This window comes from Achromobacter agilis (assembly GCF_900496965.1).
Classification (GTDB): Bacteria; Pseudomonadota; Gammaproteobacteria; order Burkholderiales; family Burkholderiaceae_B; genus Achromobacter; species Achromobacter agilis.
Genome location: NZ_UFQB01000003.1, coordinates 1 through 225201 on the forward strand (window position 1 = coordinate 1; position 225201 = coordinate 225201).

General features: G+C 66.9%; 204 protein-coding genes, 2 tRNA genes and 3 pseudogenes (1 of these 209 only partly in view). 123 read left to right on the forward strand and 86 right to left on the reverse strand.

The window, feature by feature from the left end; translation table 11 throughout:
* Positions 1–606 precede the first annotated feature (606 nt).
* The 4 genes from AGI3411_RS04065 (at position 607) to pssA (ending at position 4911) form a co-directional block, all read left to right on the forward strand.
* Positions 607–2376 carry an acetolactate synthase 3 catalytic subunit gene (locus AGI3411_RS04065; RefSeq protein WP_279638342.1) on the forward strand — a complete coding sequence of 590 codons (1770 nt, stop codon included), beginning with the start codon at positions 607–609 and terminating at the stop codon, positions 2374–2376.
* 11 nt (positions 2377–2387) lie between these two features.
* A complete protein-coding gene (ilvN, locus tag AGI3411_RS04070; RefSeq protein WP_006223608.1) occupies positions 2388–2879 on the forward strand; it encodes an acetolactate synthase small subunit in 492 nt (163 codons plus the stop codon).
* Between the two features lie 62 nt (positions 2880–2941).
* Positions 2942–3958, forward strand: a complete 1017-nt coding sequence (gene ilvC, locus AGI3411_RS04075; RefSeq protein WP_013391929.1) for a ketol-acid reductoisomerase — start codon at positions 2942–2944, stop codon at positions 3956–3958.
* A gap of 179 nt (positions 3959–4137) precedes the next feature.
* A complete protein-coding gene (gene pssA / locus AGI3411_RS04080) occupies positions 4138–4911 on the forward strand; it encodes a CDP-diacylglycerol--serine O-phosphatidyltransferase (RefSeq protein ID WP_129526138.1) in 774 nt (257 codons plus the stop codon).
* 71 nt (positions 4912–4982) lie between these two features.
* Here the strand turns inward: pssA and AGI3411_RS04085 are convergent, their stop codons facing one another.
* The gene (locus tag AGI3411_RS04085) at positions 4983–5501 is read right to left on the reverse strand and encodes a hypothetical protein (protein WP_129526139.1); all 519 of its coding nucleotides are present in this window, start codon (positions 5499–5501) and stop codon (positions 4983–4985) included.
* A 324-nt stretch (positions 5502–5825) separates the two neighbouring features.
* On the opposite strand from AGI3411_RS04085, the gene rpsO reads away from it, so the two are divergent.
* From rpsO to AGI3411_RS04105, 4 genes are all read left to right on the forward strand, one after another.
* Positions 5826–6095: a 30S ribosomal protein S15 gene (rpsO, locus tag AGI3411_RS04090; protein ID WP_006223612.1), complete on the forward strand. Its 270-nt coding sequence runs from the start codon at positions 5826–5828 to the stop codon at positions 6093–6095.
* A 90-nt stretch (positions 6096–6185) separates the two neighbouring features.
* Positions 6186–8348, forward strand: coding sequence for a polyribonucleotide nucleotidyltransferase (pnp, locus tag AGI3411_RS04095; RefSeq protein WP_129526140.1), 2163 nt, complete (start codon positions 6186–6188; stop codon positions 8346–8348).
* 171 nt (positions 8349–8519) lie between these two features.
* Positions 8520–9245: a hypothetical protein gene (locus AGI3411_RS04100; protein WP_129526141.1), complete on the forward strand. Its 726-nt coding sequence runs from the start codon at positions 8520–8522 to the stop codon at positions 9243–9245.
* A gap of 14 nt (positions 9246–9259) precedes the next feature.
* On the forward strand, positions 9260–10477 hold the full coding sequence (locus AGI3411_RS04105) for a threonine ammonia-lyase (RefSeq protein ID WP_129526142.1): 1218 nt from the start codon (positions 9260–9262) through the stop codon (positions 10475–10477).
* 19 nt (positions 10478–10496) lie between these two features.
* Here AGI3411_RS04105 and AGI3411_RS04110 read toward each other — a convergent pair whose 3' ends face one another.
* The 3 genes from AGI3411_RS04110 to AGI3411_RS04120 form a co-directional block, all read right to left on the reverse strand.
* The gene (locus AGI3411_RS04110) at positions 10497–11060 is read right to left on the reverse strand and encodes a PIN domain-containing protein (RefSeq protein ID WP_244240261.1); all 564 of its coding nucleotides are present in this window, start codon (positions 11058–11060) and stop codon (positions 10497–10499) included.
* Positions 11061–11250: 190 nt separating this feature from the next.
* Complete coding sequence (locus AGI3411_RS04115) at positions 11251–11940, reverse strand: glutathione S-transferase family protein (RefSeq protein ID WP_129526144.1); 690 nt, start codon at positions 11938–11940, stop codon at positions 11251–11253.
* A gap of 514 nt (positions 11941–12454) precedes the next feature.
* Positions 12455–13378 (reverse strand): carbon-nitrogen hydrolase family protein, encoded by a 924-nt coding sequence (locus AGI3411_RS04120; RefSeq protein ID WP_129526145.1) that lies wholly within the window; start codon positions 13376–13378, stop codon positions 12455–12457.
* 91 nt (positions 13379–13469) lie between these two features.
* On the opposite strand from AGI3411_RS04120, the gene AGI3411_RS04125 reads away from it, so the two are divergent.
* Positions 13470–14420 carry a LysR substrate-binding domain-containing protein gene (locus AGI3411_RS04125; RefSeq protein ID WP_129526146.1) on the forward strand — a complete coding sequence of 317 codons (951 nt, stop codon included), beginning with the start codon at positions 13470–13472 and terminating at the stop codon, positions 14418–14420.
* Here AGI3411_RS04125 and AGI3411_RS04130 read toward each other — a convergent pair.
* Both AGI3411_RS04130 and AGI3411_RS04135 read right to left on the reverse strand, forming a co-directional pair.
* On the reverse strand, positions 14417–14854 hold the full coding sequence (locus AGI3411_RS04130; RefSeq protein ID WP_129526147.1) for a universal stress protein: 438 nt from the start codon (positions 14852–14854) through the stop codon (positions 14417–14419). The two genes, AGI3411_RS04125 and AGI3411_RS04130, sit on opposite strands and share 4 nt — an antisense overlap.
* 163 nt (positions 14855–15017) lie before the next feature.
* Positions 15018–15105, reverse strand: a tRNA-Ser gene (locus AGI3411_RS04135).
* A gap of 123 nt (positions 15106–15228) precedes the next feature.
* Here AGI3411_RS04135 and AGI3411_RS04140 point away from each other — a divergent pair.
* From AGI3411_RS04140 to AGI3411_RS04155, 4 genes are all read left to right on the forward strand, one after another.
* Positions 15229–16206: an NAD(P)H-quinone oxidoreductase gene (locus AGI3411_RS04140; RefSeq protein ID WP_129526148.1), complete on the forward strand. Its 978-nt coding sequence runs from the start codon at positions 15229–15231 to the stop codon at positions 16204–16206.
* Positions 16207–16331: 125 nt separating this feature from the next.
* Positions 16332–17078 carry a triose-phosphate isomerase gene (gene tpiA / locus AGI3411_RS04145; protein ID WP_129526149.1) on the forward strand — a complete coding sequence of 249 codons (747 nt, stop codon included), beginning with the start codon at positions 16332–16334 and terminating at the stop codon, positions 17076–17078.
* Between the two features lie 21 nt (positions 17079–17099).
* Positions 17100–17576 (forward strand): preprotein translocase subunit SecG, encoded by a 477-nt coding sequence (gene secG / locus AGI3411_RS04150; RefSeq protein WP_129526150.1) that lies wholly within the window; start codon positions 17100–17102, stop codon positions 17574–17576.
* Between the two features lie 172 nt (positions 17577–17748).
* Positions 17749–18654: a MurR/RpiR family transcriptional regulator gene (locus AGI3411_RS04155; protein ID WP_244240252.1), complete on the forward strand. Its 906-nt coding sequence runs from the start codon at positions 17749–17751 to the stop codon at positions 18652–18654.
* Here the strand turns inward: AGI3411_RS04155 and AGI3411_RS04160 are convergent.
* The gene (locus AGI3411_RS04160; RefSeq protein WP_129526151.1) at positions 18648–19499 is read right to left on the reverse strand and encodes an HAD-IIA family hydrolase; all 852 of its coding nucleotides are present in this window, start codon (positions 19497–19499) and stop codon (positions 18648–18650) included. The genes AGI3411_RS04155 and AGI3411_RS04160 overlap by 7 nt on opposite strands.
* Before the next feature lie 230 nt (positions 19500–19729).
* Here AGI3411_RS04160 and AGI3411_RS04165 point away from each other — a divergent pair, with 230 nt between their 5' ends.
* From AGI3411_RS04165 to AGI3411_RS04210, 11 genes are all read left to right on the forward strand, one after another.
* Positions 19730–20668 (forward strand): phosphate/phosphite/phosphonate ABC transporter substrate-binding protein, encoded by a 939-nt coding sequence (locus AGI3411_RS04165; protein WP_129526152.1) that lies wholly within the window; start codon positions 19730–19732, stop codon positions 20666–20668.
* A gap of 23 nt (positions 20669–20691) precedes the next feature.
* The gene (locus AGI3411_RS04170) at positions 20692–21531 is read left to right on the forward strand and encodes a phosphonate ABC transporter ATP-binding protein (RefSeq protein WP_129526153.1); all 840 of its coding nucleotides are present in this window, start codon (positions 20692–20694) and stop codon (positions 21529–21531) included.
* Positions 21528–22532 (forward strand): phosphonate ABC transporter, permease protein PhnE, encoded by a 1005-nt coding sequence (gene phnE / locus AGI3411_RS04175; protein ID WP_129526154.1) that lies wholly within the window; start codon positions 21528–21530, stop codon positions 22530–22532. Before AGI3411_RS04170 ends, phnE begins: the two co-directional genes overlap by 4 nt.
* Positions 22533–22621: 89 nt before the next feature.
* Positions 22622–22792, forward strand: coding sequence for a hypothetical protein (locus tag AGI3411_RS30055; RefSeq protein ID WP_165359060.1), 171 nt, complete (start codon positions 22622–22624; stop codon positions 22790–22792).
* Positions 22793–22829: 37 nt separating this feature from the next.
* Positions 22830–25085 carry a phosphocholine-specific phospholipase C gene (locus tag AGI3411_RS04180; protein WP_129526155.1) on the forward strand — a complete coding sequence of 752 codons (2256 nt, stop codon included), beginning with the start codon at positions 22830–22832 and terminating at the stop codon, positions 25083–25085.
* A 79-nt stretch (positions 25086–25164) separates the two neighbouring features.
* The gene (locus tag AGI3411_RS04185) at positions 25165–26586 is read left to right on the forward strand and encodes a YadA family autotransporter adhesin (RefSeq protein WP_129526156.1); all 1422 of its coding nucleotides are present in this window, start codon (positions 25165–25167) and stop codon (positions 26584–26586) included.
* 87 nt (positions 26587–26673) lie between these two features.
* The gene (locus AGI3411_RS04190; RefSeq protein WP_129526157.1) at positions 26674–27615 is read left to right on the forward strand and encodes a LysR substrate-binding domain-containing protein; all 942 of its coding nucleotides are present in this window, start codon (positions 26674–26676) and stop codon (positions 27613–27615) included.
* Positions 27616–27695: 80 nt separating this feature from the next.
* Positions 27696–29093, forward strand: coding sequence for a 2-oxoadipate dioxygenase/decarboxylase HglS (hglS, locus tag AGI3411_RS04195; protein ID WP_129526158.1), 1398 nt, complete (start codon positions 27696–27698; stop codon positions 29091–29093).
* The gene (locus AGI3411_RS04200) at positions 29090–30265 is read left to right on the forward strand and encodes an alpha-hydroxy acid oxidase (protein WP_129526159.1); all 1176 of its coding nucleotides are present in this window, start codon (positions 29090–29092) and stop codon (positions 30263–30265) included. The genes hglS and AGI3411_RS04200 overlap by 4 nt, the downstream gene beginning before the upstream one ends.
* A gap of 107 nt (positions 30266–30372) precedes the next feature.
* Positions 30373–31362, forward strand: coding sequence for a Bug family tripartite tricarboxylate transporter substrate binding protein (locus tag AGI3411_RS04205; RefSeq protein WP_129526160.1), 990 nt, complete (start codon positions 30373–30375; stop codon positions 31360–31362).
* A 162-nt stretch (positions 31363–31524) separates the two neighbouring features.
* Positions 31525–31609 (forward strand) — tRNA-Leu (locus tag AGI3411_RS04210).
* 360 nt (positions 31610–31969) lie between these two features.
* On the opposite strand, the gene AGI3411_RS04215 is transcribed toward AGI3411_RS04210, so the two are convergent.
* The 7 genes from AGI3411_RS04215 to AGI3411_RS04245 all read right to left on the reverse strand — a co-directional run bounded on the left by AGI3411_RS04215 (position 31970) and on the right by AGI3411_RS04245 (position 41330).
* Positions 31970–33082 carry an NAD(P)/FAD-dependent oxidoreductase gene (locus tag AGI3411_RS04215; RefSeq protein ID WP_129526161.1) on the reverse strand — a complete coding sequence of 371 codons (1113 nt, stop codon included), beginning with the start codon at positions 33080–33082 and terminating at the stop codon, positions 31970–31972.
* A complete protein-coding gene (locus tag AGI3411_RS04220; RefSeq protein WP_129526162.1) occupies positions 33079–34467 on the reverse strand; it encodes an NAD(P)/FAD-dependent oxidoreductase in 1389 nt (462 codons plus the stop codon). The genes AGI3411_RS04215 and AGI3411_RS04220 overlap by 4 nt, the downstream gene beginning before the upstream one ends.
* Positions 34458–34760, reverse strand: coding sequence for a (2Fe-2S)-binding protein (locus AGI3411_RS04225; protein ID WP_129526163.1), 303 nt, complete (start codon positions 34758–34760; stop codon positions 34458–34460). The genes AGI3411_RS04220 and AGI3411_RS04225 overlap by 10 nt, the downstream gene beginning before the upstream one ends.
* Entirely contained in the window at positions 34757–36442 is a 1686-nt protein-coding gene (locus AGI3411_RS04230; protein ID WP_129526164.1) for a thiamine pyrophosphate-dependent enzyme, read from the reverse strand. The genes AGI3411_RS04225 and AGI3411_RS04230 overlap by 4 nt, the downstream gene beginning before the upstream one ends.
* Complete coding sequence (locus AGI3411_RS04235; protein ID WP_129526165.1) at positions 36439–38175, reverse strand: hydantoinase B/oxoprolinase family protein; 1737 nt, start codon at positions 38173–38175, stop codon at positions 36439–36441. The genes AGI3411_RS04230 and AGI3411_RS04235 overlap by 4 nt, the downstream gene beginning before the upstream one ends.
* A gap of 10 nt (positions 38176–38185) precedes the next feature.
* On the reverse strand, positions 38186–40261 hold the full coding sequence (locus AGI3411_RS04240) for a hydantoinase/oxoprolinase family protein (protein WP_165359061.1): 2076 nt from the start codon (positions 40259–40261) through the stop codon (positions 38186–38188).
* 124 nt (positions 40262–40385) lie between these two features.
* Positions 40386–41330, reverse strand: coding sequence for a LysR family transcriptional regulator (locus AGI3411_RS04245; protein ID WP_043543613.1), 945 nt, complete (start codon positions 41328–41330; stop codon positions 40386–40388).
* A gap of 130 nt (positions 41331–41460) precedes the next feature.
* Here AGI3411_RS04245 and AGI3411_RS04250 point away from each other — a divergent pair, with 130 nt between their 5' ends.
* Positions 41461–42432 (forward strand): Bug family tripartite tricarboxylate transporter substrate binding protein, encoded by a 972-nt coding sequence (locus AGI3411_RS04250; RefSeq protein ID WP_043543612.1) that lies wholly within the window; start codon positions 41461–41463, stop codon positions 42430–42432.
* A 100-nt stretch (positions 42433–42532) separates the two neighbouring features.
* Here the strand turns inward: AGI3411_RS04250 and AGI3411_RS04255 are convergent, their stop codons facing one another.
* Positions 42533–43405, reverse strand: coding sequence for a LysR substrate-binding domain-containing protein (locus tag AGI3411_RS04255; RefSeq protein ID WP_129526167.1), 873 nt, complete (start codon positions 43403–43405; stop codon positions 42533–42535).
* Positions 43406–43546: 141 nt separating this feature from the next.
* On the opposite strand from AGI3411_RS04255, the gene AGI3411_RS04260 reads away from it, so the two are divergent.
* The 9 genes from AGI3411_RS04260 (at position 43547) to AGI3411_RS04300 (ending at position 50796) form a co-directional block, all read left to right on the forward strand.
* A complete protein-coding gene (locus AGI3411_RS04260; RefSeq protein WP_165359062.1) occupies positions 43547–44545 on the forward strand; it encodes a Bug family tripartite tricarboxylate transporter substrate binding protein in 999 nt (332 codons plus the stop codon).
* Between the two features lie 33 nt (positions 44546–44578).
* Positions 44579–45958: an MmgE/PrpD family protein gene (locus tag AGI3411_RS04265; protein ID WP_165359063.1), complete on the forward strand. Its 1380-nt coding sequence runs from the start codon at positions 44579–44581 to the stop codon at positions 45956–45958.
* A gap of 59 nt (positions 45959–46017) precedes the next feature.
* Positions 46018–47001: a Bug family tripartite tricarboxylate transporter substrate binding protein gene (locus AGI3411_RS04270; protein WP_129526170.1), complete on the forward strand. Its 984-nt coding sequence runs from the start codon at positions 46018–46020 to the stop codon at positions 46999–47001.
* Between the two features lie 36 nt (positions 47002–47037).
* A complete protein-coding gene (locus AGI3411_RS04275) occupies positions 47038–47937 on the forward strand; it encodes an NAD(P)-dependent oxidoreductase (protein WP_129526171.1) in 900 nt (299 codons plus the stop codon).
* Positions 47938–47961: 24 nt separating this feature from the next.
* Positions 47962–48705, forward strand: coding sequence for an SDR family NAD(P)-dependent oxidoreductase (locus tag AGI3411_RS04280; RefSeq protein ID WP_129526172.1), 744 nt, complete (start codon positions 47962–47964; stop codon positions 48703–48705).
* Positions 48706–48738: 33 nt separating this feature from the next.
* A complete protein-coding gene (locus tag AGI3411_RS04285; RefSeq protein WP_129526173.1) occupies positions 48739–49632 on the forward strand; it encodes an NAD(P)-dependent oxidoreductase in 894 nt (297 codons plus the stop codon).
* Between the two features lie 14 nt (positions 49633–49646).
* Complete coding sequence (locus AGI3411_RS04290) at positions 49647–50054, forward strand: cupin domain-containing protein (RefSeq protein ID WP_129526174.1); 408 nt, start codon at positions 49647–49649, stop codon at positions 50052–50054.
* Complete coding sequence (locus AGI3411_RS04295) at positions 50051–50377, forward strand: NIPSNAP family protein (RefSeq protein ID WP_129526175.1); 327 nt, start codon at positions 50051–50053, stop codon at positions 50375–50377. Before AGI3411_RS04290 ends, AGI3411_RS04295 begins: the two co-directional genes overlap by 4 nt.
* 77 nt (positions 50378–50454) lie before the next feature.
* Positions 50455–50796: a YciI family protein gene (locus AGI3411_RS04300; RefSeq protein ID WP_129526176.1), complete on the forward strand. Its 342-nt coding sequence runs from the start codon at positions 50455–50457 to the stop codon at positions 50794–50796.
* A 13-nt stretch (positions 50797–50809) separates the two neighbouring features.
* Here AGI3411_RS04300 and AGI3411_RS04305 read toward each other — a convergent pair whose 3' ends face one another.
* Positions 50810–51712 (reverse strand): LysR family transcriptional regulator, encoded by a 903-nt coding sequence (locus tag AGI3411_RS04305; protein ID WP_129526177.1) that lies wholly within the window; start codon positions 51710–51712, stop codon positions 50810–50812.
* Positions 51713–51804: 92 nt separating this feature from the next.
* On the opposite strand from AGI3411_RS04305, the gene AGI3411_RS04310 reads away from it, so the two are divergent.
* From AGI3411_RS04310 to AGI3411_RS04330, 5 genes are all read left to right on the forward strand, one after another.
* Positions 51805–52599: an SDR family NAD(P)-dependent oxidoreductase gene (locus tag AGI3411_RS04310; RefSeq protein ID WP_129526178.1), complete on the forward strand. Its 795-nt coding sequence runs from the start codon at positions 51805–51807 to the stop codon at positions 52597–52599.
* A 14-nt stretch (positions 52600–52613) separates the two neighbouring features.
* Positions 52614–53435: an SDR family NAD(P)-dependent oxidoreductase gene (locus tag AGI3411_RS04315; RefSeq protein ID WP_129526179.1), complete on the forward strand. Its 822-nt coding sequence runs from the start codon at positions 52614–52616 to the stop codon at positions 53433–53435.
* Positions 53436–53458: 23 nt separating this feature from the next.
* Positions 53459–53971: a carboxymuconolactone decarboxylase family protein gene (locus AGI3411_RS04320; RefSeq protein WP_129526180.1), complete on the forward strand. Its 513-nt coding sequence runs from the start codon at positions 53459–53461 to the stop codon at positions 53969–53971.
* Between the two features lie 45 nt (positions 53972–54016).
* Positions 54017–54982 (forward strand): tripartite tricarboxylate transporter substrate binding protein, encoded by a 966-nt coding sequence (locus AGI3411_RS04325; protein ID WP_129526181.1) that lies wholly within the window; start codon positions 54017–54019, stop codon positions 54980–54982.
* Positions 54983–55167: 185 nt separating this feature from the next.
* Positions 55168–55755, forward strand: a complete 588-nt coding sequence (locus tag AGI3411_RS04330) for a GrpB family protein (RefSeq protein ID WP_129526182.1) — start codon at positions 55168–55170, stop codon at positions 55753–55755.
* Between the two features lie 7 nt (positions 55756–55762).
* Here AGI3411_RS04330 and AGI3411_RS04335 read toward each other — a convergent pair whose 3' ends face one another.
* A complete protein-coding gene (locus tag AGI3411_RS04335; protein ID WP_043543579.1) occupies positions 55763–55942 on the reverse strand; it encodes a hypothetical protein in 180 nt (59 codons plus the stop codon).
* A gap of 247 nt (positions 55943–56189) precedes the next feature.
* Here AGI3411_RS04335 and AGI3411_RS04340 point away from each other — a divergent pair, with 247 nt between their 5' ends.
* From AGI3411_RS04340 to AGI3411_RS04365, 6 genes are all read left to right on the forward strand, one after another.
* Positions 56190–57320, forward strand: a complete 1131-nt coding sequence (locus AGI3411_RS04340; RefSeq protein WP_129526183.1) for a CaiB/BaiF CoA transferase family protein — start codon at positions 56190–56192, stop codon at positions 57318–57320.
* A gap of 42 nt (positions 57321–57362) precedes the next feature.
* Positions 57363–58004: a TetR-type transcription factor C-terminal domain-containing protein gene (locus tag AGI3411_RS04345; protein ID WP_129526184.1), complete on the forward strand. Its 642-nt coding sequence runs from the start codon at positions 57363–57365 to the stop codon at positions 58002–58004.
* A 96-nt stretch (positions 58005–58100) separates the two neighbouring features.
* A complete protein-coding gene (locus AGI3411_RS04350) occupies positions 58101–58892 on the forward strand; it encodes a crotonase/enoyl-CoA hydratase family protein (RefSeq protein WP_129526185.1) in 792 nt (263 codons plus the stop codon).
* Positions 58880–59890 carry an NADPH:quinone oxidoreductase family protein gene (locus AGI3411_RS04355; RefSeq protein ID WP_129526186.1) on the forward strand — a complete coding sequence of 337 codons (1011 nt, stop codon included), beginning with the start codon at positions 58880–58882 and terminating at the stop codon, positions 59888–59890. Before AGI3411_RS04350 ends, AGI3411_RS04355 begins: the two co-directional genes overlap by 13 nt.
* A 66-nt stretch (positions 59891–59956) precedes the next feature.
* Positions 59957–60913, forward strand: coding sequence for a Bug family tripartite tricarboxylate transporter substrate binding protein (locus tag AGI3411_RS04360; RefSeq protein WP_129526187.1), 957 nt, complete (start codon positions 59957–59959; stop codon positions 60911–60913).
* A gap of 68 nt (positions 60914–60981) precedes the next feature.
* A complete protein-coding gene (locus tag AGI3411_RS04365; protein WP_129526188.1) occupies positions 60982–62121 on the forward strand; it encodes a CaiB/BaiF CoA transferase family protein in 1140 nt (379 codons plus the stop codon).
* Positions 62122–62128: 7 nt separating this feature from the next.
* On the opposite strand, the gene AGI3411_RS04370 is transcribed toward AGI3411_RS04365, so the two are convergent.
* From AGI3411_RS04370 to AGI3411_RS04430, 13 genes and pseudogenes are all read right to left on the reverse strand, one after another.
* Positions 62129–62770: a hypothetical protein gene (locus AGI3411_RS04370; RefSeq protein WP_129526189.1), complete on the reverse strand. Its 642-nt coding sequence runs from the start codon at positions 62768–62770 to the stop codon at positions 62129–62131.
* Positions 62771–62808: 38 nt separating this feature from the next.
* Positions 62809–63456 carry a helix-turn-helix domain-containing protein gene (locus tag AGI3411_RS04375; RefSeq protein ID WP_165359064.1) on the reverse strand — a complete coding sequence of 216 codons (648 nt, stop codon included), beginning with the start codon at positions 63454–63456 and terminating at the stop codon, positions 62809–62811.
* Between the two features lie 72 nt (positions 63457–63528).
* Positions 63529–64455 carry an N-carbamoyl-D-amino-acid hydrolase gene (locus AGI3411_RS04380; RefSeq protein ID WP_129526190.1) on the reverse strand — a complete coding sequence of 309 codons (927 nt, stop codon included), beginning with the start codon at positions 64453–64455 and terminating at the stop codon, positions 63529–63531.
* Positions 64452–65906: an N-acyl-D-amino-acid deacylase family protein gene (locus AGI3411_RS04385; protein WP_129526191.1), complete on the reverse strand. Its 1455-nt coding sequence runs from the start codon at positions 65904–65906 to the stop codon at positions 64452–64454. Before AGI3411_RS04385 ends, AGI3411_RS04380 begins: the two co-directional genes overlap by 4 nt.
* Before the next feature lie 27 nt (positions 65907–65933).
* Positions 65934–66939 (reverse strand): annotated as a pseudogene (locus tag AGI3411_RS04390) (ABC transporter ATP-binding protein).
* 8 nt (positions 66940–66947) lie between these two features.
* Positions 66948–67967 carry an ABC transporter ATP-binding protein gene (locus AGI3411_RS04395; RefSeq protein WP_129526192.1) on the reverse strand — a complete coding sequence of 340 codons (1020 nt, stop codon included), beginning with the start codon at positions 67965–67967 and terminating at the stop codon, positions 66948–66950.
* An 8-nt stretch (positions 67968–67975) separates the two neighbouring features.
* A complete protein-coding gene (locus tag AGI3411_RS04400; protein WP_129526193.1) occupies positions 67976–68851 on the reverse strand; it encodes an ABC transporter permease in 876 nt (291 codons plus the stop codon).
* 12 nt (positions 68852–68863) lie between these two features.
* Positions 68864–69799, reverse strand: coding sequence for an ABC transporter permease (locus tag AGI3411_RS04405; RefSeq protein WP_129526194.1), 936 nt, complete (start codon positions 69797–69799; stop codon positions 68864–68866).
* 52 nt (positions 69800–69851) lie between these two features.
* Complete coding sequence (locus AGI3411_RS04410) at positions 69852–71423, reverse strand: ABC transporter substrate-binding protein (RefSeq protein ID WP_129526195.1); 1572 nt, start codon at positions 71421–71423, stop codon at positions 69852–69854.
* A 53-nt stretch (positions 71424–71476) separates the two neighbouring features.
* Positions 71477–72922 carry a M81 family metallopeptidase gene (locus AGI3411_RS04415; protein ID WP_129526196.1) on the reverse strand — a complete coding sequence of 482 codons (1446 nt, stop codon included), beginning with the start codon at positions 72920–72922 and terminating at the stop codon, positions 71477–71479.
* 121 nt (positions 72923–73043) lie between these two features.
* Positions 73044–73460, reverse strand: a complete 417-nt coding sequence (locus AGI3411_RS04420) for a RidA family protein (RefSeq protein WP_129526197.1) — start codon at positions 73458–73460, stop codon at positions 73044–73046.
* Between the two features lie 24 nt (positions 73461–73484).
* The gene (locus tag AGI3411_RS04425) at positions 73485–74621 is read right to left on the reverse strand and encodes an NAD(P)/FAD-dependent oxidoreductase (RefSeq protein ID WP_129526198.1); all 1137 of its coding nucleotides are present in this window, start codon (positions 74619–74621) and stop codon (positions 73485–73487) included.
* A 178-nt stretch (positions 74622–74799) separates the two neighbouring features.
* The gene (locus tag AGI3411_RS04430; protein WP_129526199.1) at positions 74800–75189 is read right to left on the reverse strand and encodes a tRNA-binding protein; all 390 of its coding nucleotides are present in this window, start codon (positions 75187–75189) and stop codon (positions 74800–74802) included.
* Between the two features lie 140 nt (positions 75190–75329).
* Here AGI3411_RS04430 and AGI3411_RS04435 point away from each other — a divergent pair, with 140 nt between their 5' ends.
* Positions 75330–75929, forward strand: a complete 600-nt coding sequence (locus tag AGI3411_RS04435; protein ID WP_129526200.1) for a nitroreductase family protein — start codon at positions 75330–75332, stop codon at positions 75927–75929.
* Between the two features lie 133 nt (positions 75930–76062).
* Here the strand turns inward: AGI3411_RS04435 and AGI3411_RS04440 are convergent, their stop codons facing one another.
* From AGI3411_RS04440 to AGI3411_RS04500, 13 genes are all read right to left on the reverse strand, one after another.
* Entirely contained in the window at positions 76063–77415 is a 1353-nt protein-coding gene (locus AGI3411_RS04440) for a CsgG/HfaB family protein (protein ID WP_165359065.1), read from the reverse strand.
* Between the two features lie 61 nt (positions 77416–77476).
* On the reverse strand, positions 77477–78091 hold the full coding sequence (gene lpoB / locus AGI3411_RS04445) for a penicillin-binding protein activator LpoB (RefSeq protein ID WP_129526202.1): 615 nt from the start codon (positions 78089–78091) through the stop codon (positions 77477–77479).
* An 18-nt stretch (positions 78092–78109) separates the two neighbouring features.
* Positions 78110–79453 carry a COG3014 family protein gene (locus AGI3411_RS04450; protein ID WP_129526203.1) on the reverse strand — a complete coding sequence of 448 codons (1344 nt, stop codon included), beginning with the start codon at positions 79451–79453 and terminating at the stop codon, positions 78110–78112.
* 387 nt (positions 79454–79840) lie between these two features.
* Positions 79841–81202: an MmgE/PrpD family protein gene (locus tag AGI3411_RS04455; protein WP_129526204.1), complete on the reverse strand. Its 1362-nt coding sequence runs from the start codon at positions 81200–81202 to the stop codon at positions 79841–79843.
* Positions 81199–82077: an alpha/beta fold hydrolase gene (locus AGI3411_RS04460; RefSeq protein ID WP_129526205.1), complete on the reverse strand. Its 879-nt coding sequence runs from the start codon at positions 82075–82077 to the stop codon at positions 81199–81201. Before AGI3411_RS04460 ends, AGI3411_RS04455 begins: the two co-directional genes overlap by 4 nt.
* Positions 82074–82967: a polysaccharide deacetylase family protein gene (locus tag AGI3411_RS04465; protein ID WP_043543550.1), complete on the reverse strand. Its 894-nt coding sequence runs from the start codon at positions 82965–82967 to the stop codon at positions 82074–82076. Before AGI3411_RS04465 ends, AGI3411_RS04460 begins: the two co-directional genes overlap by 4 nt.
* 15 nt (positions 82968–82982) lie before the next feature.
* Positions 82983–83732, reverse strand: a complete 750-nt coding sequence (locus AGI3411_RS04470; RefSeq protein ID WP_043543549.1) for an ABC transporter ATP-binding protein — start codon at positions 83730–83732, stop codon at positions 82983–82985.
* 7 nt (positions 83733–83739) lie between these two features.
* A complete protein-coding gene (locus AGI3411_RS04475; protein ID WP_081955015.1) occupies positions 83740–84582 on the reverse strand; it encodes an ABC transporter permease in 843 nt (280 codons plus the stop codon).
* Between the two features lie 47 nt (positions 84583–84629).
* Entirely contained in the window at positions 84630–85607 is a 978-nt protein-coding gene (locus AGI3411_RS04480; protein WP_129526206.1) for an ABC transporter substrate-binding protein, read from the reverse strand.
* Between the two features lie 80 nt (positions 85608–85687).
* Positions 85688–86494: an enoyl-CoA hydratase gene (locus AGI3411_RS04485; protein WP_129526207.1), complete on the reverse strand. Its 807-nt coding sequence runs from the start codon at positions 86492–86494 to the stop codon at positions 85688–85690.
* Positions 86495–86512: 18 nt separating this feature from the next.
* Entirely contained in the window at positions 86513–87709 is a 1197-nt protein-coding gene (locus tag AGI3411_RS04490; RefSeq protein ID WP_129526208.1) for a CaiB/BaiF CoA transferase family protein, read from the reverse strand.
* A 10-nt stretch (positions 87710–87719) separates the two neighbouring features.
* On the reverse strand, positions 87720–89096 hold the full coding sequence (locus tag AGI3411_RS04495; RefSeq protein WP_129526209.1) for an amidase: 1377 nt from the start codon (positions 89094–89096) through the stop codon (positions 87720–87722).
* Entirely contained in the window at positions 89093–89278 is a 186-nt protein-coding gene (locus AGI3411_RS04500; protein WP_129526210.1) for a hypothetical protein, read from the reverse strand. The genes AGI3411_RS04495 and AGI3411_RS04500 overlap by 4 nt, the downstream gene beginning before the upstream one ends.
* 94 nt (positions 89279–89372) lie before the next feature.
* Here AGI3411_RS04500 and AGI3411_RS04505 point away from each other — a divergent pair, with 94 nt between their 5' ends.
* From AGI3411_RS04505 to AGI3411_RS04530, 6 genes are all read left to right on the forward strand, one after another.
* Complete coding sequence (locus AGI3411_RS04505; RefSeq protein WP_043543546.1) at positions 89373–90035, forward strand: GntR family transcriptional regulator; 663 nt, start codon at positions 89373–89375, stop codon at positions 90033–90035.
* 110 nt (positions 90036–90145) lie between these two features.
* Positions 90146–90415, forward strand: coding sequence for a XapX domain-containing protein (locus tag AGI3411_RS04510; protein WP_129526211.1), 270 nt, complete (start codon positions 90146–90148; stop codon positions 90413–90415).
* A gap of 79 nt (positions 90416–90494) precedes the next feature.
* Complete coding sequence (locus AGI3411_RS04515; RefSeq protein WP_129526212.1) at positions 90495–91187, forward strand: hydrolase; 693 nt, start codon at positions 90495–90497, stop codon at positions 91185–91187.
* 76 nt (positions 91188–91263) lie between these two features.
* Positions 91264–92880 (forward strand): MFS transporter, encoded by a 1617-nt coding sequence (locus AGI3411_RS04520; protein WP_129526213.1) that lies wholly within the window; start codon positions 91264–91266, stop codon positions 92878–92880.
* 96 nt (positions 92881–92976) lie between these two features.
* Positions 92977–94848, forward strand: coding sequence for an amidohydrolase (locus tag AGI3411_RS04525; protein WP_129526443.1), 1872 nt, complete (start codon positions 92977–92979; stop codon positions 94846–94848).
* A 10-nt stretch (positions 94849–94858) separates the two neighbouring features.
* Positions 94859–95272 (forward strand): DoxX family protein, encoded by a 414-nt coding sequence (locus tag AGI3411_RS04530; protein ID WP_129526214.1) that lies wholly within the window; start codon positions 94859–94861, stop codon positions 95270–95272.
* On the opposite strand, the gene AGI3411_RS04535 is transcribed toward AGI3411_RS04530, so the two are convergent.
* Positions 95269–96168: a LysR family transcriptional regulator gene (locus tag AGI3411_RS04535; RefSeq protein ID WP_129526215.1), complete on the reverse strand. Its 900-nt coding sequence runs from the start codon at positions 96166–96168 to the stop codon at positions 95269–95271. The two genes, AGI3411_RS04530 and AGI3411_RS04535, sit on opposite strands and share 4 nt — an antisense overlap.
* A 166-nt stretch (positions 96169–96334) precedes the next feature.
* Between AGI3411_RS04535 and AGI3411_RS04540 the strand changes: the two genes are divergently transcribed.
* Together AGI3411_RS04540 and AGI3411_RS04545 are read left to right on the forward strand one after the other, a co-directional pair.
* Entirely contained in the window at positions 96335–97240 is a 906-nt protein-coding gene (locus tag AGI3411_RS04540) for an AraC family transcriptional regulator (RefSeq protein WP_129526216.1), read from the forward strand.
* Between the two features lie 433 nt (positions 97241–97673).
* Positions 97674–98399, forward strand: a complete 726-nt coding sequence (locus AGI3411_RS04545) for an META and DUF4377 domain-containing protein (RefSeq protein WP_244240253.1) — start codon at positions 97674–97676, stop codon at positions 98397–98399.
* 19 nt (positions 98400–98418) lie between these two features.
* Here AGI3411_RS04545 and AGI3411_RS04550 read toward each other — a convergent pair whose 3' ends face one another.
* Both AGI3411_RS04550 and AGI3411_RS04555 read right to left on the reverse strand, forming a co-directional pair.
* Positions 98419–99138 (reverse strand): TehB-like domain-containing protein, encoded by a 720-nt coding sequence (locus tag AGI3411_RS04550; protein ID WP_129526218.1) that lies wholly within the window; start codon positions 99136–99138, stop codon positions 98419–98421.
* 110 nt (positions 99139–99248) lie between these two features.
* Positions 99249–99968 carry a Crp/Fnr family transcriptional regulator gene (locus tag AGI3411_RS04555; protein WP_129526219.1) on the reverse strand — a complete coding sequence of 240 codons (720 nt, stop codon included), beginning with the start codon at positions 99966–99968 and terminating at the stop codon, positions 99249–99251.
* Positions 99969–100029: 61 nt separating this feature from the next.
* Between AGI3411_RS04555 and AGI3411_RS04560 the strand changes: the two genes are divergently transcribed.
* From AGI3411_RS04560 to AGI3411_RS04585, 6 genes are all read left to right on the forward strand, one after another.
* Positions 100030–101031, forward strand: coding sequence for an ABC transporter substrate-binding protein (locus AGI3411_RS04560; protein ID WP_244240254.1), 1002 nt, complete (start codon positions 100030–100032; stop codon positions 101029–101031).
* Positions 101028–101828, forward strand: a complete 801-nt coding sequence (locus tag AGI3411_RS04565) for an ABC transporter permease (protein WP_129526220.1) — start codon at positions 101028–101030, stop codon at positions 101826–101828. The genes AGI3411_RS04560 and AGI3411_RS04565 overlap by 4 nt, the downstream gene beginning before the upstream one ends.
* On the forward strand, positions 101821–102510 hold the full coding sequence (locus tag AGI3411_RS04570; RefSeq protein WP_129526221.1) for an ABC transporter ATP-binding protein: 690 nt from the start codon (positions 101821–101823) through the stop codon (positions 102508–102510). The genes AGI3411_RS04565 and AGI3411_RS04570 overlap by 8 nt, the downstream gene beginning before the upstream one ends.
* A 42-nt stretch (positions 102511–102552) precedes the next feature.
* A complete protein-coding gene (locus AGI3411_RS04575; protein WP_129526222.1) occupies positions 102553–102996 on the forward strand; it encodes a CopD family copper resistance protein in 444 nt (147 codons plus the stop codon).
* A 71-nt stretch (positions 102997–103067) separates the two neighbouring features.
* Complete coding sequence (locus tag AGI3411_RS04580; RefSeq protein WP_129526223.1) at positions 103068–105197, forward strand: TonB-dependent receptor family protein; 2130 nt, start codon at positions 103068–103070, stop codon at positions 105195–105197.
* 93 nt (positions 105198–105290) lie between these two features.
* A complete protein-coding gene (locus tag AGI3411_RS04585; protein WP_129526224.1) occupies positions 105291–105734 on the forward strand; it encodes a CopD family copper resistance protein in 444 nt (147 codons plus the stop codon).
* 19 nt (positions 105735–105753) lie between these two features.
* Here AGI3411_RS04585 and AGI3411_RS04590 read toward each other — a convergent pair whose 3' ends face one another.
* Positions 105754–106659 (reverse strand): LysR family transcriptional regulator, encoded by a 906-nt coding sequence (locus AGI3411_RS04590; RefSeq protein ID WP_129526225.1) that lies wholly within the window; start codon positions 106657–106659, stop codon positions 105754–105756.
* A gap of 139 nt (positions 106660–106798) precedes the next feature.
* Here AGI3411_RS04590 and AGI3411_RS04595 point away from each other — a divergent pair, with 139 nt between their 5' ends.
* Both AGI3411_RS04595 and AGI3411_RS04600 read left to right on the forward strand, forming a co-directional pair.
* Complete coding sequence (locus AGI3411_RS04595; RefSeq protein ID WP_129526226.1) at positions 106799–108385, forward strand: sulfatase family protein; 1587 nt, start codon at positions 106799–106801, stop codon at positions 108383–108385.
* Between the two features lie 20 nt (positions 108386–108405).
* Complete coding sequence (locus AGI3411_RS04600; protein WP_129526227.1) at positions 108406–109374, forward strand: Bug family tripartite tricarboxylate transporter substrate binding protein; 969 nt, start codon at positions 108406–108408, stop codon at positions 109372–109374.
* An 18-nt stretch (positions 109375–109392) separates the two neighbouring features.
* On the opposite strand, the gene AGI3411_RS04605 is transcribed toward AGI3411_RS04600, so the two are convergent.
* Positions 109393–110889: a methyl-accepting chemotaxis protein gene (locus tag AGI3411_RS04605; protein WP_129526228.1), complete on the reverse strand. Its 1497-nt coding sequence runs from the start codon at positions 110887–110889 to the stop codon at positions 109393–109395.
* A 385-nt stretch (positions 110890–111274) separates the two neighbouring features.
* Between AGI3411_RS04605 and AGI3411_RS04615 the strand changes: the two genes are divergently transcribed.
* Positions 111275–111703 carry a VOC family protein gene (locus tag AGI3411_RS04615; RefSeq protein WP_129526230.1) on the forward strand — a complete coding sequence of 143 codons (429 nt, stop codon included), beginning with the start codon at positions 111275–111277 and terminating at the stop codon, positions 111701–111703.
* A 29-nt stretch (positions 111704–111732) separates the two neighbouring features.
* Here the strand turns inward: AGI3411_RS04615 and AGI3411_RS04620 are convergent, their stop codons facing one another.
* The 5 genes from AGI3411_RS04620 to AGI3411_RS04640 all read right to left on the reverse strand — a co-directional run bounded on the left by AGI3411_RS04620 (position 111733) and on the right by AGI3411_RS04640 (position 116821).
* Positions 111733–112029 carry a DUF4148 domain-containing protein gene (locus AGI3411_RS04620; protein WP_129526231.1) on the reverse strand — a complete coding sequence of 99 codons (297 nt, stop codon included), beginning with the start codon at positions 112027–112029 and terminating at the stop codon, positions 111733–111735.
* A gap of 206 nt (positions 112030–112235) precedes the next feature.
* Entirely contained in the window at positions 112236–113321 is a 1086-nt protein-coding gene (locus AGI3411_RS04625) for a helix-turn-helix transcriptional regulator (RefSeq protein ID WP_129526232.1), read from the reverse strand.
* Positions 113322–113593: 272 nt separating this feature from the next.
* On the reverse strand, positions 113594–114724 hold the full coding sequence (locus AGI3411_RS04630) for an ABC transporter substrate-binding protein (protein WP_129526233.1): 1131 nt from the start codon (positions 114722–114724) through the stop codon (positions 113594–113596).
* Positions 114714–116123, reverse strand: a complete 1410-nt coding sequence (locus tag AGI3411_RS04635; protein ID WP_129526234.1) for a sensor histidine kinase — start codon at positions 116121–116123, stop codon at positions 114714–114716. The genes AGI3411_RS04630 and AGI3411_RS04635 overlap by 11 nt, the downstream gene beginning before the upstream one ends.
* 2 nt (positions 116124–116125) lie before the next feature.
* Complete coding sequence (locus tag AGI3411_RS04640; protein WP_129526235.1) at positions 116126–116821, reverse strand: response regulator transcription factor; 696 nt, start codon at positions 116819–116821, stop codon at positions 116126–116128.
* 153 nt (positions 116822–116974) lie between these two features.
* Between AGI3411_RS04640 and AGI3411_RS04645 the strand changes: the two genes are divergently transcribed.
* Both AGI3411_RS04645 and AGI3411_RS04650 read left to right on the forward strand, forming a co-directional pair.
* Positions 116975–118315, forward strand: coding sequence for a CitMHS family transporter (locus tag AGI3411_RS04645; RefSeq protein ID WP_129526236.1), 1341 nt, complete (start codon positions 116975–116977; stop codon positions 118313–118315).
* A gap of 9 nt (positions 118316–118324) precedes the next feature.
* On the forward strand, positions 118325–119065 hold the full coding sequence (locus AGI3411_RS04650) for an SDR family oxidoreductase (protein WP_129526237.1): 741 nt from the start codon (positions 118325–118327) through the stop codon (positions 119063–119065).
* 3 nt (positions 119066–119068) lie between these two features.
* Here the strand turns inward: AGI3411_RS04650 and AGI3411_RS04655 are convergent, their stop codons facing one another.
* Together AGI3411_RS04655 and AGI3411_RS04660 are read right to left on the reverse strand one after the other, a co-directional pair.
* Positions 119069–120034, reverse strand: coding sequence for a tripartite tricarboxylate transporter substrate-binding protein (locus tag AGI3411_RS04655; RefSeq protein WP_129526238.1), 966 nt, complete (start codon positions 120032–120034; stop codon positions 119069–119071).
* Between the two features lie 44 nt (positions 120035–120078).
* Complete coding sequence (locus AGI3411_RS04660) at positions 120079–121410, reverse strand: arylsulfatase (protein ID WP_129526239.1); 1332 nt, start codon at positions 121408–121410, stop codon at positions 120079–120081.
* A 101-nt stretch (positions 121411–121511) separates the two neighbouring features.
* On the opposite strand from AGI3411_RS04660, the gene AGI3411_RS04665 reads away from it, so the two are divergent.
* Positions 121512–122420 (forward strand): LysR family transcriptional regulator, encoded by a 909-nt coding sequence (locus AGI3411_RS04665; protein WP_129526240.1) that lies wholly within the window; start codon positions 121512–121514, stop codon positions 122418–122420.
* Positions 122421–122431: 11 nt separating this feature from the next.
* Here the strand turns inward: AGI3411_RS04665 and AGI3411_RS04670 are convergent, their stop codons facing one another.
* The 4 genes from AGI3411_RS04670 to AGI3411_RS04685 are packed head-to-tail and all read right to left on the reverse strand — an operon-like array spanning position 122432 to position 126011.
* Positions 122432–123226 (reverse strand): ABC transporter permease, encoded by a 795-nt coding sequence (locus AGI3411_RS04670; protein WP_043543509.1) that lies wholly within the window; start codon positions 123224–123226, stop codon positions 122432–122434.
* Positions 123214–124023, reverse strand: coding sequence for an ABC transporter permease (locus tag AGI3411_RS04675; RefSeq protein ID WP_043543508.1), 810 nt, complete (start codon positions 124021–124023; stop codon positions 123214–123216). Before AGI3411_RS04675 ends, AGI3411_RS04670 begins: the two co-directional genes overlap by 13 nt.
* Positions 124016–124939 (reverse strand): NAD(P)-dependent oxidoreductase, encoded by a 924-nt coding sequence (locus AGI3411_RS04680; RefSeq protein WP_129526241.1) that lies wholly within the window; start codon positions 124937–124939, stop codon positions 124016–124018. Before AGI3411_RS04680 ends, AGI3411_RS04675 begins: the two co-directional genes overlap by 8 nt.
* Positions 124940–124958: 19 nt before the next feature.
* Complete coding sequence (locus tag AGI3411_RS04685; RefSeq protein ID WP_043543505.1) at positions 124959–126011, reverse strand: LacI family DNA-binding transcriptional regulator; 1053 nt, start codon at positions 126009–126011, stop codon at positions 124959–124961.
* 221 nt (positions 126012–126232) lie between these two features.
* On the opposite strand from AGI3411_RS04685, the gene AGI3411_RS04690 reads away from it, so the two are divergent.
* The 11 genes from AGI3411_RS04690 (at position 126233) to AGI3411_RS04740 (ending at position 138187) form a co-directional block, all read left to right on the forward strand.
* Positions 126233–127285 carry an ABC transporter substrate-binding protein gene (locus tag AGI3411_RS04690; RefSeq protein ID WP_129526242.1) on the forward strand — a complete coding sequence of 351 codons (1053 nt, stop codon included), beginning with the start codon at positions 126233–126235 and terminating at the stop codon, positions 127283–127285.
* A gap of 30 nt (positions 127286–127315) precedes the next feature.
* The gene (hpsN, locus tag AGI3411_RS04695) at positions 127316–128629 is read left to right on the forward strand and encodes a sulfopropanediol 3-dehydrogenase (RefSeq protein WP_129526243.1); all 1314 of its coding nucleotides are present in this window, start codon (positions 127316–127318) and stop codon (positions 128627–128629) included.
* 7 nt (positions 128630–128636) lie between these two features.
* Positions 128637–129410: an SDR family NAD(P)-dependent oxidoreductase gene (locus AGI3411_RS04700; RefSeq protein WP_129526244.1), complete on the forward strand. Its 774-nt coding sequence runs from the start codon at positions 128637–128639 to the stop codon at positions 129408–129410.
* 24 nt (positions 129411–129434) lie between these two features.
* Positions 129435–130424 (forward strand): alcohol dehydrogenase catalytic domain-containing protein, encoded by a 990-nt coding sequence (locus AGI3411_RS04705; RefSeq protein WP_129526245.1) that lies wholly within the window; start codon positions 129435–129437, stop codon positions 130422–130424.
* A gap of 1 nt (position 130425) precedes the next feature.
* Positions 130426–131316, forward strand: a complete 891-nt coding sequence (locus tag AGI3411_RS04710; RefSeq protein ID WP_244240255.1) for an ABC transporter permease — start codon at positions 130426–130428, stop codon at positions 131314–131316.
* On the forward strand, positions 131304–132122 hold the full coding sequence (locus AGI3411_RS04715; protein ID WP_129526246.1) for an ABC transporter permease: 819 nt from the start codon (positions 131304–131306) through the stop codon (positions 132120–132122). Before AGI3411_RS04710 ends, AGI3411_RS04715 begins: the two co-directional genes overlap by 13 nt.
* Positions 132123–132189: 67 nt before the next feature.
* Positions 132190–133272: an ABC transporter substrate-binding protein gene (locus tag AGI3411_RS04720; protein WP_129526247.1), complete on the forward strand. Its 1083-nt coding sequence runs from the start codon at positions 132190–132192 to the stop codon at positions 133270–133272.
* A gap of 36 nt (positions 133273–133308) precedes the next feature.
* Positions 133309–134127: an ABC transporter ATP-binding protein gene (locus tag AGI3411_RS04725; protein WP_129526248.1), complete on the forward strand. Its 819-nt coding sequence runs from the start codon at positions 133309–133311 to the stop codon at positions 134125–134127.
* An 11-nt stretch (positions 134128–134138) separates the two neighbouring features.
* Positions 134139–136397 (forward strand): alpha-ketoacid dehydrogenase subunit alpha/beta, encoded by a 2259-nt coding sequence (locus tag AGI3411_RS04730; RefSeq protein ID WP_244240256.1) that lies wholly within the window; start codon positions 134139–134141, stop codon positions 136395–136397.
* Between the two features lie 30 nt (positions 136398–136427).
* Positions 136428–136880 (forward strand): VOC family protein, encoded by a 453-nt coding sequence (locus AGI3411_RS04735; protein ID WP_129526249.1) that lies wholly within the window; start codon positions 136428–136430, stop codon positions 136878–136880.
* Positions 136877–138187, forward strand: a complete 1311-nt coding sequence (locus AGI3411_RS04740; RefSeq protein ID WP_129526250.1) for an alpha/beta fold hydrolase — start codon at positions 136877–136879, stop codon at positions 138185–138187. Before AGI3411_RS04735 ends, AGI3411_RS04740 begins: the two co-directional genes overlap by 4 nt.
* 13 nt (positions 138188–138200) lie before the next feature.
* Here the strand turns inward: AGI3411_RS04740 and gcvA are convergent, their stop codons facing one another.
* Positions 138201–139112, reverse strand: a complete 912-nt coding sequence (gene gcvA, locus AGI3411_RS04745; protein WP_129526251.1) for a transcriptional regulator GcvA — start codon at positions 139110–139112, stop codon at positions 138201–138203.
* Between the two features lie 123 nt (positions 139113–139235).
* Here gcvA and AGI3411_RS04750 point away from each other — a divergent pair, with 123 nt between their 5' ends.
* The 4 genes and pseudogenes from AGI3411_RS04750 (at position 139236) to AGI3411_RS04760 (ending at position 143715) form a co-directional block, all read left to right on the forward strand.
* Positions 139236–140477: a CaiB/BaiF CoA transferase family protein gene (locus AGI3411_RS04750; RefSeq protein ID WP_244240257.1), complete on the forward strand. Its 1242-nt coding sequence runs from the start codon at positions 139236–139238 to the stop codon at positions 140475–140477.
* Positions 140474–141616 (forward strand): annotated as a pseudogene (locus tag AGI3411_RS30320) (acyl-CoA dehydrogenase family protein); the annotation flags it as partial. The gene AGI3411_RS04750 and the pseudogene AGI3411_RS30320, both read left to right, overlap by 4 nt.
* 78 nt (positions 141617–141694) lie before the next feature.
* A complete protein-coding gene (acuI, locus tag AGI3411_RS30325) occupies positions 141695–142684 on the forward strand; it encodes an acrylyl-CoA reductase (NADPH) (protein ID WP_244240262.1) in 990 nt (329 codons plus the stop codon).
* Positions 142685–142746: 62 nt separating this feature from the next.
* Positions 142747–143715: a tripartite tricarboxylate transporter substrate binding protein gene (locus tag AGI3411_RS04760; RefSeq protein ID WP_129526253.1), complete on the forward strand. Its 969-nt coding sequence runs from the start codon at positions 142747–142749 to the stop codon at positions 143713–143715.
* 30 nt (positions 143716–143745) lie between these two features.
* Here the strand turns inward: AGI3411_RS04760 and norR are convergent, their stop codons facing one another.
* Positions 143746–145275 carry a nitric oxide reductase transcriptional regulator NorR gene (norR, locus tag AGI3411_RS04765; protein ID WP_129526254.1) on the reverse strand — a complete coding sequence of 510 codons (1530 nt, stop codon included), beginning with the start codon at positions 145273–145275 and terminating at the stop codon, positions 143746–143748.
* Positions 145276–145427: 152 nt separating this feature from the next.
* On the opposite strand from norR, the gene ytfE reads away from it, so the two are divergent.
* Both ytfE and AGI3411_RS04775 read left to right on the forward strand, forming a co-directional pair.
* Positions 145428–146123, forward strand: coding sequence for an iron-sulfur cluster repair protein YtfE (gene ytfE / locus AGI3411_RS04770; protein WP_129526255.1), 696 nt, complete (start codon positions 145428–145430; stop codon positions 146121–146123).
* Positions 146124–146181: 58 nt separating this feature from the next.
* Entirely contained in the window at positions 146182–146592 is a 411-nt protein-coding gene (locus tag AGI3411_RS04775; RefSeq protein ID WP_129526256.1) for a hemerythrin domain-containing protein, read from the forward strand.
* Between the two features lie 3 nt (positions 146593–146595).
* Here the strand turns inward: AGI3411_RS04775 and AGI3411_RS04780 are convergent, their stop codons facing one another.
* Positions 146596–146904, reverse strand: a complete 309-nt coding sequence (locus AGI3411_RS04780; protein WP_129526257.1) for a DUF1272 domain-containing protein — start codon at positions 146902–146904, stop codon at positions 146596–146598.
* A gap of 163 nt (positions 146905–147067) precedes the next feature.
* Here AGI3411_RS04780 and AGI3411_RS04785 point away from each other — a divergent pair, with 163 nt between their 5' ends.
* From AGI3411_RS04785 to AGI3411_RS04815, 7 genes are all read left to right on the forward strand, one after another.
* On the forward strand, positions 147068–147985 hold the full coding sequence (locus AGI3411_RS04785) for a DUF808 domain-containing protein (RefSeq protein ID WP_129526258.1): 918 nt from the start codon (positions 147068–147070) through the stop codon (positions 147983–147985).
* 161 nt (positions 147986–148146) lie between these two features.
* Positions 148147–149010 carry an alpha/beta hydrolase family protein gene (locus AGI3411_RS04790; RefSeq protein ID WP_129526259.1) on the forward strand — a complete coding sequence of 288 codons (864 nt, stop codon included), beginning with the start codon at positions 148147–148149 and terminating at the stop codon, positions 149008–149010.
* A gap of 61 nt (positions 149011–149071) precedes the next feature.
* On the forward strand, positions 149072–150016 hold the full coding sequence (locus AGI3411_RS04795) for an ABC transporter permease (protein WP_129526260.1): 945 nt from the start codon (positions 149072–149074) through the stop codon (positions 150014–150016).
* Positions 150013–150831, forward strand: coding sequence for an ABC transporter permease (locus AGI3411_RS04800; RefSeq protein WP_129526261.1), 819 nt, complete (start codon positions 150013–150015; stop codon positions 150829–150831). The genes AGI3411_RS04795 and AGI3411_RS04800 overlap by 4 nt, the downstream gene beginning before the upstream one ends.
* Positions 150831–152486, forward strand: coding sequence for an ABC transporter ATP-binding protein (locus tag AGI3411_RS04805; protein WP_129526262.1), 1656 nt, complete (start codon positions 150831–150833; stop codon positions 152484–152486). The genes AGI3411_RS04800 and AGI3411_RS04805 overlap by 1 nt, the downstream gene beginning before the upstream one ends.
* 90 nt (positions 152487–152576) lie before the next feature.
* Positions 152577–153197: a GntR family transcriptional regulator gene (locus AGI3411_RS04810; RefSeq protein WP_129526263.1), complete on the forward strand. Its 621-nt coding sequence runs from the start codon at positions 152577–152579 to the stop codon at positions 153195–153197.
* A 180-nt stretch (positions 153198–153377) separates the two neighbouring features.
* Positions 153378–154940, forward strand: coding sequence for an ABC transporter substrate-binding protein (locus AGI3411_RS04815; protein ID WP_129526264.1), 1563 nt, complete (start codon positions 153378–153380; stop codon positions 154938–154940).
* Positions 154941–154987: 47 nt separating this feature from the next.
* On the opposite strand, the gene AGI3411_RS04820 is transcribed toward AGI3411_RS04815, so the two are convergent.
* From AGI3411_RS04820 to AGI3411_RS04860, 9 genes are all read right to left on the reverse strand, one after another.
* Positions 154988–155842 (reverse strand): carbohydrate ABC transporter permease, encoded by an 855-nt coding sequence (locus tag AGI3411_RS04820; RefSeq protein WP_129526265.1) that lies wholly within the window; start codon positions 155840–155842, stop codon positions 154988–154990.
* A gap of 1 nt (position 155843) precedes the next feature.
* On the reverse strand, positions 155844–156782 hold the full coding sequence (locus tag AGI3411_RS04825; RefSeq protein WP_129526266.1) for a carbohydrate ABC transporter permease: 939 nt from the start codon (positions 156780–156782) through the stop codon (positions 155844–155846).
* A complete protein-coding gene (locus AGI3411_RS04830; RefSeq protein WP_129526267.1) occupies positions 156779–157813 on the reverse strand; it encodes an ABC transporter ATP-binding protein in 1035 nt (344 codons plus the stop codon). Before AGI3411_RS04830 ends, AGI3411_RS04825 begins: the two co-directional genes overlap by 4 nt.
* Before the next feature lie 44 nt (positions 157814–157857).
* Positions 157858–159258: an ABC transporter substrate-binding protein gene (locus tag AGI3411_RS04835; protein WP_129526268.1), complete on the reverse strand. Its 1401-nt coding sequence runs from the start codon at positions 159256–159258 to the stop codon at positions 157858–157860.
* 389 nt (positions 159259–159647) lie between these two features.
* Complete coding sequence (locus AGI3411_RS04840; protein ID WP_129526269.1) at positions 159648–161213, reverse strand: ABC transporter substrate-binding protein; 1566 nt, start codon at positions 161211–161213, stop codon at positions 159648–159650.
* Positions 161214–161251: 38 nt separating this feature from the next.
* The gene (locus tag AGI3411_RS04845) at positions 161252–162388 is read right to left on the reverse strand and encodes a C45 family autoproteolytic acyltransferase/hydrolase (protein ID WP_129526270.1); all 1137 of its coding nucleotides are present in this window, start codon (positions 162386–162388) and stop codon (positions 161252–161254) included.
* A 147-nt stretch (positions 162389–162535) separates the two neighbouring features.
* On the reverse strand, positions 162536–163306 hold the full coding sequence (locus tag AGI3411_RS04850) for a polysaccharide deacetylase family protein (RefSeq protein WP_129526271.1): 771 nt from the start codon (positions 163304–163306) through the stop codon (positions 162536–162538).
* A complete protein-coding gene (locus AGI3411_RS04855) occupies positions 163303–164205 on the reverse strand; it encodes a polysaccharide deacetylase family protein (protein ID WP_129526272.1) in 903 nt (300 codons plus the stop codon). Before AGI3411_RS04855 ends, AGI3411_RS04850 begins: the two co-directional genes overlap by 4 nt.
* Complete coding sequence (locus AGI3411_RS04860) at positions 164205–165218, reverse strand: Bug family tripartite tricarboxylate transporter substrate binding protein (RefSeq protein WP_129526273.1); 1014 nt, start codon at positions 165216–165218, stop codon at positions 164205–164207. The genes AGI3411_RS04855 and AGI3411_RS04860 overlap by 1 nt, the downstream gene beginning before the upstream one ends.
* 262 nt (positions 165219–165480) lie before the next feature.
* Here AGI3411_RS04860 and AGI3411_RS04865 point away from each other — a divergent pair, with 262 nt between their 5' ends.
* The gene (locus AGI3411_RS04865; protein WP_129526274.1) at positions 165481–166251 is read left to right on the forward strand and encodes an IclR family transcriptional regulator; all 771 of its coding nucleotides are present in this window, start codon (positions 165481–165483) and stop codon (positions 166249–166251) included.
* A gap of 29 nt (positions 166252–166280) precedes the next feature.
* Here the strand turns inward: AGI3411_RS04865 and AGI3411_RS04870 are convergent, their stop codons facing one another.
* The 3 genes from AGI3411_RS04870 to AGI3411_RS04880 are packed head-to-tail and all read right to left on the reverse strand — an operon-like array spanning position 166281 to position 172005.
* Positions 166281–167747, reverse strand: coding sequence for an efflux transporter outer membrane subunit (locus AGI3411_RS04870; RefSeq protein ID WP_129526448.1), 1467 nt, complete (start codon positions 167745–167747; stop codon positions 166281–166283).
* Between the two features lie 2 nt (positions 167748–167749).
* The gene (locus AGI3411_RS04875; protein ID WP_129526275.1) at positions 167750–170917 is read right to left on the reverse strand and encodes an efflux RND transporter permease subunit; all 3168 of its coding nucleotides are present in this window, start codon (positions 170915–170917) and stop codon (positions 167750–167752) included.
* Positions 170914–172005, reverse strand: coding sequence for an efflux RND transporter periplasmic adaptor subunit (locus AGI3411_RS04880; protein WP_129526276.1), 1092 nt, complete (start codon positions 172003–172005; stop codon positions 170914–170916). Before AGI3411_RS04880 ends, AGI3411_RS04875 begins: the two co-directional genes overlap by 4 nt.
* A gap of 235 nt (positions 172006–172240) precedes the next feature.
* Here AGI3411_RS04880 and AGI3411_RS04885 point away from each other — a divergent pair, with 235 nt between their 5' ends.
* On the forward strand, positions 172241–172864 hold the full coding sequence (locus AGI3411_RS04885) for a TetR/AcrR family transcriptional regulator (RefSeq protein ID WP_129526277.1): 624 nt from the start codon (positions 172241–172243) through the stop codon (positions 172862–172864).
* A 3-nt stretch (positions 172865–172867) separates the two neighbouring features.
* Here AGI3411_RS04885 and AGI3411_RS04890 read toward each other — a convergent pair whose 3' ends face one another.
* Positions 172868–173248 carry a VOC family protein gene (locus AGI3411_RS04890; protein ID WP_129526278.1) on the reverse strand — a complete coding sequence of 127 codons (381 nt, stop codon included), beginning with the start codon at positions 173246–173248 and terminating at the stop codon, positions 172868–172870.
* Positions 173249–173367: 119 nt separating this feature from the next.
* On the opposite strand from AGI3411_RS04890, the pseudogene AGI3411_RS04895 reads away from it, so the two are divergent.
* The 5 genes and pseudogenes from AGI3411_RS04895 (at position 173368) to AGI3411_RS04915 (ending at position 181954) form a co-directional block, all read left to right on the forward strand.
* Positions 173368–175334, forward strand: a pseudogene (locus AGI3411_RS04895) (BCCT family transporter).
* A 169-nt stretch (positions 175335–175503) separates the two neighbouring features.
* The gene (locus AGI3411_RS04900; protein WP_129526279.1) at positions 175504–176637 is read left to right on the forward strand and encodes an efflux RND transporter periplasmic adaptor subunit; all 1134 of its coding nucleotides are present in this window, start codon (positions 175504–175506) and stop codon (positions 176635–176637) included.
* Between the two features lie 16 nt (positions 176638–176653).
* Positions 176654–179758 (forward strand): MexW/MexI family multidrug efflux RND transporter permease subunit, encoded by a 3105-nt coding sequence (locus tag AGI3411_RS04905; RefSeq protein WP_129526280.1) that lies wholly within the window; start codon positions 176654–176656, stop codon positions 179756–179758.
* Positions 179759–179773: 15 nt separating this feature from the next.
* A complete protein-coding gene (locus AGI3411_RS04910; RefSeq protein ID WP_129526281.1) occupies positions 179774–181228 on the forward strand; it encodes an efflux transporter outer membrane subunit in 1455 nt (484 codons plus the stop codon).
* 54 nt (positions 181229–181282) lie between these two features.
* The gene (locus tag AGI3411_RS04915) at positions 181283–181954 is read left to right on the forward strand and encodes a helix-turn-helix transcriptional regulator (RefSeq protein ID WP_129526282.1); all 672 of its coding nucleotides are present in this window, start codon (positions 181283–181285) and stop codon (positions 181952–181954) included.
* Here AGI3411_RS04915 and oprZ read toward each other — a convergent pair.
* Genes oprZ through AGI3411_RS04930 form a run of 3 tightly spaced genes read right to left on the reverse strand, consistent with a single transcriptional unit; the run spans position 181949 to position 187653 of the window.
* Positions 181949–183337, reverse strand: coding sequence for a multidrug efflux RND transporter outer membrane subunit OprZ (gene oprZ / locus AGI3411_RS04920; RefSeq protein ID WP_129526283.1), 1389 nt, complete (start codon positions 183335–183337; stop codon positions 181949–181951). The genes AGI3411_RS04915 and oprZ overlap by 6 nt on opposite strands.
* Complete coding sequence (locus AGI3411_RS04925) at positions 183334–186471, reverse strand: multidrug efflux RND transporter permease subunit (RefSeq protein WP_129526284.1); 3138 nt, start codon at positions 186469–186471, stop codon at positions 183334–183336. The genes oprZ and AGI3411_RS04925 overlap by 4 nt, the downstream gene beginning before the upstream one ends.
* Before the next feature lie 6 nt (positions 186472–186477).
* Positions 186478–187653 carry a MexX/AxyX family multidrug efflux RND transporter periplasmic adaptor subunit gene (locus tag AGI3411_RS04930; RefSeq protein ID WP_129526285.1) on the reverse strand — a complete coding sequence of 392 codons (1176 nt, stop codon included), beginning with the start codon at positions 187651–187653 and terminating at the stop codon, positions 186478–186480.
* Positions 187654–187861: 208 nt separating this feature from the next.
* On the opposite strand from AGI3411_RS04930, the gene axyZ reads away from it, so the two are divergent.
* The 7 genes from axyZ to AGI3411_RS04965 all read left to right on the forward strand — a co-directional run bounded on the left by axyZ (position 187862) and on the right by AGI3411_RS04965 (position 195733).
* Positions 187862–188500: a multidrug efflux transcriptional repressor AxyZ gene (gene axyZ / locus AGI3411_RS04935; protein WP_129526286.1), complete on the forward strand. Its 639-nt coding sequence runs from the start codon at positions 187862–187864 to the stop codon at positions 188498–188500.
* A 53-nt stretch (positions 188501–188553) separates the two neighbouring features.
* The gene (locus AGI3411_RS04940) at positions 188554–189450 is read left to right on the forward strand and encodes a LysR family transcriptional regulator (protein ID WP_129526287.1); all 897 of its coding nucleotides are present in this window, start codon (positions 188554–188556) and stop codon (positions 189448–189450) included.
* Between the two features lie 216 nt (positions 189451–189666).
* Positions 189667–191157: an ABC transporter substrate-binding protein gene (locus AGI3411_RS04945; RefSeq protein ID WP_129526288.1), complete on the forward strand. Its 1491-nt coding sequence runs from the start codon at positions 189667–189669 to the stop codon at positions 191155–191157.
* Between the two features lie 151 nt (positions 191158–191308).
* Positions 191309–193108, forward strand: a complete 1800-nt coding sequence (locus AGI3411_RS04950; RefSeq protein ID WP_129526289.1) for a gamma-glutamyltransferase family protein — start codon at positions 191309–191311, stop codon at positions 193106–193108.
* 64 nt (positions 193109–193172) lie between these two features.
* Positions 193173–194147 carry a diacylglycerol/lipid kinase family protein gene (locus AGI3411_RS04955; RefSeq protein ID WP_129526290.1) on the forward strand — a complete coding sequence of 325 codons (975 nt, stop codon included), beginning with the start codon at positions 193173–193175 and terminating at the stop codon, positions 194145–194147.
* A complete protein-coding gene (locus tag AGI3411_RS04960) occupies positions 194144–194926 on the forward strand; it encodes a metallophosphoesterase family protein (RefSeq protein WP_129526291.1) in 783 nt (260 codons plus the stop codon). Before AGI3411_RS04955 ends, AGI3411_RS04960 begins: the two co-directional genes overlap by 4 nt.
* A gap of 39 nt (positions 194927–194965) precedes the next feature.
* A complete protein-coding gene (locus AGI3411_RS04965; RefSeq protein ID WP_129526292.1) occupies positions 194966–195733 on the forward strand; it encodes a phosphatase PAP2 family protein in 768 nt (255 codons plus the stop codon).
* Here the strand turns inward: AGI3411_RS04965 and AGI3411_RS04970 are convergent.
* Genes AGI3411_RS04970 through AGI3411_RS04980 form a run of 3 tightly spaced genes read right to left on the reverse strand, consistent with a single transcriptional unit; the run spans position 195704 to position 197192 of the window.
* Positions 195704–196141, reverse strand: a complete 438-nt coding sequence (locus AGI3411_RS04970) for an NAD(P)-binding domain-containing protein (RefSeq protein ID WP_129526293.1) — start codon at positions 196139–196141, stop codon at positions 195704–195706. The two genes, AGI3411_RS04965 and AGI3411_RS04970, sit on opposite strands and share 30 nt — an antisense overlap.
* The gene (locus tag AGI3411_RS04975) at positions 196138–196581 is read right to left on the reverse strand and encodes a PaaI family thioesterase (protein ID WP_129526294.1); all 444 of its coding nucleotides are present in this window, start codon (positions 196579–196581) and stop codon (positions 196138–196140) included. The genes AGI3411_RS04970 and AGI3411_RS04975 overlap by 4 nt, the downstream gene beginning before the upstream one ends.
* A complete protein-coding gene (locus tag AGI3411_RS04980) occupies positions 196578–197192 on the reverse strand; it encodes a TetR/AcrR family transcriptional regulator (protein ID WP_129526295.1) in 615 nt (204 codons plus the stop codon). The genes AGI3411_RS04975 and AGI3411_RS04980 overlap by 4 nt, the downstream gene beginning before the upstream one ends.
* 472 nt (positions 197193–197664) lie before the next feature.
* On the opposite strand from AGI3411_RS04980, the gene AGI3411_RS04985 reads away from it, so the two are divergent.
* From AGI3411_RS04985 to AGI3411_RS05065, 17 genes are all read left to right on the forward strand, one after another.
* Positions 197665–198786: a porin gene (locus AGI3411_RS04985; protein WP_129526296.1), complete on the forward strand. Its 1122-nt coding sequence runs from the start codon at positions 197665–197667 to the stop codon at positions 198784–198786.
* A 289-nt stretch (positions 198787–199075) separates the two neighbouring features.
* Complete coding sequence (locus AGI3411_RS04990; protein ID WP_006217959.1) at positions 199076–199435, forward strand: NADH-quinone oxidoreductase subunit A; 360 nt, start codon at positions 199076–199078, stop codon at positions 199433–199435.
* A gap of 39 nt (positions 199436–199474) precedes the next feature.
* Positions 199475–199951 carry a NuoB/complex I 20 kDa subunit family protein gene (locus AGI3411_RS04995; protein WP_006217960.1) on the forward strand — a complete coding sequence of 159 codons (477 nt, stop codon included), beginning with the start codon at positions 199475–199477 and terminating at the stop codon, positions 199949–199951.
* A gap of 75 nt (positions 199952–200026) precedes the next feature.
* Positions 200027–200653: an NADH-quinone oxidoreductase subunit C gene (locus AGI3411_RS05000; RefSeq protein ID WP_129526297.1), complete on the forward strand. Its 627-nt coding sequence runs from the start codon at positions 200027–200029 to the stop codon at positions 200651–200653.
* A 3-nt stretch (positions 200654–200656) separates the two neighbouring features.
* Positions 200657–201913, forward strand: a complete 1257-nt coding sequence (locus tag AGI3411_RS05005; protein WP_129526298.1) for an NADH-quinone oxidoreductase subunit D — start codon at positions 200657–200659, stop codon at positions 201911–201913.
* 47 nt (positions 201914–201960) lie between these two features.
* Positions 201961–202455 carry an NADH-quinone oxidoreductase subunit NuoE gene (gene nuoE, locus AGI3411_RS05010; RefSeq protein WP_043543414.1) on the forward strand — a complete coding sequence of 165 codons (495 nt, stop codon included), beginning with the start codon at positions 201961–201963 and terminating at the stop codon, positions 202453–202455.
* The gene (gene nuoF / locus AGI3411_RS05015) at positions 202452–203819 is read left to right on the forward strand and encodes an NADH-quinone oxidoreductase subunit NuoF (RefSeq protein ID WP_129526299.1); all 1368 of its coding nucleotides are present in this window, start codon (positions 202452–202454) and stop codon (positions 203817–203819) included. The genes nuoE and nuoF overlap by 4 nt, the downstream gene beginning before the upstream one ends.
* Before the next feature lie 15 nt (positions 203820–203834).
* Complete coding sequence (gene nuoG / locus AGI3411_RS05020; protein ID WP_129526300.1) at positions 203835–206162, forward strand: NADH-quinone oxidoreductase subunit NuoG; 2328 nt, start codon at positions 203835–203837, stop codon at positions 206160–206162.
* The gene (nuoH, locus tag AGI3411_RS05025) at positions 206162–207235 is read left to right on the forward strand and encodes an NADH-quinone oxidoreductase subunit NuoH (protein WP_129526301.1); all 1074 of its coding nucleotides are present in this window, start codon (positions 206162–206164) and stop codon (positions 207233–207235) included. Before nuoG ends, nuoH begins: the two co-directional genes overlap by 1 nt.
* A 21-nt stretch (positions 207236–207256) precedes the next feature.
* Positions 207257–207745 (forward strand): NADH-quinone oxidoreductase subunit NuoI, encoded by a 489-nt coding sequence (gene nuoI, locus AGI3411_RS05030; RefSeq protein ID WP_063642043.1) that lies wholly within the window; start codon positions 207257–207259, stop codon positions 207743–207745.
* A 17-nt stretch (positions 207746–207762) separates the two neighbouring features.
* Positions 207763–208413: an NADH-quinone oxidoreductase subunit J gene (locus AGI3411_RS05035; protein WP_129526302.1), complete on the forward strand. Its 651-nt coding sequence runs from the start codon at positions 207763–207765 to the stop codon at positions 208411–208413.
* Positions 208410–208718: an NADH-quinone oxidoreductase subunit NuoK gene (nuoK, locus tag AGI3411_RS05040; RefSeq protein ID WP_006217969.1), complete on the forward strand. Its 309-nt coding sequence runs from the start codon at positions 208410–208412 to the stop codon at positions 208716–208718. Before AGI3411_RS05035 ends, nuoK begins: the two co-directional genes overlap by 4 nt.
* Before the next feature lie 17 nt (positions 208719–208735).
* Positions 208736–210772 carry an NADH-quinone oxidoreductase subunit L gene (gene nuoL, locus AGI3411_RS05045; protein ID WP_129526303.1) on the forward strand — a complete coding sequence of 679 codons (2037 nt, stop codon included), beginning with the start codon at positions 208736–208738 and terminating at the stop codon, positions 210770–210772.
* Positions 210769–212271, forward strand: coding sequence for an NADH-quinone oxidoreductase subunit M (locus AGI3411_RS05050; RefSeq protein WP_129526304.1), 1503 nt, complete (start codon positions 210769–210771; stop codon positions 212269–212271). Before nuoL ends, AGI3411_RS05050 begins: the two co-directional genes overlap by 4 nt.
* A 9-nt stretch (positions 212272–212280) precedes the next feature.
* Entirely contained in the window at positions 212281–213765 is a 1485-nt protein-coding gene (gene nuoN, locus AGI3411_RS05055; protein ID WP_129526305.1) for an NADH-quinone oxidoreductase subunit NuoN, read from the forward strand.
* 15 nt (positions 213766–213780) lie between these two features.
* Positions 213781–214110: a DUF2818 family protein gene (locus AGI3411_RS05060; protein ID WP_129526306.1), complete on the forward strand. Its 330-nt coding sequence runs from the start codon at positions 213781–213783 to the stop codon at positions 214108–214110.
* Between the two features lie 430 nt (positions 214111–214540).
* The gene (locus AGI3411_RS05065; protein WP_129526307.1) at positions 214541–216781 is read left to right on the forward strand and encodes a TonB-dependent receptor; all 2241 of its coding nucleotides are present in this window, start codon (positions 214541–214543) and stop codon (positions 216779–216781) included.
* Between the two features lie 161 nt (positions 216782–216942).
* Here the strand turns inward: AGI3411_RS05065 and serB are convergent, their stop codons facing one another.
* Both serB and mfd read right to left on the reverse strand, forming a co-directional pair.
* Positions 216943–217800 carry a phosphoserine phosphatase SerB gene (gene serB / locus AGI3411_RS05070; protein ID WP_129526308.1) on the reverse strand — a complete coding sequence of 286 codons (858 nt, stop codon included), beginning with the start codon at positions 217798–217800 and terminating at the stop codon, positions 216943–216945.
* 23 nt (positions 217801–217823) lie between these two features.
* Positions 217824–221306 carry a transcription-repair coupling factor gene (gene mfd, locus AGI3411_RS05075; RefSeq protein WP_165359066.1) on the reverse strand — a complete coding sequence of 1161 codons (3483 nt, stop codon included), beginning with the start codon at positions 221304–221306 and terminating at the stop codon, positions 217824–217826.
* A 29-nt stretch (positions 221307–221335) separates the two neighbouring features.
* On the opposite strand from mfd, the gene ispD reads away from it, so the two are divergent.
* Complete coding sequence (gene ispD / locus AGI3411_RS05080) at positions 221336–222019, forward strand: 2-C-methyl-D-erythritol 4-phosphate cytidylyltransferase (RefSeq protein ID WP_129526310.1); 684 nt, start codon at positions 221336–221338, stop codon at positions 222017–222019.
* Positions 222016–222504 (forward strand): 2-C-methyl-D-erythritol 2,4-cyclodiphosphate synthase, encoded by a 489-nt coding sequence (gene ispF / locus AGI3411_RS05085; RefSeq protein WP_129526311.1) that lies wholly within the window; start codon positions 222016–222018, stop codon positions 222502–222504. The genes ispD and ispF overlap by 4 nt, the downstream gene beginning before the upstream one ends.
* 103 nt (positions 222505–222607) lie before the next feature.
* Here ispF and AGI3411_RS05090 read toward each other — a convergent pair whose 3' ends face one another.
* The 3 genes from AGI3411_RS05090 to risS form a co-directional block, all read right to left on the reverse strand.
* Complete coding sequence (locus AGI3411_RS05090) at positions 222608–223129, reverse strand: carboxymuconolactone decarboxylase family protein (protein WP_129526312.1); 522 nt, start codon at positions 223127–223129, stop codon at positions 222608–222610.
* A gap of 75 nt (positions 223130–223204) precedes the next feature.
* Positions 223205–223753, reverse strand: coding sequence for a peroxiredoxin (locus AGI3411_RS05095; RefSeq protein ID WP_006389231.1), 549 nt, complete (start codon positions 223751–223753; stop codon positions 223205–223207).
* A gap of 56 nt (positions 223754–223809) precedes the next feature.
* Positions 223810–225201: the 3' portion of a sensor histidine kinase RisS gene (risS, locus tag AGI3411_RS05100; protein ID WP_165359067.1), read on the reverse strand. It continues 3 nt past the right edge of the window; the window shows 1392 of its 1395 coding nt (coding positions 4–1395); its start codon lies beyond the right edge, outside the window; the stop codon is at positions 223810–223812.

A 225201-nucleotide genomic window follows, 5' to 3' on the forward strand; every position in this document is an offset into this window, starting at 1 on the left:
ATCCTCTTCTGCCATCACTGCCTCGGACAAGTGGATCTGAAGGCCATGAAGTAAGCTGATCAACCTGTTACCCATGTTCCCGTACACCTGTTACCTATGTCCCCGGTCCGTACAAAAACGCCCCTTTGGGGGGCAGCAAGCGCGTAGCGCGCGGCGTGGGGGCATTTTTTGCCGCCGGGCCGCCCCAAGGCAAAAACGCCCCCTTGGGGGGCAGCAAGCGCGTAGCGCGCGGCGTGGGGGCATTTTGGGGCCGGATGGTTAACGAATCTTCCGCGCAACGCTTGCCGAAAAGCCGATTTGCCACCTTTGACGCAACGCGGTAAATTGCTCCACTTGCGCCGGCCTGTCTATCCGAAGCCGGTGCGTTGAGGCGGATGGCCAGGGCCACCTCCCACCCATCCCGCAGCAGTTACACCTGCCGTTGGCCGCGCCATAAGCGTGTGTTGCCAAGGCTTCCATTTCGACCTCCAGCGTCCCCCAGGGGCGTTTGCACTGCGTTCTGTCGAGCGTGTGCCGGGTCGGCAAGGTGTCCGGGTGGCGTGGCTCCGTGAGCCGCTAAGCGCCGGATCATGTTGTCGTAGCCGGTATGGGTTCAGTTGCCGCCGTATCCGGGCGAGCAGCAGTCAGGGTTGCAGGGCCGGTACTGAAAGGAATGACAACATGGAACTGAATGGCGCCGATATCGTCGTGCGCTGCCTGGCCGATGAAGGCGTGGAACACGTTTTCGGCTACCCCGGCGGCGCGGTGCTTTACATCTACGACGCGATTTTCAAGCAAGACAAATTCCAGCATATCCTGGTTCGTCACGAGCAGGCCGCCGTGCACGCCGCCGATGGCTATTCGCGCTCGTCGCAAAAGGTCGGCGTCTGCCTCGTGACCAGCGGACCGGGCGTGACCAATGCCGTCACCGGCATCGCCACCGCCTACATGGATTCCATCCCCATGGTCATCATCAGCGGGCAGGTGCCTACTGCGGCCATTGGCGAGGACGCCTTCCAGGAATGCGACACCGTCGGTATCACGCGTCCCTGCGTCAAGCACAACTTCCTCGTGCGCGACGTCAAGGACCTGGCCGAAACCATGCGCCGCGCGTTCTACATCGCGCGCACCGGCCGTCCCGGCCCGGTGCTGGTGGATATCCCCAAGGACATCACCATCGCGCAGTGCAAGTACACGCCGCCCAAGGGCGAAATCTCGATGCGTTCCTACGCGCCCGTCAACAAGGGCCACCAGGGGCAGATCAAGAAAGCCGTGCAGATGCTGCTGGCCGCCGAGCGGCCCATGATCTACACGGGCGGCGGGGTCATCCTGTCGAACGCCGCGCCCGAGCTTAACAAGCTCGTGTCGCAACTGGGCGCGCCCTGCACCAGCACCCTGATGGGCCTGGGCGGCTACCCGGCCAGCAGCGGCCAGTTCGTCGGCATGCCCGGCATGCACGGCACCTACGAAGCCAATATGGCGATGCAGCATTGTGATGTGCTGCTGGCCATTGGCGCCCGTTTCGATGACCGCGTGATCGGCAACCCCAAGCACTTCGCCCAGAACGCCCGCAAGATCATCCATATCGATATCGATCCCTCGTCGATCTCCAAGCGCGTGCGCGTGGACGTCCCGATCGTGGGCAACGTGAAGGATGTCCTGGCCGACCTCAGCGCGCAGTACGACATCGCTGCGGCCGAGCACAAGCCCGCCCCGATCGCCAAGTGGTGGGAGCAGGTCGAGAGCTGGCGCGGCAAGGAATGCCTGAAGTTCGCCAATTCGGACGAAGTCATCAAGCCGCAATACGTGGTGGAAAAGCTCTGGGAAGTGACCGGCGGCGACGCCTTCGTCACCTCCGACGTGGGCCAGCACCAGATGTGGGCCGCGCAGTACTACAAGTTCGACAAGCCGCGCCGCTGGATCAACTCCGGCGGCCTGGGCACCATGGGCGTGGGCCTGCCGTACGCCATGGGCGTGCAGATGGCCAATCCTGGACACGACGTCGCCGTCATCACCGGCGAAGGCTCGATCCAGATGAACATCCAGGAACTGTCGACCTGCCACCAGTACCGCCTGACGCCGAAGATCATCTGCCTGAACAACCGCTTCCTGGGCATGGTCCGGCAGTGGCAGCAGATCGACTACGGTTCGCGCTATTCCGAGTCCTACATGGATTCGCTGCCCGATTTCGTCAAGGTGGCCGAGGCCTATGGCCACGTGGGTCTGCGCATCGAACGCCCGGCGGACGTCGAGCCGGCGCTGCGCGAAGCGTTCAAGAAGCACAAGGACCGCCTGGTCTTCCTGGACTTCATCACCGACCGCACCGAGAACGTGTGGCCGATGGTCAAGGCCGGCCGCGGGCTGACCGAAATGCTGCTTGGCTCTGAAGACCTGTAAGGAGGCCACCCATGAAGCACGTGATTTCCGTCCTCCTCGAAAACGAACCCGGCGCGCTGTCGCGCGTGGTGGGCCTGTTTTCCGCGCGGGGCTACAACATCGAGACCCTGACGGTGGCGCCCACCGAGGATTCCACGCTGTCGCGCATGACCATCGTGACCACCGGTTCCGACGAGGTGATCGAGCAGATCACCAAGCACCTGAACCGTCTGGTGGACGTGGTCAAGGTCGTCGACCTGACCGAAGGCGCGCACATCGAGCGCGAGCTGATGCTCGTGAAGGTGCGCGCGGTCGGCAAGGAGCGCGAGGAAATGAAGCGCATGGCGGATATTTTCCGCGGCCGCATCATCGACGTGACCGACAAGTCCTACACCATCGAATTGACCGGGGTGCAGGAAAAAGTACAGGCCTTCCTCGAGGCCCTGGACCGCAGTGCCATCCTTGAAACCGTACGCACCGGCGTGTCCGGCATCGGACGCGGTGAACGGATTTTGAAGATTTGACCGACCGCACCCTACATCTGAATTAAACAAATATCCAAAATACTGGAATCTGGAGCACAACCATGAAAGTTTTCTACGACAAAGACTGCGATCTCTCCCTCGTCAAGGGCAAGACTGTTGCCATCATCGGCTACGGTTCGCAAGGCCACGCGCACGCGCAGAACCTGCATGAATCCGGCGTGAAGGTCGTGGTCGGCCTGCGCAAGGGCGGCGCCTCGTGGAACAAGGCCGCCAACGCCGGCCTGGAAGTCAAGGAAGTCGCCGACGCCGTCAAGTCGGCCGACATCGTCATGATGCTGCTGCCCGACGAAAACATCGCTTCCGTCTACAACAAGGAAGTGCACGCCAACATCAAGCCGGGCGCCGCGCTGGCGTTCGCCCACGGCTTCAACGTGCACTACGGCCAGGTCGTGCCGCGTGAAGACATCGACGTCATCATGATCGCGCCGAAGGCCCCGGGCCACACGGTTCGCAACACCTACAAGCAAGGCGGCGGCGTGCCCCACCTCGTGGCCGTGTACCAGGACAAGTCGGGCGCCGCGCGCGACGTGGCCCTGTCGTACGCCAGCGCCAACGGCGGCGGCCGTGCCGGCATCATCGAAACCAACTTCCGCGAAGAAACCGAAACCGACCTGTTCGGCGAACAGGCCGTGCTGTGCGGCGGTACCGTCGAACTGATCAAGGCCGGTTTCGACACGCTGGTGGAAGCCGGTTACGCGCCCGAAATGGCTTACTTCGAGTGCCTGCACGAGCTGAAGCTGATCGTCGACCTGATCTACGAAGGCGGCATCGCCAACATGAACTACTCGATTTCGAACAACGCCGAGTTCGGCGAGTACGAAACGGGCCCGAAGATCGTCACGGACGAAACCCGCAAGGCCATGCGCCAGTGCCTGACGGACATCCAGACCGGCGAATACGCCAAGAAGTTCATCCTGGAAAACACCGCCGGCGCCCCGACGCTGACCTCGCGCCGCCGCATCAACGCGGAATCGCAGATCGAGCAAGTGGGCGGCAAGCTGCGCGCCATGATGCCCTGGATCGCCGCCAACAAGCTGGTGGACAAGTCCAAGAACTGATCCCGGCCACCGCGCGGGGCCCGTCCCCGCGCAATCAGGGTCAGAGCGGCATGCCTGCGAGGGCATGCCGTTTTTTTTTTACCGCGAAGCCTTTTGGGTAGCGGCACGGCCCTGGCTGCGGCCCGCAAGCGGGGCCAGATGGGTTAACCTTTCAATGTCCGTTGTAAGTTATTGAGACCATGCCCAATTTTTCCATGCGCGATTCCGAGAACCGCCACCGAAGCATCTACCTGCTGCCCAACGCCTTCACCACGGCGGCGTTGTTCGCGGGGTTTTATGCCGTCGTGCAGGCCATGAACGATCGCTTCGAAGTCGCCGCCATCGCCATTTTCGTCGCCATGGTGCTGGACGGCATGGACGGCCGGGTGGCGCGCCTGACCAACACGCAGTCCGCCTTCGGCGAACAATACGACTCGCTGTCCGACATGACTTCCTTCGGCGTGGCGCCCGCGCTGGTCATGTACGAATGGATCCTGAACGACTTGGGTCGCTGGGGCTGGCTGGCCGCTTTCGTCTACGTGGCGGGCGCCGCGCTACGCCTGGCGCGCTTCAACACCAATATCGCCGTGGTGGACAAGCGCTACTTCCAGGGGCTGCCCAGCCCGGCCGCCGCCGCGCTGGTGGCGGGCTTCGTCTGGCTGGCCGTGGACAACAAACTGCCCATCCACGACAGCCTGATGGCGTGGGTGGCGTTCACGCTGACTATGTACGCCGGCATCACCATGGTGTCGAACGCGCCGTTCTTCAGCGGCAAGAGTTTCGCGCTGGGCCGCAGCGTGCCGTTCTGGGGCATCCTGCTGGTGGTGGCCGTGTTCGTGTTCGTCTCCAGCGATCCCCCGGTCGTGCTGTTCGGCCTGTTCGTGCTGTACGGCCTGTCGGGCTGGGTGATGTGGGCCTGGCGCTGGAACCGCGCGCGCCGCCTGACGCAGGAACGCCGCGGCCATTCGTCCTGAGCCGGCCCGCGGCCATAAAAGCAAAAACCCGCCGCCGGCGGGTTTTTGCTTTTCGGGGGCGGGCGGGGGGCTTACCACCACATGAACTTGTCGTCGTCGTACATCGGGTCGGGGCCGGGGTGGAAATGCGTCACCTTGTTGCCGTCGCGGCCCATGTACACGTACATGAGCGAGTTCCAGACGCTGTTTTCCTTGTAGCGGTAGGACCACACCACTTCCCGCTTTTCGCCCAGGCCGGCTTCCTCGATGCGGGCGGGCGGGCCGAATTCGCAGCGCACGCGGTCGGGGCCCCAGTCGCCCTCGGCCAGCACCTTGAAGTGCGCGTCCGTCAGCAGGGGCACTACGCGGTCCACGCGGCCGTCGGTGCCGACGTTGGTGCCCCAGGCGTACTGGCCCATGGGCTGCTGCGTCCAGATGACGCGGCGCCCGCCGTTGGCTTGCGGGCATTCGAAGTTGGGGCGACCGAACTGGGTCAGGACGTCGGCGTAAGGCGTGCCCGGCTGGATTTCCGCCATGTTCGCGCAGGCTGCCAGGCCGGCCAGCGCCGCAGCGGCGAGCGCCGTTCGGGCGATTCTGTAATATTTGGACATATCGTTCTCCCGCGAAGGTCGGAGCGCGGCGGCCCGGTCCCGGAAAACGGGCCGGACGGCGCATTGGGGTAATTCTAGCGAATCAGCTATAATCATCGAGCTTTATCAAGTGTATTGATTCTGCAAGATATTTTGCGCTGGCCACGACGGCCTGGAAACCCAAGCGCATGCCCGGTGCCAGGCACCGCGCCTGCGCCCTTGTCCAGGTCCCGTTTGAGTCATCATTGGCAGCAGTGAGAAAGCGAATTCAGCCAGGTTCGCGCAAATTTTTTCCAAACCACGTCAGGGCGCCTCGGCCCTGTCGCATGTCCGAAGAGGTCATCAATGTCTGTAGCTGACATCAAGAAATCCGATATCGTTGCGCAATTCCAACGCGCTCAAGGCGATACCGGCTCCCCCGAAGTTCAGGTGGCTCTGCTCACCGCCCGTATCAACGAACTGACCGGTCACTTCAAAGAACACATGAAGGACCATCACTCGCGCCGCGGTCTGCTGCGCATGGTCAGCCGTCGCCGCAAGCTGCTCGACTATCTCAAGGGCCGCAATCCCGATTCGTACCGCGCACTGATCGAAAAACTCGGTCTGCGCAAGTGATCGACGGGGCTGGCTCCCCATGACGCAACCGTGGTCGGTGCGACGCATGTCGCGACGGCCACGGTTTTTCATTTGTAAGGAATAATCGTCATGTTCAATAAAGTGACAAAATCGTTCCAGTACGGCCAGCACACGGTCGTCCTGGAAACCGGCGAGATCGCCCGCCAGGCCTCCGGCGCCGTGATGGTGTCGATCGAGGACACCGTCGTCCTGGCCACTGTCGTGGCTTCCAAGAAGGCCAAGCCGGGCCAGACGTTTTTCCCGCTGACCGTCGACTACATCGAGAAGACCTACGCCGCCGGCCGCATCCCGGGCGGGTTCTTCAAGCGTGAAGGCAAGCCTTCCGAGAAGGAAACGCTGACCTCGCGCCTGATCGACCGTCCCCTGCGTCCGCTGTTCCCCGAAGACTTCTACAACGAAGTCCAGGTGGTCATCCACACGCTGTCGGTCAATCCCGAGATCGATCCCGACATCGCCGCCATGATCGGCGCCTCGGCCGCGCTGGCCATTTCGGGCATCCCGTTCAACGGCCCGATCGGCGCCGCGCGCGTGGGTTACATTGATGGCCAGTACGCCATCAACCCGACCGCCTCGCAACTGAAGTCGTCCAAGTTGGACCTGGTCGTCGCCGGCACCGAGAACGCCGTGCTGATGGTCGAATCGGAAGCCCGTGAGCTGTCCGAGGAAATCATGCTGGGCGGCGTGGTCTACGGCCACGAGCAAATGCAGGCCGTCATCAACGCCATTCACGAACTGGTGAAGGATGCTGGCAAGCCCGATTGGGATTGGCAAGCTCCGGCCAAGGACGAAGCCCTGATCGCCGCCGTGACCTCGGCTGCCCAGGAAGGCCTGAACGCCGCCTACCAGATCCGCGAAAAGCAAGCCCGTACCGCCAAGTTGCGCGAAGTGTCGGCTGACGTGTCGGCCAAGCTGGCCGCCGCCGCCGCTGAAAAGGGCGAGGCTCTGCCGGACGCCGTGACCGTCGACAACATCATGTTCTCGCTGGAATCGGCCATTGTCCGCGGCCAGATCCTGAACGGCGAGCCGCGTATCGACGGCCGCGACACCCGCACCGTGCGCCCCATCAGCGTGCGTCTGGGCGTGCTGCCCCGCGCGCACGGCAGCGCGCTGTTCACCCGTGGTGAAACGCAAGCGCTGGTCGTGGCCACGCTGGGCACCAAGCAAGACGAACAGATCATTGACGCGCTCATGGGCGAGTACCGTGACCGTTTCATGATGCACTACAACATGCCTCCGTTCGCCACCGGCGAAACGGGCCGCATTGGCGTGCCGAAGCGCCGCGAAATCGGCCACGGCCGCCTGGCCAAGCGTTCGTTGATCCCGCTGCTGCCGGCTCCTGAAGACTTCCAGTACACCATCCGCATCGTCTCGGAAATCACCGAGTCCAACGGCTCGTCGTCGATGGCTTCGGTCTGCGGCGGCTCGCTGGCCATGATGGACGCCGGCGTGCCGGTCAAGGATCACGTGGCCGGCGTGGCCATGGGCCTGATCCTGGACGGCGGCAAGTTTGCCGTGCTGACGGACATCCTGGGCGACGAAGATCACCTGGGCGACATGGACTTCAAGGTCGCGGGCACCGAGAACGGCGTCACCGCACTGCAGATGGACATCAAGATCCAGGGCATCACCAAGGAAATCATGCAGGTGGCGCTGGCCCAGGCCCGCGAAGGCCGTCTGCACATCCTGGGCAAGATGAAGGAAGCGCTGGACGGCTCGCGCGGCGAGCTGTCGGCTTTCGCCCCGCGCATGCTGACCATCAAGATCAACCCCGAGAAGATCCGCGACGTGATCGGCAAGGGCGGCGCGACCATCCGTGCGCTGACCGAAGAAACCGGCACGCAGATCGACATCTCCGACGACGGCACGATCGTGATCGCCAGCGTCGACGAAGCGCAGGCCAAGGAAGCCCAGCGCCGCATCGTCGAACTGACGGCCGACGTCGAAGTGGGCCAGATCTACGAAGGCTCGGTGCTGCGCCTGCTGGACTTCGGCGCCATCGTGCAAGTGCTGCCGGGCCGCGACGGCCTGCTGCACATCTCGGAAATCGCCAACTACCGCATCGCCAACATCAATGATGTGCTGAAGGTCGGCCAGCAGGTCCGCGTCAAGGTCATCGAGGCCGACGACAAGGGCCGTCTGCGCCTGTCCATCAAGGCCATCGGCGGCATCGAGCAACAGCAAGCCGCTGCGGCGCCCGAAGCCGCTCCGCAATCGGAACCGCAAGCTGAATAAGCCTGCGTAACCGGTCGTACAGAACGGCGCCTTCGGGCGCCGTTTTTCATTAGGGCGGACGCTACGTCCCAAATTCCCCCGCTTCCTGTAAAGTCTTGCGCGAAGAGTAAGGCCCGCCTGTCCTGCGCGGCCTTCACTGCGTTCCGGCTGGGGGAAATGGATGAGCAAGGCATGATCGGATGGCTGAGATTCGCTGGCGTGGCGGCGCTGCTTGCGGCGTCGCTGGCCGGTTGCATGAGCAGCCCCGCGCCGGGCCAGGGCGGGCCCAAGAGCGAGGACATGTCGGCCGACCAGTTCGGCCAGACCGACTTCAACCGCACCGTCACGCTGGAAGTGCGCGACAACCTGGCCAGCCTCTATGTTCTGCTGGACAAGCTCTATCGCCGCAACCCGCGCGAATGGCGCAAGACCGGCGTGGCGGATCAGGCCAAGGCGGTCGCGCTGGTCAAGCATTCCATCGAAGTCCGGATCCCCCCCAGCGACCTGGCCGGCCTGCGCGACGTTCAGATCCTGGCGGTATCGCTGGACCCCAATTATTCCGGCGATCGCGTGGCCGCATTCATCTACGGCCTGGCCGACACCCTCATTGCCGCGCACAACGGGAAAACCCGCCTGTACGTCACGGACGCACTGGACGGGCAGCGGATTTACAATGCCGCACGGAACGTCGAGGCGGCCGCCTGGCTGCTGGCGTCGCGCCGCAACAGCCAGGGCGAACCCCTGCTGCTGGCCAATGAAATGTCCCTGAACGCCACGAACCTCAGCTTTGAGCGCGAATTCGGCGCCATCATCGGCCGGTTGGACCTGATCGCCAACCTGCTCGGCGAGAACACGCGGCGTATCGGGATCAACTACGCGCAAGGCCTGCTGCTTTTCAATTTCCTGCCGGTGCGTTAACAGGATTCTCCATCGTGATCGATATCGCCTCCATTCAGACCGCCCGTGAAAACCTGCGCGGCCAGGTGCTGAAGACCCCGTTTACCCTTTCCCGCACGCTGTCCGACATTCTCGGCGCCGAAATCTGGCTGAAGTTCGAGAACCTGCAGTTCACGGCGTCGTTCAAGGAGCGGGGCGCGCTGAACCGCATGCTGACGCTGTCGGATGCCGAGCGCGCGGCGGGCGTGATCGCCGTGTCGGCCGGCAACCACGCGCAGGGCGTGGCCTACCACGCGCAACGCATGGGGGTGCCCGCGGTGATCGTGATGCCGCGCTTCACGCCGACCGTGAAGATCGCCAATACGCGCCGTTTCGGCGCCGAAGTGGTGCTGGCGGGCGACACCTTCGATGATGCCAAGGCGCGCGGCTACGAGCTGGCGCAGGAGCGCGGGCTGACCATGATCCATCCGTATGACGACGAGGCCGTCATTTCGGGGCAGGGCACGGTGGCGCTGGAAATGCTGGAAGACCAGCCGCAGCTGGATACGCTGGTTATCGCCATCGGCGGGGGCGGCCTGATTTCGGGGATCGCCACCGCGGCCAAGGCGCTCAAACCCGGCATCGAGATTGTCGGCGTGCAGACCGAACGTTTTCCGTCCATGTACGCCGCGGTCAATGGTGTGTCCATGCCGCAGGGGCAGTACACCATCGCCGAAGGCATCGCCGTGAAATCGCCCGGCGCGCTGACGCAGCCGATCGTGAGCCAGTTGGTCGACCGTATCGAACTGGTCTCCGAAAGCGATATCGAGCACGCGATCGTGGTGCTGCTGGAAATCGAGAAGACGGTCGTCGAAGGCGCCGGCGCAGCGGGCCTGGCCGCGCTGCTGCATGCACAGAACGACGGCGGCGGGCGCTACAAGGGCAAGCGCATCGGCTTGGTACTGACCGGCGGCAACATCGACCCGCTGATGCTGGGCGAACTGATCGAGCGCGGCATGGTGCGCGCCGGACGCCTGGCCCGCATTCGCGTGGACCTGCGCGACCTGCCGGGCGCGCTGGCCCACGCCACCAAGCTCATCGCCGACGCGCAGGCCAACATTACCGAAGTGCACCACCAGCGCGCGTTCACTTCATTGCCGGTGCGCAATGTCGAGGTGGACTTCGTGCTGCAGACGCGCGGGCACGAGCATATCCAGGAAGTGATCGAGGTCTTGAACGCGGCGGGCTTCGCCGCCAGCAACCACGACCACTGAAGACGCGGAGCGGCGCGGCTCAGGCCGCGTTGGCCGCGGCGGCGTCGCGCGCCAGCAGGTTCTTCAGCCCGTACAGCCGTTCGCGGTGCAAGGTCGCGGACAGCGGCTCGGGTTCGCGCCCCAGCGCAATGTAGTCCGCGGGCACCTGCGCCACCGCCCTGCGGATAGGGTCGGCGCCGGCCTGCCACCATTGCACCAGCATGCGGTCGGGGTTGTACACATCCAGCCCCTGGCGCCGCAGTTCCGAGCGGTTGAAGTCTTTCAGATTCCAGGTCAGCACCTGCACCACCGGCGGCAGCTGCAGGCCGCAGCGCGCGCGCCGCGCCAGGCCGGCCGCGATCACGTGGAAATCCTTGGGGTCGCTGTACCGCAGGGACGCTTCATAGACCTGCGTGTCGATTTCCCGGGCGGCGGGAAAGCGCGTGTTCATGTCGTCCCACAGTTCCGTCATGACCGCGGGCGGTATTTCCCAGATGCGCGATGCATTGCGGCGCCATTCTTCGCCGATGCGGTCGGTCCAGACCGGCACGAATACGCCGGCCTCGGCCAGCCGCAGCAGCAGGCGGCGCAGGATGCCGGACATGAGGACACAGGCGTCGAGGACGATGAAGGGCGGGGAGGCGATAGCGGCGGTCAAGGTGGGGTCTGGGGCCGGGGGCATGGCAGCGCGCCGGGGCGCGGAGCCGGGCGGCCCGGTCGGTAAGGGAAACTAAGACGAGGCGCAAGAATAAAGGTTTTTCCGGCGGCCCGGGAAACGGACGGGCCCGGGACTCCTAGGCCAGCTCGGCGCGCAGGGCGTTGCAGTGGCGCACGAGGTTGCGCCGCGACGACAGGCACTGCTTGAGCGGCGTGTCGATCGCGTAGAAGTAGATGTTGGCCAGGAAACCATAGAGACCCGCGTCCACGCTGCCCGGGTTGGGGCCGAACACGAAATCCTTGTCGCCCAGCAGGTCGGCGATGACCTCCAGGTCGGCCACCCCGCGCGCATACACATCGTCGGGCGCATAGCGGCCGATACCCTGGTAGTGGTAGCGCTGGAAGTTGTATTGCCGGGCGGCCTCCAGCTGTTCCGGCGACACGTCCGGGTGGGTGTCCAGCAGCGCTTTCCTGAAGGCCGGCCAATAGCGGTCGTCGCGCCAGCGCGAATAGGACATGACCCAGTACAGATCGTCCAGCGTGCGGCGGATCAGCAGGTCCTGCGCGCGCTGCTGGGGCGAGAGCCCGCTGTCCATGGTCAGTTCGTACCGCCGCTTCAGGTAGGCGATGATGGCGTCGCTGTCGCCGATCGCCAGCTCGCCGTCCACTACGTACGGCAACTGGCCCCGCGGAGCCGATTGCACGTCGATGGTGTGCCGGTGGTCGAACGGCAGCCGGCACAGCTTCAGGAACGCGTAGATCTTCAGGCCGTAGGGATTATTGTCTTCCAGCCCGTAGAGTCCGGGGTACGAGAATAGGGTAATCATGGACCGCTCCCTGGTTACCCGGACTAGATTAAAGCGAGAGCCGGGATTGCGGGGCATCCGATTGATGGGGACGGAGCATGGGGCGGCCTGGCCAGGAAGGCCGGCAGGCGGAGACGGGTGGTGCCCGAGACCGGAATCGAACCGGTACGGCCGCGAGGCCGAGGGATTTTCTTACCACTTCGGCTTTCGCCGCCAGCGCGGGGCGCTGTTCGTGGTCTGGAGCACGCCTTCACCATAGCCTTGCGGCCTTAGGTGCCCGCCGTCTGCTCTCTACACCTTCCCCGCTTTTCGGGCGGGGCTTGGCTCGGCGTTGGCTCGGAACGGGTCCAGGGCATTCGCCGAGTTTGACGGGCTACACCTTTGGAGTTTCCCCCAAAGGGCTCAAATTAGTTCAAGTCCCTTGTGTCTACCAATTTCACCACTCGGGCATCGCGCGGCCCCTGAGGGCCGGCAGCGGGCGAGACTATACCATCCCGGAGCCGGGGCCATGTGCGGCTCCCGGCAGGCCCTGCGGTCACGAGATGAATTGCACGGGCGGGCGGGGCCGTTCGTCCACGGTCAGCGAGAAGATATCCGGGCGCGAATAGTGTCCCACTACGTCGAAATCGTAGCGCGCGCGCACCAGTTCGTCCGTGTCCACCTGGGCGGTCAGCAGGCCGGGCTTGCCGCGCAGCGGGCCGGCCAGTACGTCGCCCAGCGGGCCGACGATGACGGATCCGCCATTGATCAGCGGGCGGGCGGCATCCCAGCCGGGCACGTCCCGGCCCAGCTCGGCGGGCGACGGTTGCACCTGGCAGGCGCTGACGACAAAGCAGCGGCCTTCGTGGGCGATGTGGCGCATCGAACATTGCCAGATATCGCGTTCGTCGACCGTGGGCGCGCACCAAATTTCGACGCCCTTGGCATACATGGCGGTGCGCAGCAGCGGCATGTGGTTTTCCCAGCAGATGGCACCGCCGATGCGGCCGGCGGCCGCGTCGATGACGGGCAGCGTCGAGCCGTCGCCCTGGCCCCAGATCAGGCGTTCCGTGCCGGTCGGCATGAGCTTGCGGTGCTTGGCGGCCAGCCCGGTGCCAGGCTCGAAGAAGAGGGCCGTGCAGTACAGCGTGCTGCCGCCGCGTTCGATCACGCCCACGACCAGGCTGGCGCCGGTGCGCTGCGACAGGCCGGCCAGCGCTTCTGTTTCCGGGCCGGGCACGTCGATCGCGTTTTCGTAATAACGGGCGTAGGCCTCGCGGCCCTCGGGCTGGCGGTAGCCCAGGCGGGTGCCGAAGATTTCGCCCTTGGGATAACCGCCCAGGAGCGCCTCGGGCATGACGACGAGCGAGGCGCCGGAAGCGGCGATCTCGCTTTCGTAGGCCAGGATGTGTTCCAGGGTCTGGGCCTTGCCTTCCGGAGCAGAGCCGATCTGCAGCGCGGCGACGGTTTTCGTGGTCATGTCGGGATCTCGGTGGGGGGAGGGGAGTGTCGGTACGCCCTAGTGTCCGGTCCGCCCTAAAATCAATCAATCCTGCCCAGAGATAAATGATATGAACCAGATTGATATCGAATCGACGGACCTGAACCTGCTGAAGGTCTTCGAGGCCATCTATGACGAAGGCGGGGCCGGTCGCGCGGCGCTGCGCCTGAGCGTGACGCAGTCGGCCGTCAGCGCGGCGCTGGGCCGCTTGCGCACCCTGTATGGAGACGTTCTGTTCACGCGCACGGGCCGGGGGCTGGCACCCAGCCTGCGGGCGCGCGAGCTGCGGCCCGTCATCGGCGAGGCGCTCGACAAATGCCGGCAGAGCCTGTCGCTGGCGCGGCCGGGCGCGACGGACTTCGCGGGCCGTTCGGTGACGCTAGGCCTGTCGGACGATTTCGAGATCGCGCTGGGGCGGGACGCAATCGGCGCCCTGGCGGAAAGCGCGCCGGGCCTGCGCCTCATCTTCCGGCAGACCCACAGCCGGCTGGCCGCCGACATGCTGATGGCGCGGGAGGCCGACCTGGTGATCGCGTCGGGCGGCCTGGCCGCCCATGCCCTGCAGCGCGTGACGGCCGGGCAGGGCGGTTATGCCTGCCTGCTGGATCCCGCGAGCCTGGCGCCGGGCCAGCAGGCCTTGTCTGTGGATGAATTCATCCGCCGCCAGCACGTGCTTGTCTCGTCGGGCGGCTTTATCGGCGTGGTGGACGAAGTGCTGCACGGCCTGGGGCTGGCGCGCCGGGTGCAGGCATCGACCACGCATTTTTCCGCGCTGGCCTTTCTGCTGCGCGGCGGCGATTCCCTCTCGACCCTGCCCGCGCACGCGGCGCGCGGCCTTGCCGCGGCGACCGGCCTGCGCATGCTGCCCTGCCCGGTCGCCATGCCGGGTTATGCCATCGAAATGGGGTGGCGGGCGGACGCGCTGCGCGACGAAGCCGTGGCGGCGGTCAGGCGTTGCGTGCTGGGCTTGCTGGAAGGCTTCGACTGGACGGACGGGCCGGCCGAAGCCTGGCCGCCTTAGCGGTACACCATCACCGGCAGGGTGGAGTGCGCCAGCACCTTTTGCGTCTGGCTGCCCAGCAGCATGGCCGCCATGGCGCCGTGGCCCCGCGAGGACATGGCGATCAGGTCGCAGCCCTGGGTCACCGCCAGGTCGATGATGGCCTGGTAGGGGTTACTGCTTTCGCGCATTTCCGTGGCGCAGGCCACGCCGGCGGCCTTCGCCCGGGCTGCCGCCTCAGACAGGTACGACTGGGCCAGGTCCCGGGCGTGGCGCTCATACTCCGTGCGCACCCCTTCCAATTGCACGGTTTCCATGGAAATCGTCTGGAAAGGGCTGTAGACCGTCAGCACCGTGACGCTGGCGCCCAGCGCGCGCGCCAGGCCCAGGCCTTGTTCCAGGCCGGAATTGGCCAAAGCGGATCCATCGATGGGGATAAGGATGTGCTTGTACATGACAACCTCCTGATGGTGAGGAGGGCGCGCCAGTCCGGGCACCCTCCGAGGAGCGTGAACAGCAGCAGCACTACCCATACTACGCCCTTGCGCAGGCATTCGGGGGGGCGATCGGATGGCGAATGAAAAAGCCCTTGGTATTCAAGGGCTTGATTCCATCGTTTGGCGGAAGCGGTGAGATTCGAACTCACGAACGGTTGCCCGTTGCCGGTTTTCAAGACCGGTGCAATCGACCACTCTGCCACGCTTCCGGGTATTGCTTCGACCGCGTATTGTCCGGCAATCCGGCCATCTGGCAAACAATCTGCCCGAAGCGGACGCGATCCGCAGCAAAGGGCGCAATAATAATCTATTTGCTGCAAAGGAGGCACGCGATGCACGCTGTAGAAATCTCTCGCCCTGGTGGCCCCGAGGTCCTGGTTCCCGTGGAGCGTCCCACGCCGGAGGCCGGTGCGGGTGAAGTCTTGATCAAAGTGAGCGCCGCGGGCGTCAACCGCCCGGACGTGTTCCAGCGCAAGGGCAACTATGCCCCGCCGCGCGGCGCCTCGGACCTGCCGGGCCTGGAAGTGGCCGGCGAGATCGTCGGCGGCGACGTTGCCGGCAGCGGCTTTGCCGTGGGCGACAAGGTTTGCGCCCTGGTAGCCGGCGGCGGCTACGCCGAATACTGCGTCGCGCCCGTGGCGCAATGCCTGCCCATTCCCAAAGGCCTGTCCGACATCGAGGCCGCCGGCCTGCCGGAAACCTATTTCACCGTCTGGAGCAACGTGTTCGACCGAGGCAGCCTGTCCGAGGGCGAGGCCTTGCTGGTGCACGGCGGCGCCAGCGGCATCGGCACCACGGCGATCCAGCTGGCCCGCGCCATGGGCCACAAGGTCTATGCCACGGTCGGCAGCGACGACCGGGCCCGTGCCGTGGAAGCGCTGGGCGCCGAGCGCGGCATCAACTACAAGACCCAGGACTTCGTGAAGGAAGTCCTGGACGCCACCGGCGGACGCGGCGTGGACGTGATCCTGGACATGGTGGCCGGCGATTACATCGCCCGCGACATGCAATGTCTGGCCGACGACGGCCGCATCGTTATCATCGCCCAGCTGGGCGGTTCGCACGCCAACGTGGACACGTCCCAGGTCATGCGTCGCCGCCTGACCATCACCGGTTCCACCTTGCGTCCCCGCCCGGTCGCCTTCAAGGGCGCCATCGCCCGCGCCCTGCGCGAGCAGGCCTGGCCGCTGCTGGAAAATGGGGCCATCAAGCCTATCGTGCACGCGACCTTCCCGCTGGCCGAGGCTTCCCGCGCCCATGCCATGATGGAAAGCGGTGAAAACATCGGCAAAATCATCCTGACAATGTAAGAATCGCAGGGCGCTCGGCGTAGCGCCCCGCAACAGGATACAATCACGGGTTTCGCCTGGAATTTTTTTCCAGGCCGGCCCGTGGGCGCTTGCCGTTGCCCGCAATCCTCTCTAGACAATTCGCCATGACTTCAGTCGAAAACCGCGCCCGCCTCGTGCTGGGCAACTGGAAGATGCACGGTAACCTGGCCGAGAACGCCGCGTTGCTGACCGAGCTGCGTGCCGCGGATGCTGCGAGCCACTGCGAAATCGGCGTCTGCGTTCCGTTCCCGTACCTGGCGCAAGCCGCCTCGGCCCTGACCGGAAGCAGCGTCTCCTGGGGAGCGCAAGACGTCAGCGCGCACGACAAGGGCGCCTACACCGGAGAAGTTTCCGGCTCCATGCTGAAGGAATTCGGCTGCCGCTGGGCCCTGGCCGGCCATTCCGAGCGGCGCGTGCTGCACGGCGAAACGGATGAAGCCGTCGCCGCCAAGGCCCAGGCGGCCCTGGCAGCCGGCATGACTCCCGTGGTCTGCGTCGGAGAATCCCTGGCTGACCGCGACGCCGGCAATACCCTCGCCGTGATCGAGCGCCAGCTCAAGCCTGTGCTGGCCCTGGGCGCCGCTGCGGTGTCCCGCATGGTTCTCGCCTATGAGCCCGTCTGGGCCATCGGCACGGGCCGCAGCGCCAGCCCCGAGCAGGCGCAGGAAGTCCACGGCGCCATCCGCGCCGCCTTGCGCGCGCTGGGCGCCGGGCAGGTGCAAGTGTTGTACGGCGGCAGCGTCAAAGCTGCCAACGCCGCCAGTTTGTTCGCCATGGCTGATATCGACGGAGCCCTGGTCGGCGGCGCGTCGCTCGTGGCTGAAGAATTTTTGCGAATCGCCGCCATCTAAGTTTCCGTTCCGGAGTCTGCAATGCCCTTGATGCTCAAACTTCTGCTGGCCGTCCAAGTGATTTCGGCGCTGGCTATCATCGTCCTGGTCCTGCTGCAGCAGGGCAAAGGCGCCGACATGGGGTCCGCCTTTGGCAGCGGCTCGGCCGGCAGCCTGTTCGGCGCCACTGGTGCCGCGAACTTCCTGTCGCGCGCGACCAAGTGGGCGGCCGTTGTCTTCTTCGCGTCCACCGCCGGCCTGGCCTATGTCAGCCACAAGGGTTCGAGCGGCCCCGCCGTCGAATCGGGCGTGATGCAGAGCTACCCGGCCGACCGTTCGGTTCCGCAGGTGCCGGGTTCGACGCCGGCTGCTCCGTCGGGCGCCTCGTCCGTGCCGGGCGCAGGTTCGGTTCCCGCCGAGCCGGCCAAGCCCGACGCATCGGTGCCTTCGGCGCCGGCAGCTCCCGCTACCCCGGCTCCGGCCGCGGGCGACAAGCCGGCCGAAACGCCGGCGAAGTAAGCCACAGCAAACGAAAAGGCCGGCGCATGCCGGCCTTTTTCATGGGCGCGCCTGAGCCCGGACGCGATGCCGGACATTCTGTCATCGGCCGCCGGTAGCATGCGCCACCGCCGCGGCGGCAGCGGATAGGATATCGTTGCCTTCGCATCCGCTTTCCGTACACCGACCCGCCATGGCCACATCCAAACGCTCCTCCCGAACGCCGTCCGCCGCCGCCGATACGCAACGGGGCTCGCCGCAGGCCATGCTGTCGCGCATCCAGAGCCTGCTGCCTTCGATGGGGGCGGCGTCGCAGCGTATCGGCGAATTCGTCATACGCCATCCGGCCGACGTGGTTCATATGTCGGTCAGCGAGGTGGCGGAACGCACCCAGTGCAGCGAAGGCAGCGTGGTGGGTTTCTGCAAGCTGCTGGGCGCCACCGGCTTCCAGCAATTGAAGATCGCGCTGGCGCAGCAGATCGTGCAGCCGGTGCAGTACATCCACGAAGACCTGGCCGCCCAGGACTCGCCGGGGCAGGTCGTCAGCAAGATTTTCCACAGCAATATCCAGACCTTGCAGGAAACCGAATCGGTGCTGGATGTGGCGGCGCTGTCGGCGGCGGTGGACCTGATCCGCGGCGCCCGCCGGGTGGAAATCTACGGGATCGGCAGTTCAGCGGTCATCGCCCATGACGCGCACTACCGCATGCTGCGCATCGGGCTGCACGCAACGGCGGTCACGGATTCCCACGTGCAGGCCATCAGCGCGTCGCTGACGGGGCCGGACGTCGCGGTGCTGACCATCTCGCACTCGGGCAGCACGCATGAAACGGTGCTGGCGACACGGCTCGCCAAGGAGGCCGGCGCGCGCACGGTCTGCATTACCAATTTCGGCAAATCGCCGATCCAGGAATACGCGGACGTGGTGCTGCATACCATGTCGCGCGAGACCCGCTTCCGTACCGAGGCGATGACCAGCCGCCTTGCCCAACTGGCCATTATCGACACCTTGATCGCCTGCCTGGCACTGTCCGATTACGATAAAGCCGTCTCGACCCTGCGCAGCACCTTCGACGTGCTGTCGAACAAGCGCTATTGATCCGCGGCGCCACCCGCGACGTCCGCGGGCAGCGCACGCCGGCGCGGTAGCGCGGCCTGGAGCAGGCGCGCCATGTCCGGCGCATCCGCGTAGGGCGATTCCCCGACCAGCAGATAAGCCATTCCCAGGCGCACCGCGCCCAGCGCGTCGGTGCGTGCGTTATCGCCGATGACGGTGACGTCTTCCGCCGGCAGCTCCAGGCGGCGCAATCCCTCTTCGAACAGCATGGCCGCCGGTTTGCCGAGGATGCGCGGAGGACGGATCCCGGGCGCGCACGCCAGCACGGCCTGCAGCAGCGCGCCGGTTTCCGGCACCAGCGACCCCTGCGGGCCGGGATGGGTGAGGTCGCCATTGCTGACCATCAGGGCGGCGCCGCGCGCGAGCTGGTGGGCGATGGCCTGCAGGGTGGCATAGCTGAAGGCGACGTCGCGCGCCAGGAGCACGATGTCTGCGTTGCGGGACACCAGCTCCAGACCCAGACTGGCCGCGCAGGTTCGCAGCGTATCGGATCCGCACAGCAGCAGCCTGGCGCGGGGATGGTTGCGGGCGATATGACGCAAGGCCTGTTCGCCCGCCAGCACCAGCGCATCGGCCCGGACGGGCAGGCCCAGGGCCTGCAGCCGCGGCGCCAGGCCGGCCGCCGTGTCCGTGGAGTTGTTGGAGACGACGACATAGCGCCCCGACCAGCGGGCCAGCAATTCCCGGGCGCCGGGAATCACTTCGTGGCCCCGCACCAGCGTGCCGTCCAGGTCCAGGATCAAGCCGCGCGAGCGCAGCGCCCAGGGCGGTTCGGCAGTCGGGATGTCCGGAGGGGAGAGGAGCGAGGCGCTGGCAATGCGGGTCATGGATGGGCGGCGGGGCGTCTAGGCGCGAGCAAGGGTTGAGATAGCGCAGGGCGGCCGGATCCGGCTGGCCCGGCGGCTGTGATTCTATCTGAATAAAATTCAAAAAATGATTTTTTTGAATTGAGTGTTTTTCATTTTCCTGTCATGTGCGGTGCCTAATCTGCGTTCCGGAATCAGGGCGGCTCTTGCGATGCCCCGATGGCAACTTCACCAAGACAAGGAACAACGACATGAAAACGCTCCGCTTGCGCGCTTCCGCTCTGGCGCTCATCACCCTGCTGGCCGCCGTGCCCCTCGCGCAGGCCCAGTCCCTGGCCGACGGGTCGGCGCAGCGCCCGCTGCGCGTGCTGCTGATTCCCGCCGATGGCGGCACGGAGTCGGGCACCAAGGCCGATTACGCGCCGATCTTCAACGCGATCACGCGCAGCACGGGCCTGCATTTCCAGCTGACGGTTGGCCAGTCCTACGGCGCCGTGGTCGAAGGCATGTGCAACCAGCTGGCCGAAGTGGCCTTCCTGGGGCCGGTCTCGTATGTGCAGGCGCATGACCGCCAGTGCGCGCAACTGCTGGCCGTGGGCGTGCAGAAAGGCGAGTCGGCCTATTACGCCGCCATGTTCGCCAAGGCCGATTCCCCGATCAATTCGCTGGCCGACCTGAAGGGCCGGCGCGCCGCGTTCGGCGATGTCAACTCGGCCTCGAGCTTCACGTTCCAGGTGGCCTCGATGATCAAGGACGGCATGGATCCGGCCAAGGACCTGGCCGCGCTGCAGTTGACCGGCAGCCACGCCAGCAGCCTCGCGGCGCTGGTGCAGGGGCAGGTCGATGCGGCCGCGCTGTCGTTCGACTCGTTCGACAAGGCGGTGCGCCAGGGCGCCGTGGACCCGAAGACGGTCAAGGTGATCTTCAAGAGCGAGCCGATCCCGTACCCGCCGCTGGCGATGAACACCAAGCTGCCCGAGCCGCTGAAGGCGACGCTGAAGCAGGCCTTCGCCACGGTGCACCAGGCGCCTGGCGTGACGCCCGACATGGTGCGCGGCTACGGCGGCGCCAAGCTCGACCGCTTCGATACCGAATTCTCCGAGGCGCAATTCGCCGGGCCCGCTTCCAAGATGGCGCTGCTGACCGACGAGATCAAGGGCGAAATCCTCGACAAGGCGGCGCAGCGGTGAGCGCGGGCGCAAGGGAAACGGACATGCTGTGCTATGAATCCGTGGGCATGCGCTACGCCGACGGCACCACCGCCTTGAACTCGGTGTCGCTGCAGGTGCCTCGCGGCCAGTTCTGCGTGATCCTGGGCGCGTCGGGCGCGGGCAAATCGACCCTGCTACGGATGGCCAATGGGCTGACGGCGCCGACGCAGGGCGAGGTCTGGGTGGAAGGCACCCGGGTCCAGCCGTCGACGCTGGCGGTGCTGCGGCCGCGCGTGGGCATGGTGCATCAGCACTTCAACCTGGTGTCGCGGGCCACGGTGGCCACCAATGTGCTGTCGGGCGCGCTGCCCGGCCTGCCGGCCTGGCGTGCCTATTTGATGCGCTTTCCCGCCGAACTGCGCGAACGCGCATGCCGCCTGGTGCGTGAAGTCGGCCTGCAGCCCGAGCACTTGCGCCGCCGCGTGAGCGAACTGTCGGGCGGACAGCAGCAGCGCGTGGGCATCGCCCGCGCGTTCATGCTGGCGCCCGCGCTGCTGTTGGCCGACGAACCGGTGGCCAGCCTGGATCCGCGCATCAGCCGCGACATCCTGGGGCTGCTGCGCGACCAGGCGCGCGAACGTGGCGCCACGGTGCTTTGCAGCCTGCACCAGGTCGACCTGGCGCGGGAGTTCGCCGACCGCATCGTCGCGCTGCGCCAGGGCGCGATGGTGTTCGACGGGCCGGCCAGCGCGTTCGACGAGGCCACGGCCCGCGCGCTGTACGAGGCGGGCGCGGCGGCCGCGCAACGGGAGAGCGGCGCGCTTGCGTCCGATGCGCCGGGCAGCCGCTGGGCGGCCGCGCCGGTCCGGACGGCGCTGCTTTCCGCGGGAGGTGCGCGATGAGCACGCAGGCCGGCAATGCCGCCTGGCGGCTGGATCCCCCCTATGGCGCCCGCGCGCTGCTGATTGTGATCGCCGCGCTGATGCTGTTCCTGTACACCGGCCAACGGGTCGAAATGGGCCGCATGGCGGCCCTGACGCTGGATGGCGCGCTGGCCGCGGTGGGCCTCAAGGAGCGGTCCCAGGTTACGTCCGGCCTTGGCGCGCTGGCCGACAGCCTGTTTCCGCTCCAGGTGTCCTACCGCAGCGAAACGTCCCGGATCGAAGGCTTCGACCCGGACCGGCTGCCCTGGCTGGCGCGGATCGAAACGCTGCAGGTCTCGGAAAGCCGGCTGAACCCGCACACGCTGAAGATGGAAAACGAGGTGTCCACGCAGACCTACCTGGTCGAGCCCCTGGGCTACTTGTGGCGGGTGGCGGTGAAGATGGTCGAAACCTTCGAGATCGCGATCTGGGCCACGCTCCTGGCGGTGCTGGGCAGCATGCCGCTGGCTTACTGCAGCGCGCGCAACTACGCGCCCAACCGCCTGTTGTACGTGGCGGCGCGGGCGGCGGTCAGCCTGTTCCGGGCGATGCCGGAGCTGATCTGCGCGCTGTTCCTGGTGCTGGCCTACGGGTTCGGGCCCATCGCGGGCGTGCTGGCGCTGGCCATCCATTCGATGGGATTCCTGGGCAAGTTCTACGCCGAGGACATCGAGACGGCCGACAACAAGCCGCAGGAGGCGCTGGCCGCGATCGGCGCCAGCAAGCCTCGCGTGCTCGCCTACGCCGTGCTGCCCCAGGTGATGCCCAAGTTCACGGGCTACACGCTCTACATCCTGGACCGCAACGTGCGCATGGCCACCGTGGTGGGGCTGGTGGGCGCAGGCGGCATCGGGCAGGAACTGAAGGGCCGTTACGACATGTACCAGTACGCCCACGTCGGGACGATTCTCGTCGTGATCTTCCTCACCGTGTTTTTGCTGGACCAGGTCGCCGCCCGGCTGCGGCGCCGCCTGAGCTGAACCGGCGCGGCGTTCCCGGCCAGGAACGCCGCGCCCCGATTGCCTTTCTGCCGGCCAGACCCGGCAACGTTCCCTGACCAGGAGTAGTCATGACCCCGTACTTTGCACCGGGCCGCGCCCTTCTTGCGGCCATCGCCCTGAGCCTCACGCTTGCCGCCTGCGGCGGCGACGACGATTCGGACGAAGGCACGACCCCGCCGCCCGAAATCGAAAACCCCGAAACGCCGCCGCCCGCGCCGCAGCTGCGCTGCGCGCCTTGAACGCCCGTTCCGTCCAACCCAACGCATGAGTAGCCCCATGACCAAGACCTTCATTTCGCGTTCCGCCGGCGAATCCCCCGCCTTGCCGGGTCGCCGGCAGTTTTTCCGCGCGTCGGCTCAGACGGCCGGCGTGCTGTCGGCGATGGCTTTGCTGCCTGCCTCCATCCAGCGCGCCCTGGCGATTCCCGCCGCGGTCGACAGCGGCACGATCAAAGATATCAAGCACGTCGTGATCCTGATGCAGGAGAATCGTTCGTTCGACCACTACTTCGGCACCTTGCGCGGCGTGCGCGGCTTCGGCGACCGTTTCCCGATTCCGCAAGCCAGCGGCAAGCCGGTGTTTTTCCAGGCCGACCCCAACGGCGGCCAGGATATCCAGCCCTTCCGCCGCGACTCCAGGGTCAGCAATGCGCTGATCGGATCGGGCACGCCCCATAATTTCCCCGACCAGCAAGCGGCGTGGAACCAGGGCAAGATGGACCGCTGGATTCAGTTCAAGAACCAGGCGACGATGGGCTTCTTCATGCGCGAAGACATCCCCTACCAGTTCGCGCTGGCCGATGCCTTCACGCTCTGCGACGGCTACCACTGTTCCATTCTCACCGGCACCGATCCGAACCGCATCGTGTTCTGGTCGGGCGCCAACGCCAATCCGGAGCTGCGCAAGCTGGGCATCAACTGCACGGATACCGACTCGGAACCGGTCAACTCGCGCTGCTGGCCCAGCCCGTCCAACTGGGAAGCGGGCCGGGTGCAGCAGGTGGATGGGTCGGGACAGATCGACCCCGCGACCGGCGCCTACAACTACAAGTACAAGAACAACGCCTTCAAGTGGGACACGCTGCCGGATCTGCTGGAACGCGCGGGCGTCAGCTGGCACATCTACCAGAACATGAACAACAACTGGACGGGCGCCATGCACGGCTGCCTGGCCTTCAAGAGTTTCCGCGAAGCCCAGCCCGGTTCGCCGATCTATGAACACGGCCTGACGGGAGGCCCCGCGAAAGGCGACGGCGCGGTCAATTTCCTGGCCCAGCTCAAGCAGGACGTGGCCAACGGCACCTTGCCGCAAGTATCGTGGGTCCTGCCGACGCAGGACCTGGCCGAGCACCCGGGCAGCAGCGAAGGCGTGGCCGGCGCGGCCGACTTCATCGCCGACGTGCTGGACGCGTTGACGTCCAACCCGGAAGTCTGGAGCAAGACGGCGCTCTTCGTGACCTTTGACGAGAACGACGGCTTCTTCGACCATGTGGCGATGCCCGCCGTGCCATCGTATGACGCCAACGGCGTCCTGATGGGCAAATCCACCGTGCCGCTGGACGGCGAGTATTTCGACGCCTCCGTGGGCAATTACCTGAAGGCCGAGGACACCATCAGCGGCAAGATCCGTCCGTGGGGCCTGAGTTCGCGCGTGCCGATGTACGTGGTGTCGCCGTGGAGCAAGGGCGGCTGGGTCAATTCGCAGGTGTTCGACCACACCTCGGTGGGCCGGTTCCTGGAGCAGCGCTTCGGCATTACGGTGGATGCGATCAGCCCGTGGCATCGCGCGGTCTGCGGTGACCTCACCTCCTGCTTCGACTTCGTCAGCCCGAACGACCCGACCGTTCCGAAGCTGCCGGACACGAGCAATTTCCCGGCGATCAATGCGGCGCAGAAGCTCCTGCCGACGACGCCGGTGACCCAGGCGCCCGCCATACCGCAGCCGCTGTTCCAGGAGACGGGCACGCGTCTTTCGCGCGCGCTGCCCTACGAACTGCATACCAGCGCCCGGGTCCGGCAGGACGGCGCGGTCGAACTGCTGTTCAGCAATACGGGCGACGCGGGCGCCGTGTTCCACGTCTACGACAAGCGCCGCCTGGAACTGATTCCCCGGCGTTACACCGTTGAAGCGGGCAAGACGCTGTCCGACGTCTGGGACGGCGGCGACTACGAGCTGTGGGTCTACAGCAGCAACGGTTTCGTGCGGACGTTCTCCGGCAACACGCAACGGGGCGCGGCGCTGGAAGTGCAGGTGTGCTACGAGCCCGCGGGCGGCGCGCTGTACGTGAAGCTGGCCAATCGCGGCACGGCCGCGCTGCAGGCTTCGCTGCAGGCCAATGCCTACCGCTCGGACGGCCCCTGGACCCTGGCAGTCGAACCGGGCGCGGTGGCCGAGCACCACTGGTCCATCGCGGATACCGGCAACTGGTACGACTTCACCGTTGCCGCCGAAGGCTTCGAGCGGCGCTTCGCCGGACGCATGGAGAACGGCCGTCCCGGGGTCAGCGACCCCGCCATGGCGCTTCATCTCTGACCGCCGCGGCATGAGCGGGCCGGGCGCGCATCGGGGTGCGCGCCCGGCCGATCCTGGACAATAAACGATCGACACTTTCATGAAACACGCATACGCAATCCTGGCCGCCAATGGTTTGTCGGTGGCTTTTCTAGTGGGCGCGCTGGCTGGGGGATCGCCCGCGCAAGCCCAGTCCGCGCCGCCCGTGCAATGGGACGGGAGCAATCTCGGCTATGGGCCGGGCGCCGGACAGGGCGTGACGGGCAAGGGCAACCACGCTATCGGCAAGAACTCGGGCACCAACGTGGCCGGGGGCAACAACATTGCCGTAGGCAACGGGGCAGGCAAGGACGTGTCCACCAACTGGAACCTGGCGATCGGAGAGGGCGCGGGTTCCAACGTGAGCGGCAAGAATGCCAACCAGGCCATCGGCTACTACGCCGGCACCAACGTGCAGGGCGGCTGGAACCAATCGTTCGGCCGCAGCGCGGGCCAGAACGTCAAGGGCGACTACAACGACGCCTACGGATTCTGGGCAGGCACGGACACCGTGGGCAACAACAATGCCGCCTACGGCACCAACGCCGGACGGAACGTCACCGGCAACGGCAATTCGGCCTTCGGTCAGGAGGCCGGCCGCGGCGTCGCCGGGGACGGCAACCTGGCCTTGGGCCAGAACGCGGGCCAGAACGTGGAAGGCGACGCCAACCTGGCGCAGGGCAAGAACGCGGGGCAATACGTGACCGGTTCCCACAACCTCGCGACCGGAGCCTATGCGGGCTATGACGTAACGGGTGACGCCAACACGGCTAGCGGCCTGGCCGCCGGGCGCGGCGTCGTGGGCGACAACAACGTCGCGCAGGGCACCGCCGCGGGCTCGGGCATCCGCGGCAGCGATAACGTATCGATCGGGTCGAACGCCGGACGCGGCGCGACCGCGGACCGCAGCGTGTCCGTGGGGGCAGCATCGATGGCCGCCACCGGAAGCGTGGCGGTCGGCGCGGGCGCGGTCGCGGCGGCGGGCAACAGCGTGGCGCTGGGCGCCGGTTCCACCGCGGCGCGCGGCGCGCAGGAAGGCTACGAGGCCTATGGCCTGACGCAGCCCCAGCATTCCACCGGCGAAGTGAACGTGGGCGGCCGTCAGGTGACGGGAGTCGCGGCTGGCAGCGAGGACACGGATGCGGCCAACGTCGGCCAGCTGCGCGCTGTCAGCAGCATGGGCGAGGCGCGGGTGGGCGCCGTCGAACGTTCCGTGCAGAACCTGCGCAGCGATCTGGATTCGCAGGAGCGCATGCTGAGCGCCGGCGTGGCCGCGGCCATGGCGACGGCCGCCTTGCCGCAGGCCTATCTCCCGGGGCGCAACATGCTGTCCATGGCCGGCGGCGCGTGGAACGGCGAGTCGGGCTACGCCCTGGGCCTGTCGCGCGTATCGAACGGCGGCCGCTGGGTGTACAAGATGTCGGCCAACGGCACCTCGCGCGGCGATTTCGGCGGCGCGGCGGGCGTCGGATACCAGTGGTGAGGCCGGGCCTGCGATAATGCGCTTGCGCGGCGGCCGGCGGTTTTCTGCTTCCGGCCGCCCCGCAATGGCATATTCGGATCGGCCCCCATGGAAAAGCGTTTGATGCCGTCGATGATGGCGCTCCAGTGTTTCGAGGCGGTGGCGCGGCACATGAGTTTCACGCGCGCCGCCGAGGAACTGCACATGACCCAGAGCGCGATCAGCAAGCAGATCGCGCAGTTGGAGGCGCTGCTGCGCAACCCGCTGTTCCTGCGGGTGCGGCGGCGCCTGCAATTGACGCCCGCGGGGGCGCTGTACCAGTCCGAGGTCCGGGCCATCCTGAACCAGGTGGACATGTCGTCGCGCTACATCCTCACCTACGGCAGCGAAACCCAGGTCCTCACGATCGGCACCCAGCCCACGTTCGGCGCGCGCTGGCTGATCCCGCGCCTGCAGGGCTTCATGGCCGCGCACCCTGACATCCAGGTGAAGGTGCGCAGCGAAACCCGCCCGTTCGACCTGATGCAGGCCAAGATCGACATTTCCTTCTTCTTCGGCCATGGCACCTTGCCCGGCGCCCAGTGCCGCGAGCTGTTCGAGGCGGAGGTGGTGCCGGTGTGCGCGCCTGGCTTTCTGCCGGGCGACCGGGTGGACAGCCTGGAGGCCCTGAGTGGCCAGGCGCTGATCCAGTGCGCTTCGCGGCCCGAGGCCTGGCACGACTATTTCTCGCGCCAGCAGTTCCAGTCCGACCGTAGCTACCACGGCCCCCGCTTCGACACCTTCTATATGTGCGTGCGCGCGGCCGAAGGCGGCTGCGGCGTTGCCCTGACGCCGCGCCTGCTGGCCGAAGAGGAGCTCCTGGCCGGCAAGCTGGTGATCCCCTGGGACTACGTGCAGCCCAGCGACGGCGCGTACTTCGTCGCGTATTCGGAGCATTCGGCCGAAGTCCCGAAAATCAAGCAATTCGTCGCGTGGGTGGAGAACGAAGCGGCGCAGAAGCGCGCCCGTGACACCCAGCGCGCGCGGTCCATGAAAAAACGGACTGATTAAGCCGATTTTTTTCATTTGATTGCGGCAGCGCATCATGATTTCATGCGGCCATCCTTTGTTTACGATGTGCCGAGCCCGCCATGAGTCAGAATTTCGTCAGCCCGGACCAGATCCGCGCCTGGTTCTCCCGCGCCATGTCCGACATGTACAAGTCGGAAGTGCCCCTGTATGACACGCTGCTGGACCTGGTCGCCCAGGTCAACGCCAAAACGCTGGCCGGACAGCCCGAACTGGCTGCGCAGCTGACGCGCACGGGCGAGATCGAGCGCCTGGATATCGAGCGCCACGGCGCCATCCGCGTGGGCACGGCCGAAGAACTGGCCAACATGCGCCGTGTATTCGCCGTGATGGGCATGCAGCCCGTGGGCTACTACGATCTGTCGCCGGCCGGCGTGCCGGTGCATTCGACCGCCTTCCGCGCCACGCACGAGGCCGCGCTGCAGGCCAGCCCGTTCCGCGTCTTCACCTCGCTGCTGCGCCTGGAACTGATCGACGATGCCGCGCTGCGCGAGAAGGCCGCCCGCATCCTGGCGGCGCGCCAGATCTTCACCGCGCGGGCGCTGGAGCTGGCCGCGCGCTTCGAGGCCGAAGGCGGCCTGGACGAAGCCGGCGCCCGGGAGTTCGTGGGCGAAGCCCTGCACACCTTCCGCTGGCACGGCGAGGCTACCGTCAGCCTGGACGACTACCGCGAACTGCACGGCCAGCACCGCCTGATCGCCGACGTGGTGGCTTTCAAGGGCCCGCACATCAATCACCTGACGCCACGCACCCTGGACATCGACGAGGCCCAGGCGGAGATGCCGCGCCGCGGCGTATCGGCCAAGGCCGTGATCGAAGGCCCGCCGCCGCGCAAGTGCCCCATCCTGCTGCGCCAGACCAGCTTCAAGGCGCTGGAGGAAGCCGTGAGTTTCACCGGCGCCGACGGCCGCGCCGCGGTGGGCAGCCACACCGCCCGCTTCGGGGAAATCGAACAGCGCGGCGTCGCCCTGACGCGCAAGGGCAGGGCGCTGTACGACCACCTGCTGGACTTGGCGCGCACCCGCATCAACGGCGCGCCCAACGAAGGCAACGCCGACGCCTACATGCAGAACCTGCAGGAATGCTTCGCGGCGTTCCCGGACAGCTACTCGGAACTGCACGCCCAGGGGCTGGCCTACTTCCGCTACTACCTGACCGGCAAGGCGGACGCCCCCGCCGATGCCGATCCGCAAGCGCTGATCGAGCAGGGCTACATCCGCTTCGAGCCGCTGGTGTACGAAGACTTCCTGCCGGTCAGCGCCGCGGGCATCTTCCAATCGAACCTGGGCGACAAGGCGCAGGCGGAATACGCGCAAAACGCCAGCCAGGCGGCTTTCGAACAGGCCCTGGGGGCGCCGGTGCTGGATGAGCTGGCGCTTTATCAGGACACGCAGAACCGCTCGCTGGCGGCCTGCCTGCAAGCGCTCGGCGCGCAAACCGGCGCGCCGGTGGCCGCATGAGCCGGCTGGACCGCTGCCTGTCGGTACGGGACTTCGAGCGCGAGGCGCGGCGCATTATGCCGCGCTGCGTCGAAGGCTACGTCTGCGGCGGCACCGAGGACGGCGCGTCGCTCGACGAGAGCGTGCGCGCCTTGCGCGACATCGGTTTCCGGCCGCGCGGCCTGCGCGTGGTGGACCAGCGCAGCAGCCAGGTCAGCCTGTTCGGCCGCGACTACGCCATGCCCGTGGGTTTCGCGCCCACCGGGTTCTCGGCCATTGTCATGCACGAATGCGACCTGGCGCTGGCGCGCGCCGCCCAGGACGCCGACATCCCCTTCATCATCAGCGGCGCCTCCAGCGTGCCGCTGGAGCGCCTGCAGCAGGCCACCGGCAAGCGCTGTTGGTACCAGGCCTACCTGCCGGGCAACATCGAGCGCATCGCCAAACTGATGGCCCGCCTGCGGCAGGCGGAGATCCCGGTGCTGGTCGTCACCATCGACACCTGCGTCGGCGCGAACCGCGAGAACCTGCAGCGGCTGGCCTTCACCGTGCCCTTCAAGATGAGCCCGGGCGTGGTGCTGGACGGCATGCTCCATCCGCGCTGGAGCCTGAATGTCTTCATGCGCACGCTGTTCGGCAGCGGCGTGCCCCGGTTCTCGAACCTCTACGAAGACATCGGCCCGCCGATCACGCAGGATCCGCCCAATGGCTTTCGCGGCGAACGCGACAAGCTTTCCTGGGAGCACATCCGTTGGATCCGCGAGAACTGGCCGGGCAAGCTGGTGCTCAAGGGCGTCATGCACGCCGACGATGCGCGCCAGGCATGCGAGGCGGGCGCCGATGGCATCATCGTCTCCAACCACGGCGGGCGCCAGCTCGACGGCTGCATCTCGCCGCTACAGGCGCTGCCCGACGTCGTGGCGGCGGTGCCGCCTGGCTTTCCGGTCATGGTCGACGGGGGCTTTCGCCGCGGCTCCGACGTGCTCAAGGCGATCGCCCTGGGCGCGCGCATGGTCTTTACCGGCCGGCCCCAACTCTTCGGCGCGGCGGTCGGCGGCGACGCCGGCATCCGGAAGGTTGCGGAGATATTCCGCAGCGAGATCTCGACCAACATGGCGTTGCTCGGTTGCCGCACCCTGGCCGACGTCACGCGGGACCTGATCGCGCCGATACGTCCCGCCTGCCCGGCATAGGGCGGGCAGGGCGGCCGCGCGGCCGCCCAAGGGCAGCATTGCCCAGACAACAACAAAAGCAGGCGCGCCCGCCCGGGCGCGCCCATCCGTTTTCGACAGGAGGAAACATGAAGAAAATCTATTCCAAACTGGCTGGCGTGGCGGCGGTGCTTGCCTGCGTCGCCTCCGGGCCCGCCCTGGCCCAGGCGAGCGCCTATCCGTCCAAGCCGGTCCGGCTCGTCGTGGGCTACGCGCCCGGCGGCACCACCGACATCAGCGCGCGCATGATCGCCGACGTGCTGGGCAAGGAATTCGGCCAGACCTTCGTGGTGGAAAACAAGCCTGGCGCCAACAGCAACATCGGCGCCGAAGCGGTTGCCCGCTCGGCCGCCGACGGCTACACCCTGTTCGTGGGCTCGATCTCCACCGCGATCAACCAGTCGCTGTACTCCAAGATGTCCTACGACGCGCTCAAGGACCTGGATGCCGTCGCGCTCTTGAACGTGGTGCCGAACATCCTGGCGGTCAACGCCAGCGTGCCGGTCAAGACCGTGCAGGAATACATCGACTACGCCAAGAAGAATCCCGGTAAGCTGACCTGCGCCTCGCCCGGCAACGGCTCGTCCGCGCACCTGGGCTGCGAACTGTTCAAGATGAAGACCGGCATCGACATTCTGCACGTCCCGTACCGCGGCAGCGGCCCCGCCGTGGCCGACCTGTTGGGCGGCCAGGTGGACTCCATTTTCGATAACCTGCCGCCGCTGCTGCCGCACGTGCGCGCCGGCAAGCTGACCGGCCTGGCCGTCACCACCGGCAGCCGCGTCCCGTTCGCGCCCGAAATCCCGACCATTGCCGAATCCGGCGTGGAAGGCTTCGACGTGGCGGCCTGGTTCGGCCTGTTCGCGCCCGCCGGCACCCCACCGGAAATCGTCCAGAAGGTCAATGCCGCCATCAACAAGGCCCTGACCTCCGACCCCGCCCTGGCCGCCAGCTACCAGACCAACGGCTTCCTGATGCCCCCGCCGCCGAACACGCCGCAAGCCTTCAAGGCCTTCATGGAAAGCGAAACCCGCAAATGGGGCGAAGTCGTCAAGGCGACCAACCTGCAAATCAATTAAGAAGAACCGCGGGGCAGGCCCAAGGCCCGCCTCGCCGCCTGCAGGGCGTTTCCTGGGGGCGGGTGGCATCCGGACGACAACGCCAGGCGGATTCACCCTATTTCCGAATTGCGTGATAGAATGTTCGACTTTCCAGGAATGCATGCTTTCCCGGATGGTTTAGCCGACGTGGTGAAATTGGTAGACACGCTATCTTGAGGGGGTAGTGGCGAAAGCTGTGCGAGTTCGAGTCTCGCCGTCGGCACCAAGAATTTGTTCCAGGGCATACCTGGAAGTCTAAAGAACCCGCATCTCTCCTATGAGGATGCGGGTTTTTTGTTGCCGGACCGCTCCAAGACAAAAACGCCCCCTTGGGGGGCAGCAAACCCGCGAAGCGGGTGCAGTGTGGGGGTATTTTTTGTTGCCGGACCGCTCCAAGACAAAAACGCCCCCTTGGGGGGCAGCAAACCCGCGAAGCGGGTGCAGTGTGTTTTTTTGCCTACGCGGTCGAAGATGGCTTCCGTCTCGTTCGCGTAGGAGCCGGGCCTGAGGCGGCAGGCCCCATCCCCGTACGACTCTCGTACAACCCCGCAGTTGAGGCGGGCTGGGCGCGGGAACCGTGGTGCAGCTAGGCGGCGCCCCAGCGGGCGGCCGAGAACTTTTCCGCCATCATCAGGCCGCCGCGCCCCGTCGCCATCTCGGCAATGACCTCGCCCACAGCCGGCGCGATCTGAAAACCTCCACCCGAGAAGCCGAAGGCATGCAGCAGGCGCGGCGTCCGCGGGCTGAAGCCGATGACGGGGTTCTTGTCGGCGAAATAGCCTTCGATGCCGGACCAGCAGCGGATTACGCTGGCGCAGGCCAGCGCGGGCAGTACGGACGGAGCGGTGCGGCCGAGTTCGGCGAGCGCGGCGCGGCCGGGCCGGCTGCGGTCTGCCGGCAGCGCGTTGCCGTAGCCGCCGCCCATGACCACGTTGCCGCGCGCGACCTGGCGGGCATAGAAACCGCCGCCTTCCACGCCCAGCGATACGCCGATCTGGGGTGTGAGCGGCTCGGTGACCAGCATGGTCGGATACTTGACCTGCAAGGGCAGGTCGTCGCCGAACCAGCGGGCCACCGCCGCGCCCCAGGCGCCCGCGGCATTGATGACCGTGGCGGCGCGTATGCGCCGGCCGTCGGCGGCGGTCAGCAGGAAGTCGCCGCCCAGGGTGTCCGCCTGCGCGATAGCGCAGTGTTCGAGCAGGCTGGCGCCGGCGCGAGCGGCGGCGTGGGCGAAGGCGGGCGCGACCAGGCGCGGATTGGCCTGGCCATCCTGCGGGCACAGCGAGCCTCCGGCAAGGCCCGGACCCAGCGCGGGAAAGCGGCGGCGCAGCTCGGCTGCGTCGATGAGCTCCAGGCCCAGGTCGAAGTCGCTGACCTTGTCGCGGTAGGCGCTGAGCTTTTCCAGGTCGGATTCGGAGCGCGCCAGTTTCAGGTGGCCGCTGCGCACGTATTCCGCATCGGTGCCGATGAGTTCCGGCAGGCGCGACCAGATGCCGTGCGCGCGCTGCGCCAGGTAAAGCTGTTCGATCGAGCGTCCTTGCCGGCGCACGCCGCCGAAGTTGACGCCGCTGGCGCGTGCGCCGCTCGCGCCGCCGTCGACCAGCGCTGTGGCGACCCCCATGCGGCGTAGCGCCAGGGCGGCGCTGGCTCCCACCAGGCCGGCGCCGATGATGGCGACTTCGGTGTGCAGCGGGTTCATGGTGCCACCTTGCCTAGCATGGCCAGATTCAGAGGTTTGACCGGCGCCTGGCCGCGCAGGCGCCCTATATCCGCCAAGGCCAGTCCACGGCAGTCGGCAAGCAGTTCGGCTGCGCCCGTCTGGCACATGCGCCCCTGGCACAGTCCCATGCCGATGCGAGTCAGCGCCTTCAGCCGGTTGAGATCGTCGATGGCGTATTGCGCGGCTGCGGCGCGCAATGCGCCGGCACGCACTTCCTCGCAGCGGCAGACCATGACCGAGTCGTGGCAGGCGGCACCCGCGCCGGGCAGGGGAAAGGCCCGGTCCAGGCCGCGCCGAAACCGCGCCCAGCGCGCTTGGCGGCGGGCCAGCCACCGTACTCGGGCCGCGCTGACCGCGATGCCGCTGTCGGCCAGCATGGCCAGCGCGGCGCGTTCGCCAGCAAGCTCGGCCAGGATGGCGCCGCCTATGCCTGCGCCGTCACCGGCGAGATAGACTCCAGCCGCCGAGCTGCGGCCGTCGGGATCGCGGCGCGGGAGCCAGGCGCGCTGTGTCGCGTCGAAGTCGAAGGCGCAATCCAGCAAGTCTGCCAGCTGCGTTTCCGCGCGTAGTCCGTGGCCGACCGCGAGCGCGTCGCAAGGGATGGCGTGCGACTTGCCGTCCAGGGTTGCAAGCGCGCTCTCGACGCGGCCCGCGCCCTCGGCCGCGTCCAGCCGTGCTCCATGGTGCACGGGTACGCCGTGGGCGCGCAGCCACCCCAGGTAGTACAGGCCCTTGGCCAGCGTGCCGGGTTGGCTCAACAGGGCCGGCGTGGCGCGAGCCTGTCCGCCCAGGGGCGCGCAATCCAGCACGGCTTGAACCTGGGCGCCGGCGCGCGCGTATTGGTAGGCGACCAGATAAAGCAAGGGGCCGGTGCCGGCGAACACGATGCGCGGCCCGAACGTGCAGCCCTGGCTCTTCAGCGCGATCTGCGCGCCGCCCAGCGAGTAGACGCCGGGCAGCGTCCAGCCTGGGAAGGGAAGCACGCGGTCGGTGGCGCCGGTGGCGAGCAGCAGGCGGGAGTAGGGCAGAGTTTGCAACTCGCCGTCGCGGACCAGGTCCAGGCTGCCCGGCGAGGCGTTCCACACCGCGGTTGCAGCCCGGTAGTCGGCGCGCGCGGCCAGGTCCGCGCCCGCCGCGTGGATGGCTTGCGCACGCTTCCATTCGAAGCCATAGCGCTGGCGCGCGGCGCTGCGTGGCGTTAGGCTTTGGCGATAGATCTGGCCGCCGGGCAAGGCGGCTTCGTCGACGATCACTGGCCGCAAGCCGTGGCGCAGCAGCGTCTGCGCGGCGCGTACGCCTGCGGGGCCCGCGCCGACCACCACCATGCGCGGCGCGTCATCGGCGCCGGGCGGATTCATTTGCATGCGAGTTCTCCGGGCTGGGCGCTGACCAGCTCCATACCATCTTCGGCTGCGGTGGAACAGGCGCGCAGGCGAGCGCCATTCGCCGTCTGTACCCAGCAGTCCTGGCACGCGCCCATCAGGCAGAAGCCGGCGCGCGGCGAGCCTTCGCCCAGTGTGACGCGCAGCTGCTGCGAGGCCAGCAATAGCGCCGTCAGCACGGTGTCGCCTTCATGGGCCTGTAACGGCAGTCCATTCCAGGTCAGGCTCACTGGCGCCGAGGCGGGCGCCGAAACACGGCGCAGCAGCGGCTTCATGCGGCGGTCTCCGCGCGGCGCAGCTGCGACAGGGTGCGGTCGGGCAGGATGATGTCGGCGTCGTAGCGCAGCTCCACGATGGCTGGCAGGCGATGCTCCCCCGCGTATGCCAGCGCGGCGTCGTAGACCGGCGCGAAATCCTCCGTGCGCTCGACCGTGGCGCCGTAACCGCCGTAGCTTTGCGCCAGCCGCGCGAAATCGGGGTTGATCAGTTCCGTCGCCAGGGCGCGTCCGGGATAGGCGCGTTCCTGATGCAGGCGGATGGTGCCGAACAGGCCGTTGTTGAAGACCAGCACCACGATGCCCAGCCGGTACTGGACCGCGGTGGCCAGTTCCTGCATGGTCATCTGGAAACAACCGTCGCCGGCGAAGCAGACCACGGCCGCAGCGCGATCGCGCAGCTTGGCTGCGATGGCCGCGGGCAGGCCGTAGCCCATGGCGCCGACGGCGGGCGCGAGCTGGCTGCCCGGCCCCTTGAAGGCGATATGCCGGTGCGCGTAGAGCGCATAGTTGCCCGCGCCGACGGTGACGCACGAATGCCGCGGCAACGTGGCCGCGACGTGGCGCGCCGCCGCGTTCAGGTCCAGCGGGCCAGGGGTGGGCGGCAGCTCAGGCGCTGCGGCCACCGCGTCGGCGCCGCGGCGGCGAGGCTGCCAGCCCGGCGTCGGCGCGAGTCCGGCGGCGGCCCGCGCGAAGCCGTCCACGCTGGCGACCATGCCCAGCGCCGGGGTGCACAGCCGCCCGATCTCGTTGGCGTCCGGGTGGACGTGGACCAGGGTTTGGCGCGGAGTGGGAGAGGCCAGCCATTCATAGTTGATGGTCGTCGGCTCGCACAGGCGCGTGCCCAGCGCGATGACCAGATCGCTGTCCATGACGGCGCGCTTCTGGTGCGCGGGCATGCTGGCGCTGACCTGGCCCACGAAATTGGGATGATCGTTGTCGAACAGTTCCAGGCGGCGCCACGCAGTGGCCACGGGCAGGTCGAAGCGCAACGCGAAGTCGCGCACGGCTTCGCGCGCGGCCGCCGGCCAGCGCGACCCGCCAAGCAGCAGCAAGGGGCGTTCTGCGGCTTCCAGCAGTTCACGCAGGCGCAGCATATCTGCGTCTGCCGGACGGGCGCAGGGCGGCTGCGGCGGGGCGGCCAAGGCTACGTCGGCGACGCTGGACAGCATGTCCTCGGGCAGGGAGAGGACCACGGGCCCCGGCCGTCCGCTAGTTGCGATCGCCCAGGCGCGCGCCAGGTATTCGGGAATGCGGTCGGCCCGTTCGATCTGCGCCACCCATTTCGCCAGCGGCGCGTACATGGCGCGGTAGTCCACTTCCTGAAAGCACTGGCGGTCGGCGGTATCGCCGCCGACCTGGCCGATGAACAGGATCATGGGCGTGGAGTCTTCCTTTGCCGTGTGCACGCCGATCGCCGCATTGGTCGCGCCTGGACCGCGTGATACGAAGCAGATGCCCGGCTGGCCGGTCAGCTTGCCGTGCGCCTCGGCCATGTAGGCGGCGCCGCCCTCCTGGCGGCAGACTACCGCTTCGATTGCGCCGCGCCGGGCGTAGAGCGCGTCGATGCAGGGCAGGAAGCTCTCGCCCGGCACCATGAACACGCGCTCCACGCCATAGGCCTGTAACTGCGCGACCAGCAGTTCGCCGCCGCTGCGGACGCCCGGGGCCGGCGTGCTCATGCCGCGTCTCCTTGCAGGGCGCGAGCCACGAGCTTCGCGCCGTAATCGCGTTCCGCCGCGCCCAGGCTGACCTTGCCGCCCAGCAAGTCGTTGCGGAGGGCGGCCGCGCCGCGTTCGGCGGGGGCGCCGTAGCCGCCGCCTCCGGGCGTCTCCAGGCGCACGGACTGCCCGCTGGCCAAGGCATGGCCGGCGATCTTGTTGGGCAGGCGTTGCTCGTCTTCGCGGCCGGGGTTCTGCACCAATCGCGAGGTGCCTCCCGTCAGGCCCCCGTTCAGGCCTGCGGCGCCGAATAGCGCGGCGTCGCAGCGGATGGTGCAGATCAACTGGTCGTGCAGCGAACGGATCTGGCGTGCGATGCCCATGCCGCCGCGGTGGCGGCCCGCGCCGCCGCTGTCGTTGACCAGTGCGTATTCTTCGACCAGCAGGGGGTACTCGATCTCCAGCGCTTCGGCGGGCAGGTTGGAGGTATTGGTTACGTGCACCTGTATGCCGTCCATGCCGTCGCCCTGCGCGCGTCCGCCCGCGCCGCCGCCCAGCGTTTCCAGGTAGACGAAGGTGCCCTTGCCATCCTGCATGGGCACGGAGAACAGCATGGAAGGCATGACGTCATTGCACGAGGCCATGGCGCGGTCGGGCGGCAGCAGCTGGCCCAGCGCGCCGATCACGGTGCCGGCCACGCGCTGCGCGGTGGTGACACGCGCGCCTACGGCCGCCGGAAAGCGCGGGTTGGTGATCGTGCCTTCGGGCGCGGTAATGGTGATGGGCTGGAACAGGCCGTTGTTGGGCATGAGCTCGGGGTCGAGCATGGCCTTCACGGCGAAGTAGACGCTGGCGTTCAGGGCGCTGGCGGGCAGGTTGAAGGCGCCGCGCGCCTGCTTGCTGGTGCCCGTGAAATCCACATGAAGCTGGCCGTCGCGCGCCTGCACGTTGGCCTGGATGGTGACCGGATCGCCGCCCATGCCGTCGTCGTCCATGCGCTCGGTGAAGGTGTAGGTGCCGGTCGGCAGCTGCGCGATCCGGTTGCGCAGGCGCCGTTCCGTGTACACCATGATGCTGTCGATGGCGGACAGCACGGTATGCAGGCCGGATTGCTGCACCAGTTCCAGCATCAGCCTGGCGCCCTTGTCGTTGGTGGCGATCTGGGCGCGGATGTCGTGCATCCGGTTGTCCGGCTCGCGCGTGTTGTGCGCGATCATCTCCAGCAGGTCCATGTCCAGCTCGCCCTCGCGCACGATGCGCATGGCGGGCAGCCGGATGCCTTCCTCCCACACCGTCCTCAGATGGTGCGAGGTGGAGCCGGGGACCGCGCCGCCCACGTCGGTATGGTGGCCGATGTTGGCCGCGAAGAAGCGCAGCACGCCTTCGTGGAAGATAGGCGTGATGACGGTGATGTCCGGCGCGTGCGTGCCGCCGGCCAGATAGGCGTCGTTGCACAGGAAGGCGTCGCCGGGACGCACGCCGGCCGCGCCGTAGCGCCGCAGCACGGCGTCTATGCCGCCGGACAGCGATCCCAGGTGCACCGGCACGTGAGCGGCCTGCGCCACCAGGCGTCCAGCGGCGTCGAACAGCGCCACGGAGCAGTCCTTGCGCTCTTTGATGTTGGTCGAAAAGGAGGAACGGATCAGCGTGTTGCCCATTTCTTCGGTGATGGACAGCAGGCGGTTGCTGAAGACCTCCATTTCAATGGGGTCGAAAGCGTCCGTGCCGGAGGCGGATGTCGATGGGGTGCTCATGGCGTTCGCCTTAGATATTGAGGTTGACGACGAGGTTGCCGTATTCGTCGGCGCGCGCCTGCTGGCCCGGCAGCACGACGGTGGTCGAGCTCATTTCCTCGACCACGGCCGGCCCGTTCACCGGCGTGTCCACCGGCAGCAAGGCGCGGCGCAGGATGGGCGTGTCCACCCAGCCCGAGCCCTCGAAGTACACGTTGCGGCGTTCCTTCAGGGCGCCGGTCACGCTGTCGCCGCCCTGCACGCGGGCCAGGGGCGCGCGCGGCACCAGGCCGGTGGCGCGCACCCGGCAATTGACGATCTCCACCGGACGGCCGGCGGCGTCATAGCCGTATTCGCGCACGTGCGCCGCGCTGAATGCCGCGACGAACTCGTCCAGCGGCATCAACCTCATGCCGTCCAGCGGTACGGCGATCTCGAAGTTCTGGCCCTGATAGCGCGCGTCGATCACGGCGGACAGGCGCTGTTCCGAGGCGCTCACGCCCTCGCTGGACAGCCAGGCCCGCGCCTTGCCGGCCAGGGTTTCCAGCGCTTCCTGCACCGCCGTCCAGCCGCTGGCGGTGGCGTGGGCCATCAGCGTCTGCACGAAGTCCATGGAAATGTCGGACAGCAGGATGCCGCGCGCGCACATGGTGCCGGGCTCCTGCGGAATCAGCAGGGTGCTTATGCCGCAGTCCCGCGCCAGTTCGGCGGCATGCAGGCCGCCCGCGCCGCCGAAGGCGCACAGCGCGAACTTGCGGATGTCATGACCTCGTTCGGTGGAGACCGCGCGCACCGCGCGTGCCATGTTGGAGTTGGCGATGCGCAGGATGCCGTAGGCGGCTTCCTCGACGCTCAGTCCTAGCGGGCGGGCGATCTGCGCTTCCAGCGCCTCGCGCGCCTGGCGCGCATGCACGGCCATGCGGCCTTCTAGCAATGCGACCGGATTCAGGCGGCCGAGCACGACATGGGCGTCGGTGATGGTCACGACCTGGCCGCCGCGGTTGTAGGCGATGGGGCCAGGCACCGCGCCCGCGCTCTGCGGGCCGACCTTGAGCGCGCCCGCGTCGTCGATGCGCGCGATGCTGCCGCCGCCTGCGCCGATGACGTGCACGTCCACCATCTGGGTCTTGACCGGATAGTCGGCCACCAGGCGGCTGGAAGTGAACAGCGGCCGCAGCTCGGCCACCAGCGACACGTCGGTGCTGGTGCCGCCCACGTCGAAGGTGATCAGGTTGGGCAGGCTGGCCACGCGGCCCAGCTCGGTTGCGCCGATCACGCCGGCGGCCGGGCCCGACACGCAGGTGCGTACAGGGGCCGTGAGCACCGATTCCACCGACATCAGGCCTCCGTTGGAATGCACCGTGGTCGGCTCGGTGGCCACGCCCATGCCGCGCACGGAGCTCACCAGATTGCGCATGTAGCCGGCCATGCGCGGGCCCACATAGGCATTGAGCGCGGTGGTGGACATGCGTTCGTATTCGCGGAACTCCGGCAGGATCTCGCTGGACACGCTCAGGTAGACGCCCGGCAGATGTTCGGCCAGGATGTCGCGGGTGCGGCGTTCATGCGCATTGTTGCGGTAGCTGTGCATGAAGCAGATGGCGACCGATTCGACGCGGGCCGCGGCCAGTTCGCGCGCCACCGCCACCACCTCGTCCTCGTCCAGCGCCTGTAGCACGGAGCCGTCGGCGCCGATGCGCTCGGTCACTTCGAAACGCCACTCGCGCGGCGCTAGCGGCTGCGGCTTGGTGACGTTGTAATCGTACAGGTGGGGGCGCGTCTGCCGGCCGATCTCCAGCACGTCACGAAAGCCGCGCGTGGTGACCAGTGCGCAGCGCGAGCCTCGACGCTCGATCACCATGTTGGTGGCCACCGTGGTGCCGTGGCCCACGTGCGCCAGTTCGGAGCCGGCGATCTCGTATTCGCGGATCAGGTGGGCCAGGCCTGTCTGAATGGCCTCGGACGGATCATGCGGTGTCGAAGGCACCTTGAAATAATGCAGCTCGCCGGTGTGCTCGGCAAGCAGGGTGAAATCGGTGAACGTGCCGCCTACGTCGAAGCCGACGCGAAAACGGCGGGCGCCCGGGGCGGATGCGGTCTGGGTCACGCTGGTCTCCAGGATGCTGGCGCCCAAGGCGCCGGGAGTGGGATGACCAGAATGCTATTGATGCACCATCATTCGGTCCAATCAAAGATTGGTATCAATGATTATCACTACTGTGAATGATTTATCAGTACGAATGCGACTCCGCAGGCTGGGCCTGGTCGAACACCATCCCTTGCGCCTGGCAGACCTTGAGGATCTCTTCGCGCAGCCAGCGATGCGCGGGGATATTGTCCGAGCGCTCGTGCCAGATCAGGTTGACGGTGCGCGGCGCGAACGGAAAGGGCGCTTCGACCGCTTCCAGCAGATGGCTGTAGGGGCTGTTGCGCACGGTGTTTAGGGGCACCACGCAGATCAGGTCGGTCTCGGCCAATAGGCGCGGGGCCAGCGCGAACTGGTTGATGGTGAGCACCACATTGCGCTTGTAGCCGTGGGGCGCGAGTTCGTGGTCGATTAGGGTGGGCGTGCCCAGCAGGCTGACCATCAGGTGGCGCGCGCGCAGGAAACTGTCCAGCGTGAAGCGCGGCTGCGCCAGCAGCGGGTGCCCCTTGCGCATGGCGCAGACGTAGGTCAACGTTTCCAGCGGCAAGGTGCGCAGGGACGAGCCGAAATTCGAATACACGCCGGCCGCCATGTCGACTTCGCCTTTTTCCAGCAGCACGCCGGCATTGTCGAGCGAGTAGGGATGGAGGTGAATGCGCACGTTGGGCGCCACGGTCTGCTGCTCCACGAACAGCGGCCGGATGACCTGATCCGCCACATAGTCGGACATGGCCATGCGGAACACGGCTTCGGAGCGCGCCGGATCGAAATCGTTGCGCTCCAGCGTGTCGGCAATGCGGGCCAGCGCGTCTCGGATCGGCGGCCACAGCAGCTCGGCGCGCTGGGTGGGCAGCACCCCGCCCTGGATTTTCACGAACAGGGGATCCTTCAAGGTCAGGCGGAGGCGGTTGATGGCATTGCTGACCGCAGGCTGCGTCATATGCAGCGCGGAGGCCGCGCGTGTGACGTTGCGTTCGGTCATGACCGCGTCGAAGATGCGCAGCAGGTTCAGGTCCATCGAGGTCAGCATCGCAGTTCCAGGTGATTATCAACTTTGGTGATAGAGATCTATTTTAATTGTTGATTAGCCATATAACGTGGGACCGCTTAATCTTCCCCGAGTGCAAGCGCAGTCGTTACACCACGAGGGGAAATCATTGATGGTCAAGCATCTGAAAACTCTGGCCGCTGCCTGTCTGGCGGCCGGGATCGCCGCGCCCGCGATGGCCGCGGATTCCTATCCCAGCAAGCCGATCACGATCGTCCTGCCGTACGCCACGGGCGGATCCGCCGATATGCTGGCGCGCTTCGCGGCGCAGGCTCTGCAGACCGAACTGGGCAAACCGGCCATCGTCGAGGCCAAGCCGGGCGCCGGCGGCGTGCTGGGCACCGAGTTCGTTTCGCGCGCCGAGCCCGATGGCTACACGCTGGCGCTCACCGCCAGCGGCACCATGGCCGTCAATCCCTACGTCTACAAGCTGCGCTACAAGCCGCTGGAAGACTTCAAGCAGATCACGGTGCTGGTGGACCTGCCTTTCGTGGTGGTCACGAATAACGAGTTTCCCGCAAAGAACCTGCAGGAATTCATCGAGTACGGCCGCAAGAACCCCAACAAGATCACCTTCGGCAATGCCGGCCTGGGCACCCAGCAGCACCTGACTCAGCTTATGTTCGCGCGCGCCGCCGGCATGCAGGTCAACATCGTGCCCTACAAGGGCAGCAGCCCGGCCATGAACGACCTGCTGGGCGGCCACATCGACGCCGTGCTGGACAACACCGGCGTGCAGACGCCCTTCATCAAGGCCGGCAAGGTGCGGCCTTTGTTCGTTACCAACCCGGAGCGCGTGGCGGCCTTGCCGGACGTGCCTACCGCGCCGGAAGCTGGTCTGCCAGGGTTCTCCGCGGTCGCCTGGTTCGGCCTGGCCGCGCCCAAGGGCACGCCGGACGAGATCGTCGACAAGATCCAGCAGGCCCTGGCGCGCGAGTTCGCCAAGCCGGAAATGAAGCAGCGCCTGCTGGACCTGGCGATGATCCCGCGCGTGTCCACCCCGGCTGAAACCACGGCGCGGGTGAAGAGCGACCTGGAAACCTTCGGCAAGATCGCCAAAGAGGTCGACCTGAAGCCGATGTGACGGCGTTGCCGCGATTGCTTGCGTAGACGGCGAAGCTGTAGGCCTGGTTCGCAATCTAGCGACCTCGTATGCGTTGCGCCATGCTTCGCTCCCCGCGCCCTCATTTCACGCTGATCAGCCAATCGGAAAAAATGCTGAATGGGGCCCCAATGGCTCTCGCCGGGTTGCTGACCAGGTAATAGCCATTGCTGCTGTGCGCGGTATGGGGCATGGGCTGGACCAGTTGGCCGGTGGCGAAGTCCTGGGCGATGTAGGCGCGCTGGGTGACCGCGATACCCAGTCCTTCGGCCGCGGCCTGCAGGCACAGGACGGCGTTGGCCAGCGGAATGAACCGAGTGTCGCTGCTGGCGGCCAGCCCCGCGGACTGTAGCCAGCGGTCCCAGCAGTCGGGGGCGATCATGGATTTGAGCAGGGTTTCGCCCAGCACGTCTTCGGGGCCGCGCAGGCGCCCGGCCAGCGCGGGCGAGCAGGCCAGCACGAGTTCATCGGGAAACAGCAGGTCGGCCCGCAGGCCCGGCCAATCGCCGCCGCCGCAACGCACGACGAAATCGGCGTTGTGCAGGTCGGTGTCGTCGGCGCGCGAAACCGTGGCGATTTCGATGTCGATGTCGCCATGCCGCACGTATAGCGAACCCAGCCGGGGCATGAGCCACTTGATGGCGAAGCTGGGAATGACCTTGACGCGGATGCGTCGATTGGCGCCCGCTTCGGCCGCCTTCGCGAGCACGCCCTCCAACTGATCGAAGAGTTCCGCCGCCTGCAGCGCGAGCTCGGTGCCGGCTGCGGTGAAGGCAATGTCGCGGCCGTCTTTCTGCACCAGCTGCACGCCCAGTTCGCTTTCCAGCCGCCGCACTTGGTGGCTGACGGCGCCGGGGGTGACGTGCAGAAGTTCGGCGGCCCGGCCGACGCCGCCGCTCCGATACACGGCATCCAGCACCCGGAGCGGCCCAAGGCGGTTTCTGAGTTTGTGCATAGTTGAAATTAATTCAATATTTGGAGAATAAGTTTCGACAGACGCCTAAGGAGAACGCGCCTACAGTCTGCCTTGCACGACAAAACTAAATCAAGTGTTGGGATGCGGTGTCCTGTCGTGTCGCGGCCAGGAGGAGACGAAATGAGCGGGTTTTACCGGCGCAAGGCAGGCGTCTGCGCGTTGCTGCCCTTTTTTTGTGCGGCGTTCTGGGGCGGGAGCGCCGAGGCGGCCTATCCCGAGCGTTCCATCCGGCTGATCGTGCCTTTCGCGGCGGGCAGCGCGGCCGATACGCTGTCGCGCGTCGTGGCGTCGGCCCTGGCCGATGAGCTGGGCCAGCCGCTGGTGGTGGACAACAAGGCCGGCGCCGGCGGCACCATCGGCACGATGGATATCGCCCGCGCCAAGCCGGATGGCTATACCTTGGGTATTGCCGCGCAAGGAACATTCGTCAACAACCAGGTGCTCTATCGGGCGCCCGGCTATGACTCGATCAAGGATTTCAGCTTCATCGGCGAGATTGCCGATGTGCAGAACCTGCTGGTCGTGGCCGAGAAGTCTCCCTACCAAGATGCCCCCGCCTTGTTGGCCGATATCAAGGCCAAGCCGCCGGAGACGTTCCGGTATTCCTCCAGCGGGGTGGGAACCAGCCATCACATCGCCGGCGCCACGGTGTCGCAGTACCTGGACAAGCCGCTCATGCACGTGCCCTATACCGGCGCGCCCCAGGGGCTGAGCGCCATCATCAGCGGCGACGTGGACATGGGCTTGTACAACCTGCCGGTGGCCATCGGGCTGGTGAAGGCGGGCAAGCTCAAGGCGCTGGCCGTTACCGGGCCCAAGCGCTCCACGTTGCTGCCGGAAGTTCCCACGCTGCAGGAGAGCGGCTTGAAGGACTACTCGGTCACGCTCTGGTGGGGCCTGGTCGGTCCGGCGGGATTGCCGGCCGACGTTTCCACACGCCTGTATGCGGCCCTGGACAAGGTCATGGGCCAGGCCGCGTTGCGCGAAAAGCTGATCGGCCAGGGCTTCACCTTGCCCGACATGCCCCTGCCCAAGCCTGCGGATTTCGAGGCCCTGGTGCGCCAAGACCTCGCCAAATGGGTTCCCGTCCTTAAGGAACTGGGAACCGCCGCGCAGTGATGCCGGCATAACGCATTCATCAAGGAAGCTATTGTGCAATTCCCCTCCGTGGCCCGCCCCTTGGCGCGCCAACTGGCCGACTTCGTCCTGTCCACACCCGCCGACGCGCTGCCGGCGCCCGCCATCGAGCACGCCAAGATGAGCCTGGCCAGCACCTTGGCTAGCGCCGCCATGGGCTACGGCATCGAATCGGCTCGCATTATCCGCGAGGTTGAACTGGCCGATGGCGGCACGCCGGCGGCGGGCCTGTGGTTCGACGCCGGCCGCCTGCCGCTGGCCCGCGCCGCGTGCGTCAATGCGGTGGCCAGCGATGCGGCGGCGTCGGATGACAGCGATATGCGCAGCATTGCGCACATCGGCACCATTGTTTCCAGCGTGGCGCTGGCCGTGGGCGAGCACGAGGGCGCGAGCGGCAGGGACGTGCTGGCCGCCATGGTGCTGGGCTATGAGGTCGCCGGGCGCATCGACGAGTCCCTGACGCCGGGCCGCATGCAGCGGGGGTTTCATGGGTCGTGGTCCACGGTGTTCGGGGCCTGCGTGGCGGCGGGCCGGCTCTTGCGCCTGGATGCGCCGCGCCTGGCCCACGCCATCGCGCTCTCGGCAACCTCGGCTAGCGGCATGGCCATTGCGGCCGACACCAGTTGCGCGCGGGAGTACCACGCCGGCCAGGCGGCAAGCGCCGGCATACGCGCGGCGCTCGCGGCGCAGCGGGGGTTCGAGGGCGAACTGGGCGTGCTGGAGCAGCCGCGAGGCCTGCTCGATGCCTTGGGCGGGCAATCGCGCGAGGACATCGTTCGCGACTGGGGCGCTTCCTGGGACATCGTGACCGACATGGCCATCAAACTCATGCCGGGCGCGCATCCCTTCCATGCAACGGCCGAGGCGGCGGCCGACGCCGCGCGCGCCGGCGCCGTCCAGCCGGGCGGCATCGCGCGCATCGTTGTGTCGGCGGCGGTGCAGTGGACCAATTTCAAGGGCGAACCCCATCCGCGCAATCTGGTCGACGCGGCGCACAGCCTGCCTTATTTCGTGGCGGCGTCGATTGCCGACGGCGGCTTCGGCTGGGCGCATATGGAGGTGGCCAGGATGGCCGATCCGGTGATCGCCGCGCTGCAGGACAAGGTCGAATTCGATCCCGATCCGCCGCCTCTGCCTGACCGCTTCCCGCACCGGCACGGCGGCACGGTCACGATACACATGCAGGACGGCGCGGTGCATCGCGCCACTTGCCGGGCGCCGCGCGGCTCTGGCGCCCGCGGGATCGACTGGCGCGACGTCGAGGCCAAGTTCCTGCAGCTGTTTCCGCTGGCCGGCCTGGCGACAGGAAGGGCCGAGGCCTGCCTGGAGAGCATCGCGCAGTTGGACAGGGCGGATTCCGTCCGCACGCTGGCGGGATGGCTGAGCCGGCGCTGAACCGTTTTTTTCCACCAAGGCACAAGGCCGCAAAGGCCGCCCCATCGAGAGGAGACAACATGAAACGACGCATCGTATCCGCGCTTGCCGGTATCGCCCTTTGCCTGGGGGCGGGCCAGGCGGCCGTCGCCCAGGAGAGCTTCCCGTCGAAGTCCGTCACCATCATGGTGGGGGTCGCGCCCGGCGGCAGCCTGGACGCCCTGGCCCGCCTGATCGCCAGCGAACTGGGCAAGGCCACCAAGACGACGTTCGTGGTGGAGAACGTCACCGGCGCGGGCGGGCTGCTGGCATTCCAGCGGCTGAGCCGGTCGGCGCCGGACGGCTACACCCTGATGTTCAGCAATCAGTCCATGGTGCTGATCCCGCTGCTGTATCCCAAGGCCGGCCTGGACATCGTCAAGGACACGACGGCGGTAGGCACCGTTGCCAACGTGCCTATGGTGCTCAGCGTAAGCAATCAGAGCGGCATCCAGGATCTGCCCTCCATGCTGGCCGGCATGCGCAGCGGCGAGCTCAAGTTGAACTTCGGCTCTGGCGGACCCGGCACCACCGCCCATCTGGCCGAGGCGATGTTCCTGCAGATGGCGGGCGTGCACGCCGAACTGGTGCAGTACCGCGGCTCGGGGCCGGCCATTACCGACCTGATGGGCGGCACCATACAGTCGGTGCTGGACCAGACGGTCACCATGTTGCCCTTGCACCGTGGCAAGCAGATCAAGGCCATCGCCGTGGCATCGAAAGAGCGCTTGCCGCAGATGCCCGACGTGCCGACCTTCGCCGAAGGCGGTGTGCCCCAGTTCGATCTGCAGATCTGGAATGGTCTGGTGGCGCCCAAGGGCACGCCCAAGGCCGTGGTCGATAAGCTGGCCCAGGCCTTGACCGAGGCGGTCCAGTCGCCTGACTTCCGCGCCCGCATCGACAGCCTGGCCGCGCAGATTCCCTCGGCCGAGGAGCGCAGCCCCGAGACCTTTGCCCGCGTGCTGCAGCGGGATCAGAAACAGTTCGCCGAGCTGGCCAGGCAGATCGGCCTGCAGGCCCGCTAACCCCAGCCGCCAGCGGCATACTTCGAGGATGGAAAGATGAGCGAGACGATTTACGGATTCATCGGATTGGGCAATATGGGCGGCCCCATGGCGGGGCGTCTGCTCGACGCCGGCTACCCGCTGCATGTGGCCGATAGCAATCCCGCCGTGCGCCAGCAACTGGCGGCCCGCGGCGCTGTGGCCCACGACAGCGCGCGGGCCGTGGGCGACGCGGCCGACGTGGTCTTCCTGAGCCTGCCCGACGGCAAGGTGGTGGAACAGGTGCTGGGCGGCGAACAGGGGCTGGCGCGGGCAGGAAGGGCCAAGTGCGTGGTCGATTTGTCGACCATCGGCCCGGCGGCGGCGCGGCGCGCCTTCGACACGCTGGCCGCGCAAGGCATCGAGTACGTGGATGCGCCCATCAGCGGCGGGCCGACGGGCGCCGAGCGCGGCACCCTGGCGGTCATGGTCGCCTGCCCGCCGGCGCGCTACGAGGCGTTGGCGCAGGTGCTGTCCACTTTCGGCAAGCCCTTCTATCTGGGCGCCGAAGCCGGGCAGGCCCAGGTGATGAAGCTGGCCAACAACCTGTTGTCGGCCACCGCCGTGGCGATCACTTCGGAAGCCATGGCGCTGGGGGTGAAGGCCGGCCTGGATCCCAGCGTCATGATCGACGTCATCAATGCCGGGTCCGGCCGCAACTCGGCCACCATGGAGAAGTTCCCCAAGGCCGTGCTGACCGGCACGTTCAACGTGGGCTTCGCGGCACGCCTGGCGCACAAGGACGTGCGCCTGTGCCTGGAAGAGGCCGAGCGCTATGGCGTGCCCATGGTGGTGGGGTCATCGGTGCGCGAGATGCTGGTGATGACCACCGCCATCTGCGGCCGGGACGCCGACTACGCCGACGTGGCGCGCGTGGTCGAGGACTGGGCGGGCGTGAAGGTCCGCGCCAGGCAATAACAGGCATCGCGAAAAGGAGGCGTCATGGGAGTGCTGGACGGCAAGGTGGCGATCATTACCGGCGGCGCGGGAGGCATCGGCCGCGGGATCGCACGGGCTTATGCGCGCGAAGGCGCCCGGGTAGGGCTGCTGGATATCGATGAGGCATTGCTGGCCGAGGCCGCGCGCGATGTGCCGGGCGCGGTGCCGCTGCCCTGCGACATCTGCGACCGCAAGCAGGTCTTGCGCGTGGTCGACGCCTATGCGGGAGAGTCGGGCGGCCTGGATATCCTGGTCAACAACGCGGCGTATTTCTTCTATGCGCCCTTGGTCGACATGCCGGAAGACGAGGTCGGCAGGATGTTGGACGTAGGCCTGAAAGGGGCGCTGTGGTCGCTGCAGGCCGCCACTCCGCATCTGATCGCGCGCGGCGGCGGCGCGATCATCAACCTGTCGTCGGTGGCGGTGTCGGTGTCGATTTCCCGCGCAGGGGTGTACAGCGCCATCAAGGGCGCGCTGGACGCCCTGACTCGCCAACAGGCCGTGGAGCTCGGCGGCCACGGCATCCGCGTCAATGCGCTGGCGCCGGGGCCCGTCGTCACGCCGGGCGCGAGTTCGGTGATTTCCGAGGAAGGTTGGGCCGCGCGCCGCCGCCGCACGCCCTTGAACCGACTGGCCACGCGCGCCGACGTGGCCGAGGCTGCCGTGTTCCTGGCGTCGGAATCGAGCGCAACCGTGGCCGGCATCACGCTCAAGGTGGACGGGGCGATGACCGTCCTGGGTTACTAGCGTCCGGACGGCCGGGGGCAAAGGAGAACGCAGATGGACAGGAAACGTGTCGGTTTTATCGGCCTGGGCAATATGGGCGGCCGCCTGGCGCGGCGGCTGGTCGGCGCGGGCATCGCGGTGCGCGGGTACGACAGCGATCCGGCGCGCGCGGCCGCGGCCGGCGCCGAGGCGGCCGCGACAATCCGCGACGTCATGGAATACGCCGACGTCGTCATGCTGTCGCTGCCCGACAGCAAAGTGGTGGAGTCTGTGGTGGAGGGCGCGGGCGGCATCCTGGAGCACTGCCGCGAGGGCCAGATCGTGATCGACCTGAGCACGGCGGCGGCCAGTTCCACGGTGCGCCTGAGCGCGCGCTTCGCCAAGCAGGGCGTACGGTATGTCGACGCCGGCATATCGGGCGGCGCGGCGGCGGCGGAGAAGGGCGCGCTGACGTTGATGGTGGGCGGGGAGCCCGACGCCATCGAGGCCATCGGCTGGGCGTTCGACCCCATCAGCGCCAAGGTCGTGACCATGGGCGGCAGCGGCGCAGGGCATGCCACCAAGCTGCTCAACAACTTCCTGAACGCGGTCAGCCTGGCGGCCACCGCCGAGGTGATGGTGGCGGGTAAAAAAGCCGGCCTGGATCTGCATCGCCTGCTCGACGTGATCAACAGCAGCAGCGGGGTGAACTTCGCCACGCTCAACCGCTTTCCCTTCATCGTCGATGGCAACTACCTCGAAGGCGGATTGACCAGCAAGCTGATGAGTAAGGACGTGGTGCTGTATGTGGATATGGCGCGCGAGCTGGGCGTGGCCTCGCTGAATGCGGCCGGGCCGGCGGCCTGCTTCGGCCTGGCCGCGGTGCTGGGCTACGGCGACCAGATCAGCAACCGCGTGGTGGACGCCATCGGCGACGTATCGGGCGGCGTCCGCCTGAAATCCGTTTGAACCAAGGAGCTTTCATGCAAGTCTTTCATGGCAGGGACCAGGGCAAGCCTTCCGAGCAGCGCAGCGCGACATTCACCGGCGTGGTCTGGGCCGATCCGGTCATGCCCCCGGCGGACAACGTCGGCATCAACCACGTCTTTTTTTCTCCGGGGGCGCGTACGTTCTGGCACACCCACGAGCACGGGCAGGTCCTGCACGTGACCTCGGGCCGCGGCTGGATCTGTGTCGAAGGCGAAGCGCCTCAGGCAATCCGCCAGGGCGACGTGGTGTGGATCCGGCCTCACGAAAGGCACTGGCACGGCGCGGCCGCCGACACCTTTATGGCTCATCTGGCCATCTCGCTGGGCAAGGCCGATTGGCAGGAAGCGCTGCCCGACACCGACTACGCGCGCGTGGAGCGCTGCGCAACGGAGGCGCAATGATCATCGAAACACGTATCTACCACTGCCTGCCCGGCCGCTTGCCGGCGCTGCACGAGCGATTCAGCACCGCGACCCTGGGCTTTTTCAAGAAGTACGGTATCGTGCCCCTGGGGTTCTGGACGACGCTCGTGGGCCCCAGCAATCATGCCCTGACCTATATGCTGCAATGGGAAAGCCTGGCGGAGCGCGAGCGCAAATGGAATGCCTTCCAGGCCGATCCCGAGTGGATCGCCAAGCGCGCCGCGAGCGAGGCGGAACGGCCCATCGTGGAGCGCGTCGAGAACTTTTTCCTCAGCCCGACGGAGTACTCGCCCCTGCGTTGATGGGGCGGGCGGAATCCGAGGGGGCCGGGAGCAGGGTCGCTGCCACCCCGGCCTTAGCCATCCGAAGGAGACGATTCATGCCGAAGTTTGTGACGATCGGATATGGAACCCGCGAAGGTTACGACCGTACCGCGGCAGCCGTCCGGGATGCGGCGCATGCGCACGACGCAGCATTGCGGAAAGATGGCGTCTTGATGGGCATTGCGGGCAAGCCGGTGCAGGTGCGCAATCCCGATGCTGCCGGGGTGGAAACGGAGAACGGGCCGTTCATGAGGTCGCCCTTGCCGGTGGCGGGCTTTGCCATCATCGAGGCGGCGGATCTGGCGGAAGCCATGGCCATGGTGTCGCGAACGCCCTGCGCGGTTGCGCACGGGGTGGTCGAGGTGTGGCCGTTGGAACAACCGCTTGACGCGGCGTAGGCGGCGGGCGGCGCTACGGCGAGGACTGCCGGTCCCGGCCCAGGCGGCGCAATTCGTCCAGGGTAAGGCGCAGCAGCCGGGAGGGCTGGTCGTCGCGGCGCACATACATGCCGACCGAGCGCGAAAGCGCCCGTTGCAGCCGGGTCTTGCGCACGCCGCGCTGCGTTGCATTGTCCAGCGAGGACTCCGGTAGCAGCGCGATGCCGCAGTTGTGCTGCACGAAGCGGGCGATGGTGTTCAGGTCGCGCAGGGAATAGACAGGATGGAAGGGCTGGGATGCGGCCTGAAAGGCGCGTTCCGTCAATACGCGCACGCTGGTGCCGGGCGGCATGCTGATCAGGGGCAGCCGTGCCAGTTCCGCGGGCGCCCAGTGCGTGATGTCCGGCTTGATCTGGGTGCTGTGAAACAGTACGAAGGGTTCGGTGAACAGTTCCTGATAGACGAGGTCGGAGGCGCCTTCATCGTTCATGGTGGTGACGGCGATGTCCACGCGCCGATCGCGCAGCAATTGCAGGGCTTCGTTGGCGATGGGGTCGTACACGTCTACCTGGACCCGCGGCTGCCTGCGCCCGAGGCTTTGGATCAATAGCGGAATGAGCGAGGCCGCGAGCGTGGGCAGCGCCGCCACGGCCACGCGGTTGTTGCGGTCGCGCAGCCGCTGTTCCAGCTCCAGCATGCCTTTTTCATGCAGCGCGGTGATCTTGCGCGCAATGTCCAGGATGTCCTGGCCTTCGCGCGACAGACGCACCATGCGGGTGGTGCGCTCGAAGAGCTTGACGCCCAGCGTCTCTTCCGTTTCTTTCAGCAGTTTGCTCAGCGTGGGCTGCGTGACGTGCAGCATCTCGGCCGTTCTTTGAAAACTCAGCGTATCGGCCAGCAGCACGAAGATGCGCAGTTGTCTCGTCGTCAGATTCATTCTTTTTGTCTATCAATACCGTTCAAATCGGAACTTAACCTCGGCGCCTGGCTGCTTTAGCCTTTGCATCACGGACTTTCTCTGGAGCTGGGATGTTTCGTCTTGATGGAAAGGTGGCCCTCGTGACCGGATGCGGAACGCTGGGCGAAGGGTGGGGCAACGGCAAGGCCGCCGCCGCGGTGCTGGCCAGGCAGGGCGCGGCGATCTACGGTTGCGATCTGAATATCGACGCGGCGCGCCAGTCCGCCGAAGCGGTGGCTGCCGAAGGCGGCAAGATCGCGGTCCGGCAGTGCGATGTGACGGACGGCGCGCAGGTGGAGGAACTGGTGCGGGCCTGCATCGAGACCTATGGCCGCATCGACATCCTGGTCAATAACGTCGGCCGTTCGGAACCGGGCGATCCGGTCTCCATGACGGAGGACCTCTGGAACGATCAGATCCAGGTGAATCTGACGTCCGCATTCCTGTGCTGCAAGCACGTCATACCTCTCATGAAGAGCGCCGGCGGAGGCTCGATTATCAACATTTCGTCCATCGCCGGGTTGCGCTATGCGGGCAAACCCCAGGTGGGCTACGCGGCGGCCAAGGCGGCCTTGATGCAGATGACGACCACTACCGCCGTGATTTATGCGGGCGATGGCGTGCGGCTGAACTCGGTGGTTCCCGGTTTGATGTTCACGCCGCTCGTCGAGCGTCTGGCGCAGAAGTATGCCAAGGGCGATTACGAGGGCTTTGTGGCGCACCGGCATGCCCAGGTGCCTTCAGGGCGCATGGGAGATGCGTGGGATGTCGCCCATGCCGTGGCCTTTCTGGCCAGCGATGAAAGCCGCTACATCACGGGCCAGCAGATCGTGGTGGACGGCGGCATCACCATGGCCACGCGGTGAACGGAGACCGGACGATGAATGCAAATGGGCAAGCGGGCGCGGGGCGCCTGGCCGGCAAGGTAGCCGTGATTTTCGGGGCGGGCTGTGTCGGGCCGGGCTGGGGCAATGGGCGCGCGATCGCCGTGCGCTTCGCCCAGGAGGGCGCGGTGGTGGTGGCGGTGGACAAGCGGCCCGAGTCCCTGCCGGAGACCCTGGACCTGGCGGGAGCCTGCGGGGCGCGCATTCAAACCCATATCTGCGACGTCGGAGACGCGGCCCAGGTGGCCGGGCTGGTCGATGCGGTGGTGCAGCGCCACGGCCGGATCGACATTCTGGTCAACAACGTCGGGGGCCCCATTCCCGGCGGCCCGGCCGTCCTGTCGCAAGCCGATTGGCAAAGGCAGCTCGACCTGAACCTGACGTCGGTATTCACGACCTGCCAGCACGTCCTGCCCATCATGGAAGCGCAGGGCGCGGGCGCGGTGGTCAACGTGTCTTCGACGTCGGCCATTCGATGGACCGGCTCGCCGCAGGTCGGCTACGCGGCGGCCAAGGCCGGCGTGATGCAGTTTGGCCGCGTGGTCGGCGTGGAATACGCCAGGAAGGGCGTGCGCATCAACACCGTCTTGCCCGGACAGCTGCATACGCCGCTGGTGGATGCCTTCCTGGCCGGCCAGCAGACCGAAGGCGATATCGAGGCCTTGCTGGAACGGCGCCGCCGCCGCATTCCGCTGCCGCTTTCCGGCGACGGCCGGGATACGGCGAATGCCGTGCTCTTTCTTGCCTCGGACGAGGCGCGGTTCGTCACCGGAACCGAGCTGGTGGTGGATGGCGGCATGAGTGCCCGCTGCGACTAAAGATCAATCAAAGGGAAATCACGATGGCGCGAATTGATTATGCGGATATCGCCAAGCCGGAAACGCGGCCGCTGGTGGAACGCATCGAACGGGAACGGTCCAGCCTGCCGAATCTATACCGGATGCTGCTCAACAGCCCGCCGGTGGCGCAGGGCTGGCTGGCCTATCTCACGGCGATACGCCAGCAGAGCGGCCTGCCGGCCAGGCTGCGGGAGATGCTCATCCTGCGCGTCGCGGTCCTCAACCAGGCCGACTACGAATTCGAGCAGCATCTGCCCATTGCCTTGCGGGCCGGTTGCAGCGAGGCCGAGGTCGCGGGGTTGAAGGCCGGCGACTTCGCGCCGCTGGCTGCGGGCGAGCGCGCAGCGATGGCGTATTGCGACGAGATGACGCGCGATATCCGGGTCCGGGACGCCACGTTCGCGCCGATGCGCGAGGCGTTCGACGACAAGGAAATCGTAGAGATTACGGCCACGGTGGCCGCCTACAACATGGTGTCGCGCTTTCTGGAGGCGATCCAGATCGATCACGAATGAACGGCGCATTCGACTGCCGGTGAACAACGATACAGGGAGACAAGCATGCATAGCTTCAAAGGATTGAGCGGCGCTTTGGCGTCCTTCGCGCTGGGCTTGGCCTTGAGCGCTCCGGTACAGGCCGGCTATCCGGCAAGACCGGTGCAGTTGATCATTCCGTTCGCGCCCGGCGATACCGACCAGATGCTGCGGCCCATCACCGAGAAGATGGGGCAGTACCTGGGGCAGCCCATCGTGATGAACTACAAGCCGGGCGCGGGAGGCGGCATCGGCGCGGCGTACACGGCGTCGGCCGCGCCGGACGGCTACACCATCGTGGGAAGCTCTCCCGGTGCGCTGGTGGTGGTGCCGCTGGCGAATAAGGAGATCAAGTACACGACGGATTCGTTTGCGCCGGTCGCCGCGATTTCGCTGGGCGGCATGATGATCGTCGCGTCGAGCAAGTCCAAGTACAAGACGCTGGCCGACGTGGTGGCCGACGCGAAGGCGCGTCCCGACGGCATTTCCTACGGCACGTCGGGCGCCATGGGCATCAGCCATCTGCTGGGCGAGACGTTCGCGTCCGAGGCCAAGATCCAGCTGCGCCATATTCCCTTCCAGGGCAGCGCCCCGGCGGTCACGGCCTTGCTGGGCGGGCATACCGATATCGCGGTGTCTGCGGTGGGGCCGGCCCAGGCGCATATCCAGTCCGGCGGCCTGCGGCCGTTGGCGATCTTCAGCAGCAAACGGCTGGCCGCCTATCCGGATGTGCCGACCTTGCGCGAGCTGGGCTATGACGTCGGCAGCCCGACCATCTACGGCCTCATGGCGCCCAAGGACACGCCGCCCCAGGTTGTCGATGCCCTGTACCAGGCGGCGCGCAAAGTGGTTGCCGACCAGGGCGACGAGGTGAACAAGACCCTGGGCACGATAGGCGCGGAGATCAGCGTGCTGAGCCCCCAGGAGTACGGCGCCTACCTGCAGGAGCAGCGCGCGCTGTTTTCCAAGGCGATCGGCCTGATCCGTGAATGAGCGGCGGCGCCGTTTCCCATGCTGCTGCCCCACACCGGGCCGTCCGCGGCAATCTAGAGGTTGAATGCATGATCTGGCCCGTGTCGGAGGGCGGCAGGGCCTGCATGCGTTGGGCGAATCTGGCCACCGCGCGCCAGCGCGGAATGGCTTGGGCAAGTATGCTGCCGGCCAGGAGGATCCATCGCATGGCCACGCCCGAAGCAATCATGAAGCACTACGAGTCGGACCCGGACGAGGACCCGTGGGTCCGCGCCAAGCCGGCGCCCGCGCCCGTCAAAGTCGTTCCCTACGATCCCGCATGGCCGGCCCGCTACGGGGAGCTGGAGGCGCGGATACGCCAGGCGTTGGGCCCGGCCGCGCTGGACGTGGAGCATATGGGATCGACCGCGGTGCCGGGCCTGGCGGCCAAGCCCGTGATCGATATCGACCTGACGGTGGCCGATCCGGTTCGGGAGGACGCCTACGTTCCGGCGCTGGAGGCGATCGGCTACGTCCTGGCGCTGCGGGAGCCTTCCTGGCACCAGCACCGCCTGCTGCAGCGGGACGAGCCAAGCGTGAACCTGCATGTGTTCGGCCCGGATTGCCCGGAGAATATCCGGCACCGGATGTTCCGCGACTGGCTGCGCGGGCACGACGAGGACCGCGACCGGTATGCGCAGGCCAAGCAGGCCGCGGCGGGGGGAGTGATGCAGGTAATGGTTTACAACAAACGCAAGGAAGCGACGCTGCGCCAGATCTACGAACGCATGTTCCGCGCCGCCGGCTTCCTGTGATGCGCGCTCAGGCGCCGGGGAGCATGTAGCGGGCGGATACGGCGAGGATGCGCTGGGCCGATTCGCGCAGCAGGCGCGCTTCGCGATAGGCTTGCAGCGATACGACGGCGTCGTAGCGGCGGGAACTGCGCGGGCCGGCGAGCAGCGCCGGCCGGCGGGTCAGAATCGGGGATATCAAGCGTTGCATGTCGGAATCTTCCTGCGGGCGCCAGGCCCGGTGTCTATGGCTGGCATCGTATGCTGGCCTCGAATGCGCGCCAACGATTTACCTTTCATATGGATATCCGGGTTTTCCCCGGGGGAATCGCCGGGGTCTGCGCGCATTGCGCCGCCAGTATCGCCGGCGCATATGACAGTCTGATGCCAGTGCGCGCCGGTCTTGCGAATTCTAATACTACGCGGTAGCATTAAAAAACGCTGGATCGGAGACAGGAATGGCGCTGCCCTTGGAAGGTCTGTTGGTGATCGCTGTGGAGCAGGCCGCCGCAGCGCCTTATGCCTCGTCGCGGCTGGCCGATGCCGGCGCGCGCGTGATCAAGATCGAACGCGCGGCCGGCGATTTCGCGCGCGGCTACGATGGCGCGGTCATGGGCGACAGCACGTATTTCGTGTGGCTCAACCGCGGCAAGGAATCCATCGTCCTTGATTTCGCGCAGCCGGAAGACATGGCGCTGCTGCGCAAGCTGATCCTCCAGGCCGACGTGCTGATCCAGAACCTGGGGCCGGGCGCGGCGGCGCGCGCGGGCTTCGGCTGGGAGGAAATGCGCGCCGCCAACCCCCGCCTGATCACCTGCGACATCACCGGCTACGGAGAAACGGGTCCGTACGCGGGCATGCGCGCCTACGATCTGCTGGTGCAGGCCGAATCGGGCGTCGCCTCGGTAACCGGCACGCCGGAAGCGCCGGGGCGCGTCGGTATTTCCGCCTGCGATATCGGTACCGGCATGTATGCGCACGCCGCCATCCTGGAAGCGCTGTTGCAGCGCGAGCGGACCGGGCAGGGCAGCGCCCTGCACGTGTCGCTGTTCGACGCGATGGCCGACTGGATGACCGTGCCCCTGCTGCACTACGACTACGCCGGCACGGTCTGGCCGCGCGTGGGCCTGGGGCATCCCACCATTGCCCCGTACGGCGCGTTCGCCTGCGGGGACGGGCAGCAGCTTTTGATCGGCGTGCAGAACGACGGCGAATGGCGCCGTTTTACCAACGACGTCCTGCTCAAGCCCGAGTGGGCCGACGACGCGCGCTATCGCAGCAACCAGGACCGCGTGCGCAATGCCACGGAGCTCAAGGCCGAGATCGAATCCGTCCTGGGCGGCATGGACCTGGGCGAACTGCGGCGCCGGCTGACGCAGGCGAAGATCGCGTACGCCTCCGTCAATGGCGTCAAGGAATTGTCGGCGCATCCCCACTTGCGCCGCGCGCAGGTGCGTACCGCGCACGGGGAGGCGTCCATCGTGGCGCCGCCCGTCCAGGTGCGCGGCGAACCACGGCATCTCGGCGAGGTGCCGGCGATCGGCGCGCATACCGAGGCGGTCCGCGCGGAATTCGGCGGCGGGGCCTGAGGGTAGAATTTCGCGTTTGATTCTCGGCACAGCAAGGAAACCATGGGACGGCCAAGCCTGATCGACAGCACCGAAGGAATCGAGAAGCGCCTCGCGATTCTCGACGCCGCCGCATCCGTGTTCATGAACCTGGGCTTTTCCGCAGCCTCGCTCGACGACATCAGCGAGGCCTACGGCGCCACCAAGGGCATCATCTATTACTACTACCGCAACAAGTCGGCGCTGTTCTTCGCCGTGCAGCGGCGCGCCATGGAGCTGACGCGCGAAGCGATCGAGCCCCACGCACTGGCCGGCGAGCGGCCCGCCATCCGGTTGCGCAGGATGGCGCACGACCACACGTTGCTGATGATGGAGCACCTGGCGTATCTGCGGGTGGCCGCGCAAGGCCTGGAACTGCACCTGACCGGCCGCACCACGGCTTCCGAACGCGCCGAGCTGGAAGAGATCCTCAAGTTGCGGGCGGCGAACGAAGCCTTGTATGTGCGCGTGATCGAAGCGGGCGTGCAATCCGGCGATTTCCGCCCCATGGATCCCAAACTGCTGGTCAAGCCGTTGCTGGGGGCCCTGAACTGGACCTCGCGCTGGTATCACCCGCGCAAGAACGAAACCGCGAAGGACCGCGAACGCGTCGCCGACGAACTGGCCGGTTTCGCGGTCAGCGCGTTGCTGCCGCACCCGCAATAAACAACGCCGCCGCGCGGACGACCGGATCCGTGCGGCTTTTTTTAATCAGTTTTGATACTAATCGGTATTATTTAAATAACAGGACGACAGCGATCTATGGCTCCCAAAATCCTGGTGGAACGCACGGGTTTCGTCACAACGGTGATCATCAACCGGCCCGAAGTGCGCAATGCGCTGGATCGCGAGGCGGCGGCCGGGCTGGCCCGAGCCCTGCGCGAATTCGACGCCGACGAGGACGCGCGCGTGGCCGTGCTATGCGGCGCGGGCGGCGCCTTCTGTTCCGGCGCCGATCTCAAGGAGCTGGCGGGGGGCACCGATTACGAGCCCTGGGCGGGCAGCCCCGAGGGGCCGCTGCATGCGCCGCTGTCCAAACCCGTGATCGCGGCCGTGGCCGGACACGCGTGCGCCGGCGGGCTGGGCGTGGCCTTGTGGTGCGACCTGCGGATCGCGGAGGAGAGCGCGTCGTTCGCGGTGCTGTCGCGACGCTGGGGCGTGCCCATGAGCGACGGCACGACGGTACGCCTGCCCCGCCTGATCGGCATGAGCCGCGCGCTGGACATGCTGCTGACCGCCCGCATCGTGTCCGCGCCAGAGGCTGAACACTACGGGCTCGTCAATCGCGTCGTCCCGCAGGGGCGCGCGCGCGCCGAAGCCGAAGCGCTGGCGCACCAGATGGCGCAGTTTCCACAGATCGCCCTGCGGTCCGACCGGCAATCGGCCTACGCCCAGGCGGGCGTGACCGAGCGGGAGGCCGTGGCGGCCGAAATGGCGTACGCCGCCGCGGCACGCCGCCTGGAGGCGCGGGCGGGCGCGCAACGCTTCGAAGAAGGGGCTGGCCGCCACGGCGCTTTGCCCGGCGCCGGCAAGGAGGCCCCATGCGAGCCGTAATATGCCGGGGGCTGGACGATCCTGGCCAGGTCAGCGTGGAAGCCTGCGCGCCGCCGCCCATGATTCCAGGAGGCGTGCGCATCGCCGTGCATTCCTGCGGCGTGAGCTTCGCCAACCTGCTGGTATTGCAGGGCAAGCACCAGAACCGGCCGCTTCTGCCGCTGACCCCGGGTACCGAGGTGGCGGGCATCGTTACCGAATGCGCACCGGACGTGACCCTGTTCCGCCCGGGCGACCGGGTGGTGGCCGGCGTGCGTTCGGGCGGCTTTGCCAGCGAGGTCGTGGCGCCGGTGGACACCACGTTCGCCTTGCCCGATGGCGTGACCTTCGATAGCGCCGTGCAGTTTCCGACCATCTACGCGACAGCCTACGGGGCGCTGTGCTGGCGCGCGCGCCTGCAGCCCGGCGAAACCGTCCTGGTGCATGGCGCAAGCGGGGGCAGCGGGCTGGCCGCCATCGAGATTTCCAAGCGCATGGGCGCCAGGGTCATCGCGTGCGCGAGCACGCAGGACAAGCTCGACGCGGCGCGGGCGCATGGCGCCGATGAAGGGCTGAACTACCGCGACGGGAACTTCCGCGATGCCGTGCTGGCGCTGACCGGCGGGCGCGGCGCGGACGTGGTTTTCGATCCGGTGGGCGGCAAGGTCTTCGAGGAATCGTTGCGCTGCGTGGCGCCGGAAGGGCGGCTGATCCCCATGGGATTCGCCGGCGGCGACATCCCGCAGATTCCCGCGAACCTTCTGCTCGTGAAGAACGCCACGGCCATCGGCATTTATTGGGGCTACTACATGGGCTGGGGCCGGATGCCGCTCCCGCCCGAACGCCGGCCGGCCGTGCGCGCGGCGTTCGCAACCCTGTTCGACTGGGCGGTGGAAGGCGCGTTGAAACCCTATACGCAGCGGACCTTTGCCCTGGAATCCTACGAAGAGGCGCTGGCCGTGCTGGCCTCGCGCGAGGTGATCGGGCGCGTCGCCCTGCATCCGCAACTATCCCCCTGACAACGGGCGTTCAGACCCGTACTCATAAAAAAGCGACGACCAAGCACAATCAAAGGAGCTGGAGACATGAAAAGACTGATCAAACTGCTCATCGGCGTCACGCTCGCCGTGGGCGCCCAGGCGAGTTACGCCTTTCCCGATAAGCCGATCCGGCTGATCGTGCCTTATCCGCCAGGCACCGGCACCGACACGCTGGCGCGCTTCACCGCCCGCCAGCTGGAGGCCAGGCTGGGCCAGCCCGTGATCGCCGAAAACCGGCCGGGCGCCAGCGGCATCATCGCCACCCAGACGGTAGTATCGGCAGCGCCCGACGGCTACACGCTGCTGCTCGCGGCCAACGCGCCGGTGGCGACCAACGTGGCAGCGTTCGCCAAGCTGCCCTACGACCCCCTGACCGACCTGGCGCCGGTGGCCGTGCTGGCCCAGGCGCCGATGGGTTTCTACGTCTACCAGGATTCGCCCTACCGGTCCGTGGCGGACCTGGTGGCGGCCGCGAGGAAGGATCCGAAGAAGCTGAACTACGGCGCGGGCAGCGCCACCTACCAGATCGCCACGGAGTGGTTCCTGTCGTTGGCGCAGGCCAGCGCCAACGGCATTTCCTACAAGGGCGCGGGCCCGGCGCTCAATGACCTGGCGGGCAAGCAGGTGGACTTCGTGATCGCGGAATACAGCGGGGCGCAGGCCCTGGTGCAGGCGGGCAAGCTGCGGCTGCTGGCGGTGACGACGAACGAACGGCTGGCCAGCGCGCCGGACGTGCCGACCCTGCAGGAGCTGGGATTCAAGGATTTCTTCAAGGTGGCGTGGTGGGCGATGTTCGCGCCGGCCAAGACGCCCGCTCCCGTCGTGAAGGCCTTGCAGGACGCGCTGCTGGCGATCTACGCCGAGCCCAAGACCCGCGATTTCCTGGCGCAGAGCAATTTCATTTCCTTCATCGGCGACGCGCAAGCGCTGGCCAGGTTCCAGAAGAAGGAAATCGAGCTCGAGATCGCCACGGCGCAGAACGCCAACATCCCCAAGCAATAGGCCGGCAGCGGCGGCAGGGCGCGCGCCGTGGATGGGTCCGTGGCGCCCGCGTCCAACCAGGAGCAGATATGACAGGTCCTTTGTCCGGCGTGCGCGTCGTCGACGCCAGCAATTTCGTTTTCGGGCCAATGGCCACCCAGTTGCTTGCCGATATGGGCGCCGAGGTGATCAAGGTCGAGCCGCCGCAGGGCGATCCGATGCGCATGGTCGGCCGGTCGCGCAACCCGAAAATGGGATCATTCTTCCTCAATCTGAACCGGGACAAGCGCAGCGTGGTGCTGGACCTGAAGACCGCCGGCGATGTGGCGCGCCTGGATGCGCTATTGGCTACGGCCGATGTCTTCGTGCACAACATGCGTCCGGCGGCCGCCAGGCGGCTCGGCATCGACTACCGCAGCCTGGCCGGGCGCCATCCACGGCTGGTCTACGCTGTGGCGCTCGGCTTCCATCAGGACGGCCGCTATGCCGAACGCCCCGCCTACGACGACGTGATCCAGGGCATGAGCGGGGTGTCGGGCTTGCACGCGCGCATGTACGGCGAGCCCGGTTTCGTGCCCATGCTGTTCACCGACAAGCTCTGCGGCGTGTACCTGGCCGGCGCGATCGCGTCCGCGCTGGTGGCCCGGGCCGCCAGCGGGCAGGGGCAGCAGGTGGAAGTGCCCATGTTCGAAACCATGGCGTCCTTCAACCTGGTCGAGCACCTGGCCGACGGCATTTTCGGCGGCCGGCAGGCGGACGCGGCGCCGCCCGGCTACGAACGGGTCTTCAGCCGCTATCACCGGCCGCTCAGGACCCGGGAGGGCTATGTGTGCCTGGTCGCCAACACGGACGCCCAATGGCAGCGCCTGTTCTCCCTGCTGGGCCGGCCCGAACTGGCCGCCGATCCGCGCTTTGCCACGATGGGAGACCGCATCCGCAATGCGGAACCGCTTTACGGGGAGGTCAGCGAGCGTCTGCTCGAGCGTGGCGCGGCCGAGTGGCTGGCGCTGTTCCTGCAGCACGATATCCCCGCGGGGCCGGCCAACGGCCTGGATGAGCTGCTGAACGACCCGCACCTGGCCGACGTGGGGTTCTTCGAAACCGTGCAGCACCCGACCGAGGGCGAATTGCGCTGCGCGCCCACGCCCTTCCGCTTTTCGGCCAGCGCGCGGGCTGCGGCGGGCGGCGCGCCGGGGCTGGGCGAACACAACGCGGAGATCCTGGGGTAGGCGGCGCCTACATGCGTACGGACGCGATGCCCGCGACCCACACCCAGCGCCCGCCGCGCAGCTCGAAGTCGTAGGTCATGGCGTCGGACGGCATGTGCAGGAACGGCGCGAACCAGACGCGCACGCGGCCGGGCGCCTGGACGTCCCAAAGCGAAACGCCGCCGATGGGGCTGTCGGGAGACAGGCCCAGCATGGAAATATAGGCTTCATTCCGGGGGCTTTCGCCTTCCGGCTTGGCCGGCCATTCGCCTAGCTCCTGGCTGCCCGAGTAGAAGACCAGCCCCGTGGCGAACGGATCGGCGGCCTCGCCGCCGAAGCGGGCGATATTGAGCTGGCCCATGCCGTCGTCGGACCGGGCGCACAGGATGCGCTCGAACAGCGCCAGCAGGGTTTCTTCCTGCTCAATGCCGAGACGGCCGCGCATCAATGCGGATACCGGGGTCTGGCCCTCGGTACAGTGGCGCGTTTCCAGCAGCAGGCCGCGTTCGGTGCGCTGGACGGAATCGCCGGGCTTGGCGCCGGTCAGCATGCCGCCGATGTCGCGCAGCACGGATTGCTGGCCGGACGATTGCGCGAGGGATGGGGGGCCGGCCGTCAGGCCGGCAATGATCAGGGCCCCGCAAAGGGCCGACGTGAGGGTGATGCGCATAGCCTGCTTTCTGTTGCTTTACCGGTCGGAGGGAGGCGTCAGGGCGCCTTCAGGCGGGAAGGCACTTCGTCCGTGTCGCTGCAGACCGCCAGCACTTCGGCGGGCTTCTTGCTCAGCGACAGATAGACGTGCCCGATGCTGCTGTCGAAATACGCGGTTTCGAGCTTGCCGAGCACGACGCTTTCGCCGTTTTCGAACTGGATGCGGACCTTGCCGGACAGCACCACGGCGAACTCTTGGCCCGGGTGCCGGATGTAGTCCTCGAATTCCACCACTTCGCGCGCATCGATCAGGGCGAACATGGGCGTCATCTTCTTGCCGGGATATTCGCCCATGAGCAAGCGGTAGTGATAGTTTTCCGTGACGTAGTCGCGGGCGTCGCCGAGCTTGTTCTTGACGAAGGTGGGGGCGACGGCGGCCTGGGGGGCGTCCCCCAGCATGAACATGCGGGTCATGTCGATGTCCAGCGCCCGGGCCAGCGCGGCGAACTTTTCGTAGCTCAGGGCGATCTGCCCAAGCTCGGCTTTCGAGAGCGTCGACACCGCGATGCCGCTGGCGCGGGAAACGGCCTGCAAGGTCAGTTTCCTTGCCTTGCGCTCGGCCCGCAGGCGAGCGCCCATTTCTTCCTTGCCCACGATCTCGGGCGGGGAGGTATTGCCGGATAGGGCCATGTAGCGGTGTGGCATCAAGGGTTGAGGGTTGGGGCAGGGCCCGCAAGCCCCGCCGCGTGTATGCCGGATTGTAAGGGGTGCGGCGGCTCAGGCGGGAGGGCGGGCGCCGGTGCGTTCTACGATCATTCCGTAGTGCTCCGGACGACGGTGGGCGGCGAAGTTGAAGATGTTGGCGCGGTAATGCTCCGACACCGACAGGTCGCAGACGAAGTTGATGACCTCGTCGTCCTCGGAGAAGGCGCGCACCATGATTTCTCCTGTGGGGGCGACGATGCAGGAGCCGCCGATCATCGGATTGCCTTCCTCGACGCCGGCCTTCGCGGCGGCGGCCACCCAGCAGGCGTTCTGGTAGGCGCCCGCCTGCAAGGACAGCAGGTGGTGGTGCATGCGCAGATGGATGGGTTCGTCCCATTGCACATAGCCGGAAGGGGTGTTGTAGCCGGCCATGACCACCTCCACGCCCTGCAGGCCCATGACGCGGAAGGTCTCGGGCCAGCGCCGGTCGTTGCAGATGCACATGCCGATGGCGGCGTCCGGCGTCTGCCAGACCGGAAAACCCAGGTCGCCGACGGCGAAATATTTCTTTTCCAGGTGCTGCAGGGCGGCGCCGTCGCGTGCCTGAGCGTCGCCGGGGATGTGGATCTTGCGGTACTTGCCGACGATGCCGCCGTCGCGCCCGACCAGGATGCTGGTGTTGTACTGCGTGCCGTCCGCCAGCTCGGCGTAGCCCAGGTAGAAGCCGATGCCTTTCTCGCGCGCGGCGTCGAACAGCGGGCGGGTCAGCGGGCCGGGCATCTCGGTTTCGAAGAACGCCTGCACGTCGGCGGGATCGTCCAGCGACCAGCGCGGAAAGAAGGTGGTCAGCGCCAGTTCCGGAAAGGTCACCCAGGCGGCGCCGCGGCTGTGGGCGTCCTCGAGCAGTTCGATCAGCCGGCGCACGACCTGGGCCCGGGTATCGCTGCGCTGGACCGGGCCCAGCTGGGCCACGGCCAGGTGTAGTTTGCGCGCGCTCATGCCGCGCTCCGGTTCAGCACGCGGCCGGCATGCTGGCCGGTAAAGGCCTGGTCTTGCCAGACCGGCGCGCCGTTGACATAGACGGAATGGATCCCGGCGGCCCGTTCCGTGGGGCGCTCGAAGGTGGCGGAATCCGCCACGGTGTCTGGGTCGAAGACCACCAGATCCGCGAAGTAGCCGGGCTGCACCTGGCCCCGCTCGGCCAGGCCGAACTTGGCGGCGGTCAGGCCGGTCATTTTCCAGACGGCGGTTTCCAGGGGGAAGAGGCCCAGGTCGCGCGAGTAATGTCCGAGCACCCGCGGGAAGGTGCCCCAAAGCCGCGGATGGGGGCGCTCATCGTGGGGCAGGCCGTCCGAGCCGATCATGGTGGGGCCGAACGCCAGGATGCGTTGGACGTCGGGCTCGTCCATCATGAAGTAGATGGCGCCGGCGGGCTGCAGTTCCTGCACCACGTCGTACTTGGATTTTCCCCGTTCCGCGGCGACCTCGTCCAGGTCGCGCCCGCTCAGTTCCGGGAAGGGCTTGCACCAGGTGATGAGGGTGCGCCCCGCCAGCAGGACGCGGTCCTGCTTGAGCATGGTGGACCCCGCCACGTAGGGATAGGCATCCAGCGAGACGTCCTGCGCCGCCATGGCGGCCTCGATCAGGCGCAGCGTTTCCTTGGAGCGCCCGAAGTTCGGCTTGCCCATGACCTTGTGATGCGAAATGACGACGGGCACGCCCAGCTCGCGGCCGATGCGGAAGGTTTCCTCCAGGGCCGGCACGATGTGCTCGCCTTCGTCGCGCATGTGCGTGGCGTAGATGCCGCCATGCGTGCCGAGCGGGCGGCAGACTTCGATGATTTCCTCGGTGCTGGCGCTGGCCGCGGGCGGGTAGAACGTGCCGGTGGAGATGCCGATGGCGCCGCTGGCCAGCGCGTCGTCGGCCAGCGTCTGCATGGCCTGCACTTCATCGGGCGTGGCTTCGCGCTTCAGGTCGGGCATGACCGCCGCGCGCAGGGTGGAATGGCCCACCATGCAGGCCGCATTGACGGCGGCGGGCGTGGCGCGCAGGGCGTCGAGATAATCGGAGAAGCGCTCGAAGCGGTACGAGCCGCCTTCGTCCAGCAGGTCCAGCGGCGCCGGCGGGCTGGCATGCGCCAGCGGCGCCAGGCTGATACCGCAATTGCCGGTGACGACCGTCGTGACGCCTTGCGAGATCTTGGGCGTCATGTCGCGGTGCTTGAGCAGGTAGTTGTCGTCGTGCGTATGCGAGTCGATGAATCCCGGGGCCACTACCTTGCCGGCGACGTCGATGCGCCGGCCGGCGGCGCTGCCGCTCAGGTCGCCCACTGCGGCGATCCGGTCCCCGCGCACGCCGACATCGGCGCGGCGGCCGGGGGCGTTGGTGCCGTCGATGACGGTGCCGCCGGCAAGAATGTAGTCGAATGGCGTGGCGTCGGGCTGGGTCATGCGTATCTCCTCGTAGGGTGGACGGGCCTAGGCAAAGTGGCAGGCGACCTGCTGTTCAGGGGCGATGTGACGGGGCTGCGGGGCTTCTTCGGCGCAGCGCGGCTGGGCCATGGGGCAGCGGGTGCGGAACGCGCAGCCCGAGGGCGGCGACAAGGGGCTGGGAATTTCCCCCTTCAACACCTCGACCGGCGTGCGCTCTCCCTGGCGCGCGGAGGGCACCGCCGCCAGCAAGGCGCGGGTATAGGGGTGGGCAGGGCGTCCGAAGATAGCGTCGCGCGTGCCGATCTCGACGATCCGGCCCAGGTACATCACGGCGACCCGGTGGCTGATGTGGCGCACCACGCTCAGGTCGTGGGAAATGAAAACGTAGGTCAGGCCCAGATCGCGCTGCAGGTCCATCAGCAGGTTGATGACCTGGGCCTGGACCGAGACGTCCAGGGCCGACACGGGTTCGTCGCAGACGATCAGCCCGGGGTCCAGCGCGAGCGCGCGCGCGATCACGATGCGCTGGCGCTGCCCGCCCGAGAATTCGTGGGGGTAGCGGTCGGCGGCGTCGGGCCGCAGGCTGACGCGGGCCAGCAGCTGCGCGACGCGTTCGCGGATCGCCGCGCGGCCGTGGCCGAAGTTGCGCAGCGGTTCGCCGATGATGTCGCGCACCCGCATGCGCGGGTTCATGGACGAAAACGGGTCCTGGAAGATGAACTGCATCCGCTGGCGCATGGCGCGCAGCTGGCGGCCGTTCATCGCCGCCAGGTCGTGCCCTTCCAGCAGAATGCGGCCTTCAGTGGGCTCGGAGAGCCGGATCAGGCATTTACCGGTGGTGGACTTGCCGCAGCCGGATTCGCCGACCAGGCTGAGCGTCTGGCCGCGCGAGACGGACAAGGACACGCCGTCGACGGCGCGCAGCACTTTTGCGCCGTTTCCGCCATCCACGGGGAAATGCTTCTTGAGGCCGATGACCTCCAGCATGGGCACGATGCCGGGAGCGGGGGGCGGATACGGCGGGAGCAAGGGGGATGTCGTGCAGGTTCATGGCGGATCTCACGCAATCATGGCGTTGGCCGCGGATGCGGACGCCGGTCCGGTTTCGCGGGCCCAGCACCAGACACGGTGGCGGCTGCCGGCATCCACGGCGGGCGGGGCGGCCTCGCTGCAGCGCGGCTGCGCCTGGGCGCAGCGCGCGGCGAAAGCGCAGCCGCGCGACGCCGGCGTCATCACCGGCACGATGCCGGGCAGCTCGGCCAGCCGCACGTCGTGGTCCTGGCCGTCGACGAAGTCGGGCAGGGAGCGGATCAGCGCCTGGGTGTAAGGATGCTGGGGGCGGTCCAGGACGTCGTCCACGCTGCCTTCCTCCACCTTGCGGCCGGCGTACATCACGATGACGCGCTGGCACATCTGCGCCACCACGCCCAGGTCATGCGTGATCAGCACGATGGCGGTGCCCAGTCGCGCCTGGATGTCGCGCAGCAGGTGCAGGATCTGCGCCTGGATGGTGACGTCCAACGCGGTGGTGGGCTCGTCGGCGATCAGGACCTTCGGCTGGCAGGCCAGCGCCATGGCGATCATGGCGCGCTGGCGCATGCCGCCCGAGAGCTGGTAGGGATACTCGCGCACGCGGCGCGCGGGGTCGGATATCTGCACCAGGTCCAGCAGTTTCTCAGCCTGCGCCAGGGCGTCGCGGCGCGACAGGCCCTGGTGCAGCATGAGCGATTCGCTGATCTGCTTTCCCACCGTGAACACGGGGTTCAGGGACGTCATGGGTTCCTGGAAGATCATCGAGATCCGGTTGCCCCGGATGCCGCGCATGGCTTTTTCGGGCAGGGCGAGCAGGTCGCGTCCGTCGAATTCGATCCGGCCGCTGGCGATGCGGCCGGGCGCGCGCAGCAGGCGCATGATGGACAGCGACGTAACGCTCTTGCCGCAGCCGGATTCGCCGACCAGGCCCAGCGTTTCGCCGGGCAGCAGGTCGAACGAAAGGCCGTCCACGGCGACCACCGTGGTGTCGTCGCCATCGAAGCAGGTGGTGAGTTCGTGCACGCGCAAGACAGGTTGGGGTTGCATGTGCGCTCCTACAGCTTTTTGGCCAGGCGGGGGTCGAGCATGTCGCGCAGTCCGTCGCCCACGAGGTTGACGGCCAGGACGGCCACGCCCAGGAACAGGCCCGGATACAGGATGATGTGGAAGGCCACGGCCACGAAGTTGCGGCCTTCGGCCATGATGTTGCCCCAGCTCGGCGTCTGGGGCGGGATGCCCACGCCCAGGAAGCTCAGCACGGCTTCGGTCAGGATGGCCGAGGCGGCGATGAAGGTGGCCTGCACCATCAACGGCGCGAACAGGTTGGGCAGGATGTGGCGCAGCAGGATCGCGGGCACGCGGGTGCCGGAGGAGACGGCCGCCTCGATGTAGGGCTGCTCGCGGATCGTCAGCACCAGCGCGCGCACCAGGCGCACGACGCGCGGCACTTCCGGAATGACGATGGCGATGATCACGGTGCCCAGGCCCCCCTTCAGCGTGGCCATCAGCGCGATCGCCAGCAGCACGCCCGGGATGGCCATCAGGCCGTCCATGATGCGCATGATCACGGCGTCCAGGCGGCGGAAGTAGCCGGCGGCCATGCCCAGGGCGACGCCGCCCACGGTGGCGACCACGGCCACCACGATGCCGACGACCAGCGAAATGCGGGCGCCCCAGACGGTGCGCGAATACACGTCGCGGCCCAGGGCGTCCGTGCCGAAGAAATGCTCGGAAGAGGGCGGCTTCATGCGCGCCATCGGGTTGATGTCCTGCGGATCGACCGTGGCCAGCCAGGGAGCGGCCAGGGCGATCGTGGCCAGGGCCAGCAGGATGGCGCCGCCCACGTAGAGCATGGGATGGCGGCGCAGCGACTTGAGGACGCGGCGGTAGCGCGGGCGCGGCGCGGGCAGCGGCAGGGTGGCGGTAGTCATGCGTGTCCCCGTTCAGTAGCGGATGCGAGGATCGAAGAGCCGGTAGCTCAGGTCGACCAGCAGGTTGATCAGTACGTAGATGCCCGAGGCCACCAGCAGCACGCCCTGGATGACGGGGTAGTCATGGCGCAGCACGGCATCGATGGTCAGGCGGCCCAGGCCGGGGATGGCGAACACGGTTTCGGTGACGACCACGCCGCCGATCAGCAGGGCGACGCCTACGCCGATCGTGGTGACGATGGGGTTGGCGGCGTTCTTCAGGGCATGCCACACGATGGGGGCCGCCGACAGGCCTTTGGCGCGGGCGGTGCGGATATAGTCCTCGGACAGGGCTTCCAGCATGGTGGCGCGCGTCATGCGCGTCAGCAGCGCCATGTAGACCAGGCCCAGCGACAGGCAGGGCAGCACCAGGTGGCGCAGGTAGGGCGCGACGCCGGCGGACAGCGGCTTGTAGCCCTGCACGGGCAGCCAGCCCAGTTTGATGGAGAAGCCGTAGACGAGGCTGTAGCCGATCAGGAACACCGGCACGGAGAAGGCGCAGACCGCGCCGATCATGACCAGCCTGTCCAGCCAGCGCCCCGCGTTCCACGCCGCCAGCACGCCCAGCGGCACTGCCGCGATCACGGCGAACAGCATGGTGAAGATGGCGATGGACAGCGTGGGACCCATGCGTTGGCCGATCAGTTCGGACACCGGCATCTGCGTGGAGATGGAGGTGCCCAGGTCACCGGTGGCGATGTGCGCCACCCAGATCCCGAACTGCTGCAGCAGCGGTTTGTCCAGGCCCAGGTTCTGGCGGATTTTCTCCACGTCGTCGGCGGTGGCGTTGTCGCCCGCGATCACGGCCGCCGGATCGCCCGGCGACAGATGGATCAGCAGGAACACCACGACCGCGACGACGGCCATGACGGGAATGACGGCCGCGATGCGGCGCAGGATGTATTTCACGCTGGTTTCCCCCCGGCTTGCGGCCGGGCACAAGCTGCGCCCGGCGTCTGCCTTACGGTTTTTCGATGTTCCACATCACCGGGATGCCGGTCTTCAAGAGCTCGGTGTGCTTCAGGCCGCGCACCGCGGATACGGGCTTGAATTCGCCGAACATGACGTACGGCACGGTCTGGTAGGCGCGCACCTGCATCTGGCTGGCGATGTCCTTGCGCTTGGCCGGGTCGGTTTCGCGGATCCAGCTGGTGCGCAGCGTGTCCAGCTCTTTGTCGCAGGGCCAGCCGGGCAGGCTATTGCCGCAGGCGGCGGACAGCCAGGGGTTGGTCACCGGCGTGCTCGCGTCGAAGTAGCCGCCCCAGGTGAGGAATACGCTCCAGCCGCCTTTTTCGGGCGCGTCCTTCTTCAGCCGGCGCGCGGCCAGCGAGGCCCAGTCCATGGATTGCAGGTCGACATTGAGGCCGGCCTTCTTCATGTTCTGCGTCAGCACCATCACGGCCGGGGCGCTCAGGTGGTCGGTCGGGTACAGGACCACGACCTTCTCGCCCTTGTAGCCGGCCTCCTGGAGCAGCTGCTTGGCGCGCGCGGGATCGGCCTTGGCGTAGGGCGCCGCGCCGGCGTCGGTGGCCAGGGGCGAGCCGCAGATATAAAGAGTAGGACAATAGTCCACACGGTATTTCTCCGGGTACCCCATGGCCGACAGCATTTCCTTCTGGTTGACCAGGTGGTACAGCGCCTGCCGGGCGAGCTGGTTGTCGAACGGAGGATGCAGCGAGTTGACGATGACCATGCCCTGGGATGCCACTGAGGTACCCAGGGTGATGTCCGGGTTGGTTTCCAGGACAGGCAGGAAGTCCGGCGTGGTCTGCTCGATCATGTCGACCTCGCCGTTCATCAGCGCCGCCGTGGCCGTGTTCCCATCGGGGATGTAGACCCACTCCACGCGGTCCACCTTGACGTTCTTGCCGCCGGCCAGGCCGTCCGCCGGTTCGGCGCGGGGCACATAGGCGGGATTCTTCACGTACACCACCTTGTTGCCGGGCACCCACTCGTCGCGCTTGAACAGGAACGGGCCGGAACCGACCATTTCCGTGACCTGCGTGTTCGGGTCCGTCATCGCCAGGCGCTTGGGCATGATGAAGGGCGGCATGCCCGAAGGCTTGGACAGGGCGTCCAGCACCAGGCCGAAGGGCTCTTTCAGCGTCAGCGTGAAGGTATTGTCGCCCGTGGCCGCGAGCTCGGCGCCGGCGGCCATCATGGCCTGGCCGAGCGTGTCCTTTTTCGCCCAACGCTGGATCGAGGCGACGCAGTCCTCGGCCTTCACCGGCGTGCCGTCGTTGAACTTCAGGCCCGGGCGCAAGGTGAAGCTCCAGGTTTTGCCGTCCTCGGAGGTGGTCCAGCTGTCCACCATCTGGGGCTTGACCTGGCCCTTGCTGTCCTGCGAGAACAGGGTGTCGAACACCATGTAGCCGTGGTTGCGCGTGATGTAGGCCGTGTTGAACAGCGGGTCCAGCGTCTTGAGGTCCGCGTGCGGCACCAGGCGCAGCGTCTTGGACTGCGCGAGCGCGCCCGTGGCGGCGCCCATGGCCAGCAGGGCGGCGGCGCCCAGCAAACTGAAACGTCTGATCATTTTCTTCCCCTTGGTCATTCCGATGCCCGTCGCGGGCGGCGATGGATGGCGCCTCATGCCGTGAACGGCCATTTCGGCAATTTGCGTTTGGTGTAAGGCAATGCGTTGTAATCCTGCGTGATCGCGCCGGGCGTCTCCACGTAGATGACGTGGCGGCCGACCTGCGAGTACGAGGCGTAGAAGTGCTGCGACGACTTCACGATGATGAGCTTCATGGCCTGCAGGTCCACGCCGAACTGCGTGAACAGGTCCGTGCCCATGGCCTGGGTGCGGTTGGTGGTCAACACGATGACGACGCCCTGGCTGCGCACGACCGCGACATCGCCCAGCAGCGCGGGCGTGCCGGCCAGTCCGGTCATGACGGCGTCGCGCTTGAGCGCCAGGATTTCGCAATCCAGGTCCAGGGGTTGGCCGGAAACCGGGGCGACCTTGCCGCCGATGCGCAGCTTGATCTGCGCGCCGTCGCCCGCTTCGAAGCAGAGCTGCATGGCAACCGGATCCCAGAACGGGCCCGTCGCGACGTCGCGGATTCCGCGCGCCAGCACGCGTTCCAGGATGAAGGTGGCATCGCTGGGCGCGCCGCCGCCCGCGTTGTCGGCGGAGTCCGCCAGCACGACCGGAAAGTCGTTCAGCGCCAGGGCCTGGTCCAGCGCCTCGTCGGCGCCGGGGTAGGGAGGCGCGAGCCGGTCGCGGAAACCGATGATCTCGTCGCCCAGCGCGCGCGCCAGCGCGTCGGCCTGGGCCTGATCGCCGTCGGTGTAGACCAGCACCTTGGAACCCATGTCGGGCGTGTCGCCCCAGGGGAAGCCATGGGCGATGGAAACGGACAGCACGCCTTCCTTGCCTTCCATGGCGAGCAGGCGGTCCACGAAGCCGCGCATCGGTTCGCGGCTGGTGTGCATGATGGAGATCATCTCGCAGTCGTACACGGCGCGCCTGGGCTGGATGCGGCCTTCGGCGCGCGCCACGCAGAGGTCCACCAGGTCGTAGGCGCGGTCCAGGATGTCCGTGTGGGGATATTCCTTGAAGCAGACCAGGAAGTCGGCGCTGTCCACCATGGTGGCGGTCATGTGGCAATGCGGATCCAGCTCGGCGCCGATCACCGTATCCGGGCCGACGATCTCGCGCGCCCGGCTCAGCAGGTCGCCTTCGCAGTCGTCGTAGCCGTCGGCGACCATGGCGCCGTGCAGCCCGAAGAGAGCGATGTCCACCTTGCCCGCGCGGCGCAGGTCTTCCAGCAGCTCGTCCCGCAGGGTTTCGTAGGCGTGGCGGGTCGTGATGCCGGCCGGCGTGGCGCCCGCCGTCATGCCCTCGATGAGCGTCCAGTCCTTGCCCTGCGCGCGCTGCCGCGCGGCCCAGAGCGGACCCGAGAACATCTGCATGCGGTCGGGGTGCTGGCCCGCGGGGTAATAGCCGCGCGCACGATAGGCGGACAGGCCCGTCGGAATCGGGGAGAAGGTGTTCGTCTCGGTCGCGAGGGATCCGGAAAATATTTTCATGTTGCCGCTCCGCGTAAAAGGTGGACGTGGCGCGGGCGTTGCCGCGCGCGCCGGGGAAATGCTGCGCCGCGCGGCGCCGGGCCGCGCGGAATACCAGCCGATCGAACCGGCCGGGGCCGGCTCAGGCTTCGGACACGGGGCCCGGCGCTGGCGACTTCAAGGCCGGCGAACCGCCCAGCCAGGCCTGTACTTCGATTTCCACGTCCACATCCATGGCCAGCTTGGCCTCGACCGTAGAACGGGAGGGGAAGTCGGATGGGAAGTGGTTGCGGTAGGCCTCGTTGAACTGCGCGAACAGCGCCAGGTCCGACAGCCAGACCGTTACGCGCACCACGTCCTTGAGCGTGGCACCAGCCAGCGCCAGCGTTTCCTTGATGCGATCGAGCGCGGCGTGGGTCTGGCTGGCTATATCGCCGCGCACGACCTGGCCGTTGGCATCCATCGGGATCTGTCCCGACAGGAACAGGAAGCCGCCCGCCTGGGTGGCGCGCGAGAACGGCAGCGGAAGGGAGCTGGGGTAGCGGGTGATGGAGTTCATGGCGTGTCCGGATGATGGAAAGGGTCAGCGCAGGCGCGCGGGACGCACGGCTTCGGCATCGACGCCGTGCGCATGCAGATGGGCGGGCACCGGCTGGCGCAGGAGCAGCGCGGCGGCGAGTTCAGAGGTCGCGGCGGCGGTCTGGATGCCATAGCCGCCCTGCGCCGCCAGCCAGAAAAAGCCCGGCACATCGTTGTCCCAGCCGACCACGAAATCCCCATCGCGCACGAACGAGCGCAGGCCGGCCCAGGTGTGCTTGGGGCGGCGGATGGTGAGCGAGGTGGCGGCTTCGATGCGGTAGATGCCGGTGGCGACGTCCAGCTCCTCGGGCACCACGTCGTGCGCGGCGACCGGGTCGGCGTTGGCGGGCGAGCCCAGCAACTGGCCGGCGTCGGGCTTGAAGTAATAGCTTTCGTCGACGCCGACGACGGCGGGCCACAGGGAGAAATCCACGCCCTCCGGGCCGGAGAAGGTGAATGCGGTGCGGCGGCACGGCTGCAGGCCCACCGGGCGCGCGCCGCACAGGGCGGCGGCATGGTCCGCCCAGGCGCCGGCGGCGTTGACCAGCACGCGGGCGCGCAGGCGGCGTCCGTCCGCCAGGGTGAGCGTCCAGGCGTCGTCAGCGCGGGCGGCCGACACGACCCCGGCGTTGTTGTGCAGAACGGCGCCCTGCCGGGCCATGCCTCGCAGGAATCCCTGGTGCAGGGCATGCACGTCGATGTCGCGCGCGTCCGGCTCTTCGATGGCGCCGCAGATCTGGTCGCCGCGCAGGCAGGGCACGCGAGCAACGGCCTGCGTGGCGTCGATCAGGGTGACGTTGGGCGATTGGCTGTGGAAGTCGTCGAACACTTCCTGCAGCAGGCCCTTCTGGTCAGGGGTTGCAACGTACAGCACGCCGCGCGGGCTGAGCAGGGGATGTTCGCTGAATCCTTGGGGCGGTTTCTCGTAAAAGGCGCGGCTGGCGCGCGTAAGCGCCTTGATCTGCGCGGTGCCATACGTCTCCATGAACATGGCTGCCGAGCGGCCGGTGGAGTGATAGCCCGGCTGGGCCTCGCGTTCCAACACGGCGACGGACGCCGTGGCGCTCAAGCGGTAGGCCACGGAGGCGCCGGCGATGCCCGCGCCGATCACGGCGTAATCGAATAGGGGTTCTGCTGTCATTTTGTCGGAAGCGAGAATTCTCTTATTTGATAATTCTCGAATACGATAGTTTCTAGACGGCAGACGGGTAATAGGGGAATGCCCTGATGGCGAGGAAGGAAGGCGAGACGAGGGGGCGGCGCGCGGGAAGGCGCGCCGGAATGCAGAAGGGGAGGAGCGGAGAGCGCGCCAGCCGGCGTCAGGTCAGGCGCGTGCCGTTCGGCACCTCGCCATCGGGCACGCCCAGCACGATGCCGCCTTCGGCGTCCGCGAAGCCCAGCACCAGCACTTCCGACTTTACCGGGCCGATCTGGCGCGGCGGGAAATTCACGACCGCCATGACGCGCTTGCCGGGGAGGTCCTGCAAGGCATAGTGCGCGGTGATCTGGGCGGAACTCTTCTTGATGCCCACGCCCGCGCCGAAGTCGATCGTCAGTTTGTAGGCGGGCTTGCGCGCCTCGGGAAAGGCTTCGGCCGACTGAATCGTGCCGATGCGGATGTCGACCTTGAGGAAGTCGTCGAAGGCGATCGCCGGGGCGGAGGGGCGTCGGGGTCCTGCGTGAAATGCATGCGTGCTCCGTAATGTCAAGGATTTGCCGCATGGGTGGAACGGTTTGTTCCGTCCAAAATTGCGGTTTTATGGCCCGGGCATGTGCTTTGTGCGTTTGCCCGCCGGTAGAATTCTTCCGTGCATTTTCCCCTATCTACCAGTCGGAAGGCTATATCGATATGAGCAACGCTTATCTCGACGCTCTGAAGAAGCGTCGCACGCAGTATTCGCTGGGCCGCAACCTGTCGACCTCCAAGGAGGAGTTGGCAACCCTGATCCAGGAAGCGATCAAGCACAGCCCCTCGTCCTTCAATTCGCAAAGTTCGCGCGCGGTGATCCTGTTCGGCGCGGAAAGCGAAAAGCTCTGGGACATCGCCATCGAGGAAGTGCGCAAGGTCGCGCCGGCCGAAGGCTTCGACAAGACCGAGGCCAAGCTGAAGAGCTTCGCCGCCGGCGTGGGCACCGTGCTGTTCTTTGAAGACCAGGACGTGGTGCGCAGCCTGCAGGAGAAGTTCGCGCTGTACGCGGACAACTTCCCCGTCTGGTCCGAACAAGCGGGCGGCATGGCCCAGCTGTCGGCCTGGACCGCGCTGGCCAATGCCGGCGTGGGCGCCAGCCTGCAGCACTACAACCCGCTGATCGACGCCGCTGTGGCAAGCCAGTGGAATGTGCCGGCCTACTGGAAGCTGCGCGCGCAGATGCCGTTCGGCTCCAACGAAAACGGTTTTGGCGAAAAGCCGTTCATGGACGACGCCGAGCGTTTCCGCGTGGTGGGTTGATCCGCTGGGGCGCCTGCCGAGGGCCTCGACGCCGCGTTTGAAAAAAAGCCCGCGTTTCCTTCCAGAAACGCGGGCTTTTGTCTGTCCGGCATGCCTGCGGCCAAGGCTCTGGCGCGGGAGGACTATCGGCGGGTCAGAGGATGACGCCTCCGGCCGGGTCGATCTTCTGGTCGGACTTGGGCGGCGCGGCGCGCCGGGGCGGCGTCTTCTTGGCCGGCTCCGCGGGCGCTGCGGCCACCCGCGCAATCGAACCCTTGGCGATCGCTTCCAGCTGGCCGGTCACCAGGGCGCCATAGGCCACTTTGGCCTTGATCTCGCCGATCTTGATCGAAGCGACCTTTTCTTCGGTGGCCCCTAGCTTCTCGCCGGTATCCGGATCCACCAATTCTTCGCCGGTGGCGTAGATGTCGTAGACCTGGCCTTCCTTCACGCTGCCCATGCCGCGGTTGATGATCACGCGGCCGTTCTGCACGGCCACGACCTTGGCGGGGTTCACGATTTCGATGATGTCGCCGATCATTTTGCCCTGGAATTGCTCCATGGCGGCGCTGATTTTGTTGCCGCCCGAGGCGAATGACGCCGAGTCCGACCACTTTACGGCGCGGGTGGCGGCCTCGACCAGCGTGTAGCGCACCGCGGCGCGCGTGGACTGCGAGACTTCGCGGGTGGATTCCCCGGTGAGCTCGATGTTGTTTTCCTGGACCCGCGTCGACACGCTGGCCTGGGTCAGATCGATGATCAGCAGGAAGTCGGCGCCGGCGGCCTGGCCAAGCCGGGCGCGCTGCTGGTCGGACACGTTGTCGCTGGCCAGGAAGTCGTTTTCCTTTTCGAATGCGTCGTCGTTGCTGCGATCCAGCACGGTGAACCGGCCGCTCTTGACCAGCTTGTCGGTGACCGATTGCCGCATGTCGGCAGACAGCGCGCTGCGACGCAGCTTGCCGGTCGTGACGATCGCGATGCTGTCGCGCTCAAGCTTGGGCGTCTTCGCCTGGTATTCGAATTTTTCGATGGTGACGGACAGTTCGACCATGCAGCCCTTGCTGCCGCCGCACTCCTGCTTGGTCACGGAATAGCCCTTCACCTTGCCTTGCGCGCGCACGTCGTTCGTGCTGCCGACGCCGGCCTCGACCGTCGTCTTGCTGGACATCTCGGCTTGCGACGAGGCGCTGGCGTTCAGGCTCTGCTCGTTGTTCGTGACCGTATCCTTGATCAGGCCGCCTTCCGTGTTCTGTTCGGTGCGCTTGGCGTTGAGTTCGGCCGAGGCCTGGCCTTCGGCATCCCGCTTCACCTGCACATAGGCCTTGGGGCTGGCCGAACGCGTGGCCACCGCCGCGCCGTTGACCTGCTTGATGGCATTGCCCAGGGCCGATTCGACGGCCTGTTCGAACGTATCGCCGTACCCGACCGCGGGCACCGTCACGTCTTCGGCGTTCGCCGCCTGGACGGCGCAGAACAGCGCCGTGCCCAACATCCATTTCTTCATCATGAATCTGCTCTCGAAAAAAAGACCGCCTGCTGAAAGCAGGCGGTCCATTCGTCCGTGGCCCTTACCAGGTCACGGTGCGGTTGTCGCCGCGCTTGATGATGGCTTCTTCGCCTTCCCAGTAGGCCAGCCCGTTGTCCAGGTTGGTCAGCGTCAGCTGGAAGTAGTAGTCGACCTGCTGCGTGCGGCTGTCGACGCGGTTATTGCGCTGCATGATCTTGCCGGAGAGCGAGAAGTCCGGGGCGACGACGCGGCCGTCCTTCTTTACCGTGGCCTGGTTCATCATCTTCGAGCCTTTCAGCGCGCGCGACTTGGCGGTCGTGGCGTCCTCGGGGCCGTTCAGGCCGACCGCGGTCGTGATGACGAAGCGGCCCGAGTTGAGCAGGCTCACGCGGATCTTCTTGGTCAGCTGGTCGGTGTCGATGCGCTGCGCCGTGTCATTGGTGACGTTGGACATCGCCACCACGAAGCGCCCGCCCTGGGCGGCCTTCGGATGCACCATCAACGGCGAGTTCAGCATGTCGTTGACCATCTTGTTGGCGGCGGACTCGAAGTCCTTGTAGTCCAGGCCCATCACCGCGACCTTGTCGTTCTTCTGGTCGACGTATTGGGTCGTGGGGGCGCAGCCGGCCAGCGCCGCGGCCAGCACCGCGGCCGAAAGGGAAAGCTTCAGGCTCATGGTTTTCCTTGTAGATCGTTATTTGGAGGCGAGGATGTCGACGCGGGGCGGCGTGGCGGCGTTGAGGGCGCGCACGTACACGACGACCGGCCGTTTTTCCTGGGGCAGGTCGACCACGATGTCCTCGTGGCCGGGGACGCCCAGCGTCAGCTGGTTCGACTGGGGATAGGGCACGCTCATGAGCTGGAAGTTGTGCGGCAGCGTGGACCACGAGCGCAGGTCGGCCTGCGTCGACGCGGCCTGGGCGATCGCGGCCAGCGTGCCCAGCAACGGGCTGGAATCGTTCAATTGCTTCTGCAGCACCGTTTTGGCCGTGGCGCGCACGATTTCCTTGATGAGGATCGCGTTGAAACGGGTCTTGAATTCGCCGCGGATGATGGTGTCCATGTCGGCCAGCATCTGCGTCTGCTGGCGGCCGACGGTCAGGTAGGGATAGGCGGGCACGCCGTCGCGCATCACGGGCAGCGCAATGCCGGTGTATTTGACGTTGCCGCTGACCAGGAACAGGGGCAGGTCGATCCGCAGCTGCTCTTTGTGCGCCGCCGTGCCGTTTTCGAACACGACCCAGACCGCGGGCTTGAGCTTTCCGGCCTTGCGCTGGGCGGCGGCCATATCGATCTTGACTTGCGTGTTCTTGGTCAGGGCGTAGGCGCGTTCCAGGCTCTTGCGCGCCTTTTCCATGTCGGCCTGCTCTTCGCCGTTGAACAGGAAATACAGGCCGTGCAGGTAGAGCGCGGCCGGATTCACGTAACCGGCGTAGGGCGCCCACTGGGAAAGATCGACGCCGGCCTTGAGCAGGGCTTCGTCCGTGCCGGACATGCTGCGATTGACCAGGTCGGCGTTCTCGCCTTCTTTTACTTCATCGCGCTGCTTGGCGATTTCCGCTTCGAAATGCTCGGCGGCGCGGCGCTGGCGATCGTCGCTGCGGTTCCATTCGACGCGCGCATTGGCGTAATCGCCCAACTGCCAGAAATTCAAGGCCTTGTAGGTATTGAGCATGACCGTGTCGTACACGGCCGGTGCGTAGGGCAGGACGTTGTCGTTGGCTACCAGCGACAGGGCATGGTTGCCGGCGCTGGCGGCGATATTGCGCGTGTCGTCGTCCTTCATCAGGTCTTCGGCGCCGTCCAGCATCTGCGTGGAACGCTCGGACAGGCCGTTGTGCCGCAGGAGGGCGCCGGCTTCCAGGGCCCACGGCAGGTCGGTGGGCGGGGCATCCAGGGGGCCGGCTGCCTGGACCGCGCTGCTGGTGGCGGCAGGCAGGTTCCCGGCCGCCAGATCCCGTGAAAAATCCTTACGCGCTTGGGGATTGGCGCAACCCGCCAGCACCAGAACCAAGCCTGCAACAGCAGCCCACTTCATTGCTTCTCCGCTGAATGATACTATATGTTAATAAACGTGAATGTGTTTAGCATTTTGTTCACATTTAATCACAATATTAAATCATCAGCAATTTATAGATGCTTTTAGTTTTATTTTGTTGAAATTCATCCAGTTGCGGTGAATGCTTGCGGATGCCGGTTCTGCGCGCGTCAGCCGCCGGGTTATTCCCGGCAAACGGCGCAAAAAGGGGGCGGCGGGGATTTTCTCCAACGCCGCATGAGAGGCGGGCAGACGGCCGCTTTTGCGTTATCCGGGCCGCGGCTGAACGCGGGAACCGAGTTTGGAAAAGGCGCTTATCCGCCTATTTCGATTACTGCCGGAAAATGCGATTTATATTGAGCGCCGCGCAAGACGCTTTGGGCCGGATCAAACCTGCGGCGCCGACGGCGGGAGCGGCCTGAGTTCAACGCTGCCCGGGCCAGCAAGGGAATCCAGTTCCATGATCGTCCCCAGGCGCCGGCTTGCCTGGACCGGCGTCCAACCGGCCGAGATCATCAGGCGCCGTGAAATGTCCAGCACCTGTTCCGCTGTCAACGCCCGTTCCGGGTCGCCGAGCGCGTCCCGCAGCTCTTGCCGCATTTCGCGGCCATTCTTGAGCGATACCGTCACGGCGGCGCCGAAGTGCCGGGGATACCGCGCCGAGCAGCCTGCGTCCGGCACGGCGTGGACCAGGGCGCGCAAGCGCGCGTGCCCGGGGTCCGCGATGGCACTGTCCGAGAAGTCCTCGGCCTCGGGCCAGCCCTTGGACAGGGCGACCGCGACGGCATGCTGCAGGCTGAAGCGAGCTTCCTGCGGGGATGCCGGCTGCGCGCGATCGCAGAATGCAAGGGCGTCGTCATAGCTTTCCACGCGGATGGAGCGGATGTCACCTGCCGGCAGCTCGCGCCAGCCATCCTGAGCGCGCCAGGCGTCGCGTAGCCCCAGCGCGGCGTCGATGGCGGGATGGGCGTGGCGGCAGGCCGCCCAGGGCTTGAACGTGGTCTGGTGGATTTTCCATGCGCCGCCCGGATTGGCGCCTATCCGCTCCGGGCGGGGATCCGGACACGTGGCGGCGTAAAAGCCTTTTTCTCCTTCCAGCGCGCGGGCCGGACCGCGCACGCCGGCCTGGGCCAGCAGGGCCGCCTGCACGCCCGTCTGCGAGGCGCGCGCCATGCTCCAGGGCTTGGCGTCGCAGGGATCCAGGCGGATCTGCCACAGGCCCGAGGACTGCGTGATGGCCAGCGCGAGCGCGTGGGAGGTCTGCGCGGCGTCCAGGTTCAGCAGGCTCGCGGCTGCCGCGGCGGCGCCCGCCGCGCCGCAGGACGAGGTGTTGTGCCAATGTTCGTAATGGCCGGCTCCCACGGACTCTCCGATCCGTATCATGGCCTCGTAGCCCCGCAGGACGGCCAGGAGCAGGGCCGCGCCGCTGGAGGCCTGGCGGCGGGCGATGCTCAGGGCGGCGGGGATGACGACCGGCCCGGGATGCAGCAGCGCTTCGCGATGGAAGTCATCGAGCTCGTGCATGCAGCCCAGCGATGTGTCATGCAACAGGTCGGCCCATGCGTCGCCCGCGTGGGAGGCTGCATTGCCCGGGAGGGAATAGCCCGCGCGCAGCGCCTGGGCCAGCGGGGTGGCCGCGCCCAGCGCCGCCGCGCCCGTCCACGCAGCCACGTGCAGGGCGGCGCGGGCGCGGTCGGCGGCCGCAGCCGGGCGCAGGCAGATCCGCGCGAGTTCGCCGACGAGGCTCATGAGAGCTTCATGACTTCGCCGCTGGCGCGCGGATCGCGCGCCGTCCAGCTGCCGGCTTCCACGGCGGCGATGAAGTCCAGCACCGCCCGGTTGAACGCTTCGGGCTCCTCCAGGTTCAGCGTGTGGCCCGTCTTGGGCAGCATGAGCAGGCCGCTGGCGGGCAGCGTGCGCTTGAGGAACAGGGCCGGTTCCAGGGCATGGTCGTCCTCGTCGCCCGCGATGATCAGCGCGGGAGCGGCCAGCGCGCCAAGCGGCCCGGCCAGCGTATCGAGGGCGGGGCGCGCCGCCTGCACGCCGCGCAAGGTCAGCGCGGCGCCGGTAGCGTCATGCTGGCAGAGGGCGTCGGCGAAGGCCTGCCAGCCGCGCGGGTCCTTGTTCTGGTATTGGACACGCGCGGGGCCGGCGGCATAGATCGGCCCGTAGCGGGCGCTGCCCAACGTCTCGAAGCGTTCGGCCGCCTGCAGCGAAGCCTCGCGGAATGCGGCGTGGCCGGACGCGAGAGCGCCGTAGCCGACCCCCGCGATGGTCAGCGAACGGACGCGCTCCGGATGGGCCAGCCCGAAATGCAGGGCGGCGAAACCTCCCATGGACAGTCCGACAATATGGGCCCGGTCGATGCCGCAGGCCGCCAGCACCGAGCGCAGGTCCCGGACGGCGTTTTCCTGCGAGTAGGCGGCGGGATCGGCCGGCACGTCGGATGGGGGATAGCCCCGGGCGGCATAGGCGATGCAACGGTGGCGGCGCGCGAAGGCCCGCAGCTGGGGCTCCCAACTCCTGTGATCGCCCGCGAATTCATGGACGAAAACGACGGGCGAGCCCTGCCCGCTTTCTTCCAGGTGCAGGCGGTATCCGTCATGCGTGGCGGCGGTGGTCATGGCAGCTCGGGAGCGGACGGGGGAAGGGGGCGGCGTTGCTTGAACCAGTCGGCGATCTGGCTGCCGGTCATGAAGTCGACCTTGGGGTGGCGTGCCAGCAGGTCCAGCATTTCCTCGAAATAGCCGTAGCGGTGCGGCACCCCCATCAGGTGCGGGTGCAGGCCGAGCGCAAGCACCCTGGGCTGGGCTTCGCATTCGCGCTCGAACAGCGCCAGCGTACGCGTCAGCCGCAGCAGGAATTCGGGAGAAGAGTGCTTTTCGATGGCATAGATGATCGAATCGTTGAGTTCCAGGTTGTAGGGCATCTGGATCAGCGACCCGCGCTTGACGCGCATCCAGTTGGGCAGGTCGTCCAGTACCCAATCGCACACATACTCGACGCCCGCGTCGGCAAGCAGATCGGGCGTGTCCGGCGTTTCGCGCAGGCCGGGGCTGAGCCAGCCGCGGGGGAGGCGGCCGGTGAAGGCGCGCAGTTTCTCCAGGCATGCGCCGATGAGTTCGGCCTCGCCGTCGCCGTGGTTCAAGGACTTCTGGTGCATGCCGTGCCCGATGAATTCCCAGCCGGCCGCAAGCATGGCTTCGGCGGCTCGGGGATAGGCGTCGATCACGCTGGCGTTGCAGCTGGTGGAGGCGGGCAGGCCGCGCGACTGGATGGCGGCGAGCATGCGCGGCAGGCCGGCGCGCATGCCGTATTCCGCCCAGCTGAAGTTGGGCACGTCCGGCACGGTCTCGCGGCCGTGCGGCGGGGTGATGATAGTGCGCGGCATAGGCTGGTCGAATGGCCAATGTTCGACGTTGATGACCAGGTGCACCATGATCCTGCCTTGGCCGGGCGCGGCAAGAGGAGGCGAATCGGCCGAGAATGCGTAGGGGATGCGGGGCGTTGCCATGGGGGATCCTGGAGGTCAGTGCCGCATTTGCTTGAGGATTTCGCGCTTGAGCCCGTTGAACGCTTCTCCGGTGATCAGGTCGAGCGAGCGGGGGCGCTCGATGGGCACCGTGATGCGAGTGGCGATGCGGCCGGGGCGGGCGGACATGACGTAAATCGTGTCGGCCAGCAGGATCGCCTCGTCGATGTCGTGCGTGACGAAGACGACCGTGGTTCGTAGCGTCTGCCATACGGAAAGCAGCAGTTCCTGCATGGTGAGCCGCGTTTGCGCGTCCAGGGCGCCGAAGGGCTCGTCCATCAGCAGCACCTTGGATCCCAGGGTGAGCACGCGCGCGATGCCCACGCGCTGGCGCATGCCGCCCGAGAGCTGGATGGGCAGGTGCCGGGTGAACGCCGACAGCCCGGTGATGCGTAGCATCTCTTCCGCGCGGCCGGCATATTCGGCCTTGGACTGGCCGGCGATCTTCGGGCCGAAGACCACGTTCTCCCATACGTTCAGCCAGGGAAACAACGCGGCTTCCTGGAATACGACGCCGCGCTCCGGGCCCGGGCGCGTCACCGGCCGGCTGTCGACGGCCAGGCCGCCCGATGTGGGCGACTCGAAGCCGGCGATCAGGTTCAGCAGGGTGGACTTGCCGCAGCCGGAGGGCCCGAGCAGGGCCACGAACTCCCCCGCCTGCACGTGCAGATCGATGCCGTCCAGCGCTTGTACCGGGGTCGCTCCCGGATAGGTCTTGCTCAGGTTGGTGACGGATATGTCGGACATGGCATCCTCAATGATTCTGCAGCATGCGCCAGACCAGGATCCGGCGTTCGATGATGACGATCAGGCGGTCGCTGAGAAAGCCCATCAGGCCGATGGACACCATGTCCGCCAGCACGATGTCCATGCGGCCCACGTAATAGGCGTCCCACAGCACGTAGCCCAGGCCGGATTTCACGGCCACCATTTCAGAGACGATCACGGCCGTCCAGGAAATGCCCAGGCCGATGCGCAGGCCGGTGAAGATGGCGGGCATCGCGGCGGGCAATACGACCCGGCGCAGCAATTGGGCGGAAGACGCGCCCATCATCCGAGCCGCGCGCACCAGGTTGCGGTCGACGTCGCGCGCGCCTTGCGTGGTGTTCACGACGATGGCGTAGAAGCCGCCCAGGAAGATCAGGAAGATCGAGCCCATGTCGCGGATGCCGAACAGGGCGATGGAGAAGGGCAGCCAGGCCGTGATGGGGATCGGCCGCAAGCCTTGTATCAGCGGGTCGAGCGTCTGCGAAACCAGGCGGCTCCAGCCTATGGCCAGGCCCAGGGGTATGCCCAGCAGCATGGCCAGGACGAAGCCCTGGATCACGCGCATGGCCGAGTACTGGACATTGCCCGCCCAGGTGCCCTGGTAGGGATTCAGCCCCATGCCCGGCGGCCCGAAGATCCAGGCATACCAGGCGCGCGCGACCTGGACCGGAGTGGGAACCACGCCCGCCATGTCGGGGGACTGCCCCACCAACTGCCAGACGATAAGAATCAGGACGGGCACGGCAAGCCCCAGCCCCGCCTGGCCGATGGCGCGGCGGGAGCGGCGGGTCGGCGTTGCGCATTTCAGTGTTGAAGCGTTCACCAGCATCTCCTTGGCTCGCGGCGGCCGGCAGGGCCGCCGCGCAAGCCGCGCAATCACATGACTTCCTTGAGGAGCCCTTCATCCCATACCGTGTCGATCTGTCCACTCACGTCTTTCGGAATGACGCCCAGTTCGTTGAAGGTCTTGGCCTGGCGGCGCAATTGCTCCAGGTCCAATACGCCGCCTAGCTTGATCAGCTTGGCCGATTCGCGGGTGACGTTCAAGGGCAGCCCGGTGTACTTGGAATACGCCTGGGCAAATGCCTCGGGATCCTTGGCGAGCCCTTCCTCGGCGTTCTTGTAGGCCCACAGGAAGCATTTGACCGCCTCGCGCTTGTCGCGCAGCGCGTCGCGCGTGCTGGCGAGCAGGCCCAATTCCGCGCCTACGGCCTTGCTCTGGCTGTACTCCAGGTTCTTGGCGAAAAAGGCGGTGCCGTCGGCGACCAGCTGCGATTCGAACGGTTCCCACAGGGCGACCGCATCCACGTCCCCCCGTTGCAGCGACTGCACGAATGCGGTGCCTCCGCCCTGGATGTTCACCGCGGTAAAGGTGTTGTACGGCACGCCCTTCTCGGCCAGCATGGCCGCCCACTGGAACCAGACGGCCGAGCCCGGCGCGATCCCGATACGCTTGCCGGCGAGGTCCTTCCAGTCGTCCATCTTGATGCCTTTGCGCGTCACCAGGTATTTGGGCGAGGACGCGACGCCGGACAGGCCCACCAGCTTCTGGCTGCCCTGGGCCAGCGCGATGGCCAGGTCGGCGGGCCCGATGCCGGACACGTCCACCGAGCCCGACAGCAAGGCGGTGCGCGCGTCGGCATAGCGGACGAATTCGACGGGCTTGACCTCCACGTTGCAGGCCTTCAGGTCATCGGCGACGAAGATGATGGGAGAGAGGTGGCCGACCTTGACGTAGCCCACCGTCAGCACCTGCTTCTGGGGCGCCGGCGCCGGACGGGGGCCAACCGCGTGGCTGGCCGAGGCGGCCGCGCACAGCCCGGCGGCCAGGGTCATCCTGTAGAGCGTTTTCATGCATTTTCCCCTTGTTGCTTGATAAACACTGCGAGCGGCGCGGCGGCGCCGCGCCAGGAGGAAATCGAGCCGGACGGCGCTCAGTTTCCGGTGAATACAGGCGGCCGCTTCTCGCGGAAGGCAAGCTGGCCTTCCTGGTAGTCGCGGCTGAAAAAGCAGGCGCGCACGGCGTCGTCCACCTCCTGCGCGGCGGGCGCGGAGGGATCGGCCGCCAGGTGGCGCAAGGCCATCTTCGCGGCGCGCAGGGTGAGCGGCGCATTGCCGGCCACCTCCCCGACGCGCTGCGCCACCAACGCGGTGAATTCCTCGTCGGCGCAGACTTCCTGGACCAGGCCGATACGGGCGGCTTCCGCGCCGTCCACGGTCCTGGCCGTCATGAACAGATCCGCCGTGCGCGCCGTGCCCAGGATGTCGCGCATGCGCTTGAGGCCTTCCATCGAGTAACCCAGCCCGAGCCGGCCCGCCGGCATGCGAAAGCGCGAGCCGCGGGTGCAATAGCGCAGGTCGCAGGCCAGCGCCAGCGCCATGCCTCCGCCCATGCAGATGCCGCGCACCGCGGCGATCACGGGCAAGGGGCAGGCGCCCAAGGCCTGCATGGCGCCCGCGACGGCGGCGTCGTAGCGGGCGATCTGCGCGGGGTCCTTGCGCTGGGAGCCGAATTCGGAGATGTCGGCGCCGGACACGAAGGCGCGGTCTCCGTCGCCCTCCAGCACGATGGCGCGCACGCCTTCCCGGGCGCCGGCTTCCCACACGGCGCGGGCCAATCCTTCCCACATCGCGAGCGACATGGCGTTGTAGCGCGCGGGATTCACGATGCGGATACGCGCGACGCTGCCGTCGAGGGCGACGTCCAGGCGGCCGGGGGCAGGAATAGGGGTCTGGGTCATGGAAAACTCCGCAGTGCGTCAGATGGCGCGGGCTTCGCGCAGCCGTTCGATATCCGCGTCAGCGTAGCCGGCTTCGAGCAGGATTTCCTCGGTATGCTCGCCCCAGCCCGGAGCGGTGCGCGCGATGTCGGCGGGCGTGCGGGCCAGGGTCACGGGCTGCGTGATCAAGGTGCGTTCGCCGCCTTGCCACGCGGGGCAACTGCGGGCGGCCTGCAGATGCTTTACTTGCGGATCTTCGAACATCTGCGGCACGGAGTAGACGGGCCCGGCCGGCACGCCGGCATCGTTAAGCAACGCCACCCAGTGATCCACCTCCCCATTCAGGAACATGGCCTGGATCTCGCGGTTCAAGCGCTGTCGGTTGGCCACTCGCAGCTTCTCGGTGGCGAATTCCGGGTCCGATTCCCAGTCGTGGCGTTCGAGCGCAGCGCAAAAGCGCTTCCAGTTGCCCTCGCCGGCGGCGCCCAGGTTGAACATGCCGTCCTTGGCATGGAACAGCCCCATGGGACTGCTGGTGGGATGGTCGTTGCCTTCCTGGCGAGGGACGTCGCCGTCGTTCAGGTAGCGGGCCGCCTGGAAATCCATCATGGCGATCTGGGAGTGCAGCAGCGAGGCATGGACCCACTGGCCCTCGCCGGATTCTTCGCGTTCCAGCAGCGCGGTCAGGATGCCCAGCGCGGCATACAGGCCCGTGCTGGAATCCGCGACGGCCAGGCCGGCGCGCACTGGCCCCTGGCCGGGCAGGCCGGTAACCGACATCAGGCCGCCCATGCCCTGCATGATCTGGTCGAAGCCCGGCCGGCGCGCATAGGGGCCGCTCTGGCCGAATCCGGAGATGCTGGCGAGGATCAGCCTGGGGTTGATCCGGCGCAGCGATTCGTAGTCCACACCCAGGCGTTGTTTGACGTCCGGGCGCCAGTTCTCGACCACCACGTCGGCGCCGGCCGCGAGACGCTTGAATACCTCCAGGCCCTCCGGCGTCTTCAGGTTCAGGGTGAGCGAACGCTTGTTGCGGTTCAGGTTCTGGAAGTCGCCGCTCCAGCGGTCGGCCGCGAACATCGCCTCGTTGGGGTCGACGCCGGGCGGCGGTTCTATCCGGATCACGTCCGCGCCGAAATCGGCGAGCATGCGCACGCAGGTGGGGCCAGCCCGCACGCGGGAGAGGTCTAGCACACGGAAGCGCCGCAAGGCTGGCGAGGCGGAGAGTTGTGGCATGGTCTCGGCTTCAAGGAGGTGAGGGAAGAAAGGAAGCGGCGTGCGGACGCGCCTGCTCCACGTGGCGGGCGAAGGCCAGCAGCCGGGCTTCCTGTCCGGGGCGAGTGACGGCCTGGACGCTGATGGGCCGCTTGCGCTCATCCAGCCCGATGGGAAAGACGATCGCGGGCAAGTCCAGGTAATTGACGAAAGACATCCAGCAGAACAGGTCCAGCAGGCGGCGCGGTTCGAACGTGCCTTCGCCGGTCAGGACCTGGCGCCAGTCCGGCACGCCGCGCGGCAGGGCGGGCGTCAGCAGCAGGTCGGCGCGGCCAAGCGCCTGCGAGATGAACTGGCGGGTGTGCGCGCTGCGCTGGCGCTGCGCGTCGAGGTACCAGATCGCCGGCAGCGCGGCGCCGGGCAGCGCCACGCCGCGGGTAAGCGGCGTCAGGGCCGGAGCTTCCTGGCGCAGAGCGGCCTGGTGGGTGGCCGCGGTTTCGGCGTGCAGCAGGGTGTCCGCCAGCCGCGTCCAGAGCGGCTGGTCCTCGAGCGCCACGGGTGTTTGCCGCGAACCCGACGGCAGGCCGTCCACCAGTTCCTGCAAGGCCCGTCCAATCCCGGCGTCGAGCGATACGGAGGGATTCGGGTGTTCCCAGCAGGTCGCGATTCGCCATGCGGCCGTGTCGGACTCGCGCGCCCAGGTGTCCGCGCCTTGCGGAAAGAGCCGCCGCGCCTGCGCGGGGGCAACCAGGGTTTCGAGGATGAGCGCGGCGTCCGCCGCGCTGCGGGCCAGGATGCCCGCGGTATCCAGGCTGGGCGCCAGCGGCGCGATGCCATGGGCGGGCAGCAACCCTCTTGCGGGCTTGAATCCGAGGACGCCGCAGGTGGCGGCCGGAATGCGCACGGAGCCGGCGGTATCCGTTCCCAGCGAGCCATAGCACAGGCCCGCCGCCACCGCGACCGCCGATCCGCTGGAGGAGCCGCCCACGGCGGCCTGCGCATCGATCGGGTTCACGGGCAAGGGGTAGTGGGGATTTTCGCCGGTCGCCCCGCAGGCATGTTCCGCCATGACCAGGGCCGCCAGTGGCTTGCTGCCAGCGGCTTGAAGGCGGCGGATCAGCGTGGCGGCGCTGCCTGGGCGGGCCTGGGCCGCCGCGGGATCCGTGCCGCGGCCGGGAGCCCGGCCCGGCAGATGGAAGATGTCTTTATGGGCAAGGCCGACGCCGGCCAGCGGCAGCGCGAGATCGGGCAGTTCCGCCGGCGCGTCGAATACGGCGGCGGCGCTGTGCCGGGCGTCCGCGGCGAATGCGGCGTGTTGCCGCGACAAGGCGTCCCGCAGGCCGACTTCGCCCTTATGCAGGGCGACGCGCAGGTCCGCGATGCCATCGGGCAGGCCGGCCGGGGTCATTGCCGGGGCTCCTGCCGAGGCGCGGGCGGCGCCAGGCGGGCAAGGGTCTTGGCGGCGCCGCGCACTTGCGCCTCGCTTGCCGGGATGCCTTGCAGCGCAAGGAGCTCCCGCAGACCTAGGGCCAAGGGCGGCAAACCGGCCTTGTCGTCCAGCAACGGTTCAGCTTTGTCCGGAATAGGCATTCCTTTCCCCTTGCTTGTATTATTTAACCGAGTATAAATATATTTATAGGACAAGGGATAATTTAGAGCAATAGAATTTTTATACGTGAAAACCATGAAAGTCAGTGAACGCATCCGCCTGGCCGTCGAGGAGGACATCCGCGCCGGCGTTCTGAAGCCCGGGGACGCGATCGACGAGCAGGAGCTCGCCGCGCGCTTCGGCGTGTCGCGCACGCCGGTGCGCGAAGCGTTGATTCAGCTGAAGGTGCAGGGCATGCTCGAGAGCCAGCCGCGCAACGGCATGGAAGTGGCGAGAATGGACGTGCAGGAACTGCTGGCCATCTGGGAGTTGATGGCCGAGATGGAAGGCGTGTGCACGCGCATGGCCTGTCAGCGCATGTCCGATGAAGAGCGGCAGGAGCTGGCGCGCATCCATCGCGAGGCGGCGGCGCTGGTCGAGGCCGATGACGCCGAGGGATGGCGCGAGGCCAATCATGCCTTCCACGAGGTGCTCTACCACGGCTGCCGCAATCCATACCTGCGGCAAGAGCTCCTCAGCCTGCGCGCCCGCACGGGCGCCTACCTGCGCCATGCATTCAGCGCCGTGGGGAGGGTGCGCGCCTCGTACGAGCAGCACGGCGAGTTGCTGGAGGCGATTCTGGCCCACGATCCGGAGCGCGCGCACCAGATGATGATGCGTCACATAAGCCTGGCCCAGGGCGCCAAGGGCCTGGCCGATTTCCTGATCAACCTGCCCCGTTCCATGGTCAAGAACTGAGGGACCGTCCCCGAGACGGAAATACAAATTCCACGAGACGGCCGTTCTAGCGCCGTCCCGGGAACTGCGGGAAAGTACCCACCGTTGCAACTCACGGTTGGGAGCCCGCCATGTATCTGATATCCCTGGGCGCCGGCGTGCTCGTCGGCGTGATCTACGGGCTCATCAATGTGCGATCGCCCGCGCCGCCGGCCATCGCGCTGGTCGGCCTGCTCGGCATGCTGATCGGCGAGCAACTCGTCCCCATCGCAAAGCGCGTCGTGCGCCAGGAGCCGGTATCGGTTTCCTGGTTCAGCAGCGAATGCGCCCCAAAAATCACCGGCCTGCCTCCTCGCGCGCAGGACAAGGACGGCGGTCCGGACGGTCCGCCCGCCGTTTGATGGGCCGCCGCGGGCTGCCAGGCCAACCCGGTATTCACGGCGAACCCTCGCCTCAACCCGCTCGATCAAGGAGCCTTCCATGTCCAACCCGAAACTCGAACTGCTGACTCCGGGCAATTGCCAGATCATCTTCATCGACCATCAACCGCAGATGGCCTTCGGCGTGCAGTCCATAGACCGGCAGGTGCTGAAGAACAACACGGTGGCGCTGGCCAAGGCCGCCAAGGTCTTCGGCATTCCCACGATCGTCACGACGGTCGAGACCGAGAGCTTCTCGGGCCATACCTATCCCGAGCTGCTGGACGTATTCCCGGGCCAGAAGCTGCTGGAGCGCACGTCGATGAATTCCTGGGACGACCAGAAGGTGCGCGACGCGATGAAGGCCGCCGGCCGCAAGAAGGTCGTCGTCGCGGGCCTGTGGACGGAAGTCTGCAACAACAGCTTTGCGCTCGAAGCCATGGACCAGGGCGGCTACGAGATCTACATGGTGGCCGACGCCTCGGGCGGAACGTCCAAGGAAGCGCACGACTATGCGATGCAGCGCATGGTGCAGGCTGGCGTCGTGCCGGTCACCTGGCAGCAGGTGATGCTGGAATGGCAGCGCGATTGGGCGCGCCGCGACTCGTATGACGCGGTCATGGAGATCGTCCGGGAGCATTCCGGCGCCTATGGCATGGGGGTGGACTATGCCTATACGATGGTGCATAAGGCGGCGGAACGCACGGCGTCGAAGCACGAAGTCCTGGCGCCAGTCGCCGCCGGCAAGTCCTGATCCCTGAACCCGGCCGTGGCATGCGCGGCGCGGCCCCGGCGCCGCGCGCGCCGCGGCGTGCCAAAGCGAGCAAAACATGAACCAGGCAGCCACCGCCCGCCCGCGGGATGAAAAAGGCCCGTCGCCATTCGCCTCCCGCAATTTCACGGTTCTCTGGGTTGCGACCGTGCTATCGAACATCGGCACCTGGATGCACGACGTCGGCGCCGGATGGTTGATGACGTCCATGTCGCCGTCCCCGATGATGGTCGCGATGGTGCAGACGGCCACGTCCCTGCCTGTGTTCCTGCTGTCGCTGCCCGCGGGCGCGCTGGCCGACATCGTGGACAGGCGACGCCTGCTGTTGCTGGTGCAGGTGGGCCTGTGCGTGGTGGCGGCAGCGCTCGCCTGGCTGGTGTGGGCGGGCCTGGCGACGCCCGTGGCGCTGCTGCTGTTCACGCTGGCGATGGGCACCGGCACCGCACTGATCGCGCCGGCCTGGCAGGCCATCGTGCCCAGCCTGGTGCCGCGCGAATCGCTGCAGCAGGCGATCGCCATCAATAGCGTCGGCGTGAATATCAGCCGGGCCATCGGCCCCGCGCTGGCCGGCTTCCTGATCACGGCGGTGGGGCTGGCCTTGCCGTTCGCCGTCAACGCAGTGAGCTTCCTCATCGTCGCGGCGGCGCTGCTGTGGTGGAAGCCGCCTTCGGACCGCAACAGATCCTTGCCTCCGGAACAGCTATGGGGCGCGATGGCGGCGGGCCTGCGCTATGCCCGCAACAGCAGCGCGCTCAAGGCCACGCTGGTCCGCGCGGTGGCGTTCTTCGTGTTCGCGAGCGCGTTCTGGGCGCTGTTGCCGCTGGTTGTGCGCACCGTGCTGCAGGGCGGGGCGGAGCTGTACGGCATTATGCTGGGCAGCGTGGGCCTGGGGGCCGTGCTGGGCGCTTTCCTGCTGCCCCGGATCCGCAAGGCCTGCGGCGCGGATCGCGTCGTCATGCTGGGCACCTGCGGCATTGCGGTAACGCTGGCCGTCGTGGCGCTGGTGCCGGTGCCGGCCGCCGCCATCGCAGCCAGCCTGCTGGCGGGCGCGTCCTGGATCGCCGTGCTGTCTTCCCTGAACGTCTCCGCGCAGACGGCGCTGCCCGATTGGGTGCGTGCGCGGGGCCTGTCCATCTTTGTGACGGTGTTCTTCGGTTCCATGAGTCTCGGCAGCCTGCTGTGGGGCCAGGCCGCAAGCCTTTTCGGCATCCCGCAGGCAATGCTGGCCGCCGCGGTATGCGCGCTGCTGGCCATTCCCCTGACCTGGCGCTGGAAGCTCCAGCTGGGCGCTCAGCTGGACCTCGCTCCGTCCATGCATTGGCCGGCGCCGGTCCTGAGCGCCGACGTGCGCCACGACCGCGGGCCCGTCATGATTACCGTGGAGTACCGCGTTGCCGAGGCGTCCCGCGAGGCTTTCCTGGAAGCCATGGACAAGGTCGGCGAGCAGCGGCGGCGCGACGGGGCCTACGCCTGGGGAATATTCGAGCACACGGGCGAACCCGCGCATTACATCGAGTATTTCCTGGTGGCGTCCTGGGTCGAACACCTGCGGCAGCACGACCGTGTCACCGTGTCGGACCAGGACCAGCAGGTTTCCGTGCGCCGCTTCCACCAGGGCGATGCACCTCCGGTCGTCCGCCACTATCTGGCCCCCGACCGGGCGAGCAAGGGATAAGCCATGCCGGCATTCGACCGCAACCGCAGGACCACCGTCAAAACGCTGGTCGCGCTGGGCATGGCGCCCGCCGCGGCTCTGGGAAGGAACGCAACCATGAAGATTGAACCCGATCTGATCCTCCACGGAGGCAAATTCACCACCCTGGATCCGTCGCGGCCGCAGGCCGAGGCCGTGGCCGTCAAGGATGGCCGGTACGCCGCGGTGGGAACGGCGGCCGAGATCCTGCCGCAGGCGGGCTCGAATACGCGGGTCATCGACCTGGGCGGGCGCCGCGTGATTCCGGGGCTGATCGACAGCCACACCCACGTGATCCGCGGCGGCCTGAACTACAACATGGAATTGCGCTGGGACGGCGTGCCCAGCCTGGCCGACGCCATGGCCATGCTCAAGCGCCAGGCGCAGAACACGCCGCCGCCGCAGTGGGTTCGCGTGGTGGGCGGCTTCACGCGCCATCAGTTTGCCGAGAAGCGCCTGCCCACCCTGGACGAGATCAACGCGGCCGCGCCGGACACGCCGGTGTTCATCCTGCGCCTGTACGACCGCGCGCTGCTGAACCGCGCCGCGCTGCGCGCCGTGGGCTATACCCGCGACACGCCGAACCCGCCGGGCGGCGAGATCCAGCGCGACGCCAATGGCGAGCCGACCGGGCTGCTGATCGCGCAGCCCAACGCGACCATTCTGTACGCCACCCTGGCCAAGGGGCCGAAACTGGATCCGGACATCCAGCTCAATTCCACGCGTCATTTCATGCGGGAGCTGAACCGGCTGGGCGTGACCAGCGTGATCGACGCCGGGGGAGGTTTCCAGAACTATCCCGAGGATTACCAGATCATCGAGAAGCTGCACGCGGACGGCCAGCTCACGTTGCGGCTGGCCTACAACCTGTTCACGCAGAAGCCCAGGCAGGAGCTCGCGGACTTCCAGAACTGGGGCAGCCAGGTGCGGCCCGGCCAGGGCGACGACCTGTATCGCCACAACGGCGCGGGCGAGATGCTGGTCTATTCAGCCGCGGACTTCGAGGATTTCCGCCAGCCGCGGCCAGAGATGCCGCCCAACATGGAGGCCGACCTGGAGCCTGTGGTCCGGCAGCTGGTAGAGCAGCGCTGGCCCTGGCGGATGCATGCCACCTATGACGAAACCATTTCGCGCGCGCTGGACGTGTTCGAGAAGGTGAACGCCGATCAGCCCTTCGAAGGCCTGCACTGGTTCTTCGATCACGCGGAGACGATCAGCCCGCGCAATATCGACCGCATCGCCGCGCTGGGCGGCGGCATCGCCGTGCAGCATCGCATGATGTACCAGGCGGAGGATTTCGTGGAACGCTACGGCGCGCCGGCGGCCGAGCAGTCGCCACCGATCTCCAGGATGCTGGCGGCCGGGGTGCCGGTGGGCGCGGGCACCGACGCCACGCGCGTAGCCTCCTACAACCCCTGGGTTTCGCTCAGTTGGCTGGTGACCGGCCGCAGCCTGGGTGGCTTGCGCATGTATCCCGCCGCGCAGCGGCAAAGCCGCGAAACCGCGCTGCGCCTGTGGACCGACGCCAACACCTGGTTTTCCAACGAACAAGGGAAGAAGGGCCGCATCGCCGTGGGCCAACTGGCCGATCTGGTGGCCCTGGACCGCGACTACTTCACCGTGCCCGAGGATGAAATCATCGCCATCGAAAGCGACCTGACGCTGCTCGGCGGCAAGGTGGTGTGGGGGACGGGCAGCTTCTCCAAGGACGCGCCGGCGGTGCCTCCGGCGGCGCCGGACTGGTCGCCGGTCCGGTCGTTCGGCGGCTATTTCTCGCGCAAGACGGCGAGCCAGAACAGCTACCTGGCATCGGTCGCGGCCCGCTGCAGGTGCGCCAGCGCCTGCGGCGTGCACGGGCACGAGCACATGGCGGCGGCGCGCCGCGATATGCCGGTGTCCGATGCGGCTTCTTTCTGGGGCGCGCTGGGTTGCGCGTGCTGGGCGGTCTAGGGGCGGCGCCATGACGACGCATTCTGCCGCCGCCTGGCCCTTGTCGCCGTTGCCGGGCCTTCTGGCCCGGCTGGCCCTGACCGTGCCATTCTGGTGGAGCGGCCTGGCCAAACTGCTGGACTTCCCGTCCGCGCTGGCCGAGGTCGCCCATTTCGGCCTGCATCCTCCGATGCTGTTCGCGCTGCTGGTGATTGCCGTGCAGCTGGGAGGCTCGATCCTGCTGATTGTGGGCGCCTGGCCTTGGTTGGCCGCGGGCGCGTTGGCCGTGTTCACGGTGGCGGCGTCGCTGATGGGACACGCGTTCTGGAATCTACCGGACCCGCAGGCCCGGTTCCACGACATGAACGCGTTTCTGGCGAACCTGGGGTTGGTTGGCGGGTTGGCGCTGGGCGCGCAGACCGCCCGGACCAGCCGGAAGCGCTAGGCTTCCAGGCTTTCCATCATGCGCGTGTAGTGGCCTCCCAGGAAGTCGACGAAGGCGCAGATGTTCGTCGATTGCTGGCGGTGCTGCGGGTAGATCGCGCTGACCGGCAGCGGTTTGGGGGCCTGGTGCTCAAGTACCGCGACCAGCTCGCCGCTACGCAGCGCCCCGCCCACGATGAAGCGCGGCAATAGCGCGATGCCCAGGCCAGCGATGGCGGCGTCGCGCACGACCTCGCCATTGTTGGAAAGCAAAGGCCCGCGCACCTCGAATGTCTGCTGTTCGCCGTCCACGGTGAACGGCCAGCCGTTCCTGGCCTCGCTGCCGTACAGCAGGCAATCGTGGCGTTTCAGATCCGCGGGCGACTGAGGCAGGCCGCGCTCCCGCAGATAAGAAGGGCTGCAGCACGCCACCATGCGCAGCTCGCCCAGCCGGCGCGCGATCAGCGTGGAATCGGGCAGGGCGCCGATGCGCAGCGCCATGTCGAATGCCTCGCCGACCAGGTCTACGTGGCGGTCGTTGAGTATCACCTGGAGCTGCAGGGCGGGGTGCTTGGCGAGGAACTCGGCGATCAGCGGGGACAGATGGCGCAGCCCGAATGACATGGGCGTGCTGACTCGCAGCGTCCCATGCAGTTCCGTGCGCCGCCGCGCCATGGCCTGTTCCGCGCGGGCGACGTCGTCAAGAATGCGTTGCGCGTGCGCGTAGAACTCCCTGCCCGATTCGGTCACGGTGAGCTTGCGCGTATTGCGCACCAGCAGCCGGACGCCCAGCGATGCTTCCAGGCCGGCGATCCGGCGGCTGACGAATTGTTTCGATACCAGCAGCTTCCCCGCGGCTGCGGTAAAGCTGCCTGTGTCGACCGCGGCGGCGAAGATACGGACGTCGTCGATTTGCATGGCGCCAGCTGGAATCAAGGGTCCGCCATTTTACTCAGCGCCGTCACGCCGCGGGGTGTTTTCCGTCACCCTGGAGGCGACAATGAATCGCGCGCGGCCTACTTGTCACGCAGGTTGGCTGCGGTAGAGTTCCACAGCATTGGGGCGTATCGCCAATGGGGGAATCATGCCGTTTACCGAAGAGTCGCCAGCCGTTCCGGTCGTGCATCCTCCGCACTGTGTCGCGGCCCTGCGCACGCCATTGCTGGCGGCGGCAAGGTTCCGGCACGTAGGGGACCACGCGGACGCGCATGTGCAGCCCATCCCTCAGGCCCATGCGTATTCGGTGATCTTCCAGATGCAGGATTTCGTGTCGCACAAACTCTGGCGGGACCGGAAGCTCATCCATGCCGGCGGCCACTCCATGGCTTCCATGGCGTTGACCGACCTGACCAACGCCTACGCCTGCCAGCACCTGTCGGACTATGACAATGTGCGCCTCCAGATCCGCAATGACGTGCTCGGCGAATTGGGCAGCGAACTGTATGCAGGCAAGGTGCCTGCCCTGCGCCAGCAGCAGGGCGCCGAGGACGAAACCATGCGGCTGCTGGTCCAGGCGCTTCTGCCCAGCCTGATGCGCCGCGAGCCGGGCGACGAAATGTTCATCGAGCATCTCACACTTGCCATGGTCGCGCATCTGCTGCGCCGCTACGGCCAGACCGGTATGCGGGGCGCCGACGGCAGGGCGGCCGGCAAATTCAGCGGGCTGAGCGGGCCGCAGCTGGCCAAGGCGGCGGAATACGTCGAGGCGCATCTGGCGCAGAACATCACGCTGGCCGATATCGCGAAGCACTGCGGCATGTCCCGCGCAACCTTCGCCAGGGCGTTCAAGGCGGCGATGGGCATGACGCCCTTCGAATGGGTGCGCGAGCGCCGGCTGGAGCATGCAATGGGCCTGCTCAGGCGCTCGGACCTGAGCCTGGCGGATATTTCGGCCGAATGCGGCTTTTCCGACCAGAGCCATTTCGCGCGTATCTTCACCCGGAATGTCGGCCTGGCCCCGCGCGCCTGGCGGGCCGAGCAGCGCAAGTGAACCGCTGAAGCGCGCGCCGGCATCCTGCCCGGCGCCACACGTGCATCGCCGGACGAATGTTGCACGTGGAATGGCGCCTCGTTGGCAAGAAATGCAGGATTTTGCGGGTATCGTGTCAATCTGTAATTGCGCGGCGGCCGCTGGCGGCGCTTCGCGCTTGCGGCCGATCGTGTCCGATGGCCCTGGGCGCAATGGCCGCCAGGCCGCGTTGGCGCCGCCGTTCGAACACCGGATCCGCTGCAAGATTTAGAAACGGTCTGAGCGCCTGCGCGGCCGATTCGTCCATACCCCGGACGTAGAATCCCGCTTTTCATCAGTGCCATCCGGCTGAAAGGACCGAATCATGAAAAAAACTATCCTCCTTGCGTCCGTATGCGCCGCGCTGCTTCAAGCTTGCGCTCCGGCTTCCTCCCCTCGCGAAGGATCGTCCTCCATGCCTACCAACGCCGCCACCTCGCCCGCCAGCCAACTGACGCTGCCCGCCTATTACTGGCGCCTGGCTTCCGCAACCGACGCCTCGGGCAAATCCGTCGCCGCGCTCCAACCCGGCATCGAACACCAGCTGCGACTGGCGTTCTCCAATGACGCCCTGAACATCCGCGGAGGCTGCAACGCGCAGTTCGGCGGCTATACCTATAAAGACGGCGTGCTGCACGTCGACAACCTGGCCTCCACGATGAAGGCGTGCGAACAAAGCCTGATGCAGCTGGACGCCGAGATCGGCCAGCGCATCAAGGGCGACCTGCGCGCCACGTTCAGCGGCGATACCGCGGAACCCGCGCTCGAACTGGTGGCCAAGGACGGCAGCGTCCTGAAGTTCGTCGGCGAACCCACGCCCGAAACCCTCTACGGCAGCACTGGCCAGATCATGTTCCTGGAAGTGGCCGCGAAGAAGGTGGAATGCAGCCACCCCATGATTCCCGGTTACCAGTGCCTGATGGTGCGCGAGCGCCGCTACAACGAGGCGGGCATTCAGCAGCCCACCAAGGACAAGTGGCATCCGCTGTACCAATCCATCGAGGGCTTCGAGCACCAGGACGGCGTGCGCACCGTGCTGCGCGTGAAGCAGTACGACTGGAAGAACCCGCCCGCCGACGCGCCGTCGAAGGTGTACGTGCTGGACATGGTGGTCGAGCAGGACGCTTCCGGGAAGAAGTAGGGACCTCGGAGCAGGCGCCTCAGGCGCCGGACCGGGCGGGCGGTTCCGCATCGCCGGCCCGGTAGAACGTGATCTGGAAACTGCCCGGCAGTTCGAACGCCACATGGTGCCGCACCTGTGGTTCGATCAGGACCTGCTGCCCCGCCGCCAGCACCACCTCGGTGTGCGGGGGATCATCCAGCGTGTAGCGCAGCACGCCTGCATGCACCTTCAATAGCCCCCACGTCCCGTTCTTGGTCGTATGCGCCGAGCGCAGGGCGCCCGGCAGATTGTCGGGCGTGAACACCGGACTTTCCCGGTAGGGCTGCAAGCCTTCGGGCGGCGCATCCGGCAGGCGCGGCAGCGACTGCCGATGCTGCCATACGCTCCAGAGCTTGGCGGCGATGCGTTCGGCCATGGCGTCGGCCTGCGCCTGCAGGGCCGGCCTGCCCAGCCCGGCGGTGACGCCGTGGAACAGGGCGAGCCAACGCTGGAACAAGGGCCACGACAGATCCGGAATGCGCGCATGCGCCGGAATCGGCGCGCCCTTGAAGCGGCGCGTGCCCAATAGCAGCGACGACCAGAAGTCGCAAAGCATCTCCAGGTGATGGTCCCAGTCCGCCACGCGGGCGTTGAAGATCGGCCCCAGTGTTTCGTCCTGGCGCACCTGCGCGTAGAAGCGGTGCACCAGTTGTCGGATGTCGTCCTCGGCGATCGCAGGGGAGTCCGGGGAGGGCGGGGAAGAGGAGGGCTGGGGCATGGCGGAACACGGAGATGATCTGCATGTATTGTCCGCCCCGGCCATCGTTGCGCCGATGACAAAAGTCATGGGAGCCCGCCCGCGGCGGACGCGCTCCGGGTGCGTGGAATTCAGAACGGCCGCTTCGCCGTCGTCGCCAGCCGCGCCAGATACGCCGGGTCCTGCACGGCCCATTGGCGGCGTTTGCCGCTGACATAACCCTGGGTCTGCCAATCATTGAGCAGGCGGCTCAGCGTTTCCGCGCGGATGCCCAGGTGCGCGGCGAGCTGGCGCTGGCTCAGCGGCAGCGTCACCGTGCTGCCCTGGCGCTCGCGCAGCCCCATCAGGTAATTGGCCAGCCGTTCCGGCGCGGAGCTGGACGTCATCCAGTCCACCTTGTTCACCTGGTCGTACAGGTTCTTGCTGAGCGCGGCCAGCAGCTTGAGCGCGAGGTCGGGCCAGCGCCGGCATGCATCGTGCAGCTGATGGCGGCACAAGCGCCAGGCCAGTAACGCGCTGCGGGCGCGCGCCTGCATGGGGTAGCGGCCGTGGGGCATGAACATGGCCGCTTCGGCGATCAGTTGGCCGGGTTCGAAAACGCGGAACACGCGTTCATCGCCGTTGTAGCCGTAGCGCACGACTTCGGCCTGTCCGCTTTCGACCAGCAGATAGTGGAAAGCCTCGTCGCCTTCTCCGAACAGGACTTGCCCCGGTTCGGCGCGCAGGGGGCTGGCGCCGCGCAGCAGGCCGGCAACCACTTCCGGAAGCAGTCCCGGCGGCAGGTCCTGCAGCAGCGGGTGCCTGGCCAGCAGGGCTGCCGGGGCCGGCCCGGGCAGATTGATATTTGTCATTCTGGGTCTTTCAACGTGAATGGGAGAATCTTAAACGATAACAATTCTTATTTGAAATTCAATGAATGATTCAGCTATGCGCCGCCGCTTCTGCGCGGCCGCACTTGGGATGGCCCTGGCGCCCGCCCTGCCGATCGCGCGCGCGGCGCCGCGCCGCCATGCCGTGTTGACGCTGGCCGGCCCGGGAGCCGTGGTCAGCTACCCCTTGATGCACATGGCCGCCACCGGCGCCTTGGCGGAACACGCCGACCGGCTGCGCTTCCGCTTGTGGCAGACCCCCGATCAGCTGCGCACGCTGCTGGTCAACGGAGAGCTCGACTTCAGCGCCGCGCCCTGCACGCTTCCGGCCTTGCTGTACAACCGCGGCATGCCGGTGCGCCTGCTGAACATTTCGGTCTGGGGCATTCTGTGGCTGGTCAGCCGCGATCCGGCCGTGAGGACCTTCGAGAACCTGGCCGGCCGCGAACTGGTGGTGCCGTTCCAGCGCGACCTGCCGGCGGTGCTGCTGGATACCTTGCTGGAAGCGCAGGCCGCGCGCGGCCTGGGGCCGGTGACGCTGCGCCGCACCCGCGACGGCCAGGACGCGATCGCGTTGATGCTCAACGGCCAGGCCGCGCAGGCGCTGCTGGTCGAGCCCATGGCGTCGCTGCTGCTGTGGCGCGCCGGGCAGACCGTGGGCGCGCCCGCGCTTCATCGCGGCCAGAGCCTGGAGCAGGCCTGGCGCGGCGCCTTTCCCGCGCAGCCCTCGTTGCCGCAGGCCGGCGTGATGGCTGCCGCCCGCGTGGCGGACGACGCCGAACTCTGCAGCGCCGTGAACCAGGCGTATGCCGCTTCCGCGCGCTGGTGCGTCGAGCATCCGGCCGAGTGCGCGGCGTTGGTGCGCGATCACCTGCCGCATCTGCCCCTGCCCGCCATCGAGACCGCGATACGCGGCACACGCCTGGAGAGCCGCAGCGCCGAGGCCGCGCGCCCCGAGCTGGAGGCGCTGTACCGCCTGCTGGCCGACCGTTATCCGCAGGCCATCGGCGGCAGCCTGCCGCCCGCCGGGTTCTACGCGCCATGAGCGGATCGCGGCTGGGGCAGGGCCCCCTTCTTACCGCGCCGGCGCGCACCTCGCGCGCCTGGAGCGCCGCGGGCGTGCTGCTGATTCTGCTGGCCTGGCACGTGGCCGCGCGGCAGCTCGGTCCGTTGTTGATGGCCACGCCCTGGGACGCATTGCGCGCCATCGGCCCGCTGGTCCGCAGCCCACAGTTCTTCGCCAACGCGGGTGTCAGCCTGACGCGCATCGGGGCGGGTGTGCTGGCGGGCGCGTCCATCGGATTCGCGCTGGGCGTGCTGGCCGGGCACAGCGCCCGGCTGCGCGGATTGATCGAGCCGTTGCGTTGGCTGTTGATGGCCATGCCGCCTGTGGTCGTCGTGGTGCTGGCCATGCTGTGGTTCGGCCTGGGTTCGCCCATGGTGATCTTCATCACCACCCTGATGATGGCGCCCGGCATGTACGTCAATACCGTCAAAGGCATGCTGCACGTGGACCGCAGGTTGATCGAGATGAGCCACGTCTACCGCTACGGCCCCTGGCTGCGCTTGCGCCACCTGTACCTGCCCGCGCTCAGCGCGCCGTTGCTGGCCGCATTGCTGATTGCCGCCTGCGGGGGCGTGCGGCTGGTGGTCATGGCCGAGGTGCTGGGCGCCGAGAATGGCGTGGGCTATGCCCTGGCCAATGCCCGCAGCACCTTCGACACCGCCGAGCTCTTCGCCTGGGTCTTGCTGATCCTGGGCCTGGTGGCCCTGCTGGAATTCGTGTTCTTGCAGCCGCTGCAACGCCGGCTGGGGCGCTGGATGGAGCCCAGCCATGCTTGAGATGCAATCCCTCTCCTTGCGCTATGGCGCCCGGACCGTGCTGCAGGACGTGGACCTGCGCTTGCGGCCCGGCGAGCGGCTGGGCCTGATCGGCCCCAGCGGCGCGGGCAAGAGCAGTCTGCTGCGCCTGGCCGCCGGCCTCGCGCGGCCAAACGGCGGCGTGCTGCGCAACGCGTTCCGGCTTCCCGTGCTGATGTTCCAGGAGCCCCGGCTGCTGCCGTGGCGCCACGCGCTCGACAACGTCGCCCTGCCATTGCGCGGAGCGGGGCATTCCGCCGGCAAGGCGCGAGCGCTGGCCGGGCAGTGGCTGGCCCGGGTCGGCCTGGACGGCGCCATGCAGTCCTGGCCTGGCGAGTTGTCCGGCGGCATGGCGCAGCGCGTGGCCCTGGCCCGCGCCCTGGCCATGGCTCCCGATCTGCTGATGCTGGACGAGCCCTTTAGCGCGCTGGATCCCGCGTTGCGCCGCCAGCTCGCCGCGTGCTGCGGGGAGGAACTGGCCGCGAGCGGCGCGGCCCTGCTGTGCATCAGCCACGACCCGGAAGAGCTGCTGGGGCTGGTCGACCGCTGCGTCATGGTCGACCGTGGCCGCGTCATGCCAATCGCGCTGGACGGGCCGGGCGGCGGCAGGGGCGGCGCGCAACGCCTGCGCGAGCTGCTTCTGGCGGCCGGCGGGCCGGCCTGAGGCGCGTCCCGATTTCCTGTTTCCCAATACCAGAGCATCGTCATGAACACATATCCGTTTTTGCTCGTCCTGCATCTGTTCGCCGCCTTTGTCTTCGTCGGCACCGTTACGTTCGAAGTGCTGTTCCTGGAGCCTGTGCAGAAGCGCCTGCCCGCGGACGTGCGCAAGGCGCTGGGCGGCCAGCTCGGTCCGCGGGTGCGCGCCGTGGTGCCTTGGGCCGTCCTGGTTCTCTACCTGGCCGGCCTCGGCATGGCCTGGCAGTACCGGAGCGCGCTCGCCAGCCCGGGCAGTTCGTCCTTCGGCCTGCTGCTGTCGATCAAGATCGCACTTGCCTCCAGCGTGCTCGTCCACGTGGTCGTCGCCATGACGCTGGCGCGGCGCCAGCGCCTGCACAGCGCGCTGCGCAGAAGGGTGCACATCAGCGTGTTCTGTCACATGGTCGGCATCGTGCTGCTGGCCAAGACCATGTTCCATCTGTCCTGGTAGGCCGGCCCGCGCGTTCCAACGCGCTCCGGCTCCTGTCCAGCCCATTACTCGCTCTACGTGGAAGCATTCCCATGACGTCCCTCGTCCTGCGCCAACTGGCGTCCAGCCTCGCTTTCGGCGCCCTTGGCCTGCCTTCGGCCTACGCCCAGCAAACCGCGCAAGCCCCGGCCCGGCAGGCCGTGCCGTCGCTGGCCCCGGTGGTGGTATCCGGCGAATCCCTGACGCGCGTCCTGGACCCCGGTCCGCAACAGGCCGAGGCCGAACTGCGGACCGTGCCGGGCGGCACCAACCTGACCCAGCCCCAGCAGGAAGTGCGCCTGATCACGCTGCGCGACGCGCTGGATTACCAGCCCGGCATCATCGTCCAGGAGTTCTTCGGTGGCCTGGACCAGCCGCGCCTGAACATCCGCGGCTCGGGCATCCAGAGCAACCCCTTGAGCCGCGGCATCCTGCTCATGCAGGACGGCCTGCCGCTCAATGACGCCGATGGATCCTTCATCATCAGCCTGCTGGAACCGCGCAACGCCGGCCTGATCACCGCGCGCCGCGGCGCCAATGCGCTGTCGCCCGGCGCCAGCACGCTGGGCGGCGAGGTCGACTTCCAATCTCTTACCGGCGTCCAGAACGACGTCATCCGCCTGGGCGGAGGCAGCTTTGGCTCGCGCAGCCTCACGCTGTCGAAGGGCTTCGAAGACGAGCGCCTGGACGGCCGCTTCAGCTTCGGCTACGACAAGTCGGACGGCTACCGCCACCATTCCGCGTCCGAGCGGTCCAGCTTCCAGGGCAACCTGGGCTTTCGCCGCGGCACTTTCGAGAACCGTACCTATCTGTCCTACACGGACCTCAAGTTCGACATTCCCCAGCCCATCCCCAAGGCGCGCATGTACGAGGACCCGCGCAGCGTGCTGGGCGACGGGACCACGCCCCAGGACCTGGCCAACAACGTCTACCAGCGCGATCCGCACCGCGACACCAGCCAGTTCCGCATCGCCAACCGCAGCTACTGGGGCACGGATGCCTTGAATCAGACTGCCGGCATCTACTGGCAGCGCACCAATGACGACTTCATCAATCCCCAGGTGGCCAACGTCACGGACGGCGATACCTATGGCCTGGCATGGCAATTAGCGGGCAAGGCCGGCAGCGTGGACTACCGCGTGGCCCTGGACTGGCAGCGCAGCGACATGGACCGGGACCTCTATGCGATCCGGCCCGCTGACGGCAGCCGCCTGCAGCGCTTCGGCGCCTACGACCTCAAGGCCGAGAACCGCAGCGCGCTGGTCGGCGCGAACTGGCACGTCACCGAGCAGTTCAGTCTCGTCGGCGACCTGAAATACACCCAGGCCGTGCGCGACGCGCGCGAGCGCAACACCGGCAAGACGCTGGACCAGGATTGGGACTACGCCACGCCGCGCGGAGGCATCATCTGGCAGCCGGCCGCCACACAGCGCTGGTACGCCAACATCAGCCGCAGCAACGAGGCGCCCACTTTCTGGGAAATCGTCAATGGCGAAGTCCCCGCGCCCATGAACCCCGCCAGCGCCGTCACGTCCATGAGCAAGCTCGACCTGCAGCGCGCGCTCACCTATGAGATCGGCGGAGACGGCACGTTCAATGTGGCGGGCCGGGACCTGAACTGGACCGTGTCGCTGTACCGCAGCAATGTCGAAGACGAACTCATGTCCGTCACCAACGCCAACGGCACGCCCGCCGGCACGTACAACTACGCCGGCCGCACCCGCCACCAGGGCATCGAAGCCGGCATCAACGGCAGCCTGCCGTCGCCCGGTGCAGGCCTGTTCGACTACCGCATCGCCTACACCTTCAGCGACTTCCGCTTCCGCAACGGCGAATACCAGGGCAACCGCATCGCCGGCGTGCCGCGCCATCTGCTCAGCGCCGAAGTCATGTACCGCGTGGGCGGCTGGCGCTTCGGCCCGAACCTGCGCTGGCTGATGAGCGATACCGAGACCAACCATGCGAACGCGCCCGGCACGCAGCAGAACGCCTATGCGTTGCTGGGTTTCAAGGTAGCGTACGAACATGACGCGCATTGGAGCGGATACGTGCAGGCGGACAACCTGACCGACAAGACCTATGCCAGCAGCTACGCCATCCGCAACACCGCCACGCCCGCCATGCCGATCTTCCTGCCCGGCAACGGACGCTCGTTCAGCGCGGGGGTCGCCTACCGGTTCTAGGCGACGGGCCGCCGGGGCCGGCTTGACGAATATCATCCCGGGGGCGCGCGCCGGGATGAGACAATCACGGGCAATAGAGGGAGCCTTCCTGCCATGAATACCTATCCCTTGCTGCTCATCCTGCACCTGCTGGCCGCCTTCGTCTTCGTCGGCACCGTGACCTTCGAGGTGCTGTTCCTGGAGCCCGTGCACAGGCGCCTGCCGCCCGACGTGCGCAAGGCGCTGGGCACCCAGCTCGGCCCGCGCGTGCGTTCCGTGGTCCCCTGGGCCGTGCTGGTGCTCTACCTGGCCGGCCTGGGCCTGGCCTGGCAGTACCGCGACGCGCTAGCCAGTCCGGGCAGCTCGTCCTTCGGCATCCTCCTGACCCTCAAGATCGCGCTGGCCGTGAGCGTGCTGGCGCACGTCGTCACCGCCCTGGTGATGGCGCAGCGCAAGCGCCTGACCGGCGAGTTGCAGAGGCGGCTGCACATCAGCGTGTTCTGTCACATGGTGGCCATCGTGATTCTGGCGAAGGCGATGTTCTATGTGACGTGGTAGCTGGGGGCGTGCCGCCCTTTCACCTCGCCAGCCGCAAACACTCCATGAAGTATGCAGCATGCTCCGACGCGAGCGCCGCGTCGCGCCACACCATGCCGGTGATCCCCCGGCTGCGCATGGCAAGCGGAAGTACCTTGATCATGTTCTGCTTCGCGAAATGCCGGGCCAGCCGCTCCGAGATCGGCATCACGAGGTCTGAATCCGTCAGCAACGCGAGGTTGACCAGCACCGACGACGACTCTACCTGCTGCCATGGCGCGGGTTGTCCGGCCAACGCCAGCTCATAGTCCATGCGCATCCGCATCGGAGTGGAAGGGCCTGGAGCGATCCAGGGATAGCCCTGCACTTCCTGCCACGTGACCTTGCGTTTCCCGGCCAGGGGATGCGTGCTTCCCACTGCCAGGCAGATGGGCTCGTCGTACAGCTCTTCGTAGTGCAGGTTGCGCGGCAAAGAGTGCTGCTCCAGGCGGCCGACCAGCACGTCGAACGTACCTTCCTGCATCAAGGGGAGCAGGTAGTCCAGCGTGCTCTCCGCCAATCGCAGCAATACCCGGGGATAGCGTTCCCGGAAACGCTGGATGCTGGGCGGCAGCAGCACCGGCGCGATATTGGGTGTGACACCCACGGCCAGCGTGCCGGTGGCGCCGCGGGCCAATTGCGCCATGGTGTCCTGGGCGCGGCCCAGTTTGCCGAGTATCTCGCGCGCATGGGCGCGCAATTCAAGTCCGTACGCCGTGGGCTCGATGCCGCGCGCGTGGCGATCGAAGAGCGGAAGGCCGATGTCCTGCTCCAGGTCTTTCAGCCACTTCGACAGCGCGGGCTGCGTGATGTTGAGTTCGGAGGCGACCTGGCTCAGGTTGCGGGTATCGCACAGGCGCACCAGGATGGCCAGGTGGCGCAGGCGGATTCGATGGGTCCAGTCCATGCGTGTTCGTCCGTCTTCGAGACATAAATTCACGGTTATGGCTCGGTAATATTAATTCATTATCAATTTATATCTGCTCTCCACATAATGGCCGGACAACAGAGCCATGCCGGCAGCAAGCCGGCGGCGAGGAGACACGATGCAGCCGAATTTCCTGCTCTTCATTACGGATCAGCAGCGCGCGGACCATCTGGGCAGCTATGGCAACCCCATGTTGCGCACACCCGAACTCGACGCGCTGGCGGGGCAGGGGTGGTCCGCGGACCGCTTCTATGTCGCGTCGCCGATCTGCATGCCCAATCGCGCCACGCTGATGACCGGGCGCATGCCTTCGGTGCACGGCGTGCGCCACAACGGCATTCCGCTGTCGCAACGCGCCACCACCTTTGTCGAGCGGCTGCGTGGCGCGGGCTACGCCACCGCGCTGGTCGGCAAGGCGCATCTGCAGAACATGACGGGCAAGGGGCCCGTCTGGCCGCCCTCTGGCGGCGACGGCGCGCAAGGCGAGGCCTGGGCCGCCGAGCCGGGCGACTACGACCAGGAGTGGGGGCCGTTGTGGCGCACCGATACACGCCATGACCTGGGCACGCCGTTCTATGGGTTCGAGCGCGTGGCGCTGGCCGTGGACCACGGCGACCAGGTCTGGGGACACTATGAGCGCTGGCTCGCCCGGGTGCACCCCGAGGCGCGGCGCCTGTGGGGCCCCGAACACGCCATGCCCGCGCCGGGCTTCGTGTTGACGGAACACCGCCAGGCCTGGCGCACCCGCGTACCGGAAGAATGCTCCACCAGTGCCTACATCGGCGACCAGACGATCGCGCTGCTGTGCGAACACGCCGCCGGCGGGAAGCCCTTCTTCATCCAGTGTTCCTTTCCCGATCCTCACCATCCCTTCACGCCCCACGGCAAGTACTGGGACATGTACCGGCCCGAAGACGTGACGCTGCCTGAATCTTTCCATGCCAGCGCCGCGCCCGGCCGCCAGCCGCCGCCCCATGTGGCCTGGCTGTACCGGCAGCGCGACGAGCGCAAGGCCGTCAAGCACACGCCGGCCATCTTCGCCTGCACCGAACGCGAAGCTCGGGAAGCCATTGCCCTGAACTACGGGTCCATCAGCCATATCGATTTCACCATCGGCCGGGTGATGCAGGCGCTGCGGCAGACCGGGCTGGACGACAACACCGTCGTCATCTTTACCAGCGATCACGGCGACTACTTCGGCGATCATCAACTGCTGCTCAAGGGCCCCGTCCACTATCAAAGTCTCATCCGTACGCCGTTTATCTGGCGGGATCCGCAAGCCGCGCCGGCAGCCCCGCGAAGCCAGGCGCTATGTTCCACCGCCGATATCGCGGCCACCGTGCTCGCCCGCGCCGGCCTGCCGGCCTACAACGGCATGCAGGGCGCCTCCCTGTTGCCGCTGATGTCCGGCGCCGCCGGCAGCGTGCGTGAAGCCGTTCTGATCGAAGAAGAGGGCCAGCGCACCATGTTCGGCTTTGCCGGCCGCACCCGCATGCGCACCTTGCAAACGCCGCGGCATCGCCTCAGCGTGTACGCCGATGCCGACTGGGGCGAACTCTACGATCTGCAGGAGGACCCTCACGAACTCCGCAACCTGTGGGGCGATCCGGCCGCCGCCGCGCTGCGCGGCGAACTGCTGATGGCGCTTTCGCGCTGCATGATCCGCCATGCTGAAACCAGCCCGCATCCGTCCGCCATCGCCTGACACTTACGCAGGAGAAAAGCATGATCAAGTCCTTGCTGCTCTGTACCGCGCTGCTCGTGGCCGGCACCGCGCTTGCCGCGCCGTCCGGTTACCCCACGCGGCCGATCCGTCTGGTCGTCAACTTCCCGCCCGCGGGCCCCCTGGACCTCGAAGCCCGGGCCATCGCCCAACATGCCGGAAAGCTCCTGGGCCAGACCGTCATCGTCGAAAACCGCTCTGGCGCTTCCGGAAATATCGGCGCCCAGTCCGTCGCCCAGGCCGCGCCCGACGGCTATACGCTGCTCATGACGCTCGACACCCTGATGACCGTGAACCCCTTCATCTTCAAGGGCCTGGAGCAGGAGGTCACCCAACGCCTGGAACCGTTGAGCCTGGCCGGCAGCTTCGGCCTGGCGCTGGCCGTGCGGCCCGAGCTGGGCATCGGCACGCTGGACGCATTCCTGAGCTACGCCAGAACGCACTCCATCACTTACGCCTCCGCCGGCTATGGCAGCCCCGGCAACCTCGCCTTCGAGAAACTCCGCCTCGCGGCCGGCATGGACGTCGCGCACGTTCCGTATCGGGGCAACGCCCCGGCGGTCAACGCCTTGCTGGGCGACCAGATCCAGGCGGCCTTCCTCGCGGTGCCCGGCCTCCTGCCGCACGTGAAGGCAGGCAAGCTACGGGCACTTGCGGTGTCGGGCAAGGAGCGCGACGCCGACCTGCCCGACGTGCCGACGGCCGCGCAGTCGGGCGTGGCCGGCTTGAAGGACTACGACGTGGCATTCGCGTTCCTGGTCATGGCGCCCAAGGGGACGCCCGAGCCGATCGCGCGGGTCTGGGAGAAAACGCTGGCGCAGGTCTATGCCTTGCCGGAGTTCCAGCGGAGCATGGCAGGGCTGGGCATGCACGGACCTTTCGCGGGGAGGGCGCAGGCGCAAGCGTGGGTGCAGAAGGAAGCGCAGGGGTGGAAGGGGGTGATCGCAAAGGCCGGGATCAAGGGGGAGTAGCGGGGCACGGTTCCGCTGCTAGGCGCCATCCAGCGCCAGCGTGGCCGGCCGGGGCTGGCCAAGCTGCCTGGGCTCGGCGGATTCCGCTACCAATTGGCCGCCCTGCAGGCGGAACACGCCGACGGCTTGCAGCAATTGGGCGGCCTGGGCTTGCAGGGCCGTCGATGCGCTGGCGGCTTCGGTGACGCGGGCGGCGGTCTGCCGGGTCAGTTCGTCCATTTTGGCGACGGCCTGGTTCACCTCTTCGATATCCGTGCTCTGCGCCCGGCCGGCGTCGCCGATATGGCCGACGATGCCGGCAACCCGGTCGATACTGGACACGACTTCGCGGATGACGCCGCCGGCGGCGTCGGCCTGGCGGAAGCCGCTGCTGGTCTTTTCCAAGGATCCGTCGATGAGGGTGCGGATCTCGCGCGCCGCGCTGGCGCTGCGTTGCGCCAGGGCGCGGACCTCGGTGGCCACCACCGCGAAGCCCCGCCCGCTCTCGCCTGCGCGGGCCGCCTCTACCGCGGCGTTCAAGGCCAGGATGTTCGTCTGGAACGCGATGCTGTCGATCAGCCCGGTGATTTCGGAGATCTTCTGCGCTTCTTGCTGGATTTCTCCCATCACGGTCGCGACGCCGGCAACCGCCGCGCTGCCGGTGCCGACGATCTGCCGTGCCTGATCGGTCAGTTGCCGGGCCTGCTGCGCATGGTCGGCGTTGTCATGGACATTGGCGGCCAGGTCGCGCATCGACGATGCGGTCTGCGCCAGCGACCCGGCCTGCGTGCGCGAGCGTTCCTCGAGCTCCAGGTTGCCCTGCATCATGTCCCGGGAGGCGGCCGACAGGGCCGATGCCGTGGTCCGCACGTTGCTCATGGTTCGATGCACGGCGTCCATGGTGGTCTTGAAGCTGCGCGCCAGGCTGCTGTTCATGCTCAAACCGCCGAACCGCAGGTCGAACACCCCGGGCTCGCGCCCGATATGCGCGCTGAGCCGCGCCAGTTCTTCGGCGGCGATGCCGGCGCGCTCCATCTTCCAGGCCAGCCAGCCCAGCGCGGCGGCCTGCACCACGACATAGGCGGCATGCAGCAGCACCATTCCCAGGCTGGGCTCGGTAAAACAGAGCGTGCCGTATCCCCATTGCTGGAGGTAGTTGAAGGACAGGTGGTGCACCGCGATCACCAATGCCCCGCACAGGATGGTCCGCCAGTCCCGATAGGCGAGGAGCAGGGAGAGCAGCACGAAGATGCCGAAGTGGATTTCGGTTTGGCCCGACAGAAGGTGGATATGGAGCGCGGCCAGGGCCATCAATCCACAAGCGACGCAAAGGCGGGTGGCCAACGTGCCGGGGCGCCAGAGGATCAACAGCGTGGGAATGCCTGCCGCCAGCATGCCCGCCGTGGCCGCGGCGGCCCATCGGCCGTATTGCGGCGCCATGCACAGGGCAACGATGAACAGTAACCAGAGCAGCGGCAGCATGGCGCGGTCGGTCCGGCGATACGAGTCTTCCAGCAAGCGGCTTGCGGTGCGCATGGGCTGATCCTCGGGCAGGGGAGGCGCGAAGATTCGCGCAAGCTGGATTTTGATAGATGAATGCCAATTTGTGAAGATTTATTCCAAAATATTTTATAGATCCGTGGCGATGGCGATCCGCGTCGCCGCATGTCCACGGCCGCGGAATCCCGGACGACCATCTCGGCTTTGCAGCCGATCCCTCGCAACGTCTCATGTCTACGCCGACCGCCGGCGTCCTTCCAGCCCTTCACCCCAGCCGCGCCGCAGCCTTGGCCCTGGTGTGCGGCTCCCTGGCTGACGCCGGCAGAGGTGGCGTCATACCTGGCTTGACGTTGCGCCTTGTTGCCGGCCCGGACGGGGACGGGCGTTATAGTCAAACGCTCCCTCCTGACAGGAACGTCTCATGCAGACCCATGAAATCCATCGTGGCCGGCTGATCGACCACCTTCAACTGGTGGTGCGGGACCTGGCCGCCAGCAAGCGGTTCTACCAGGCGGTGTTCGATGCCTTGAAAGTGCCGATGGGCGGCGCCGGCGACGATTATTTCTGGGCGGACGAACTGTTTGTGTCCACGCCCGGCAGCAAGGCGGCGCTGGGCCAGCTGACGGGCCGCCATCACCTGGCGTTCCAGGCCGAGAACCAGGCGATGGTGGACGCGTTCTACCAGGCGGCGATGGCCCACGGCGGCAAGGACAATGGCGCGCCCGGCTTCCGGGACTACCACCCGGGCTACTACGGGGCCTTCGTGCTGGATCCGGATGGCAACAATATCGAAGCGGTGTTCCACGGCGAGGCGCAGCGCAGCGCGCCGTCGGTCAAAGTGACCTTCTGACGGCGCGGCGCGCCTGTCGCGAATCTGGGTCATTGGGTCCGAACCGGGGGCGCGGAGGCGGGTTTCACCGTGTCCATGTACTTCTTGTAGCTGGCGAGATATTCCGGGCTGTTGACGTCCGGCGTATTTTCGGTGCTCCAGTTGTTTTCCACGCCGGCCTGTTTCCAGGCGGCCAGGTCGCGCATGACGTCCTCGCGGGTAACCGTGGTGTTGGCACCGGCACCGGACGAGGCGGAGGCCATTTGCGCGCTTGCCGAGCCGGACAGCAGTGCGGCGGCCGCCAGGGCGACCGGGACGGCGGCACGGAAAAATAGGGCAGTCTTCATGAAGTGCTCCTCGATGGCAAGAATGAACGCAGCATTGGGACCCGGTGTCCTTGGGCTCACGGCAAGGCAGTCTTGGGCAAGGACAGCTGCGCGACCGGCATGTTGCTCCCCGGCTTCATACCTTCGGCTCCATCGTAGGGCGGAGCCGGGGAGCGCTGCATACCCAAAATGGAGTACGCTGCCGCCGCGTGCGGGGCGGCGGCCGGCTACAGCAAAGAGGCCAATCTCACGAGTTCGGACTGGCGGCTGCATTCCATCTTGTTGAGCAGGGACGCGACCTGTTTGCGCACGGTCAGCACCGAGGCGTTGCGCAGCGTGGCGACTTCCTCCACGCTGTGGCCGGTAGCCAGCCCCGCCAGCACGGCCGCTTCCGCATGGGTGATGGCGAACACGGATTCCAGCCTGTCGACGTCCAGAGGCGCGAAGGCGCTCTTGCGCCGCATGCGCACCAGCAGCATGCGTCCGCCAATCAGGTTGAGCGCGTCCGGCGCCGCGCTGATATCGATCCAGAACAGCTCGCCCCAGCCGGAGGCCGCCGCCAGGGAACAGGCCTTTCCGTCCCGCGCGACGGCCAGGCAATGGGACTCGAACAGCGCCTGCATCTTGCCGTCGGCATGGCGCAGCCGGCCGCCACGGACGTGCCACCCGTGCCCATCATCCAGGTAGCGCGCGGCGAGCGTGGACATTCTGTCGATCATGGCGTCCTTGCTGATGAGCAGGACCGCTTCGCCCACGTCGGTGAAGGCGCTTTCGATGGACCGCCATCCGATGGCGAGCGCCTTTTCGCGTTGCACCAGCTGGCTGCGCAGCGTGCGGAAGTAGCGGGCGACGCCGCCTGATTGGAGCTGGCCGCTGGCCTTGGCATCGACCGTCGAACGCTGGAAGCCGATGGCCGCATGCATCACGGCGTTCGATTCGATGACCAGCGACAGGATCTGCGCCATACGGTGCTTGACCATGAAGTCCGTGTAGAACTCCGTGCGCTGAAGCTGCCCGCGCTGGTACATCGTGGCGGTGTCCAGCCACGTGCCGCAGGGCGACAGCCGGGAATCCCGTTCGAGGACGTCGCAGCGGTAGTAGTGGTTCTGGTAGTCCGCGACGCAGGCGTCCGAGAAACCGATGGAGGACAGGTTCAACAGATTGTGCCGCGCGTCGAAGACGATGAGCGTGCCGCTGTCCGCGCCCACCATGTCCCGGGCGGTGCGCAGGATGTCTTGCCACGGCGGTTCGGGGTCGACGAGGTGGCTGACGGCCTCGATGGCCCGCCGGACCGCAATCGGGTGTTCGGCCATTTGGTGCCTCCGGCTCTGGTTCAGGCAGCATTCGCTGCCGCGCATCGCAGATTGTTGTGGACGGCTCCGGCCTCGTCAGGGGAAGCGGCGCGCGGCGAGGGTTCGTCCGCGCGGCGGGGCAGGGGGGCGGGCGGCTGCCGGCCGCCGCGGATCCCACAGGAAATTATCCTCGCAAATCCGTGTGCCGGAAGAAAATCAGCGGTCTGCGGGCGGCAGCCGCGCATCGTTTGCCTGCTGGCCGCACCGATCTGGTGCGCCCGTACCGGGATGTTTCAATCAATGGCGCCGCCAGGGCCGGGGCCGCCGGCGGCCGGGGGCGTGCCGCCCCCCGCGGCGGCCGGCTGGATCGCCGCGCGCCACAGGTCCAGGAAGTGTTTTTTCTTCAGCGGATCCAGATAGACAAGCAGGCCCACGCCCAGGCCGACCGGCCGCACGCCGGCGGCCGCGATGACCGAGGCGCTCACCGGCCGCATGCCCGACTGTTTCGCGACCGTCTCCTGGCCCCGGGGCGACAGCAGGTAGTCGAGGAACAGCGCGCCCAGGTCCGCGCGCGGCGCCTGCCGGGGAATGACGGCGGAACGCGACAGCATCAGCGTGTAGTCCTGCGGGTACACGATGGCCAGCGGCGCGCCCCGGTCGATGCGGTGCTGCGTATAGGATTCCAGCAGGTTGTAGGCCAGGGTGATTTCACCGCGCTCGAGCCGGTCCAGCGCGTGTTCCGTCGACGCATGGACGGTGACCCAGTTGCGGCCAAGGGCGGCCAGCAGCGCGCCGGCCATGCTGTCCAAGCGGGTGTCCTGGGTGGCGGCCAGGTAGCCGATGCCGCTGCCTTCCACGTCATAGGTTGAAATGCGGCCGGCCAGCGGCTGGTCGGGCGCCTGCAGCAAGGACAGCAGTTCGCGCCGGGTGCGCGGCACGCGCGCCGCGTCGAGCCTGGCCGTGTTGTAGACCATGACGATGGGGTCGGTGCCGATGCTGAAGACCTCGTCGCGCCAGTTCGCCCAGCTGGGCAGCGCGCGGGTCGCGGGCGAGACGTGCGCCTGCGCGTAGCCGTCATTGACGAGCTTGGTCTGCAGGTCCATCGCGCTGCTGATGATGAGGTCCGGGCCTGTCTTGGCGGCGGGCGATTGCCAGGCGCGGGCGACCGCCTGCGCGTAGAGGTCTTGCGTGGACAGCTCGGTGTATTCCAGGCGGATGGCGGGGTTCAGCCTGCTGAAGTCTTCCAGCACGCCGCGGAATACCTGCACGCTGTTGGATGCATGCACGACGAGTACGTTCTTGCTGTCCGCCGGCCCCAGCGACAATCCGCTGCCGCTGGTTTCGGCGCACAGGCCGGCCAGGGGCAGCAGCAGGAAAACCGCGGCGGCGAAGCGGCGCAGGGCTGCGAAGGCCTTATGCATCATGCTGGATCCCCGGCAGCGTGATCACGGCTTCCAGGCCGCTGCCCACGCGATTGCTCAGGGCGAGCCGGCCCTGATGGATGTCGACGACCCGCTTGATGATCGACAGCCCTAGGCCGGCTCCCGGCGCGCGCGGGTTGGGCCCGCGCGCGAAGCGCTCGAACGCCGTGTTGGCCAGCGCGGGCGGAATGCCGGGCCCCTGGTCGGCCACGGTGATGCGCCAGCCGCTGCCGTCCGGCTCCAGCCGGACGTCGATGTGGCCGTTTTCCGTGGCGCCGTGGCGCAGGGCGTTGTCGATGAGATTCTTGAAGGCTTCGCGCAGCATCAGGCTGTCGCCCATGACGCGCGGCGGGTTCGCGGCAGCGTCGCCGGGCAGGCGCAGGCGGACGTCGGGCTGGGGATCGGCCTGCGGAACGGTGTCGTACAGGGCCTGGCCGAGCAGCTCGGCGAGGTCGACCGGCTGGAACTGCCGGACGTTGCTGCGGTGAATGACGCTGGCGTCGCTCAGCAACTGGTTGACCAGGCGCGAGAGCTTCTCGGCGTTGCGCAATACCGCCAGCAAGCTGCGGCGCTGCTCGGCGGGATCATCCTCGTCCAGCGCCACTTCCATCTGGGCGTGGAGCGCGGCCAGCGGCGTGCGCAGCTGGTGGGCGGCCTCGGCGATGAAGAGGCGCAGCGTGTCCAGGTTCTCCGAGAGACGGGACATGAAGCCGTCCAGCGCATGCACCAGGGTGTCGAGTTCTTCCGGCACGGGCGCCGCGATGGGATGGAGGTCGGACGCGCTGCGATCGGCCAGTTCGCGCTCGATGCGCTGGATGGGCGAGAGCGAGCGGTGCAGGCCCCAATAGGCGAGCGCCAGCGCCGCGGCGGCGAAGCCGATCAGGGCGAGGGTGCCCTTCCAGAGAATGCCTTGCGCCAGCGCGTTGCGGGCTTCGCGGGTCTGGGCGACCTCGATGATGGCGGTTTCGGCGTCGCGCGGGCCGGCGATCTTGCGCTCCATCCAGGCGACGCGCACCGGCTCGTCCTGGTAATGGGCCTCGAACAAGCGCGGCGAGTCCGCGGGGCCGGCGTCGCCGCGTCCGGGCGGGGAGGGCAGGTCCGCGTAGCCTGAGACCAGTTCGCCGCCGGCGGCGGTGACGCGATAGAACACGCGATCGCGAGGCGCCTGTTCCAGGAGCGCCAGCGACGCGTAGGGCATGTCCATCCGCCATTCGCCTTGCACCAGCTGCAGGCTGTCCGCGATCGACAGCACGGACGCGCGCAGGAGCTGGTCGTAGGTGGTGTCGGCGGTCTGGTGGGCATAGCCGCGCACCAGCAGGTAGAGCGCGGCCAGGGCCGCAGCGAATAGGGCCAGCAGCGTGGCCAGCAGTCGGCGGCGGACGGAAATGCGGCCGTGCGGCACGGTCAGGGCGTGTCGGAGCGCTCGGCCGCGTCGTTGGCGGCTGTGAGCAGGTAACCGGTGCCGCGCTGCGTTTCGATGCGCAGGGGCGTGCCTTCCAGTTTGCGGCGCAGCCGCGCGATGTAGACCTCGATGGCGTTGGGGGCGGCGTCGTCGTCGAAAGCGAACAGCTTGTTGGCGATTTCCGTCTTGCTGACGGCGCGGTTCATGCCGGCAAGCAGGATCTCCAGCAGGCTGTACTCGCGCTTGGGGAGTTCGATGCGCTGGCCGGCCAGGGTGACCTGGCGCGCCGCGCTGTCGATGACCAGTTCGCCGAACCGCAGCACGCCCGTGGCCTGGGCGCTCGGCCGGCGCAGCAGGGCGCGGCAGCGGGCTTCCAGTTCGCGGAAATCGAAGGGCTTGGCGAGGTAGTCGTCGGCCCCGGTATCCAGGGCGTGGACGCGGTCTTCGATGTCGATGCGGGCGGTCAGCGCCAGCACCGGCGTCTTGCTGCCGCGGTCGCGCAGGCGATGCAGGATGTCGAAGCCCGACATGCGGGGCAGGCCGATGTCCAGGATGACGAGATCGAAGGTTTCGTACTGCAGGACACCGTCGGCGCTGAGGCCGTCGTTCTGGGCATCCACGGCATGGCCGAGCCGGCGCAGCCGGCGCACGATGGCGTCGGCCAGGTCTTCGTCGTCTTCGATCACCAGTATGCGCATAGCGACGATTGTCGCATGAGGGGGGGGCACGCTGCGCTCGCTTGCTGTCCGGAAAAACGACAGGTTGTCGACAGCTTTTGTTCCTAGTCTTGCGGTCCTGCCTCCCCCGCCGGCGGCAGCCTCGCATAACAACGACGAGTCGGAGATAACCTCATGCTATTGACCCTGCTTGGCTTCGGCATGGTGATCACGTTCATGACGCTGATCATGACCAAGCGCCTGTCGCCCCTGGTGGCGCTCATCCTTGTCCCCATTATTTTCGCCCTGCTGGGCGGATTCGGGGCGGGCATCGACAAAATGATGCTGGACGGTATCCGCAAGATCGCCCCGACGGGCGTGATGCTGATGTTCGCCATCCTGTATTTCGGGGTCATGATCGACGCCGGCCTGTTCGACCCCATCGTCGGCCGCATCCTGCGGGCGGTGAAGGGCGATCCGCTGAAGATCGTAGTGGGCACGACCGTGCTGGCCCTCGTGATCTCGCTGGACGGCGACGGCTCCACCACCTACATGATCGTGGTAGCGTCGATGCTGCCGCTGTACCGCCGCCTGAAAATGAATGCCCTGTCCATGACCTGCCTGGCCATGCTGGCCAGCGGCGTCATGAACCTGACGCCCTGGGGCGGGCCCACGGCGCGCGCCGCCAGCGCGCTGCACGTGGACGCGGGCGACATCTTCGTGCCGCTGGTGCCGGTGATGGGCGTGGCGATCGTGTCCATCCTGGTCCTAGCGTTCTTCCTGGGACTGCGCGAACGCCGCCGCCTGGGCGTGCTCTCGCTGCCTGGCGGCGCATCGCTGCACGCGGGCTACGACGAGGACGGTCCCAAGACGCTGCCCGAGATCGAGGTCGACCAGGACCTGCGCCGGCCCAGGCTGCTGTGGGTGAACGCCGGGCTGACGCTGGCGCTGATGGTGAGCCTGATGGTGGGCGTGCTGCCGCTGCCGGTGTTGTTCATGATTGCCTTTGCGATCGCGCTGGTCATCAACTACCCCGATCTGGCCGAGCAGCGCCGCCGGGTGACGCAGCACGCCGGCAACGTGCTGTCGGTGGTGTCGCTGATTTTCGCGGCGGGCATCTTCACCGGAATCCTGTCGGGCACCGGCATGGTCGAGGCCATGTCGCGCAGCCTGCTGGCGGTGATTCCCGACGCGATGGGCCCGTACCTGGCCGGCATTACCGCGCTGGTCAGCCTGCCGTTCACCTTCTTCATGTCCAACGACGCCTTCTACTTCGGCGTGCTGCCCATCCTGAGCGAGGCGGCGCAGGGCTATGGCATTTCCGCGGTCGAGATGGCGCGCGCGTCGCTCGTGGGCCAGCCGGTGCATCTGCTGAGCCCGCTGGTGCCGTCGACCTACCTGCTGGTGGGCCTGGCCGGCGTCGACTTCGGCGACCACCAGCGCTATGCCCTGAAGTGGGCCACGATGGTCTGCCTGGTGATGCTTGCCGCCGCGCTGGCGTTCGGACTTTTCCCGCTCGTCGGACAACTCTCCTAAGGAGGCTTCATGGCTCTGCGCATTGCTTACGTCACCAGCGGGATGGGCCATACCGGCACCGCGATCTGCCAGGCGCTGCACCTCGCGGGGCACCGCGTGGTAGCGGGCTGCGGGCCGCGCTCCTCGCGCAAGGACCATTGGCTGAAGGAGCAGAAGTCCCTGGGGTACGACTTCATCGCGTCCGAAGGCGACGCCACGGACTGGGCGTCGACCGAGGCGGCCTTCGCCAAGGTGCGGCGCGAGGTCGGCGAGATCGACGTGCTGGTCAACAATGCGGGCGCGATGCTGGACATGCGCTTTCGCCAGATGAGCCACGCGGACTGGTCGGCAGTGCTGCGCAGCAACCTGGACACGCTCTTCAATAGCACCAAGCAGGTCGTGGACAGCATGGCCGACCGCGGCTGGGGGCGCATCGTCAACATCGGTTCCGTCGCTGCCGAGAAAGGCCAGATCGGCCAGATCAACTACGCCACGGCCAAGGGCGCGATCATCGGCTTTACGCGGTCGCTGGCGCAGGAAGTGGCGGCGCGGGGCGTGACCGTCAATCTGGTGTCGCCGGGCTTCATCGCCGACGACACCGTGAAGGCCTTCCCGCCCGCGCTCTTGGACCGCATCGTGGAGAGCGTGCCCGTGGGCCGGCTGGGCACCGCTCAGGACCTGGCCGGGCTGTGCGCCTGGCTGGCGTCCGACGCGGCCGCCTTCGTCACGGGCGCGAACTACGCGATCAACGGCGGCGTGTACATGAGCTGAGAATCAGTTCTCCAGCTTGACCGCGCCGCTGTCCAGCAGCTTTTTCCACTTGGCGTTGTCGGCCCGGATGAACGCCTGCAGATCTTCCGGGGAACCGCCGCCCGCGATCATGCCTGCATTGTCGAGGGCCGCCTTGAATTCCGGCGCGCGGATGGCGGCCTGCAGCGCTTTGTTCACCTGCTCCAGCTGCGCCGCCGGGATGGCGTTGCCGGCCGCGACCGAGAACCACTGCGTGGCCGCATAGCCCTTGAATCCCGACTCTTCCACGGTCGGCACGCCGGGCAGGCTGTCCAGGCGGTAGGGCGTCGTGACGGCGTAGGCCTTCAGCGTGCCGGCCTTGATCTGCGGCATCACCGGGGCCGACCCCAGGATCGCCAGCGGAATCTGTCCGCCCGCCACGTCCGCCACCGCCTGCCCGCCGCCTTTGTAGGGCACATGCACGATGCGGGTGCCGGCATACTGGTTCAGCAGCTCGCCCGCCAGGTTCTGCGACGTGCCATTGCCGGAACTGCCGTAGCTCCAGGCCTCGGGCCGCCGCTTCGCGTCGTCCAGCACGTCCTGCAGCGATCCCCGCGCATCCTTGGCGGGGCCGACGATGACCATGGGGCCCTGGGCCATCAGGATGACGGGCGACAGTTCGCGGCCGATCTCGGGCTGGGGCGTGGGATAGATCAGCGGCCCCGGCACGGTCAGCAGGTAGCCGTCGCTGGCCTTGCTGCGCGCCACCAGCTGCAGGGCGATGGCGCCCGCGGCGCCGGGACGGTTCTCCACGACGACGTTCAGACCGCTTTGCCGGGCCAGTTCCTGGGCGGCGATGCGGGTCAGGACGTCCGCGGTGCCGCCGGGCACGAAGCCGACCACCCAGGTAATCTGCTTGGCGGGCCAGTCCAGCCTGGCGTCCGCCGCGCCGGCGGATGCGGTTAGAGCGGCGCCCAGCAGCAGCGCGCCGCAACGGATAACGAACTTCATTTCTTTCCCCTGGTGTTTTTTATGTCGGTCGGTCCGCCTGGGCGTCAGCTGGGGTCCAGCTTGCCCGGCGGGGTATTCGGGTGCGCGATGCACGATTGGTTGAACGCCTGCACCATTTTCAGGATGGGGCCGAGCACCCAGGTGTTGAAGATGAGGATGTCGCTTTCTTCCTTGGGGTCTTGCTTCAGGTTGAACAGGTACGGCGATTCCAGTTTGCCCTTGCCTTCGTTGACCTCCGGCTCCCAATAGAAGTGCAGCTTCCAATCGCGCCATTTGACCGCGCGGAGATCGTTCTTGATATAGAACAGGAAGCCCTCCCGCTGCGATGCGGGGCTCGCGCCCGTGAAGAAGCCGGTCTGGTCGATGCCGTCGATGGGGCGGTCCTGCGGGATGGGCGCGCCGCCGATCCGCGACAGCGTGGTGTACAGGTCGGTAACGTGGACGATTTCGTTGGACACCTGGCCCGGCTTCACCCGGCCGGGCCACCGGATGATGAAGGGGACGCGCAGGCTGCCTTCCATGGCGGTGTGGTAGGTGCCGCTCCAGGGGCCAGCGGTGCCGCGGTAGGGTTTGCGGAACTCGGGGCCGTTGTCGCTGCAGAAAATGAAGACCGTGTCGTCGCGCAGGCCCAGTTCGTCCACGGCGCGGGATATCTGCCCGACGCGGTGGTCCATTTCCACCATGGAATCGGCGAAATCCCCGGCGCCGGTGCGCCCCGCGAAGTCGGGGTGCGGCAGGGTGGGGAAATGCAGATGCACCAGCGGCAGGTAGAGAAAAAATGGGCGGCTCGCCTGGGCGTGCTTGCGCATGAAGCCGATGGAGCGGTCCACGAGTTCGGCGTCGATGCCGCGGCGGGTGTCCAGGTCGTAGAGCTTGACGTTCTCGGAAGGCTCGCCCGCCCGGCCCTGCATGATGTACGGGAGGTCGGCCACCGAGGGATCGAAGCCGATCGACGATGTGAACTGGCTTTCGTCGGTGGTGCGGGGGATGCCGTACCACTCGTCGAAGCCCCGGTCGGACGGGTAGCGCCCGGGGATGTCGCCCAGGTGCCATTTGCCATAGTGCGCCGTGGCATAGCCCTGGGACGACAGCTGCTGCGCCAGGGTGATCTCGTCGCGCGCCAGCCCTTGCGGCAGCCCCGGCGGAACGGATTGCAGGCAGCCGGTGCGGATGGGGTGGCGGCCGCTCATCAGTGCCGAGCGCGTGGGCACGCAGTCGCTTTCCACGTTGAAGTTCTGCAGCAGCAGGCCTTCGGTGGCCAGGTGGTCGATGTGCGGCGTGGGGGCGCCGCGCAGGGCGCCGCCGCCGTAGCAGCCCAGTTCTCCCCATCCCAGGTTGTCGGCCACGATCAGTACGATGTTGGGCTTCTTGTCCATGCGCTGCGCCTCGTGTGTTTCTTCGGGTTTATGCCGGGGATTCTAGGGGGGCGTTTGCGGCGTAATATTCCTGAAAGTATGGATAGCCATAAATATCGTTCATGAATCTATCGCTGCGGGACATCGAGTACTTCCTGGCCGCAGTCGAGCACGGCAATCTGGGGCGCGCCGCGGCTGCCTGTGATGTCAGCCAGCCGGCCATGTCCAAGTCCCTGCAGCGGCTGGAGGCCGACACCGGCCTGGCGCTGCTGGACCGCAGCGGGCGCGGCCTGCGGTTGACGTCGGCGGGCCTGGTGTTCCTGGAGCACGCCAGGAAGCTTTGGGCCGAGTACCGGGACGCGGTCAGGCACGCGATGGAACTGCGGGTGGGCGAGGCGGGGCTGCTGCGTGTGGGCGCGACGGGCGCCACGGTGGACAGTTTCGTGATGCCGGCATTGCGGCTACTCTTGCCGCGCAGGCCCGCCCTGCGTATCCAGCTGACGCAGGGGCTGTCCGACGACCTGAACGACCAGGTCGCCAGCGGCAAGCTGGACCTCGCGGTGACTCCCCTCTATGCCGACGTGCCCGCCACGTTGCAGCAGGAACCCATACTCGAAGACCGCTTGTGCGTGGCCGCGAGCCGCGGGCATCCACTGGCCGCGCGCCGGAAATTGTCGTTGCACGACCTGCAAGGGCAGCGCTGGATACTGCCCGCGCTCACCTCCGTGGCACGCAAGGCGCTGGATGCGCGCTATGCGGAGGCCGGCCTGGAGCTGCCGACGGCCGCGCTGGAGGTCGAGCATTTCTCCAAAGGCACGCTGGAGCTCCTGGCGCGTTCGGATCTGTTGGCCGTCGCGCCGCAGAGCGCGTTGCGCGCGGACCGGAATATTGCGGTGCTGCCGGTCGTGCTGGGCAAGCCTTTACAGCGCCATATTGCGCTGATTTCCCGCCATGCCACCACTTGGTCGCCCTTGATGAAGGAGTTCCGCGGCGCGATCCTGGACAGTGCCGGGCTGGCCATTCCACGCTAGGACTTGCAGTGTCAGCGTCCCCACCGCGCTTTCAAGCGCTGTTCAAACGTGCGCAGCGCCACGTCGATGCAGATGCCTACGATGCCGATGGCGATCATGCCAGCCATGACGATGTTGGTGGCGATGTTGAGCTGACCCTGCACCATCATGTAGCCGATGCCGTTGCCCACGACGATCAGTTCCGCGCCTACCAGCGACTGCCAGCCGATCCCGGCGCTGACCCGCAGGCCAGCCAGGATGGACGGCAGCGAGGCGGGCAGCAGCACCTCGGCCACGATGCGGGGGCCGCTGGCGCCCAGGGTGCGGGACGCTTCCAGCAGCCGGGTGTCCACGAACTTGGCGCCACGGTAGGCGCTGATGAGGCAGGGCGGGAAGGCGCCGGCGAAGATGATCAGGGTCGGGCCGCCGATACCCGTGCCGAACCACAGGCCCGCGAACGGCACCCAGGCGATGGGCGCCACGAAGCGCAGCGCGTCGAAGAACGGGCTGACGACGTCGTCCAGCCAGCGATACCAGCCCATCAGCAGGCCCAGCGGAATGCCGATGGCGGCGGCCAGCAGGAAACCGCAGGCGAAGCGGTACAGGCTTGCGCCCAGATGCGTCCACAGCGTGGCGCCGGAATAGGGTTCGGCGCTGAACTGCACGATCGTGCGCAGCACGGCCAGCGGGCCGGGCAGGTAATTGGGCGGGAACACGCCGCTGACACTGAGCAGGTGCCAGGCAAGGAAGAAGCCGGCCAGGCCCAGGCAGGACAGGCCGAGATTGATGGCGGGCGAGTCGCCCGCGATGCGCGTCAGCGTAGCCATGGCAAGGCCCTCTTTTCGATCCATTCCAATCCGCGCGTCATCACCGCGCCCAGCAGGCCGACCCAGACCATGGCATACAGGATCATGCCGGGCCGGATGTCCAGGGCGGCTGTGTCCAGCACCTTGCCCAGGCCGATGAAGGCGCCGATGAGCTCGGCCGCAACCAGGGTCATCCAGGCCGTCTGCAGAGATAGGCGCAAGCCCGTGAAGATCATGGGCAAAGAGCCGGGGATCAGTACTTCGCGCAGCATGCGCAGCGGACCGCCCGCGCCATGCACCCGCGCCGCTTCGATCAGCGTGGGATCGATATTGCGCACGCCGGCATAGGTGTTGATCACCGCCGGTGTAAACGAGGAAACCCAGATCAGGAAGATCTTCGCTGGATCGCCCAGGCCCAGCCACAGGATTGCCAGCGGGATCCAGGCCAGCGGCGGAATCGGGCGCAGCAGCGAGAAGACCGGGCCGATCAGGGCGTCGAAACGCTTGCTGAAGCCCATGAGCAGGCCCAGCGGCACCCCGGTGGAAATGGCCACCAGAAAGCCCAGGAACACCAGGCGCAGGCTGTGTCCGATGTGCTGGAACAGCGTGCCGCCGGCATAGCCGGAGTCGCGCGACAGCTGTACCGCGGCCTGCCAGGTAGTGAGTGGGGTGGGGAAGCGCGCGCCGTTGACCAAGCCAAGCGCCGACACGATCCACCAGGCGGCGAAGGCGGCGGCAACGGCGGCCACGCCGACGGTAACGCGGCGGCGAGATACGCGCGGCCGCCGCGCGGGCAGGGTTGCGATATGTTCACTCATGGCCGGACCTCGCGGCCTGGCGGTCCAGGTGGGCCACGTCTTCCAGCAGCAGCAGCATGGCGGTGCAGTCCTGTTCCTGCCGGCCCCAGGACCTGGCCAGCGCGAACATCTCGCGGGCATAGCCGCCCAGTCCCAAGGGCGCGCCCACCGACGCGGCCAGGTTCATGGCCAGGTTGATGTCCTTGTAGCCCATGCGCAGGGGGAAGTCGGGGCTGATGTCGCCCGCCAGCACCTTGCCGGGGAAATTCGTGAGGAGCTGCCCGCGCCCCGCCGTAGTGTTGGACAGCACCTTGACGACGGTGGCGCGGTCCAGGCCCAGCTTGGCGGCAAACATCAGGGCCTCGCTCGTCAGCACCATGCCAACCATGGACATGTAGTTGTTGACGAGCTTGAGCCGGATGCCCGAACCGAAAGGTCCCACGTGCACGATCTCATCCGCCATGGCGGCGAAGATGGGGGCGGCCTGGTCGAAGTCGGCCTGCGCACCGCCGGCCATGATCAGCGCCTTGCCCTGCGCCGCTTCGCGCGGCGTGCGCCCGACGGGGGCGTCGATGCAACGCAGGCTCAGGGCCGCCAGGTCGGCGGCGATGCGGTCGGTCTCGACGGCGTCGCCCGTGCTCATTTCGATGACCAGCGCGCCGGGGTTCAAGCCCGCGGCCGCGCCATCGGCGCCGAACAGCGCGTCGCGGACGTGCGAGGAAGTGGGCAGCATGGTGATCGCCACGTCGCAGCCGCGCGCGGCGTCCAGCGGCGTGGCGGCCCGACGGAAACCGGTGTCCGCCAGCCGCTCCATGGCCGCGGGCATGACGTCGTAGCCTGATACGCCATACCCCTGCGCGGTCAGGTTGCGCAGCATCGCGCTCCCCATGACGCCCAGGCCCAGGAATGCGATGCGGGGTGATTCGGTGTGTTCCATGGGGCTTGCTCCGGTGTGGTCAGCTGCCTAGCCGCGCACTGGTGCTGCTGCGTGGCGGGGCGGTGGTGTCGCGGACGATCAGTTCCAGTTCAATGCAGACATTCTCGGGCGGCGTATCGGCGTCGGCGGCCAGCAGGATGTTGGCGGCGCGCTGGCCCAGCTCGAAGGCAGGCACGTTCAGGGTCGTGATGCCCGGACGGCAGTGGGCGGCCATTTCGATGTTGTCGAATCCCGTGATCGAAATCTGTTCGGGCACGCGCAGGTTCTGCCACAGGCATTCCTGCAGCGCGCCATAGGCCAGGATGTCGTTGCCGCACATGACCGCCGTAGGAGGTTCGGGCAAGCGCAGCAGCGTGGCCATGGCGCGGCGGGCTTCGGGCACGGTGTAGGGTTTTTCGATGACGTACTGCGGCGGCAGGTCGATGCCTCGGCGCGTGAGCGCGCGCGTGAAACCGGCCACGCGGTCGGCGGCTCGGTCATTGTCCTTGGAGATGCCGGCGATCACGCCGAGGCGGCGGTGCCCGATGTCCAGCAGATAGTCGGCGATGCGCTGCGCCGCCGCGGCGTTGTCCCATCCCACCATCGGCCAGGGATCGGCGTCGTCGTAGTGGCAGGTAGTGACGAAGGGAATGCCTTTGGAATGCAGCAATTCGTAGAGTTCGGGGTCGCGGCTGCGCCCGACCAGCATCATTGCGTCGACGCCGCGTTCGATCAGCGCGCGCACTTCGCCCGCTTCGCGCGCGGGGCTGTAGTTGGTGCTGGCCAGCAATAGCTGGTAGCCATGTTCATGGATTGCCTGCTGCATGCCGTCGACCAGCTTGGCGAACAGCGCGCTATCCACCGTGGGAATGATGGCGCCCATAGTGCGGGTCTTGCGCGAGGCCAGCGAGCGGGCTGCGCCGTGCGGCACATAGCCGGCCTCGGCAAGCAGCGCCATGGCGCGAGCCCGCAAGTCGGGCCGGACTTTTTCGGGGTGGTTCAGCACCCGCGACAAGGTGGCCGACGAGATGCCGCCGGCGGCGGCGATCGACTTCAGGGTGTCCCCGGGTAGGGGCGCAGACTTTCGCTTCATATTTGAAAGCGCTTTCAGAAACTTGATGGTGTGAATATACAGTTATTGAAACGCTGTGGTCTATCTCTAGGGTTTTCTCGGGGTTGAACGGGATTCTTGCGCGCTTATTCTTTGTATGCGCTTTCAAAAAACCGAGCCCAAACGCAGATCTGGGCCTGCTATCCGGGGAATGCCGCGGCAGCTCGCGCATGCAGACCGGAATCCACTAAAGGAGACTAAGCATGTCGAGAATCCCCCGCATCCTGGGTTTGTGCCTGGCGCCGCTGGGCGCTTTGTTGCTGACCCCGTCGGCATCGGCCCAGGCGCCGACCCCCATCAAAGTCAGCTATCAGATCGCCTATTGGGCGCTGCCGATCTACATCGCCACGGAAAAGAACTGGTGGGCCGAAGCGGGCCTGAAGCCGGAGTTCGTGGTGTACCCCGCAGGCGCGCAGCAGATCGCGGGCGCCGCGTCCAAGTCGTGGGACGTGGGCGGCACGGGCTCGCCACCGGCGGTGCTGGGCGCGCAGCGCTACGGCATCGTGACGCTGGGCGTCACTAATGACGAATCGACCGCCAACGGCGTGATGGCGCGCAAGGAGAACGCCGCGGCTGTGCGCAGCAACGCGGCCAAGGAAGTGAAGGGCAAGCAGGTACTGCTCAGTCCGAACTCCACGGGAGAATACGCGACCATGGCCTGCCTGAAGAAATGGGGCATGCAGCGTAGCGACGTCAGCGTGGTGACGCTGGCTCCCGCCCAGCTGGTGTCCGCGTTTATCGGCGGCAATGGCATGTTGGCCGGCACCTGGGCGCCCAATTTCTACACGCTGAACGAGCAGAGCGGCGCGGAAGTCGTATGCAGCGGCAAGGATGCGGGCGTGATGATTCCGGGGGCGTTGGTGGCGCGGGGTGAATTCGCCCAGCAGAATCCGGAAGCGGTCGCCAAGTTCCTGGCGGTCTACCTGCGGGCCGTCAGCTTCGAGAAGAACAACAAGGCGGAAGCCATGGGCTACCTGCGCAAACTGTTCCAGGCCAACGGCATCAAGCTCAACGACGGATACCTGGGGCAGGAGCTGGAACGGCCGATCTTCACGCTGGACGAACAACTCAAGCTGATGTCGCGGACCGGCGGCAAGTCCACGCTGGACAACGCGTACGAGGCGTTGTCCGGCTACCTGAAAAGCGTAGGCACGCTTACAGAGGTGCCGGATCCCAAGGCCTACATCACGGACGACTACATGAAGCGCGTCGACCAGACCCCGGCGCTCAAGACCTTCGCCAACAAGGCCAACTGAGCTTCATCCCTACTTCCGCGAGGCCATACCATGGCAGTAAGCAAGCTCAAGTCCGCGTCGAAACAGCCCCAGGGCAATGAGGCCGCGGCGCGCGAGGTCGCCGCCGAGATGCTGGCGAACATCAAGTCGGGAGGTGAAGCCGCGGTGCGCGACTACGCCAGGCGGTTGGACAAATGGGAGGGAGATATTCTGGTCAGCGCCGCCGAGATCGAGCGGCGCACGGCGTCCATCCCCGGCGGCATCAAGCGCGACATCGAATTCGCCGCCGGCCAGGTGCGCAAATTCGCACAGGCGCAGATGGCTTCGGTGCGCGAATTCGAGCTGGAGCTTGCGCCCGGCCTGGTCGCGGGGCAGCGGCTGATACCCGTCAACGTGGCGGGCTGCTACGTGCCCACGGGGCGCTATGCGCACATCGCCTCGGCCTACATGAGCATCGCTACCGCCAAGGCGGCCGGTGTGCCCACCGTCATCGCGTGTTCCACGCCTTACCGAGGCGAGGGCATACACCCTCAGGTGCTCTACGCCATGCAAGTCGCGGGCGTGGACGCCGTGATGACTCTGGGGGGCGTGCAGGCGATCGCCGCCATGGCCTACGGCCTGTTCACCGGCAGCCCGGCCGACATCATTGTCGGCCCGGGAAACAAGTTCGTGGCGGAAGCCAAGCGTATGCTGTTCGGCAGCGTGGGCATCGACGTCTTCGCAGGCCCATCCGAGGTCTGCATCATCGCCGACGCTTCTGCGGATCCGGCCATCGTCGCTTCGGACCTTGTCGGACAGGCCGAGCACGGCCACGAGTCGCCCGCGTGGCTGATCGCGACCGACCGCGCCCTGGCCGAAGCTGTGCTTGGACGAGTGCCGGAACTGATTGCCGCCTTGCCGCCCACCGCGCGGGACGCCGCGGGCGCCGCGTGGCGCGACTATGGCGAGGTGGTGCTTTGCGATACGCGCGAAGAGGCCGTGGAGGTTTCCGACCGCTACGCCAGCGAACACCTGGAGGTCCATTGCGAGGACCTGGACTGGTGGTTCAGGCGCCTGACCTGCTACGGCTCGCTCTTTCTGGGCGAGGAAACCACGGTGGCTTTCGGCGACAAGGCCAGCGGCACCAACCACATCCTGCCCACCAAGGGCGCGGCGCGCTATTCGGGCGGCCTGTCGGTGCACAAGTTCATCAAGACCGTGACCTGGCAGCGCATGACGCGGCAGGCCAGCCGCGATACCGCCCAGGTGACCGCCCGGATTTCCCGCCTGGAGGGCATGGAGGCGCACGCGCGCACGGCGGACGATCGCCTAGCCAAGTATTTTCCGCAGGAATCCTTCGAACTGGGCGAACCCGTGCGGGAGTGAAGCCATCATGCAGAACGACATGTTCCGCCTGTTCGACCTGGACGGCCGCGTTGCGCTGGTTAGCGGCGGCAGTTCCGGCATCGGCAAGACCATCGGCCTGGCGCTGGCGCGGGCAGGCGCCAGCGTGGTCCTGGTAGCGCGGCGCGCCCAGGAGCTCGCTTCCGCTGCGAGCGAGTTCGAGGCGGCAGGCCTGCGCGCGCGGCCCTTGCCCTGCGACCTGGCCGACCGTGACGCGCTGCGCGGCTTTGCGGCCCGCGCGGCCGAGCCTTTCGGCGCGCCCGACATCCTGGTCAACGCCTCGGGCATCAATGTGCGCAAGCCCTTCGAGGATACCGCCGACGAGGACTGGGACCGTTCTCTGGCGATCAACCTTACCGCGCCCTTCCTGCTGACCCGCGCGCTTGCGCCGGCCATGCGCGAGCGGGGCTGGGGCCGCATCATCAACATTACCTCGCTGCAATGCGTGCGCGCCTTTCCGGACAGTGCGCCCTATGGCGCTTCCAAGGGCGGCCTGATGCAGCTGACCCGCGCCATTGCCGAGTACTGGTCGCGCTATGGCGTCACCTGCAATGCGATCGCGCCCGGCTTTTTCGAGACTCCGCTGACCGCGCCTGTGATGGGCGATCCGGATCGCGTGCGGGCGCTGGCCGCGAGCACCATGATCGGGCGCAACGGCCAGCTCGACGACCTGCACGGCGCAGCCGTCTTCCTGGCAAGCGAAGCCTCGGCCTACATCACCGGGCAGACCCTGTTCATAGACGGCGGTTTTTCGGCCCGCTGACCGGCATCTCCGTGGAGTCCAGCCATGAAAGCCCTTGTCTACACCGAGCCCAACCAGCTGATTTACCGGGAGGAACCCGATCCCGTGCCGGGGAACGGCGACGCGCTGCTGCGCATCGAGGCGGTGGGCATCTGCGGCTCGGATATGCACGCTTATCATGGGCATGATCCGCGCCGCAAGCCGCCGCTGATTCTGGGCCATGAGTTCGTCGGCACGCTGGTGGGCGGCAGCCGCGCCGGCCAACGCGTCACCGGAAATCCGCTGATCCATTGCGGCCGGTGCGATTTTTGCGTGCAGGGCCGCAACAACCTGTGTAACGACCGCGGCATGGTGGGCATGACGCGCCCCGGTGCATTCGCCGAATTCATGGCCATTCCCGAGCGTTGTCTGATTCCGGTGCCGCAGGACATGCCGGCCGCCGCGGCCGCGCTGACCGAGCCGGCGGCCACCGCCTTGCACGGCGTGGCGCTGGCGCAGCGGGCGCTCTTCCGTCCGTTGGCCGAAGCCCGCGCGCTGGTCGTGGGCGGCGGCGCCATTGGCCTGCTCACGGCGCTGTTGCTGCGCAGCCAGGGGTGCCGCGTCAGCTTGGCCGAAACCAATCCGTTGCGGCGCGCCTCGGCAGGGCGGCACGCGGGCTGCACGGCATTCGATCCGCGCGAGACGGCGCCCGCGCCGGGCGCGTACGAGCTGGTTGTGGACGCGGTGGGAGGCAAGCTTACGCGGCCGGCCGCGCTGGCTGCGGTGCAGCCGGGCGGCGTCATGCTGCACATCGGCCTGCAGGACTGGGCCAGCGAAATCGACATGCGGCGGTTGACGCTGGACGAGATTACCTTGATTGGCGCCTACACCTACACCAGCGCGGATCTGCGTGCGACCGTGGAGGCATTGCATCGCGGCGTTTTCGGCGATCTGTCCTGGATCGAGCAGCGTGAACTGGGCGCGGGCGCGCAGGCCTTCTCCGACCTGGACGGCGGGCGCGCCGCATCGGCCAAGATCGTGCTGAGGACGCATTGACATGGCGCGCCATCCGCTGTCCCCCCGCGCCATCGCCGCCGCCCAGGCCGCCTTGGCTCTGCTCGACCGGAGCGCTGTCATGACCGTTGCCAGGCCTTCCGCCTATCCCCCTGCGCCGGCTCGCCGCCGCCTTTCGTTGCGCTGGCTGGTCAGCAGCGCATCGGTCGCGGCGCTGTTATTGGCCTGGTACGTGGCCACCGGCCCGCTGGAGCTATTGAGCGCGGTTCAGTTGCCGTCGCCCGCCGATGCCTGGGACGCCTTGCTGGAGATTGCCGGCGAGGGCTATGCCGACGGCACATTGCTGCAACACGTCGCAGCCAGCAGCGCGCTGGTGCTGTACGGTTTCGCGGCGGCGGCGCTGACGGGCGTGCCGTTGGGCATCCTGATGGGACAAAGCCGGCTGGTCGAAGCCTACGTCAATCCGGTGTTCCAGATCATCCGTCCGATCGCTCCCATTGCCTGGATTCCGCTGACGATACTGTGGTTCGGGCTGGGCACCGGCGCCAAGGTCTTCGTCATCTGGCTGGCGGCCTTCGCGCCCACGGTGATCAACACCTATACCGGCGTGCGCAATATCGACGAAACGCTGGTCGAGGCGGCGCGCGCCAATGGCGCAGCTGGCCGGCTGATGCTGCTGGACGTCGTCGTGCCCGGCGCGCTGCCGGCGATTTTCACCGGCCTGCGGACCTCGCTGCAGGCATGCTGGATGGTGCTGGTGGCGGCCGAGCTGGTTGGCTCCTTCGTGGGGCTGGGCCATGTGCTGATCATCGCTACCCGGGACCTGAACTCGGGAATGATCCTGGTAGCCATGGCTGCGGTGGCGGCGATGGGCATGCTGATGTCCGCGCTGCTCGCGCAAGTCGAACGTAGGATGATGCCATGGAAAGCCTGAACGACGTTCGCCTGGCGCGCGGGCGCGCCGCCGTGTCGCGGCGGGTGGCGGAACGCTGGCTGATGCCGGCCCTCGGAATCGTTAGCTTATTCGGCGGCTGGGCGCTGCTCTCCGGCCTGGGCCTGGTATCGCCCGCTTTCCTGCCGGGACCGTTGACCGTGCTGCGCAGCATGGCCGAACACACGCGCGAGCCCTATGCGGGTTCGGTTCTGCAGATGCATCTGCTGGCCAGCCTGGAGAAATTCCTGATCAGCTTTTCCATCGCCGTCTTGCTGGGCGTGCCGCTGGGTTTGTTCATGGGGCGCTTCAAAGCGCTGGACTGGGCGGTGGCGCCGGTGTTCGAGGCGTTTCGCTTCATTCCCCCGATTGCCTGGGTGCCGTTTGCGATCTTCTGGTTCGGCACCGGCTTCCTGTCGCCCACGCTGGTGATATTCGCCGGAGCCTTCGCGCCCTGCGTGTTGAACGCTTATCGCGGCGCCAAGCAGATCGACCGCACCCTCATTGAGGCCGGCCAGATGCTGGGCGCCGGCCGGTGGGCCACGCTGACGGAAATTCTGCTGCCGGCCTCGCTGGCGCACATCGTGGCCGGCATCCGGGTCGGCGCGGGGTTCGGCTGGCAGTCGCTGATCGGCGCGGAGCTGATCGTGGGGTCGACCGGGCTGGGCTACATGATCGTGCAGGGCGGCAGCAATCTGGAACCCGCCATCGTGATAAGCGGAATGATCACCATAGGGTTGATAGGCGCAGGCATCGACTACGCCATGCGCGCCCTGCAACGGCGGGTGCAGCGCGATTGGTCGCGCTGACCGGGACGAAAAAGGAGAGAGAACGGGCGGGCAGTGTGTAGCGGCATTCCATATTGGAGAGAGACAGATGAAACAATACAAAGGCCTCAAGGTCTTGGCGGCGATCGTGATCGGGTGCTGGCTGTGGGGGCCCGGGCAGGCGGAGGCCCAGGGCGCGCCGGCGGGCACGGAACTGTTCACCATCCGCATCGGGCAGCAGCCGCAGCGGTGGGCGCTGGAGTGGTACATCGCAAGCGAGAAGGGCTGGTGGCAAGAGGTGGGCCTGAAGCCCGAGATTTCGACCTTTGCCTCCGGTGCGGTGGAAATCGCGGCGGGCGCCTCCGGGTCCTGGGACGTGGGCGGGGCGGGCAACATCCCTTCGCTGCTCGGGGCGTCGAAGTACGGCTTGCAGACTATCGGCATTGCGGACGGCGAGGCCGCCATCATCACATTGATGGCCATCAAGGACCGGGCGGACGAATATCTCAAGAATCCGGCGCTGCTCAAGGGCAAGACCATACCCGTTACCAGCAACTCCACAGGCCAATGGGGCGCCGCCGAATGCCTGTCGAAGAAATTCGGGCTCAAACCCGATGACTATCGCTTCGTCAACCTCTCCCCGCCCGATATCAACGCCGCGGTGATGAGCGGCAAGTACGACATCTCTTCCGTGTGGGCGCCCAACACTTACATCCTGGAGGAGGCCATCGGCGCCAAGGTTATTTGCACGGGCGCGGAGTTGAAGATGCCAATCCACAGCTACCTGTTCACGACGCCGGCATTCGCCAAGCAGCATCCCGACAAGGTGGCCCGCTTCCTGGCGGTCTATTTGCGCGCGGTGGCCTGGCAGCGGGCGCATCCCGAAGAGGCCAGGGCATATCTGAAGGCGTTCTTCGGCAGCGTGGGCGTGAAATTTCCCGACAAGTACCTGGAGCAGGAACTGCGCGACCGGCCCGCTTTCGACCTGGCCGAGCAGACCAAACTGTTCGCGCCCGGTCCCGGCGGCGTCTCGGAGATCGTGGGGTGGTGGAACAGCGTTGGGGAATTCATGGTGTCCGTGGGCGTGGTCAAGAAGATTCCCGATCCCAAGACGATGGTCACGGGCAAGTATCTGCAGATGATCCAGGACGATCCCAAGCTCAGGGCCTTCGTCGCCAATGTCGCAAAGTAGGCCAGCGGCCGCGGTTCTCAACAAAGGAACGCAAGCATGAGTCAGATCACTTTCGAACGGGTGCAGCGCACCTTCAGCCGGGGCGGCGAGCGCTTCCTGGCGCTGGACGACGTCAGCTTCGAGGTGGGGGAAAGGGAGTTCGTCTCCATCGTCGGGCCCTCGGGTTGCGGCAAGACCACCTTGATGAGGATGGCGGCGGGCCTGGAGTTTCCCTCGGCGGGTAGCGTGCGTGTCGGCGGTAGAGATGTGGAGCAGCCCGGGCCCGACCGCGCCGTCGTATTCCAGCAGTTCGCGCTCTTCCCTTGGAAGACCGTGACCGAGAACATCGGCTTCGGCCTGAAGTGCAAGGGAGCCTCGCGCGAGGCGCGAGCGGCAACGGTGGCGCGTTATATCGAGCTGATGGGTTTGGCGGGCTACGAACAGGCCTATCCACACCAGTTGTCGGGCGGCATGCAGCAGCGCGTGGCGATCGCGCGCAGCTATGCGCTGGACCCCGACGTGCTGCTGATGGACGAGCCGTTCGGCGCGCTGGATGCGCAGACGCGGGTCGTCATGCAGGAAGAGCTGGTCAAACTGTCGCGGCTCAATCCGCGCACGGTGCTGTTCATCACGCACAGCGTGGAGGAAGCGGTGTACCTGTCGGACCGGGTGGTGGTGCTGACGGGGCGGCCCGGACAGATCAAAGAGATCATCAACGTCTCCGATGTGCGCAAGCGCGAGGACTGGGACAGCATGGAACGGATCGAGGACGTGATGGACATGGAGGCGTTCGTGCACCTGCGCACGCATATCTGGAAGCTGCTCCGGGCGCAGGAGACGGAGCCCCTGGACACCGCCCTGGCCACGGCCCATTGAAGGAACGAAACATGAAGCATATCGAGGATGGCGCCGCGCCGGCGTCCGGCCGGAAAGACCGGCCTGGAGACGAAACGATGAGTTCCCGGCTTGCTGCTCTGAAGACCCAGACCCCATGGTGGCGGCTCAAGGTTACGGAGGACGACGCGCGAGGCATCGAGCCCCGGCAGATGACGGTGATGCTGGAGCAGTTGATATTGATACGTCGCTTCGAGGAAAAACTCCTGAAGCTGAGCGTGGCCGGCATTCTGCATGGCCCCGCGCATTCCAGCATCGGGCAGGACGGAGCTGCGGTGGGAGCCATGTCGATGCTGGAGTCGACGGACAAGATCAACGGCACGCACCGCATGCACCATCAATTCCTGGCCAAGGCCCTGAACCACGCCACGTCCGCGGACTACGCGCCGCTGGCCTCGGAGACGCTGGCCGCGCACCGCGAAGTGGTGTACCGGACCTACGCCGAGATCCTGGGCCTGACGCCCGGCTATTGCGGCGGCCGGGGCGGTTCCATGCATCTGCGCTATCCCGAAGCCGGCATCTACGGTTCGAACGCCATCGTGGGCGGCAACCCATCGCACGCCGTGGGCTACGCCTTCGCCGACAAGCTGCGCGGACGCGACCACGTGTCCGTGGCCTTTTTCGGCGACGGCGCCATGCAGAGCGGCGCGGCCTACGAGGCCATGAACCTGGCGGCGCTCTACAGTACGTCCACGATCTTTTTCGTGGAAAACAATCTGTACGCAGTGTCTACGCACGTCTCCGAACAGACCCGCGAGACCCGGCTGTCGGCGCGCGGCCTGTCGCTGGGCGTGCCGGCCATCGAGTTCGATGGCATGGACGTCGTGGCCGCGCGCCTGGCCATGCAGGAAGCGCGCGCCATCATTCGCCGCGACGGCGGACCGGTGCTGCTGGAGGCGCAGACCTACCGCTATCTGCACCAGTCCGGCGCCCTGAAAGGCAGCGCGTTCCGCTACCGCGAAAAAGAGGAAGAGGAAGCCTGGCAGGCACGCGATCCCATCGTGACGTTCCCGGCCCAGTTGAAGGCGCTGGGCTTGATCGACGATGCCGGCATCGCGGTGCTCGAACGCCGGGCGGACGAACTGATCGACGGCGCGCTGGAGCGGCTGCTGGAGCACTATGGCGACGAGAAATCGCAGCGCATCAGGTCCGAGCTGTGGCCCGATCCGGCGAGCGTGGACACGGGCATCCGGGGCGACCTGAGCGAGCTGGCGGGCCAGCGCGTGGCGGAACTGGAAGACCAGCCGTCCGCCGGTCTCGCGGACGCGAAGTTCCAGGACGTGATCTCGCGGGCGATGCTGCTGAACATGCAGCGCGACGACGGCATCTTCATCCTGGGCGAGGACGTGCATCGCCTGAAGGGCGGCACCGCTGGCGCCACCAAGGATATCGGGGACCATTTCCCCGGGCGGCTCATTGGCACGCCGATCTGCGAGAACGGCTTCACCGGCCTGGCGCTGGGAGCGGCCTTGAACGGCATGCGCCCGGTGGTGGAAATCATGTACCCGGATTTCGCGCTGGTCGCGGCGGATCAGCTGTTCAACCAGATCGCCAAGGTACGGCATATGTTCGGCGGCAAGTTCGCCGTGCCCGTGGTGGTGCGCAGCCGCGTCACGGCCGGCACCGGCTACGGTTCGCAGCATTCGATGGACGCCAGCGGTCTGTTCGCGCAGTACCCCGGATGGCGCATCCTGGCGCCGTCGCGCCCCTACGACTATATCGGGCTGCTCAATGCCGCGCTGCGCTGCGACGACCCGGTGCTGATCGTGGAATACAACGACCTCTTCAAGAAGGTGGACAAGGTGCCGGCGGAGGACTGGGACTACATCGTTCCCATCGGCCGCGCTCGCGTCGCCCGGCAAGGCTCGCGCTGCACCATCCTGACCTATGGGCTCATGGTCGAGACCTGCTGCCAGGTGGCGGAACGCAGCGGCATCGACGCGCAGGTGATCGATCTGCGCACGCTGGATCCGCTGGGCATCGATTGGGAAACCATCGAGGCGGGCGTCCGGCGCACGCAGGCGCTGATGATCGTGGAGCAGACCACCCGCGGCACCTCGATCGGGGCGCGGGTGGCCAGCGATGCGCAGTCGCGCCTGTTCGACTGGCTGGACCACGAAATCGTCCATGTCACCGGATCGAATTCGTCGCCGGTGGTTTCCAAGGTGCTGGAGCGGGCCGCGCTGGCGGACGCGCAGGCCGTGGAGACGGCGCTCCGGTCCCTGGACAGCCGCCGCGGCGATTCCCGCTGATGCCAGCGTCCGCGCCGGGGAGATAGACCAATGCTGAAAGATAGATTGCTAGCCACGCACCATACCGCCATCTGCGTCAACGATTTCGAGCGGGCCCGGAATTTCTACACGGATTTCCTGGGCTTCGAGCTGGAAGGGGAGATGGACCACCGCTCGGAACCCGCGCTGGGCGAGGTGGTGGGACTGCCCGGGGCGACCATACGCTGGGCGATGCTGCGCCATGGCGCGCACCGGATCGAATTATTCAAGTACTACGAGCCGGACGGCGACAAGCGTCCGCGCCGGCAATGCGACTTCGGCTACAGCCACATGGCGTTCGAGGTCGAGGATGTGGACGCGGTGTTCGAGCAGGCGAGCCGCGCGGGATATGAAAGCGTGTCGTCCCCGCGCGTGATGCGGCAGGGGCGCACCAAGGTGTTCTATCTGATGGAGCCTGAAGGCGCCATTACGGAGTTCATCCAGTTCATGAAGGAAACAGCATGACCAGAATGCTAGACATGGTCGTCCCGCCGACGGGGGAGGCGCTGGACGCCGCCCGCCTGGTCGCCTGGATCGTGCCGCCGGGCCAAGCGTTCAAGTCGGGGGACGTGCTGGTCGAGATCGAGACCGACAAGTCCATCATCGAGGTGCCCGCGCATGAAGACGGAGTCATGGTTGAGCACGTCGTGGCCGTCGATGGCGTGGTGAACGCGGATACGGTCATCGCCAGGATTCGGGTGGAGGGCGAAGCGCCTGCCCAGGAGAGCAAGGCCGCGCCACTCACCGCTTCCGCGGGCCGAGCCGAGGCGGCTTCCGCGCCGGCGTCCCGGCCGCCGCAAGCCGCCCAGGCAGCGCCTGCGGGCGAGCGCAAATTCGCCACGCCCGCGGCGCGACGCGTGGCGGCCGAACGCGGCATCGCGCTGGACGCGGTCCAAGGGTCCGGTCCGAACGGCAGAGTGACCGTGGCCGACATCGGGCAGGCACGGACGCAGGCCCGCGACGGCGGACAGGCGAATGTGCGCGAAGCCTGGGCAGCGACGCGCCACGGGGACATGCGTCTGAGCCTATGGGAGGCCGAGGCTCGTCCCGGCGGCCCGACGGTCGTGCTCGTCCACGGCATGTTCGGCGACCGAGATACCTGGGCCAGCCTGGCGCATGCGCTCAGCAGGGCTGGCCTGCGCGTGCTGGCGATGGACCTGCCTTGCCACGGCCAGACGCGTTCGCAGGCTACGGGCTTCGAGGACGTCGTCGACACGGTGGCTGACGCCATTGCATCCCATTGCGGCGGGCCGGTGACGTTGGTGGGCCATTCGTTCGGGGCGGCGGTCGCGGCCAGGGTGGTGTCGCGGCCTGGCGTCGGCGCGGAAGCCCTGGTGCTGATCGCACCGCTGGGGCTGGGCACCGAGATCGACCAGAGTTTCCTCACCGGCATGACGCACGCCTCCACCAATGAAGCCGTGCAGCGCGAACTGACGAAGCTCACGGTCTCGGGCATGACGCCGTCGGCGGCTTTCATCGACGCGCTGCGCCAGGGCACGCAGGCTCGCCGCGAGGCTCTGGTCGAGCTGTGCCGCTCGGCCGGCTGGAACGGCGTGCAGCAGCTGCACATAGGTCCGGACCTGGAAAGCGCGTCGTGCCGCTGCACCATCATCCACGGCCGGAGGGACACGATCATTCCATGGCGACACGCCTTGAACGCGCCGCCCCGCACGGCGCTGCACCTGCTGCCCGATGCGGGCCACATGCCGCAATGGGAGGCCGGAAAACTGGTCGCGGATATCGTGCTGGAGAGCATGTCGACGCGGCGCTGAGCCGCGGGCCGGTTCATCCGCCCGGCACCAGCGTTTCCATATGCTTGTTGAAACGCTCGCCCTCGACCATCAGCCAGTCGCAGAACGTCTTCAGCAGGGGATCGTGGCGCCTCTCTTCGCGGATGATGATGAAGTAGCCGGGCGACTGGACGGTCAGCGGCCCGAACGGCGCCACCAGCCGCCCGTCCTCGATATCGCTGGCCACCAGCGACGAATAGCCGATGGTCATGCCCAGTCCGTCGAGCGCGGCCTGCAACGCGAAGTACAGATGTTCCAGCTCCAATGATTCGGCCGGCACGACGCGGCTGTGCTGGACGCTGGCGAGCCAGTCGCTCCAGGCGCTGCGCCGCGCGCGGCAGTGCAGGAACGTGTGGCGCGACAGATCGGTGATGCGGGCAAGCGGCAGCCGTTGCAGAAGGCCGGGGGCGCATACGGGGAAAAAGCTCTCGTTCAGCACGCGGCGCTTGTAGAGGCCGGGCGTGGGCTCGGCCTCGCGCCGGATCACCACGTCCAGGTTCGAGGGCAGGAGGCGAAAGGGTTCCAGCCCGGTGGATATCTCCACTTCCACTTCCGGGTACTGCTCGCGGAATCGCGCCAGCCGGGGGAACAGCCAGCGCATGGTGAAAGTGGGAAGGGCATTGACGCGCAGCACCTCCCGCGAGCGCAGGCTGCGCGAGGCCGAGGCGATGGCGTTGAGCGCCGGGCTGATGGTGTCCAGGTACAGGCGCCCCTGGTCCGTGAGCTCGATCCTCTTGCCGAGGCGCCGGAACAGCTTCACGCCCAGCCAGTCTTCCAGCGCCTTGATCTGATGGCTGATCGCGCCATGCGTGACGGACAGCTCGTCCGCGGCCTGCGTGAAGCTCAGCTGGCGGCCGGCGGATTCGAAGGCGCGAATGGATGTCAACGGCGGGAGTCTGGGTTTCATTGTGAATTTTCCTCACAGCAGTCGCGAAAAATGATGCCTGGCTTCGGCGCGTACGCCATGCTGGAATACGCCCAACGAATGCAGGCCGGAAATCGCGGGGTGGAGGCCGTGCCTGGAAGAATTGTGAATTTTACTCACTGGAGGGCGGCGGGCATGCTGCAGGGCAAGGTCATACTGGATCTGACGTGGGTGTTGGGCGGGCCGTTCGCCGGCCAGCTGCTGGCGCAATTGGGCGCCGAGGTCGTCAAGGTGGAGCCGGTGGGCGGCGACTATGCCCGTTCGGTGCCCCCGGTGTCCGATGCGCAGGATTCGCCGTTCTTCCTGTCGGTGAACCGGGGAAAACGCAGCGTGGCGCTGGACCTGAAACACCCCCTGGGCCGACAGGCCTTCCAGGACCTGGTGCGGGAAGCTGATGCGGTGATCTACGGTTTTGCCTCCGATGTGCCGGCGCGGCTGGGCCTGGATCACGCGACCCTGGCCGCGATCAACCCTCGTATCGTGGTCGGCCAGCTGATCGGGCTGGACGACCAGGGGCCCTATGCCGGCGCGCCGGCGTTCGACCTGATGCTGCAGGCCATGTCCGGCCTGATGAGCATAACGGGCGAGGCCGGCGGCAAGCCGGTGCGCGTGGGCTACCAGGTGGCGGATCTGGCGGGCGGGCTTTATCTGGCGTTGGGAGTGGCGGCGGGTCTGGCGCAGGCGCAGGCCACCGGTATCGGAGAGCGCGTCCAAGTGTCGCTGTTCGACGCGCAGATGGCCATGCTGACCTGGCAGGCGCAGGGCTATCTGCAGGGAGGTCCGGCGCCGCGCGCCAGCGGCGCGCGGCACGCCATGATCGCGCCCAGCGATATCTACCGCACGTCGGACGGGCGCTGGATCGCGCTGGCGCCGACAGGCGACGCGTTCTGGCAGGCCCTGTGCGCCGCCATCGGGCTGCCCGGGCTGGCCGCGGACGCCCGCTATGCCACGCCTGCGGCGCGGGTCGCCAACGTGGAGGCCCTGACCGAGGACCTGGCCGGCGCCATCGGCCGGCGCACTGCGCAGGAATGGCTGGATATCTTCGAGGCCCGGCGGGTGCCCGCCGCGCTGGTGCTGGGCGTGGACGAGGCGCTGGCGCATCCGCTGGCCGCGTCGCGCGGCATGGTGGAGCCCGTGGCCCGGCCGCAAGGCGGCGAGCCCGTGCGCATGCTGGGCAACCCCTTCAAGTTTGCCGGCCAGCCGCAACTGGGCTACCCGCCCGCGCTGGGCGAGGACACGGAGGCGCTGCTGCGCGGCATGGCGGGCTATGGCGACGACAGGCTGGCCGCCCTGCGGGAGGCGGGGGTGATCCGGACGGACGCCGCGCTGGCGGGAGCGGCGCGATGAACGCCGTCCAGGACGATCGCGACGCCGGGCTGGGCGAGGACGCGCGCGCGCTGTTGCGCGGCGTGGCGGAATTCGCGCGTGGCGAGCTGGGGCCCCTGGCGGCCGCGGGCTGCGGCGAACAGCCCTGGGCCGGCGACCTGATCCGGCAGGCGTGCCGGCGGGGCTATGCCGGGATCGAGGTCCCGGCGGGCGAGGGTGGGCTGGGCCTGCCCTACCGCATGCGCGCCAGGGTGGCGGAAACCCTGGCGGCGGCGGACTTCGCCTTCGCCTTCGCCTTCATCAACCAGCACAACGTGGCGCTGCGCATCGCCGAGCACGGCAGCGCGGCGGCGCGCGCGCGCTATTTGCCGGGCCTGCTGGCGGGAGAGCTCATAGGAGGCACCGCGATGTCGGAACCGCGCGCCGGCAGCGATTTCGCCGCCATCGCCACGCGGGCTCGGCGCGGCGAGGGAGGGGGCTGGATCCTGGACGGCGAGAAGGCCTGGGTGGCCAACGCCGCGGGCGGCGAAGTGGCGCTGGTGTTCGCGCAGACGGATCCGGCGCGCGGACCGGCGGGCATTGCCTGCTTCATCGTCGACCTGCGGGCGCCGCAATGCGAGCGGGTGGCGGGCGCGCCGCTCGAAGGGCTGGGCGCGGCGGGCATCGCCGGCATCCGCCTGACGGGCTATCGGGCCGAGGACAGCGACGTGCTTTACGCGCCGGGCCAGGGATTCTCCATGGCGCTGGCCGGCGTGAACAAGGCGCGCACGCATATCGCCGCGATGGCCGCGGGCCTGCTCGACGGCGCGCTGCGGCTTGCGGTGCGCCACGCTTCGACGCGGCAGGCTTTCGGCCGCCCGATCATCGAGCAGCAGGGCTTGCGCTGGTCTCTCGCGGACGTGTCGATGCGTCTGCAGATACTGCGGATGCTGGCGGACCGCGCCGCGGGCCTGATCGACGCGGGATCCGACGAGGCCGTGGCCGCGGCCGCCATGGCCAAGAAATACGCCGGAGAGGAATGCCTGGATGCCGTGTCCGCCTGCGTGCAGGTCCTGGGCGCGGGCGGATTGCTGCCTGCGCAGGGCATGGCGCGGCGGCTGCTGGCGGCCAAGGCGCTGTGCTTCGCAGACGGAACCACGGAAATGATGAACGAGCGCATCGCGGCGGGACTGGCCGCGCGGTTCGCCACGGCGCCGCAGGCCACCGCGCCGGGCGCCACTGCTGATGGGGAGAGGGGAATGCCGTACCGGGCATTGAAATTGACGCGGGGAGAGGATGGCGCCACGCAGGCGCGGCTGGAGCGGATCGCCGAGGACGAGCTTCCCGATGGCGAGGTGCTGGTGGACGTGGCGTATTCGTCGCTGAACTACAAGGATGCGCTGGCGATCACCGGCAAGTCGCCCGTGGTGCGTAGTTTTCCCATGGTGCCGGGCATCGATTTCGCGGGCACGGTGCGCCACAGCGCCGATCCGCGCTTCAAGCCGGGCGACGCCGTGCTGCTCAACGGCTGGGGCTTGGGCGAAACCCGCTGGGGCGGCCTGGCGCAGGCCGCGCGCGTGCCTGCCGACTGGCTGCTGCGCCTGCCCGCGGACATGGACGCGCGCCGGGCCATGGCCATCGGCACGGCCGGCTATACCGCCATGCTTTGCGTGATGGCGCTGGAACGCCACAACGCTACGCCCGAGGGCGGGCCGGTGCTGGTCACCGGGGCCAACGGCGGCGTCGGCACGGTCGCCATCGCGCTGCTGGCGGGCAAGGGCTACACGGTCACGGCCAGCACCGGGCGTCCGCAGGAGGCGGACTACCTGCGCGGTCTCGGCGCCAGCGGCATCCTGGACCGCGCCACGCTGTCGGGTCCGGGCAAGCCGCTGCAGAAGGAGGCGTGGGCGGCGGCGGTCGATTGCGTCGGCAGCCACACGCTGGCCAATGTGCTGGCAGGCATGCGCTACGGCGCGCCGGTGGCGGCCTGCGGGCTTGCCCAGGGCATGGACCTGCCCGCGACGGTGGCGCCGTTCATCCTGCGCGGCGTCGCGCTGATCGGCGTGGACAGCGTCTACGCGCCCATGGGGCTGCGCGCGGAGGCCTGGCGCAGGCTGGCCGAGGAACTGCCCCAAGGCATGCTGGAAGCCAACACGCGCGAGCTGGGGCTGTCGGAGATCGCCGCGGCCGCCGTGCCGCTGCTGGAGGGCAGGATACGAGGCCGCATTGTCGTCGACGTGAATCGATAGCGGCCGCCGAACCGAAGAGGGCCGCAGCATAGCGGCCCGCATACCACCAAAGGAGACTGGGCATGATGAAGCAACGATGGCGTTCCGTCATCGCTGCGGCGGCGCTTTGCGCTGCCGCCGGAGCGGCATGGGGACAGGGGTATCCGGACAGGCCGGTGAGGTTGATCGTGCCGTTCCCGCCGGGCGGTTCGGTGGACTACGTGGCGCGCAATATCGCGCCGGTGCTGTCGCAGAAACTGGGGCAGACGGTGGTGGTGGACAACAAGGGCGGCGCGTCCGGCACCATCGGCACGGCGGAATTGGCGCGCGCGCCCGCCGATGGTTATACGCTGATGCTGGCCTTCGATTCGCACGCGGTCAATGGTTCGCTTTACAAGAACCTGCAATACGACACGATCAAGTCGTTCGACTACATCAGCCTGATCGGCACCATGCCCGCGGTGCTGCTGACGGCCAAGAAAACCGGCATCACCACCTTGCAGCAGTTCCTGGACTATGCGCGCGCGCATCCGGGGCAGGTGAACTACGGCTCGTCCGGCGTGGGCGGCTCCAATCACCTCAACCTGGCGGCGCTCGCCGCCCGCACGGACATCAAGGTGACGCACGTGCCCTACCGCGGGGGCGGACCGATGTTCAATGCGATCCTGGGCGGCGAGGTGGACGTGGTGATCGCCAGCCTGCCCACCATCGTCGGCTTCGTGCAGGGCGGGCGGCTGAATGCGCTGGCCATCGGATCGGCGAAGCCGGCGCCCGCATTGCCGGACGTTCCGCCCATCGCCGAGCTGGTGCCGGGCTTCGAAGCCTATTCATGGGTCGGCATGCTGGCGCCGGCGGGCTTGCCGCCCGACGTGCGCCAGCGTGTGCAGCAGGCTCTGCGCGACACGCTGGCAACGCCTCAGGTCAAGAACAGCATGGAGCAGGGCGGCTTCAACATCGTCTCCAGCTCGCCCGAGGAGTTCCAGCAGCGCGTGCAGGCCGAATCGCAGCGCTGGGACAAGCTCATACGCGATACGGGGATCAAGATCGAGTGATCCCCGTCCATGCCGCCGCCCGCCGCCGTTTCAGCCCTTGAGCCCCAGCCGCCTTGCCAGCTTGTGCAGGTTGCTGGGGTCGACCTCCAGGGCGCGTGCGGCGACGGCCCAGTTGCCCTGGTGCGCCGCCAGCGCGCGGCGGATCGCCTGGCGCTGGCAGGCATCCACCGCGTCGCGCAGCGCCAGAGTGGGGCCTGCGGGTTCGGGCATATCGATGTCTTCATCGGGCCCGGCCACCTCCATGTCGCCGTCGGACAGGTCCAGCAGCTTGGCGCTCAGCGTAACGATTTCGTTGCGGCTGGCGCCGTGGCTGACGGCCTTGATGGCGGCGCGGCTGATGACGTGCTCCAGTTCGCGCACGTTGCCGGGCCAGCGGTAGCGGCGCAGCATTTCCTCGGCCTCGGGCGACAGCCTCAGGCTGCGCAGCCCCAGGCGCGCGCGGTTCAGCTCCAGGTAGCGTCCGGCCAGCAGCAGCACGTCGTTGCCGCGATCGCGCAGCGGCGGGATCGGGATCGGGTAGACGGACAGGCGGTGATAGAGATCGGCGCGGAAGTCCCCCGCGCGCACCAGGTCGCGCAGGCTGCGGTTGGTGGCGGCCACGATGCGCACGTCCACCCTGCGCGGGCGGTCGTCGCCCAGCCGCTGGATTTCGCCGTTCTGCAAGGTGCGCAGCAGCTTGGCCTGCACCAGTAGAGGCAACTCTCCCACTTCGTCCAGGAACAGCGTGCCGCCGTTGGCGGCCTCGAAGCGGCCCGGGCGGTCGGTGACCGCTCCCGAGAACGCGCCCTTGGCGTGGCCAAACAGTTCGCTTTCGGCCAGGGACTCGGGCAGGGCGGCGCAATTCACGTGCACCAGGGGCTTGTCGCGGCGGCGCGAAAGACGGTGCACGCGGTGCGCGAACAGCTCCTTGCCCACGCCGGTTTCGCCCAGCAGCAGGATGGGCAGTTCGGAATCCGCGACCACTTCGATCTCGTGCAGCAGGCGGCCGATGGATTCGCTCTGGCCGAGGATCTCGTTGCTGTCGGGGGCGGCGCTGTCGGTCGGTTCCGCGCCGCGCGCCACGCGCAGCGCCCGGATCTCGGCTTCCAGCCGCGTGGTCCGCAGCGCGGCTTCCAGCACCACGATGTAGTCGCGCAGATCGGATTGGGCCTCCGCGTCGAAAGTGCCGACCTCCAGCGCGTCCAGGGTCAGCACGCCCCAGGGCCGCCCCTCGATGTGCAGGCTAGTGCCCATGCAGTCGTGCACGGGCAGCGGTTCGCCCGCCATGCCGTTGATCAGCCCGTCGTACGGATCGGGCAAGGTGCTGTCGTGATGAAAGCAGGTGACGCCGCGCCGCGCGAGGATGGCCGCCAGCCTCGGATGATGTTGCACGGCGAAGCGGCGCCCCAGCGCGTCCTGCGTCAGGCCGTCCACCGCGACGGGACGCAGGTGGTCTTCTTCCAGCTGCAGGAGCGCCACGGCGCCGCAGCGGAAGTGCGCGCGCAGGCTGGAAAGCAGCCGCTGGAGGCGGACGGCGGGGGGAAGGTCGACGACCAGATCGGCGAGCAGGAGGTTTTGCATGGGGTGAATTTTACCGCTTGACGGTGAATACAACCCCATCCGTTTGGGGTGATATTCACCCTTTAATTTGCAGATGATTGATAAATCACAACTTTTTCCTGGCACGGTTTTCGCTTTTATCCAGGTACCCGTCACGATCAATGGAGAAGACGATGAGCATGGTCGAGCAATCCCTGGGACAGTTGGCCCGCAGCATTCCTGGCGCCACTCAGGTTTTTCATGAATACGAACTGGATTTCTGCTGCGGCGGCAAGAAAAGCCTGGCCGAAGCGGCGGCCCAGCGTTCGCTGGACGCGGCGCAGATCGAAGCCCGCCTGATCGCGCTGGCGCAGAATGCCTCCCCCGAAACGGACTGGGGCTTGGCCTCGCCGGCGGAGCTGATCGATCACATCCTGGAGCGCTATCACGAGGTGCACCGCCAGCAGCTGCCCGAGCTGATCCGGCTGGCGCTGAAAGTGGAGCAGGTGCATGCCGACAGCCCGGACTGCCCGACCGGCCTGGCGGACCACCTGCGCGTCATGCAGCAGGAGCTGGAAAGCCATATGCAGAAAGAGGAGCAGGTGTTGTTTCCGATGCTGGCGCGTGGGCACGGCGCCATGGCGACCATGCCCATCCGGGTCATGCGCATGGAGCACGACGACCACGGCGTGGCGCTGGAGCGGCTGCTTGCCCTGACCAACGGCGTGACCTTGCCGCGCGCCGCCTGCAATACCTGGCGGGCGCTGTACCTGGGCATCCGGACCTTCAAGGAAGACCTGATGGCGCACATACACCTGGAGAACAACATCCTGTTTGAAAACGCCGCCGGCCCGGCCGAGCCGCCCGCCATGCAACGGACGGTGGGCTGAAGACGACGAAAGCGTGGGGGCGGGGCGATCGGCCCCGCCGGGCCCGAGGGAATCCGGCATGAACATCGACAAATTCAAACAGCAACACGTAGATATCCTGCAGGGCATCGCTTCGCTGCGCCGGCTGGCGCATGCGGGCGTGGTCCGCAACGCGGCCGAGATCGCGCGTGGCATAGTGTCCATCAGCGCGACGATCAAGCTGCACCTGGCCGTAGAGGACAGGGCCTTGTATCCCGCCGTGGCCCGCAGCGCCGACGCGGACCTGGCCCGCACCAGCCGCGCCTTCCAGGATGAAATGGACGAGATCGCGCGCAGCTACGAGGACTTCGCCCGCCGCTGGAACAATGCGGGCAGCCTGGAACGGGACGAAGCGGGTTTCCGGGCGGACGCCAATATCGTGCTGCGTCGCGTCCACGAACGCATGCAGCGCGAAAACCGCGATCTCTATCCCCGCATCGAGGCGATGTAGCGCCTAGCGTTCCTCGGGAGGGATGCCCTCCAGGCTGCGCAGCAGGCTTGCATGGGCGGCCAGGTCGACGGGGCGGTGCTTGCGCTCCGTGCTGGCCGGGTACCGGCCCAGGTAGTTTCCGCCCTTGCGGTCGCTGGCCGGCCGCACGGGACGGGGCGTGAAGCCGCCGCCGCAGTTGGGGCAGGCATTGCCCAGCAGGCCTTCCGCGCAATCGGCGCAGAAGGTGCATTCAAAGCTGCATATCCTGGCCTTGGCGGATGCCGGCGGCAGCGCGGTGTCGCAGTGTTCGCAAGTGGGGCGCAGGGCGAGCATGGTGGACTCCTGGGACGGTGGGATTCCAGGGTAGGCGCTTGCGGGCCGGAGGGCCATGCAGATCCGGACACAAAAGGAATGAAAACGGCCATGCGCGGGACGCATATCCGGCCCCGGCCGCCTGTAAACTCGGGAAACCTTACGGGGCGACAGGGGATTTTTGATGGCCGGAAGCAGTTTCTTTGCATTGTTCGACGACATCGCCACCATCCTGGACGATGTGTCCGTCATGACCAAGGTGGCCGCCAAGAAAACCGCGGGGGTCCTGGGCGACGACCTGGCGCTGAATGCGCAGCAGGTCACCGGCGTGCCCGTCAATCGCGAGCTGGCGGTGGTCTGGGCGGTCGCCAAGGGCTCCTTCATCAACAAGCTGATCCTGGTGCCGGCGGCGCTGCTCATCAGCGCTTTCGCGCCCTGGGCGATCACGCCGCTCCTGATGCTCGGCGGCGCGTTCCTCTGCTACGAAGGCGTCGAGAAACTGGCTCATAAATACCTGTCGCACGGCGATTCGCCGGAAGGCCACCACGCGGCGCTTTCCGAAGCCCTGCAGGACCGGGCCGTCGACATGGTCGCCTTCGAACGGTCCAAGATCAAGGGGGCGGTGCGCACCGACTTCATCCTGTCGGCGGAAATCATCGTCATCAGCCTGGGGGCGGTGGCGGGTGCCGATTTCACGCGCCAGGTCCTGGTGCTGTCCATCATCGCCGTCGCGATGACGATCGGCGTCTATGGCCTGGTGGCCGGCATCGTCAAGCTGGATGACCTGGGCCTGTACCTCAGCCGCAAGTCCTCGCGGGCGCTGGCCTGGCTGGGCGGCCGCATCGTGGGCGCCGCGCCCTATCTGATGAAGACGCTCTCCGTGGTGGGTACCGCCGCCATGTTCATGGTCGGCGGCGCCATCCTGACGCACGGAATCGCGCCCGTGCATGCCCTGATCGAACACGCCGCCGCCGCGGTGGGCGAGGGCAGCGTGATCCCGGCGCTGGTGTCCACCCTGCTCAACGCCCTGTTCGGCATCGTCGCCGGGGCCGTGGTGCTGGGGGCGGTCGGTCTGGCCAAGCGGCTGTTCGGAAAGCGCTGACGCCCAGCGCGCCCTGGGGCGCGCGCCGCTTTCCTAGGGAATCCCCTGCCTTGTTGTGCCGGACTACTGACGCCTAAAATTGGCGCCAATTTAGGTAATCATTGTTTCGACCACCGGCATAGACCATGGCGCGCCCAAGCGGCCATGGAAACGAGGAAATCATGCAGTCCGACGCAGCACTCGCCATCCAACCCGACGCCGACCGCGCCCGGGCCATCTACGACCTGGGCCACAGCACCGTCTTCGCCGCGCGTACCGATCCGCGCTTTTCCTATTGCATGTACGTGCCGCCGCACATCGACGCGGCCAAACATCCGATGGAACTGGTCGTGATCATGCACGGCACGGGCCGGGCCTTCGTGGAATATCGCGACGCGTTCGCGGAATTCGCCCGCTGGAACGATTGCATCGTGCTGTGCCCGCTGTTCCCCGTCAGCCCGTTGGGCGACGGCAACCGCGACGGCTTCAAGCAACTGCGCGAAGGCGACATCCGCTATGACCAGGTCCTGCTGGACATGGTGGCGGAGGTGGGCGAGAAATTCGGCCGCGATTTCAAGCAGTTCGCCCTGTTCGGCTATTCGGGCGGCGGCCAGTTCGTGAACCGCTTTGCGCTGTTGCATCCGGAAAGCCTGTGGGCCGTGTCGATCGGCGCGCCGGGCTCGGTGACGCTGCTGGACCCGGACCAGGACTGGTGGGTGGGCGTGCGCGACGTGGAAGCCCGCTATGGCAAGCGCATCGACGTGGACGCCCTGCGCAAGGTGGCCGTGCACATGATCGTTGGCAAGGCGGACCTGGAAACCTGGGAAATCACCCACCGCGAAGGCGGCAAGTTTTTCATGCCGGGTGCCAACTCCGCCGGCAAGAACCGTCCGGAACGCCTGGAATCGCTGCGCCGTTCGTTCGAGGCGGCGGGCGTGGATGTGACGCTGGACATGGTGGACAACGTGCCGCATGACGGCCTGAAATGCGTTGGCCAGGTCCAGGATTTCCTGGCCGCGGCGCTGGCCAGGCTGCGCAATGCGTAACACCGGAATCGTGAAGAGCGCGCGGCGCGGATGCGCGCGCGCGGGGCAATAGGAGAGGGCCATGCTGCGTTTCGCGCTATCCCGTATCGTCATGGCGGTGCCCACGCTGCTGATCGTGGCGGTGGCCGTGTTCGTGATGATTCGGCTCATTCCCGGCGACCCGGCCCAGCTGCTGCTGGGCGACTTGGCCACGCCGGCCGCGCTGGCGGACCTGCGGGCTAAGCTGGGCCTGGACCAGACCTGGGCGGCCCAGTTCGGAATCTGGTTCGGCAACATGCTGCACGGCGACCTGGGCGCGTCCATCAACACCGGCCAGCCCGTGCTGCCGCTGGTGTGGGACCGCTTCCTGATCAGCGGCCGCGTGGTGCTGGTGGCGGTGCTGTTCGCCGCGCTGGTGGCGGTGCCGGCCGGCATGATCGCGGCCTGGAAGCAGAACAAGGCGCCGGACCTGTTCCTGGTGGGCTCGGCCACGCTATTGGTGTCCATCCCGACCTTCTGGCTGGGCCTGCTGCTGCTGATCTTTTTCGGCTTGAAGCTGCAATGGCTGCCGGTGGTGGGCTACGTATCCATCGGCGATGACTGGAAGGCCGGCCTGCTGTATCTGGTCATGCCCATCGTCACGCTGTTCCTGCACGAGATCGGCGTGCTGATGCGCATGGCGCGGGCCAGCACGCTAGAGGTCCTGCGGCTGGACTACATCACCCACGCGCGCGCCAAGGGCCTGTCCGAATCGGCCGTGCTGATGCGCCACGCCTTCCGCAACGCCTTCGGCCCCACCTGGACGCTGATCGGCCTGGTGCTGGGCAATCTGCTGGGCGGCATCGCGGTCGTGGAGACCGTGTTCACGATTCCCGGGCTGGGCCGCTTGCTGGTGGATTCGATCTTCGCCCGCGACTATCCCGTTATCCAGGGCTGCCTGCTGTTCGTGGGCGTGGTCTACGTGATCGTGAACCTGCTCATCGACCTCTGCTATCCCATCTTCGACCCGAGAGTGACCGCCGAATGAAAAAGCGAATCCCGGCCAACGCGCTATTGGGCGGCGCGATCGTGGCCCTGATGATCGTCGCGGCGATCATGGGCGCCTTCTGGACGCCACACGACCCGCTCAAGATCAACTTCGCGGCGCGCCTGCGGCCGCCCGGCGGGGATTTCCTGCTGGGCACGGACGAGTTCGGCCGCGACGAACTGTCCCGCCTGCTGGCGGGAGCGTCCAGCAGCGTCTGGATCAGCCTCCTGACCGTGACCTTCGCCATCGTGGCGGGCACGGCCATCGGCACCCTGACGGGTTTCGTGCGGGGCTGGACCGACCGCATCATCATGGCCTTCAACAATGCGCTGCTGGCCTTTCCAGGCCTGCTGCTGGCGCTGGGTCTGCTGGCCGTGGTGGGCGCGAACAAGTACGGCATCATCCTGGCGCTGGGCCTGGCCTACACGCCTTCGGTGACGCGCATCGTGCGCGGCACGGTGCTGTCCCTGCGCGAGAAAGAGTTCATCGAGTCTTCCCGCGTGCTGGGCAATTCCGAGCTCTACACCATGTTCCGCCATGTGCTGCCCAATTGTGTGGCGCCGCTGACGGTGCTGGCCACGTCCATGTTCGGCTGGGTGATCCTGGCGGAAAGCGCGCTGTCCTTCCTGGGCCTGGGCGTGCCGCCGCCCGCGCCCACCTGGGGCAACATGCTCGCGGCGGCGCGGCCGTTCATGGCGCAGGCTTCCTATCTTTCCATTCTTCCCGGCCTGGCCATCGCGCTCGCGCTGCTGGGGATCAACCTGCTGGGCGACGCGGTGCGAGACCGCTTCGATCCCCGCATGAGGGGCGTGTAATGAGCGCACTGGTATCCGTATCGAATCTGTCTTTGACGGTCGGCGCGGGCGGACGCGAGATCGTCGGCGGCGTGTCCTTCGAGGTGGCGCCGGGCGAGATGGTCGGCATCGTCGGCGAATCCGGCAGCGGCAAGACTCAGGCGGCGCGCGCCATCATGGGGTTGACCCCGCAGCCGCTGGTCGTGGCCGGCGGGTCCATCCTGTTCGAGGGCACGGACGTGACGAAGGCGAGCCCGGCCGCGTTGCGCAAGCTACGCGGGGCGCGCATCGGCATGGTGTTCCAGGAACCCATGACGTCGCTGAACCCATCCATGCCCATCGGGCGCCAGCTGGATGAAGGCCTGAAGCTGCACCGCAAGGATCTGACGGCCGCCGCGCGCCGCGAACGCATCCTGGATATGCTGCGGCGCGTGGGGATCCGCGACCCCAAGGGGGCGATAGAGGCATGGCCGCACGAGTTCTCGGGCGGCATGCGCCAGCGCATGATGCTGGCCTCGGTGATGCTGCTGGAGCCCGCTCTCCTGATCGCGGACGAGCCCACCACGGCGCTGGATGCCGTGGTGCAGCGCGACGTGCTGGAGCTGATGGTGGACCTGACCCGCGAACACCATACGGCCGTGCTGATGATCAGCCACGATCTGCCCATGGTGGCGCGTTACACCGAACGCATGGTAGTGATGCAGCACGGCAAGGTACTGGAGACCGGCACCACGGCCGGCATCCTGGAGCGGCCGCAGCACCCGTACACCCGCAAGCTGCTCGACGCCATGCCGCGCCGGCTGCCGGCGCGTCCGCAGACGAAGGAAGCGCCCATCGTCGAGGTCAAGAATCTGGTCGTGGACTACGCGGGCCACCAGCGGCTGTTTTCGCGCACAGGGGCCAAACGCGCGCTGAACGGCATCGACCTGCACGTAAAACCGCGTGAAGTGGTCGCGGTGGTGGGCGGCTCCGGTTCGGGCAAGACGACGCTGGGCCGGGCCATCGCGGGGCTCCTGACGCCCACCTCGGGCCGGATCCTGTTCCGGAACCAGGCGGTAGACCGCCGCTCGCCCGCCTGGCGCGACTACCGGTTGAATTGCCAGATGGTGTTCCAGGACCCGTACTCCTCGCTGGATCCGCGCATGACTATCGGACAACTGGTGGGCGAGGGCCTGCGCATGCTGGTCGACATGCCGGCGGCCGACAAGCGCCGCCGCGTGGACGAGGTGCTGGCGGAGGTAGGCCTGGGGTCTGAATATGCCAAGCGCTTCCCGCATGAATTGTCCGGCGGGCAGCGCCAGCGAGTGGCGATCGCCCGCGCAGTGGTGCGGCGGCCCGCTTTCGTGATTGCCGACGAGCCGGTTTCCGCGTTGGACGTGACGGTGCGGGCACAGGTACTGGACCTGTTCGCCGACCTGCAGGAACGCCACGGATTCTCCTGCCTGTTCATCAGCCACGACCTGGGCGTGGTGGAGCAGGTGGCCGACCGCGTGGTGGTGATGTGCGACGGCGGCATCGTGGAGCAGGGCTCCCGGGACGAGGTGTTCGACCAGCCGCGGGAGGACTACACCCGCAGCCTGCTGTCGGCGATTCCGGCGCTGGAGTCCACCGAGACCGGCGGGGTCCGTCTGCGCTGGCGGCTGGAAGGGCAGGAATCCCTGCGGGCCACGGCGTAGGCCCTGGGGACGGCGCCGCGCCGGCGTGCTGGCGCGGCGCCCACTTGCCCCTAAAATACGCGCTTCGGATTTGATTGACGGGAGGGGTTCATGCCGAAAGCGGCGGCGACACGGCCCGGCCTGGTTGATCGTATTGCCCATGATATCCGAGCGGGCGTATATGGTCCCGGCGCCTGGTTGAAACAGATCGACCTGCAGGAACGTTACGAGGCCAAGCGCCTGGACGTGCGGCGGGCGCTAGACCAATTGGCCGCGAAGCGGCTGATTGCGCATATTCCGAACCGGGGCTACCACGTGTATGCCATGGATCCGGATCTGCACCTGCAGATCCGGGACATCCGCATCCTGCTGGAAACCGGCGCGGCGGCGGACCTGATGCCCAACGTCACCGCCGCCAAGGTCCGCGCGCTGCGCACCCTGGCCGAGCGGTTCGCCGAGCTGCTCCAGGACGGCACGCTGCTGGAACAGTACGAGGTCAACCTGGCCTTCCACGCCGGCATGTACGACATGTGCCGCAACCGCGAATTGGCCGCGCTGATCCAGGAAACCCGCGCCCGCGGGCCCGCCGCGCCGGCCAAGGAATGGGTGACGCGCTCGCGTATCGAAACATCCGCGCGCGAGCACTTCGATATGGTGGACGCGCTGGAAGCGCGAGATGTGAAACGGTTGCAGAAAATCATCGCGGCCCACGTCGGCCAAGACATTTCCTGAACGTTATTTCCCCCAGCCATCGAGGCGGCTCTCCTGGAAAGGACGCCGCCTCGATGCATTCGGGGCGCCGTTTCAGGGATACCCCGTATGGCGGCCGCCAGCAGAGCGTCCATAATTGCTAGCTAATTTTGGCGCCAATATATGCGTGAATTTTGCGCCGCACGCCCCGGGGAGTTTTTCATGCACCACGTTTTCGTTCCCAGAGCGCTCGCGCTCAGCCTGGCATTGGCCGCCGCCGCCGGTTCGGCCCAGGCCGAACTGCTGACCGTCGCCCAGCCGGCTGATATCCGCTCGACCAACCCCGGCGTCAACCGCGACAACACAACCGACGGCGTGGTGCTCAACATCGTCGAAGGGCTCGTCGGTTACCGCGAGAACGGCACCGTGGGCCCCTTGCTGGCCAAGTCGGTGGACCTGTCGGAAGACGGCCTGACCTACACCTTTAAGCTGCGCGAAGGCGTCAAGTTCCACAATGGCGCCGCGCTGACCTCGGCGGACGTGCTCTGGAGCTGGCAGCGCTACATGGATCCGAAGACGGACTGGCGCTGCCGCAGCGACTTCGACGGCCGCAACGGGCTGAAGGTGACGGACGTGTCCGCGCCCGACGCGCAGACCGTGGTCATGAAGCTGGACCGCAAGTCGGCCGTCTTCCTGGATTCGCTGGCGCGCACCGACTGCGGTATGACCGCCATTCTTTCCAAGGATTCGGTCGCAGTCGACGGTTCCTGGGTGAAGCCGGTGGGCACGGGCCCGTTCACGCTCAAGGAGTGGAAGCGGGGCGAATACACGCTGCTGTCCGCATTCAAGGACTATGTCTCGCCGCCCGGCGACAAGCCGGACGGCTATGTCGGATCTAAGCGCCCGCTGGTGGACGAGGTGAAATTTCTCGTCGTGCCGGACCCGTCCACCTCGAAGGCGGGCATGATGTCGGGCGCCATCGACGCCGGCCAGATCACGAGCACCGATTTCAACGAGCTGAAGAGCGCGCCGAACCTGACCGTGTTCGGTCCGCATGACGCCACCAAGCACACGCTGCTGTTCCAGACGCAGGATCCGGTGCTGAAGAACGTGAAGCTGCGCCAGGCGATCGCAGCATCGCTGGACATCCCGCAAGTCGTGGCCGCCGCCTCGGAAGGGCTGGGCCAGCTGAACAATTCCGCCGTCTACGCCGGCTCCGCCTACTACCAGAACGCCGAAAAGCGCACGTACCAGTACGATCCGGCGCGCGCGCAGCAATTGCTGAAGGAAGCCGGCTACAAGGGCGAACCCATCGTCATCTACGCCAACAAGCGCGCCCACGTGCCGAGCTACCAGGTGGCAGTGATGGCGCAGGCCATGATGCAGGCCGTGGGGATCAACGCCAAGATCGAAGTGCTGGAATGGGCCACGCAGCTGGACCGCTACAACACCGGCAAGTACCAGATCAGCTCCTTCACCTACTCGTCGCGCCTGGATCCGGCGCTGAGCTTCGAGCAGTTCGCCGGCGACAAGGCGAAGCAGCCGCGCAAGGTCTGGGACGACCCTGCCGCGCAGAAGCTGATCGACGAGAGTTTCCTGGAATCGGACCCCGCCAAGCGCCAGGCCCTGTTCGACCAATTGCACGCTCTGATGCTGGAACAGACGCCGCTGCTGGTGCTGTACAACGGGGCGGATGCCTGGGCGCACAGCAAGCGGGTGCAGGGCTTTTCCGTATGGGAGGGCAAGCCGCGCGTGTGGGAGACCAAGGTGGCCGGCGGGAAATAGGGAGAATGGTGCCGGGCGCTGGATACGGGATATCCGGCGCCGCCCGATCATTTGATGGCGCCCACGGTGAAGCCCGCCACGAAGCGGTCGAGAAAAAAGTTGTACAGAATGGCGATGGGCACGCTGACGATCAGGCAGGCGCCCATCAGCGATCCCCAGAAGTAAACGTCGCCCCGGACCAGGAAAGTAGGCACCCCCACGCTCACGGTGTATTGGGACGAGCTCGTGATGAAGGTCAGCCCGTAGATGAACTCCTGCATGACCAGCGTCAACGTGAAGATGACGACGGTCATGATTCCTGCAGACGAAAGCGGCACGACGACTTTGACAAAGGCGCCGAAGCGGCTCAAGCCGTCCATCATGGCCGCCTCTTCGATGTCGTGCGGTATGGCCTTGAAGAAGCCCATCATCAGCCAGGTGCAGAAGGGAACGGTGAAGCTGGGGTACACCAGCGCCAGCGACCACAGCGAATCCTGCAAGCCCAGCTCGCCCACGATCCGCGAGAACGGAATGAACAGGATGGTGGGCGGAATCAGGTAGGTCAGGAAAATGGCGATGGCCAACTGGCGGCCCCATCGTCCCGAAAGCCGCGCCAGGCTGTAGCCGGCCGGTACGGCCAGCAGCAAGGTGATGATTACCACGACGATCCCGACCTGCAGCGTGTTCCACAACCACAGTCCGTACTGGGTGTCGAAGAACAGCACACGCAGGTTCTCCAGCGTGGGGGGACGGTTGAACAGGAAAGGGTTGTTATGGGTGTCCACAAGATCGAGCGTGGTCTTGAACGTGGTGATGAACATCCAGTAGAAGGGGAATGCCGTGAAGATCACGAAGGCGGCGACCAGCACTACGTGGCCGACCCCGGCGGCCCGGCGTTTCCAGACAAATGCTGCGGCGTTCATTTCAGGTCACCTCGGTGCGCCTGGCAATGGTCAGCAGGACGATGACCACCGCGACCAGCAGGGGGAAAAGAAACAGCGAGATGGCGGCGCCTTCGGCCAGGTCGCCCCCGGGGACGCCCGTGAAGAAGGCCAGGCTGGCCAGGACCTGGGTCGTGTCGAAAGGTCCGCCTCGCGTCAAGACATAGACGATGATCATGTCCGTGAAGGTGAAGACAATGCCGAACAGCAGCGCCACCAGCATGATCGGCATGACCAGTGGGATATTGATCAGGAAAAGATGGCGCCAGAAGCCCGCGCCATCCATTTGCGCGGCGTCGTGGATATCCTGCGGAATCCCGGCAAGCCCAGCCAGGATGATGACCGTCGCCAGCGGCAGCAGACGCCAGACGTCCACGATGATGATGGACATCATGGCCAGGTCGGGCTGGCCCAGCCAGATCGGCCAGGTATTGGCCGGAAGCAGCGACAGGGCCCGCAATGACCAGTTGATGATGCTGTAGACGGGGTCGAAGATCCAGAGCCAACCGATGGTTCCCAGCGAAATGGGGGCTACCCAGGGCAGCAGGATCAGCAGCCGCACGAGCCACTTGCCGCGAAAATCCTTATAGAGCGCCATGGCCAGTATCTTGGCAAGAACGACCACCAGGATCTGCGAGACCAAGGTGAACAAGAACGTATTGCGCATCGAGCGCCAGAACGTGCTGCTGCGGACAATCCGTTCGAAGTTCTCCAGGCCGACGAAATGCAACGTCGTATTGCCCACGGTGGCGTCCGACACGCTGTAGTACATCGACAGCAGGAAGGGAAAAGCCACCAGCAGAACGATGTAGATGACTGCCGGCGCGAGCAGCCAGCCGCCAAGAGCGCCATCGTTGTCGGCCAGTCGCGCGGAACGGGCGCGGCCGGGGCGGAGTTCAGTCGGGACGCGAGCGGGACTCATGGCGTGGTATCCAGGCGCAGACCCGTATCCGGGTCGAACGCATGCAGGCGATGCTCCTTGATCGCGAATTCCGACGTGGCGCCGCGTTCCAGAACGACCTCGACGGTGCTGGGAATTCGCGCAATCGCCTTGACGGGCGGCATCGGGGGCAGCAGTTCGCCGTACACCAGGTGGTTCGAGCCCAGGTTTTCGACGCGCAGGATATGAAAGGGAAAGCGCCGCAGTTGGCTTGTGTCGTTGTAGGCGGCTTGCGGCAGGAAGTGTTCCGGGCGAAAGCCCAGGGTAGGCTGGCCCTGGCGCTGAACGAGGTTCATGGGAGGCGCCCCGATGAAGGTTGCCACGAAGGTGTCGGCAGGACGTTCGTAGACTTCTTGCGGGGTGCCGATCTGGTGGATGCTCCCGTGGTCCAGGACGACGATGCGGTCGCCCAGGGCCAGGGCCTCGACCTGGTCGTGGGTGACGTAGATGGTGGTGGTTTCGAGGTGCCGCTGGAACTGCTGCAGTTCGTCGCGCGCCGAAATGCGCAGTTTGGCGTCCAGGTTGGACAGCGGCTCGTCAAGCAGGAACACCACGGGCTCGCGCACCACCGCTCGCGCAAGCGCCACCCGTTGGCGCTCCCCGCCGGACAGCTGGCGCGGTTTGCGCTGCAGCAGTGCCGAGATGCCGAACATCTTGGCCGCCCAGTCGACTTTTTCCTGTATCGATCCGCGGGCCATGCCTTGCGCGCGCAGGGGAAAGGCGATGTTGCGAAAAACGTTCAGGTGCGGATAGAGCGCGTAGCTCTGGAACACCATGGCCATGTTGCGGGCCCGGGGCGGCAGGCCGGTGATGACCTGGCCGTCGAGCAGGATATCGCCCGACGTCGGTTGTTCCAGGCCCGCGATCATGCGCAGCAGCGTGGTTTTGCCCGAGCCTGACGGGCCGAGCAGAACCATGAATTCGCCCTCGCGCACGGAAAGATCGATTCCGTCCACGGCATTGGTGCCGCTGTCGAAGCGCTTGATCAATGCTCTGGTTTCCACTGTTGCCATTTTTCTTTCCAGGAAAGCCGCGGAGTTGCGCCGGGGGCCGGACTTCAGACCATTCCCTTCGCGCGCCACTTCTCGAAAATGCGCTTGCAGGTGGCGGAGGCCTCCTTGATGGCGTCCTCGGGCGAAGCGCTGCCGGAGGCCGCCTTGGCGAACATGGTGTTCAGCACCCAGGTGTTGAAGATCTCGTCGGTTGCCGCATTGGCGTATCCCGGATAGCCCACGTTCGTCGCCTGGTTCATCAGCTTCCCAAGGACGGTGTATTTGTCAGGCGGTTGCGCCTTGGGGTCGTTGCCGATGAGCTTTTCCAGATCCGGCACGGTGCTGGGGAAGCACGGGAAGTTGTAGAACTGGCTATTGAGGAAACCGTTGCGGAAGTCGTCGATGTAGTCCACCAGGAACTGCTTCGCGCCATTGATGTTCTTGGCGAATTTCCAGATCACGTAGCAGTCCATGACGTGCTCCATGCCGATGCGGCGCACCGGGCCTTGCAGGGCCTGCGTGAGCTGGATCTTGGGCGTGACCGGGATGTTCTTGTTCTCGCCCTCGCGGGTGACGGAAATGGCGTTCAGGCACAGCGATATGGAGCCGGCCAGCATGGCGCGGTTGTTGGACGAGGCGTCCCAGGCCATGACTTCCGCCGTCATGGCCTTTTCATAGAGCGTCTTGACGAACTTGACGGCGTCCAGGGTGTGTTTGGAATCCAGGACCACAGCGCTGCGCTCGTCCTGCACCGAACCGCCGAAGGCAAAGAGTACGGTACGCATGGCCATGGCCGTGTCCAGCTCCGACGAGAGCCCAATGCCGACGGGGATATTGTGCTTTTGCTTGATCTTGGTGCCGGCGGCGAGCACGTCTTCCCAACTGTCGGGGGCGGCCATGCCGATGTCGTCCCATAGGTCCTTTCGATAGTTGACGGGGTCGGGCACGAAGCTGTCGGAAAAGGCGTAGTACTTCTTGGTCTTGGGGTTGTACGAACTGTGCATCGCCAGATCGACTGGCTTGCCATGCTTGCGTTCGCATTCTTCGTAGATCTCGCGATGGTCGATGACCTGGTCTTCGTAGACCGGAGGGGGCGACAGGAACATGAACAAGTCGTGGCCCTGCTGGGCCGAGACCTCGGCGGCGGCGCGCGTGGCGAGCGCGGGAATGCCGACATGGTCGACCACGACGTCGGTGTCGTGCTTTTCGCCCCATTCTTTTACGTAGGTCTTGTCGAACCAGACGTCATAGGCCGGAACGAAGTGATTCCATTGCAGAATCTTCAGGGTATTTTTGGCCGCATGTGCGTTGCGGATGAAGAGCGGGCCGGCGATTGTGGCCAGTCCTATGGCGCCGGCGGCCTGTATCAGGTGGCGTCTTCCGCTATTTGGGGGTTGCGCCTCACGGGGAGGGCAGGGCTGGGCGCCGGGTGGCGCACAGTCGCTTAGAGCTGAGTCGTCTGCCATTGTTGTCTCCTGGGAGAAAACAGGCATTCGTCCTGATTCCTTGGGCGAGTGCCCGTTGTCGTCGATGATAGCGCCGTTCGCGAACGGTAGCCAACACGAAAAGGGGGGAGACTGTTTAGGCTAAATGTAAGGCGGCCGGGAAGAAATACCACGATGGCGTTATAGGATTTACGCGGCGCCTGACGCCGCCTCGATCAGTGTCTGACACCCGCCCACAGGGAAGTGTCAGAAACCCTTGGAATGGCGAGGCGGTTTGAAGGGCACGTCTTGGGGTGTCAGACACCGATCGGAGAAGCCGCCCTCGTCATGTGCCTGGAAAAGGCGCATGAACAACGTCAACCGCGGCCCAGCTCCAACCATCGTCGCTTCAACCCCATCACCGCTCCCCGTCAAGGCGCGGCCGCCCGCTCCACCTCCCAAGCCCGCGGCTTTTTGACCGCCCAAGGCTGGTATCCCTTCACATCCGCGCGATACGCCCCGATATCCAGCCCGTTGTACAGCGGAATACTGGGAACATCCGCCAGGAACAGCTTATGCAGCGCATCGAACGTCGCCTGCCGCTTGGCGTGGTCCGTATCCACAGACGCCGCGCCGATCAGCTTCAGCGCTTCCGGACTGTCCCAGACCTTGCGCGGCTGCTTCGCCTTGTCGCCCGTCACCATCTCATAGTTCAGCGCGGCGTCTAGACGCGCGGAGTAGGGGAAGGCCATCATCTGGTAGGTGCCGGCGTTGTAGCGGTCCAGTTGCGTGGCCCATTCCACCACCGACAGGCGCGCGTTGATGCCCGCCGCCTGCAGCATGGCTTGCAGGATCACGGCCGAGTTGTACGACTGCGGATAGCGCTTGGTCGTCATCAGCACCAGTTCCTGGCCCTTGTAGCCCGCCTCCTGCAGCAGCTTCTGCGACAGCGCCACGTCGTAGTTCCAGCCCTGCTTCTGCGCGGCGTCGTAATAGGGCGACACCAGCGGCACGATGGAATTGTTGGGCTGGGCCAGCCCTTCCGTCACCGCCCCGGCCAGTTGCGCATAGTCGATGGCATGGGCAAGCGCCTGGCGCATCTTCGGATTGGACAGCAGCGGGTCCTTGGTCTGCAGTAGCAGCGCCGTCATGCTCATCACGGGCGCGTACGCCACCTTGATGTTCGGCGCCTTCTGCAGCACCGGCACGTCGCTATTGGACAGGTCCTCGATGATGTCGATATCGCCGCGCTCCAGCGCGGCCTTGGCGGTGGAGTCGTCGGGAACGATGACGAACCGCACCTCGTCCACCAGCGGACGCTTGGATCCCGTGTAGCCGTCGCGCGCGCCGCCGCGATTGGCATAAGCGGCGAACTTCGTCAGGCGCACGTATTCGCCGCGTTTCCATTCGGCCAACGCGAACGGGCCGGTGCCGATGGGCTTGTCCCAGCTGCCGTCGGCCTTGACCGAATCCTTGTGCAGGATGCCGGTGCCGCCGCAGTCCGTGCGAGCCAGCGACGCCAGGAACAGCGCGCTGGGCTTCTCCAGTTGGTACACGACCGTCTGGGCGTCCGGCGCTTCCACGCCGGTGACTTTCACCGTGCCGCGACCATCGAATTCGCTGGCGCAGCGCCAGCCCGACTTGGGCGCCGTGTAGTGCTGCCAGCTCCACAGCACGTCCGCCGACGTCAACGGTGCGCCATTATGGAACTTCACGTCGTCGCGCAGTTTGAAGGTGTAGGTCTTGCCGTCGGGGCTGATGTCGATCGACTTGGCCAGCAGGGGGCGGACCTCGGCGTCTTCGCCGTAGGCGACCAGGCCCTCGACGATGTGCAGCACGACCGCATCGCTGTTGCTGTCCCGATTGACGCCGGGCTCGGTCGAGCGGATGTCGGCCGTGAGTGAAATGCGCAGCGGCGCGGCGGCCTGCGCCCACGCCGGGCCGGACAACCCGCCCAGCGCCAGCGCAACCGCGGCGCTCAATAGTTGGAGTTTCATGGCTACGTCTTCCTCGGGTTGCGCCGGCGTCCGCCCGTTCAGGCGGCGGCCAGCAGTTCGGGTTCGGCGTTCAGGCTGTACCGGGTGAAGCTGCGGTTCAGGGCGGGCAGCGGCGCGACTTCCATCAGGCCGGCGGCGGGCTCCATGATGACCATGGCGACTGTGGCCGACAGGTTGTCGTGACTGCCCGGACGCGGCGGGCGGCATACGGAATAGGGCGTGCCGAAGTCGTCGAACAGGGCGCGCTTGAGGTCTTCGCGCGTCAGTTGCGGCTTTTCGTTGAGCAGGCGGCGCACGCGCCAGTCGCGGTAGGCGCTTTCCGGGGTGCTGGCGCGGCCCGTGTCGCGCAGCTTGCCCAGGGCCACTTCGCTGACCCAGTGGTTGGCGTGGACGATCAGGTCGTCACTGCCCGGGTAGAGGGGGAAGGCTTCATCGATAGTGCATTCATAGTCCACGCCGAAGCCCGCGGCCATGCCGATCATGATGTTGTTGGAGCAGGACTTGGGGGTGGTCGCCACAGCCTTGATGGCGAGCGCGAAATGCTCCTGTTCCAGCACCTTGCGGCGGATCAGCGACAGCGGCACGCCCAGCTGGCGGAAGTCGCGGTCGGATTCCAGGTAGTTGGCGGTGATGGAAACGCCGGCGCTGTTCAGGCCGCTGCGCGCCAGGCCGCCGGCTTCGACGAAGGTCAGGATGTCGGGGCCGTTGTCGTTGCGCACGCGCAGCACGATGGCGGTCTCGGCGCACTCGGCGCGCCAGTCCCAGTTCTGGCCGTGGATGAGGCGGCCGTTGGCCGACCGCGTGGGCAGGATGAGGGCGCCGGTGCAGCCATCGCCCGGCTCCAGTTCGGCGGCCTTTTTCTTTTCGGCGCGCGCCTTGGCGATGACTTCCGTGCGCGCATTGACCATGACGATGTCTTCGAAGGGCACGTCGGCGCCGGCGGCGATGCCGCGCATTTCTTCCAGATAGTGCGGGGCGAAGTGCTCGATCTCGCGGGCGAAGCTGGTGATGAGCTGGGTGCGCGCCATGGCGTCATAACCCAGGTCGACCAGCGTCTGGCCGTACATCGCGGCGCTCTTGCGCACGCGGTCGGCGGCTTGCTGGCCGTAGGAGCGGCCGCGGGCTTCGGGCGAGCCCGAAACCGATACGAAGGGAAATTGGGTGATCTGGGTCATGGACGGATGGCGGCGCGCCGCGCCGCGGAATCGGAGGTGGGAAATGAGTGCCAAAAAATGTTAGCTTATTTTGGCGCCAATATTGCTCAGGGTTTACCAGAGTGGGGCCGGCGCCAGCGCACGCGCGCCGGCGCCGGTCCGCTGGCCTCAGCGGGCCGCGGCGTGCCGGCCCGCCAGGTCGGCGCAGGTTGTGAATGCGGCGCCGGCGGCGCGGAAACGTTCGAGCAGCTGTTCGACCTTCTGCAGCCGCGCCGCTCGGCCGACGCCGTTGTCCGCGCGCGGGTGCAGGGTCAGGCAGGCATAGCCGTCCGCCGCCAGCAGCGCGTCGCCTTGCTCTACCCAATGCGCGTAGGCGCGGTCCTGGGTAACGCGGCGGCTGAAATGGGTGGCGTCGCACAGGCCTTCGCTCCAGGGCAGCTCCAGCATGCCCGGCCCGCCGTCGGCGTCCAGCGCATAGGGGGCGTCGTCGTCGATGGCGCTGCTGTCGTAGCGATAGCCCAGCCGGTGCAGCAGCGGCACGGTGCGGGGCGAGAAGGCGCTGCTCGTGTAGCGGAATCCTTGCGGCACGCAACCGGTCAGCCCGGCCAGGCGGTCGCGGGCCCGCTCCAGGACTTCGCCTTCCCGGTCTCCCAGTGCCGGCAGGTCTTCGAAGGCATTGCCCTGCGAGGCCGCTTCATGGCCGTCGCGCAGGCTTTGTTCCAGCAGGCCGCGACAGCGTTCCGCTTCGAACACGGGCCAGAACAGGGTGGCGCGGATGCCTTGGCGGCGCAGCATGTCGAGCACGCGGGCCAGTCCGCCGCCGTAGGTGTAGCGGCCATGCGCGTCGCGGCCGTGCAGCGCGGTCTCGGGCTGGACCGCGGCTTCGGGCCCGATGCCCTGCACGTTCAGGGTGACCAGTACGGTTTTGCCGGCGTTCATGCGCTTCTCCAGGCGTCGGGATGGGCAAGGCAGTGGCGGGCCAGCGCTTCCAGCGTCATGACGTGCACGTCGGGCTGCGCGGCCGCGTAGGCCAGGAACCGGTCCAGCGCGGCGGCGCGCGCGGGCGTGCCGGAACCGCCCGCGGCCTTGGGGTGCACGGTCAGGTGCACATAGCCTTCCGCCTGGCGCAGGGCCTCGAACTCCTGCACCCAGTTGTCATAGGCTTCGGCCGCCAGGCAGTGGCCCGTGAAGTAGAACGGATAGTCGTCCAGCGTCACGGTGTTGTTGGGCAGCATGATGAAGTCCGCCGCCGCGCCGCCGCCATCGGGGCCGGCCGCCAGGTAGGGGCGGTCCTGGTCTTTTTCGCTGGCGTCGTAGCGGTACCCCAGCCGCCGCAGCGCGGGCAGGGTGCGGTGGCTCTTGCGGCCCGAGGGCGAGCACCAGCCCACGGGCGTCACGCCCAGTTCCTGCTGGATGATGCGATGGGTCTTCTCGAGCAGAGCGGGTTCGTCCTCGCCCAGGTCCCAGGCTTCGTGCAGGTAGCCATGCGCGGCGATTTCGTGCCCCGCCGCCACGATGTCGTGGAAGACGGCCGGATGGTGTTCCACGTCATAGCCGCAGGCGAAAAACGTGGCGGGCATGCCATGGCGGGCCAGGATCTCCAGGTGCCGGGCCACGCCTCGCCGGATGGCGTAGCGGCCGGCGGTGCAGGGGCCGGCGGGAAACTGCTTGCGGCCGACCTCGACGGCCGGGCCGTCGACGTGGACGGTGACGCAGAGCACGGCGCGCACCGGCGCGGCGTCCGCCGCGCGCAGCCCCTGGGCGCGCAGTTCGCGGTCCAGCGGCAGCCAGGGGTTAGGGCAGGCGCCGGGCGGGGCGCCGTAGGGAATCCGTTGCATCAGCTGGCCTTGATGTTGGCGTTCTTGATCAGGGCGCGCCATTTCTCGCTTTCGGTGGCGACGAAGCGGCCCAGCTCTTCTGGGGTTCCGCCGTGGAGTTCAAGCCCGTTCTGCGTCAGCTGCGCCAAGGCAGGTTGCGTGAGCGCGCTTTGCACGGCGGCATTGAGCGTCTTGATGATGGCGGCCGGCGTGCCGGCCGGCGCGAACACGCCGTTCCAGCCGATCGCCTGGTAGCCGGGAAAACCGGATTCCGCCACGGTCGGCACGTCCGGCAACGCCTGGGCGCGCTGCGCCGAGGTCACCGCCAGCGGGCGCGACTTGCCGCCCTGGATGAATTGCTGCTGGTTGATCACCACGTCCATCAGGATCGGGAACTGCCCGCCCAGGAAGTCGTTGACGGCCGCCGCGGCACCCTTGTACGGCACGCCGGGCAGGTCCAGGCCTGCCGTGGCCTTGAGCAGTTCCATGGCGAGGTGCGCCGAACTGCCGTTCTGCGTGATGCCGTAGAAGTACTTGCCCGGGTTGGCCTTGATGATCGCGACAAGCTCCTGCAGGTTGCGCGCTGGAAACGAGGGATGCACGACCAGGACGTTGTTGTAGTAGCAGACCATCGACACCGGCTCGAAGTCCTTGATGGGGTCGTAGGCGATGTTTTCGTACAGGCTCTGGTTCACCGTGTGCGTGCCGGTGGACCCGAGCGCGATGGTGTAGCCGTCGGGAACGGAGCGTGCCGCCTGCTGTGCGCCGATGATGCCCGCCGCGCCGCCCTTGTTGATGACCACGACGCTTTGCTTGAGCGCCTCGCCGATACCCTGGGCCAGCGGGCGGGCCACCAGATCGGTGCCCCCGCCGGCCGGGAAAGGCACGATGAACTGGATGGCGCGCTCGGCGGGATAACCGGCGGCCCTGGCCCGGCCCGGCCGGGCCAGGGCCGCGCCGGCCAGGGCGGCGGCCGAAGCCCCCAGGAAATGCCGGCGGCTGATTCCGCCGCTGGCGCTGCATGATCGCTTCATAGGAATTCCCCTTGTCGTGGTCCGCGCGCCCGCATTTTGTGTGTCGCAGGTTCGCGGTTGCTCAATGCATGAATATCATTATTCGATAAAAAATAATTCTTTAAAAGATATTTTTATCTATAAATGATAAAAATAAGGAATTCGATAGATAAAACATCGGCTTGCGGCGAACCGCGATAGCCACAGTCGATCGCTGCGCTTCCAGCCTCGATGCCTGTGATACGCTGCGCCCGATCCCGCGTTGTTCCCGGCCCCCGATTCCATGTCCACCCTGAAGCGAGCCCTAGCGATTCTTGACCTCTTCAGCCTCGAAACCCCGGTGCTGACGGCGGAAGAGATCATTTCCCGCCTGGCGTATTCGGCGCCCACGGGCTATCGGTACATCCGGGACCTGTCGGACCTGGGCTATCTGCTGCGCATGACGGGAGGCGGCTACCGGCTGGGGCCGCGCATCATTGAACTGGACCACCTCATCATCGACGGCGATCCCGTGCTGGGCGTGGCGCGGCCGATCATGCGCGAGGTGGTGGATCAGGTGGGCGGCGACGTGCTGCTCAGCGTGATCCACGGCCTGCGGATCCTGAACATCCATCACGAGCGCGGTCCGGACGAACTGGGCATCCCCCACGGACGCGGCCGCGCGCATCCGCTGTTCCGCGGCGCCACGGCCAAGACCATCGTGGCATTCCTGCCGCGCAAGGACCAGCGCCGCCTGTACGAGGCGCACCCGGACGAGATCCGCGCGCAGGGCCTGGGTGGGACGCTCGCCGAATTCACGGGCAACCTGGACAAGATCCGGGTGCAGGGGTTCTATCTGGGCGTGGGCGAGATCTCTCCGGAACGCGCGGGCATCGCGGTGCCGGTTTTTCAGGAAGACCGCCGTATCTTCGGCGCGCTGACAGTCACGTTCCTGGCGACGCGCCTGAACACCATCGCGCAGGACAAGACGGCGGCGCTGTTGCAGTCGGCCGCCCGCCGCATCGAATCGCTGGCGCTGGCGTCGCGCATGAAGGAGCAAGCCCCCGCGGCATGAGCGCGGGGGCGGGCGAGGGCCCGCCCCGGTTATTGCGGCGCCGCGTCCTGCGGGGCGCGCACCGGAGACCCCATGGCCTGGAATAGCGCCGCCGTTTCGGTCAGCCGCGCATCGGCGTAGTCGACTTCGCGCAGCCGGGCCGCAACGTAGTGCTGTTCGGACGCATATTCGGTATAGGGCGGCAGGGCGCCCAGGCGGACGCGGCTGGCCGTGTTGCGGTAGGACCGCTCCGCGGCCCGCCGCGATGCTTCGGCCGACGCCAGCGCCTGCCCGCCCGCGTCCAGCCGCGACAGCGTATCCGCCACGTCGCGGAACGCCGTCAGCACCGTTTGCTTGTATTGCAGCAGCGAGGCCTCGTAGCGTTCCTTGGCGGCGTTGCGCTCGGCCAGCAGCGCGCCGCCATGGAAGATGGGCTGTGTCAGCGATGCGCCGATGGCCCAGATCGAGCCGGCGCCCGACAGCGCCGCGGGCCAGTTGAAGCCCGCCTGGCCCATGGATGCCGACAGCGACAGGCTGGGGAACAGCTGCGCCGTGGCCGTGCCCACGTCGGCCGCGGAGGCCTGCACCACGGCGTCGGCCAGCAGGATGTCCGGACGCGAGGCCAGCAGTTCGGACGGCACCACGACCGGCACCTGCTGCGGCACGGCCAGCATGGCGAAAGGCAGGTCGGGCGGCGCCTGGTCGGGGTTGCGGCCCAGCAGCACCGCCAGCGCGTGCCGCGTGCCGTGCCATCGCGCGCGCAATCCTGGCAGCGAGGCTTCCAGCGTGGCGGCGTCCTGGTCGGCGTCGAGCGCGTCGTTCTGCGATGCGGCGCCCAGTTCGTAGCGGCGCTGCGTATCGCGCGCCACCTGCCGGGCCAGCACCACCTGTTTTTCGGTCAGGGCCACGCGTTCGGCCAGCGCCGAGGCGGCGATGGCGCCCGTGACGATATTGCCGGCCAGGGAGCGCCGGGCGGATTCGAGCTGGAAGGCCTGCTGCGCCACTTGCGCGGCCAGCGACAGGTTCGCGAAGCGCGCCGCGCCGAACAGGTCCAGGTCGTATCGGGCCTGGACCTGCCCGGTGAAGACGTTGTAGCGGGCCGTCGGCTCGGGCAGGTTCGGCATCGTGAGCGCGCGTCTGCGCGAAGCGTCCGCACCGGCGTCCACCGAGGGCAGCAGGGATGAATTCACCTGCCCGCGCAGCTGCTCGCGCGCGCCGGCAAGATTGCGTTCCGCGGCGGCCAGGTCGGGGCTGTTGGCCAGGCCCTCCTCGACCAGGGCGTTCAGCGCGTCCGAGCCGTAGCGCTTCCACCATTCGGGCACCGGCCGGGCGCCATGCTCGAAGCGTTGCGCCACGCCCTGGGCCGCGGCGCCGGTGGCAGGCACCGGTTCCACGCCATATTGCGCGGGCTCCGCCACGGCGGGAGGCTTGCTGTCGGGCGCAAAGGCGCAGGCGCCCAGCGCCAGCACCAGGGAGAGGGCGGCCAGCCGGGCCGGGCGGATCTGGAATCGGGCCATCGTCATGCTCCGCGCTCCGCCGTGTCGCCGGCGTTCGCGCCCGGCGGCACGCCTTCGGGTTCGTCGCGTTCATCGTGGCGGACGCGGAACCAGGCGGCGTAAAGCGCCGGCAGGAAGAACAGCGTCAGTACCGTGGCGCTGGTGATGCCGCCCATGAGGGCGGTCGCCATCGGACCGAAGAAGTTGCTGCGCAACAGCGGGATCAGGGCCAGTACGGCGGCGGCGGCCGTCAGCGTGATCGGCCGGAAGCGCCGCACGGTGGCGCCGACGATTGCGTCCACGCGCTTGTGGCCCGCACTGATGTCCTGTTCTATCTGGTCCACCAGAATGACCGAGTTGCGCATGATGATGCCGAACATCGCGATCACGCCCAGCATGGCCACGAAGCCGAACGGCTTGCCGAACATCAGCAGCGCGGCGACCACGCCGATGAGCCCGAGCGGGGCGGTCAGCACCACCATCAGCACCCGGGCGAAACTTTGCAGCTGCACCATCAGCAGCGTCAGCACGGCGATCGCCATCAGCGGCATCTGGGCATTGATGGACGACTGGCCTTTGCCGCTTTCCTCCACGGGGCCGCCCACCTCGATGCGGTAGCCGACCGGCAGCTCGGCGCGCAGGGCGTTGAGCTTCGCGTCGATGGCGCGCGTGACGTCGATGCCCTGGGCGCCGCCGGTGACGTCGGCCTGCACCGTGATGGTGGGCTGGCGGTCGCGCTCCCAGATGACGCCATATTCAAGGTCGTAGCGGACATGGCCCAGGCTGCCCAGCGGCACCGCGCCGTTGGGGGTGGGCATGGCCAGCGTGGCCAGGCGGGAAGGGTCGATCCGCTCGTCGAGCGGCGCGCGCAGGCTGACGGTGATCAGCTTGTCGCGTTCGCGGTATTGCGTCACCGCATAGCCCGACAGGGTCATGGCGAGGAAGTCGGAAATGTCGCTGGAGCTGATGCCCAGTTCGCGCGCCTTCTGCTGGTCGATCTCGAAGCGCACCGAACGCTCGGAGGGCTCGTCCCAATCAAACTGCACGTTCGTCGAGCGTTTGTCGGCGCGGACCTGGGCGGCTACCTGTTCGGCCACGGCGCGGACTTCGGAGATCTGGTCGCCGCTGACCCGGAACTGTACCTGGAAGCCCACGGGCGGGCCGTTCTCCAGGCGCGACAGACGGGTGCGGACGGCCGGGAACGCTTCGCGCAGCATGGGTTGCAGCCATTGCGCCAGTTTTTCGCGGTCTTCCACGGAATGGGTGGTGATCACCAGCTGGGCGAAATTGGGCGTGGCGAGCTGCTGGTCCAGCGGCAGGTAGAAGCGCGGCGCGCCGCTGCCGACGAAGCTGACCGAATGTTCGATCTCGGGGCGGCCCTCCAGGGCCTTCTCCAGCCGTTCGACCTGGCGCAGCGTGGCCGCGAACGAGGCGCCTTCCTGCAGGCGCACGTCGACCAGCAGTTCGCTGCGGTCGGAGCTGGGGAAGAACTGCTGGGGCACGAGCCCGAAACCGGCCATCGATACGGCGAACGCCACGATCGTGCCGCCGAGCACCAGGTAGCGGCGGTCCACGCACCACGCGACCCAGCCCCGCAGGCGCAGGTAGAAGCGGGTGTTGTAGATGTCGTGTTCGTGGTCGTCGGGCAGGTGGGCCTCGCGCTTGCGCTCGGGCAGCATCCGGTAGCCCAGCAGGGGGATCAGCACCACGGCGGCAAACCATGAGGTGATCAGCGCAATGGCCGACACCTGGAAGATCGAACGGGTGTACTCGCCCGTGCTCGACTTGGCGAGCGCGATCGGCAGAAAGCCCGCCACCGTGACCAGGGTGCCCGTCAGCATGGGAAAGGCGGTGCTGGTGTAGGCGAATGCCGCCGCGCGCGAGCGGCTCCAGCCCTGTTCCAGCTTAACGGCCATCATCTCGACGGCGATGATCGCGTCATCAACCAGCAGGCCCAGGGCCAGCACCAGCGTGCCCAGCGATACCTTGTGCAGGCCGATCCCGAACATGTCCATGAACAGCGCCGTGACCGCCAGCACCACCGGGATGGAGATGACCACCACCATCCCGGTGCGCAGCCCTAGCGACACGAGGCTGACGATCAGCACGATGGCGACCGCTTCCGCGACGGAACGCAGGAATTCGTCGACCGAGTGCGATACCGCCCTCGGCATGCTGGAAACCTCTTTCAGCGCGAGGCCGGCGGGCAACTGGGCCTGCAGTTCGCCGAACGTGGCGGTCAGGGACTTGCCCAGGTGCACCACGTCCTGCCCGGGCTGCATCGTGATGCCGATGCCCAGCGCCAGGCGGCCGCCCAGCCGCATCTGCTCCACGGGCGGATCGTCGTAGCCGCGGCGGATCGTGGCGATGTCGCCCAGCCGCAACGACTTGCCGTCGATCCGGATCAGTGTGTCGGCCAGCGCGCGGGGGGTCGCGTACTGGCCGGTGGGACGCACGAATACGCGGTCGTCGGCGGTGGTCAGCGTGCCGGCGCTCGCCACGGCGTTCTGGCTGTTGATGGCCTGGGCGATCTGCTGCGGCGAAACGCCCAGCCGCGTCAGCTGGGCGTTGGAGATCTCGACGTAGACGTGTTCCGGTTGTTCGCCGAAGTAGTCCACCTTGGCCACGCCCGGAACGCGCAGCAGCACAGTGCGCAGCTTGTCCGCGTAGTCGCGCAGCTGGGCCGGCGAAAAGCCGTCGCCTTGCAGGGTGTAGATGTTCGTGTAGACGTCGCCGAATTCATCGTTGAAGAAGGGGCCCTGCACGCCCTGGGGCAGGGTCGCCGCGATGTCGCCGACCTTCTTGCGGACCTGGTACCACTGCTCGGCCACGATGCCGGCCGGCGCGGAATCCTTCATTGTGTAGAAGATCAGCGACTCGCCCGGCCGCGAATAGCTGCGCATGAAGTCCGTATTGGAGGCTTCCTGCAGCTTCTTGGCGATGCGGTCGGTGACCTGTTCCTGCACCTGCTGGGCGGTGGCGCCCGGCCAGAGCGTCTTGATGACCATGACTCGGAATGTGAACGGCGGATCCTCGGACTGCGCCAGTTTCGAATACGACAGCACGCCGAACAGGGTTACCAGCGTGATGATGAAAATGACCAGCGGCTGGTGGCGCAGCGCCCACGCCGACAGGTTGAAACGGCCTTCTTCGCGGCGCTGCGCCCCGGCGTCCAGGTCGGCGCGGCTCATGAGGCGTAGTCCTCGGGATGCAGCGGCGGCACGGGGCGCACTTTTTCGCCGGCCGTCACGGTGTGCACGCCTTGCCACACCACGCGCTCGCCCGCTTGCAGCCCCTTGATCAGCGTGACGGTGCGCGCGTCGTAGCGGAGCACTTCGACGGGGCGCAGTTCCAGGGTGTCTGCGCCGGCCTTCACGATCCAGACCGCAGGGGCGGGGCCTTCATGGAACAGCGCGGTGGCGGGGACCGTATAGGTGGTTCGTCCGCCCATCTGGTTGTCGAAGCTGATGTTTGCGGTCATGCCCAGGCGCACCTCCGGGGTGGGCGCCTCCAGCGTGAGCTTGGCGCGGTAGGTACGGCTGCGCGGATCCGCGGCGGGCGAGATCTCGCGCAGCACGGCGGCATAGGTCCGGCCGGGCAGCGGGCCGAGCGTGACGCTGGCGCGCTGACCGATGGACAGGCCCGCCAGCACGCTTTCCGGCACGTCGCAGATGGCGTCGACGTCGCCGGACCAGGCCAGGCTGTACACCGGCTCGCCCGCGGCGACGTTCTGGCCCGTATCGGCCTGTTCCGCGGTGATGACACCCGCGTGGTCGGCCTGCAACGTCGTGTACTTCAGCTGGTCGGCCGACAGCGCGGCCTGCTGGGCGGCCTGATCGCGCTGCGCCAGCGCGGTGGCATAGGCATTGCGGGTCTGTTCCAGCTGGGTCGTGGCGATCAGGTTTTCGCGTGCCTGGGCGCGGTCGCGGTCCAGTTGCTGGCGAGCATAGTCGAGCTGGTGCTGGGCGGCCGTCAATTGGGCGCGGTCGCTTGCCGCATTCTTGCTGGCGTCGGCGGGATCCAGCCGGGCCACGACCTGTCCGGGCTCGACCGCATCGCCCAGCCTAACGCTGCGTTCGATGATCTTGCCTCCCACGCGGAAGGACAGCGGCGTGCTGTAGCGCGCCTGCACCTCTCCGGGCAAGGTCCAGGCGGGCAGGCGTTCGTCGGCCTGCGCCGGCATGGCCACGACGGGGCGGGTGCCCGGCGCCGGGGTTTCGTTGCGGCCGCAGCCGGCGACGGCCAGCGCCAGGGCCGCCGCGGCGGATAGCGCCAGCATGCGCGGCCAGCGGCGGCGGGCTTGCAAAGAGGGCGGCGCCGCGTCGGCAGCGGGGTTGCGGGCGACAAGGCGCGCGCAAGGGCCAGGGCAATTCACGGAACACCTCGCGGCGCGTGGAGGGAAGGGAACAAGTCTCGAAGGCCGGATCAGGCCCGATACGGCATGGATTCTAATACAGGTATGTATTTGGATTCAATTTTGAATCCGAAATCGGACCGAATGCTAAACTCCCGCCATGTCAAAAGTCCGTCTTACGCGAGAGCAGAGCCGTGACCAGACGCGGCAGCGTCTGTTCGACGCCGCGCAATCGATTTTTCTAGCCAAGGGGTTCGTGGCCGCCAGCGTCGAGGACATCGCCGAACAGGCGGGGTACACGCGCGGCGCGTTCTATTCCAATTTCGGCAGCAAGTCCGAACTGTTCCTGCAATTGCTCAAGCGCGACCACGAGAGCGTGATGGCCGATATGCGGGCCATCTTCGAGGACGGCGAATCGCGGGCGCAGATGGAAGCCCGCGTGCTCGAGTACTACTCCACGCACTACCGCGAGAACGACTGTTTCCTGCTGTGGATGGAGGCCAAGCTCCAGGCCGCCCGCGACCCGGATTTCCGGGTGGGCTTCACGACCTGTCTGCGCGAGCTGCGCGAGGCCACCACGGAATACATCCGCCAGTTTTCGGCGCACGTGGGCACGCCGCTGCCGCTGCCGGCAGAGCAGCTGGCGCTGGGCCTGCTGGCCCTGTCGGACGGCATGCAGTTCAGCTACGCCTTCGACCCGCAGGCCGTCACCCCGGAAATGACCGAGGCGGTGCTGGCGGGTTTCTTCCGCCGCGTGGTCTTCGGCGACGCCAGCGCACAATAGCGGTTAGGGCAGCAGTTCCGAGATCTCGATCAGGTTCAGGTCCGGGTCGCGCAGATACACCGAACGGATCTTGCCGGTCGCGCCGGTGCGCGGCACGGGGCCTTCGATGATGTCGGCGCCGGCCTGGCGCAACTGGGCGATCACCTCGTCCAGGGGGCGGTCGGCGATGAAGCACAGGTCCAGCGCGCCCGGCACCGGCAGATGGGCCTTGGGCTCGAATTCATGGCCGCGCACGTGCAGGTTGATCTTCTGATTGCCGAAGCGCAGCGCCTGCCGGCCTTCGCCGAAGATTTCCAGGCGCATGCCCAGGATGCGGGTGTAGAAATCCACCGTGGCGTCGGGGTCCATGCAGGTCAGGACCAGGTGGTCCAGGCGATCGATCATGAGCGTCTCCGTATTGTCAGCGGGGCTTAGGGCGTGATAGTAATACCTGCGGCGCATTGGCCGGGCTGAGGGGGCCGTGCGCCGCAATAATCAACCCCTCGGGCGAAAGGAGCGGCTGCATGTCTTCAGAAACCCGATCATCCACCATCAACCGGCCGGTTTTTTTCCGGCAGCCATCTTTACCCTGCTGCTGGTCGGTTTCGCGATCCTGGCGCCGAAAGCCGCGCAAAGCGTGTTCGAGTCCGTACAGGGCTGGATCCTGGGCAACGCCAGCTGGTTCTACATATTGGTCGTGGCCATCATTCTGCTGGCCGTGGTGTTCCTGGCGGTAAGCCGCTATGGCGACATCAAGCTCGGGCCGGACCACAGCGAGCCCGATTACCGCAATTTCACCTGGTTCGCCATGCTGTTCTCGGCCGGCATGGGGATCGGGCTGATGTTCTTCGGCGTGGCGGAACCCGTCATGCACTTCATGTCGCCGCCGGTGGGAGAGGGCGGCACCGCTGTGGCGGCCCGCGAGGCCATGAAGATCACTTTCTTCCATTGGGGGCTGCATGCCTGGGCCATCTACGCGGTGGTGGCGCTGATCCTGGCTTTCTTCAGCTATCGGCATGGCCTACCCTTGACGCTGCGTTCGGCGCTGTATCCCCTGATCGGGAACCGCATCCACGGGCCCATCGGGCATGCCGTCGATATTTTCGCCATCATCGGCACGGTGCTGGGCGTGGCGACATCCCTGGGGCTCGGCGTGGCGCAGATCAACAGCGGCCTCAATCATCTGTTCGGCACGCCCGTCGGCGTGCTCACGCAGATCATCCTGATCATCGTGACCTGCGGCCTGGCGACATTGTCGGTGGCCAGCGGCCTGGATAAGGGCATCCGCATCCTCTCCGAAACCAACCTGGTGCTGGCCGCGGTGCTGTTGCTGTTCGTACTGGTGGTTGGACCCACAGTGTTCCTGTTCCAGACCTTCGTGCAGAACACCGGCGCCTACCTGTCCGACATCGTCAACAAGACCTTCAACCTCTATGCCTACGAGCCTACCGACTGGATCGGCGGCTGGACACTGTTCTACTGGGGATGGTGGATCGCTTGGTCGCCCTTCGTGGGCCTGTTCATTGCGCGCATCTCGCGCGGCCGCACGATCCGCGAGTTCGTGACCGGCGTCCTGCTCGTGCCAGCTGGCTTCACCTTGTTCTGGATGACGGTGTTCGGCGATACGGCGATCCACATGATCCTGGTCGACAAGGTGCAGGGCTTCGCTGAAGTCGTGCAGGCTGATTCGTCGTTGGCGCTGTTCGCCTTCCTGGAGCAATTGCCCTGGAGCAGCGTGCTGTCGGTCATCGCGATCGCGATGGTGGCGGTCTTCTTTGTCACCTCCGCCGACTCGGGGGCGCTGGTGGTGGACCTGCTGGCCTCGGGCGGATCGGACCGCACGCCCGTATGGCAACGGATTTTCTGGTCCTTGCTGATGGGCGCCGTGGCTATCGCGCTGCTGCTGGCCGATGGCCTGACCGCCCTGCAGACCGCGACCATCGCCAGCGCGCTGCCATTCTCCGTCATCCTGCTGCTGTCGCTGTGGGGGCTGTTCAAGGCGCTCAAACTGGACGCCACCAAACGCGGCATCCGCTATCAGTCGCTGACGCTGTCGCGTCCCATGCGCGGCGGGCAATCCTGGGAGCGGCGCCTGCGGAACATGGTCATGATGCCGCGCCGGGCCCACGTGCTGCGTTTCATCGCGGATGTGGTGCGGCCGGCGCTCGAGGACGTGGCCGACGAACTTCGCCGCCAGGGCTTCGCAGTGGCCGTGCGCGAGGACGAAAACGAAAGCGCCGTCACGCTGGAGGTGTCGCATGGCGATTACCTGGATTTCTGGTACGCCGTGAGGCCCGAGGCTTTCGTGCGGCCCAGCCTGACGCCGGAAGAGGCGGCCGACGAGGAAGAGCGCAAGTACTTCCGCGCCGAGGTCCACCTGCGCGAAGGCGGGCAGGACTACGACATCATGGGCTGGAGTCGCGATGCCGTCATCGGCGACATCCTGGACCAATACGAACGCCACCGCCACTACCTCCACATGGTGCGCTAGCCGCCCGCCCGTCCGCCTCCCGGCCGCCAGTTTCCTGGCGGCCTTTTTTTTCGCCTGCATCCCCGGTCGATAGGCCACCGCTATCCGGGGGATTGCACAATCCATTTTGACGAAATCGCCGATATCGTGGATTATCCAAGAATATTCTTTGATAAATAGCGAGCGAATCATGAGGTCGAATTCAGGAGCGTGGACGGCAGGGGCCGTCGTATTGGCGATGGCGCTGGCCGGCGGCGGGCTGTACTGGAAGTACGGCGGCGCGCGGCAGAACGGCGGCTGGACCATGGCGCCGGCCAAGGTCGCCGTCGCGGCCGCCGAACAGGCCGACTTTCCCGTGACCCTGGGCGGCATCGGCTCGTTGGAGGCCACCCGTCAGGTGCAGGTCGCGGCGGAGGTGGACGGCCGGGTGGCGCAGATCCTGTTCACGCCCGGCGAGCGGGTCAAGGCCGGCCAGTTGTTGGTGCAATTGAACGACGGGCCCGAACAGGGCGAGCTGGCGCGGCTGCAGGCCCAGGCGCGCAACGCGCGGGCCATGCTGGACCGCACCCGCCGCCTGCTGCCGCTGCAGGCGGCCACGCGCGAACAGCTGGACCAGGCCCAGGCCGACTACGACCAGGCCGTGGGGGAGATCAAGCGGGTGCAGGCGCTGATCGAGCAAAAGCGCGTCAAGGCGCCGTTCGACGGCGTGCTTGGGGTGCGGCGCGTGCACCTGGGGCAATTCGCCCGGGCAGGCGATCCCCTGGTGTCGCTGACCGACGGATCCGTCATGTACGCCAACATCACGCTGCCCGAGCAGGCCCTGGGCGCGCTGCGCGTGGGCCAGCCCGTCACCGTGACGGTGGATGCCCACGCCGGGCGCGTTTTCGGCGGCGAGGTCACTACCGTGGAGCCGCAGGTGGACCCGGGCTCGCGTACCGTGCGCGTGCAGGCGACCCTGCCCAACGCCGACGGCGCGCTGGCGGCCGGGATGTTCGCGCATGGCGAGGTCGGCCTGCCGGCGCGGCCGGACGTGATCACCGTGCCGGAGACCGCCGTCAGCTATAGCGCCTATGGCGATTCCGTCTATGTGCTGACGCCGTCCAAGCCGGGGCAGGAGCCCGCCGGGCTGACCGTGCGCCAGGCCTATGTGAAGACGGCCGAGCGTGTGCGGGGGCGCGTTGTCGTGACCGAGGGCCTGCAGCCGGGGGACCGTGTGGTGACCTCGGGCCAATTGCGCCTGCACAACGGCGCGGCCGTCGAGGTCGGCGCCGAGGACACCGTGGCGCTCGGCGGCGCGCAGCAAACCGTGGCGCAGGCCCGCTGATCGCGCGGAGACGAACATGAAATTCACCGATCTCTTCGTGCGCCGGCCGGTGCTGGCCCTGGTGGTCAGCACCCTGATCCTGCTGCTGGGCATCAAGGCGCTGAGCGGCCTGCCGGTGCGGCAGTATCCGCTGACAGAAAGCACCACCATCACGATTACCACCCAGTACCCGGGCGCGTCGCCCGACCTGATGCAGGGTTTCGTCACCCAGCCCATCGCGCAGTCCGTGGCCACGGTGGAAGGCATCGACTACCTGTCCTCGTCGTCCACCCAGGGGCGCAGCGTGATCACGGTGCGGATGAAACTGAACGCCGATTCGAACAAGGCCATGACCGAGGTGATGGCCAAGGTCAACGAGGTCAAGTACCGGCTGCCGCAGGACGTTTATGACCCCGTGCTGGTGAAGTCGGCCGGCGAAGCGACCGCCGTAGCCTATGTGGGATTTTCCAGTTCGACCCTGTCGCTGGCCGCGCTCACCGATTACCTGTCGCGCGTGGTGCAGCCGCAGCTGTCGTCGATCGACGGCGTGGCCAGCGTGGAACTGTACGGCGGGCAGAAGCTCGCCATGCGAGTGTGGCTGGACCCGAACCGGATGGCCGCGCGTGGCATTTCCGCCGGCGAGCTGGCCGACGCCCTGCGCGAAAACAACGTGCAGGCCGCGCCGGGGCAGGCCAAGGGCCTGTATGTCGTATCCAACATCCAGGTCAACACCGACCTGGTCAACGTGGCGGAATTCCGCGACATGGTCGTCAAGCGCGACGGCGATGCGATCGTGCGGCTGGGCGACGTGGCCACGGTGGAATTGGGCGCGGCGTCTACGGATTCCAGCGGCCTGATGGACGGCGAGCCGGCGGTGTACTTCGGCCTGAACGCCACGCCGGTGGGCAACCCGCTGGTCATCGTGAAGCGCCTGAATGAACTGCTGCCCAACATCAAGCAGAACCTGCCCCCGGGGACCAGCGTGCAGGTGCCGTTCGAGCTGGCCCGCTTCATCAGCGCGTCCATTGACGGCGTGGTGCGCACGCTGATCGAGGCCGTCGCCATCGTGGTGGCCGTGATCTTTCTGTGCCTGGGATCTTTGCGCGCCGTCGTGATCCCGGTGGTGACCATCCCCCTGTCCATGCTGGGCGGGGCGGCGATCATGGCCCTGTTCGGTTTCAGCGTGAACCTGCTGACCCTGTTGGCCATGGTGCTGGCTATCGGTCTGGTGGTGGACGATGCCATCGTGGTGGTGGAGAACGTGCACCGCCACATCGAGGAGGGCAAGTCTCCGGTGCGGGCCGCGCTCATCGGCGCGCGGGAGGTGGCCGGGCCGGTCATCGCCATGACGATCACGCTGGCCGCGGTCTACGCGCCCATCGGCCTGATGGGCGGCCTCACCGGTTCGCTCTTCAAGGAATTCGCCTTCACGCTGGCGGGAGCCGTGGTGGTCTCGGGCGTCATCGCGCTGACCCTGTCGCCCGTGATGAGCTCCTTCCTGCTGGACAGCCGCGTTTCCGAGGGCTGGATGGCGCGTCGGGCCGAGCATTTCTTCGGGCGCCTGGGCGAAGCCTACGGCCGACTGCTGGACGTATCGCTGCACCATCGCTGGGTTACGGGCCTGGTGGCCGTGGCGGTGCTGGTCAGCCTGCCGTTCCTGTACAACGCCGCCCAGCGCGAACTGGCGCCGGTAGAGGATCAGTCCACCGTGCTGACCGCGGTGAAATCGCCGCAGCACGCCAACATCGACTACGTGGAGAAGTTCGGCAAGAAGTGGGACGACGTAATGAAGACGCTGCCCGAGCAGAACGGGCGCTGGCTGATCAACGGGTCCGACGGCGTGTCCAATAGCATCGGCGGCGTGGACTTCGTTTCCTGGGAGCAGCGCAAGCGCTCGGCCGACGAGATCCAGGCCGACATGCAGTCGATGGCGAATCAGATCGAAGGCAGCAACATCTTCGCCTTCCAGCTGCCGTCTCTGCCGGGTTCCACCGGCGGGTTGCCGGTGCAGATGGTCCTCATGAGCGCGGCGGACTATCCCGTGGTGTACGAGGCCATGGAAGGACTGAAGAAAGCGGCGCGCGAAAGCGGCCTGTTCATGGTGGTCGACAGCGACCTGGACTACAACAATCCGGTCGTGCACCTGAAGGTGGACCGGGCCAAGGCCAATAGCCTGGGCGTCACCATGAAGGCGATCGGCGACACGCTGGCCGTCCTGGTCGGCGAGAACTACGTGAACCGCTTCGGCATGGACGGACGGTCCTATGACGTCATCCCGCAGAGCCTGCGGGAGCAGCGGATCTCGCCCGCGTCGCTGGCGCGCTATTACGTCAAGAGCGCGAGCGGCGCCCAGGTGCCGCTATCGAACATCGTGACCGTGTCCATGGGCGTCGAACCCAACAAGCTCACGCAGTTCAATCAGCTCAACGCCGCCACCTTCCAGGCGATTCCGATGCCCGGCGTCACCATGGGCGACGCGGTGCAGTTCCTGGCCCGGCAGGCGCAGACGCTGCCCGCGGGCTTCAGCTACGACTGGCAGTCGGACGCGCGCCAGTTCACGCAGGAGGGCACGGCGCTGATGATCACCTTTATCTTCGCCATCATCGTGATCTACCTGGTGCTGGCCGCGCAGTACGAAAGCCTGCGCGATCCGTTCATCATCCTGGTGAGCGTGCCCATGTCGATCTGCGGCGCGCTGATCCCGCTGGCGCTCGGCATGGCCACGGTCAACATTTATACGCAGATCGGGCTGGTGACGCTGATCGGGTTGATCAGTAAGCACGGCATCCTGATGGTGGAGTTCGCCAACGAGATGCAGGTGAGCCACGGGCTGGACCGGCGCACGGCCATGGAGCAGGCCGCCCGGATCCGCCTGCGCCCGATCCTGATGACCACGGCCGCCATGGTCATGGGGCTGATTCCGCTGCTGTTCGCGACCGGCGCGGGCGCGCACAGCCGCTATAGCCTGGGCCTGGTCATCGTGGTGGGCCTCCTGGTGGGCACGCTCTTTACGCTATTCGTGTTGCCCACCGTCTACACCGTATTCGCCCGCGATCACAGGGCGGCGAACGATACGCCGCGCGCCCGGGAACTGGCGCGGGCGCAGGCCGAGGATATGGCGGCGCCTGGCGCCTCCGCCTAGCCGAAGGAACTGATCATGAACGATTTTTCCCCTTACACACGCCTGCGCCGCGGCGCCACGGTGCTATTGGCGGCGCTGGCCGCGGCCGGCTGCGCCGTCGGGCCCGATTACCGGGCGCCGCGGCCCCAGCCCGTCGTCCTAGCCAGTCCCGAGCAGGCGCTCTTTTCCACGGACCGCGTGCAGCGCGATTGGTGGAAGCAATTGCAGGACCCGCAACTCGACCGCCTGATCGGGCTGGCGCTGGAACGCAATCTCGACATTCGCATCGCGCAGGCGCGCCTGGCCGAATCGCGGGCGGTGCTGGATGAAAAAGAACTGGACCAGCTGCCCACGGTGACCCTGGACGGGCGCTACGAGCGCAGCCTGTCCCAGGCCAACCCCGGGCCGGCCGGGCAGCGCAACCTGGCCGAAAGCTATCGTGCGGGCTTCGACGCCACATGGGAGCTGGACCTCTTCGGGCGCTTGCGCCGCGCGGCCGAGGGCGCGGCGGCGCGCAGCGACGCGCAGGCCGCGGACCTGGCTCAGGCCCGCATCGTGGTGGCCGCCGAGGTCGCGCGCAATTACTTCGAATTGCGGGGCGCGGAGCAGCGGCTGTCGGTGGCGCGCGCCAATCTGGCGAGCCAGCAGGACAGCCTGCGCGTCATCCAGGCCATGGTGTCGGCCGGCCGCGGCGACGAGGGCGATCTGGCGAGCGCCCGCGCCGAACTGGAAACCGTCCAGGCCAGCGTGCCGGTGCAGATCGCGGCCCGGCGCCTGGCGCAGTACCGCATCGCTGTGCTGGCGGGGCTGCGGCCGGTGGAACTGGGCGAGCTGGAGGCAGGCAAGTCGCTGGCTCCCCTGAACACCCGCCTGCCGATCGGCGACGTGAGCGCATTGCTGGCCCGCCGTCCCGATGTCCTGGCGGCCGAGCGCGGCATGGCGGCCGCCAATGCGGACGTGGGCGTAGCGACCGCGGAGCTGTATCCGCGCATCGACCTGGGCGGCTTCCTGGGCTTTATCGCGCTGCGCGGCGCGGACTTCGGTTCGGCGGCCAGCCGGGGATTCAGCGTGGCGGCCGGGGCGAACTGGCCCGCATTCCATCTGCCCACGGTGCTGGCGCGCAAGCGCGGTGCGGTCGCCCGGTCGGAAGGCGAGGTGGCGCGCTACGAGCAGACGGTGCTGCGCGCGGTCGAGGAATTGGAGTCGGCGCTGACCGGATACGGCCAGACCCAGCAGCGCCTGGGCAGCTTGGCGCTGGCGGCCGCGCATAGCGGCAGGGCGGCGGAACTGGCGCAACTGCGCTACCGGGAAGGCAGCACCCCCTATTTGACGGTGCTGGACGCGCAGCGTACGCTTTTGCGCGCCCAGGACGCCGTCGCCGTAGCGGAGACCGAGTCCTATACCCGCCTCATCGCGCTCTACAAGGCGCTGGGGGGCGGCTGGGAGGCGGAGGCGAATACGGATGCGGAGGCATCGGGCGTCTCCGGCTGACCGGCGGGCACGGTTCGTGGCACCATAGGAACACATCCGGAACTTCATACACCCATGTCTGACAGCCTGTCCCATCCCACTGCCTGGCCGCATCAACCCGCGGACCGCGTACTCATGACCCTGAAAACGCGCGGCCCCCAGTCCGTCGCGGTCATCGCGAAGGCCATGGACGTGACGGCCGAGGCGGTGCGCCAGCAGATGGCGCGGCTGCACGCCGACGGGCTGGTCGATTCGGAAAGCCGCAGCGCGGGCCGTGGCCGGCCTACCCAGATCTGGTTCCTGACAGAGGCCGGGCACGCCCGTTTCCCGGACACGCATGCCGAGATGACGGTGCAGATGATCGGCGCCGTGCGCCAGGTGTTCGGCGAGGAGGGCGTGGACAAGCTGATCCAGGTACGCGAAGCCGCCATGCTCGGCAGCTATCGCGAGGCCATGCGGGGCGCCAACAGCCTGAAGGGCCGGCTGGAACGCCTGGCGGAGGTCCGCAGCGCGGAAGGCTATATGGCCGAACTGCGCAAGGACGGCGCGGACTTCCTGTTCATCGAAAACCATTGCCCGATCTGCTCCGCGGCCAAGGCCTGTATGGGTTTTTGCCGCAGCGAGCTCGAACTCTTCAACAAGGTGCTGGGCGACGAGGTCGTGGTCGAGCGGGAAGAGCACATTCTTACCGGCGCCCGCCGTTGTGCGTACCGGGTGCGCAAGCGCGGCCCCGCCGCCCGCTCATGAGGGACCGGCTTCCTGGTCCCATCCGCCCAGGGCCTTGTACAGATCCACCGCATTGACCAGCCTGCGCTGCTGCAGCCGGATGTATTCCTGCTCCGATTCGAACAGGCTGCGCTGCGCCTCCAGCATTTCCAGGTAGCTGGCCACACCGCGGTCATAGCGCCGTTCGGCCAGGCGCTGGCGCTCGCGGTCGGCGTCGCGCACCTTGCGCTGCGCGTCGATCTGGTCGCGCAGCGTGTCGCGCGCGGACAGCGCGTCGGCCACTTCGCGGAAGGCCTGCTGGATACTGCCCTCGTATTGCGCCACGGCAATGTTCTTGCGGGCTTCAGCCAGCGACAGGTTGGCGCGGTTGCGCCCCGCATTGAAAAGCGGCAGCGTGAGTTTGGGCGCGAACACCCAGTTTCCGGTGCCATGGCCGAACAGGTCGGAAAAACTGCCCGCCGTGGTGCCGATATCGGTCGTCAGCTGCACGGACGGGAAGAAGGCCGCTCGCGCCGCGCCGATGTCGGCGTTGGCGGCCCGCAAGGCGTCCTCGGCCTGCCGCAAGTCCGGGCGCCGCGCCAGCAGGGCGGACGGCAGACCCGCCGCCAGCGGCGTCAGGCTCTGGCTTTCCAGCGTAACGGCGTCCGTGTCCGGCGGCAGCGAGAAGTCGCCCGCGAGCAGCCCCAGCGTATGCACAGCCTGGCGGTATTCCCGGCTCAGCTCGGCGTGCGTCGCCCGGGACGATTCCACCAGCATCTGCGCGGTGCGCAGGCCCATGGCCGTTTCCAGTCCGGCGTCGTAGCGCCGCTGCGTGAGCTTGAGCGTCGCTTCGCGCAGCGCCAGCGTGCTGTCCGTCAGGCGCAGCTGTTCGGCCAGCGAGCGCTGGTTGAAGTACGCCGTGGCGGTTTCCGACACCAGCGACAGCGTGGCCGCGCGATGCGCCTCTTCGCTGGCCAGGTAACGGGACAGCGCGGCATCGCTCAGGCTCTTTACCCGTCCGAAGAAGTCCAGCTCAAACGCGGCGATGCCGACCGCGGCGCGGTACCGGTTGGACACCGGCATGCCCGGCTGCCCAGGTTCGGCGACGCGTCCCCGGCTGAATTCGCCGGTGCCGTCGATGGACGGCAGCCGGTCGGCCTGCTGCACGCCATACAGCGCGCGGGCTTCCTGGATGCGCAGGGCCGCCACCCGCAGGTTGCGGTTGTTCTTCAGCGCGGCGTCGATCCAGGCTTGCAGCGCCGGATCGTTGAAGTAGCCGCGCCAGTCTTGCGGCGTGGCGGCCTGACCGTCCGCGGGCGGCGTGCCATAGGCGGCCGGCACCGGCGCGGCCGGGCGTTCATAGACGGGAGCCAGCGAGCAGCCGGCCAGGGCCAGCGCCAGCAAGGGGGGGGCCATAGCCTTCATGGCGAGGTCTCCAGCGTTTCGCGGCCTTCGGGGCGCGCGGGGCGGACGCGCATGCCCAGCACGCGGCCCACGATAAGGAAGAAGAGCGGCACGAGGAAGATGGCCAGCACCGTGGCGGTGATGATGCCGCCCAGCACGCCCGTGCCGATCGCGGCCTGGGCGCCGGAGGCGGCGCCGGTGGCCAGCGCCAGCGGCAGCACGCCCACGCCGAAGGCCAGCGAGGTCATCACGATGGGCCGCAGCCGCAGCCGCGCCGCTTCCAGCGTGGCCGACACGAGGCCCTGGCCGTCGCGCACGAGGTCCTTGGCGACCTCCACGATCAGGATGGCGTTCTTGGCCGACAGGCCGATGGTGGCGATCAACCCGACCTTGAAGTAGATGTCGTTGGGCATGCCGCGCACGGTCACGCCCAGCAGGGCGCCGATCACGCCCAGCGGCACCACAAGGATCACCGCAAGGGGGATGGACCAGCTTTCGTACAGCGCGGCCAGCGCCAGGAACACCACCAGCACCGACAGGGCGAACAGCATCGGCGCCTGGTTGCCGGAGAGCCGTTCTTCATAGGATTGGCCCGACCAGTCGAAGCCGATGCCGCGAGGCAGGTCCGCCGCGAGCGCCTCCATGGCGCGCATGGCCTCGCCGCTGCTGTGCCCAGGGGCCGCCGATCCGTTGATGGTGAAGGACGGGAAGCCGTTGTAGCGGTTGAGCTGGGGCGGCCCCATCGACCAGTCCAGCGTGGCGAAGGCGGACAGCGGCACCATCTGGCCCTGCAGGTTGCGCACGTGCAGGCGCGACACATCGTCCACGTCGACGCGGCTCTTGCCGTCTGCCTGGACGGTCACGCGCCGCACCTGGCCATTGAGCATGAAGTCGCCGATGTAGTCCGATCCATACATCACCGCCAGCGCGGTGTTGATCTCGTCCATGGTCACGCCCATGGCCTGCGCCTTGTCGCGGTCCACGCGCAGCTCCAGCTGCGGGGCGTCCTCCTGGCCGGCGAACACTACCTCGGTCATCGCGGGATGCCTGGACGCCGCCGCCAGCAGCTGCTGGCGGGCGTCGGCCAAGGCTTTATGGCCGACGCCGGCGCGGTCCTGCAGGCGGAAATCGAAGCCCGACGTGGAGCCCAGGTCCGGCAGCGGCGGCGAGTTCAGCGCATGCACCATGACGTTCTTGCGCGATGCAAAGGCGGCATTGATGCGTTCAACCACGGCGTCCACGTGCAGGCCGGGGTCGCGGCGCAGCTTCCAGTCCTTGAGGGTCACGAAAAACATGGCCGAGTTCGGGCCGCTGCCGTACTGGCTGAAGCCGTTGACCGAATACACGTACTCGACCGGCTCGTGTTCCATCATGTAGCGTTCCACGTCCTTTACGACCGCCATGGTCTCGGCCTGCGGAGAGCCCTGGGGCAGGATGACCATGGCCATGAAGCTGCCCTGATCTTCCTCGGGCAGGAACGACGATGGCAGCCGCGCGAACAGCAGCGCCGCCACGGCGAGCACCGCCAGATAGGCCAGGCCGAAGCGCACGGGCTGGGCCAGCACGCCGGACACGCGCGCCGTGTAGCGCGCGGTCAGGCGGGCGAAGGCCCGATTGAACCAGCCGAAGAAGCCGCGTTTCGCCTGGTGTCCGGCGGCGATCGGCCGCAGCATGCTGGCGCACAGCGCCGGGGTCAGCGACAGCGCCAGGAATGCGGAGAAGGCGATCGACACGGCCAGCGTCACGGCGAACTGGCGGTAGATGTTGCCCACCGCGCCGTCGAAGAACGCCATGGGGACGAACACCGACACCAGCACGACCGTAATGCCCACGATCGCCCCGCTGATCTGGCGCATGGCTTTCACAGTGGCCTCGCGCGCAGGCAGGCCTTCCTCGGCCATGATGCGCTCGACGTTTTCGACCACCACGATGGCGTCGTCCACCAGGATGCCGATGGCCAGCACCATGCCGAACATCGTCAGCACGTTGATGGAGTAGCCCAGCCCCAGCATCACGCCCAGCGTGCCCAGCAGCGCCACCGGCACGACCAGCGTCGGAATCAGCGTGGCGCGGAAGTTCTGCATGAAGAGGTACATCACGCAGAACACCAGGGCCACGGCTTCCAGCAGGGTCATCAGCACCTTCTGGATGGAGATCTCGACGAACGTGGACGTCTCGTACGGAATGTCCCAGGTCACGCCCGGCGGAAAATACTGGGCCAGTTCCTGCATCGTGGCGCGGATGCGCTTGGTGGTGTCGACCGCGTTCGAGCCCGGCGCCAGCTTGATGCCCAGCCCCGTGCCGGTCATGCCGTTCACGCGTGACAGGTACATATAGTCGGTGCCGCCCAGCTCCACCCGGGCCACGTCCTTCAGGCGCAGGGTGGCGCCGTCCGGCTGCGCGCGCAGCGGGATATTGGCGAACTGCTCGGGCGTATGCAGGGATTCGGCCGCCACGATGCTGGCGTTCAGCGGAGCGTCCTTGGGCACGGCCTGGTTGCCGAGTTCGCCGATGGTGACCCGCGCGTTGTGGCTGCGCAGGGCCGCGACGAGATCGCCTGGCGTCAGGGACAGGGCCGTCAGCTTGGCCGGATCGGGCCAGATGCGCATTGCCGCCTCGGCGCCGAAGGACTGCACCTTGCCCACGCCCTCCACGCGGCGCAGGGCCTGCAGCACGTTCGAGGCCGCCAGCTCGCCCAGCTGCATATCGTCCAGCGCGCCGTCCGATTTCAGCGACACCACCAGCTGGATGTTGTCGGCGGCCTTTTCCACGCGCACGCCGTCGCGGCGCACGGCCTCGGGCAGGCGGGGCTCCACGGCCTTCAGGCGGTTCTGGACTTCCACGGCCGCCAGGTCCGGGTTGGTGCCTTGCTTGAAGGTCAGGTTGATGCTGGCCCACCCCGTCGAATCGCTGGACGAGGAGGTGTACATCAGCCCGGGGGCGCCGTTCATTTCGCGCTCGATGATGGCGGTGACCGCCTCTTCGACCACCTTGGCCGAGGCGCCGGGATAGCTGGCGCCCACGTTGACCACGGGCGGCGCGATGTCCGGGTATTGCGCCACCGGCAATGCGCGGATTGACAGGATGCCGACCAGCACGATCAGCAGGGAGATCACCCACGCGAAGACGGGGCGATCGATAAAGAAACGCGCCATGGCGGCTTATCCTTGTTGGCCGGGAGCGGGCTGCCGCGCCTGTGCGCCGGGCGCGGGCCGCTCTACCGGTTTTATCTTCTGGCCCGCCGCCAATTGGGCGGCGTTCTCGACGACGATGCGTTCGCCGCCTTCCAGGCCTTGCGTGACGATCCAGTTGGGGCCCTGCAGGCGATGGGCTTCTACGGCGACCTGCCGCAGCTCGCCCTCCTTGCCGGCCGCCAGCACGTGGGCGCCCTCGGCGTTGCGCAGCAGGGCATCGCGCGGCACCAGATAGGTGTCGCGGTTGATCGCCTGCTCCAGCCGCACCCGCACGTACATGCCCGGCAGCAGATCGCGGTCCGGGTTGTCGAACAGCGCCCGCATGGTCACGTTGTCGGTGCCGGGGTCGACGGCCAGGTCCTCGAAGGACAGCGTGCCTCCGCGCCCGTACTCGGACCCGTCGGGCAGCAACAGCCGCACCCGCACCTGGTCCGGCGACACGCCTTGCAGCGTGCCCGCACGGATCTGCTTCTGCAGCCGCATGACCTCGGCGGCCGGCTGCGCGAAGTTCACGTAGATGGGGTCGATCTGCTGGACCATCGTCAATGGCGTGGCCTGGCCTTCGCCCACCAGCGCGCCCTCGGTCACCAGGGCGCGGCGCGCTCGGCCGTCGATCGGCGAGGTGACGCGCGCGTAACCCAGCTTCAGCCTGGCGCTTTGCAGGTTGGCGCGGGCCAGCGCGACCTCCGCGCGGGCCTGGCGTTCCTGCGCCACGCTCTCGGCGTGATCGCGTTCGCTGATGGCGCGGTCGGACACCAGGTCCGCGTACCGGCGCAGCTTGTCGGCTGCGGCCGACAGATTGGCCTGCGCGCGCGCCAGGTTCGCCGCTTCGGAATCGTAGGCGGCCTGCAGCGGCGCCGGATCGATCTGGAAGAGCGCGGCGCCGCGGGTCACGTCCTGTCCTTCTTCGTACAGGCGCGCGGTGACGATGCCGGCCACGCGGGCGCGCACCTCGGCCTCGCGATAGGGCTCCAGGCGGCCCGGCAATTCGGTCGCGACGCTGGTGGGGGTGGCGGCCGCGACGATGACGCCGACCTCGGCCGGGGCCTGCGCCGCCTCCTGGGCCACCGGCTCGGAGCAGGCGGTAATAAGAATTGATACGGACAAAAGGGCGAATTTGAGCAAGGAGACTCGGTGCTTCATTTTTTAAAATTGTTGTGATGCGCCCGCGGGGGGCTGGAATGCGGAAAGGCGCCAACTTTCCAGGTGGGGAGGCGAGTCTAGCATTTAATCCGTCATGCTTGATTAATTACTTTGTTCGAAAGTATGCTCGCGGCTTCACACTTATTCACACAACACGGAAAGGCGGCTCTCTGACCCGGAGGCCGTTTTTTTTAGGGGAGGTTTCCGCATGGCCCGCAAGACGAAAGAAGAGTCCCAACGCACCCGCACCCGCATCCTCGATGCCGCGGAGCGCGTGTTCCTGTCCAAAGGCGTGGCCGGCACCACCATGAGCGATATTGCCGATCACGCGGGCGTTTCCCGGGGCGCCGTCTACGGCCATTACAAGAACAAGATTGACGTCTGTATCGCTATGTGCGACCGCGCGCTTGGCGAGGCCGCGCCGCTGACCCAGGTCTCGACCGACGGCGAGGCGCTGGAGGCGCTGTATGCCTCGATGCGGCAGTACATCCAGATCTACGCGGAGGAGGGATCGGTGCAGCGTGTGCTGGAGATCCTGTACCTGAAGTGCGAACGCAGCGACGAGAACGCGCCGCTCCTGCGCCGCCGCGACCTCTGGGAACGGCACGCCCTGCGCACATCCGAGAAATTGCTGCGGGCGGCCGTCAAGCGCGAAGACCTGCCACGCGCGCTGGACATCCGGCTGTCCAACATTTATCTGCATTCCCTGGTCGACGGCGTGTTTGACAGCCTGTGCTGGTCCGACCGCCTCAAGGGCGATCTCTGGCCGCGCGTCGACCGCATGCTGCGCGCCGCCATCGACACGCTCCGCCTCTCGTCGCACCTGCAATTGCCGCAAGCCGCATAGCCGGGCGCCCCTAAGCCGGGCGCCCCTGAGCCGGGCGCCCCTACAATCGCGGCATGACCCTCAAGCAACTCGAAGCCTTCTACTGGGCCGCCACCTGCGCAAGTTTCGCCGTGGCTGCCGAGCGCCTGCACCTGTCGGTGTCGTCGCTGTCCAAGCGCATCACCGAGCTTGAGGAGACCCTTGGCCAGCCGCTGTTCGACCGCAGCGGACACAAAGCGGTGCTGACCGACGCCGGCCTGCGTCTCCTGCCCCAGGCGCGCGACCTGCTGGCCGCGGCCGAGCGGGTGCGGGCCTCGCTCGCGGAAAGTCCGGGGCTGCGCGGCCGCTGCCGCTTCGGCGTGGGCGAATTGACCGCGCTGACCTGGCTGCCGCGGCTGATCCGCGGCGTGCGCGCAGCCTATCCGGACCTGGTGCTGGAGCCTTACGTCGATATCGGCCAGGTGCTGGAGCAGCGTGTGGCCGACGGCGAACTGGATTTCGCGGTCATTGCGGGCAGCTCGTCGCGGCCCGGCATCGCGTCCACGCCCATCGGGCAGGCCGATTTCTCCTGGTCGGCCTCGCCGGCCGTGCTGGAGGGTGCCACCCGCATGCATCCCGGCCTGCTGGAGCGCTTGCCGCTCGTGACATTGCCGGCAGGGGCGGGCACCACGCGCATCATCGACGGTTGGCTCGCGGGCCGGGATGCCGGCGGGGAACGCCTGTGTTGCAATAACTGGGGCGCGGTGGTCGGCCTGCTGATCGAGGGCACGGGCGTCGGGCTGCTGCCCAGCCATTGGGCCGCGGCGCTCCAGGCCGAAGGCAGCCTGCGCGTGCTGGATTGCGATCCGCCGCTGGCGGCCTTGCCCTACGCGTTCCAGTACCGGCGCGACGACACCCGGCCGCTCGTCGCCAAGCTGCGCGACGAGGTCCGGGCCGCCGTGGATTTCTCGGCGCCTTGCCGGATTCCCTGAGCGCACGTCCGCAAGGCGGCCGCCGCCAGGGGCATTTAGGCGGCCGACAGCCTGCGCTCTATACAATCGCCGCGCGCCTGGCGCAGAATCCAACAAGAACGTGCGCAACGGGGATGGGCCCGGCGGTGCAGCACGGCTCGGGTCTGTTCCTCCATGCCAGGCGGCGTGCCGGCGGTGCGCGGGGAAGCAGGCCGACCTGAATCGACGGAGATATTCATGCGTAAACTTTGCCTCGCGATGGCCATGGCGGGAATGCTGGCCGGCGGATTGGCGCAAGCCCAGTCCACCCTGCGTATCGGCCTGCAGGACGACCCCGACGTGCTGGATCCCGTGCGCGCCCGCACTTTTGTCGGCCGCATCGTCTTCGCCTCGCTGTGCGATAAGCTGGTGGAAATCACGCCGGACCTGAAGATCGTGCCGCAGTTGGCGAAGTCCTGGACGATCAGCCCCGACAACAAGGTCCTGACGTTCAAGTTGCGCACGGATGCCGTCTTCCACGATGGCACGCCGGTGAACGCCGCGGCCGTGAAGGCCAACCTGGACCGCGCCCGCACCCAGCCCGACAGCAACCGCAAGAGCGAGCTGGCCACGGTCGCCAGCGTCGAGGCGCCGGACGCCGAGACCGTCGTGCTGAACCTGTCCGAGCCCGATGCGTCGCTGCTGTCGCAGCTGTCGGACCGCGCCGGGATGATGATGTCGCCCGCCACGTTCGACAAGGACCCAGGCGGCAAGCCCGTGTGCTCGGGCCCCTATCAGTTCAAAGAGCGCGTGCAGAACGATCGCATCGTGCTCGAGAAATTTCCCAAATACTGGGATGCGGCCAACTATCACTTCGATCGCCTGATCTTCACGCCGATCCCCGACACCACGGTGCGCCTGAACAACCTGCGCGCGGGCGACCTGGACATCATCGAGCGCGTGGCGCCCAGCGACGCCAGGGCCGTCCAGGACGACAAGAACCTGCGCCTGGCGCCGGTCACGGGCCTGGGCTTCCAGTCGATTTCGGTCAACCTGGGCAACGGCGCGCGCGCCAACAACCCGCTGGCCAAGGACAAGCGCGTGCGCCAGGCGCTGGATCTGGCGATCGACCGCGACGTCTTGAACCAGGTGGTCGGCGAGGGCATGTTCCAGCCCGCCTACCAGCCGTTCCCGCCGGCCAGCTTTGCCTACAACACCGCTTTCGAGCACAAGGGCCGCGATCCGAAGAAGGCGCAGGCCCTGCTGAAGGAAGCCGGGTTCGACCGCGTCAAGTTCGAGATCACCTTCGGCAACAACACGACCATGCAGCAGGTGTTCGAACTGGTGCAGGCCATGGGCGCCGAAGCCGGCTTCGACATCACCCTGCGTCCGGTGGAGTTCGCGTCGCTGCAGTCCTCGCTCGCCCGCGGCGATTTCGAAGTGGGCCAGAGCGGCTGGTCGGGCCGGGTCGATCCCAGCGGCAACATCCACCAGTACGTGAGCTGCAAGGGCAACCTGAACGACGGCAAGTTCTGCGATCCCGCCGTGGACAAGCTGCTCAACGACGCCCGTGCCGAGTCCGACGAGGCCAAGCGCCGCGCCATGTATGATCAGGTGCTGACGGCCATGCAGGACCAGCGCCCCATCGTCTATCTGTTCTACCTGCCGTGGACCTTCGGCGTGCAGAAGAAGCTGGAAGGTTTTGTCCCGTACCCCGATGGCCTGATCCGCCTGAAAAATGTGAGGTAGAACCATGGCTATGCCATCAAGCGTGCCGAATGTGCAAGCGAGCAACAGTACCAACGTAGCGCGGTACATCGGGGACGTCACGGATCCGGCTTTGCCGGTCCGTAGGCGTTGCCCCCTTGAGGGGGCCCGCGCAGCGGGTAGGGGGTGAGCCATGTTCACAACGCGTCCGGAAATTCTCGGCACCTTCGGTGTCGTGACCTCCACCCATTGGCTGGCTAGCGCGGCCGGCATGTCGCTCCTGGAGCGCGGCGGCAATGCGTTCGACGCCTGCGTCGCCTCGGCCTTCGTGCTGCAGGTGGTCGAGCCCCACCTGGTGGGGCCGGCCGGCGAAGTGCCCGCCGTGTTCTATTCGGCGCGCACCGGCCGCGTCGAGGTCCTGTGCGGCCAGGGCACCACGCCGGCCGCGGCCACGCTGGAGCGTTACCGCGCCGAAGGCCTGAAGCTGATCCCGGGCAACGGGCTCCTGGCCACGGTCATCCCGGGCGCCTTCGACGCCTGGATGCTGCTGCTGCGCGACCACGGCACGATGCGCGTGCGCGACGTGCTGGAGCCCGCCATCTATTACGCCGAGCATGGCCATGCGCTGATGCCGCGCATTTCCAATACCATCGCCGGCCTGAAGGACTTTTTCGAAACCTACTGGCCGACGACGGCCCAGGTCTACGTGCCGGGCGGCAAGGTGCCGCAGGCCCGCAAGCTGTTCCGCAATCCGGCGCTGGCCCGCACCTGGACCCGCGTGTTGAAGCAGGCCGAGAGCGCGGGCGCGGACCGCGAACGCCAGATCGAGGCGGCGCGCGACGCGTTCTACCGGGGCTTCGTGGCCGAAGAGATCGAACGCTTCGCGCGCGGCACCGACGTCATGGACGAGAGCGGCTCCACCCACCGGGGTGTGATCACCGCGGACGACCTGGCGGGCTGGTCCGCCAGCTACGACAAGCCGGTCACCTACGACTACCACGGCTACACCGTGGCCAAGGCGGGCTCGTGGAGCCAGGGCCCGGTCTTCCTGCAGACGCTCGCGCTGCTCAAGGGCATGGACCTGGCCGGCGTGGGCCCGACCAGCGCGGAATTCGTGCACCGGGTCACGGAAGCCATGAAGCTGGCCTTTGCCGACCGCGAGGCCTATTACGGCGATCCGGCCTTCGTCGACGTGCCGCTGGAGCACCTGTTGTCCGACGCCTACAACGACGAACGCCGCGCGCTGATCGGCGAAATGGCGTCGCAGGACCTCCTGCCCGGCCGCGTGCCCGGCTTCGAGGCGCAGGTGGCCCGTGTCATGGACACGCTGGAGCGTCTGTCGCAGGTCTCCGCGCCCGGCAGCGCCACCAATGAGCCCACGCTGGCCGATATGCGCGCTTCGGCCAAGCGGGGCGACACCACGCACGTCGACGTCATCGACCGCTGGGGCAACATGATCTCGGCCACGCCGTCCGGCGGATGGTTCCAGTCCTCGCCCGTCATCCCCGAACTGGGTTTCGGGCTGAACACGCGCGCGCAGATGTTCTGGCTGGAAGAGGGGCTGCCCGGCACGCTGGCGCCGGGCAAGCGTCCGCGCACCACGCTCACGCCCTCGCTGGCGCTGCGCGACGGCAAGCCCTACCTGGCATTCGGCACGCCCGGCGGCGACCAGCAGGAGCAATGGCAATTGCTGTTCTTCCTGCGCCACGTCCACCACGGGCTGAATCTGCAGGAGGCGATCGACCTGCCCATGTCCCACACCATGCATTTCCCCACGTCCTTCTACCCGCGGGACCGCAAGCCGGGGCATCTGGCGGTGGAGGCCAGCTTCGGATCCGAGGCGATCGAGGCGCTGCGCCAGCGCGGGCACCAGATCGAGCAAGTGCCGGAGTGGTCCGTGGGCCGCCTGACCGCGGCATCGCGCGACGCCGACGGGCTGCTGCACGCGGCCGCCACGCCGCGCCTGATGCAGGCCTACGCAATCGGCCGCTGATCTGCCGCAACCCGGGCCGGGGGCTCTGTTGCGGCGTTTTGCCGGCATGGGGTATGTTTGACCCATGACGTCATCCCAGCAGAGCCCCGTGGCAGGGGCCCGGTCCCTGACAGGACAAGAACCGCTCTTCATCGTCCTCAATACTGGATCGGGGCGCGGCGACGCGCAGGTGCTGCAGGACACCGTCCGCCGCATCCTCGATGCGGCCGGACGGCGCTACGAGCTGATTCCCGTGGAAGATCCGTCCCGGCTGGCCGAATCGGCCCAGGCCGCGGTGCGGCGCGCGCGCGACGAGCAGGGCGTCGTCATCGCCGCGGGCGGCGACGGCACGCTCAACACCGTCGCCAGCGCGGTGCTGGGCCAGGACGTGCCGTTCGGCATCCTGCCCCAGGGCACGTTCAACTACTTCGGCCGCAGTTACGGCATCTCCCAGGACACGGAAACGGCCCTGCATGGCTTCCTGCAAGGCCAGCCCCGGCCGGTTCAGGTCGGCCTGCTCAACGGCCGGCCGTTCCTGGTCAATGCCAGCCTGGGCCTGTATCCGCAATTGCTCGAAGACCGCGAGGCCTACAAACAGAAGTATGGCCGCAGCCGTTTGGTGGCCTTGTGGTCGGGTCTGATTACGCTGCTGCGCGCGCCGCGCCAGCTGACCCTGCTGCTCGATTACGAGGGCAAGGCCCGCAGCCTGCGGTCCCCGACCCTGGTGGTGGGCAACAACAAGCTCCAGCTCGAACACATCGGCATCCCGTCCGAGGAGCTCGGGCAGGGTCGTCTGATCGCCATGGCCGCGCGGCCGGTCGGCACGCTGGCCCTGTATGGCCTGCTGCTGCGCGGCCTGGCCAGCAGGCTGGGCGATGCCGAGCACGTCGTCAACTTCGCTTTCGATCGCCTGACGGTGGGTGTCCGCGGGCGCCGGCGGGTCAAGGTGGCGATGGACGGCGAAATCTCCTGGATGAACACGCCGCTGGAATTCCAGGTGGCGGCCGACAGGCTGCCGCTCGTGGTGCCGGCGGACCCGCAACGCCTGGACCGTCAATGACGCGCATTCTGCACCTTTCCGACACGCACTTCGGCACCGAACGCAAACCCGTGGTCGAGGCCGCGCTGGACCTGGCTCGCGCGCTCGCTCCCGAGCTGGTCGTCCTCAGCGGCGACATCACGCAGCGCGCCCGGCGCGGCCAGTTCGCCGCCGCGCGCAAATTCATCGAGCGCCTGTCGCTGCCGGTCCTGGCCGTGCCGGGTAACCATGACATTCCCCTGTTCAACGTCTTCGCGCGCGCGCTCAACCCCTACGGTAACTACAAGCGGGCCCTGGGCGCCGTGCTGGAGCCCGTGTTCGAGAACGACGGCCTGCTGGCCATCGGCGTGAACACGACCACGCCCAGGCGCCGCAAGGACGGCGAGATCTCGGCCGGACAGATCGCCCGCGTCGCCCAGCGCCTGCGCCAGGCCCGGCCCGGGCAGTTGCGGGTCGTGGTGGCGCACCATCCGGTGCGCGCCAAGGTGGAGTCCGACCTGTCCAACCTGCTGATCGGGCGCGAGCCGGCGCTTGCGGCCTGGACGCAGGCTGGCGTCGATCTGGTCCTGGGCGGCCATATTCATCTACCCTACGTGCTGCCGCTGGATCCGTCGGCGCCGGCCGGCGGCTGGATCGTGCAGGCCGGGACGGCCTGCTCGCGCCGCGTGCGCGGCAACATTCCCAATTCGGTGAACGTCATTACCTGCGGCGGGGAGGGCGGTTGCCATGTCGAACGTTGGGACTACGCTGCCGGGGCGCATGCGTTTGCACCGGTCGACAAGACGCTGGTCGCGCGGTAGCGTGGGCAGCGGCGTGAATTTCCTCATGGGCGCTTGCAAATGACGGACGTCTTTGCGGCGTGGGTTGCGGCCCACGCCTTGCTGTTGTTCATTGCGCTGCCGCTCCTGTGCGGTGCGGCGGCGCTGCTGTTTGCGCGCTGCGGCCGGGGTTTGTCCGGCCGCGGCCGCGTCGTGTGCTTCGCGCTGGGCACCTGCCTTTCGTTCGCGCTGTTCCTGGCCCTGGCTTTCGCGGTCGGCCGGCAGGGCCCCGTGGTGGCATTCGACAGAGCGCTGGCCGGCGCCCTGAGCATGTCCATGTCGATGCCCCTGTTGTGGCTGCTGTCCTGGTTCACCTATCTGGGCGACCGGAATTTCCTCGCCGTGATCAGCGTGCTGATGACGCTGTTCCTGCTCTGGAATCGGCAATGGGGGCTGGCGCTGTTCTGCGCGGTGGCCACGGGAGCAGGGGGCGCGCTCAATTGGCTGCTCAAGCAAAGCTTCGAACGGATGCGGCCGGAACACGACCATGGCTTTGCCAGCGCGGTGGGGTGGAGCTTCCCGAGCGGCCACTCGTCGGCCGCCATGGCGGTCTACGGCACGGCCGGCTATCTGTTGTGGCGGCTGGCGCCGCCGGCCTGGCGGCTGCCGGGCATCGCGATCCTGGCGGGGCTCATCATGGCGGTCGGGCTCAGCCGCATCCTGCTGCAGGTCCATTTCGCCAGCGATGTGTTCGCGGGCTTCGCCGTCAGCCTGGGCTGGCTGGCGCTCTGCGTAGCGGCGGCGCAGCGCCTGCGCGCGTCAGGCGACGGGCGCCAGCACCTGCAATAGACGCGCCTCGGCGGCGCCCGCGGCCGCGGCCGCCTGCAAGGGCGCGCAGGTATAGCGTCCGCCCGCCGCGACGATCGCCTGGTCCAGCCGGCGCGCGCGTTCGGCGGACGGCGGCTCCAGGTCCACGATCAGCTTGCCGGCGACGGAGGCCGTTACGTGGCCGTCGCTGAAGCGCTCCAGGGTGCGGTCGATTTCGCGCTCGCGCGGCAAGGCCAGCACGATGGTGTCCGACTCCGCCAGCGCCTCGCGCGCGGACGTGGCAAGCGTGGCGCTGCCGCGGAAATCCTCGCAACGATCGGGTTCGATGTCGTACAGGGTCAGGGCGATGTCCGGCTCGGCCGCCAGAAGGCGCTGAGCCGCCAGCGTGCCGGTCCTGCCCATGCCGACGATGCTGACGCGCGGGCTCATGGCTTGGGCACCGACCACGTGCTCACGATATGGGCCAGAGGCTCGTCCGAGCCTTCGCCGGTCAGGATCACTTCCCCTGCGGACAGCCGGCCTACCTTGAGCAACCGGGCATCGGCGTAGATCGCGCCGGCGGGGCTCTTGCGCAGGAAGTTGATCGTCAGGCTGGCCGTGACGGCGTGCGCCTGCCCGGTGGCGCCCACCACCGCGGCGTACATCGTCAGGTCGGCCAGGCCCATCAGCATCGGGCCGGCGACGATTCCGCCCAGCCGCTGGTGGGCGTCGCGCGCGGGCAGCACGGCGCGCGCCGTGCCGTAGCCGATGCGCAGCACATCGATGCCGAGCAGCAGCGAGAAAGGGTGCTGGTCCGCCAGCAGGATATGAAAATCGGCCAGGCTGATCAGCGGGGCCTCGGTCCGGGTGTCCAGGTCGGTTGCGGTCATCGTTGTTCCAGGGCGTTGCAATAGTTGTCCAGCAGCGCGTCCGCGCGCTGGCCCAGGGATTTCAGGCGATGGGTGTGCTGCAGGAGCAGCAGCCCCATCAGATAAGTGAATAGATTCATCTGCTCGACTTCGATCACGGCGGCCTCCCATGATTTCGTCCTGGCCAGAGCCAGGCCCAGCAGGTCGACGCATTGGCGCAGGCGGGCGTTGAGCCGTTCGTCCATTTCCCGTCCCAGCCCGCGCGGCCCCAGCCCCTGGAACAGGTACAGGCCCAGCGAGAAATCGGTGCGGCGCTCGGCGTAGTAGCCGAAGAAGGCGTGGATCGCGTTGCGCGCGGCCGTCCGGGCCTCGCCAGTGGCTGCGGCGGCGCTCAGATGGGCGTGCAGCCGCTGCAGGGACTCCTCGAGCAGCGCGCCATAGATGGTTTCCTTGCCGGCGAACCAGGGGTAGATCGCGCCGGTGGTGCAGCCGGCTTCCGTGGCGATCGCACGGATCGTCGTTTTCTCGAGACCGTCGCGTTCGAACACGCGCTGAGCCGCATCGAGGATGAGCTGCCGGCGCAGCGCGTTCAGGCGTTCATTGCGGCCGGTGCGGGTAGAGGTGGAGGGCATGGCGTGGAATGAAGGATCCGATGCATCCCATCATATCGGCGATTTTTATTGATAACAATGTTATTTAACTTTGCGTGGACCGGGTTTCGCGAGGCGCTCGGGAACGGGAAGAAGGAGGCTGCGGGCTTGCGGTTGCGTGTGGTGCCGGAATGCGGACATGGCGGTGTGAAATACAGCGGAAAAACGGCCGCCTAAATGGAGCGGATAATTGGGGGCAGGGCTGAAAGTCGCATGAATAGGACCTTGTCCTGTTTTGCTAGGGTAAGCCCTAGCGGGATAGTCGGGCCGTCGGCGAGATGTTGCAATATCCCAACAAGCCTGTCGCAAACCTGCACTTTTCTGATGCCGACCATAGCCAGCCCCCCTGATTTTTGATGCAATAGCGTCAACTTCCCTTCGCGGAGTTAGGGGGGCGGCAGGCTGGTTTGCTGGATTGCTGCTCTTGTCACTCAAATCAACGGAGATTTCTTAAATGAAAAAGACTCTGCTCGCTGCCGCCCTGCTCGCCGGTTTTGCCGGTGTCGCCCAGGCAGAAACGTCTGTCACCCTGTACGGCATCATCGATACGGGCCTCGGCTACAACAAGATCAGCGGCGGTCCCGATGCCATGAACGGCAGCCGTTTTGGCATGATCAACGGCGTCCAGAACGGTTCGCGCTGGGGTCTGCGTGGTTCGGAAGATCTGGGTGATGGCCTGCGCGCTGTTTTCCAGCTGGGATCGGGCTTTGATTCGGGTAACGGCAAGTCGGCTCAGGGTGGCCGTCTGTTCGGTCGTCAAGCCACGATCGGTCTGGCCTCCGACAGCTGGGGTCAACTGGACTTCGGTCGCCAAACCAACATCGCGTCGAAGTACTTCGGCTCGATCGATCCGTTCGGCGCCGGCTTCGGCCAAGCTAACATCGGCGTTTCGATGAGCGCTGCCAACACGCAACGCTACGACAACATGGTCATGTATCAGACCCCGTCGTTCAGTGGCTTCCAGTTCGGCATTGGCTACTCGTTCAATGCTGATGACAACAACGCGGACCAAACCGGCTGGAAGACGGCTGACAACACCCGCGCCATCACGACCGGCCTGCGCTACGTCAACGGTCCTCTGAACATCGCCTTCTCGTACGACCAGCTGAATGCCTCGAACAAGTCGGTGCTGGCTGATCAGGACGCGACCCCGCGCATGTACGCCATTGGCGGTTCGTATGACTTCGAAGTCGTGAAGCTGGCCTTGGCCTACGCCCGCACGACCGACGGCTGGTTCGCTGGTCAAGGCGTGAACACCGGCACGGGCTCCCTGAGCCTCGGCACCAACATCTTTGCTGACGGCTTCAAGGCCAATTCGTACATGGTCGGCCTGTCCGCCCCGATCGGCGGCGCAAGCAAGCTGTTCGGTTCGTGGCAAATGGTTGATCCGAGCAACGATCGTCTGGATCGTGGTTCGGGCGCTGACGAGACGATGAACGTCTTCTCGCTGGGCTACACCTACGACCTGTCGAAGCGCACCAACCTGTACGCCTACGGTTCGTACGCCAAGAACTACGCCTTCATCGAAGACGTCAAGTCGACCGCTGTCGGCGTCGGCATCCGCCACCGCTTCTAATCCAGCGCAGGGCGCAAGTCCTGCCTGGATCCAAGCGTGCGAACGGGCTTCGGCCCGTTCGTATGAAGCCACCCTCCGGGGTGGTTTTTTTTCGTCCTGTGGACAGTTTTCGGTGCTTGGCGGGTGTACGCGGGCGGGGTGTTGTAAGCTTGTCGCGCTGTCCCGAAAGCCACGACTGTTCCATTTGATGAATGCTGTCTTTCACCTGCTGTTCGGGCTACAGAGTTCAGCCAGAAGTAACCGCGCGAATGCTACAATCCTAAGGTTTGCGCATTTGACGGACGCCTGAATGAACCTGCAACAGTATTTCCCCGTCCTGCTGTTTATCGTAGTGGCCACCCTCATCGGGTTCGCGCTTCTAACGGCCGGCTCCCTCCTTGGTCCGCGGCGTCCGTACGCCGAGAAGCTTTCGCCGTACGAATGCGGCTTCGAGGCTTTCGAAGACGCTCGCATGAAGTTTGACGTGCGCTACTACCTCGTGGCGATCCTGTTCATTCTTTTCGACCTCGAAATCGCGTTCCTGTTCCCGTGGGCCATCGCCCAGGGCACGGTCGGGCTCGTCGGCTTCTGGACGGTCATGGTTTTCCTGGCCGTGCTCACCGTCGGCTTCATCTACGAATGGAAAAAGGGCGCGCTGGACTGGGAATAAGCCGCAGGCTTCCTACACAGCACGCTATCAGAGACGAATATGGCTATAGACGGCATTCTCAAGCAAGGGTTCATCACAACCAGCGCCGACAAGTTCCTTAATTGGGCGAAGACCGGCTCCATGTGGCCCATGACCTTCGGTCTGGCCTGTTGCGCGGTTGAGATGATGCACGCGGGCGCGGCCCGCTATGACCTGGACCAGTTCGGGATCATCTTCCGGCCCAGTCCGCGCCAGTCCGATCTGATGATCGTGGCCGGCACGCTGTGCAACAAGATGGCGCCGGCGCTGCGCAAGGTCTACGATCAGATGCCCGAGCCGCGCTGGGTGGTTTCCATGGGCTCCTGTGCCAACGGCGGCGGCTACTACCACTACTCGTATTCGGTGGTCCGTGGCTGCGATCGCATCGTACCGGTAGACGTCTATGTGCCGGGCTGCCCGCCTACGGCCGAGGCGCTGGTCTACGGCTTGCTGCAAATGCAGAACAAGATCCGCCTGACCAACACGATTGCGCGCTGACCCTTTGCCCCGCTCGCGGCAGATCCTGCCGCCGGCCCCGCGAAATCAGCGTATCGGTTCACCTAAGCGTACAAGATGATGACCAGGCTCGAAACCCTGAAAAACAATTTGCAGACCACCCTCGGCGCGGATATCGCGCTGACCGAGGCGTTGGGCGAGCTGACGCTCGAAGTGCCCGCGCAGCAGTGGTTCTCGGTCTGCAACAAGCTGCGGACCGAAGCCGGCCTGCGCTTTGAAACCTGTATCGACCTCTGCGGCGTTGACTACCTGACCTGGGGCAACGGCACGCGCCAGATGCCCGAGGAAGCCAACGCCAAGATCCATCGCGCGCGTTTCGCCGTGGTCGTGCACCTGCTTTCCATCCAGCACAACTGGCGCCTGCGCGTGCGCACCTGGGCCGAGGACGACGAGTTCCCGGTGGTCGCCTCGCTGATGGAATGCTGGCCGGCCGTGGGCTGGTTCGAACGCGAAGCCTTCGACCTGTACGGCATCGTCTTCGAAGGCCACCCGGACCTGCGCCGCATCCTGACCGACTACGGTTTCATCGGTCACCCGTTCCGCAAGGACTTCCCGTTGTCCGGCACGGTCGAAATGCGCTACGACCCCGAACAGCGCCGCGTTATCTACCAGCCGGTCACGATCGATCCGCGCGAGATCACCCCGCGCGTGGTCCGCGAAGACTCCTACGGCTTGGGGCGTTAAATCATGGCAGAAATCAAGAACTACACGCTCAACTTCGGCCCTCAGCACCCGGCCGCGCACGGTGTGCTGCGCCTGGTGCTCGAGCTCGACGGCGAAGTGATCCAGCGCGCCGACCCGCACATCGGCCTGCTGCACCGCGCCACGGAAAAGCTGGCCGAGCACAAGACCTACATCCAGGCGCTGCCCTACATGGACCGCCTGGACTACGTGTCCATGATGTGCAATGAGCACGCCTACGTCATGGCCATCGAGAAGCTGCTGGGCGTCGAAGCTCCGCTGCGCGCGCAATACATCCGCGTGATGTTCGACGAGATCACCCGTCTGCTGAACCACCTGATGTCGCTGGGTTCGCACGCGCTGGACGTGGGCGCCATGGCGGTGTTCCTGTACGCCTTCCGCGAACGCGAAGACCTGATGGACTGCTACGAGGCAGTATCGGGCGCGCGTATGCACGCGGCGTACTACCGTCCGGGCGGCGTCTACCGCGACCTGCCGGATTCGATGCCGCAGTACGGCGACACCAGCAAGTATCGCGGCGACAAGGAACTGCGCGTCATGAACGACGCGCGTTCGGGCTCGCTGCTGGACTTCATCGAAGACTTCACCAACCGTTTCCCCGGCTGCGTGGACGAATACGAAACGCTGCTGACCGACAACCGCATCTGGAAACAGCGTCTGGTGGGCATCGGCGTGGTCGACCCCGAGCGCGCCAAGGCGCTGGGCTTCACCGGCCCGATGCTGCGCGGTTCGGGCGTGGCCTGGGACCTGCGCAAGATGCAGCCCTACGAAGTCTACGACCTGCTCGATTTCGACATCCCCGTCGGCGTCAACGGCGATTGCTATGACCGCTACCTGGTCCGTATCGCCGAAATGCGCGAGAGCAACCGCATCATCCGCCAGTGCGTGGAATGGCTGCGCAACAACCCGGGTCCGGTCATGATCGAGAATCACAAGATCGCCCCGCCCAAGCGCACGGCCATGAAGACCAACATGGAAGAGCTGATCCATCACTTCAAGCTCTTCACTGAAGGCTTCCACGTTCCTCCCGGTGAAGCGTACGCCTCGGTGGAGCATCCCAAGGGCGAATTCGGCATCTACGCGGTGTCCGACGGCGCCAACAAGCCTTACCGCCTGAAGATTCGGGCCCCCGGCTTTGTCCACCTGCAATCGCTGGATGAAATGTCGCGCGGTCACATGATCGCCGACGCCGTCACCATCATTGGCACGCAGGACATCGTTTTCGGCGAGATCGATCGCTGATCCGCCCAGACAGTCACGAGCACGCCCGCATAACCCGGATTCAAACTATGCTGCTTTCCGAACAGGCCTACCAGAAAATCGACCGAGAACTCGCGAAGTTCCCGGCCGACCAGCGGCAGTCCGCCATCATGGCCTCGCTTGCCATCGCGCAAGAAGAGAAGGGCTGGTTGGCTACCGAAATCATCGAAGATGTGGCCAACTACATTGGCGTTCCGCCCATCGCGGTCCAGGAAGTCGCCACTTTCTACAACATGTTCGACGTCAAGCCAGTCGGCAAGAACAAGATCGCCGTCTGCACGAACCTGCCCTGTGCCTTGCGCGACGGCGAACGCGCCGGCGACTACCTCAAGCGCAAGCTGGGTGTCGACTACCGCGAAACCACTGCCGACGGCCAGTTCACCCTGGTTGAAGGCGAGTGCATGGGCGCTTGCGGCGATTCGCCTGTGCTGATCGTGAACAACAAGCATATGTGCGTGCGCATGACCGAAGAAAAGCTGGACGCGCTGGTCGCGGCCCTCAAGGCGCAAGGAGAGTCGGCATGAACGCGCCCGACCTGTACAAGCAGTTCGCGCAGGGGCTTGAACCCAACCCGCTGAACGACCTGTCCAATTCGATGTGCCTGCACGGCCGGCACATCCAGCCGCAGATCATGGCCGACGTCGACGGCGCCAACTGGCGCCTGGCCGACTACGTCAAGCGCGGCGGCTACGAAGCCCTGAAGAAGATCCTGACCACCGGCATGAAGCCGGAAGACGTGATCGCCGAAGTCAAGGCGTCCGGCCTGCGCGGCCGCGGCGGCGCGGGCTTTCCGACCGGCCTGAAGTGGAGCTTCATGCCGCGCGCCTTCCCCGGCCAGAAGTACCTGGTCTGCAACTCCGACGAAGGCGAGCCGGGCACGTTCAAGGACCGCGACATCCTGCGCTTCAATCCGCATATCGTGATTGAAGGCATGGCGATCGCGGCCTACGCCATGGGCATCAGCGCCGGCTACAACTATATCCACGGCGAAATCTTCGAAGTCTACGAGCGCTTCGAAGAAGCGCTGGAAGAGGCGCGCGCCGCCGGCTTCCTGGGCGACAAGATCCTGGGTTCGGACTACAGCTTCCAGCTGCACGCGTTCCATGGCTATGGCGCGTACATCTGCGGCGAAGAAACCGCGCTGTTGGAATCGCTGGAAGGCAAGAAGGGCCAGCCGCGCTTCAAGCCGCCGTTCCCGGCCAGCTTCGGCCTGTACGGCAAACCGACCACGATCAACAACACCGAAACGTTCGCGGCGGTGCCATGGATCATCCGCAACAGCGGCCAGGCCTACCTGGAAGTCGGCAAGCCGAACAACGGCGGCACCAAGCTGTTCTCGATCACCGGCGACGTCGAGCGTCCCGGCAACTACGAGATCCCGCTGGGCACCCCGTTCTCGACCTTGCTGGAACTGGCGGGCGGCATGCGCGGCGGCAAGAAGCTGAAGGCGGTGATCCCCGGCGGCTCCAGCGCCCCGGTGCTGCCGGCCGACATCATGATGGAAACCACGATGGACTATGACTCCATCGCCAAGGCGGGTTCCATGCTGGGCTCCGGCGCCGTGATCGTCATGGACGAGACGCGCTGCATGGTGAAGTCGCTCTTGCGTCTGTCGTACTTCTATTTCGAGGAAAGCTGCGGCCAGTGCACGCCGTGCCGCGAAGGCACCGGCTGGCTCTACCGCATGGTGCATCGCATCGAGAACGGCCAGGGCCGCCCGGAGGACCTGGATCTGCTCGACAACGTGGCGGGCAATATCATGGGCCGCACCATCTGCGCCCTGGGTGACGCCGCCGCCATGCCCGTCCGTGGCTTCCTCAAGCATTTTCGCGACGAATTCGCGCACCACATCGAGCACAAGTCTTGTGTGGTCCCGCAATATCTGTAGGTCTCAGGAACAGCAATGGTTGAACTAACCGTCGACGGCAACAAGGTCGAAGTGCCCGAAGGCAGCATGGTCATGCATGCCGCCCAGAAAGTCGGGCTTTACGTGCCGCATTTCTGCTACCACAAGAAACTGTCCATCGCGGCCAACTGCCGCATGTGCCTGGTTGAAGTGGAAAAGGCGCCCAAGGCGCTGCCCGCCTGCGCCACGCCCGTGACCAATGGCATGGTCGTCCACACCTGCTCCGAGAAGGCGCGCGCCGCTCAGAAGTCGGTGATGGAATTCTTGCTCATCAATCACCCCCTCGACTGCCCGATCTGCGATCAGGGCGGCGAATGCCAGCTGCAGGATCTGGCCGTGGGCTACGGCGGCTCTTCCTCGCGTTACCAGGAAGAAAAGCGCGTCGTGTTCCACAAGGACCTGGGCCCGCTGGTTTCCGCCGAGGAAATGAGCCGCTGCATCCACTGCACCCGCTGCGTGCGCTTCGGCCAGGAAATCGCCGGCGTCATGGAACTGGGCATGCTGGGCCGTGGCGAGCACTCCGAGATCACGACCTTCGTCGGGCGCTCGATCGAGTCCGAGTTGTCGGGCAACATGATCGACATCTGTCCGGTGGGCGCGCTGACCTCCAAGCCCTTCCGCTACAGCGCGCGCACCTGGGAACTGGCTCGCCGCCGTTCGGTCAGCCCGCACGACAGCCTGGGCGCCAACCTGGTCGTCCAGGTCAAGGGCGACCGCGTCATGCGCGTGGTTCCGTTCGAAGACGAAGCCATCAACGAATGCTGGATCAGCGACCGCGACCGCTTCTCGTACGAAGGCCTGAACAGCGAAGACCGCCTGTCCGCCCCGATGATCAAGGGCACCGACGGCAAGTGGCAGGAAGCCTCCTGGGCCGACGCGCTGCAAGCCGTGGCCCAAGGCCTCTCCCGCGTTCGCGACAGCTTCGGCGCCGGCCAGATCGGCGCCCTGGCGTCCGAATATGCCACCACCGAGGAATACGCGCTGCTGGGCCGCCTGGTCCGCTCGCTGGGTTCCGAGAACATCGACTTCCGCCTGCGCCAGACCGATCCGGCTTTCGACGCCGCCCTGACGGGCGCGCCGTGGCTGGGCATGCCGGTCGCCGAACTCGACAACCTGGACCGCGTCCTGGTCGTGGGTTCGTTCCTGCGCAAGGATCATCCCCTGATGGCGCAACGCCTGCGCCAGGCCGCCAAGCGCGGCACGCAGATCCTGATGGTCGATAGCGCCGCGGATGATCCGCTGATGCCCGTGGCCGCCCGTATCACCGTGGCGCCGTCCGAACTGGCGCGCGCGCTGGCCGAAGTGGCCGTCGCGCTGGCCCAGGCCAAGGACCAGGCCGTGCCGGCCGAGTTCGCCGCCGTCGTTCCGGGCGACAACGCCAAGGCGATCGCCGCCAGCCTGGCTTCCGGCGCCAACACCGCCGTGCTGATGGGCAACCTGGCCGTGGCCAGCGCCCAGGCCTCGACCCTGGCGGCCAACGGCCGCGCCGTGGCCGACCTGGCCGGCGGCAAGTTCGGCTTCCTGACCTCCGGCGGCAACACCGTCGGCGGTTACCTGGCTGGCGCCATCCCGGGCAAGGGCGGCAAGAATGCCGCCGCCATGCTGGCCGAGCCGCTGAAGGCCTACATCGTCCTGCACGCCGAGCCGCTGCTGGATGCCGACAACGGCCAGCAGGCGATCGCCGCGCTGCGCGGCGCGCAATTCGCCGTCGCGCTGACGCCTTACCGTTCGGCTGCCGCCGAGTGGGCCGACGTCATGCTGCCGGTGTCGCCGTTCACCGAAACCTCGGGCACCTTCGTCAACGCGCAAGGCCTGGCTCAGAGCTTCAAGGGCACGGTCACGCCGTTCGGCCAGACCCGTCCGGCCTGGAAGGTCCTGCGCGTGCTGGGCAACGTCCTGCACCTGGCCGGCTTCGACGATGAAACCTCCGAGTCCGTGCGCGATTCCGCGCTGGCCGGCGGTATCGAAACCCGTCTGTCCAACGACATCAAGGCGCCGCTGGGCCTGGGCCAGGCCGGCACCGGCCTGGAACGCGTCGCCGACGTGCCGATCTACCGCAGCGATGCGATGGTCCGCCGTTCGGAGCCGTTGCAAGCGTCCCCGGCCTCGAAGAAGCCGGCTGCCGCCATGAACGGCCGCACGCTCACCAGCCTGGGCCTCACGGCCGGCGCCAAGGTGCGTGTGTCGGGCGGGCAGGGCGCCGTCGAACTCGAAACCGTGCAGGATGACGCCGTGGCCGATCGCGCCGTGCGCATTTCGGCAGCCTTTGAAAACACCGCGGCCCTGGGTGGCGCATTCGGTCAAATCAGCGTGGAGCGTGCCTGATGGAATGGCTTAATGTTCTTGAGAGCCAGGGTACGGCACTGCTGGGCCCGACGGTCTGGTTGGTCCTCTGGACCCTCATCAAGATTGTGATCATCGCCGTGCCCATCATCCTGTGCGTGGCTTACCTGACGTACTGGGAGCGCAAGATGATCGGCGCCATGCACGTCCGCATGGGTCCGAACCGCGTCGGCTTCAAGGGGCTGCTGCAGCCGTTCGCCGATGTGTTCAAGCTGCTGACCAAAGAAGTCGTGGTCCCGTCGCAGGCCAACAAGGTGCTGTTCATCGTGGCCCCGGTGGTCACGCTGATGCCGGCCCTGGCCGCCTGGGCGGTCGTGCCCTTCGGCCCCGACGTGGTGCTGGCCAACGTCAACGCCGGCCTGCTGTACATCATGGCCATCACGTCCATCGGCGTGTATGGCGTGATCGTCGCTGGCTGGGCGTCCAACTCCAAGTACGCCTTCCTGGGCGCGCTGCGCGCATCGGCCCAGATGCTGTCCTACGAACTGGCCATCGGCTTCGTGCTGGTGACGGTGCTGCTGGTCTCCGGCAGCCTGAACATGTCCGAGATCGTGCATGTCCAGAACCGCGGCTGGTTCGCCGAGAAGGGCCTGACGTTCCTGTCCTGGAACTGGCTGCCGCTCTTGCCGCTGTTCGTGATCTACGTGATCTCGGCCGTGGCCGAAACCAACCGCCACCCGTTCGACGTCGTGGAAGGCGAATCCGAAATCGTGGCCGGCCACATGGTCGAGTACTCGGGCATGGCGTTCGCGCTGTTCTTCCTGGGCGAATACGCCAACATGATCCTGCTGTCCTGCATGGCCTCGATCATGTTCCTGGGCGGCTGGGCTTCCCCGATCGACATCGCGCCGCTGACCTGGATTCCGGGTTGGATCTGGCTGGGTCTCAAGACATTCTTCGTGGTCTCGTTGTTCGTGTGGTTCCGCGCGTCGTTCCCGCGCTACCGCTATGACCAGATCATGCGCTTGGGTTGGAAAATCTTCATCCCGCTGACCGGCGTTTGGCTGGTCGTGGTGGCGATCTGGATGCAGACGCCCTGGAACATTTGGCGCTAAGCCGCCAAGCAGAGGCAGGATATGGAAGCGATCAAGGATTTCTTCGGCAGTCTGATGCTGACCGAATTGCTCAAGGGCATGCGCCTGACGGGCAAGTATTTCTTCAAGCGCAAGGTCACCTTGCGCTACCCCCAGGAAAAGACGCCTGCGTCGGCGCGTTTCCGTGGCCTGCACGCGCTGCGCCGCTACCCCAACGGGGAAGAGCGGTGCATTGCGTGCAAGCTGTGCGAAGCGGTCTGCCCGGCATTGGCGATCACCATCGAGTCGGACCAGCGCGATGACGGCACCCGCCGTACCACGCGCTACGACATCGACCTCACCAAATGCATTTTCTGCGGCTTCTGTGAGGAAAGCTGCCCGGTGGATTCCATCGTGGAAACGCACATCCACGAATACCACGGCGAAAAGCGCGGCGACCTGTATTTCACCAAAGACATGCTGCTCGCCGTGGGCGACCGCTACGAAGCCGAAATCGCCCGCCGCCGGGCCGAAGACGCTCCTTACCGTTGAAGCCCAGGGTCTGATCCATGACTTTTACCACTGTCCTGTTTTACATACTGGCCGCCGTGCTGGTGATCGCGGCGTTCCGCGTGATCACCGCGCGCAGCCCGGTCACCGCCGTCCTGCACCTGATCCTGGCGTTCGCCAACGCGGCCATGCTGTGGATGCTGCTCGGCGCCGAGTTCCTGGCGCTGCTGCTCGTGCTGGTGTACGTGGGCGCCGTGATGGTGCTCTTCCTCTTCGTCGTGATGATGCTCGACATCCGCATGGACACCCTGCGCCAGGGCATGAAGACCTACCTGCCCCTGGGGCTGGTGATCGGCGTCGTGCTGGTGCTGGAAATGTCTTTCGTGCTGGGTTCGACCTGGTACGGCGCGGGCCCGCAAGCCCCGGTCGCCGGCGACTACAACAACGCCCGCGCGCTCGGCGAAGCCATGTACACGCAGTACATCTACGCGGTTGAAGTGGGCGCCGCGCTGCTGCTGGTCGGCATGGTTGCCGCCATCGCGCTGACCCTGCGCCGCCGCCGCGACGTCAAGTACAACGACCCCGTCGCCGCCGTCCGCGTGCGCGCCAAGGACCGTTTCCGCCTGGTGAGCATGACCGCCCAGAGCGAGCGCGCCCAGTCGCAGATCGGTGCCTCGTCCGCCGCCGCGCCCCAAGGAGAACAAAAATGACGCTGACGCTGGCCCATTACCTGATCCTCGGGGCGATCCTGTTCGCCATCGGGATCTTCGGCATCTTCCTGAACCGCCGCAACTTGATCATTCTCCTGATGTCCATCGAGCTCGTGCTCCTGGCCGTCAACATGAACTTCGTGGCGTTCTCCAGCTGGTTCGGCGACACCGCCGGCCAGGTGTTCGTGTTCTTCATCTTGACTGTTGCCGCCGCCGAAGCGGCGATCGGCCTGGCCATCCTGGTGCTGCTGTTCCGCAACCTGAACACGATCAACGTTGACGAACTCGATCGCCTGAAGGGCTGACGGGGTATTGGAAGAAAATGTCTAGCTCACCCAATCTCTACTTGCTCATCGCGCTGGCGCCGCTGGCCGGAGCAATTCTCGCGGGCCTCTTCGGCACCGGGTTCCTGGGCCGTCCCATCGGCCGCCGCGCTTCGCACATGATCACCATCGTGGGCGTGCTCATCTCCACCATCGGTTCGGTAGTGGTGCTGAACGACGTGCTCAACGGCCTGCGCTTCGACGGCGCGGTCTACACCTGGAGCCTGATCGGCCAGACGAAGCTGGAAATCGGCTTCCTGATCGATCCGCTCTCGGCCATGATGATGGTCGTGGTCACGTTCGTGTCACTGATGGTGCACATCTACACCATCGGCTACATGGCCGACGATCCCGGCTACCAGCGCTTCTTCTCGTACATCTCGCTGTTCACGTTCTCCATGCTGATGCTGGTGATGTCGAACAACATGGTGCAGCTGTTCTTCGGCTGGGAAGCGGTGGGCCTGGTGTCGTACCTGCTGATCGGCTTCTGGTACACGCGCCCCACGGCGATCTTCGCCAACATGAAGGCGTTCCTGATCAACCGCGTCGGCGACTTCGGCTTCGTGCTCGGCATCGGCCTGCTGTTCGCTTACGCCGGCACCATGCACTACGGCGAAGTCTTCGCCCAGGCCGACAAGCTGGCCACCCTGACGCTGCCCGGCTCTGACTGGATGCTGCTGACGGTCGCCTGCATCTGCCTGTTCATCGGCGCCATGGGCAAATCGGCCCAGGTTCCGCTGCACGCCTGGCTGCCCGACTCGATGGAAGGCCCGACCCCGATCTCCGCGCTGATCCACGCCGCCACCATGGTGACGGCCGGCATCTTCATGGTCGCGCGTTTCTCGCCGCTGTTCGAACTGTCCGACGTGGCGCTGTCCTTCATCATCGTGATCGGCGCCATCGGCGCGCTGTTCCTGGGCATCCTGGGCATCATCCAAAACGACATCAAGCGCGTCGTCGCGTACTCGACGCTGTCGCAGCTGGGCTACATGACCGTCGCGCTGGGCGCTTCGGCCTACTCGGTCGCGATCTTCCACCTGATGACCCACGCGTTCTTCAAGGCGCTGCTGTTCCTGGGCGCGGGCTCCGTCATCATCGGCATGCACCATGACCAGGACATCCGCAACATGGGCGGCCTGCGCAAGTACATGCCCATCACCTGGATCACCTTCCTGCTGGGCACGCTGGCCCTGGTCGGCACGCCGTTCTTCTCGGGCTTCTACTCGAAGGAACACATCATCGAGGCCGCCGGTGCCGCGAACGTCTGGGGTGCGAATTTCGCGTACTACTCGACCCTGATCGGCGTGTTCGTGACCTCGCTGTACTCGTTCCGCGTGTACTTCCTGGTTTTCCACGGCAAGGAACGCTTCGACACCAGCGGTCACGGCCATGGTCATGACGACCATCACCACGCCGCCGACGTCGACCACGAGCCGGACGGCCACGGCCATCACGGCACTCCCCACGAGTCGCCCTGGGTGGTCACGCTGCCGCTGCTGCTGCTGGCGATTCCCTCGGTCATCATCGGCGCCTGGGTGGTCGATCCGATGCTGTTCGGCAAGTTCTTCGACGGCGTGATTAAGGTCCTGCCGCAGCACCCCGCCATGCACGAGCTGCATGAAGAGTGGCACGGCTGGGTCGCGTTTGGCATGCACGCCTTCCAGACGGTTCCGTTCTGGCTGGTCGTGGCCGGCGCCGTCGTCGCCTGGTACTGCTACCTGATCAATCCCAAGGTCCCGGCCGCGATCAAGTCCAGCCTGTCCGGCATCAACAACGTGCTTGAAAACAAGTACTACGTGGATTGGGTCAACGAGCAGATCATCGCCCGCGGCCTGCGCTGCCTGGGCCGTGGCCTGTGGCAGACCGGCGACCGCGGCATCATCGACGGCTTGCTGATCAACGGCAGCGCCCGTGTGGTGGGCTGGGTGGCAGCGCTTAGCCGCCACCTGCAGTCCGGCTTCATCTATCACTACGCGTTCGCGATGATCATCGGCATCATGGCGCTGGTGACTTTCTTTGTGCTGATTCCCCAATGATGGCAAGCGAGATGGCATCCAACACTTTCCCCTGGCTCACGCTTGCGATCTTCGTTCCGATCGTATTCGGCCTGCTGGTGCTGGCGGTGGGCCGTGACGACCGTCCCGGTCTGACCCGCGGCCTGTCGCTCATCGGCGCTATCGCCGGTTTCCTGGTCACGATCCCGCTCTACACCGGTTTCGACTCCTCCACGGCCGCCATGCAGTTCGTGGAGAAGGCGTCCTGGATCGAGGCCTTCAACGTCAACTACCACCTTGGCATCGACGGCATCTCGATGTGGTTCGTGCTCCTGACCGCCTTCATCACGATCATCGTGGTGCTGGCCGGCTGGGAAGTCATCACCAGCCGCGTCGCCCAGTACATGGCCGCCTTCCTGATCCTGTCGGGCCTGATGGTGGGTGTGTTCTGCGCGCTGGACGGCATGCTGTTCTACGTGTTCTTCGAAGCCACGCTGATCCCGATGTACATCATCATCGGCGTCTGGGGCGGCCCGAACCGCGTTTACGCAGCGTTCAAGTTCTTCCTGTACACCCTGATGGGCTCGCTGCTGACCCTGGTGGCGTTCATCTACCTGTGGAACGCGTCGGGCGGTTCGTTCGACATCCTGACCTGGCAGCAGACCAAGCTGGGCTACACCCCGCAGATCCTGATCTTCGTGGCCCTGCTGGCGGCCTTCGCCGTGAAGGTGCCGATGTGGCCGGTCCACACGTGGTTGCCGGACGCTCACGTCGAAGCCCCCACGGGCGGCTCCATCGTGCTGGCCGCGATCATGCTGAAGCTGGGCGCCTACGGCTTCCTGCGCTTCTCGCTGCCGATCGCTCCCGACGCCTCGCACAGCCTTGCCGGCATGATGATCACGCTGTCGCTGATCGCCGTGATCTACATCGGCCTGGTCGCGATCGTCCAGGACGACATGAAGAAGCTGGTGGCCTATTCGTCGGTGGCCCACATGGGCTTCGTGACGCTGGGCTTCTTCATCTTCAACACGGCCGGCGTCGAAGGCGCCATCGTGCAGATGATCTCCCACGGCTTCGTGTCGGGCGCCATGTTCATGTGTATCGGCGTGCTCTATGACCGCATGCACTCGCGCCGCATCGCCGACTACGGCGGCGTGGTCAACGTGATGCCGCGCTTCGCCACGTTCTTCATCCTGTTCTCGATGGCCAACAGCGGCCTGCCGGCCACCAGCGGTTTCGTCGGCGAGTTCATGGTGATCATGGGCGCGGTCGAGCATAATTTCTGGATCGGCCTGCTGGCGGCAACCGCCCTGATCCTGGGCGCCTCCTATTCGCTGTGGATGGTCAAGCGCGTGGTCCTGGGCGACGTCGCCAATGACCATGTGCGCGAGCTGACCGATATCAACCGCCGCGAGTTCGTGATTCTTGGCGTGATGGCGATCGCCGTGTTGTACATGGGGATCTATCCCAAGCCCTTCACCGACGTGATGCACGTTTCGGTGGAGGCCCTGCTGCAACACGTTGCCGTCTCGAAACTGTAAGACAAGACAATGATGCAATCCCAAATCGATTTCGCCCTGGCGACACCGGAAATCCTCTTGCTGGTTTTCGGCCTGGCTATCCTGCTCGTCGACGCGGTCAGCAATCATCCCGAGCGCAAGCCGACGTTCCTGCTGACCATGCTTGCATTGGGCGTGCTGACCGTCGTGTCGGCGCTGCAATGGAAGAATGGCGTGGCAGGGTCGACCTTCAACGGCCTGTACGTTACGGATGAGCTGTCGCACCTGCTGAAGATCGCGTCTTACATCGCGGTTGCCGTCACCCTGATCTACGGCCGCGTCTATGCGCAAGTCCGCGACATGCTCAAGGGCGGCGAACTCTACGTGCTGACGCTGTTCGCCCTGCTGGGCCAGATGGTCATGATTTCCTCCGGGAATCTCATCTCCATCTACCTGGGCCTGGAGCTGATGTCGCTGGCGCTTTACGCGCTGATCGCGCTGCGCCGCGACAACGTCGTGGCTACCGAAGCCGCCATGAAGTACTTCGTGCTGGGCGCGCTGGCCTCGGGCTTCCTGCTGTACGGCATGTCCATGGTCTACGGCGCCACCGGCCACCTGGACCTGGCTGAAGTGGCCAAGGTCATCGCCGCGGGCAAGGCCGAGAAGCTGGCCCTGGTGTTCGGCATCGTGTTCCTGGTTTCCGGCCTGGCGTTCAAGCTCGGCGCCGTGCCGTTCCACATGTGGGTGCCCGACGTCTACCAGGGTTCGCCCACCGCCGTGACGCTGATCCTGGGCGCCGCGCCCAAGCTGGCCGCCTTCGCCATCACGCTGCGCCTGCTGGTCGACGGCCTGCATGGCCTGGCCGCCGACTGGCAGCCGATGCTGATGATCCTGGCGGTGCTGTCGCTGGCCATCGGTAACCTGACCGCCATCGCGCAGACCAACTTCAAGCGCATGCTGGCCTATTCGACCATCTCGCACATGGGCTTCGTGCTGCTGGGCCTGATGTCGGGCTCGGTCGCGGGCAAGCCGGAACTGTCGTCCGCCGCCTACGGCGCGTCGCTGTTCTACATGCTGACCTACGTGCTGACCACGCTGGCCAGCTTCGGCATCGTCCTGCTGCTGTCGCGCCAGGGTTTCGAGTGCGAGCACATCGACGACCTGAAGGGCCTGAACCGCCGCAGCCCGTGGCACGCCGCCATCGTGCTGCTGCTGATGTTCTCGCTGGCCGGCATCCCGCCGCTGGTGGGCTTCTACGCCAAGCTCGCCGTGCTGCAGTCGCTGATCAGCGCGGGCCACGTCACGCTGGCGGTGATCGCGGTGCTGTTCTCGCTGATCGGCGCGTTCTACTACCTGCGTGTGGTCAAGGTCGTGTACTTCGACGAACCGGCGGCCGATGCCGCGCCGATGGTGGCCACGAGCGGCCAGCGCGGCGTGCTGTCGATCAACGGCGCCCTGATCCTGGTGCTGGGCCTGCTGCCCGGCGGCCTGATGGCTCTGTGCGTGCAGGCCATCCGCAGCTCGCTGAGCATGTAAGCGGAAAACGGGGCCATGAACCAGACGCTGGCGGTATGGCTGCTGATCGCGTTGGCCCTGGTCAGCGCGAATCTCCCGTTCCTGACCGAGCGGGTATTCGCGGTCCTGCCCTGGAAACGGGACGGGGCTGTGGCGGTCAAGCCGTTCTGGGTCCGCCTGTTCGAAGTGCTGGTGTTCTACGCAATCGTCGGCGCGCTGGGCTTCGCATTCGAGTCCGCGCTGGGCAACCGCTTCTCCCAGACCTGGGAGTTCTACGCGATCACCCTGAGCCTGTACCTGGTGCTGGCCTATCCCGGATTCGTGTACCGGTATCTGTTCAAACGGCATCCCCGCCTGCTGACCTGAGTTTTATCCGTCCCTCGAAAAAACGCCCTATGGGGCGTTTTTTTTTGCGGACATGAGTATGTACCGGCCCGGTGCGGCGGCGAGCCCTGAGGCCGTTGCAGCGCGGCGTAGGAGGATTTCCGGGGCAAAGGGACCGCAGCGGACCCGGCCCGCGTCGCCGCTGCCGCGGAAGGAGGGCGCGTGACGTTGCAACGTTTCGCCCAAATGGGGGAGATATTCAGATTCTGGTCGGAAATCGGTGAGGAATAGAGGGCCAGATTCAAGCTGCCGAAATACGGCACAACGGCCGGCAAAGCCTGGGCCGGGTGTTGTTTTTTCATCTTTTGGCCGGCGTCGTCCGTTAGATTCAGGTTTCATTCAGCAAGCCAGTTCAGAATCGCAAACGTTAAAAAAACAAGAATCGTTGCTATTCACAATTGGAGAAGCTGGTTTGAAGCCCCAAGATTCGTATTCGCTGAATACGCTTACTACCTCGCTGGCCGCCGCCATCGCCGTTCCCGCCCTGTTCATCAGCCCTTACGCCTCTGCCCAATCGGCTGACGGGGTGACGCAGCTTGCGCCCGTGCGCGTGGAAGGCGAAGGGTCTTCCTACCAGACGACGACCGTGCCGTCCCCCAAGATGACCGCCCCGTTGCTGGACACGCCGCGCACCGTGCAGGTGGTGCCGAAGCAGGTGATCCAGGACCAGTCGGCCTCCACGCTGCAGGACGTGCTGCGCAACTCGCCGGGCATTACCTTCGGAGCGGGCGAAGGCGGCCGCCCGGGCGGCGACCTGCCCATCATCCGGGGCCAGAACTCGGCGGGCAGCATCTTCCTGGACGGCATCCGCGATTCCAGCACGCAGGTGCGCGACACCTTCAACCTGGAAGAGGTGGAAATCATCAAGGGCCCGGACTCTGTGTATTCGGGCCGCGGCGGCGCGGGCGGCAGCATCAACATGATCAGCAAGACGCCCAAGGCCACTGACTTCACGGAAGGCACCATCCAGATCGGCACGGACAACAACTACCGCGCGACGATCGACAGCAATTGGCGCCTGGATGAAAAGGCGGCTTTCCGCCTGAACGTGATGGGCAACAAGGGCGACGTGCCGGGCCGCGACAATGCGGTGGACTTCGAGCGCTGGGGCGTGGCGCCGTCGCTGACGCTGGGCGTGGGCACGCCGACGCGCATCACGCTGAGCTATTACCACTATCAAGACGACAGCATGCCCGACTACTCCATCCCGTATGACCCGACGACGGGTCAGCCGGTGACGGAGACCATGGGCGTGAGCCGCAAGAGCTTCTACGGGCTGACCGGCCGCGATTTCATGCGGACGCGCGATGACGTCGCCAGCGTCGACTTCCAGCACGATTTCTCGGACAAGCTGCAACTGCGCAACGTGACCCGCTATGGCCGGGGCACCACCGACTTCGCCGCGACGAACCCCGACGACAGCAAGGGTAACGTGCCCAACGGCCTGGTGTACCGCGCGCTCAAGTCGGGCTATTACGTCACCAAGAGCTTCGCCAACCAGACGGACCTGACCGGTGAATTCGAGACCGGCAGCCTCAAGCACTCGTTCGACCTGGGCTTCGAGTACAGCAACATCAAGCAGGACAAGGACGGCTACACGCAGTCCGGAGTGCCGACCAGCACGACATGCACGACGGTTTCGGCGATGTGCGCGTCGCTGTGGGATCCCGATCCGGGCACGAACTATCCCGGCCATCTGCAGCGCAACGGCAACCCCGCGCGCTACAACACCGACACCGTCGCGCTTTACGGTTTCGACACGATCAAGTTCAACGAGCAATGGCAGGCCAGCCTGGGCCTGCGCTGGGACAACTACCGCACCAGCGGCAGCAACATCGCCAAGGGCCGCAACGATCCGGCAGGCACGCCGGACTTCTACAGCACCAGCCGCGAAGACAATCTCTTCAACTACCAGGTCGGCGTGGCCTACAAGCCCATGCCCAACGGCACGATCTACGCCACCTATGGCACGTCGTCGACGCCGTCGGCCGTCGCCGCCAGCGCGGTCAGCGATGCCGCGTCGATGACGAGCCAGTCGCTCGAGCCGGAAAAGAGCCGCACGGTCGAGGTGGGCACGAAGTGGCAGGTGTTCGATGACCGCCTGACGCTGTCGGCGGCCGCCTTCCAGGACATTCGCAAGAACACCAGCGTCGCCGTGTCGGCCACCGAGACCGAGCAGGTCGGTGAGGCCAAGGTGCGCGGCATCGAGCTGGGCTTCTCGGGCAGCATCACGCCCAGGTGGAACGTGTTCGGCGGCTACACCTTCATGGACAGCGAGATGACCAAGGGCGCGTTCAACAGCGGTGCCGTGGGCCAGGACCTGCCCAACACCCCGCGCAACGCTTTCAGCCTGTGGACCACCTACAAGGTGCTGCCCAAGCTGACGGTCGGCGGCGGCGCCTACTACGTGGACAAGGTGTACGGCAATTCGGATTCGTCGAAGAATCCCAATGGCACGCCGAAGGCGCGCTGGGTGCCCTCGTACTGGCGCTTTGACGCCATGGCCGCCTACGAGTTCAACGAACGCGTGTCGGCCCAGCTGAACGTGATGAACATCTTTGACGAGACGTATTACACCAAGGCCTATGCCGCGCACTATGCGGCGCTGGGCACGGGCCGCGCCGCGCTGCTGTCGCTGCGCATGCGCTACTGATCCCGGTCCCGGGAATGGAAAAAGCCACCGTGAGGTGGCTTTTTTCTTTTTGCCGGGTGTCTGGCACCCGTGCAGGGCGCTTCAAGCTCGTCGCGCCTCGCCATAAGGGTGTCAGACACTTGGGGGCAGCTCGCGGGTGTCAGACACCAGAAAACTGCGGCTCAGCTTTCGAACCAGTTCAGCACGCCGTCCAGGCCGGATACGTTGAGCGCGTAGCGGGTTTGCTGACGCACCAGCGGCTTGGCGTGGTAGGCCACGGGGAAGCCCGCGGCGCCCAGCATTTTCAGGTCGTTGGCGCCGTCGCCCATGGCGATGATCTGTTCCTGGGCGGCGCCGTGCTCGCGGGCGAACGCGCGCAGGTGCGCCTCTTTGGCGTCGGCGTCCAGGATGTCCCCCACGACCTTGCCGGTCAGCACGCCGTTGGAAATCTCCAGGGTATTGGCATGCGCGCTATCCAGATTCAGCCGCTCGCGCAGGCGCTCCGTGAAGAAGGTGAAGCCGCCGGAAACCAGAAGCACCTTGATGCCGGCGGCCTGGGCCGTGGAGATCAGGCGTTCGGCGCCGGGGTTCAGGCGCAGCTTTTCCGTGTACACCTGTTCCAGCGCGTCGGCAGGCACGCCTTCCAGCAGGGCGACGCGGCGGCGCAGGCTTTCGGAGAAATCCTTGATTTCGCCGCGCATCGCGGCTTCCGTGATTTCCGACACCTTGTCTTTCAGGCCCGCCATGCCAGCGATTTCGTCGATGCACTCGATGTTGATCAGCGTGGAATCCATGTCCATGGCCAGCACTTTGCAACCCGACAGCTTCAGGCCCGCGGGCACGAAGGCGGTATCGACGCCATGGCGCTCAGCCCAGCCCGTGACTTCGGCACGGGTGCCGTCGTCGTGCTGCACGTCGAGCAGGCGGGCGGCGGTGGCGTTGATGCGCGCAATGCCTTGCGCCTGGGCCAGGGCCGCCAGCTGTTCGGCATGTTCGGCGCTCAGGCCGGGGGATTGGACGACGAGGTGATGGGTAGTCATGGCAATTCGTGTAATGGGTACGGTTACTTCAAGGCGCGCAAAACGGCGCGCACGGCGTCGGCGCGGGCCGGAACCTGCGGGGCCTTGATCTCAACCCGCAATTTATCCTGTCCTGCCAGTTTGATGTGGCGCTGGCGCTGGACGAGTTCGATGATCCTGGCGGGATCGACCGAGGTTTTGGGGCCGAACTGGAGCAGCGCCTGCGTTTCGCTGGCGTCGATCTTGACGATGCCCAGGGGCTGGGCGGCCAGGCGCAGGCGGTGCGTGGCAAGCAGCGTCTGGGCGGCTTCGGGCAGCTTGCCGAAGCGGTCGATCAGTTCTTCCTGGATGTGAATCAGGTCGTCTTCGTCGGCGGCATGCGCCAGGCGCTTGTAGATGCCCAGGCGGGCATGCACGTCGGCGCAATAGTCCGAAGGCAGCAGCGCTGGGGCATGCAGGTTGACCTCGCAGGCCAGGTTGAAGGGGGCGTCCAGATCCGGCTCTTCGCCGGCGCGCAGCGCCCGGACGGCCTCGTTGAGCATCTCGTTGTACATCGAGAAGCCCACTTCCTGGATATTGCCCGACTGGGAGTCGCCCAGCACTTCGCCGGTGCCCCGGATCTCGAGGTCGTGCATTGCAAGGTAGAAACCGGAACCCAGCTCCTCCATCGCCTGGATCGCTTCGAGGCGTTTCTTGGCGTTGTTAGTGATGGCGTCTTCGCCCGGCGTCAGCAGGTAGGCGTAGGCCTGGTGGTGGGACCGGCCGACGCGGCCGCGCAGCTGGTGCAGCTGGGCCAGCCCGAAGCGGTCGGCCCGATGAATCACGATAGTGTTGGCGCTGGGCACGTCGATGCCCGTTTCGATGATGGTGGTGCACAGCAGCACGTTGTAGCGCTGCTGGTAGAAGCCTTTCATCACCTGTTCCAGTTCGCGCTCGGGCATCTGGCCGTGGGCCACGGCGATGCGCGCCTCGGGCACCAGCTCTTCGAGGCGGGCGCGGCGGTTGTGGATGGTTTCGACCTCGTTGTGCAGGAAGTAGCACTGGCCGCCGCGCTTGAGTTCGCGCAGAAGCGCCTCGCGCAGGGTACTGCCGTCCTCGCGCCGGACGAAGGTCTTGATGGCCAGGCGCTTCTGCGGCGCGGTGGCGATGACGGAGAAGTCGCGGATGCCTTCCAGCGACATGCCCAGGGTGCGGGGAATCGGCGTGGCGGTCAGCGTCAGCACGTCGACCTCGGCGCGCAGCGCCTTCAGCGCCTCTTTCTGGCGCACGCCGAACCGGTGTTCCTCATCGATGATGACCAACCCCAAGCGCTTGAACTTCACGTCCTTGGACAGGATCTTATGGGTGCCGATGACGATGTCGACCCGGCCGTCGTTGATGCCCTCGATGGCGGCCGACACTTCCTTGGCGGAGCGAAAGCGCGACAGCTCCACGACGCGCACGGGCCAGTCGGCGAAGCGGTCGGAGAAAGTCTGCGCGTGCTGTTCGGCCAGCAGGGTGGTGGGGCAGAGCAGGGCGACCTGCTTGCCGTTGGCTACGGCCAGGAAGGCGGCGCGCAGGGCGACTTCCGTCTTGCCGAAACCCACGTCGCCGCACACCAGGCGGTCCATGGGGCGGCCGGAGGTCATGTCGGCGATGACGGCCTCGATGGCGGCGGCCTGGTCGACCGTTTCCTCGAAGCCGAAGCCCTCGGCGAATGCCTGGTAGTCGTTCAGGGGCAGGTTGAAGGCGTAGCCTTCGCGAGCGGCGCGTTGGGCGTACAGCGCCAGCAGCTCGGCGGCGGTGTCGCGGACCTGGCGGGCGGCCTTGCGGCGCGCCTTGTCCCACTGGCCGGAGCCCAGCTGGTGCAGGGGCGCGGCTTCCGGGTCGGCGCCGCTGTAGCGGGCGATCACGTGCAGCTGCGATACCGGAACGTACAGCGTGCTGCCGTTGGCGTATTCGAGATGGAGGAATTCCATTTCGCCTTCGCCCATGTCCATGTTCGCCAGGCCATGGTAGCGGCCGATCCCGTGCTGCGCGTGGACGACCGGGTCGCCCTCGCGCAGTTCGGACAGGTCGCGCACCATCGCTTCGACGTTGCTGGCGCGCTCCTGGTCGCGCTTGCCGCGGCGGCCGGTTCCCGCGACGCCCGGATACAGATCGTTTTCGGTCAGGAAGGCCAGGCTGGCCTGCGGCAGCAGGAAGCCGGTGGACAGGGGCGCTGCGACGATGCCGAAGTGCGCGTCCGAGGCCAGGAAGGTCCCGATCGTGTCGGGCTGCGCGTCCGGCGTGACGCCGAATTCGTTCAGCATCTGCACCAGCGTCTCGCGCCGGCCGGCGGAGTCCGCGCACAGCAGCACCCGTGTCTGGCCCGTCTGCACCAGCGCGCGCAGCTTGGTGATGGGATCCTCGGAGCGCCGGGCCACGCTGACGTCGGGCGCGGCGCGGAAATCGGGATGCGGCTGGCCGGTGTTCAACGCCAGGCGGCGGAAGGTTTTCAGGTGCGAATAGAGCGCTTCGCTGTCCAGGAACAGCGCGGACGGCGGCAGGACCGGGCGTTCGCGGTCGCTTTTCAGGAAGCCGTAGCGGCTGGCCGTGTCCTGGTTGAAACGCTGGATCGCATCGTCGATATCGCCGACGGTCACGGTGACCGTGCCATCCGTCAGGTAGTCGAAGAGGGTGGCCGTTTCTTCGAAGAAGAGCGGCAGGTAGTACTCCACGCCCGCAAACGGGATGCCGTTGCCGATGTCTTTGTAGGGCACCGCGCGCGACGGGTCGCCTTCGAAGACTTCGCGGAAGCGGGCGCGGAAGCGGGTGCGCGAGTCCTCGTCCATCGGGAATTCGCGGCCGGGCAGCAATTGCACTTCACGCACAGGATACAGGCTGCGCTGCGTATCCACGTCGAAACTGCGGATGGTCTCGATTTCGTCGTCGAACAGGTCCAGGCGGTAAGGCACCGCCGAGCCCATCGGGAACAGGTCGATCAGCCCGCCGCGCAGGCAGAACTCGCCGGGCGCCGTCACCTGGGTGACGTGGTTGTAGTTGGCCAGCGTGAGCTGCGCGCGCAGCGCCGCTTCGTTCAGCTTGTCCTTCTGCTTGAAGGAAAAGGTGTAGGCCGCCAGGAACGAGGGCGGGGCCAGCCGGTACAGCGCGGTCGTGATCGGCACCGTCAGCACGTCCACCGACTTCGTCATGAGCGAATGCAGCGTGTGCAGGCGTTCCGAGATCAGATCCTGGTGGGGCGAGAACGCGTCGTAGGGCAGCGTTTCCCAGTCGGGAAGCTGGCGTACGCGCAGGTCGGGCGCAAATAGCTGGATTTCTTCGGCCAGGCGCTGGGCTTCGACCGGCTCGGCCGTCAGGATGACCAGCGGGGCCGACGCCTGGCGCGCCAGGTCCGCCAGCAGCCAGGCGTCGCCCGAGCCCGGAGGTCGTGGTTGCGCATAGCGCGCGCCGGGTTTGAGCGCGGACAGGGTAGGGGCCGTCGCGGGGACGGGAGGCGCGGCTGTGGCGGAGGTAGAGGGGGCAGGCATCAGGCTGGCAGCAGGCATCAAGCGGAAGATTATAAAATCACCGCACCATGTCTGCCTCCATCATTGCGATCGTGCCCGCCGCGGGCGTCGGCGCCCGCGCCAGCCGGCCCGGGCACGAGACCGTTCCCAAGCAATATCGTCCCTTGTCCGGACAGCCCATGCTGCGCCACGCGGTGTGCGCGCTGCTTGCCGACGAACGGGTGTCCCAGGTGCGCGTGGCCGTGACGCCGGGCGACGGCTGGGTGGACGCGGCGCTGGCCGGGTTGCCCCGCACCGTGTGGCGAGCCTGCGGCGGCGCGACCCGCGCCGATACCGTGGCCGGCGCGCTGGCCGATAGCGGCGCCGATGACGATACCTGGGTGCTGGTGCACGACGCGGCGCGTCCCGGCCTGCCCGCCGACGCGCTGGGCCGTCTCATCGACGCCTGCCTGGCGGATCCCGTGGGCGGCCTGCTGGCTCTGCCCGTGGCGGATACGGTCAAGGCAGGCCATGGGCGCGTAGAGCGCACGCTCGACCGCAACGGGTTGTGGCAAGCGCAGACCCCGCAGATGTTCCGGGCCGGCGTGCTGCGCGACGCGCTGACGGCGGCCTCCGTGAGCGGCGTGACCGTCACCGACGAGGCTTCGGCCATCGAGGCGGCCGGTTATGCGCCGCTGCTCGTATCCGGCGCCATGCGCAATTTCAAAGTGACGTGGCCGGATGATTTCGAACTGATGGAAAAATGGCTATGAGCATTCCCTTTCGCGTCGGACAAGGCTTCGACGTGCATGCGCTGGTCGAGGGTCGGCCGCTGATCATCGGCGGCGTCACGATCCCCCATACGCACGGCCTGCTGGGCCATTCCGACGCGGACGTGCTGCTGCATGCGATTACCGACGCGTTGTTGGGCGCGGCCGGCCTGGGCGATATCGGCCGCCATTTCCCGGACACCGATCCGGCCTTCAAGGGCGCCGACAGCCGCGTGCTGCTGCGCGAGGCAATGGCCCGCGTGCGCAAGGCCGGCTGGGTGCCGGTCAATATCGACGCCACCCTGCACGCGCAGGCGCCTAAGATCGGCCCGCACGCGCCGGCCATGGTGAAGAACATCGCCGCGGACACGGGGCTCGCGGAAACCGAGGTCAACATCAAGGCCAAGACCAACGAAGGCCTGGGATACCTGGGAAGAAAAGAGGGGATTGCCGCGACGGTGGTCGCGCTATTGGCGAAGGCCGGATAGGGGGAGGTAAATACGGGCGGTGTCAGACACCAAAGGTGTCAGACACACGCGGAAAGAGAATACGGGCGGTGTCAGACACCGAAGGTGTCAGACACACGCAGTATTAGGCTTTGCCTTGGGCGGTCAGCGCCAGCGCGGCGGCATTGACGACCGCGGCGATGCGGCCGGCGTCGCGCAGCTGTTCCGTCGACAAGCCGTCGTTCTTCAGGTTTTCATAGTGCGAGGCCACGCAGAAGTGGCACTTGCCGATGATGGACGCCACCAGCGCGAACAGTTCGAAGCGCTTCTTTTCCACGCCGCCATGGGTGGCGTAGGCGTTCATGCGCAACTGCGCGGGCAGGCTCTTCAACTGGGCGTCGCCGCTCATCTCTACGTAGGGATACCAGGTGTTATTCATGCCCATGAGGGCCGAGGCGGTCAATGCGGCATTGGCGTCGCCTTCCGACAGGCCGCTCTTGAATGCTTCCACCAGCGCCGGGCTGCGCGCGGCGTAGGCGGCGGACAGGGCGGCGCCAATGGCGTCTTCGGGGGCCAGCGTCGAGCGGGCGATCACGGCGTCCAGATTCAGGCGGATGTCCTTGGCCCAATCCGGCAGCTGTTCCTTAATGGTCGTAAGAAATTCCATAGTTTTTACCTATAATCTAGAGCAGTTAAAGCCCAGCGCGGGACCTGCGGAGCAGATCCCTGGCCGGGCTGGAAATTACAGCGTGGCGCCGCCAACCGTACGGTTGCACGGGCACAGCTCGTCGGTTTGCAGACCGTCGAGCAGACGCAGAACTTCTTCCGGGTTACGGCCGACGTTCAGGTTGTTCACCGAAACGTGCTGGATCGTGTTGTCCGGGTCGACGATGAACGTGGCGCGCAGGGCAACGCCAGCGCCCTTTTCGCGGACGCCCAGCTGGTCGATCAGGGCGCCGGTGGTGTCGCCGAACTGGTAGTGACCCAGCTTGTTCAGGTCCGGGTGCTCACGGCGCCAGGCCAGCTTGACGAATTCGTTGTCGCTCGAACCGCCCAGCAGGACGGCGTCGCGGTCTTCGAAATCCTTGGCCAGCTTGTTGAAGCCGACGATTTCGGTCGGGCAAACAAACGTGAAGTCTTTCGGGTAGAAGTAGATCACCTTCCACTTGCCGGGGAACGAGCTTTCGGTGATGTCTTCAAACGCCGACACGCCGTTTTCTTCGTGTTGGTTGAAGCCGGGCTTGACGCCGGTGACCTTGAAGGGCTCGAGTTTGTCGCCAACAGTTTTCATGTTTACTCCCAGTTGTTGGTGGAATTAAGGCTGTGCCTCAAACCATAAATTCTACGCTATGGATTATCGTTGTCTAATTGATAATTCCTAAACTTGGCTTTGGGCAACTCTATCCTGGCGGTCAGGCCGCCGCCCTCGCGGGGAAGCATGCGCAAAGAGCCGCCCACGTGCTTGAGCAGCCGCTCGACGATGGCCAGGCCCAGGCCCGCGCCGCTGACGCCGGTGCGCGCCGCCTCGCCGCGGGAGAAGGGCCGCAGCAGGCGGTCCACGTCTTCGGGGGCAATGCCGGGACCGCGGTCGGAGACCTCGATCACGATCATGGCGCCGTCAGCTTGCAGTGTCATGACCAAGTGCGCCATGCCATCGGAGGAACGGCCGTAGCGGCGGGCGTTCTCGATCAGGTTGCTGACGATGCGCTTGAGATCCAGGGCGGTAATGCGGGCGCGCAGGCCGGGTTCCAGCGAGGCTTCGAGTTCGCCGCCCAGAGAGGCGGTATGGCTGCGTTCGCGTTCGTAGAGTTCGGCCAGCACGGCGGAAATATCGGTGGCCAGCTGCGGCAGCGTGCCGGCCGGGCGCGCGTATTCCATCAATTGGCCGATACTGTGGTCGATCTGGCCCAGGTCTTCGTCGATGGCCTGGCGGGCGTCTTCGGAGACGCCGCTCAGTTCGATTTCCAGCCGCATGCGCGCAAGCGGCGTGCGCAGGTCGTGTGAAATCCCCGCCAGCATCAGCTCGCGGTCTGCCTCGGCCTGCCTGAGGTCCTTGGCCATCCGGTTGAACGACGCGTTCAGGTCGCGGATCTCGAGCGGCCCCTGCTCGGGCAGGGCGGCGGGGGTTTCGCCCCGCGAAAGTACCTGCGCCGCCCGGGCCAGCCGCGATAGCGGCCGGTTGACGAACCCCACGCTGACCGCGGCGCCGACCAGGGACAGCAGCAGCGCCGTGGCGCCCCAGCCCAGCCATTCGATCCCGCCGGTCAATCCGATCTGTTCCCGTTCGAACACCAGCCAGTAGAGGTCCTTTTCTATCTGGAAGCTGACCCAGAAGCCGGGCACCTGGTTCACGCCCCAGGCAATCTGCGTCTCCGGGCCGAAGCGCGTGCGGATGTGCTGGGCAACGCGTTGCCAGTAGTCGTCGTCGGGGAGCGCTTCCGCGAAGTCGGTCACTTCGCGCGGATAGACCTGGATGCCTTCGTTGGTGGCCAGGTCCAGCAGCAGCTTGCTGCGTTCGTCGTTATGGGAGTAGATCAGCGCGGTGCGCGTGATATTGACAGCCGTGATCACCCGCTGCGCCATCTGGTTGGCGCGCGGTCCCAGCTCCATGCTGAAAAAAACTTGTAGCCACGCGCCCAGGCTGACGAGCATCAGCGCGGCGAGCAACAGGAACGTGCGGCCGAACAAGCCGAGCCGCAATCGTGACGTCAGGTTCCTGAAGGTTCTGCGCAAGCGGGG

Coding starts and splice junctions, on each gene's coding strand:
- AGI3411_RS04515 (WP_129526212.1), top strand. CDS start 90,495: ATGTCCAACCCGAAACTCGAACTGCTGACTCCGGGCAATTGCCAGATC.
- AGI3411_RS04540 (WP_129526216.1), top strand. CDS start 96,335: ATGCCGTTTACCGAAGAGTCGCCAGCCGTTCCGGTCGTGCATCCTCCG.
- mfd (WP_165359066.1), bottom strand. CDS start 221,306: ATGCCTGCTGCCAGCCTGATGCCTGCCCCCTCTACCTCCGCCACAGCC.
- AGI3411_RS04690 (WP_129526242.1), top strand. CDS start 126,233: ATGTCGAGAATCCCCCGCATCCTGGGTTTGTGCCTGGCGCCGCTGGGC.
- AGI3411_RS04790 (WP_129526259.1), top strand. CDS start 148,147: ATGCAGTCCGACGCAGCACTCGCCATCCAACCCGACGCCGACCGCGCC.
- AGI3411_RS04435 (WP_129526200.1), top strand. CDS start 75,330: ATGAGCAACGCTTATCTCGACGCTCTGAAGAAGCGTCGCACGCAGTAT.
- AGI3411_RS04165 (WP_129526152.1), top strand. CDS start 19,730: ATGAAAACGCTCCGCTTGCGCGCTTCCGCTCTGGCGCTCATCACCCTG.
- pssA (WP_129526138.1), top strand. CDS start 4,138: ATGCCCAATTTTTCCATGCGCGATTCCGAGAACCGCCACCGAAGCATC.
- AGI3411_RS04580 (WP_129526223.1), top strand. CDS start 103,068: ATGACGTCCCTCGTCCTGCGCCAACTGGCGTCCAGCCTCGCTTTCGGC.
- AGI3411_RS04160 (WP_129526151.1), bottom strand. CDS start 19,499: ATGACCCGCATTGCCAGCGCCTCGCTCCTCTCCCCTCCGGACATCCCG.
- AGI3411_RS04460 (WP_129526205.1), bottom strand. CDS start 82,077: ATGACCACCGCCGCCACGCATGACGGATACCGCCTGCACCTGGAAGAA.
- nuoN (WP_129526305.1), top strand. CDS start 212,281: ATGATGCAATCCCAAATCGATTTCGCCCTGGCGACACCGGAAATCCTC.
- AGI3411_RS04775 (WP_129526256.1), top strand. CDS start 146,182: ATGAACATCGACAAATTCAAACAGCAACACGTAGATATCCTGCAGGGC.
- AGI3411_RS04425 (WP_129526198.1), bottom strand. CDS start 74,621: ATGACAGCAGAACCCCTATTCGATTACGCCGTGATCGGCGCGGGCATC.
- AGI3411_RS04925 (WP_129526284.1), bottom strand. CDS start 186,471: ATGGCGCGTTTCTTTATCGATCGCCCCGTCTTCGCGTGGGTGATCTCC.
- AGI3411_RS04685 (WP_043543505.1), bottom strand. CDS start 126,011: ATGAAGCGAAAGTCTGCGCCCCTACCCGGGGACACCCTGAAGTCGATC.
- AGI3411_RS04735 (WP_129526249.1), top strand. CDS start 136,428: ATGCTGAAAGATAGATTGCTAGCCACGCACCATACCGCCATCTGCGTC.
- AGI3411_RS04880 (WP_129526276.1), bottom strand. CDS start 172,005: ATGCTGGCGCTATCCGCCGCGGCGGCCCTGGCGCTGGCCGTCGCCGGC.
- AGI3411_RS04420 (WP_129526197.1), bottom strand. CDS start 73,460: ATGAACTCCATCACCCGCTACCCCAGCTCCCTTCCGCTGCCGTTCTCG.
- AGI3411_RS04310 (WP_129526178.1), top strand. CDS start 51,805: ATGTTTCGTCTTGATGGAAAGGTGGCCCTCGTGACCGGATGCGGAACG.
- tpiA (WP_129526149.1), top strand. CDS start 16,332: ATGACTTCAGTCGAAAACCGCGCCCGCCTCGTGCTGGGCAACTGGAAG.
- serB (WP_129526308.1), bottom strand. CDS start 217,800: ATGACTACCCATCACCTCGTCGTCCAATCCCCCGGCCTGAGCGCCGAA.
- AGI3411_RS04665 (WP_129526240.1), top strand. CDS start 121,512: ATGAATCTATCGCTGCGGGACATCGAGTACTTCCTGGCCGCAGTCGAG.
- AGI3411_RS04760 (WP_129526253.1), top strand. CDS start 142,747: ATGATGAAGCAACGATGGCGTTCCGTCATCGCTGCGGCGGCGCTTTGC.
- AGI3411_RS04245 (WP_043543613.1), bottom strand. CDS start 41,330: ATGCTGACCTCGATGGACCTGAACCTGCTGCGCATCTTCGACGCGGTC.
- AGI3411_RS04400 (WP_129526193.1), bottom strand. CDS start 68,851: ATGACTACCGCCACCCTGCCGCTGCCCGCGCCGCGCCCGCGCTACCGC.
- AGI3411_RS04535 (WP_129526215.1), bottom strand. CDS start 96,168: ATGCAAATCGACGACGTCCGTATCTTCGCCGCCGCGGTCGACACAGGC.
- AGI3411_RS04180 (WP_129526155.1), top strand. CDS start 22,830: ATGACCAAGACCTTCATTTCGCGTTCCGCCGGCGAATCCCCCGCCTTG.
- lpoB (WP_129526202.1), bottom strand. CDS start 78,091: ATGAGCCTGAAGCTTTCCCTTTCGGCCGCGGTGCTGGCCGCGGCGCTG.
- AGI3411_RS04510 (WP_129526211.1), top strand. CDS start 90,146: ATGTATCTGATATCCCTGGGCGCCGGCGTGCTCGTCGGCGTGATCTAC.
- AGI3411_RS04780 (WP_129526257.1), bottom strand. CDS start 146,904: ATGCTCGCCCTGCGCCCCACTTGCGAACACTGCGACACCGCGCTGCCG.
- AGI3411_RS04720 (WP_129526247.1), top strand. CDS start 132,190: ATGAAACAATACAAAGGCCTCAAGGTCTTGGCGGCGATCGTGATCGGG.
- AGI3411_RS04600 (WP_129526227.1), top strand. CDS start 108,406: ATGATCAAGTCCTTGCTGCTCTGTACCGCGCTGCTCGTGGCCGGCACC.
- AGI3411_RS05090 (WP_129526312.1), bottom strand. CDS start 223,129: ATGGAATTTCTTACGACCATTAAGGAACAGCTGCCGGATTGGGCCAAG.
- AGI3411_RS04570 (WP_129526221.1), top strand. CDS start 101,821: ATGCTTGAGATGCAATCCCTCTCCTTGCGCTATGGCGCCCGGACCGTG.
- AGI3411_RS04825 (WP_129526266.1), bottom strand. CDS start 156,782: ATGAGTCCCGCTCGCGTCCCGACTGAACTCCGCCCCGGCCGCGCCCGT.
- AGI3411_RS04260 (WP_165359062.1), top strand. CDS start 43,547: ATGAGCGGGTTTTACCGGCGCAAGGCAGGCGTCTGCGCGTTGCTGCCC.
- AGI3411_RS04155 (WP_244240252.1), top strand. CDS start 17,749: ATGGCCACATCCAAACGCTCCTCCCGAACGCCGTCCGCCGCCGCCGAT.
- AGI3411_RS04120 (WP_129526145.1), bottom strand. CDS start 13,378: ATGACCACGAAAACCGTCGCCGCGCTGCAGATCGGCTCTGCTCCGGAA.
- AGI3411_RS04465 (WP_043543550.1), bottom strand. CDS start 82,967: ATGGCAACGCCCCGCATCCCCTACGCATTCTCGGCCGATTCGCCTCCT.
- AGI3411_RS04300 (WP_129526176.1), top strand. CDS start 50,455: ATGCCGAAGTTTGTGACGATCGGATATGGAACCCGCGAAGGTTACGAC.
- secG (WP_129526150.1), top strand. CDS start 17,100: ATGCCCTTGATGCTCAAACTTCTGCTGGCCGTCCAAGTGATTTCGGCG.
- AGI3411_RS04795 (WP_129526260.1), top strand. CDS start 149,072: ATGCTGCGTTTCGCGCTATCCCGTATCGTCATGGCGGTGCCCACGCTG.
- AGI3411_RS04325 (WP_129526181.1), top strand. CDS start 54,017: ATGCATAGCTTCAAAGGATTGAGCGGCGCTTTGGCGTCCTTCGCGCTG.
- AGI3411_RS04450 (WP_129526203.1), bottom strand. CDS start 79,453: ATGAAGTGGGCTGCTGTTGCAGGCTTGGTTCTGGTGCTGGCGGGTTGC.
- ytfE (WP_129526255.1), top strand. CDS start 145,428: ATGAGCATGGTCGAGCAATCCCTGGGACAGTTGGCCCGCAGCATTCCT.
- AGI3411_RS04170 (WP_129526153.1), top strand. CDS start 20,692: ATGCTGTGCTATGAATCCGTGGGCATGCGCTACGCCGACGGCACCACC.
- nuoI (WP_063642043.1), top strand. CDS start 207,257: ATGGAAGCGATCAAGGATTTCTTCGGCAGTCTGATGCTGACCGAATTG.
- AGI3411_RS04230 (WP_129526164.1), bottom strand. CDS start 36,442: ATGAGCACGCCGGCCCCGGGCGTCCGCAGCGGCGGCGAACTGCTGGTC.
- AGI3411_RS04820 (WP_129526265.1), bottom strand. CDS start 155,842: ATGAACGCCGCAGCATTTGTCTGGAAACGCCGGGCCGCCGGGGTCGGC.
- AGI3411_RS04900 (WP_129526279.1), top strand. CDS start 175,504: ATGAGGTCGAATTCAGGAGCGTGGACGGCAGGGGCCGTCGTATTGGCG.
- nuoK (WP_006217969.1), top strand. CDS start 208,410: ATGACGCTGACGCTGGCCCATTACCTGATCCTCGGGGCGATCCTGTTC.
- AGI3411_RS04085 (WP_129526139.1), bottom strand. CDS start 5,501: ATGTCCAAATATTACAGAATCGCCCGAACGGCGCTCGCCGCTGCGGCG.
- AGI3411_RS04875 (WP_129526275.1), bottom strand. CDS start 170,917: ATGAGCCGCGCCGACCTGGACGCCGGGGCGCAGCGCCGCGAAGAAGGC.
- AGI3411_RS04675 (WP_043543508.1), bottom strand. CDS start 124,023: ATGAGTGAACATATCGCAACCCTGCCCGCGCGGCGGCCGCGCGTATCT.
- AGI3411_RS04350 (WP_129526185.1), top strand. CDS start 58,101: ATGGCTCCCAAAATCCTGGTGGAACGCACGGGTTTCGTCACAACGGTG.
- AGI3411_RS04335 (WP_043543579.1), bottom strand. CDS start 55,942: ATGCAACGCTTGATATCCCCGATTCTGACCCGCCGGCCGGCGCTGCTC.
- ispD (WP_129526310.1), top strand. CDS start 221,336: ATGTCTGCCTCCATCATTGCGATCGTGCCCGCCGCGGGCGTCGGCGCC.
- AGI3411_RS04855 (WP_129526272.1), bottom strand. CDS start 164,205: ATGCAACGGATTCCCTACGGCGCCCCGCCCGGCGCCTGCCCTAACCCC.
- AGI3411_RS04840 (WP_129526269.1), bottom strand. CDS start 161,213: ATGAAACTCCAACTATTGAGCGCCGCGGTTGCGCTGGCGCTGGGCGGG.
- AGI3411_RS04740 (WP_129526250.1), top strand. CDS start 136,877: ATGACCAGAATGCTAGACATGGTCGTCCCGCCGACGGGGGAGGCGCTG.
- AGI3411_RS04470 (WP_043543549.1), bottom strand. CDS start 83,732: ATGTCCGACATATCCGTCACCAACCTGAGCAAGACCTATCCGGGAGCG.
- AGI3411_RS04285 (WP_129526173.1), top strand. CDS start 48,739: ATGGACAGGAAACGTGTCGGTTTTATCGGCCTGGGCAATATGGGCGGC.
- AGI3411_RS04655 (WP_129526238.1), bottom strand. CDS start 120,034: ATGAAGTTCGTTATCCGTTGCGGCGCGCTGCTGCTGGGCGCCGCTCTA.
- AGI3411_RS04345 (WP_129526184.1), top strand. CDS start 57,363: ATGGGACGGCCAAGCCTGATCGACAGCACCGAAGGAATCGAGAAGCGC.
- AGI3411_RS04250 (WP_043543612.1), top strand. CDS start 41,461: ATGGTCAAGCATCTGAAAACTCTGGCCGCTGCCTGTCTGGCGGCCGGG.
- AGI3411_RS04660 (WP_129526239.1), bottom strand. CDS start 121,410: ATGGACAAGAAGCCCAACATCGTACTGATCGTGGCCGACAACCTGGGA.
- AGI3411_RS04225 (WP_129526163.1), bottom strand. CDS start 34,760: ATGAAGCCGCTGCTGCGCCGTGTTTCGGCGCCCGCCTCGGCGCCAGTG.
- AGI3411_RS04370 (WP_129526189.1), bottom strand. CDS start 62,770: ATGCGCATCACCCTCACGTCGGCCCTTTGCGGGGCCCTGATCATTGCC.
- AGI3411_RS04845 (WP_129526270.1), bottom strand. CDS start 162,388: ATGACCCAGATCACCCAATTTCCCTTCGTATCGGTTTCGGGCTCGCCC.
- AGI3411_RS04315 (WP_129526179.1), top strand. CDS start 52,614: ATGAATGCAAATGGGCAAGCGGGCGCGGGGCGCCTGGCCGGCAAGGTA.
- AGI3411_RS04905 (WP_129526280.1), top strand. CDS start 176,654: ATGAAATTCACCGATCTCTTCGTGCGCCGGCCGGTGCTGGCCCTGGTG.
- AGI3411_RS04850 (WP_129526271.1), bottom strand. CDS start 163,306: ATGAACGCCGGCAAAACCGTACTGGTCACCCTGAACGTGCAGGGCATC.
- AGI3411_RS04545 (WP_244240253.1), top strand. CDS start 97,674: ATGCCTACCAACGCCGCCACCTCGCCCGCCAGCCAACTGACGCTGCCC.
- AGI3411_RS04410 (WP_129526195.1), bottom strand. CDS start 71,423: ATGATCAGACGTTTCAGTTTGCTGGGCGCCGCCGCCCTGCTGGCCATG.
- AGI3411_RS04270 (WP_129526170.1), top strand. CDS start 46,018: ATGAAACGACGCATCGTATCCGCGCTTGCCGGTATCGCCCTTTGCCTG.
- AGI3411_RS04835 (WP_129526268.1), bottom strand. CDS start 159,258: ATGGCAGACGACTCAGCTCTAAGCGACTGTGCGCCACCCGGCGCCCAG.
- hpsN (WP_129526243.1), top strand. CDS start 127,316: ATGGCAGTAAGCAAGCTCAAGTCCGCGTCGAAACAGCCCCAGGGCAAT.
- AGI3411_RS04100 (WP_129526141.1), top strand. CDS start 8,520: ATGATCGGATGGCTGAGATTCGCTGGCGTGGCGGCGCTGCTTGCGGCG.
- AGI3411_RS04815 (WP_129526264.1), top strand. CDS start 153,378: ATGCACCACGTTTTCGTTCCCAGAGCGCTCGCGCTCAGCCTGGCATTG.
- AGI3411_RS04355 (WP_129526186.1), top strand. CDS start 58,880: ATGCGAGCCGTAATATGCCGGGGGCTGGACGATCCTGGCCAGGTCAGC.
- AGI3411_RS04130 (WP_129526147.1), bottom strand. CDS start 14,854: ATGTACAAGCACATCCTTATCCCCATCGATGGATCCGCTTTGGCCAAT.
- AGI3411_RS04965 (WP_129526292.1), top strand. CDS start 194,966: ATGACGGACGTCTTTGCGGCGTGGGTTGCGGCCCACGCCTTGCTGTTG.
- AGI3411_RS04630 (WP_129526233.1), bottom strand. CDS start 114,724: ATGATGCATAAGGCCTTCGCAGCCCTGCGCCGCTTCGCCGCCGCGGTT.
- AGI3411_RS04700 (WP_129526244.1), top strand. CDS start 128,637: ATGCAGAACGACATGTTCCGCCTGTTCGACCTGGACGGCCGCGTTGCG.
- AGI3411_RS04575 (WP_129526222.1), top strand. CDS start 102,553: ATGAACACATATCCGTTTTTGCTCGTCCTGCATCTGTTCGCCGCCTTT.
- axyZ (WP_129526286.1), top strand. CDS start 187,862: ATGGCCCGCAAGACGAAAGAAGAGTCCCAACGCACCCGCACCCGCATC.
- AGI3411_RS04440 (WP_165359065.1), bottom strand. CDS start 77,415: ATGATGAAGAAATGGATGTTGGGCACGGCGCTGTTCTGCGCCGTCCAG.
- AGI3411_RS04585 (WP_129526224.1), top strand. CDS start 105,291: ATGAATACCTATCCCTTGCTGCTCATCCTGCACCTGCTGGCCGCCTTC.
- ispF (WP_129526311.1), top strand. CDS start 222,016: ATGAGCATTCCCTTTCGCGTCGGACAAGGCTTCGACGTGCATGCGCTG.
- hglS (WP_129526158.1), top strand. CDS start 27,696: ATGAGTCAGAATTTCGTCAGCCCGGACCAGATCCGCGCCTGGTTCTCC.
- AGI3411_RS04290 (WP_129526174.1), top strand. CDS start 49,647: ATGCAAGTCTTTCATGGCAGGGACCAGGGCAAGCCTTCCGAGCAGCGC.
- AGI3411_RS04125 (WP_129526146.1), top strand. CDS start 13,470: ATGAACCAGATTGATATCGAATCGACGGACCTGAACCTGCTGAAGGTC.
- nuoH (WP_129526301.1), top strand. CDS start 206,162: ATGGAATGGCTTAATGTTCTTGAGAGCCAGGGTACGGCACTGCTGGGC.
- AGI3411_RS04185 (WP_129526156.1), top strand. CDS start 25,165: ATGAAACACGCATACGCAATCCTGGCCGCCAATGGTTTGTCGGTGGCT.
- rpsO (WP_006223612.1), top strand. CDS start 5,826: ATGTCTGTAGCTGACATCAAGAAATCCGATATCGTTGCGCAATTCCAA.
- AGI3411_RS04985 (WP_129526296.1), top strand. CDS start 197,665: ATGAAAAAGACTCTGCTCGCTGCCGCCCTGCTCGCCGGTTTTGCCGGT.
- AGI3411_RS30055 (WP_165359060.1), top strand. CDS start 22,622: ATGACCCCGTACTTTGCACCGGGCCGCGCCCTTCTTGCGGCCATCGCC.
- pnp (WP_129526140.1), top strand. CDS start 6,186: ATGTTCAATAAAGTGACAAAATCGTTCCAGTACGGCCAGCACACGGTC.
- norR (WP_129526254.1), bottom strand. CDS start 145,275: ATGCAAAACCTCCTGCTCGCCGATCTGGTCGTCGACCTTCCCCCCGCC.
- AGI3411_RS04380 (WP_129526190.1), bottom strand. CDS start 64,455: ATGAGCGCGCGCAAACTACACCTGGCCGTGGCCCAGCTGGGCCCGGTC.
- AGI3411_RS04550 (WP_129526218.1), bottom strand. CDS start 99,138: ATGCCCCAGCCCTCCTCTTCCCCGCCCTCCCCGGACTCCCCTGCGATC.
- nuoF (WP_129526299.1), top strand. CDS start 202,452: ATGAACGCGCCCGACCTGTACAAGCAGTTCGCGCAGGGGCTTGAACCC.
- AGI3411_RS04995 (WP_006217960.1), top strand. CDS start 199,475: ATGGCTATAGACGGCATTCTCAAGCAAGGGTTCATCACAACCAGCGCC.
- AGI3411_RS04485 (WP_129526207.1), bottom strand. CDS start 86,494: ATGACCCAGACCCCTATTCCTGCCCCCGGCCGCCTGGACGTCGCCCTC.
- oprZ (WP_129526283.1), bottom strand. CDS start 183,337: ATGAAGGCTATGGCCCCCCCCTTGCTGGCGCTGGCCCTGGCCGGCTGC.
- AGI3411_RS04360 (WP_129526187.1), top strand. CDS start 59,957: ATGAAAAGACTGATCAAACTGCTCATCGGCGTCACGCTCGCCGTGGGC.
- AGI3411_RS04860 (WP_129526273.1), bottom strand. CDS start 165,218: ATGAAGCGATCATGCAGCGCCAGCGGCGGAATCAGCCGCCGGCATTTC.
- AGI3411_RS04930 (WP_129526285.1), bottom strand. CDS start 187,653: ATGAAGCACCGAGTCTCCTTGCTCAAATTCGCCCTTTTGTCCGTATCA.
- AGI3411_RS04365 (WP_129526188.1), top strand. CDS start 60,982: ATGACAGGTCCTTTGTCCGGCGTGCGCGTCGTCGACGCCAGCAATTTC.
- AGI3411_RS04140 (WP_129526148.1), top strand. CDS start 15,229: ATGCACGCTGTAGAAATCTCTCGCCCTGGTGGCCCCGAGGTCCTGGTT.
- AGI3411_RS04650 (WP_129526237.1), top strand. CDS start 118,325: ATGGCTCTGCGCATTGCTTACGTCACCAGCGGGATGGGCCATACCGGC.
- nuoE (WP_043543414.1), top strand. CDS start 201,961: ATGCTGCTTTCCGAACAGGCCTACCAGAAAATCGACCGAGAACTCGCG.
- AGI3411_RS04530 (WP_129526214.1), top strand. CDS start 94,859: ATGACGACGCATTCTGCCGCCGCCTGGCCCTTGTCGCCGTTGCCGGGC.
- AGI3411_RS04785 (WP_129526258.1), top strand. CDS start 147,068: ATGGCCGGAAGCAGTTTCTTTGCATTGTTCGACGACATCGCCACCATC.
- AGI3411_RS04955 (WP_129526290.1), top strand. CDS start 193,173: ATGACGTCATCCCAGCAGAGCCCCGTGGCAGGGGCCCGGTCCCTGACA.
- AGI3411_RS04340 (WP_129526183.1), top strand. CDS start 56,190: ATGGCGCTGCCCTTGGAAGGTCTGTTGGTGATCGCTGTGGAGCAGGCC.
- AGI3411_RS04275 (WP_129526171.1), top strand. CDS start 47,038: ATGAGCGAGACGATTTACGGATTCATCGGATTGGGCAATATGGGCGGC.
- AGI3411_RS04810 (WP_129526263.1), top strand. CDS start 152,577: ATGCCGAAAGCGGCGGCGACACGGCCCGGCCTGGTTGATCGTATTGCC.
- AGI3411_RS05050 (WP_129526304.1), top strand. CDS start 210,769: ATGATGGCAAGCGAGATGGCATCCAACACTTTCCCCTGGCTCACGCTT.
- AGI3411_RS04710 (WP_244240255.1), top strand. CDS start 130,426: ATGGCGCGCCATCCGCTGTCCCCCCGCGCCATCGCCGCCGCCCAGGCC.
- AGI3411_RS04830 (WP_129526267.1), bottom strand. CDS start 157,813: ATGGCAACAGTGGAAACCAGAGCATTGATCAAGCGCTTCGACAGCGGC.
- AGI3411_RS04640 (WP_129526235.1), bottom strand. CDS start 116,821: ATGCGCATACTGGTGATCGAAGACGACGAAGACCTGGCCGACGCCATC.
- AGI3411_RS04725 (WP_129526248.1), top strand. CDS start 133,309: ATGAGTCAGATCACTTTCGAACGGGTGCAGCGCACCTTCAGCCGGGGC.
- acuI (WP_244240262.1), top strand. CDS start 141,695: ATGCCGTACCGGGCATTGAAATTGACGCGGGGAGAGGATGGCGCCACG.
- AGI3411_RS04320 (WP_129526180.1), top strand. CDS start 53,459: ATGGCGCGAATTGATTATGCGGATATCGCCAAGCCGGAAACGCGGCCG.
- AGI3411_RS04940 (WP_129526287.1), top strand. CDS start 188,554: ATGACCCTCAAGCAACTCGAAGCCTTCTACTGGGCCGCCACCTGCGCA.
- AGI3411_RS04910 (WP_129526281.1), top strand. CDS start 179,774: ATGAACGATTTTTCCCCTTACACACGCCTGCGCCGCGGCGCCACGGTG.
- nuoG (WP_129526300.1), top strand. CDS start 203,835: ATGGTTGAACTAACCGTCGACGGCAACAAGGTCGAAGTGCCCGAAGGC.
- AGI3411_RS04235 (WP_129526165.1), bottom strand. CDS start 38,175: ATGAGCACCCCATCGACATCCGCCTCCGGCACGGACGCTTTCGACCCC.
- AGI3411_RS05005 (WP_129526298.1), top strand. CDS start 200,657: ATGGCAGAAATCAAGAACTACACGCTCAACTTCGGCCCTCAGCACCCG.
- AGI3411_RS04305 (WP_129526177.1), bottom strand. CDS start 51,712: ATGAATCTGACGACGAGACAACTGCGCATCTTCGTGCTGCTGGCCGAT.
- AGI3411_RS04475 (WP_081955015.1), bottom strand. CDS start 84,582: ATGCTGGTGAACGCTTCAACACTGAAATGCGCAACGCCGACCCGCCGC.
- AGI3411_RS04615 (WP_129526230.1), top strand. CDS start 111,275: ATGCAGACCCATGAAATCCATCGTGGCCGGCTGATCGACCACCTTCAA.
- ilvN (WP_006223608.1), top strand. CDS start 2,388: ATGAAGCACGTGATTTCCGTCCTCCTCGAAAACGAACCCGGCGCGCTG.
- AGI3411_RS04975 (WP_129526294.1), bottom strand. CDS start 196,581: ATGACCGCAACCGACCTGGACACCCGGACCGAGGCCCCGCTGATCAGC.
- AGI3411_RS04500 (WP_129526210.1), bottom strand. CDS start 89,278: ATGCCTATTCCGGACAAAGCTGAACCGTTGCTGGACGACAAGGCCGGT.
- AGI3411_RS04525 (WP_129526443.1), top strand. CDS start 92,977: ATGAAGATTGAACCCGATCTGATCCTCCACGGAGGCAAATTCACCACC.
- AGI3411_RS04800 (WP_129526261.1), top strand. CDS start 150,013: ATGAAAAAGCGAATCCCGGCCAACGCGCTATTGGGCGGCGCGATCGTG.
- AGI3411_RS04970 (WP_129526293.1), bottom strand. CDS start 196,141: ATGAGCCCGCGCGTCAGCATCGTCGGCATGGGCAGGACCGGCACGCTG.
- AGI3411_RS04705 (WP_129526245.1), top strand. CDS start 129,435: ATGAAAGCCCTTGTCTACACCGAGCCCAACCAGCTGATTTACCGGGAG.
- phnE (WP_129526154.1), top strand. CDS start 21,528: ATGAGCACGCAGGCCGGCAATGCCGCCTGGCGGCTGGATCCCCCCTAT.
- AGI3411_RS04980 (WP_129526295.1), bottom strand. CDS start 197,192: ATGCCCTCCACCTCTACCCGCACCGGCCGCAATGAACGCCTGAACGCG.
- nuoL (WP_129526303.1), top strand. CDS start 208,736: ATGTCTAGCTCACCCAATCTCTACTTGCTCATCGCGCTGGCGCCGCTG.
- AGI3411_RS04280 (WP_129526172.1), top strand. CDS start 47,962: ATGGGAGTGCTGGACGGCAAGGTGGCGATCATTACCGGCGGCGCGGGA.
- AGI3411_RS04915 (WP_129526282.1), top strand. CDS start 181,283: ATGTCTGACAGCCTGTCCCATCCCACTGCCTGGCCGCATCAACCCGCG.
- AGI3411_RS04670 (WP_043543509.1), bottom strand. CDS start 123,226: ATGGCTACGCTGACGCGCATCGCGGGCGACTCGCCCGCCATCAATCTC.
- AGI3411_RS05060 (WP_129526306.1), top strand. CDS start 213,781: ATGAACCAGACGCTGGCGGTATGGCTGCTGATCGCGTTGGCCCTGGTC.
- AGI3411_RS04680 (WP_129526241.1), bottom strand. CDS start 124,939: ATGGAACACACCGAATCACCCCGCATCGCATTCCTGGGCCTGGGCGTC.
- AGI3411_RS04205 (WP_129526160.1), top strand. CDS start 30,373: ATGAAGAAAATCTATTCCAAACTGGCTGGCGTGGCGGCGGTGCTTGCC.
- AGI3411_RS04605 (WP_129526228.1), bottom strand. CDS start 110,889: ATGCGCACCGCAAGCCGCTTGCTGGAAGACTCGTATCGCCGGACCGAC.
- AGI3411_RS05000 (WP_129526297.1), top strand. CDS start 200,027: ATGATGACCAGGCTCGAAACCCTGAAAAACAATTTGCAGACCACCCTC.
- AGI3411_RS04960 (WP_129526291.1), top strand. CDS start 194,144: ATGACGCGCATTCTGCACCTTTCCGACACGCACTTCGGCACCGAACGC.
- AGI3411_RS04885 (WP_129526277.1), top strand. CDS start 172,241: ATGTCAAAAGTCCGTCTTACGCGAGAGCAGAGCCGTGACCAGACGCGG.
- AGI3411_RS04220 (WP_129526162.1), bottom strand. CDS start 34,467: ATGCAAATGAATCCGCCCGGCGCCGATGACGCGCCGCGCATGGTGGTG.
- AGI3411_RS04870 (WP_129526448.1), bottom strand. CDS start 167,747: ATGGCCCGATTCCAGATCCGCCCGGCCCGGCTGGCCGCCCTCTCCCTG.
- AGI3411_RS04805 (WP_129526262.1), top strand. CDS start 150,831: ATGAGCGCACTGGTATCCGTATCGAATCTGTCTTTGACGGTCGGCGCG.
- AGI3411_RS04115 (WP_129526144.1), bottom strand. CDS start 11,940: ATGATTACCCTATTCTCGTACCCCGGACTCTACGGGCTGGAAGACAAT.
- AGI3411_RS04555 (WP_129526219.1), bottom strand. CDS start 99,968: ATGACAAATATCAATCTGCCCGGGCCGGCCCCGGCAGCCCTGCTGGCC.
- AGI3411_RS04385 (WP_129526191.1), bottom strand. CDS start 65,906: ATGACCCAGCCCGACGCCACGCCATTCGACTACATTCTTGCCGGCGGC.
- AGI3411_RS04620 (WP_129526231.1), bottom strand. CDS start 112,029: ATGAAGACTGCCCTATTTTTCCGTGCCGCCGTCCCGGTCGCCCTGGCG.
- AGI3411_RS04520 (WP_129526213.1), top strand. CDS start 91,264: ATGAACCAGGCAGCCACCGCCCGCCCGCGGGATGAAAAAGGCCCGTCG.
- ilvC (WP_013391929.1), top strand. CDS start 2,942: ATGAAAGTTTTCTACGACAAAGACTGCGATCTCTCCCTCGTCAAGGGC.
- AGI3411_RS04950 (WP_129526289.1), top strand. CDS start 191,309: ATGTTCACAACGCGTCCGGAAATTCTCGGCACCTTCGGTGTCGTGACC.
- AGI3411_RS04190 (WP_129526157.1), top strand. CDS start 26,674: ATGGAAAAGCGTTTGATGCCGTCGATGATGGCGCTCCAGTGTTTCGAG.
- AGI3411_RS04110 (WP_244240261.1), bottom strand. CDS start 11,060: ATGTCCGGCATCCTGCGCCGCCTGCTGCTGCGGCTGGCCGAGGCCGGC.
- AGI3411_RS04565 (WP_129526220.1), top strand. CDS start 101,028: ATGAGCGGATCGCGGCTGGGGCAGGGCCCCCTTCTTACCGCGCCGGCG.
- AGI3411_RS04480 (WP_129526206.1), bottom strand. CDS start 85,607: ATGAAAACGCTCTACAGGATGACCCTGGCCGCCGGGCTGTGCGCGGCC.
- AGI3411_RS04495 (WP_129526209.1), bottom strand. CDS start 89,096: ATGACCCCGGCCGGCCTGCCCGATGGCATCGCGGACCTGCGCGTCGCC.
- AGI3411_RS04990 (WP_006217959.1), top strand. CDS start 199,076: ATGAACCTGCAACAGTATTTCCCCGTCCTGCTGTTTATCGTAGTGGCC.
- AGI3411_RS04395 (WP_129526192.1), bottom strand. CDS start 67,967: ATGCAACCCCAACCTGTCTTGCGCGTGCACGAACTCACCACCTGCTTC.
- AGI3411_RS05035 (WP_129526302.1), top strand. CDS start 207,763: ATGACTTTTACCACTGTCCTGTTTTACATACTGGCCGCCGTGCTGGTG.
- AGI3411_RS04590 (WP_129526225.1), bottom strand. CDS start 106,659: ATGGACTGGACCCATCGAATCCGCCTGCGCCACCTGGCCATCCTGGTG.
- AGI3411_RS04560 (WP_244240254.1), top strand. CDS start 100,030: ATGAATGATTCAGCTATGCGCCGCCGCTTCTGCGCGGCCGCACTTGGG.
- AGI3411_RS04715 (WP_129526246.1), top strand. CDS start 131,304: ATGGAAAGCCTGAACGACGTTCGCCTGGCGCGCGGGCGCGCCGCCGTG.
- AGI3411_RS04215 (WP_129526161.1), bottom strand. CDS start 33,082: ATGAACCCGCTGCACACCGAAGTCGCCATCATCGGCGCCGGCCTGGTG.
- AGI3411_RS04415 (WP_129526196.1), bottom strand. CDS start 72,922: ATGAAAATATTTTCCGGATCCCTCGCGACCGAGACGAACACCTTCTCC.
- AGI3411_RS04890 (WP_129526278.1), bottom strand. CDS start 173,248: ATGATCGATCGCCTGGACCACCTGGTCCTGACCTGCATGGACCCCGAC.
- AGI3411_RS04490 (WP_129526208.1), bottom strand. CDS start 87,709: ATGCCACAACTCTCCGCCTCGCCAGCCTTGCGGCGCTTCCGTGTGCTA.
- AGI3411_RS04330 (WP_129526182.1), top strand. CDS start 55,168: ATGGCCACGCCCGAAGCAATCATGAAGCACTACGAGTCGGACCCGGAC.
- AGI3411_RS04945 (WP_129526288.1), top strand. CDS start 189,667: ATGCGTAAACTTTGCCTCGCGATGGCCATGGCGGGAATGCTGGCCGGC.
- AGI3411_RS04595 (WP_129526226.1), top strand. CDS start 106,799: ATGCAGCCGAATTTCCTGCTCTTCATTACGGATCAGCAGCGCGCGGAC.
- AGI3411_RS04865 (WP_129526274.1), top strand. CDS start 165,481: ATGTCCACCCTGAAGCGAGCCCTAGCGATTCTTGACCTCTTCAGCCTC.
- AGI3411_RS04255 (WP_129526167.1), bottom strand. CDS start 43,405: ATGCACAAACTCAGAAACCGCCTTGGGCCGCTCCGGGTGCTGGATGCC.
- AGI3411_RS04295 (WP_129526175.1), top strand. CDS start 50,051: ATGATCATCGAAACACGTATCTACCACTGCCTGCCCGGCCGCTTGCCG.
- AGI3411_RS04375 (WP_165359064.1), bottom strand. CDS start 63,456: ATGCCACACCGCTACATGGCCCTATCCGGCAATACCTCCCCGCCCGAG.
- AGI3411_RS04625 (WP_129526232.1), bottom strand. CDS start 113,321: ATGGCCGAACACCCGATTGCGGTCCGGCGGGCCATCGAGGCCGTCAGC.
- AGI3411_RS04200 (WP_129526159.1), top strand. CDS start 29,090: ATGAGCCGGCTGGACCGCTGCCTGTCGGTACGGGACTTCGAGCGCGAG.
- gcvA (WP_129526251.1), bottom strand. CDS start 139,112: ATGAAACCCAGACTCCCGCCGTTGACATCCATTCGCGCCTTCGAATCC.
- AGI3411_RS05095 (WP_006389231.1), bottom strand. CDS start 223,753: ATGAAAACTGTTGGCGACAAACTCGAGCCCTTCAAGGTCACCGGCGTC.
- AGI3411_RS04645 (WP_129526236.1), top strand. CDS start 116,975: ATGCTATTGACCCTGCTTGGCTTCGGCATGGTGATCACGTTCATGACG.
- AGI3411_RS04455 (WP_129526204.1), bottom strand. CDS start 81,202: ATGAGCCTCGTCGGCGAACTCGCGCGGATCTGCCTGCGCCCGGCTGCG.
- AGI3411_RS04730 (WP_244240256.1), top strand. CDS start 134,139: ATGAAGCATATCGAGGATGGCGCCGCGCCGGCGTCCGGCCGGAAAGAC.
- AGI3411_RS04505 (WP_043543546.1), top strand. CDS start 89,373: ATGAAAGTCAGTGAACGCATCCGCCTGGCCGTCGAGGAGGACATCCGC.